At 29.9% G+C, this 230,686-nt stretch carries 207 protein-coding genes, 4 tRNA genes and 1 pseudogene (2 of these 212 only partly in view); 92 read left to right on the top strand and 120 right to left on the bottom strand.

Features of this window, described 5'->3' with window-relative positions; translation table 11 throughout:
* From B5464_RS10945 to B5464_RS10915, 7 genes are all read left to right on the top strand, one after another.
* Positions 1-884 carry the end of a TonB-dependent receptor gene (locus B5464_RS10945; protein ID WP_079738393.1) on the top strand. Its footprint begins 1,495 nt before the window's first position, so the window shows 884 of its 2,379 coding nt (coding positions 1,496-2,379); its start codon lies off the left edge, out of view; the stop codon is at positions 882-884.
* A 4-nt stretch (positions 885-888) separates the two neighbouring features.
* Entirely contained in the window at positions 889-1,719 is an 831-nt protein-coding gene (locus B5464_RS10940) for a DUF4249 family protein (RefSeq protein WP_079738392.1), read from the top strand.
* A gap of 52 nt (positions 1,720-1,771) precedes the next feature.
* Entirely contained in the window at positions 1,772-2,584 is an 813-nt protein-coding gene (gene murQ / locus B5464_RS10935; protein ID WP_079738391.1) for an N-acetylmuramic acid 6-phosphate etherase, read from the top strand.
* Positions 2,581-2,826: a DUF6095 family protein gene (locus tag B5464_RS10930; RefSeq protein ID WP_077808764.1), complete on the top strand. Its 246-nt coding sequence runs from the start codon at positions 2,581-2,583 to the stop codon at positions 2,824-2,826. Before murQ ends, B5464_RS10930 begins: the two co-directional genes overlap by 4 nt.
* A gap of 2 nt (positions 2,827-2,828) precedes the next feature.
* Complete coding sequence (locus B5464_RS10925) at positions 2,829-3,836, top strand: DUF6695 family protein (RefSeq protein ID WP_079738390.1); 1,008 nt, start codon at positions 2,829-2,831, stop codon at positions 3,834-3,836.
* A gap of 100 nt (positions 3,837-3,936) precedes the next feature.
* Positions 3,937-6,843, top strand: a complete 2,907-nt coding sequence (locus B5464_RS10920; protein ID WP_079738389.1) for a PEP/pyruvate-binding domain-containing protein — start codon at positions 3,937-3,939, stop codon at positions 6,841-6,843.
* Entirely contained in the window at positions 6,843-8,162 is a 1,320-nt protein-coding gene (locus tag B5464_RS10915; RefSeq protein WP_079738388.1) for a serine hydrolase, read from the top strand. Before B5464_RS10920 ends, B5464_RS10915 begins: the two co-directional genes overlap by 1 nt.
* On the opposite strand, the gene B5464_RS10910 is transcribed toward B5464_RS10915, so the two are convergent.
* The 3 genes from B5464_RS10910 to B5464_RS10900 all read right to left on the bottom strand — a co-directional run bounded on the left by B5464_RS10910 (position 8,159) and on the right by B5464_RS10900 (position 12,481).
* Positions 8,159-10,978: an NTP/NDP exchange transporter gene (locus tag B5464_RS10910; RefSeq protein WP_079738387.1), complete on the bottom strand. Its 2,820-nt coding sequence runs from the start codon at positions 10,976-10,978 to the stop codon at positions 8,159-8,161. The genes B5464_RS10915 and B5464_RS10910 overlap by 4 nt on opposite strands.
* 22 nt (positions 10,979-11,000) lie before the next feature.
* Positions 11,001-11,906 (bottom strand): serine hydrolase, encoded by a 906-nt coding sequence (locus B5464_RS10905; protein WP_079738386.1) that lies wholly within the window; start codon positions 11,904-11,906, stop codon positions 11,001-11,003.
* A 92-nt stretch (positions 11,907-11,998) separates the two neighbouring features.
* Positions 11,999-12,481 carry a DinB family protein gene (locus B5464_RS10900; protein WP_079738385.1) on the bottom strand — a complete coding sequence of 161 codons (483 nt, stop codon included), beginning with the start codon at positions 12,479-12,481 and terminating at the stop codon, positions 11,999-12,001.
* A gap of 230 nt (positions 12,482-12,711) precedes the next feature.
* Between B5464_RS10900 and B5464_RS10895 the strand changes: the two genes are divergently transcribed.
* Positions 12,712-13,674: a hypothetical protein gene (locus tag B5464_RS10895; RefSeq protein ID WP_079738384.1), complete on the top strand. Its 963-nt coding sequence runs from the start codon at positions 12,712-12,714 to the stop codon at positions 13,672-13,674.
* Between the two features lie 192 nt (positions 13,675-13,866).
* On the opposite strand, the gene B5464_RS14365 is transcribed toward B5464_RS10895, so the two are convergent.
* The 5 genes from B5464_RS14365 to B5464_RS10875 form a co-directional block, all read right to left on the bottom strand.
* The gene (locus B5464_RS14365; protein WP_154066963.1) at positions 13,867-14,043 is read right to left on the bottom strand and encodes a hypothetical protein; all 177 of its coding nucleotides are present in this window, start codon (positions 14,041-14,043) and stop codon (positions 13,867-13,869) included.
* A gap of 6 nt (positions 14,044-14,049) precedes the next feature.
* Positions 14,050-15,741 carry an energy-dependent translational throttle protein EttA gene (gene ettA, locus B5464_RS10890; protein ID WP_079738383.1) on the bottom strand — a complete coding sequence of 564 codons (1,692 nt, stop codon included), beginning with the start codon at positions 15,739-15,741 and terminating at the stop codon, positions 14,050-14,052.
* Positions 15,742-15,803: 62 nt separating this feature from the next.
* Positions 15,804-15,986: a CAL67264 family membrane protein gene (locus tag B5464_RS10885; protein WP_077808755.1), complete on the bottom strand. Its 183-nt coding sequence runs from the start codon at positions 15,984-15,986 to the stop codon at positions 15,804-15,806.
* A 103-nt stretch (positions 15,987-16,089) separates the two neighbouring features.
* The gene (locus B5464_RS10880; protein WP_079738382.1) at positions 16,090-16,641 is read right to left on the bottom strand and encodes a hypothetical protein; all 552 of its coding nucleotides are present in this window, start codon (positions 16,639-16,641) and stop codon (positions 16,090-16,092) included.
* A gap of 34 nt (positions 16,642-16,675) precedes the next feature.
* On the bottom strand, positions 16,676-18,703 hold the full coding sequence (locus B5464_RS10875; protein ID WP_368350985.1) for an FAD-dependent oxidoreductase: 2,028 nt from the start codon (positions 18,701-18,703) through the stop codon (positions 16,676-16,678).
* A 152-nt stretch (positions 18,704-18,855) separates the two neighbouring features.
* Between B5464_RS10875 and B5464_RS10870 the strand changes: the two genes are divergently transcribed.
* Both B5464_RS10870 and B5464_RS10865 read left to right on the top strand, forming a co-directional pair.
* On the top strand, positions 18,856-19,596 hold the full coding sequence (locus B5464_RS10870) for an SDR family oxidoreductase (protein ID WP_079738381.1): 741 nt from the start codon (positions 18,856-18,858) through the stop codon (positions 19,594-19,596).
* 28 nt (positions 19,597-19,624) lie between these two features.
* Complete coding sequence (locus B5464_RS10865) at positions 19,625-21,004, top strand: NAD-dependent succinate-semialdehyde dehydrogenase (RefSeq protein WP_079738380.1); 1,380 nt, start codon at positions 19,625-19,627, stop codon at positions 21,002-21,004.
* Positions 21,005-21,068: 64 nt separating this feature from the next.
* Here B5464_RS10865 and B5464_RS10860 read toward each other — a convergent pair whose 3' ends face one another.
* From B5464_RS10860 to B5464_RS10790, 15 genes are all read right to left on the bottom strand, one after another.
* Positions 21,069-21,779 carry a pirin family protein gene (locus tag B5464_RS10860; protein ID WP_079738379.1) on the bottom strand — a complete coding sequence of 237 codons (711 nt, stop codon included), beginning with the start codon at positions 21,777-21,779 and terminating at the stop codon, positions 21,069-21,071.
* Between the two features lie 118 nt (positions 21,780-21,897).
* Positions 21,898-22,767 carry a pirin family protein gene (locus B5464_RS10855; protein ID WP_079738378.1) on the bottom strand — a complete coding sequence of 290 codons (870 nt, stop codon included), beginning with the start codon at positions 22,765-22,767 and terminating at the stop codon, positions 21,898-21,900.
* Between the two features lie 54 nt (positions 22,768-22,821).
* Positions 22,822-23,259 (bottom strand): MarR family winged helix-turn-helix transcriptional regulator, encoded by a 438-nt coding sequence (locus B5464_RS10850; protein WP_079738377.1) that lies wholly within the window; start codon positions 23,257-23,259, stop codon positions 22,822-22,824.
* A gap of 30 nt (positions 23,260-23,289) precedes the next feature.
* Positions 23,290-23,550 carry a glutaredoxin domain-containing protein gene (locus B5464_RS10845; RefSeq protein ID WP_079738376.1) on the bottom strand — a complete coding sequence of 87 codons (261 nt, stop codon included), beginning with the start codon at positions 23,548-23,550 and terminating at the stop codon, positions 23,290-23,292.
* Entirely contained in the window at positions 23,540-24,076 is a 537-nt protein-coding gene (locus tag B5464_RS10840) for an NADPH-dependent FMN reductase (RefSeq protein WP_079738375.1), read from the bottom strand. Before B5464_RS10840 ends, B5464_RS10845 begins: the two co-directional genes overlap by 11 nt.
* 9 nt (positions 24,077-24,085) lie before the next feature.
* A complete protein-coding gene (locus tag B5464_RS10835) occupies positions 24,086-24,472 on the bottom strand; it encodes an OsmC family protein (protein ID WP_079738374.1) in 387 nt (128 codons plus the stop codon).
* The gene (locus B5464_RS10830) at positions 24,459-24,824 is read right to left on the bottom strand and encodes a DoxX family protein (protein WP_079738373.1); all 366 of its coding nucleotides are present in this window, start codon (positions 24,822-24,824) and stop codon (positions 24,459-24,461) included. The genes B5464_RS10835 and B5464_RS10830 overlap by 14 nt, the downstream gene beginning before the upstream one ends.
* 100 nt (positions 24,825-24,924) lie before the next feature.
* Positions 24,925-26,739: a sodium:solute symporter family protein gene (locus B5464_RS10825; RefSeq protein WP_079738372.1), complete on the bottom strand. Its 1,815-nt coding sequence runs from the start codon at positions 26,737-26,739 to the stop codon at positions 24,925-24,927.
* Positions 26,740-26,838: 99 nt separating this feature from the next.
* Positions 26,839-28,524: a hypothetical protein gene (locus B5464_RS10820; protein ID WP_079738371.1), complete on the bottom strand. Its 1,686-nt coding sequence runs from the start codon at positions 28,522-28,524 to the stop codon at positions 26,839-26,841.
* Positions 28,525-28,561: 37 nt separating this feature from the next.
* Positions 28,562-29,083, bottom strand: a complete 522-nt coding sequence (locus B5464_RS10815) for a hypothetical protein (protein ID WP_079738370.1) — start codon at positions 29,081-29,083, stop codon at positions 28,562-28,564.
* A 23-nt stretch (positions 29,084-29,106) separates the two neighbouring features.
* Positions 29,107-30,342 carry a DUF6638 family protein gene (locus tag B5464_RS10810; RefSeq protein ID WP_079738369.1) on the bottom strand — a complete coding sequence of 412 codons (1,236 nt, stop codon included), beginning with the start codon at positions 30,340-30,342 and terminating at the stop codon, positions 29,107-29,109.
* Between the two features lies 1 nt (position 30,343).
* Entirely contained in the window at positions 30,344-30,928 is a 585-nt protein-coding gene (locus B5464_RS10805; protein ID WP_079738368.1) for an NUDIX domain-containing protein, read from the bottom strand.
* Entirely contained in the window at positions 30,921-32,879 is a 1,959-nt protein-coding gene (locus tag B5464_RS10800; protein ID WP_079738367.1) for an AAA family ATPase, read from the bottom strand. The genes B5464_RS10805 and B5464_RS10800 overlap by 8 nt, the downstream gene beginning before the upstream one ends.
* A gap of 57 nt (positions 32,880-32,936) precedes the next feature.
* A complete protein-coding gene (locus tag B5464_RS10795) occupies positions 32,937-33,980 on the bottom strand; it encodes a hypothetical protein (protein WP_079738366.1) in 1,044 nt (347 codons plus the stop codon).
* 155 nt (positions 33,981-34,135) lie between these two features.
* On the bottom strand, positions 34,136-35,479 hold the full coding sequence (locus tag B5464_RS10790) for a microtubule-binding protein (protein ID WP_079738365.1): 1,344 nt from the start codon (positions 35,477-35,479) through the stop codon (positions 34,136-34,138).
* Between the two features lie 193 nt (positions 35,480-35,672).
* Between B5464_RS10790 and B5464_RS10785 the strand changes: the two genes are divergently transcribed.
* From B5464_RS10785 to B5464_RS10770, 4 genes are all read left to right on the top strand, one after another.
* Positions 35,673-40,253: a T9SS type B sorting domain-containing protein gene (locus tag B5464_RS10785; protein ID WP_079738364.1), complete on the top strand. Its 4,581-nt coding sequence runs from the start codon at positions 35,673-35,675 to the stop codon at positions 40,251-40,253.
* A gap of 116 nt (positions 40,254-40,369) precedes the next feature.
* A complete protein-coding gene (locus B5464_RS10780) occupies positions 40,370-41,998 on the top strand; it encodes an acyl-CoA carboxylase subunit beta (protein WP_077808735.1) in 1,629 nt (542 codons plus the stop codon).
* A gap of 95 nt (positions 41,999-42,093) precedes the next feature.
* Positions 42,094-44,187, top strand: a complete 2,094-nt coding sequence (pta, locus tag B5464_RS10775; RefSeq protein ID WP_079738363.1) for a phosphate acetyltransferase — start codon at positions 42,094-42,096, stop codon at positions 44,185-44,187.
* Between the two features lie 2 nt (positions 44,188-44,189).
* The gene (locus B5464_RS10770; RefSeq protein WP_079738362.1) at positions 44,190-45,380 is read left to right on the top strand and encodes an acetate/propionate family kinase; all 1,191 of its coding nucleotides are present in this window, start codon (positions 44,190-44,192) and stop codon (positions 45,378-45,380) included.
* Positions 45,381-45,427: 47 nt separating this feature from the next.
* Here B5464_RS10770 and B5464_RS10765 read toward each other — a convergent pair whose 3' ends face one another.
* Positions 45,428-46,585, bottom strand: a complete 1,158-nt coding sequence (locus B5464_RS10765; protein WP_079738361.1) for a T9SS type A sorting domain-containing protein — start codon at positions 46,583-46,585, stop codon at positions 45,428-45,430.
* A gap of 160 nt (positions 46,586-46,745) precedes the next feature.
* Between B5464_RS10765 and B5464_RS10760 the strand changes: the two genes are divergently transcribed.
* Entirely contained in the window at positions 46,746-47,462 is a 717-nt protein-coding gene (locus tag B5464_RS10760) for a YebC/PmpR family DNA-binding transcriptional regulator (RefSeq protein ID WP_077808730.1), read from the top strand.
* A gap of 243 nt (positions 47,463-47,705) precedes the next feature.
* Complete coding sequence (locus B5464_RS10755; protein ID WP_079738360.1) at positions 47,706-48,971, top strand: hypothetical protein; 1,266 nt, start codon at positions 47,706-47,708, stop codon at positions 48,969-48,971.
* On the opposite strand, the gene B5464_RS10750 is transcribed toward B5464_RS10755, so the two are convergent.
* From B5464_RS10750 to B5464_RS10695, 12 genes are all read right to left on the bottom strand, one after another.
* Positions 48,968-50,059, bottom strand: coding sequence for an AMP-binding protein (locus B5464_RS10750; protein WP_079738359.1), 1,092 nt, complete (start codon positions 50,057-50,059; stop codon positions 48,968-48,970). The genes B5464_RS10755 and B5464_RS10750 overlap by 4 nt on opposite strands.
* Positions 50,049-51,017, bottom strand: a complete 969-nt coding sequence (locus B5464_RS10745) for a CPBP family intramembrane glutamic endopeptidase (protein ID WP_079738358.1) — start codon at positions 51,015-51,017, stop codon at positions 50,049-50,051. Before B5464_RS10745 ends, B5464_RS10750 begins: the two co-directional genes overlap by 11 nt.
* 3 nt (positions 51,018-51,020) lie before the next feature.
* Complete coding sequence (locus B5464_RS10740; RefSeq protein WP_079738357.1) at positions 51,021-52,058, bottom strand: o-succinylbenzoate synthase; 1,038 nt, start codon at positions 52,056-52,058, stop codon at positions 51,021-51,023.
* Positions 52,059-52,066: 8 nt separating this feature from the next.
* A complete protein-coding gene (locus B5464_RS10735; RefSeq protein ID WP_079738356.1) occupies positions 52,067-52,582 on the bottom strand; it encodes an SRPBCC family protein in 516 nt (171 codons plus the stop codon).
* 9 nt (positions 52,583-52,591) lie between these two features.
* Positions 52,592-53,503 carry a 1,4-dihydroxy-2-naphthoate octaprenyltransferase gene (gene menA / locus B5464_RS10730; RefSeq protein WP_079738355.1) on the bottom strand — a complete coding sequence of 304 codons (912 nt, stop codon included), beginning with the start codon at positions 53,501-53,503 and terminating at the stop codon, positions 52,592-52,594.
* Complete coding sequence (locus tag B5464_RS10725) at positions 53,494-55,005, bottom strand: PH domain-containing protein (protein ID WP_079738354.1); 1,512 nt, start codon at positions 55,003-55,005, stop codon at positions 53,494-53,496. Before B5464_RS10725 ends, menA begins: the two co-directional genes overlap by 10 nt.
* The gene (locus B5464_RS10720; RefSeq protein WP_079738353.1) at positions 54,998-55,507 is read right to left on the bottom strand and encodes a PH domain-containing protein; all 510 of its coding nucleotides are present in this window, start codon (positions 55,505-55,507) and stop codon (positions 54,998-55,000) included. The genes B5464_RS10725 and B5464_RS10720 overlap by 8 nt, the downstream gene beginning before the upstream one ends.
* Before the next feature lie 10 nt (positions 55,508-55,517).
* A complete protein-coding gene (locus B5464_RS10715; protein ID WP_079738352.1) occupies positions 55,518-55,892 on the bottom strand; it encodes an SPOR domain-containing protein in 375 nt (124 codons plus the stop codon).
* Positions 55,893-55,894: 2 nt separating this feature from the next.
* Positions 55,895-56,674, bottom strand: coding sequence for a (Fe-S)-binding protein (locus tag B5464_RS10710; protein WP_077808720.1), 780 nt, complete (start codon positions 56,672-56,674; stop codon positions 55,895-55,897).
* 65 nt (positions 56,675-56,739) lie between these two features.
* The gene (locus tag B5464_RS10705; RefSeq protein ID WP_079738351.1) at positions 56,740-58,056 is read right to left on the bottom strand and encodes a (Fe-S)-binding protein; all 1,317 of its coding nucleotides are present in this window, start codon (positions 58,054-58,056) and stop codon (positions 56,740-56,742) included.
* 17 nt (positions 58,057-58,073) lie between these two features.
* Positions 58,074-59,030 (bottom strand): MlaD family protein, encoded by a 957-nt coding sequence (locus tag B5464_RS10700; RefSeq protein WP_079738350.1) that lies wholly within the window; start codon positions 59,028-59,030, stop codon positions 58,074-58,076.
* A 54-nt stretch (positions 59,031-59,084) separates the two neighbouring features.
* Complete coding sequence (locus tag B5464_RS10695) at positions 59,085-60,170, bottom strand: N-acetylmuramoyl-L-alanine amidase (RefSeq protein ID WP_079738349.1); 1,086 nt, start codon at positions 60,168-60,170, stop codon at positions 59,085-59,087.
* Positions 60,171-60,262: 92 nt separating this feature from the next.
* Here B5464_RS10695 and B5464_RS10690 point away from each other — a divergent pair, with 92 nt between their 5' ends.
* Both B5464_RS10690 and B5464_RS10685 read left to right on the top strand, forming a co-directional pair.
* The gene (locus B5464_RS10690) at positions 60,263-62,956 is read left to right on the top strand and encodes a putative LPS assembly protein LptD (RefSeq protein WP_231963594.1); all 2,694 of its coding nucleotides are present in this window, start codon (positions 60,263-60,265) and stop codon (positions 62,954-62,956) included.
* A gap of 143 nt (positions 62,957-63,099) precedes the next feature.
* Positions 63,100-63,480: a Rid family detoxifying hydrolase gene (locus B5464_RS10685; protein WP_077808716.1), complete on the top strand. Its 381-nt coding sequence runs from the start codon at positions 63,100-63,102 to the stop codon at positions 63,478-63,480.
* 71 nt (positions 63,481-63,551) lie between these two features.
* On the opposite strand, the gene gap is transcribed toward B5464_RS10685, so the two are convergent.
* The 3 genes from gap to B5464_RS10670 all read right to left on the bottom strand — a co-directional run bounded on the left by gap (position 63,552) and on the right by B5464_RS10670 (position 70,206).
* A complete protein-coding gene (gene gap, locus B5464_RS10680) occupies positions 63,552-64,553 on the bottom strand; it encodes a type I glyceraldehyde-3-phosphate dehydrogenase (protein ID WP_077808715.1) in 1,002 nt (333 codons plus the stop codon).
* A 27-nt stretch (positions 64,554-64,580) separates the two neighbouring features.
* Complete coding sequence (gene pfkA, locus B5464_RS10675) at positions 64,581-65,564, bottom strand: 6-phosphofructokinase (RefSeq protein WP_077808714.1); 984 nt, start codon at positions 65,562-65,564, stop codon at positions 64,581-64,583.
* 229 nt (positions 65,565-65,793) lie between these two features.
* Positions 65,794-70,206, bottom strand: coding sequence for a translocation/assembly module TamB domain-containing protein (locus tag B5464_RS10670; RefSeq protein WP_079738348.1), 4,413 nt, complete (start codon positions 70,204-70,206; stop codon positions 65,794-65,796).
* 217 nt (positions 70,207-70,423) lie between these two features.
* Between B5464_RS10670 and tsaD the strand changes: the two genes are divergently transcribed.
* From tsaD to B5464_RS10630, 8 genes are all read left to right on the top strand, one after another.
* Positions 70,424-71,449, top strand: a complete 1,026-nt coding sequence (tsaD, locus tag B5464_RS10665) for a tRNA (adenosine(37)-N6)-threonylcarbamoyltransferase complex transferase subunit TsaD (protein ID WP_079738347.1) — start codon at positions 70,424-70,426, stop codon at positions 71,447-71,449.
* 4 nt (positions 71,450-71,453) lie between these two features.
* Positions 71,454-73,310, top strand: coding sequence for an LTA synthase family protein (locus B5464_RS10660; RefSeq protein WP_079738346.1), 1,857 nt, complete (start codon positions 71,454-71,456; stop codon positions 73,308-73,310).
* 69 nt (positions 73,311-73,379) lie between these two features.
* On the top strand, positions 73,380-74,141 hold the full coding sequence (locus B5464_RS10655; RefSeq protein ID WP_079738345.1) for a DUF1206 domain-containing protein: 762 nt from the start codon (positions 73,380-73,382) through the stop codon (positions 74,139-74,141).
* Positions 74,142-74,163: 22 nt separating this feature from the next.
* Positions 74,164-74,832, top strand: a complete 669-nt coding sequence (locus B5464_RS10650; RefSeq protein WP_079738344.1) for a M15 family metallopeptidase — start codon at positions 74,164-74,166, stop codon at positions 74,830-74,832.
* Between the two features lie 79 nt (positions 74,833-74,911).
* Positions 74,912-75,583: a hypothetical protein gene (locus tag B5464_RS10645; protein ID WP_079738343.1), complete on the top strand. Its 672-nt coding sequence runs from the start codon at positions 74,912-74,914 to the stop codon at positions 75,581-75,583.
* A gap of 130 nt (positions 75,584-75,713) precedes the next feature.
* A complete protein-coding gene (pdhA, locus tag B5464_RS10640; protein WP_077808707.1) occupies positions 75,714-76,703 on the top strand; it encodes a pyruvate dehydrogenase (acetyl-transferring) E1 component subunit alpha in 990 nt (329 codons plus the stop codon).
* A 3-nt stretch (positions 76,704-76,706) separates the two neighbouring features.
* A complete protein-coding gene (locus tag B5464_RS10635) occupies positions 76,707-78,365 on the top strand; it encodes a pyruvate dehydrogenase complex dihydrolipoamide acetyltransferase (protein ID WP_079738342.1) in 1,659 nt (552 codons plus the stop codon).
* A gap of 67 nt (positions 78,366-78,432) precedes the next feature.
* Positions 78,433-79,119, top strand: coding sequence for a GNAT family N-acetyltransferase (locus B5464_RS10630; protein WP_079738341.1), 687 nt, complete (start codon positions 78,433-78,435; stop codon positions 79,117-79,119).
* Positions 79,120-79,175: 56 nt separating this feature from the next.
* Here the strand turns inward: B5464_RS10630 and B5464_RS10625 are convergent, their stop codons facing one another.
* From B5464_RS10625 to hemA, 11 genes are all read right to left on the bottom strand, one after another.
* Positions 79,176-79,910, bottom strand: coding sequence for a hypothetical protein (locus B5464_RS10625; protein ID WP_079738340.1), 735 nt, complete (start codon positions 79,908-79,910; stop codon positions 79,176-79,178).
* Between the two features lie 106 nt (positions 79,911-80,016).
* Entirely contained in the window at positions 80,017-81,336 is a 1,320-nt protein-coding gene (locus B5464_RS10620) for a dihydrolipoamide acetyltransferase family protein (protein WP_079738339.1), read from the bottom strand.
* Between the two features lie 344 nt (positions 81,337-81,680).
* Positions 81,681-82,970 carry a S41 family peptidase gene (locus tag B5464_RS10615; protein WP_079738338.1) on the bottom strand — a complete coding sequence of 430 codons (1,290 nt, stop codon included), beginning with the start codon at positions 82,968-82,970 and terminating at the stop codon, positions 81,681-81,683.
* Between the two features lie 432 nt (positions 82,971-83,402).
* Complete coding sequence (gene hemF, locus B5464_RS10610; protein WP_079738337.1) at positions 83,403-84,308, bottom strand: oxygen-dependent coproporphyrinogen oxidase; 906 nt, start codon at positions 84,306-84,308, stop codon at positions 83,403-83,405.
* Entirely contained in the window at positions 84,289-85,044 is a 756-nt protein-coding gene (locus B5464_RS10605; protein WP_079738336.1) for an EI24 domain-containing protein, read from the bottom strand. The genes hemF and B5464_RS10605 overlap by 20 nt, the downstream gene beginning before the upstream one ends.
* Before the next feature lie 116 nt (positions 85,045-85,160).
* Positions 85,161-85,505, bottom strand: coding sequence for a 5-carboxymethyl-2-hydroxymuconate Delta-isomerase (locus B5464_RS10600; protein ID WP_077808698.1), 345 nt, complete (start codon positions 85,503-85,505; stop codon positions 85,161-85,163).
* A 3-nt stretch (positions 85,506-85,508) separates the two neighbouring features.
* The gene (hemE, locus tag B5464_RS10595) at positions 85,509-86,537 is read right to left on the bottom strand and encodes a uroporphyrinogen decarboxylase (protein WP_079738335.1); all 1,029 of its coding nucleotides are present in this window, start codon (positions 86,535-86,537) and stop codon (positions 85,509-85,511) included.
* 2 nt (positions 86,538-86,539) lie between these two features.
* Complete coding sequence (hemL, locus tag B5464_RS10590) at positions 86,540-87,829, bottom strand: glutamate-1-semialdehyde 2,1-aminomutase (RefSeq protein WP_079738334.1); 1,290 nt, start codon at positions 87,827-87,829, stop codon at positions 86,540-86,542.
* A 20-nt stretch (positions 87,830-87,849) separates the two neighbouring features.
* Positions 87,850-88,818 carry a porphobilinogen synthase gene (gene hemB, locus B5464_RS10585; RefSeq protein ID WP_079738333.1) on the bottom strand — a complete coding sequence of 323 codons (969 nt, stop codon included), beginning with the start codon at positions 88,816-88,818 and terminating at the stop codon, positions 87,850-87,852.
* A 69-nt stretch (positions 88,819-88,887) separates the two neighbouring features.
* Positions 88,888-90,495, bottom strand: coding sequence for a hydroxymethylbilane synthase (hemC, locus tag B5464_RS10580; protein WP_079738332.1), 1,608 nt, complete (start codon positions 90,493-90,495; stop codon positions 88,888-88,890).
* Positions 90,496-90,505: 10 nt separating this feature from the next.
* Positions 90,506-91,741: a glutamyl-tRNA reductase gene (hemA, locus tag B5464_RS10575; RefSeq protein ID WP_079738331.1), complete on the bottom strand. Its 1,236-nt coding sequence runs from the start codon at positions 91,739-91,741 to the stop codon at positions 90,506-90,508.
* Between the two features lie 205 nt (positions 91,742-91,946).
* Here hemA and B5464_RS10570 point away from each other — a divergent pair, with 205 nt between their 5' ends.
* Genes B5464_RS10570 through B5464_RS10555 form a run of 4 tightly spaced genes read left to right on the top strand, consistent with a single transcriptional unit; the run spans position 91,947 to position 94,972 of the window.
* The gene (locus B5464_RS10570) at positions 91,947-92,831 is read left to right on the top strand and encodes an AraC family transcriptional regulator (protein WP_079738330.1); all 885 of its coding nucleotides are present in this window, start codon (positions 91,947-91,949) and stop codon (positions 92,829-92,831) included.
* A 7-nt stretch (positions 92,832-92,838) separates the two neighbouring features.
* Positions 92,839-93,345, top strand: a complete 507-nt coding sequence (locus tag B5464_RS10565) for a TrmH family RNA methyltransferase (protein WP_079738329.1) — start codon at positions 92,839-92,841, stop codon at positions 93,343-93,345.
* 29 nt (positions 93,346-93,374) lie between these two features.
* Entirely contained in the window at positions 93,375-94,391 is a 1,017-nt protein-coding gene (hemH, locus tag B5464_RS10560) for a ferrochelatase (RefSeq protein ID WP_079738328.1), read from the top strand.
* 5 nt (positions 94,392-94,396) lie between these two features.
* Positions 94,397-94,972 (top strand): CopD family protein, encoded by a 576-nt coding sequence (locus B5464_RS10555; RefSeq protein ID WP_079739013.1) that lies wholly within the window; start codon positions 94,397-94,399, stop codon positions 94,970-94,972.
* 1 nt (position 94,973) lies between these two features.
* Here B5464_RS10555 and recR read toward each other — a convergent pair whose 3' ends face one another.
* Positions 94,974-95,591: a recombination mediator RecR gene (gene recR / locus B5464_RS10550; protein ID WP_077808689.1), complete on the bottom strand. Its 618-nt coding sequence runs from the start codon at positions 95,589-95,591 to the stop codon at positions 94,974-94,976.
* Between the two features lie 93 nt (positions 95,592-95,684).
* On the opposite strand from recR, the gene B5464_RS10545 reads away from it, so the two are divergent.
* The 6 genes from B5464_RS10545 (at position 95,685) to B5464_RS10520 (ending at position 101,662) form a co-directional block, all read left to right on the top strand.
* Positions 95,685-97,118 (top strand): sodium:solute symporter, encoded by a 1,434-nt coding sequence (locus tag B5464_RS10545; RefSeq protein ID WP_079738327.1) that lies wholly within the window; start codon positions 95,685-95,687, stop codon positions 97,116-97,118.
* A gap of 1 nt (position 97,119) precedes the next feature.
* Entirely contained in the window at positions 97,120-98,310 is a 1,191-nt protein-coding gene (locus B5464_RS10540) for a TIGR03862 family flavoprotein (RefSeq protein WP_079738326.1), read from the top strand.
* A gap of 53 nt (positions 98,311-98,363) precedes the next feature.
* Positions 98,364-99,011 (top strand): pyridoxamine 5'-phosphate oxidase, encoded by a 648-nt coding sequence (gene pdxH, locus B5464_RS10535; protein ID WP_079738325.1) that lies wholly within the window; start codon positions 98,364-98,366, stop codon positions 99,009-99,011.
* A gap of 34 nt (positions 99,012-99,045) precedes the next feature.
* On the top strand, positions 99,046-99,534 hold the full coding sequence (locus B5464_RS10530) for a histidine phosphatase family protein (RefSeq protein ID WP_077808685.1): 489 nt from the start codon (positions 99,046-99,048) through the stop codon (positions 99,532-99,534).
* 6 nt (positions 99,535-99,540) lie between these two features.
* A complete protein-coding gene (locus tag B5464_RS10525; protein WP_079738324.1) occupies positions 99,541-100,443 on the top strand; it encodes a Ppx/GppA phosphatase family protein in 903 nt (300 codons plus the stop codon).
* Between the two features lie 118 nt (positions 100,444-100,561).
* Positions 100,562-101,662 (top strand): OmpA family protein, encoded by a 1,101-nt coding sequence (locus B5464_RS10520; RefSeq protein ID WP_079738323.1) that lies wholly within the window; start codon positions 100,562-100,564, stop codon positions 101,660-101,662.
* A gap of 67 nt (positions 101,663-101,729) precedes the next feature.
* Here B5464_RS10520 and B5464_RS10515 read toward each other — a convergent pair whose 3' ends face one another.
* Genes B5464_RS10515 through lpxK form a run of 3 tightly spaced genes read right to left on the bottom strand, consistent with a single transcriptional unit; the run spans position 101,730 to position 103,744 of the window.
* On the bottom strand, positions 101,730-102,131 hold the full coding sequence (locus tag B5464_RS10515) for a hypothetical protein (protein ID WP_079738322.1): 402 nt from the start codon (positions 102,129-102,131) through the stop codon (positions 101,730-101,732).
* Positions 102,132-102,177: 46 nt separating this feature from the next.
* Positions 102,178-102,681 carry a thioredoxin family protein gene (locus B5464_RS10510; protein WP_079738321.1) on the bottom strand — a complete coding sequence of 168 codons (504 nt, stop codon included), beginning with the start codon at positions 102,679-102,681 and terminating at the stop codon, positions 102,178-102,180.
* Positions 102,682-102,721: 40 nt separating this feature from the next.
* Complete coding sequence (gene lpxK, locus B5464_RS10505) at positions 102,722-103,744, bottom strand: tetraacyldisaccharide 4'-kinase (protein ID WP_079738320.1); 1,023 nt, start codon at positions 103,742-103,744, stop codon at positions 102,722-102,724.
* A gap of 53 nt (positions 103,745-103,797) precedes the next feature.
* On the opposite strand from lpxK, the gene B5464_RS10500 reads away from it, so the two are divergent.
* Positions 103,798-104,892 carry a Nif3-like dinuclear metal center hexameric protein gene (locus tag B5464_RS10500; protein ID WP_079738319.1) on the top strand — a complete coding sequence of 365 codons (1,095 nt, stop codon included), beginning with the start codon at positions 103,798-103,800 and terminating at the stop codon, positions 104,890-104,892.
* A 2-nt stretch (positions 104,893-104,894) separates the two neighbouring features.
* Positions 104,895-105,668 carry a zinc ribbon domain-containing protein gene (locus tag B5464_RS10495; protein WP_077808678.1) on the top strand — a complete coding sequence of 258 codons (774 nt, stop codon included), beginning with the start codon at positions 104,895-104,897 and terminating at the stop codon, positions 105,666-105,668.
* Between the two features lie 71 nt (positions 105,669-105,739).
* Here B5464_RS10495 and B5464_RS10490 read toward each other — a convergent pair whose 3' ends face one another.
* The 4 genes from B5464_RS10490 to B5464_RS10475 form a co-directional block, all read right to left on the bottom strand.
* Complete coding sequence (locus tag B5464_RS10490; RefSeq protein ID WP_079738318.1) at positions 105,740-107,623, bottom strand: DUF349 domain-containing protein; 1,884 nt, start codon at positions 107,621-107,623, stop codon at positions 105,740-105,742.
* A 98-nt stretch (positions 107,624-107,721) separates the two neighbouring features.
* Complete coding sequence (locus B5464_RS10485; RefSeq protein ID WP_079738317.1) at positions 107,722-108,480, bottom strand: shikimate dehydrogenase; 759 nt, start codon at positions 108,478-108,480, stop codon at positions 107,722-107,724.
* Positions 108,461-109,468: a DUF368 domain-containing protein gene (locus B5464_RS10480; RefSeq protein WP_079738316.1), complete on the bottom strand. Its 1,008-nt coding sequence runs from the start codon at positions 109,466-109,468 to the stop codon at positions 108,461-108,463. The genes B5464_RS10485 and B5464_RS10480 overlap by 20 nt, the downstream gene beginning before the upstream one ends.
* On the bottom strand, positions 109,468-110,391 hold the full coding sequence (locus B5464_RS10475) for a DUF368 domain-containing protein (protein WP_079738315.1): 924 nt from the start codon (positions 110,389-110,391) through the stop codon (positions 109,468-109,470). Before B5464_RS10475 ends, B5464_RS10480 begins: the two co-directional genes overlap by 1 nt.
* A 95-nt stretch (positions 110,392-110,486) precedes the next feature.
* Between B5464_RS10475 and B5464_RS14460 the strand changes: the two genes are divergently transcribed.
* On the top strand, positions 110,487-110,648 hold the full coding sequence (locus B5464_RS14460) for a hypothetical protein (RefSeq protein ID WP_172830879.1): 162 nt from the start codon (positions 110,487-110,489) through the stop codon (positions 110,646-110,648).
* On the top strand, positions 110,638-111,414 hold the full coding sequence (locus tag B5464_RS10470; RefSeq protein WP_079738314.1) for an SGNH/GDSL hydrolase family protein: 777 nt from the start codon (positions 110,638-110,640) through the stop codon (positions 111,412-111,414). The genes B5464_RS14460 and B5464_RS10470 overlap by 11 nt, the downstream gene beginning before the upstream one ends.
* A gap of 42 nt (positions 111,415-111,456) precedes the next feature.
* On the opposite strand, the gene B5464_RS10465 is transcribed toward B5464_RS10470, so the two are convergent.
* From B5464_RS10465 to B5464_RS10455, 3 genes are all read right to left on the bottom strand, one after another.
* Entirely contained in the window at positions 111,457-111,714 is a 258-nt protein-coding gene (locus B5464_RS10465; RefSeq protein WP_077808672.1) for a hypothetical protein, read from the bottom strand.
* A 2-nt stretch (positions 111,715-111,716) separates the two neighbouring features.
* Complete coding sequence (locus B5464_RS10460; RefSeq protein ID WP_077808671.1) at positions 111,717-112,025, bottom strand: co-chaperone YbbN; 309 nt, start codon at positions 112,023-112,025, stop codon at positions 111,717-111,719.
* A 65-nt stretch (positions 112,026-112,090) separates the two neighbouring features.
* Positions 112,091-112,732 (bottom strand): peroxiredoxin, encoded by a 642-nt coding sequence (locus B5464_RS10455; protein ID WP_077808670.1) that lies wholly within the window; start codon positions 112,730-112,732, stop codon positions 112,091-112,093.
* A 294-nt stretch (positions 112,733-113,026) separates the two neighbouring features.
* Between B5464_RS10455 and katG the strand changes: the two genes are divergently transcribed.
* Positions 113,027-115,258: a catalase/peroxidase HPI gene (gene katG / locus B5464_RS10450; RefSeq protein WP_079738313.1), complete on the top strand. Its 2,232-nt coding sequence runs from the start codon at positions 113,027-113,029 to the stop codon at positions 115,256-115,258.
* A gap of 63 nt (positions 115,259-115,321) precedes the next feature.
* The gene (locus tag B5464_RS10445; protein WP_079738312.1) at positions 115,322-115,822 is read left to right on the top strand and encodes an ankyrin repeat domain-containing protein; all 501 of its coding nucleotides are present in this window, start codon (positions 115,322-115,324) and stop codon (positions 115,820-115,822) included.
* Here the strand turns inward: B5464_RS10445 and B5464_RS10440 are convergent.
* The 4 genes and pseudogenes from B5464_RS10440 to B5464_RS10425 form a co-directional block, all read right to left on the bottom strand.
* Positions 115,800-116,962 (bottom strand): annotated as a pseudogene (locus tag B5464_RS10440) (sigma-54-dependent transcriptional regulator). The gene B5464_RS10445 and the pseudogene B5464_RS10440 sit on opposite strands and share 23 nt — an antisense overlap.
* Before the next feature lie 82 nt (positions 116,963-117,044).
* The gene (locus B5464_RS10435; RefSeq protein WP_079738311.1) at positions 117,045-117,908 is read right to left on the bottom strand and encodes a mechanosensitive ion channel family protein; all 864 of its coding nucleotides are present in this window, start codon (positions 117,906-117,908) and stop codon (positions 117,045-117,047) included.
* Positions 117,909-119,234, bottom strand: coding sequence for an ABC transporter permease (locus B5464_RS10430; protein ID WP_079738310.1), 1,326 nt, complete (start codon positions 119,232-119,234; stop codon positions 117,909-117,911). It lies immediately after the preceding gene.
* A 4-nt stretch (positions 119,235-119,238) separates the two neighbouring features.
* Complete coding sequence (locus tag B5464_RS10425; RefSeq protein WP_079738309.1) at positions 119,239-120,168, bottom strand: ABC transporter ATP-binding protein; 930 nt, start codon at positions 120,166-120,168, stop codon at positions 119,239-119,241.
* A 178-nt stretch (positions 120,169-120,346) separates the two neighbouring features.
* Between B5464_RS10425 and B5464_RS10420 the strand changes: the two genes are divergently transcribed.
* From B5464_RS10420 to B5464_RS10385, 8 genes are all read left to right on the top strand, one after another.
* Positions 120,347-120,805: a MarR family winged helix-turn-helix transcriptional regulator gene (locus B5464_RS10420; RefSeq protein ID WP_077808663.1), complete on the top strand. Its 459-nt coding sequence runs from the start codon at positions 120,347-120,349 to the stop codon at positions 120,803-120,805.
* Between the two features lie 12 nt (positions 120,806-120,817).
* Positions 120,818-123,220, top strand: a complete 2,403-nt coding sequence (locus tag B5464_RS10415; protein WP_079738308.1) for a 3-hydroxyacyl-CoA dehydrogenase/enoyl-CoA hydratase family protein — start codon at positions 120,818-120,820, stop codon at positions 123,218-123,220.
* A gap of 6 nt (positions 123,221-123,226) precedes the next feature.
* Positions 123,227-124,417: an acetyl-CoA C-acyltransferase gene (locus B5464_RS10410; RefSeq protein WP_079738307.1), complete on the top strand. Its 1,191-nt coding sequence runs from the start codon at positions 123,227-123,229 to the stop codon at positions 124,415-124,417.
* A gap of 23 nt (positions 124,418-124,440) precedes the next feature.
* Positions 124,441-126,237 (top strand): acyl-CoA dehydrogenase family protein, encoded by a 1,797-nt coding sequence (locus B5464_RS10405; protein ID WP_079738306.1) that lies wholly within the window; start codon positions 124,441-124,443, stop codon positions 126,235-126,237.
* A gap of 143 nt (positions 126,238-126,380) precedes the next feature.
* Positions 126,381-127,250, top strand: a complete 870-nt coding sequence (locus tag B5464_RS10400) for a septum formation inhibitor Maf (RefSeq protein ID WP_079738305.1) — start codon at positions 126,381-126,383, stop codon at positions 127,248-127,250.
* 25 nt (positions 127,251-127,275) lie between these two features.
* A complete protein-coding gene (locus tag B5464_RS10395; protein WP_079738304.1) occupies positions 127,276-128,244 on the top strand; it encodes a M20/M25/M40 family metallo-hydrolase in 969 nt (322 codons plus the stop codon).
* The gene (locus B5464_RS10390; protein ID WP_079738303.1) at positions 128,237-128,626 is read left to right on the top strand and encodes a hypothetical protein; all 390 of its coding nucleotides are present in this window, start codon (positions 128,237-128,239) and stop codon (positions 128,624-128,626) included. Before B5464_RS10395 ends, B5464_RS10390 begins: the two co-directional genes overlap by 8 nt.
* A 65-nt stretch (positions 128,627-128,691) precedes the next feature.
* Positions 128,692-129,138 (top strand): KTSC domain-containing protein, encoded by a 447-nt coding sequence (locus B5464_RS10385; RefSeq protein ID WP_077808657.1) that lies wholly within the window; start codon positions 128,692-128,694, stop codon positions 129,136-129,138.
* Positions 129,139-129,216: 78 nt separating this feature from the next.
* Here the strand turns inward: B5464_RS10385 and trxB are convergent, their stop codons facing one another.
* Positions 129,217-130,164, bottom strand: coding sequence for a thioredoxin-disulfide reductase (trxB, locus tag B5464_RS10380; RefSeq protein ID WP_079738302.1), 948 nt, complete (start codon positions 130,162-130,164; stop codon positions 129,217-129,219).
* A 192-nt stretch (positions 130,165-130,356) separates the two neighbouring features.
* Between trxB and B5464_RS10375 the strand changes: the two genes are divergently transcribed.
* Positions 130,357-130,431 (top strand) — tRNA-Pro (locus B5464_RS10375).
* 36 nt (positions 130,432-130,467) lie between these two features.
* Here B5464_RS10375 and B5464_RS10370 read toward each other — a convergent pair.
* Positions 130,468-131,562, bottom strand: coding sequence for a formylglycine-generating enzyme family protein (locus tag B5464_RS10370; protein ID WP_079738301.1), 1,095 nt, complete (start codon positions 131,560-131,562; stop codon positions 130,468-130,470).
* Between the two features lie 237 nt (positions 131,563-131,799).
* Between B5464_RS10370 and B5464_RS10365 the strand changes: the two genes are divergently transcribed.
* From B5464_RS10365 to scpA, 25 genes are all read left to right on the top strand, one after another.
* A complete protein-coding gene (locus B5464_RS10365) occupies positions 131,800-132,453 on the top strand; it encodes a TetR family transcriptional regulator C-terminal domain-containing protein (RefSeq protein ID WP_079738300.1) in 654 nt (217 codons plus the stop codon).
* A 5-nt stretch (positions 132,454-132,458) separates the two neighbouring features.
* A complete protein-coding gene (locus B5464_RS10360) occupies positions 132,459-133,763 on the top strand; it encodes an AarF/ABC1/UbiB kinase family protein (protein WP_079738299.1) in 1,305 nt (434 codons plus the stop codon).
* Positions 133,763-134,380 carry a flavin reductase family protein gene (locus tag B5464_RS10355; RefSeq protein ID WP_079738298.1) on the top strand — a complete coding sequence of 206 codons (618 nt, stop codon included), beginning with the start codon at positions 133,763-133,765 and terminating at the stop codon, positions 134,378-134,380. The genes B5464_RS10360 and B5464_RS10355 overlap by 1 nt, the downstream gene beginning before the upstream one ends.
* A gap of 6 nt (positions 134,381-134,386) precedes the next feature.
* On the top strand, positions 134,387-135,808 hold the full coding sequence (locus tag B5464_RS10350) for an SDR family oxidoreductase (RefSeq protein WP_079738297.1): 1,422 nt from the start codon (positions 134,387-134,389) through the stop codon (positions 135,806-135,808).
* 2 nt (positions 135,809-135,810) lie between these two features.
* Positions 135,811-135,951 carry a DUF2256 domain-containing protein gene (locus B5464_RS10345; protein WP_079738296.1) on the top strand — a complete coding sequence of 47 codons (141 nt, stop codon included), beginning with the start codon at positions 135,811-135,813 and terminating at the stop codon, positions 135,949-135,951.
* A complete protein-coding gene (locus tag B5464_RS10340; protein WP_079738295.1) occupies positions 135,921-137,231 on the top strand; it encodes a DASH family cryptochrome in 1,311 nt (436 codons plus the stop codon). The genes B5464_RS10345 and B5464_RS10340 overlap by 31 nt, the downstream gene beginning before the upstream one ends.
* Before the next feature lies 1 nt (position 137,232).
* Complete coding sequence (locus B5464_RS10335) at positions 137,233-138,765, top strand: cryptochrome/photolyase family protein (protein WP_079738294.1); 1,533 nt, start codon at positions 137,233-137,235, stop codon at positions 138,763-138,765.
* Positions 138,755-140,245, top strand: a complete 1,491-nt coding sequence (locus B5464_RS10330; protein ID WP_079738293.1) for a cryptochrome/deoxyribodipyrimidine photo-lyase family protein — start codon at positions 138,755-138,757, stop codon at positions 140,243-140,245. The genes B5464_RS10335 and B5464_RS10330 overlap by 11 nt, the downstream gene beginning before the upstream one ends.
* Positions 140,246-140,342: 97 nt before the next feature.
* A complete protein-coding gene (locus B5464_RS10325) occupies positions 140,343-140,765 on the top strand; it encodes a hypothetical protein (RefSeq protein ID WP_079738292.1) in 423 nt (140 codons plus the stop codon).
* Entirely contained in the window at positions 140,766-141,041 is a 276-nt protein-coding gene (locus tag B5464_RS10320) for a TIGR03643 family protein (protein WP_077811284.1), read from the top strand.
* A gap of 54 nt (positions 141,042-141,095) precedes the next feature.
* Positions 141,096-141,788, top strand: a complete 693-nt coding sequence (folE, locus tag B5464_RS10315; RefSeq protein ID WP_079738291.1) for a GTP cyclohydrolase I FolE — start codon at positions 141,096-141,098, stop codon at positions 141,786-141,788.
* A 2-nt stretch (positions 141,789-141,790) separates the two neighbouring features.
* A complete protein-coding gene (locus B5464_RS10310; RefSeq protein WP_077811282.1) occupies positions 141,791-142,015 on the top strand; it encodes a hypothetical protein in 225 nt (74 codons plus the stop codon).
* Between the two features lie 79 nt (positions 142,016-142,094).
* Entirely contained in the window at positions 142,095-142,310 is a 216-nt protein-coding gene (locus tag B5464_RS10305; RefSeq protein ID WP_077811281.1) for a hypothetical protein, read from the top strand.
* A gap of 7 nt (positions 142,311-142,317) precedes the next feature.
* The gene (locus B5464_RS10300) at positions 142,318-143,001 is read left to right on the top strand and encodes an SDR family NAD(P)-dependent oxidoreductase (RefSeq protein ID WP_079738290.1); all 684 of its coding nucleotides are present in this window, start codon (positions 142,318-142,320) and stop codon (positions 142,999-143,001) included.
* Between the two features lie 4 nt (positions 143,002-143,005).
* Positions 143,006-143,479, top strand: a complete 474-nt coding sequence (locus B5464_RS10295) for a glutathione peroxidase (RefSeq protein WP_079739012.1) — start codon at positions 143,006-143,008, stop codon at positions 143,477-143,479.
* A gap of 4 nt (positions 143,480-143,483) precedes the next feature.
* Positions 143,484-143,657 carry a Lacal_2735 family protein gene (locus B5464_RS14360; RefSeq protein WP_154066962.1) on the top strand — a complete coding sequence of 58 codons (174 nt, stop codon included), beginning with the start codon at positions 143,484-143,486 and terminating at the stop codon, positions 143,655-143,657.
* 3 nt (positions 143,658-143,660) lie between these two features.
* Positions 143,661-144,122, top strand: a complete 462-nt coding sequence (locus B5464_RS10290) for a TspO/MBR family protein (RefSeq protein ID WP_079738289.1) — start codon at positions 143,661-143,663, stop codon at positions 144,120-144,122.
* A gap of 1 nt (position 144,123) precedes the next feature.
* Entirely contained in the window at positions 144,124-144,591 is a 468-nt protein-coding gene (locus tag B5464_RS10285) for an SRPBCC family protein (protein WP_077811278.1), read from the top strand.
* A complete protein-coding gene (locus B5464_RS10280) occupies positions 144,591-145,895 on the top strand; it encodes a deoxyribodipyrimidine photo-lyase (RefSeq protein WP_079738288.1) in 1,305 nt (434 codons plus the stop codon). Before B5464_RS10285 ends, B5464_RS10280 begins: the two co-directional genes overlap by 1 nt.
* Before the next feature lie 63 nt (positions 145,896-145,958).
* Positions 145,959-146,321, top strand: a complete 363-nt coding sequence (locus B5464_RS10275) for a nuclear transport factor 2 family protein (protein WP_079738287.1) — start codon at positions 145,959-145,961, stop codon at positions 146,319-146,321.
* Between the two features lie 121 nt (positions 146,322-146,442).
* Positions 146,443-146,516 (top strand) — tRNA-Thr (locus tag B5464_RS10270).
* 243 nt (positions 146,517-146,759) lie between these two features.
* Positions 146,760-147,365, top strand: coding sequence for a uridine kinase (gene udk / locus B5464_RS10265; protein WP_079738286.1), 606 nt, complete (start codon positions 146,760-146,762; stop codon positions 147,363-147,365).
* A gap of 2 nt (positions 147,366-147,367) precedes the next feature.
* Positions 147,368-147,682 (top strand): septum formation initiator family protein, encoded by a 315-nt coding sequence (locus tag B5464_RS10260; protein WP_079738285.1) that lies wholly within the window; start codon positions 147,368-147,370, stop codon positions 147,680-147,682.
* Between the two features lies 1 nt (position 147,683).
* On the top strand, positions 147,684-149,048 hold the full coding sequence (locus B5464_RS10255) for a methylmalonyl-CoA mutase subunit beta (RefSeq protein ID WP_079738284.1): 1,365 nt from the start codon (positions 147,684-147,686) through the stop codon (positions 149,046-149,048).
* Positions 149,049-149,353: 305 nt separating this feature from the next.
* Positions 149,354-151,417 carry a methylmalonyl-CoA mutase gene (scpA, locus tag B5464_RS10245; protein ID WP_079738282.1) on the top strand — a complete coding sequence of 688 codons (2,064 nt, stop codon included), beginning with the start codon at positions 149,354-149,356 and terminating at the stop codon, positions 151,415-151,417.
* A 44-nt stretch (positions 151,418-151,461) separates the two neighbouring features.
* On the opposite strand, the gene B5464_RS10240 is transcribed toward scpA, so the two are convergent.
* Complete coding sequence (locus B5464_RS10240; RefSeq protein WP_079738281.1) at positions 151,462-151,800, bottom strand: hypothetical protein; 339 nt, start codon at positions 151,798-151,800, stop codon at positions 151,462-151,464.
* A gap of 177 nt (positions 151,801-151,977) precedes the next feature.
* On the opposite strand from B5464_RS10240, the gene B5464_RS10235 reads away from it, so the two are divergent.
* The 4 genes from B5464_RS10235 to B5464_RS10220 all read left to right on the top strand — a co-directional run bounded on the left by B5464_RS10235 (position 151,978) and on the right by B5464_RS10220 (position 157,099).
* Positions 151,978-153,510 carry a GH3 auxin-responsive promoter family protein gene (locus B5464_RS10235; RefSeq protein ID WP_079738280.1) on the top strand — a complete coding sequence of 511 codons (1,533 nt, stop codon included), beginning with the start codon at positions 151,978-151,980 and terminating at the stop codon, positions 153,508-153,510.
* Between the two features lie 6 nt (positions 153,511-153,516).
* Complete coding sequence (locus B5464_RS10230; RefSeq protein ID WP_079738279.1) at positions 153,517-154,884, top strand: NAD-dependent succinate-semialdehyde dehydrogenase; 1,368 nt, start codon at positions 153,517-153,519, stop codon at positions 154,882-154,884.
* Positions 154,885-155,065: 181 nt separating this feature from the next.
* The gene (locus B5464_RS10225; protein ID WP_079738278.1) at positions 155,066-156,328 is read left to right on the top strand and encodes a putative DNA modification/repair radical SAM protein; all 1,263 of its coding nucleotides are present in this window, start codon (positions 155,066-155,068) and stop codon (positions 156,326-156,328) included.
* On the top strand, positions 156,329-157,099 hold the full coding sequence (locus B5464_RS10220) for a TIGR03915 family putative DNA repair protein (RefSeq protein WP_079738277.1): 771 nt from the start codon (positions 156,329-156,331) through the stop codon (positions 157,097-157,099).
* On the opposite strand, the gene B5464_RS10215 is transcribed toward B5464_RS10220, so the two are convergent.
* Positions 157,100-157,660, bottom strand: a complete 561-nt coding sequence (locus B5464_RS10215; protein ID WP_077811265.1) for a hypothetical protein — start codon at positions 157,658-157,660, stop codon at positions 157,100-157,102.
* 110 nt (positions 157,661-157,770) lie between these two features.
* Here B5464_RS10215 and ccsA point away from each other — a divergent pair, with 110 nt between their 5' ends.
* Both ccsA and B5464_RS10205 read left to right on the top strand, forming a co-directional pair.
* The gene (gene ccsA / locus B5464_RS10210; protein WP_079738276.1) at positions 157,771-160,914 is read left to right on the top strand and encodes a cytochrome c biogenesis protein CcsA; all 3,144 of its coding nucleotides are present in this window, start codon (positions 157,771-157,773) and stop codon (positions 160,912-160,914) included.
* A 108-nt stretch (positions 160,915-161,022) separates the two neighbouring features.
* Complete coding sequence (locus tag B5464_RS10205) at positions 161,023-161,538, top strand: hypothetical protein (protein ID WP_077811263.1); 516 nt, start codon at positions 161,023-161,025, stop codon at positions 161,536-161,538.
* A 79-nt stretch (positions 161,539-161,617) separates the two neighbouring features.
* Here B5464_RS10205 and B5464_RS10200 read toward each other — a convergent pair whose 3' ends face one another.
* The 7 genes from B5464_RS10200 to porU all read right to left on the bottom strand — a co-directional run bounded on the left by B5464_RS10200 (position 161,618) and on the right by porU (position 171,616).
* Positions 161,618-163,252: a LysM domain-containing protein gene (locus B5464_RS10200; protein WP_231963592.1), complete on the bottom strand. Its 1,635-nt coding sequence runs from the start codon at positions 163,250-163,252 to the stop codon at positions 161,618-161,620.
* A 5-nt stretch (positions 163,253-163,257) separates the two neighbouring features.
* Positions 163,258-164,793 carry a glutamine-hydrolyzing GMP synthase gene (guaA, locus tag B5464_RS10195; RefSeq protein WP_077811261.1) on the bottom strand — a complete coding sequence of 512 codons (1,536 nt, stop codon included), beginning with the start codon at positions 164,791-164,793 and terminating at the stop codon, positions 163,258-163,260.
* A 101-nt stretch (positions 164,794-164,894) separates the two neighbouring features.
* A complete protein-coding gene (locus B5464_RS10190) occupies positions 164,895-165,959 on the bottom strand; it encodes a 3-oxoacyl-ACP synthase III family protein (protein ID WP_079738274.1) in 1,065 nt (354 codons plus the stop codon).
* 122 nt (positions 165,960-166,081) lie between these two features.
* On the bottom strand, positions 166,082-166,468 hold the full coding sequence (locus B5464_RS10185; RefSeq protein ID WP_079738273.1) for a group III truncated hemoglobin: 387 nt from the start codon (positions 166,466-166,468) through the stop codon (positions 166,082-166,084).
* A 9-nt stretch (positions 166,469-166,477) separates the two neighbouring features.
* Positions 166,478-166,960: a cytidine deaminase gene (gene cdd, locus B5464_RS10180; protein ID WP_079738272.1), complete on the bottom strand. Its 483-nt coding sequence runs from the start codon at positions 166,958-166,960 to the stop codon at positions 166,478-166,480.
* A gap of 77 nt (positions 166,961-167,037) precedes the next feature.
* Entirely contained in the window at positions 167,038-168,159 is a 1,122-nt protein-coding gene (gene porV, locus B5464_RS10175; protein ID WP_079738271.1) for a type IX secretion system outer membrane channel protein PorV, read from the bottom strand.
* Positions 168,160-168,205: 46 nt separating this feature from the next.
* Entirely contained in the window at positions 168,206-171,616 is a 3,411-nt protein-coding gene (porU, locus tag B5464_RS10170) for a type IX secretion system sortase PorU (RefSeq protein WP_079738270.1), read from the bottom strand.
* Positions 171,617-171,817: 201 nt separating this feature from the next.
* Between porU and gldJ the strand changes: the two genes are divergently transcribed.
* Both gldJ and murF read left to right on the top strand, forming a co-directional pair.
* Complete coding sequence (gene gldJ / locus B5464_RS10165; protein WP_077811255.1) at positions 171,818-173,497, top strand: gliding motility lipoprotein GldJ; 1,680 nt, start codon at positions 171,818-171,820, stop codon at positions 173,495-173,497.
* Positions 173,498-173,566: 69 nt separating this feature from the next.
* Positions 173,567-174,823, top strand: a complete 1,257-nt coding sequence (murF, locus tag B5464_RS10160; RefSeq protein ID WP_079738269.1) for a UDP-N-acetylmuramoyl-tripeptide--D-alanyl-D-alanine ligase — start codon at positions 173,567-173,569, stop codon at positions 174,821-174,823.
* On the opposite strand, the gene B5464_RS10155 is transcribed toward murF, so the two are convergent.
* Positions 174,813-175,667 (bottom strand): N-acetylglucosamine kinase, encoded by an 855-nt coding sequence (locus tag B5464_RS10155; protein WP_079738268.1) that lies wholly within the window; start codon positions 175,665-175,667, stop codon positions 174,813-174,815. The genes murF and B5464_RS10155 overlap by 11 nt on opposite strands.
* 122 nt (positions 175,668-175,789) lie before the next feature.
* Here B5464_RS10155 and B5464_RS10150 point away from each other — a divergent pair, with 122 nt between their 5' ends.
* Positions 175,790-176,530, top strand: coding sequence for a tyrosine-protein phosphatase (locus B5464_RS10150; RefSeq protein WP_079738267.1), 741 nt, complete (start codon positions 175,790-175,792; stop codon positions 176,528-176,530).
* Positions 176,531-176,583: 53 nt separating this feature from the next.
* On the opposite strand, the gene B5464_RS10145 is transcribed toward B5464_RS10150, so the two are convergent.
* The 42 genes from B5464_RS10145 to B5464_RS09940 all read right to left on the bottom strand — a co-directional run bounded on the left by B5464_RS10145 (position 176,584) and on the right by B5464_RS09940 (position 218,058).
* Positions 176,584-178,989: a polysaccharide biosynthesis tyrosine autokinase gene (locus B5464_RS10145; protein ID WP_079738266.1), complete on the bottom strand. Its 2,406-nt coding sequence runs from the start codon at positions 178,987-178,989 to the stop codon at positions 176,584-176,586.
* A 2-nt stretch (positions 178,990-178,991) separates the two neighbouring features.
* Positions 178,992-179,759 (bottom strand): polysaccharide biosynthesis/export family protein, encoded by a 768-nt coding sequence (locus tag B5464_RS10140; RefSeq protein WP_079738265.1) that lies wholly within the window; start codon positions 179,757-179,759, stop codon positions 178,992-178,994.
* A gap of 37 nt (positions 179,760-179,796) precedes the next feature.
* Positions 179,797-181,692 (bottom strand): nucleoside-diphosphate sugar epimerase/dehydratase, encoded by a 1,896-nt coding sequence (locus tag B5464_RS10135; RefSeq protein WP_079738264.1) that lies wholly within the window; start codon positions 181,690-181,692, stop codon positions 179,797-179,799.
* Between the two features lie 26 nt (positions 181,693-181,718).
* The gene (locus B5464_RS10130) at positions 181,719-182,825 is read right to left on the bottom strand and encodes a DegT/DnrJ/EryC1/StrS aminotransferase family protein (RefSeq protein WP_079738263.1); all 1,107 of its coding nucleotides are present in this window, start codon (positions 182,823-182,825) and stop codon (positions 181,719-181,721) included.
* Positions 182,818-183,789 (bottom strand): glycosyltransferase family 4 protein, encoded by a 972-nt coding sequence (locus B5464_RS10125; protein WP_079738262.1) that lies wholly within the window; start codon positions 183,787-183,789, stop codon positions 182,818-182,820. The genes B5464_RS10130 and B5464_RS10125 overlap by 8 nt, the downstream gene beginning before the upstream one ends.
* A gap of 5 nt (positions 183,790-183,794) precedes the next feature.
* Positions 183,795-184,706 (bottom strand): NAD-dependent epimerase/dehydratase family protein, encoded by a 912-nt coding sequence (locus B5464_RS10120; protein ID WP_172830878.1) that lies wholly within the window; start codon positions 184,704-184,706, stop codon positions 183,795-183,797.
* A 26-nt stretch (positions 184,707-184,732) separates the two neighbouring features.
* Positions 184,733-185,581, bottom strand: coding sequence for a polysaccharide deacetylase family protein (locus B5464_RS10115; protein WP_079738261.1), 849 nt, complete (start codon positions 185,579-185,581; stop codon positions 184,733-184,735).
* 9 nt (positions 185,582-185,590) lie between these two features.
* Complete coding sequence (locus tag B5464_RS10110) at positions 185,591-186,757, bottom strand: ATP-grasp domain-containing protein (protein WP_079738260.1); 1,167 nt, start codon at positions 186,755-186,757, stop codon at positions 185,591-185,593.
* A gap of 1 nt (position 186,758) precedes the next feature.
* Complete coding sequence (locus tag B5464_RS14515) at positions 186,759-187,322, bottom strand: DapH/DapD/GlmU-related protein (protein ID WP_079738259.1); 564 nt, start codon at positions 187,320-187,322, stop codon at positions 186,759-186,761.
* The gene (locus B5464_RS10100; protein ID WP_079738258.1) at positions 187,319-188,062 is read right to left on the bottom strand and encodes a WecB/TagA/CpsF family glycosyltransferase; all 744 of its coding nucleotides are present in this window, start codon (positions 188,060-188,062) and stop codon (positions 187,319-187,321) included. The genes B5464_RS14515 and B5464_RS10100 overlap by 4 nt, the downstream gene beginning before the upstream one ends.
* The gene (locus B5464_RS10095) at positions 188,062-189,159 is read right to left on the bottom strand and encodes a CapA family protein (RefSeq protein WP_079738257.1); all 1,098 of its coding nucleotides are present in this window, start codon (positions 189,157-189,159) and stop codon (positions 188,062-188,064) included. Before B5464_RS10095 ends, B5464_RS10100 begins: the two co-directional genes overlap by 1 nt.
* Positions 189,159-190,172 (bottom strand): glycosyltransferase, encoded by a 1,014-nt coding sequence (locus tag B5464_RS10090; RefSeq protein WP_079738256.1) that lies wholly within the window; start codon positions 190,170-190,172, stop codon positions 189,159-189,161. The genes B5464_RS10095 and B5464_RS10090 overlap by 1 nt, the downstream gene beginning before the upstream one ends.
* A 76-nt stretch (positions 190,173-190,248) precedes the next feature.
* The gene (locus B5464_RS10085) at positions 190,249-191,382 is read right to left on the bottom strand and encodes a hypothetical protein (RefSeq protein ID WP_079738255.1); all 1,134 of its coding nucleotides are present in this window, start codon (positions 191,380-191,382) and stop codon (positions 190,249-190,251) included.
* Between the two features lie 34 nt (positions 191,383-191,416).
* Positions 191,417-192,466 carry a glycoside hydrolase family 99-like domain-containing protein gene (locus B5464_RS10080; RefSeq protein WP_079738254.1) on the bottom strand — a complete coding sequence of 350 codons (1,050 nt, stop codon included), beginning with the start codon at positions 192,464-192,466 and terminating at the stop codon, positions 191,417-191,419.
* 9 nt (positions 192,467-192,475) lie between these two features.
* Complete coding sequence (locus B5464_RS10075) at positions 192,476-194,014, bottom strand: lipopolysaccharide biosynthesis protein (RefSeq protein ID WP_079738253.1); 1,539 nt, start codon at positions 194,012-194,014, stop codon at positions 192,476-192,478.
* Positions 194,014-194,973: a hypothetical protein gene (locus tag B5464_RS10070; protein WP_079738252.1), complete on the bottom strand. Its 960-nt coding sequence runs from the start codon at positions 194,971-194,973 to the stop codon at positions 194,014-194,016. The genes B5464_RS10075 and B5464_RS10070 overlap by 1 nt, the downstream gene beginning before the upstream one ends.
* 13 nt (positions 194,974-194,986) lie before the next feature.
* Positions 194,987-195,523, bottom strand: a complete 537-nt coding sequence (locus B5464_RS10065; RefSeq protein WP_079738251.1) for a GNAT family N-acetyltransferase — start codon at positions 195,521-195,523, stop codon at positions 194,987-194,989.
* Between the two features lie 7 nt (positions 195,524-195,530).
* Positions 195,531-196,592, bottom strand: coding sequence for an N-acetylneuraminate synthase family protein (locus B5464_RS10060; RefSeq protein ID WP_079738250.1), 1,062 nt, complete (start codon positions 196,590-196,592; stop codon positions 195,531-195,533).
* Positions 196,585-197,466, bottom strand: a complete 882-nt coding sequence (locus tag B5464_RS10055; RefSeq protein WP_079738249.1) for an SDR family oxidoreductase — start codon at positions 197,464-197,466, stop codon at positions 196,585-196,587. Before B5464_RS10055 ends, B5464_RS10060 begins: the two co-directional genes overlap by 8 nt.
* Complete coding sequence (gene pseF, locus B5464_RS10050; RefSeq protein ID WP_079738248.1) at positions 197,463-198,155, bottom strand: pseudaminic acid cytidylyltransferase; 693 nt, start codon at positions 198,153-198,155, stop codon at positions 197,463-197,465. Before pseF ends, B5464_RS10055 begins: the two co-directional genes overlap by 4 nt.
* A gap of 4 nt (positions 198,156-198,159) precedes the next feature.
* On the bottom strand, positions 198,160-199,191 hold the full coding sequence (gene pseB, locus B5464_RS10045; protein ID WP_079738247.1) for a UDP-N-acetylglucosamine 4,6-dehydratase (inverting): 1,032 nt from the start codon (positions 199,189-199,191) through the stop codon (positions 198,160-198,162).
* A gap of 270 nt (positions 199,192-199,461) precedes the next feature.
* Positions 199,462-200,316, bottom strand: coding sequence for a dTDP-4-dehydrorhamnose reductase (gene rfbD / locus B5464_RS10040; RefSeq protein WP_079739010.1), 855 nt, complete (start codon positions 200,314-200,316; stop codon positions 199,462-199,464).
* Complete coding sequence (gene rfbC, locus B5464_RS10035; protein ID WP_079738246.1) at positions 200,309-200,881, bottom strand: dTDP-4-dehydrorhamnose 3,5-epimerase; 573 nt, start codon at positions 200,879-200,881, stop codon at positions 200,309-200,311. The genes rfbD and rfbC overlap by 8 nt, the downstream gene beginning before the upstream one ends.
* The gene (gene rfbA, locus B5464_RS10030; protein WP_079738245.1) at positions 200,868-201,758 is read right to left on the bottom strand and encodes a glucose-1-phosphate thymidylyltransferase RfbA; all 891 of its coding nucleotides are present in this window, start codon (positions 201,756-201,758) and stop codon (positions 200,868-200,870) included. Before rfbA ends, rfbC begins: the two co-directional genes overlap by 14 nt.
* Position 201,759: 1 nt before the next feature.
* Positions 201,760-202,812: a dTDP-glucose 4,6-dehydratase gene (rfbB, locus tag B5464_RS10025; protein ID WP_079738244.1), complete on the bottom strand. Its 1,053-nt coding sequence runs from the start codon at positions 202,810-202,812 to the stop codon at positions 201,760-201,762.
* A gap of 67 nt (positions 202,813-202,879) precedes the next feature.
* Complete coding sequence (gene gmd, locus B5464_RS10020) at positions 202,880-204,007, bottom strand: GDP-mannose 4,6-dehydratase (RefSeq protein ID WP_079738243.1); 1,128 nt, start codon at positions 204,005-204,007, stop codon at positions 202,880-202,882.
* Positions 204,008-204,012: 5 nt separating this feature from the next.
* Entirely contained in the window at positions 204,013-204,972 is a 960-nt protein-coding gene (locus tag B5464_RS10015) for a GDP-L-fucose synthase (protein WP_079738242.1), read from the bottom strand.
* Between the two features lie 6 nt (positions 204,973-204,978).
* Positions 204,979-206,301, bottom strand: a complete 1,323-nt coding sequence (locus B5464_RS10010) for a UDP-glucose/GDP-mannose dehydrogenase family protein (RefSeq protein ID WP_079738241.1) — start codon at positions 206,299-206,301, stop codon at positions 204,979-204,981.
* A 3-nt stretch (positions 206,302-206,304) separates the two neighbouring features.
* Complete coding sequence (locus B5464_RS10005; protein WP_079738240.1) at positions 206,305-206,736, bottom strand: adenylyltransferase/cytidyltransferase family protein; 432 nt, start codon at positions 206,734-206,736, stop codon at positions 206,305-206,307.
* A gap of 4 nt (positions 206,737-206,740) precedes the next feature.
* A complete protein-coding gene (locus B5464_RS10000; RefSeq protein ID WP_079738239.1) occupies positions 206,741-207,166 on the bottom strand; it encodes an adenylyltransferase/cytidyltransferase family protein in 426 nt (141 codons plus the stop codon).
* 33 nt (positions 207,167-207,199) lie between these two features.
* On the bottom strand, positions 207,200-208,135 hold the full coding sequence (locus B5464_RS09995) for a Gfo/Idh/MocA family protein (RefSeq protein ID WP_079738238.1): 936 nt from the start codon (positions 208,133-208,135) through the stop codon (positions 207,200-207,202).
* Between the two features lie 2 nt (positions 208,136-208,137).
* Complete coding sequence (locus B5464_RS09990; RefSeq protein ID WP_079738237.1) at positions 208,138-209,421, bottom strand: nucleotide sugar dehydrogenase; 1,284 nt, start codon at positions 209,419-209,421, stop codon at positions 208,138-208,140.
* On the bottom strand, positions 209,422-210,402 hold the full coding sequence (locus tag B5464_RS09985) for an SDR family oxidoreductase (protein ID WP_079738236.1): 981 nt from the start codon (positions 210,400-210,402) through the stop codon (positions 209,422-209,424).
* A 114-nt stretch (positions 210,403-210,516) separates the two neighbouring features.
* Positions 210,517-210,594, bottom strand: a tRNA-Val gene (locus tag B5464_RS09980).
* A gap of 120 nt (positions 210,595-210,714) precedes the next feature.
* Positions 210,715-210,792, bottom strand: a tRNA-Val gene (locus B5464_RS09975).
* Positions 210,793-210,850: 58 nt separating this feature from the next.
* A complete protein-coding gene (locus tag B5464_RS09970) occupies positions 210,851-212,059 on the bottom strand; it encodes a folylpolyglutamate synthase/dihydrofolate synthase family protein (protein WP_079738235.1) in 1,209 nt (402 codons plus the stop codon).
* Between the two features lie 56 nt (positions 212,060-212,115).
* Positions 212,116-212,940 carry an energy transducer TonB gene (locus B5464_RS09965; RefSeq protein ID WP_079738234.1) on the bottom strand — a complete coding sequence of 275 codons (825 nt, stop codon included), beginning with the start codon at positions 212,938-212,940 and terminating at the stop codon, positions 212,116-212,118.
* Complete coding sequence (locus B5464_RS09960) at positions 212,941-213,333, bottom strand: biopolymer transporter ExbD (protein WP_079738233.1); 393 nt, start codon at positions 213,331-213,333, stop codon at positions 212,941-212,943.
* 1 nt (position 213,334) lies between these two features.
* Positions 213,335-214,024 carry a MotA/TolQ/ExbB proton channel family protein gene (locus B5464_RS09955; protein ID WP_079738232.1) on the bottom strand — a complete coding sequence of 230 codons (690 nt, stop codon included), beginning with the start codon at positions 214,022-214,024 and terminating at the stop codon, positions 213,335-213,337.
* A gap of 139 nt (positions 214,025-214,163) precedes the next feature.
* Positions 214,164-215,567, bottom strand: coding sequence for a sodium:proton antiporter NhaD (gene nhaD / locus B5464_RS09950; protein ID WP_079738231.1), 1,404 nt, complete (start codon positions 215,565-215,567; stop codon positions 214,164-214,166).
* Positions 215,568-215,582: 15 nt separating this feature from the next.
* Positions 215,583-216,815: a Glu/Leu/Phe/Val dehydrogenase dimerization domain-containing protein gene (locus tag B5464_RS09945; RefSeq protein ID WP_079738230.1), complete on the bottom strand. Its 1,233-nt coding sequence runs from the start codon at positions 216,813-216,815 to the stop codon at positions 215,583-215,585.
* 184 nt (positions 216,816-216,999) lie between these two features.
* A complete protein-coding gene (locus B5464_RS09940) occupies positions 217,000-218,058 on the bottom strand; it encodes an anhydro-N-acetylmuramic acid kinase (RefSeq protein WP_079738229.1) in 1,059 nt (352 codons plus the stop codon).
* A gap of 89 nt (positions 218,059-218,147) precedes the next feature.
* Between B5464_RS09940 and B5464_RS09935 the strand changes: the two genes are divergently transcribed.
* Complete coding sequence (locus B5464_RS09935; protein WP_077811218.1) at positions 218,148-219,290, top strand: acyl-CoA dehydrogenase; 1,143 nt, start codon at positions 218,148-218,150, stop codon at positions 219,288-219,290.
* 158 nt (positions 219,291-219,448) lie between these two features.
* Here the strand turns inward: B5464_RS09935 and B5464_RS09930 are convergent, their stop codons facing one another.
* Complete coding sequence (locus B5464_RS09930) at positions 219,449-220,231, bottom strand: tRNA pseudouridine(38-40) synthase TruA (RefSeq protein ID WP_079738228.1); 783 nt, start codon at positions 220,229-220,231, stop codon at positions 219,449-219,451.
* A gap of 273 nt (positions 220,232-220,504) precedes the next feature.
* Between B5464_RS09930 and B5464_RS09925 the strand changes: the two genes are divergently transcribed.
* The 6 genes from B5464_RS09925 to B5464_RS09900 form a co-directional block, all read left to right on the top strand.
* Positions 220,505-221,500: an outer membrane beta-barrel protein gene (locus B5464_RS09925; RefSeq protein WP_079738227.1), complete on the top strand. Its 996-nt coding sequence runs from the start codon at positions 220,505-220,507 to the stop codon at positions 221,498-221,500.
* Positions 221,501-221,528: 28 nt separating this feature from the next.
* Positions 221,529-222,821: an ammonium transporter gene (locus tag B5464_RS09920; RefSeq protein WP_079738226.1), complete on the top strand. Its 1,293-nt coding sequence runs from the start codon at positions 221,529-221,531 to the stop codon at positions 222,819-222,821.
* A gap of 112 nt (positions 222,822-222,933) precedes the next feature.
* Positions 222,934-223,272, top strand: a complete 339-nt coding sequence (locus tag B5464_RS09915) for a P-II family nitrogen regulator (RefSeq protein WP_079738225.1) — start codon at positions 222,934-222,936, stop codon at positions 223,270-223,272.
* A gap of 20 nt (positions 223,273-223,292) precedes the next feature.
* Positions 223,293-224,531, top strand: coding sequence for an ammonium transporter (locus tag B5464_RS09910; RefSeq protein WP_079738224.1), 1,239 nt, complete (start codon positions 223,293-223,295; stop codon positions 224,529-224,531).
* Between the two features lie 215 nt (positions 224,532-224,746).
* Positions 224,747-229,258 carry a glutamate synthase large subunit gene (gltB, locus tag B5464_RS09905; RefSeq protein ID WP_079738223.1) on the top strand — a complete coding sequence of 1,504 codons (4,512 nt, stop codon included), beginning with the start codon at positions 224,747-224,749 and terminating at the stop codon, positions 229,256-229,258.
* Positions 229,259-229,262: 4 nt separating this feature from the next.
* Positions 229,263-230,686, top strand: the 5' portion of a protein-coding gene (locus B5464_RS09900) for a glutamate synthase subunit beta (RefSeq protein WP_079738222.1). Its footprint extends 40 nt past the window's final position; only the first 1,424 of its 1,464 coding nucleotides appear in the window; it begins with the start codon at positions 229,263-229,265; its stop codon lies beyond the right edge, outside the window.

Genomic DNA, 230,686 nt, shown 5'->3' with positions numbered 1-230,686 from the left:
ACAATTTAGAACCAAGAGTTTCGATGTCTTACATTTTAGATGATAATTCTTCTATAAAAGCGAGTTATAATAGAATGGTTCAATATCTACACCTGCTTTCTAACACCTCTTCTCCTACTCCATTAGATGTTTGGACACCAAGTGGAACCTTTGTAAAACCTCAGCAATTAAATCAATATGCTGTTGGTTATTTTAAATCTTTTAATGAAGGAAAATACACATTAGAAACAGAAACTTTTTACAAAGATATTAGCAATAGAATCGATTATATAAATGGCGCAAATTTAATTGCGAATAACGAAATTGAAACCATTATTTTAAATGGTAAAGCTAGAGCTTACGGATTAGAAATGTTGTTCAAAAAAAATGAAGGAAAATTTCAAGGATGGCTATCTTACACACTTTCTAAATCAGAACAATTAACTGCAGGTAGAACAGCTGAAGAACCAGGAATTAATAACGGAGAATGGTACAGCACACCATACGACAAAACACATGATTTTTCTGTAAATGCTAGCTTCAAATTAAATGATAAGTGGAAATTCAATTCTAATTTTGTATTTCAAACAGGTCAACCAACAAATTATCCGGTTGGGCAATACGAATATCAAGGTTTAAACGTGCCAATTTATGATGATAATAGACGAAACTCAGACAGATTGCCAAACTACCATCGTTTAGATATTTCTGCAACTTTAAATCCAGAAAAAAATAAAAACAGAAAATGGCAAGGAGAATGGGTTTTTGGTATTTATAATGTTTACGGAAGACAAAATGCAGCTTCTTTAGCTTTTACACAAAACCAAGAAACTTTTAGAAACGAAGCTGTACAAACATCTATTTTTGGTTTAGTGCCATCTGTAACTTACAATTTTAAATTTTAATAAGATGAAAAAGATATTTTTTTACTTAGCGTTAATTGTCTTACTATTTTCTAATTGTGAAAAAGTTATAGACGTCGATGTACCAACCATAAGTCCTAAATTAATAATAGACGCATCTTTCGAAGTCTATTTTGATGAAAGCCCAGTTACCGCAAAAACTATTGTAAAACTTAGAGAATCTGCAGATTATTTCGAAGAAACTATTCCTACAGTTACAAATGCAACTGTTTTTCTAACAAATTTATCAGATAATTCTGTTATTAATTTTTCTGATATAAATGCTACAGGAAATTACGAACCGATAACCGATTTTTTACCAGAAGATAATATAGAATATGAGTTAACGGTTATTTACAACAATGAAACTTTTAAAGGAAAAGCCACTAAAGTAAAATCTACGCCTTTTATTAGTGTAGAGCAAGGTGATGAAACTTTATTTACTGGGAATGAAACTGAATTAAAAGTTTCTTTTGAAGACGACGGAAATACCGAAAATTTTTATGTTTTAGATTATACAAACAATATATTTTTAACGCTAGATGACAGATTTTTTAACGGAGCGGTTTATAATTTTTCTTCTTTTTATCAAGAAGATGAAATAGAATTACCTGCAACTGTTACCATCAAATTATCTGGTATTTCAAAAAGTTATTATACATATTTCGAAATTTTAACAAGTCAAGCAGGTGGTAATGATGGTGGCCCTTTTCAAACAGCACCAACAGCTTTATTAGGTAATATTATCAATACTACTAATGATGATAATTATCCTTTAGGTTATTTTCATATTTCTGAAACTGATACTTTTGAAATTAGTTTGGTAGAAAAAAACTAAAACTTCAATTAAATCATCATTCAAGAATACAAAAAATCTGTATTTTTGAATGATGACATTTATAAAAACTACAGAACAAGACTCTAATTACAATCATCTAGAAAAGATGTCTGTAAAAGAAGTATTAAAAAATATCAATAAAGAAGATAAAACAGTACCATTAGCTGTAGAAAAATCTTTACCTCAAATAGAAAGCTTAACAAATAATATTGTTACTAGTTTAAAAAATGGTGGAAGACTATTTTATTTAGGAGCTGGTACTTCTGGTAGATTGGGTGTTGTAGATGCCTCTGAATGTCCGCCAACTTTTGGTGTTTCTTATGATTTAGTGGTTGGCATTATAGCTGGCGGAGATGTTGCCATTAGAAAAGCAGTTGAATTTGCAGAAGATTCTAAATTACAAGGTTGGCAAGATTTACAAGAATACAATATCACAAATAAAGATATTGTAGTTGGTATTGCTGCATCTGGCACAACACCTTATGTTATTGCTGCCTTAGAAAAATGTAACGAGAATAATATTGCTACAGGTTGTATAACATGTAATAAAAATAGTCCGTTAGCGAAGGTTTCAAACTTTCCTGTAGAAGTTGTTGTAGGTTCTGAATTTGTAACCGGAAGTTCTAGAATGAAAGCTGGAACTGCACAAAAATTAGTTTTAAATATGCTATCTACAACTACCATGATTCAGTTAGGAAAAGTCAAGGGAAATAAAATGGTAGACATGCAACTTTCTAATAATAAATTGGTAGAAAGAGGGCAAAAAATGTTAGCATCAGAATTAAATATCGACTTACAAAAAGCAGCTGCATTATTAGAAGAATTTGGTAATGTTAGAAATGCAATAAAAAATTATACGAAATGAGCACAGATGTAAACTTATTAGGCAAGGGTTTAAAACATATCGGAATCTTAATTTTACTTTTTATTGTTTCTCCTATTGTCTTAACAATGGCTTTTAAAGCTTTAAAAAAGTTTGAAGATACTTCGCAAGAATATCTTTCGTATATCTTAATTGTTGTTGCAGTTATTTTAATAGTTTTTACATTGTACTTTGCTTTTAAAACGTTTCAAATATTATTAAAAGCAATATTTAATAATTCTTAACAATGCAGCATTCAGACGGAATAATCATTATTCTTTCGTATCCAGATACGGTTGTGAGACCTGCTTATTGGGAAACTTTAAGTAATTTTTGGCCCAAAATTGGCATTGGTAGCAAACACGCTGTACAAGCTGGTCATGCGGCTTTACTGTTATTAGAAAAAGGAAATAAAACCATAAAATATTTCGATTTTGGCCGATACATTACAACGTATGGTAATGGTCGTGTTCGATCTGAAGAAACAGATCCGGAGTTAAAAGTTACAATAAATGCTGAGTTTAAAAATGACAAATTAACAAACTTAGAAGAAATTTTACTTTGGATAGAAAATAATCCTGAAAAAACCCATGGAGATGGCAGATTGGTGGCTAGCGTTCATGATGAAATAGACTTTTATAAAGCACACAGCTTTATAAAAAGTTTACTTAATGCTAGAGAAATTCCTTACGGTGCTTTTTTAAAAAACGGTACAAATTGCGCAAGGTTTGTAACCGATACTATTATAGCTTCTACAAATAATAAAAAGATTGGTAAGCAGTTAAAAAAATCTAATTTACTTACTCCTAGCCCAATAGGCAATGTTATTAAAGCCAATACAAACAATACTATTTATTGTATCTATAAACAAGAAATTAAAACTTATTTAAATAGATCTATTTTAAAAGAATACAAAGCTTCTTTTTTTAAAAAATTTAACGGCGAACCTAATTTAAAAGGAACAGAAAAACCAAATTTAGAGGTTTTCAACCTACAAAACGGAACTTGGTTAGGCGGAATAGGAAGTGGCGCTTGGTTTAGAATTGAAGAAAAAAAAGATGATCAAACTTATAAAATAGCAAGGTATGATGCTAAGGGAAACAAAGATTTTGAAAACTTCTTTTTATTAAATGAGCCTAACTTTAATCACCTAGAAAATTATAAATTTATTCACCCAACAAATTGTAAAGAAGTTTATATTCAACAAAATAACATCAAATTCACTTTCAAAAAGACTGTTTTAAAAGCAAATTAAACGATTTTTAACTCAATCAATTTTTTTGTTACTCTATTCAACTTTTAAAATATTTTATTACATTTTAAAAGTCTAGATTTGTTATATCAAACAACAAATCATGAAAACAAAACTACTGCTCTCTTTTGCTTTTGCATTATTATTTGGAACTACAAATTATGCACAACAAAAATCTAATAATGATATAAAAAAACTAATATCTTCTTACAAAAACGATATTCGCGGACCTTATTACCGCATAAAATGGTATTGTAAAGATGGTTCTGTTAGAGATTCTAAAGATCCTTGTCCAGATTCTATTGGTGGTGGTATTCAGCATGCGTCTTTTAAAGAATCTGCATTAGATTTAAGAAAAACAAATCACTTATTCTTTGGAGAAATCTTAGCTAGCTTAAACAATCAAGATTTTTTAGATTCAGAAAATAATTATAGTAGATTAAAACAATATCAATTAGGTAAATATCTTGCAAGTATAGATGATGGTTGGGTTCTTAAAAAAGGACAATACTACAGAGGTTCTGTACAATCTGAGGATGAAGAAGCTTGGGGAAAACAGTTTTTTGAAACTGTTTTAAAAGACGATAGTTTTGTTAACAATAATTACTATTTGGTAAGACAAGCTTTAAAAGATATACCGCACAATGGCGATTCTAATATTGCACAAAAAATGCGTAGCGAATCTAAAGTTTTGGCAGAAGAAATACCAGAATTTATGGATATCAGAATTAAAATTCATGGCAATCCAGAAAAAACAGATATTTATTTGGTTGAAAGTTTTATCAAAAAAAATGCTTCTAAAATAGATTCAAAAGAGAAGAAAATTTTTGACAAACTTTTACAAACAATGCAAGAGTTTTATGCTCCTTTAAATTATAAAACTATTGCTAACGAAATTTCTAAAATAATGGATAAAAATAACGTTTTAAGTAGTTTAAATGATTTTTTAAATGAAGACAAATCTAATTTAAGTGCAAAAGATATTGTTATTAAAATCACAGAAAATTTAGACTTTTTAAGATATAATATTACGCTATTTAATAATAGTAAAGATCGTTTGGCACTTTTAGATTTAACTAATCAATTAGAAAAAATTTTATTAATCGAAACTCAAAAGTGGCAACCCGCTACTTTAGAAGAAACCATCTTAAAAACACAAACTTTAACATGCGCTTCTTACGCTACAGGTTTAGTTGAAGCCTGGGAATTCGATTTGATAAAACCAATATATGCAACAACACTACTAAATGATAAGATAACACTAAAAGACTTAAATTCTTTGGTAACTAGTGCGAGAAGAGTTGTAGAATGGAGTACATCTTTAGTAAAAGCAAATTATCAAGAAACGGTAAATAAATATGCAGATTTTGAATCTTTTGCTTACGGTTTTATTGATGATAGAATTCGAAATTCGGTTACTCTTAATCTAGGGGAAACGGTAAGCAAACTAAATACTTTTGCTTCAGATATTTCTAATGTTAACAATAACGTTATGAATATTAGCAACCAAGGTGCAATTAGAGGTTTAAATCCTGGTTATGCGTTTGGTAAGTTAATTGTTGTTGATGGTAATCCAGAAAATATAGAAGTGAACACTAACAATATTTATATTTTTCAAAAACCACCTTCAGATTTAAAACCTGTTGCTGGTATTATGACGGTTTCTGAAGGAAACTTAGTTTCTCACGTACAATTATTAGCAAGAAATTTAGGGATACCAAATGCCGCTTTGTCTAGTGATAATTTAAAATCATTAGAAAAATATGCGAATAAAAATGTTTTTTACGCTGTTTCTAATAAAGGGAATGTTATTCTAAAATTAGAAAACGACATGTCGGATGAAGAGCAAAAATTATTCAACAAAAAAGAAAGAACTAAAAATATGATTACGGTACCAACCGATAAATTAAGGTTAGAGGTATCTAAAATTATAAATATGAAAGATGTTAAAGCATCTGATTCTGGTATTCTTTGCGGTCCAAAAGCTGCAAATTTGGGTGAATTAAAAAACCTATTTCCAAATAAAGTGGTTGACGGAATTATTATTCCTTTCGGAGTTTTTAAATCGCATATGAATAAAGAAATGCCATCAAAAAATAAAACTTACTGGCAATTTTTAAATGAAACTTTTAATAAGGCTACTCAATTAAAAAAAGAAAATGTTACTGAAGATGAAATCGAAAAATTTGTAATAGCATCTTTAAAAGAATTACATACAGCTATTTTAAATATAGATTTAGACGCTTCTTTTATAAAAGATTTAAAAAGTAATTTTTCATCAGTTTTTGGAGATAATTTAGGTAATGTTCCTGTTTTTTTAAGAAGTGATACTAATATGGAAGATTTAAAAGAATTTACAGGAGCTGGTTTAAACCTTACGTTGTTCAATATTTTAAAGGAAGAGAAAATTATAAATGGAATAAAGCAAGTTTGGGCTTCTGCATATTCCGAAAGAAGTTTTAAATGGCGTCAGAAATACTTATTAAATCCAGAAAATGTGTATCCATCAATATTAATCATACCAAGCGTAGATGTAGATTATTCTGGTGTAATGATTACCAAAGGGATAAATGAAGGTGCTGAAAATGATTTAACGGTTGCTTTTAGCAGAGGTGCTGGTGGAGCTGTAGATGGGCAATCTGCAGAAACAAGATTAATTACAGATAATAGCAGTTTTTTATTAAGTCCAGCAAGACAACCAGATTATATTAGACTTCCTGCAACCGGAAACACTAAAAAGTGTTATACCACTTTTAACAAACCTATTTTAAATTACAATAATATTAACGAAATAAGAGAATTAGCATCAGAAATAAGAGAGAAAATAGGGAAACAAAATGACGATAATCATGCTTACGATGTAGAGTTTGGTTTTAAAGATGATAAACTTTGGTTGTTTCAAATAAGACCATTTGTAGAAAATAAACAGGCAAAAAGTTCTGATTACTTAAACGCAATTTCACCAAAAACTGACAGTAACAAGGAAATTAAATTAAAAGAAAAAATATAATGATTAAAGGAAAACACTTATTAATAGCCGTTTTAGTTTTTGCATCATTTGGTTTTATCAAATACCCGATTGATGGTTATGAAAGCACAGGAATTGCAAGATTATATCAACTTAGAAAATTTCAATTAGATAGCGTAAGGTATACAAGAATACCTGCAGGAGCTTATAAAAAATTAGCAGATATAAAACTAAATTTAACCAAAAGAAAAAAAGATAGTGTAAATGATTTATTAATTTCTGATAAAGATTTTGAAAGAAAATTAAAGAGAATTATTCCTTCTGGCGCTTACTCTATGACTGCGTTAGACATGAGTAATCCTGATAATTTAAAATATGCAGAACATAGAGAAAATGTAGGTTATCAACCAGGTAGTGTAGGTAAAATTGCTGTTTTATTGGCTGTTTTTGATCAACTGCAAAAACTTTGTCCAGATTCTTTTAATGACAGAGCTAATTACTTAAAAAACATAAAAGTTACTGCTAGATATTGGGGAACAGGAGATCATCATACCATACCAATTTATGATATCGAAAAAGACAAATTAACAAAAAGACGTGTAATTGCTAGTGATGAGTTTTCTCTTTATGAATGGTTAGATCATATGGTTTCTGTAAGTAATAATGGTGCAGCGAGTGTTATGTATAGAGAGGCAATGTTAATGGCTGCATTTGGTCAAGATTATTTCTTTTTAGATGCTGAAAAAGCAGAAAACTATTTTAAAGAAACTCCTAGAGATTCTTTAACAAACTTGGCGCATTCAGTAGTAAATCAACCTTTAAGAAAATTAGGAATTACCGAGAATGAATGGAAATTAGGCGGAATGTTTACAAGACCTGCCGGAAAATATGTTGGTCGAAAAGGCGGAAGTATTGGTACACCAAAAGGATTAATGAAATTTTTATTACAATTAGAACAAGGTAATGTTGTTGATGAAGCTTCTAGTTTAGAAATGAAAAGACTTTTATACTTAACGGATAGAAGAATTAGATACGCAAAATCTCCACGATTAGATAGTGCTGCTGTCTATTTTAAATCTGGTAGTTATTATAAATGCGACAGAGAAAAAAATCCTGATTGTAAAAGTTATGCCGGTAACGTTTTTAATTATATGAACTCTGTTATTATTGTTGAACATCCTAACGGAATAAAATACATTGTTTGTTTGATGTCTAATGTTCTAAACAAAAATTCTGCCGGAGCACACATGTATCTTGCTAGTAAAATTGATGATATTATAGATGAAGCAAACCCAACGGTAAAACCAATTATTAAAGAAGAAGAGTATAAAACTGATTCTGAAGAAGAAGAAAATAATTAATTATTATTTGAGATAAAAAGATGATATGTTTTAGTTGCCAAAGCTTTAACATCTACATTTTTAAATTGTTTTAAAGGAAGCAAAACAGAAATTAAATTCTTGTAGTTAGATATTTGAACATATTTAATAACAAGAATTTTTAATTTAAAATTCCCCATTCTAATAATTCTTCTAAGAGCTTTTCTTTCTTTTATTGGGTTTAAATTTATAATAGTAGCTTTGTAATTAGCATCATCAACTACATAATACTCTATAATTGGCAAGACCATCGTTTTAATTTTACTTTGTAAAATATTGTCTAAAAACTCTAACGAATTAATTTTGGCTTCTTTTATTTCACTCTGAATCCCTACATAAGTCATTTTTATATCTTCGGCATTATACAACAAACTTAAAAGATTAAATATTGCTTTTAAGTTGTTATCTAATAGTATTTCTAATTCTAAAATTAAATTATTTCTAACTACATTTAATTCTGTTATTCCTTCTTCGGATAAAGAGCTCTCTAAGTTTATTAAATTTTCTATTGAAGTAATAATTTCTAATGTATTTTTATAATAATTACTTTCTCTTAAAATTTGATTTTTAACAACACGGTTGCTTACAGATAAGTTTTTATTCTTCTTTAAAATTTTAACCAAAGAATTAGAAGCATATAACCTTGTTACAGCATTTCGACTTCTTAGTAAACGCAATAAGATTTTTACAGATTTTTCATTTTTAAAAGACTCTACAATTCTAGGTAAATGTTTTTTTATAGAGGGTTTTAAAATTCCTTTTTTATCGAGTTTAAAAAGATAATCAATAATTTTAGGTCCGTAATTTTTAAGCGCTTTTACAGCCCTTTTACGATATTTCTTTTTTAGTAAAAGATTTAATAAATCGTCAATAAAAATTTCATCCGAAGTTATACCTGCAGAAATAGTTGCAAACTTAGCAATATAAGGATTACTGTTTTTTAAATGTTTGCTAATTAAATGATAATTACTCGTCATTCTTGCATACGCAATACTCATTAATAAACCAGCTAAAACTTCTTGTCTATCAGATAAATTACCATTATTTAAAGCAACTACTTTTTCATCTAACCTACCTAAAACATTGTATTTTAAGCCTAGTTTTGCATTGTTATAGCTTTGTTTTGCTAAAGAATGTAATGCTCCGTTTGCGATATACTCATTAGAATGATTTAAATATTTATTAAAAAATGACGTATCAGAAATTGGCGAATGCGCTAAAATATAATCCAAAGCAATGTACACCAATAAATCATCTTTTTCATAAACAAGAACTTCTACTTTATCTAGAATATTAACACTATCAAAAGCATCTAAATATTCTATCGCTTTTGTTTTTATTTTATTTGAAGGATGTTCTAAAAGTCGAATTATTGCCTGATTAAAATTGGTTTGCTTATAATCTTTTAATCGATTTAAAGCATTTAAAATAGCTTCTTCATTTCCGCTAGAAAGAATTTGCTTAAAATCGGCAATTGTATTTGTACGCTTTTTACTTTTTACATTTTCTAATGTAAGCGTTTTCTGAATATTCTCTTTAAAAGACGTAAAATAAGCTTCTCTTAGTTTGTAGATAAACAAGATCCATACAAACGTGAAAAAGAGAATAATTACAGTGATGTATGTTGTATCTAAGTTTAATCTTTTAATTAGAAAAATTAATAAAAACCCAGCAAAACCAGTTGCTATACTATCGATTACAACATCGATATAAGACTTTGCCTGATTTTTAATTTGAATAGGAATTGGCATAATAGACAATTCTACTGCAGCTTTATTAACAGATTGTTTCGCGCTACCATCAATACCTTTTATGATGATTAAAACCCATAGTTCTGGAAAAGTTAAAAACAATAAACTACCAAATGCAATAGTTAATGGTAAAATTAACAAGGTTGTAGAAACCCCTAATCTTGTTAAGACTTTATTGGTTAAAAATAACTGAATTACCAATGCAATTACATTAAATGTTGAAAACCAAAAACCAAAAAATGCAGCCAAATCATCAGAATCTGGTAATGCTTTTTGAGCAAAATCACTAAATTGAAAATCTACTAATTTCGCTACTACTACTCCAATTCCTGTAATTAAAGCAATATATGTTAAGTGTTTTGAATTTTTAATTAGGTTTAAAGAAGAACTTTCTAAGTTTTCTTGATCTGCAATTACTTGTTTTCTTTTAAACGTATTTAGAAACTTAATTTTTAAATTGTAAACTTTCTTTAAAATGGGAATACACAATAAAATTAAAGCAGCCGCCACAAAAATAGCGACTTCATTACCAAAACTAGTTGCAATAATACTTGTTAAATATCCGCCGAATATACCTCCAGAAATTGCACCCGCTCCTATAAATCCAAAGTTTCTTTTTGCTTCTCTTGCATTAAAAACCATGTTTGCAAACAACCAAAACTGAGAAGTAGCAACTACAGCAAACAAAGAAATAAATGTATAATAAAAGTACAATAACCAATTGCTAATAACTGTAAACTTAATTATTAAACCTAAAGCTATAAAGGCAATACTAAATATTATTAATGAGATTACGGTTACTTTTACCAAAGAAAAATATCTAATGGCTCTGTTGTAAAAATAGGAAGTTAAAACTGCAACACTTGCCACTAAAAGATATCCTAAAGGCAAACTATCTGCACCTAATTTAGAAACAAAAAGTGCATTTACAGTTGGTTTAACTATTAATAAGGTAGTTATTATTATAAAAATATATAAAAACATAAAAAAAGAGATGCTTATTTCGTCATCTCTTAATCCAAATGTTTTTGATATAATTTTTTTCACGATTTAATTGCCTTTTAATAGACTATAAAGAACGTGTTTTTTTTAATACTTTTTCTAATGGTCTTACTAAGTTTCTAATTATTTGTTCACCATAATCGTTATCAATTAAGGCAACAATAATATATTTTCTTTCTGGCCCCCAAACTAAGGCAGAATCAGAATGGTAATTTCTCCAAGAACCCGATTTTCTATAGATAGTTGCTTGTGGTGCAATTTTATCTAGAGTGTTTACAAATTTATGATGCAACTTTGGGTCTTTCATAATTTCTAACATTTCTGTAGAACGTTCTGTACTAATTAAATTACCTAAAGCTAATTGATAATAAAAGCTACAAACTTGTCTTGTAGTTGCTGCATGACTTAAACCTTTTAAAGGATCTGGATTTCTTTTACCAGAAGCTGCATATCTTTTTCCTACCCATAAACCTCCACCAACTTTTTCATCGTATAATTTATTTTTAGGAGCTCTTAGTACCTGTTCAATCTTTTTATAACCAAGTCTATCAATCATTCTTGTAGAAGCCTGATTATTCGATTTACTAATCATTAATCGTAAATCTTTTTTAATTTCATCAGTATACTCTAATTCTTTATTTTCAATAGCATCCATAGCCGCCAAAAGAATGGCTATTTTAGGTAAACTTGCGGCATACATCATAAAATTATCATTCATACCGGCATATCTATAATTTGTTGCATCACTTAGATCTACAATACCAATAGACATTTGCTTACCTGCAATTAATCGTTTCCATTTTTTATTGGAATTAATCTCATTAACCAAAATTGTTTTTAACTGCGGATCTTCTATTTGAGCAATAGGATCGATTTCTGCAACATGGCTTATCGGTAAGCTTTGTCCGTAAACAATAGTAGATAATAATATTGTAAGTGTTAATAAATGATTCTTAATTTTCTGTAAATACATATTTTAATTATTTTATTAATAACTATCTATATTATACAACATATATACCATCTTACAAGCTATAGATGTTAATGTTATCTAAAAATACAAAATTAACGCTTTACTGTACTAGGGTTAAAACCAAAATCTGCAACAGGCAATTCGATACCTAATTGATAAATAAGATAACCTATACTTGCATAATGATGTGTGGTATGACTTTGTGCTTGCATTAACGCAGCTGCAACTGTATAATTAGCAGTTTCATTTCCTAAACCTACATTATCACAAATTTTAACGCTCTTATTAAAATCTTCTTTAGAAATCTCATTCAATCTTTTTATAACAGTATTAAAATACTCTAGCCCAACGCTAGTTTCATTCTCTGCACACTCATTTCTTTCTCTTACAGAAAGGTCTATATAACCATCTTCTAAGCCATTAAAAATACAAGAGTAAACGTCTAAAATATGTCTCATATGACAACCAATACTTGAGTGATACGGTCCTACGGACTTATTTCTGTATTGATCATCAGAAATATTTTTTAATAATTGTACTCCTCTTTGTAAATTCTGCTCGATGGCTTCAATCATAAATATTTTTTGTTAACAGTCGTAAAAAGTTTTTCTAATTTACAAGATATTTACGACTTTTTAAAATTCATAATAAACTACAAAACAACGAATTAGATAAATTATTTTATACAAAACTACCATTTTACAATCATATCTATAATTTTTTGGCACGCTCTTTGAAAATAGTTAAACCAAATGCGGATGTCGAAAAGCAATTAGAGTAGACAAAACCCTTAAAACCATATATTATGAAAAAAGGTGTACTTATTTTATTAGGATTGTTCATGATGGTTTCTACTGTTGAAGCCAAAAACGGCAACTATTTACCAAACAACATTAGGGTTAATTACTCTTACAATGAAGCTGTAAACTTTACAGAAAGAGGAATTGATTTTTTTATTTTTACAAACGGAGATTTCGATTTTGATACAAATTATAACAACACATATTACGATTATAATGGCGTTAGAACAAGAACTACAGGCGTTACAATTAAAAGAGATTTTAGAGGACGAATTAGACGTGTAGGTAATGTTTTTATCAATTATGATTATAGAGGAAACGTATCTAGAGTTGGTAATGTCTTTATGAGGTATTATAGAAACAGACTTACCAATGTTGGTAACCTTACTGTAAAGTATAATAGATTCGGAGAACCAATTTTTTACGGTGATGTAAAAGACAACTATTATTTTGATAACGGAGTTAGAATAAATCTAAATATAGGAAGCATTTATAATTATAATGATGCCTATTTCTTTAAAAGAGACTTTAGAAGAAACTTTACTAAGTTTAGAGAAGATAGTAGATATTATTACTATAGATCTAACAAAAATAGTAAAGGAAAAAGAAACAATATTATAAGACGTAGAAAACCTGTTACTAAAAAAGCGACAAATAGTAATAGACGTCATATAACTTACAGAAAGGCAAATACTACTAGAAACAATAACAATTCTAGAAATAGCAATACTAATAGAAATGAAAATACTAGAACAAATAGAAATACAAAATCTAATAGAAATAATTCTATAACAACTCGTAGAAATAATACAGTTGATACAAGAAGAAAAGTTGAAACTAAAAAAGACAATTCTAAAAGAACTGTTACCAGAACAAAAAAAGTAGTTACTAAAAAACCAGTTGTAAGAAAAAGAACAACTAAAAATAAAAAGGAAAATAAAGTAACTTCTAGAAGAAGAAATAATTAAAAACAGGTGTTTATACCTGTTTACAAAAACAGAGATTATTTTACATTTGTAAAATCAATTTATGATTTCAAAAATGCTTAATGATTGATGAATTGTGATAGGAGAAGTAGAAGTTAAAAGTCCCATTTTTTTTAATAAAAAATGGGACTTTTTAATTGGATTTATATTATTTATGATGTTGAGGTTTTGTTTCTAAAAACCAAAACCACTATCAAAACAAGTACCTGGTACAGGCTCATCTATACACGTTTGCCCTCCGTTACCATCACTATAACATCTTTCTCGAGTCTCACAATCACTTTCTTCTTCACAAGAATAAAAAGATACCAATAACAATAATACAGTTATTTTAAAGATATATTTTTTCATAACTTATTATCGTATTAACTTTTTGTATTTAATACGTTTTGGCATTAAATCTCCACCTAAACGCTTCTTCTTATTCTCTTCGTAATCAGAGAAAGAACCTTCAAAGAAATACACTTCACTGTTACCTTCAAAAGCTAAAATATGTGTACAAATTCTATCTAAAAACCATCTATCGTGACTAATTACAACCGCACAACCAGCAAAGTTTTCTAAACCTTCTTCTAAAGCTCTTAAAGTATTTACATCTAAATCGTTTGTTGGCTCATCTAAAAGTAAAACATTTCCTTCTTCTTTAAGTGTCATGGCCAAATGCAATCTGTTTCTTTCTCCACCAGAAAGTGTAGAAACTTTTTTGTTTTGCTCGCTTCCAGAGAAATTAAAACGACTTAAATAAGCACGAGAATTCACTTGCTTACCACCCATCATTACTAAATCTTGTCCATCAGAAAAGTTTTCCCAAATTGTTTTATCAGGATTTATATCTGAATGTGCTTGATCTACATATGCAATTTTAGCAGTTTCACCAACTTTAAAACTACCATTATCTGGGTTTTCTTCTCCCATAATCATTTTAAAGATAGTTGTTTTACCAGCACCGTTTGGCCCAATAATACCAACAATACCTGCTTGCGGAAGGTTAAACTCTAGGTTTTCATATAAAATTTTATCATCAAAAGCTTTAGAAACACCAGTAGCTTCAATAACATTGGTACCTAATCTTGGTCCGTTTGGTATAAAGATCTCAAGTTTTTCATCAACTTGTTTTTGATCTTGACTCATTAACTTATCGTAATTTTTTAAACGAGCTTTCTGCTTTGTTTGTCTACCTTTAGCACCTTGTTTTACCCATTCTAACTCTCGTTCTAATGTTTTTTGACGTTTAGAAGCTGTTTTGCTTTCTTGTGCCATTCTATTAGATTTTTGATCTAACCAAGAAGAGTAATTTCCTTTCCAAGGAATTCCTTCTCCTCTATCTAATTCTAAAATCCAACCGGCAACATTATCTAAGAAATATCTATCGTGTGTTACAGCAATTACGGTTCCTTTATATTGTGCTAAATGATGCTCTAACCAATGTACAGATTCTGCATCTAAATGGTTTGTTGGCTCATCTAATAATAAAATTTCTGGTTCTTGTAATAAAAGTCTACATAAAGCAACTCTTCTTTTTTCTCCACCAGAAAGTACACCTATTTTCTTATCAGAATCTGGTGTTCTTAATGCATCCATAGCAATTTCTAACTTGGTATCTAATTCCCAAGCATTGGCTGCATCAATTTTATCTTGTAACTCGGCTTGTTGCGCCATTAACTTTTCCATCTTATCGGCATCAGAATATACTTCTTCTAAGCCAAACATGTCGTTAATTTTGTTATACTCATCTAAAATGGCAACTGTTTCTGCAACACCTTCTTTTACAACTTCTAAAACAGTTTTTTCTGGATCTAATTGTGGTTCTTGCTCTAAATAGCCTACTTTATAACCTGGCGAAAAAGTAACATCACCTTGAAAGTTTTTTTCTACACCTGCAATAATTTTTAACAAAGTAGATTTACCAGAACCGTTTAAACCAAGAATACCAATTTTGGCACCATAGAAAAAACTTAAATATATATCTTTTAAAACTTGCTTTCCTGTAGATTGATAGGTTTTAGAAACCTTATTCATAGAAAAGATAACTTTCTTATCGTCGCTCATTTTTATTATTTTATAAAATTTATTTTTGAAAAATTTGCTACTAAACTTAGTAGACTTAAAAACTATACTCTTCCTTTTAGGGCATTAAAAACCCAAGCAATCGCAAAAAAACCTACACCAACAGAGGCAAAACCATAACCTGCAACATCATCATATCTAAAAGCACCTAATGCAATTAAACCCAAACCTACAAGTATCATTATAAATGTTGCCCACGCAAGCACTGTATTCTTATTCATTCCCATAATTTGTAAATCGTTATTTATGGCGCAAATATCGTTAATTTATTTCGTTTCTAAAACTTGTTAAAAATGTATAAATTAAGACAAATTGTATTAATAGAAGTAATTAATATCTTCTGCCTCCCATTCCTGGACCATTTCTTCTGCCCATCATACCTTGCGAACCATTATTATTTTGGTTTTTTGGTGCTTTTGGAAGTAATTCTCTTTTTTGTGCCTTTTGGTATTTAGTCCATTTTTTAAATTGTTTTTTATTTAAAAAACTTTTTAACGCATCATTTAACACTTTTTCATGCACATCTATACTATCTCTTATTGGTCTTATGGTTTCTCTAACTTGTTTACCAACTTTCTCTGCCAAATCTCTGTTAGAATACAATTGTTTACCAAGAGAATTTATAGTAAGTTCTAATTGTTGAAGCTTTGCTGAATTTAAGAAAGATATTTTTTTAATTTTATCATTATACTGTCTAAGAACTTTTATTGTTTTATTCTTAGTTTCATCATCTTTCACTTTGATTTTTGGAGGAACTTCAGCAAAATTATAGTAAAATATATTTGCAGAATTTTTTGCATTGTATTTAGGGAATTCCATCTCTTGTTGTGCAAAAGAAAAATAGGCTGTAAATAATGCTAAAAATAATAACGCTTTCTTCATGTTTTTTAATTTAATAGCAAAAATATAAAAAGAATTATAATTTTGCGGCTAATCTACTACCTTGATTTATGGCTCTTTTGGCATCTAATTCTGATGCAAAATCTGCACCACCAATTACATGTACATTTTTATTGGCATCTAATAAAGGTTGATATAATTCTTTAAACGGAGTCTGACCCGCACAAACTACAATATTATCTACTTCTAAAACCTTGTTTTCGTTATTTTGCGTGTAATGCAAACCTACATCATCTATTTTAGTGTAATTTACTTCACCAATAAATTGTACTTTTTTCTTTTTAAGTGTAGATCTATGAATCCAACCAGTAGTTTTACCCAAATTACCACCAAATTTACCTTTACTTCTCTTAAACATAAAGATTTCTCTTGGCGAAGGATGATATTCTGCCTTAACACCTTCTATACCAGAACGTGCTTCTAAAGTTTTATCTATTCCCCACTCTTTTAACCAAGCATCAATATTTTGTGATGTAGCTTCACCTTCGTGCGATAAGTATTCAGACACATCAAAACCTATTCCTCCTGCTCCTATAACTGCCACTCTTTTTCCTACAGGTTTCTTGTACTTTAAAACATCTAAATAACTTAATACTTTTTTATTGTCTGCTCCTTCAATCTTAAGTTCTCTAGGTTTTATTCCTGTTGCTAATACAATTTCATCATAATTAGAAGTCTTTAAATCTTCTAAAGAAACTTTCGTGTTTAATTTTAAAGTAACATTATGCAATTCTATTTGTTTACCAAAGTAACGCAAGGTTTCGTAAAACTCTTCTTTACCGGGTATTTGTTTAGCAACGTTAAATTGGCCACCAATTTCATTTGCGGAATCAAATAAAGTAACATCGTGTCCTCTTTGCGCTGCGACAGTTGCTGCAGCTAAACCTGCAGGACCTGCACCTATAACTACAATTTTTTTAGCGACTGCTACTTTTGAGTAATTTAATTCTGTTTCGTGACAAGCTCTCGGATTTACCAAACAACTTGCAACCTTTTGTTGAAAAACATGATCTAAACACGCTTGATTACAACCAATACATGTATTAATTTCATCATCTTTTTCTGCTTTCGCCTTATTTACCCATTCCGGATCTGCTAAAAATGGTCTTGCCATAGAAATCATATCTGCATCTCCTTCTGCAAGTACTTTTTCTGCAGTTTCGGGCATGTTAATTCGGTTCGAAGTAATTAACGGAATCGATAATTCTTCTTTCATTTTTTTTGTTACCCAAGTAAATGCTGCTCTTGGTACTGAAGTAGCAATTGTAGGAATTCTAGCTTCGTGCCAACCAATACCTGTATTTATAATTGTTGCACCAGCTTTTTCAATTTCTTTACCTAACTGTACAACTTCTTCCCATGTAGATCCATTTTCTACCAAATCTAACATCGAAAGTCTATAAATTATTATAAAATTTTCTCCAACAGCTTCTCTTGTTTGTTTAACCAATTCTATTGGTAAACGCATTCTATTTTCATAATCTCCTCCCCAAGAATCTGTTCTTTTATTTGTTCTTTTTGCTATAAACTGATTGATTAAATAACCTTCTGATCCCATTATTTCTACACCATCATAACCAGCTACTTTAGATAATTTTGCAGAGTTTACAAAATCTCTAATTGTTCTTTTAATACCAGATTGTGTTAGTTTAAAAGGCGTAAAAGGTGTTATTGGCGATTTAATTTTAGACGGTGCTACATTAAAAGGATGATAACCATAACGACCAGCGTGTAAAATTTGCATACAAATCTTACCTCCTTCTTTGTGTACTGCTTCTGTTATCTTTTTATGATGTTTGGCATGTTTTTTTGTTGACATTCTAGAAGAGAAAGGTCCTGTCCAACCTTGTATATTTGGCGAAATTCCACCAGTAACAATTAATCCAACTCCTCCTTTTGCTCTTTCTGCATAATAAGCAGCTATTCTTTCTAAACCATTTTTTTCTTCTTCTAAACCTGTGTGCATAGAACCCATTAAAATTCTATTTTTTAAAGTTGTAAATCCTAAATCTAAGGGTTCAAAAATGTGCTTATATTTCATAATTGTCTTTTTAAATTTACTATGCATGCATAATACTTTGCAAGATATGTTTATTTTTTCAACTTAAAAAGTAAAAGAGCTAAATACAAATTTAAATGAACTAAAATGAACCTTACCTTCTAAGTAGTTTTGTAGAAATAGTAAAACTTAAAGATATGAAACTTAATAATAAAGTAATAATAGTAACAGGTGCATCTAGTGGAATTGGTAAAGCAACTGCAATTAAACTAGCTAAAAACGGAGCATCTGTAGTGTTAACTTCTAGAAGCGAAGACAAACTAGAAGAAATAAAAGAAACAATCGAAAAAAATAATGGTAAAGCACTTGTAGTAACTTGTGATGTTACTAGTAAAGATGATTTTTCGAAATTAGTAGAAAAAACCATCCAAGAATTTGGTACCGTAAATGCAATTATTAATAATGCAGGATTAATGCCTTTGTCTTACATCGAAAAATTTAAAACTGATGAATGGGAAACAATGGTAGATGTAAATATTAAAGGTGTTTTAAACGGAATTGCAGCTGTTTTACCAACTTTAATAGAAAATAAAGGTGGTAACATTATCAATATATCTTCTACTGCTGCCTATAATTATTTTCCTGGTGGTGCTGTTTATTGTGCTACCAAATCTGCGGTAAAAATGTTTTCTGAAGGTTTAAGAAAAGAAATTACGCCTAAATACGGAATTAATGTTACCTCAATAGAACCAGGTGCTGTAAACACAGATCTTTTAAGCACTATTACAGATGAAGATATTAAAGAAGAATTGAAACAAATGAAAGAAATGACAAGTTTAGAAGCAGAAGATATTGCTGATGCCATTTTTTACACGTTAACGCAACCAGAAAGAGTTAACGTAAACGATGTTCACATTTTACCAAGTGAACAAAAATAATTATTAATCAAAAAAAAATATACTCATTATGAGCAAAGAACACATAGTAACAATAAACCCAGCAACAGAAGAGAAGTTAAACGAATATAAATATTTAACTGATAAAGAATTAAAAGATAATATAGAAGCATGTAATACTGCTTTTTTAGATTGGAAATTAAAACCTGTAGAAGAAAGAGCTAAAATTATTGAAGCAATCGGAAAAGAATTGACTAAAAATAAAACGGAATTAGCAAAACTAATGACTAATGAAATGGGAAAAATTATTAGTCAAAGTGAGCATGAAATAGATTTATGTGCAGGTATTTGTAGTTATACAGCTAAAAATGGTCCAGAAAATTTAGCGACAGAAAAAAGAATTTTAAGCAATGGTAAAGATGGTTTGGTAGCGTATTCTCCTATCGGAATTGTTTATGGTATTCAACCTTGGAACTACCCATCTTACCAAGTAATTAGATACGCAATTGTTAATTTAATGGCTGGTAACGGAGTTTTATTAAAACACGCATCTAACGTAACAGGAACAGGACAATTTTTAGAAAAAGTGTTTGTTGATGCAGGTTTACCTAAAGGATTATTTCAGGCTTTAAAAATATCTCATGACCAGTCGGATACAATCATCAAAAATAAACACGTTAGAGGTGTTACTTTAACAGGTAGTTCTGATGCTGGTAGAAATATCGGAGAAAAAGCAACTGCAGAACTAAAAAAGGTTGTTTTAGAACTTGGTAGTAACGATGCTTATTTAGTCTTAGAAGATGCCGATTTAGAAACTGCAATAGAAGAATGTGTAAAAGGTAGAATTTATAATAACGGAGAAACTTGTATTGCTGCAAAAAGGTTTATTGTTGTAGAAAAAGTGTACGAAGACTTTAAAAAGGGATTTGTAAAAGCAATGGAAAACATTAAAGTTGGTAATCCTTTAGAAGACGGTGTAGATATGGGACCAATTGCACGAGAAGATTTAAGAGAAACTTTACATAACCAAGTTGAAAAAAGTGTTAAAAATGGTGCCGAAATTTTATGTGGTGGTAAAATACCAAATGGTAAAGGTTACTTTTATCCGGTTACTGTTTTAGGAAATGTAAAACCTGGTCAACCAGCTTATAGCGACGAACTTTTTGGCCCGGTTGCTTCTTTAATTAAAGTTAAAGACGAGCAAGAAGCTATCAAAATTGCTAACGATAGTAGGTTTGGTTTAGGTGGTGGAATTTTCACAAAAGACATCGAAAAAGCCAAAGAAATAGCAACCAATCATTTTGATACTGGTATGGTATTTATAAATACTTTTGGTATCGCAGATCCTTCTATGCCATTTGGTGGTGTAAAAGATTCTGGTTTTGGTAGAGAACACGGTGGTTTTGGTATTAAAGAATTTGTAAACATAAAATCTATTGTTTTAGGATAATAGATTTCAAATTATAAAAAAACCCTATTCTTAATTGAATAGGGTTTTGTTTTTTTATTACATTTTAAAAATGCATCGGTACATCTATAATTAATAATTTACTATCTTCTTTAGCTTTAATTTTAACTAAATTAGTTTCGTAAATACCTACCGCATCTCTTTTATTTAAAACAATATCTTCTATTTCTAGCGAGCCGTCAATCAAGAAAAAATAAGCTCCGTTTTTTAAATAATATTCAGTTTTAAAATCTTTATCTAAATCTATCATAGACAAATATCCTTGCTGATTTATAGGCAAAGAACCATCAACTAATTTATCTTTTGGTGAAACTAATGTTTGAAATTTATTTTTTCTACCTTCTTTTTCAAAATACTTTTGGTCATAGTAAGGTGTTACATTTTCTAATTCTGGAAGTATCCAAAGCTGAAGAAAATTAACTTCTTCGGATGAACTATCATTAAATTCCGAATGCGTTACACCAGTTCCGGCACTCATAACTTGTACCTCTCCGACTTCTATCGCACGTTTATTTTGCATGCTATCTTTATGTGATAAAGAGCCAGAAATTGGTATCGAAATTATTTCCATATTTTTATGAGGATGCGTACCAAAGCCCATTTTAGGCTGAACTATATCATCATTTAAAACTCTTAAAGCACCAAAATTCATTCTTTCTAAATTTTGATAGTTTGCAAAACTAAAAGTATGATATGATTTTAACCAACCGTGATTGGCTAAACCTCTTGTTTCTGATTTGTGAATTATTTTTTTCATTTATAAACTTGAATAATTTCTTTTAAAAGTGCGGATGCGTTAGTGATTGCAACGGCATCCTTTTTGCTTTTTCTGCAAAAAGATATAGTGGAAAGCACGACCCTTTTCGGGGAACGTCCTAATACAAATACCCCATTTTACCTTGCTGATAATCTCTCATTGCTTCTAAAATTTCTGTTTGAGTATTCATAACATAAGGTCCGTATTGGGTTACTTTTTCTTTAATTGGTACACCAGAAAGAATTAATAAATTGCTTTCTTTTTTCGCTGAAAAATTAACTAAAGAACCGTCTTGATTAAAGGTTACCATTTGATTTTTACCTTTAGATAACACATGTGAGTTATTTACTAAAATCTCACCATCTAACAGGTAAATTAAAGATTGATGTGTTTTAGGAATTTCAATTTCTGTACAGCCATTTTCTTTGGCATTTACTGTATAAACATTTACCTCTGTTTGTGTTTGAATTAAACCAAAAGTTTCTTCTAAATTGCCGGCAACAACATTAATTGCTACTTTTTTATCTTTTGATGTAATTTGTGGTATTTGCTCTTTTTCTAAATGTTGATAATTTGGAGTTATCATTTTAGATTTTGCGGGTAAGTTTAACCATAACTGAATTCCTTCTAAATCGCCACCTTTTTTAACAAACGCTTTGGTTGGTGCTTCAGCATGAATAATACCGCGACCAGCAGTTGTCCATTGCACTCCACCAGCTTTCACAATCATTTCGTTTCCCAAAGAGTCTCTGTGCAATTGTTCGCCTTTAAAAAGTAATGTTATCGGCTCAAAACCTCTGTGAGGATGCGGACCTAAATCAAACGGATTGTTGAATTCTGAAATAGCATAAGGACCATAGTGATGTAATAATAAAAAAGGATCTACATTTTCTAAACCTTTTGATGGTAAAGGTTGACGAAGCTTTATAGGGCCCATGTTAACCAACGGACTCTCTACAACTGTTTGAATACTTTTATATTTTTTCATGCTTTATTGCTCTTTATCATGTATTTTCCAAGGAAAATATATTTGCAAATTTTTTTATCTAATTTTATCTAAAAGATTACTTAATGTTAATGCTTCTTCTTCTGAGAGTTTATCTAAAAAAGATACGTTTTTAAAATCGTCTATATTAGATAATAAATGCAAACCCTGTTGGGTAATCTGTACATAAACTACTCTTCTGTCATGCTCGCAACGCTCTCTTTCAATTAAGTTTTTGTCGCACAACTTATCCATTAAACGAGTTGCATTTGGTGCTCTTTCTATCATTCTATCTTTTACAATTTGCACCTTAATTTTAGCCTTTGCACCTCGTAATATTCTTAATATGTTGTATTGTTGCGGCGAGATTCCGTGCGGCTTAAAAAACTCGTTTTCTTTACTGCTTAACCAGTTAGAAGTATATTTTATGTTTATTAAAGCTTTTACTTTATTGCTTGTAAACTTAGAATTGATATCTTTCGAAATGTCTCCCATCTGCTACTTTTTTTTACTTTAAGTTAGAGTTTAAGCTCTTAACTTTAAATCTTGCATTATCTTATTAAATTCTTCTGTAGTTGGTGTTAAATACACTTTATCGTCTACAAATAAAGTCGGAAATTTAGCAACACCATTGTACAATTCTTTACTATGTTCTCTTGCCTCTACATCTTTAGAAATATCTTTGTATGTATAAGGCACATCTGTAGAATTTAAAAAGTTTTTAAATGCTACAGTATATGCATGCCCTTGTCTACCGTATAAAACGATGTTTAATTTATTGCTCATTAACTAATTTTTCAAAAGTGTTTACTTGTTCTTTTAATGCGATTAGAAGATCTTCTCCTGTAATTTTACCTTCTTTAAAATTTTCGTAAAAACTTGGTAAAGAAAAGGTAACAATATCACTAGCACCGTGTCTAGAAAATCTTTGTTCACCGGCACTTAATACAAATTGACCGCCCATTCCGCCTGGTGAAGTTGCCATTAATAATAATGGTTTGTCTCTAAATACTTTTACATTTATTCTAGAACTCCAATCGAAAATGTTTTTAAAAGCAGCGGCGTAAGAACCATTATGCTCTGCTAAAGAAACTATAAATCCATCATAACTATCTAAGCTAGTTGTAAAGCTTTTAATATCTTCTGGAAAACCATTTTTTTCTTCGTCTTCACTATAAACAGGCACTTTAAAAGTTGCTAAATCGATCACATTAAAAGTAGAGTTTTCTAAATTTTCTGCTGCAAAAGTAGCTAACTGTTTATTTATCGATGTAGAACTTGTACTACCTGCAAATGCTAATATTTTTTTCATGCTTATTTTTTAAATAATTTTTGAATCTATTCTTGTTTCTCCTTTAACCATTTTTGCTACCGGACATTTTCCTGCAATTACTAGTAATCTCTTTTTTTGATCATCTGTAATTTCTTTTTCAAAAGAGATTTCTTCTGTTAAAAATTTCTCATTATTTTCTATTACCTGAGTAACTTTTACATCAATCTCACCTACATCCCAACCTTTTCTTTCAGAATACATTCTTAAAGTCATGGCTACACACCCACCAATTGCAGTTAGTAAATATTCTACGGGTGTTGGTCCGTTATCATCTCCTCCATCAACAACAGGTTCATCTAGAGTTAAAAAATGATTTCTAGCTTTTGCTTCTGCTAAATAATTTTTATTTGATAAAGTAACTTTAGAGTTTGTCATGATTTATTTTTTTTGAAGTGATGTAAGAAGTAATTAAAAGAATTATAGCTACAATTGCACCCGTTTGCTCGCCATCATTAATCATTACATGGGCAAAAAAGGCTAAAATAAAAGCAAAGAAAAAACTAGCATATGCCCATTCTTTAATTACACTTTTTGTAAAAAACCATATCGCAATTAAACCTAAAATTTTTGCAATAGCATACGGATAAATAATATAAGTTGGATATCCGAAGTTGGTAAACATGTTGGCTACTTCTTCATGATTAAAAAAGTACATTCCTGCAGAAAAAAGCATTAATAATGTTAACAATCCTGTAGAAATAAAATATATAATCTTTGCTGTTTTCATACTTTAATGAATCAATTAGAGTACAAATTTACAAAATAAAATTTTATTTACCAAGGAAAATAAATACATGGAAATATTTACCTTTCAATAATTTAAGAACTTACAAGATTGTATTTTTTATTTTTTTTAAAAGTTTTATTAAAAAAATAGAAGCTATAATAACTAATGAAGTTAAAATTAATGCCTGTTTGTAATCGCCATAAATCCAAAAACCCGTTGCAAACAAACAACTATAAATTAACACGCAACTGAGTAACATTGCTAATATTGCATTAGGCAAACTCCAGTTTTTTTCTTTTTGATCAAAATTAATTCCTGCCAAATTTGCTTTTGCAACAACTTTACGCCAACCGGCGCCACTAGGTAGAATATGCTTATAAAATAATTGAAGTGTTTCATCTTTTTCTGGCGGAGTTAGAAAAGTAACTACCAACCAAATTATTGTTGTTACTAACACCACAAACGGAAATTGAAACCAACTAGGAAAAAGACCATCTTCTACACCGAATAAAATAGTTTTTAAAGACGTAAAATTTAAAAGTATCGAAATTATTCCTGATGAAAACATTGCAGAAATTTCGCTCCAAGCATTTATTCTCCACCAAAACCATCTCAAAATAAATATTAAACCAGTACCTGCACCAAACATTATAATAATATCAAATACTTGTTTCACATTTGTTAAAGTTAAAGCTAGTAAACCGCTTATAACCATCATTAATATTGTACTTATTCTACCTACATTTACCAATTGTTTTTCTGTAGCTTCTTTTTTAATAAAACGTTTATAAAAGTCATTTACTACATAAGAAGAACCCCAATTTAAATGTGTAGAAATTGTACTCATATATGCTGCAATTAAAGATGCTAAAACAATTCCTAAAATTCCTTTTGGCAAAAAGTTTAACATTGCTGGATATGCCAAATCATTCCCTAATTTATCCGCAGGAATATTAGGAAACGCACTTTGCAAACTTGCAATATCCGGATATATTACCAAAGACGCCAAGGCTACTAAAATCCAAGGCCAAGGTCTTAAAGCGTAATGTACAAAATTGAAAAAAAACGTTGCACCTATTGCGTGATTTTCATCTTTAGCAGCTAACATTCTTTGTGCAATATAACCTCCACCTCCTGGTTCTGCACCAGGATACCAAGAACTCCACCATTGTAATGCTAACGGAATAATTAAAATTGTAATTACCGTATTTGTATCATTAAAATCTGGTAACATATTAGTTTTGGTTGCCACGAGTTTATTTTGAAACAAACTTTCTAAACCACCAACTTCTGGTAAATTTACAGCATAATAAGCTGCTGCTATTGCCCCAAACATGGCAATTATAAAAAGTAAAAAATCGGTATAAACAACACCTCTAAAACCACCAAAAGCAGAAAAAATTACTGTAACAGAACCTGCATACAAAACAACTTCCCAAGGTTGAATACCCAACATTATTCCGCCAATTTTAATAGCTGCCAATGTTACTACAGACATTACCAAAATATTAAAAATAACACCTAAATAAATAGACCTAAAACCTCTTAAAAAACTTGCTGCTTTACCACTGTATCTTAATTCGTAGAACTCTAAATCTGTAGTTACACCAGATTTTCGCCAAAGTTTTGCGTAGACAAAAACGGTTAGCAAACCTGTAATTAAAAACGTCCACCAAACCCAATTACCTGCAACACCATCTCCTCTAACAATATCTGTTACTAATAATGGCGTGTCTGCAGCAAATGTAGTTGCAACCATAGAAAAACCAAGTAACCACCAAGGCATAGATCTGCCAGAAAGAAAAAATTCTGAAGAACTTTTTCCTGATTTTTTTGATACTATAAAACCTATTAATAAAATAACTGAAAAGAAAAGAACGATTATAAAATAATCTAATGCAGATAGTACTATCATTTATTTAATTTACTTTTTAATAAAATAATTTATTCAAAAATAGGTAAATAAATTTTATGCTAGTTTTAGCAAAAATGCAATCCAAGAAAGCTGTAAATATTAATTCATTTTTATTGAATCTATCTTCTTTTGTAGTGCTTTAATTCTTTTAGAATCTAATTCTTTTTTTGAAATTAGCTTTATCGAGTCTAAAATAGATTTATTTTTCTCTAAAATTGTTTGTTCTTTTTCGAAGTAAATATTTCCGTTTTCACTAGCTCTCCAAGCTTCGTTTAATTGAATATAAACCTCTTCATTCCATGTACTTGGTTTTTTTGCATCAATCCAAATAACATCTCTATATTCACTATCAATTAATGCTAAATCGGGCGTTGCAGATCCATCAAACTGTGCATTTTCTTTTTTAATCGCCGAAATGGTACTTAGAAAAAACATTCTCTTTTTACCCGCAATATTTTTAATATAAGGTCTAAATTCTACTGGTTTATTTGCAGACCAATCATATTCTTTTCTTGATTCTATTACTTTTAAAGGCATTGCAGAAACACCCGCATAACCTTGTTTTTTTGAAGCATGATCGTAATAATATAATTTATCGGTTCCATCCGCAGGAATAAAAACACTAAATGTTAAACTTGTTCTTTCGTCTCCAACAGGTTCTAGCCCAAACCAATGATATAAACCACTAAAAGCACCTGTTTTTGTATCAGAAAAATCGAAATCTGTTACAAATGGTTGCTGATTTTGATCGTCTGGTAAGTCCGGAATTTTAACTGCCGTTTTCATATTCCATGGCAAAGGATCTCTAAATCCTCCTAAAAACTTTAAACTTTCTGCTTGTAAACGAGATACTTTTTCTGACAGCGTATTTTGCTTTGTTAAGTATTCGTAATTTTTCATTTCATTTGGCGAAATAAAAATTCCTTTACCAATTGTAATTCTTTCTAGATAATCGTTAAAATCATGTTCACCATTTTCTACAACCATTACGCCACCAAATGTAGGATACGGAAAGAAAAAACCTTTCCACTTAATTAAACTTACAACTTGTACCCATGCGCCTTTGTCATTTTTCATGTAATAAGTATCGCTTGGCTCGTAATTAAATAGCATCCACGGATTCAATCTTTGCACAACAGCGTTGTAAGTATTTCTACTAAATTTTAAAGATTCGCCAATTGAAAAAGTTACAGGAATTCTATTTTCTGATGAAAAACGAGGAAAAGGAGTTGTACTCGAAACAGAAAAAACCTCTTCTGTATTGTCTTTAATTCCTTGCCAAACATACTTTTCGGTTGGCTGAATTGCCATTGTCCATTGGTTATGACCATCAACTCTAACCAAATGTGGTAAAGAAACATCTTTGGTTTCTCCTACAGATTCATTTGCCATCGAAAATATATTTCTTAAAGGCTGAATTCTTTCATTTTGTGTTAAAGGAAGCTCTACAATTTCGATTCTTTGTAAACTATTATAAACATTATAGGTTTTCATGTAATCGTAGAATTTTAAATTCCAACCTACATAATAAACAACTGCGAAAAAAACAGTTAAAAAAACTAAAACACCAATTCTTTTACCTGTACTAGCAGATTTTCTAAATGTTCTAAGACTAAAAAATAAGATTGTAAAACACAACAATATGATAAAAATAAACTTTCTAACAAATAATAATGCTGGCTGATAATCATCTCTTAAAAAAAACAACAAAGCAAGAGTTATGATACTTAAAATCACAACTATTTTTTTTTGCCTTGGACCTTTACTCCAATAATTCTTAATCATTTTTTAAATTTTTATTTTATGTGTTTTTATACAAAATCTATAACAAACCTTTGTCTTTCAATCTTTCTCTGGCACTTTTTTCTTCTACTTTACTATCTTTAACTTCTTCTTGTGCTTTCTTAATAGCAACAGGTTCTTCTGTTTTTAAATCTTTCACAAAATCTTTTCCTTTTTCTAAAACATCATTAAAAGTATCTCCTAAATTTTCTGATTGTTCTTCGATAATTGCAGAAGATTTAAAAATAAACCCAGCAATATAAGTTCCTAATAACGTACCAAAAATCATCGAAGTAAATAACGAAACAGTTGTAATATCTATCGGAATTATAAATCGTGCAATTAAAACTAAAACTAAGAAAAACGTACTTATATATACAAGTCTTAAAAGGAAGTTTTGTTGGTAGATAAAGCCTTTTTTGTTCGTAATAGACATCTGTAGTTCTTTAGAATTCATCATTTTATTAAAAAAACGATACAACTTATTTCCTTGAGATTCTCTCCAAAATAAAATAATACCAAATAAAATAGCTGCAATAAATATTAAAAGTTCTAGTGTCATATTATTTGTGTTAGATGTTTTGTTTAAAAATTATTTAAAATAGTTTCTATTACCCAATCTTGGGTTGAGCTTTCTAATGTTTTTAATGTGCTATAAAATTGTTCTTTGTCATACCAATATAAAAATAACACATCTATTGGCGCAATATTTACCAATAAATACCAAATTAAATCTTGGTGATTTGGTTTTAACGAAGAATGCGGTTTGTGTAACGAAACAAGTAAATCTTTGTCTAAAAAATCTTTTGCTTTAATCGCTTTAGAAGTTTTCTTTTTTTCTAAAAACAACTCTAAACCCATTACTTTTTTTCTCGCAGAAATATCAATTTTATTTAAATAACTCTTAAAAAGAATGTCGTTTTGTAAAATATCTTTTACCAAATGTGTTGGCGACATCAAATGTTTCGAAAGCGTATATTTCTTAATTCTTTCGTATTTCTTTTGATGTAATTCTTCTTCTAGTTCTGCCTCTATAACGTCATAACTTAAAAGCTTATCGATTAACTCATCATGAGAAATATGATACATTAAAATATCATGCACAGTATCGTTTATCGCTTGGTTGTATGTTTCTTTTTCTTGAAAAATTAAAATTGGTTTTACAAAATCTTTCAACACAAAAATTCCGCCAAATGCTTTCGTATAAAAAGAATCTGTAGTGTATTTAATTTCTTCTAAAATAAGATTTCTTTCACGTAAATCACCATATTTTTTAGCAGAAGCTAATAATTGTTTATGAATATTTTCGTCTATAAAATTATTGTCTAAATTAAAAGTATGAATTAATTTTAATTGGTTCTCTTTAGCTTTATTTAAGTTATTTATTAAATGAAATTTTATTACAATGTCTTTATATTTTAAAACATCTAAAGGTTCGTAAAAAACATCTATTTTTTGATCAAAATCTAAGCATATAGCAGAATCTCTAGTAATATCTTTAATAAAGTCGCCATGTTTTTTAAAAACAACCTTCATTAATTCTTTGTCAAAAGAATGAAAAGGATTGTAAATTGGTAAACCTTTTTGCAAAGGCGAAATAATAATTGCGTGCGTATTTGCCTCTCCATTATTTAAATAAAATTGCTCTTTCTTTTCTTCTGCAATCTCTGGACTCCAACCTAAACCATCAATAGAAAAAGAGGTTAACGCCGTTTTAGAAAAACCTAATTTTTCTAAACATTTATTGTAGCGCTCTACTAATTTTCCGTTAACAGAAATTAGTTCGTTTCTAAATAATTTTGCGTCTTTTAGTTTTTGCATTTTAATTTAACAAATTATGAATTTGAGCATATTGTAGCAATACAATTGTTCTTGTATCTTCTATTTTACCGCTGTTTAGCATATCAATAGCTTCTGTAAACGGTATTTCTAAAACTTCTATATCTTCATTTTCTGATGCTATGCCGCCACCTTCGCTTACTTTCATATCATCAGAATATTCTGCCACAAAAAAGTGCATTTTCTCTGTTAAAACACCTGGAGATGAATACCCTTCGTAAACTTTTTTAACAGATTTTAATCGAATACCAACTTCTTCTTCGGTTTCTCGTATAATACATTGTTCAGGATTATCTTGATCTAATAATCCTGCCGGAATTTCAACTAAAAAACCATCTTCATTATCATGTACAAACGTTGGAAAACGAAATTGTTTGATTAAAATTACGGTCTGTTTTTTGGTGTTATACAGTAAAATTCCTGCACCATGACCACGTTCATAAACTTCTCTCATTGGTTTTACCCAACTACCATCAGATTTTTGATAATCAAAATTAAATTTAAAAAGCGTGTAATAATTGTCTGATAAAACAGTTTTTTCTATATTTTTTACTCTTAAACTACTCATTACCAAAAGATTTTCTTGCTTGTAAATCTATGTTTAATTGATTCACACGAGCATCAACTTTTCGTTTAAAATCGGTGTCTGCAATCGTTGCCACATTGTCTAAATATCTTACAACTTCTTGTCTTCTAATTTCAGAAAAATCTAAACCTTTCATATTGCTTTTCATCAATTCTTGCAACATGCCAAATTTGGTTTCGTAATTCTTTTTGAAATAAATTTCTGGATTTTCGAACCAATCTTCTTCCAAATCAAAATCTGTTAAACGCAAAGAAATTGCAGATTGAATGTTTCTAACATCTCTAGACGAGAAAAATGGAAATATTTGCTGAATTTCTTTATACAAACTTGCAAAAAATAAATGCTGATTAGTACTATGCTTTTGCACAGCTTTGTCATAAGCTTCTAAAACTCTTTCTTCGGATGGTTTTTCTACAGAACTAAGAATTTCGCCCATATTTTTTGTAAGACCTTGATCTTTTAAATATTGATAATTTTCTGGATTTTGCATATTCACAAAATCTGGAATTGTTTTTTCAAATTTTTTCCACCAAATATAATCTTGATCTAAAAAGTCATTTTCTGTTCTTGCACCATCAATTTTAAACCTACCTTGTACTCTAGAAATTACGGCTTTGTCTAACATTTCTGGTAAATTGGTAAAAAGTCCGATAGACGAATTCCCATAATTTACGGCATAAGCACCTTCTGTATAACGTAAGAAAACACCAATTACTTCTTTAACACCAGCAGAAACGCCTTGTGCAGTTCTTTCTTGCAAGTTATTTTCGGCGTCATCAATTGGTGCAAAAATCAATTTAGTTGGGTCTTGCATAGGTTTCATCCATTCTACCATTTTTTCTGCAGAACCACCTTGAAATGTACTAATTAAAGTATCTGGCATTGGATGAAATAAAAACGGAATATCTAAATTGTCTGCATGCTCTTTTAATCGAGTTGCAATGGCAGCAATTAACATACTTTTACCTGTTCCTGGTATTCCGTAACCCATAAAAACAGGCATAAAACCACCCAATTCTTGAAACGGATTTTTCTTTGCATCAAAATCGTAACTTAACATTCTTTCTGTTAACCTACGTGCAAAATGCTTTGCATCTTTATTACCAACAATTTGTTCGAATTTAATTTTATTAAACTCAACACTTTTTGCGGTTCCAGAAAAAACATTCTCCCAACCAGAAACGGCAAAATCTGTTTTTTCTAATTTATAAGTTCTATCTACAATTGTTTCTGTGTACTCTAAAGTGCTTTTTCTTAACTGAATTTCATCTATTAAGGCTTCAAAAAACACAACTGTAAAATCGATAACATCTTTATCTGTTTTTACAATTTCTGGGTGCCCAAGATATTTATCAAAATAAAATAAAGCACATGCAATTCCTTTTAATGGTGATAAAAATGACACTTCTGGAATCCCAGCAAATTTTTGCTTCATTACAGATAAATCATCAGATGCATGTGGTTTTAAGTCGTGTAAAATTTTATACGAAGTTGCATACAACTGAAACGCAGTTGCAGTTTGCATTTTACTTTCATAGGCTCTTTTACCTGTTGAATCTAATGCCGCTTTTCTTTCGTTTAAAGATGATAATCCAGAAGAATCGTAATAACTGTCTTTTATCCAAATTCCTAATATTAAACCTTCTTGTACAGCATATAATGTTTGATTTAAATAAACCGGAATTGCAATAGAATCTGGCAAAAGCCTTTTCTTTAAACCTAAAATTGTTTTAGAAACTGATGTAATTTCTACATTACTACCAGAATTTGCTCTTGATAAATACAATAAAATAGAGCTGTCTTTTGCGTCTTTATCTTTATTTTTTGCTCTATTACTTTGTTCCCATTGTATACTTTTTAAATAACCAGAAGCTTCATCGCGAAGCATATCTAATTCGTTTTGTTTTATAGGAAATGTTGAGTTATGCTGCATTCTTTTTCTAATTTTACTATGATTCTATAACAGTTGGCAATTTGTTTTTTTAAATTTCTATTGCATTTTTAAACTAGCTAATTCTATTAGATTTCTAGCTAGTTTGTGCAATACTTCTGGCGCAGTATTGTGTAAAAGCTGAATAATTCTATGCGGTGCAAAAACATATTTTTGTTGAATTACTTCGCTCCATTTTTGCATGGTTTGTTTTGAGAAAAACCCGCCTTCTGTAAAGGTTTCTCCAGAAAAAACCTCATCGATTTTTAAAGATAAAGCATATGATTCTAACGGAATTTCTTTTCTTGCAATTGCGCTTAGAATTGCATGTGTAATTTTATTTTCATCTTTTGCAAAAACATTATGCAATGGCCCTAAATCTATTCTTTTGATATGTTTTGGCTCTAAGTCGACTAACTTTCTGTCGATATTATATGCCATTGTATCTAAAGACATTTCTCTATCTGCTGTTTCTTTTAAAGTTTGATAGATTTTATCTCGATCCTTTAAAGCATTATTTCCTTTGTAATTAAAGTACATATAACAAATAAAAGGCCTGTTTTGGCTAACATCATAAAAACTCCAACTTGTTAAGTATTGATGATTTGCATCTTTTGGTGCTTCTAAAATTTTACCTTGTACAAATCTGTTAAATATATATTTTTTATCTACGGATGAATAGTAGACTAAAGAGGATGCTTTAAATAAATCTAACCTTCTAATGGGTTCTTTTTTAACTAAAAGCGTATTTAAAAAAGATTCTTTTAAAGTGTCTACACTTGTAAATTTATCTAAATACTCATTTCTTAATTCTAAATCGTTGTATAAAAATCTAAATTCTAAATAATTAGGGAAACCAGAATCTGTTAAATCTACTTTCATATTGTCTTCTTCGTCGTACATATACTTTATACGCATAGCTTCTATAGAATATAAAAGTAAATCTGAGTATTGTTTAAAAATTAGCAACTCTTGTTGTGTGCATAGTTTTTCTTGCTGCACACTTACAATAAGTTCTTTTAAAACAAAATCTACCATTTTATGATAAAAAACATATTGTTCTTTTGAGTCTAATACTGCAGAATCTAAAGGTGTTGTAATCATGTTTTAATTTGATATTCTTAAAGCTTATAAATTGATTTGTTTTGGCAAACAAGCCTGCGTTAAGGATTGTAATGGCATCCTTTTTTGAGGTACGATAAAAAGATATAATGAAAAGCCTGACCCCGATTTTTCATCGGGGAAACGCCTTTATTATTTTAAGACAACATATCGTCGTTAGAACTTGTTGGTTTTGGAGTTTCTGCTGGTGTTGCATCGTCTCCTGTTGGTGCATTTGCATCTGCTTTGTAGTAATCTTCGAAAATTTCTTTCATATCGATACCATATCTATCTGCAAAGTTTTTTTGAATGTCTACATCTTTCTCTCTAATTTCATGCAATGCCTCTGCGTATGTGCTATAAACACCTTTCATTACTTTTTCGTGAACCGGAATATTATCCATCATATCTTGACGAGCTCTTGCACTTGCCGAATGCATTGATGCTAAAGTTTCACCAATATGTTCATCTGTTTTTACACCTAAATGCTCTAAAATTGCTGCAAATTCTTGATCTGTTCTTGCTTTTAATGCTACAATATAACCGTCGTAATATTTTAATCTTTCTTCGGTATCACTTTTTAATTTTGCTCTATGCGTTTGTAAATTAGAGCGTAAAGAAGTTAAAACTTTAATTGTTAAATTGTGTTTGTGCACAAAACTATCTTTAGATGCTGCAAGTGTTGTATAAGCATTTTTAAGACCTTCTAATTCTTCTACTTTTTGCTCTATTGCTGTTACTTTACCTATTGCTTCTGAGTATGCTGTAGATTGTTTGTCTGCAATTTCATCTAATTCTTGTCTTGCTTGTTTTAACAATGCATATTGTTCTTCTAGCTTGTCTTCTACCTCTTTCTTTTTTTCTAAAGCTTTGGTATGGTTTTTAGAAGCTTCTACAATGGCAGTTTTTAGCTTTTCTTCTACTTCTTTTATTTCTACTTCTCTGTTTTTTAAACGTGTAACCGCTGCTTGAGATTTAAAAGAAAGTTCTCCTAAAAGTGTTTGTATATCTGCACTTTCTATACGTTGCTGAAATAGTGCTTTTGCTTTATTGTCTGCACCAGCACGTACTTTTTCTGCTGCTGCAAATTCCATTTCTTCTTTTTTAATTTTAGATTTTCTTCCCCACAAATTATTCCACCAAGTATCTGGTTTATTTTGTGCATCTTCTAACTCTACTCTTGCTCTTTCTAATGCTTTTTGGGCATCGTCTATTACTTTTTGTTCTGCTTCGTTTAATGCCGAAAAGCCTTCGAACTTAATACCTACTTCGTCTTGATAATCTGTTAAATCTTTAATAGCATCTAGTAAAGAAGTTCTGTCTTCTTTTGCCATATCTACAACATCATCTAAGGTTGCATTTAAGATCTTTTGACGTTTTTCTGGATCTTCTTCTTGAGAAAGTTTCGATTTCATGGTATCAATAGCTTTCCCCCAGTTTACATCTACTTTTTCTGTTTTTTGTGTTGAATTGGTTTCTAATAAATCAAAATCATCAGACATATTGCATTGTATTTTTTAAGTTGAACAATTTTTTTAAGTGTAGCAATTTCGTTATTTTTTTTCAAAAAAAGAATATTTACTTTACATATATGTTGCCTTAAATTCTTTTTTGTTACAAAAAAAATAAAGTTTTTAAAAGTTTATAAAATATTTCTTAATTTCTTATTATTTTTAACTCAAATAATTTTTCTACATGTTTAAAAAAACAACCTTAATAATCTTTTTATTTTCAATCTGTTTTACTCTTGTAGAAAATAGCTATGCGCAATTAAGTAAAAAGCACTTTATTCCGCCATTAACTAGTGCCGAATTTGGCAACGCAAATCCAGAAAACCAATATTTATACATTTCTACACCAAGTAACGCAAATGTTACTTATAAGATTATACCCGTTGGTCAACCGAGTACTTCTATTCTACAAGGCGTAGTTTCAAATTCAGTTCCAAAAGAAATACCTATTGGCACAGGTAATACTCAGTTATTTGTAGCATCACCCTCAACTAGTCAAATTACAAACAATAAAGGTTACATTATAGAGGCCAATGATGCAATTTACGTGTCTGTAAGAGTTTTAGCTGGCGGTGGCGCGCAAGCGGGCGCATTGGTAAGTAAAGGAAATGCTGCTCTAGGAAAAACCTTTAGAGCCGGTATGTTTACGAATCAAAATCCTCAAGATAACTATCTAAGTTTTATATCTGTTATGGCTACAGAAAATAATACAGAAGTTGTTTTTTCTGATATACCAACCGGAATTTCAATAAAAAATTATAGCGGTACATTACCAATTACTATAAATTTAAATGAAGGCGAAAGCTATATTGTTGCCGCAAATAGTTCTGTAAACACCATAAATAGAGATGGATTAATCGGTGCTCTGATAGAATCTGATAAACCAATAGTTGTTAACTCTGGTTCTACGAATGGAAGTTTTCATGGCGGTGGCGGAAGAGATTATGGTTTTGATCAAATTGTTGGTATCGAAAAATTAATGATTCCCGGTAAAACTGGCAGTGAATATATATTTGTAAAAGGTGACGGAAATAATAACTGGGAAAATGTTCTAATTGTTGCTCACGAAGACAATACAGAGGTAAGAATAAATGGTGAAGGTCTATTTACGACTCTTGATAAAGGAGATTATACTCTTATAGAAGGAGATGAATACAATACGTTTGGTAATATGTTTGTAGAAACTTCTAAACCTGCTTTTGCTTACCAAGGTGTTGGCGCAAATAACAGTGAAGCAAATCAAGGTTTATTTTTTGTACCTCCTTTAAATTGCGAAAACAGAGGTAAGGTAGATAATATACCAAATATAGAAAGTATTGGTGATGTAGATTTTGCAGGCGGTGTAACAATTGTAACTAATAAAAATGCAACTTTAAAAATAAACTCTCAAGTAATATCTAATTTTAACACTACCGGCCCATTTAATGTTGATGGAAATACAGATTATGTAACTTATCAAGTCTCCGATTTAACCGGAAATATATCCATAGAAAGTAGCGAAGAACTTTATTGTGCTTATTTTAATCAAAATGGCGCCGCTTCTTCTGGTAGTTTTTATTCAGGTTTTCCGTCTAATCCAGAAATAAATTTTGATGTTAACATCTCTTCACTTGGAAATTGCTTAGGAAACGATCTTACTTTAAATGCAGCAAATACAACTGTTTTTGATGGTGGAATTGAATGGCAATATTTTAACGAACTAATAAATGATTGGGATTTTAAAAGTAACGCCGCGTCATACAAACCTTTAATTTCAGAACCTGGTAAATACAGGTTAATAGGAAAAATAACTTGTTCTAACAACGAATATATTTCTAATGAAATTTTAGTAAGTATTTGCCCTGATGATTACGATAATGACGGAATTATAGATAATATTGATTTAGACATCGACAACGACGGAATTTTAAATTGTGATGAATCTCTTGGTAACGCCAACATAAACCTTTCTAACCTAGATACGCCTAACGTAACTTTAGAAGACGGCACAGTTAAAGACATAATTACAACGTCTTTTCTTATGCAAAGCGATACTAATAATTCTTTTACAGGTACTAATAATGGCGATTTTACAAGCAAATTAATAAATGATATAAATGCGGTAAATGAATTTAAATTAAGTTTTTCTCAAAATATAAATTTCAATTTAAAACAAACAATTTCGGCAACTCATCAAGTTAAAGAAGATGAATATTTTATTATAAAAATCAAACCAGAAAATAAAAATATCACACTCTTAAATCCAGACAATCAATTATTGGTAGATACAAATAATGATAATATTTATGAATCTGGAATTACTCAATTTTCTGCTTCCGAAATAAAGTTTAAATACAACACATCAATTGCTGGTGCAGCAAGTACATTTCAATTTTTAGCAAATCAAATCAATGAAATCCATTTTTATCATTCCGCAACAAATACAGATGCTTCGACTTTTAATGGTAATTATGCGATTACATGCTTTTCCAGAGACTCCGATAATGATGGTGTAGAAGATCTATTTGATCTTGATTCTGATAACGATGGAATTCCAGATCTTTTTGATGCTTATGGTAAAGAAATAACCTTATTAAATACTGATGCAAATTCTGATGGTATAGATGATGTTTTCAACTCAATATCAACCAATTTAGATTCAGACAATGACGGAATTAAAAACTATTTGGATGTAGATGCTGATAATGACGGAATTTTTGATGCTACTGAAGCCAATCATGATAAAAACATAAATTCTAACGGAGTTCTAATTACATTTACAGACATTAATAATAACGGATTAGAGGATTCCTTAGAAGGATCTAGTACACTTATAAATTATACAATTTTAGATTCAGATGCAGATTCTATCTTTAATTTTACTGAATTAGACGCAGATAATGATGCGTGTCTTGATGTTTTTGAAGCTGGTTTTAATGACAATGACAATAACGGAATTCTAGATACATCAACTTTTGATGTAAATAATAATGGTAAAGTAATTAATAATTCTGATGGATATACATCTCCGGATTTAGACTACATAACCTCTGCTCCAATAATTATAAATACACCTTTTGAAGATTTTACTTTATGTGAAGAAACCGTCGGTATTTTAACAATCGATGCAACTGCAGATGCTTATGAATGGCAAATATCTACAGATAATGGTAGTAGTTTTACCACATTAAGTAACAATACAATTTATAGCGGTACACAAACTAAAGACCTTCAAATTAATAATGTTTTACAAAGTTATAATAATCATCAATTTAGAGTTATTTTATCGAGAACCGGTAACGCATGTAATGTAACTTCTAATGCTGTAAAAATTACGGTTAATCTTAAGCCCGAAATTTTAAATCCGGTTGCAACAATTTTACAATGTGCCGATGATCCGAGCCAAAACACTATAGTAAACCTTACCGAAGCTGAAATAAATATAAGCAACAACTCAACTCATAGTTTTAAATATTACAAAACAGAAACAGACGCTGTTAATGGTACAGCAGAAATAACAGATAAAGAACATTACCCGGTAACTGCTGGTTATGCCGAAGCTTGGGTTCGTACAATTTCTGAATTAGATTGTTATACAATTTCTAAAATAGAAATTAATGCAGCTTATGTTACTGATGTAGATTATGACAAAACATTTGAATCTTGTGATGATTTTTTAGACATAAACGGCAATGATAATGTTGATAATTCTGACATAGACGGAATTACAAATTTCAATTTTAGCGTCGCAAGACAAGAAATAATAAACAAATTTCCAACTGCAATTCAATCTGATATAACTGTATCATTTTACAAAAATGCAGACGACAGAAACGCAGCTGTAAACCCAATAACTGATATATCAAACTATAGAAACAACTCAGATCCGGCTTACGCTTACAATCAAACTATTTTTATCAAAATTAAAAATAATAACAACAATAATTGTGAAGGAATTGGCAAACTCTTTTTAAAAACGAACACTATTCCTGTGTTTGAAGTCGAAGGTGAAGCACCAAACGATCCTATAATTATATGCGCTAAAAATATTCCTTATAATTTAGAAGTGAAGAATCCTGCAGATGATTACAATTACGTTTGGAGAAATGAGAATGGAACACCAATAGGTGGAAATTCAACATCAATACAAATTTCTGAAGGAGGAAAATATACAGTAACTGCGTTTAGTAAAGACAATACAATTTGCGAAAATTCTAAGACGATTGTAGTTCAAAAATCTGGTTTCGACCAATTAGATGAAGCCTTTGTAAAAGTTATAGATGATACTACAAATTCTGGTTCTGGTTTAAGTATCGAAATTGATATTCCGAAAAACCCAACCATAAACGAAACTTTTGAATATGCTTTAGAAGATGAAAATGGCAACATAATCCGTTCTTTTCAAGAAAATAATATTTTTTCTAATCTTAAGGGAGGAATTTACAATGTTGTTGTCGAAAATAAAAATGGTTGTGGTACTGCTAAACTTTTAGTTTCTTTAATAGAGTATCCAAAATTTTTTACACCAAATGAAGATGGAGTTAATGATACGTGGCAAATAAAAGGTGTTAATGATACTTTTTATAAAGCTACTTCTTTAAGAATTTTTGATAGATACGGAAAACTTTTAGCTGAAATTCCTTTAGATAGCAACGGCTGGAATGGTAAAAGTAATGGTAAAATACTTCCTTCTGGCAGTTATTGGTATTCGGTAAATTTAATTCCTGTGGATAGTAGTAAACCCATCATTTCTAAGAAAGGAAATTTCTCTTTGCTAAGAAAATAGCAATTAAATTACATATTTAGCAAAAATCATTAAACATTTACTTAAAAACTAGAGGTTTTAAGAAGAATTTCACAAGTATATTTATTAATTTAGCAAAAACTAAGAAAAGATTTCCTATGGATATTAACTTCAATAAAAACGAAGATTATAATAAGCTTTTAGCTTCAGACTTACGCAAAAGATTAGTAAAAGTAAATTTAGGTGGCGGACAAAAAAGAATTGATAAACATCACGAAAAAGGTAAAATGACTGCTCGTGAAAGAATCGATTATTTGTTAGACAAAAATGCTAAATCTATAGAAATAGGAGCTTTTGCAGGTGATGAGATGTATGAAGAACATGGCGGTTGCCCTTCTGGTGGTGTTGTTGTAAAAATGGGATACATTAAAGGTAAACAATGTATTGTTGTTGCTAACGATGCTACAGTTAAAGCTGGTGCTTGGTTTCCTATTACAGGAAAAAAGAATTTACGTGCTCAAGAAATTTCTATCGAAAATAAATTACCAATTATTTACTTGGTAGATTCTGCTGGTGTTTATTTACCAATGCAAGATGAAATTTTTCCAGACAAAGAACATTTTGGTAGAATTTTTAGAAATAACGCCATAATGAGCAGTATGGGAATTACACAAATTTCTGCTGTTATGGGCAGTTGTGTTGCTGGTGGCGCTTACTTACCAATTATGAGTGACGAGGCTTTAATTGTTGATAAAACTGCAAGTATATTTTTAGCAGGAAGTTATCTGGTAAAAGCTGCAATTGGCGAATCTATAGACAACGAAACTTTAGGTGGTGCTACCACACATTGCGAAATTTCTGGTGTAACAGATTATAAAGCCAAAGACGATAAAGATGCTTTAGACAAAATAAAATTTATTGTTGATAAAATTGGCGATTATGACAAAGCCGGATTTAGTAAAACAGAAGCTTTTCCGCCAAAAGAAAATGAAGATGATATTTTCGGAATTTTACCAAGAGAAAGAAATGCGCAATATGACATGCTAGAAATTATTAAGCGTTTGGTAGATAAATCTGAATTTGAACAATATAAAGAAGGTTATGGGCAAACCATAATTACTGGTTATGCTAGAATTGATGGTTGGGCAGTTGGTATTGTTGCCAATCAACGTAAATTAGTAAAAACAAAAAAAGGAGAAATGCAATTTGGTGGCGTAATCTATAATGATTCTGCAGATAAAGCTACTCGTTTTATTGCCAATTGTAATCAGAAGAAAATACCATTGGTTTTCTTACAAGATGTAACAGGTTTTATGGTAGGTTCTAAATCTGAACATGGCGGAATCATAAAAGATGGAGCAAAAATGGTAAATGCTGTTAGTAATTCTGTTGTACCAAAATTTACCATTGTTATTGGTAACTCATACGGCGCTGGTAATTACGCAATGTGCGGTAAAGCCTATGATCCAAGATTAATTGCTGCATGGCCTAGTGCTGAATTAGCTGTTATGAGTGGTAATTCTGCTGCAAAAGTATTGTTACAAATAGAAACTGCCTCTTTAAAGAAACGAGGTGAAGAAATTACTCCTGAAAAAGAAGCCGAATTATTTGACAAGATAAAATCTCGTTACGACAAACAAATTTCGCCATATTATGCGGCTGCAAGAATTTGGACAGATGCGGTAATTAATCCGTTAGATACCAGAACTTGGATTTCTATGGGAATTGAAGCAGCAAACCATGCTCCTATTGAAAAACAATTTAATATGGGTGTTTTACAGGTTTAATAACTAGCAATTATATCAAAATAAATAATAAATGACTAATATCACAATTAGTCATTTTTTTATGCCTTATTTTTGCAAAACAATACAATAAAAACATGAGTAAAGCTATATACATTGCTACTGTAGAGTCTGATAGTGGTAAATCTTTAATTTCTTTAGGTTTATTAAGAATGATGTTAACCAAATCTGCTAAGGTTGGTTACTTTAGACCGATTATAAATGAAATTGATGAAAATGGTTATGACGAACACACAAATACAGCCATAAATTTTTTCAACTTAGAAATAGATTATAAAGATTGTTTTGCCTACACGCAAAGTGAAGTTGTAGAACTTTTAAGTGAAGGAAAAGAAGATGAAGTTATACATCATGTTATAAAAAAATATAAAAAGCTAGAAGCTAATTATGATTATGTATTGGTAGAAGGTACCGATTTTTCTGGCGATGGAGGTTTTACAGAACTAGACGTAAACTTAATGATAGCCAAAAACCTTAACATTCCTGCGCTTATTGTGGGCTCTGGTAATGGTAAAAAGAAAAAAGACTTTATTAACACAATGCAATTATCTTACAATTCTTTCATAAATAAAGAAGTAGATGTTATTGGTATTGTTGCTAATAAAATTGAAGTTGATGAAGTTGATTATATTAGAACAGAACTAACAAACAGTTTCCCTAAAAAACTACAAATAGATATTATTCCTAAGATAGACTTTCTTTCTTTTCCAACTGTAAAAGAAGTTTTAAAGGCTTTAAATGGTCGTGTACTTTTTGGTGAGCAATTTTTAGAAAATGCAATTGGCAGTTATAGTACTGGCGCAATGCAACTAAGAAATTATTTAACAAGAATTAAAGAAAACGCCTTGGTTATAACACCAGGTGATAGAGCAGATATTATTTTAGGCGCTTTACAAGCAAATGCTTCTAAGAATTATCCTAAAATTGCAGGAATTATTTTAACAGGAACATTAGTTCCGGAAGAATCTATTATAAAATTGATAGAAGGTGTGCAATCTACTGTGCCTATTATTTCTGTTGATGGTGGTACTTTTGGTATTTCTAATAAAATTGGAAGTGTAAAATCTAAAATATACGCAACACATAATAAAAAGATTCTTTTATCATTAGATACCTTTGATAAGTATGTAAATGCAGAGGGTTTAACAAATATTTTAACTTCACATAAGTCTGACAAGTTAACACCTAGCATGTTTCAATATAACTTATTACAAAAAGCTAGAGTAGAAAAAAAACATATCGTTTTACCCGAAGGTGATGACGAGCGTATTTTGGCCGCTGCAGCTCGATTACAGTTGTTAAATATTGTAGATTTAACTTTACTTGGAGACAGAAATACTATTCAGTTAAAATGTGATCAAATAGGATTACAAATTAATTTAGATGAAATCAATATTTTAAATCCAGAAGATTCAATTCATAATAAAAGTTTTGCGAACACTTTATATCAATCAAGAAAACATAAAGGAATGACAGAAACTACTGCACTAGATTTAACTAGAGACGTTTCTTATTATGGTACTTTAATGATTATGGAAGGTTTAGCAGATGGTATGGTTTCTGGTGCAGTACACACAACAATGCACACCATAAAACCTGCATTGCAATTAATAAAAACAAAACCCGGAGTTTCTGTTGTTTCTTCTGTATTTTTTATGTGTTTATCAGATAGAGTTTCTGTAATGGGAGATTGCGCTGTAAACCCAAATCCAAATGCAGAACAATTGTCTGAAATTGCAATTTCCTCTGCTCAATCTGCAGAAGCTTTTGGTATAAAAGCTAAAATAGCAATGCTTTCTTATTCTTCTGGTAGCTCTGGTAAAGGTGAAGAAGTCGAAAAAGTTAGAAAAGCTACAGAACTTGTTAAGACAAAAAATCCTGAATTAAAAATTGAAGGACCAATACAGTATGATGCAGCGGTAGATATGTCTGTGGCAAGAACTAAAATGCCTAATTCTGAGGTTGCAGGACAAGCATCTGTTTTAATTTTTCCTGATTTAAATACTGGAAACAATACCTACAAAGCAATACAAAGAGAAACTGGTGCATTAGCAATTGGCCCAATGTTACAAGGCTTAAATAAACCTGTAAACGATTTAAGTAGAGGTTGCACTATTGATGATATTTTTAACACGGTTTTATTAACAGCAATTCAAGCAAATCAAAATTAATTATGAATATTTTAGTTTTAAATGCAGGTTCTTCTTCTTTAAAATATCAAGTTATTGAAATGCCAAACGAAACCGTTAAATGTGTTGGTTTGGTAGAAAGAATTGGTATGGAAGATGCTATTTTTACACATGAAAACAATCATCAAAAAACTACAGAAACTTTACCAATTTTAAATCATAAAGAGGGTTTACATAAAGTTGCAAATACCTTGTTAGATTCTAAAATAGGTGTAATTAATAATGTTTCTGAAATTAATGCAGTTGGTCATCGAGTTGTTCATGGTGGTAATAAATTCAACAAAACAACAATTGTTAACCAAGAAGTTAAAAACAGTATTCGAGATTTATATGACCTGGCTCCATTGCACAATCCTGCAAATTTAACCGGAATAGAAATTGCAGAAACTATTTTTACTTCTGCAAAACAAATCGCAATTTTTGATACCGCTTTTCATCAAACAATGCCAAAAGAAGCGTATCAATATGCAATTAAAAATTCTTTTTTAGAAGAAAATCATGTTAGAGCATATGGTTTTCATGGTACTAGTCATAAATACGTTTCAGAGAAAGCAATAGAATATTTAGGAAAAGAAGATTCTAAAAATATTATAAGTATTCATCTTGGTAATGGTTGTAGTATGGCGGCAATAAAAAATGGTAAATGTATTGATACTTCAATGGGTTTTGCACCGTCTAATGGATTGATTATGGGAACTCGCTCTGGAGACATCGATCATTCTGTACTATTCTTTCTGATGAAAAAATTAAATCTGTCTTTAGAGGAAACGTCAAATTTATTAAACAAAAATTCTGGTATGAAAGGGCTTACAGGTTTTTCTGATTTAAGAGAAATTTCTGAAAAAGCTATGAACGGAAATCAAGATTGTGAAAACGCTTTAAACCTAGCTGCTTATAGAATAAAAAAATATATAGGCTCTTATAATGCTGCTTTAAACGGATTAGACGCTATTATTTTTACAGCTGGTATTGGAGAAAATTCTGCTTTAATGAGAAAATTAGTATGCGACAATTTAGAAGCACTAAGCATACAATTAGATCATGATAAAAATAGTATTCGATCTAAAGAAATTAGAGAAATACAAGCTAAAACATCTAAAGTTAAAGTATTAATTATACCTACAAACGAAGAATTAGAAATTGCAAAGCAATCGTATCAATTATTAATTCAATAAAAGCCACGATTTTTTCAATAGAAAAAATCGTGGTAATATTAATATTTTTATTTTTTTACAATTTTTGTAGTACCAATTTTTCCTTTTTCTGTTTCTATTTTTAAAACATAAACTCCTTTATTTAGGTTTTTAAAATCCAATTCATTTTGAGTAGTAGAAAGAACTCTTTTTCCTAAAATATTATACACGTTTAAATTCTTAATTCTAAAATTAGAATTATCAATAGTTAAAATATCTTTTACAGGATTTGGATATGTATTAAAATCTGCAAGTAAAACATCTTTTACGCTTGCTGTAGCGCCATTATAAAGATAAGTAGTTCTATAATTATCACTTGTTCTTGATAGTATTTTATTAACGATACCATTAGAATTAGCTAGAAAATCGAGACCAGATTTATCTTTAAAAGGATGTGCATATGCAGACATTTGTTCGTTTAAGTCAAAAGCAATTGCCTCATTAGAAGCTACTACAAAAACTCCATTTTCTAAGTATGATTCTTTTTCAACAACTATATTACCGTTAGCATCAAAAGTATTTTCTAATTTATAATCAGAAGCCCAAACAGAACCGTCCCAAGTTTGTGAATCTTCTAAAATAGCTCTTTTATTAGCATCGTAAGTATATAAAGTTCTACTATCGTCTACCCAAGCACTACCATTCCAAGCTTTGTTTATAAAAGCACTAATAGTTCCATCAGAATTATAACTAACTGTAGTTTCAGAAGAATCTTCATCAAAAACCCAAGCACTTCCATTCCATTCATAACTTAAACCACCTGTAACTTTTCCGTTAGTATAAGTAAGATCTATTTTATAAGCGTTAACCCAAGAATTGTTCTCATAATCTTCGTCTAAAATTTGTGATACATTACCGTCGTTATTATATGTGTATTTTGTTCTATATCGATAGCTAATTTGTGTTGTACCGGTCGTATAAGAATGGTATGAATTTACTAAAGCTTTATTATTTGCATTGTAAGTATAAGAATCTTCAAAACTTTTTTCCCAATCTTGTGAAGTTGAATTCCAATAAAAACCGGTTTCTAAAATAAGGTTATTGTTTGAGTCGTAACTAAATATGCTTTTATTATTATTTGTCCAAGCAGTTCCGTTATAAGATTCACTTAAACTAGAAGTTAATTTGTTTTGAGCAGACATTATTAATCCACAGAAAACAAAAAGTATAAGAGTAATTTTTTTCATAATTGATAGTGTTTTAGAATAGACATAAAGCTATCTTAAAAAGTTCACCAAAACAATACCTACTTATAGGTATATTTTAATCGTAATTGAAGTTTAAAATAATTGTAAAACAGACTTCAAATTTTTACATTTGTAGCTATAATTTTAAAGAAACAAAGAAATGGGTAGAGCATTTGAGTTTAGGAAAGCAAGGAAGATGAAACGTTGGTCTGCAATGGCAAAAACATTTACCAGAATTGGTAAAGACATTGTAATGGCTGTTAAAGAAGGTGGCCCAAACCCAGAAACAAATTCTCGTTTACGTGCAGTTATTCAAAACGCCAAAGCGGCGAATATGCCAAAAGATAATGTAGAACGTGCCATTAAAAAAGCAACAGATAAAGATACTGCAAATTATAAAGAAGTTTTATTTGAAGGCTATGCTCCACACGGTATTGCAGTTCTTTTAGAAACGGCAACAGATAACAATAATAGAACTGTTGCAAATGTTAGAGCAGCATTTAATAAATGTGATGGAAACTTAGGTACTTCTGGTTCTGTTGTTTTTATGTTTGACCATACCTGTAACTTCACTTTGAAAAAAGAAGATATTACGATGGATATGGAAGAATTAGAATTAGAATTGATAGATTTTGAAGTTGAAGAAGTTTTTGATGATGAAGAAGGTGTTATTATCTACGCTCCTTTTGAGCAGTTTGGAGCAATACAATCTTTCTTTGAAGAAAATAATGTAGAAATTTTATCTTCTGGTTTTGAAAGAATACCAACTACAACAACTAAATTAACAGAAGATCAGCAAGCTGATGTAGAAAAGCTACTTGAAAAATTAGAAGAAGATGATGATGTTCAAAATGTTTATCACTCAATGGAAATCTAAAATTTCGGCATGAGACAAAATAATAAAAGTCGTGATAATTAAATCACGACTTTTTTTTGAATATCATATGCAATAAGTTCAATCCCCCAATCTTATTATTACATAGCTTATTCACTATTAATACAAATATAATATTCTTTTATGAGAATGTTAAATTTTAAACCCAACTTATCTACTACAACTGTTAAAATTTTATAATTTAACTACTATATTTGCATTACACAAAACAATAAAAACCTAAAAATGAATCTGTTAAGATTTTTCAGAAATTTAACCTTACTTTTATTTATACTACAATTTAGCACAGCGTTTTCTCAAGAGGTACTTGTTAAAAATCAAGATTATTGGTTTTATTATGATAAAGGTTACCTAGAAAGTGATTGGACAAATCTAAAAGATCTAACTAATTGGCAGAAAGGACTGACACCAATAGGTTACGGAGATAAAAAATTAACTACTAGAATTAGCTACGGAGGTGATAAAGAAAAAAAACATATCACTAAATATTTTAAAAAAAATATAGTTATTGATGATGACTATATTGCTTACGAATTTAAATTAAGAAGAGATGATGGTGCAGTTATATATGTAAATGGCAAAGAACTCTTTAGAGATAACATGCCAAAAATCACTATTGGAAAAACTACTTTAGCTAGCAGTACCATCAAAGGTGCAGAAGAAAAGAAATATCATCAATTTTTTTTTGAAAACAATATTTTTGTAAAAGGTAAAAATACAATAAGCATCTCTATACATCAAGCCTATGAACATTCTAGTGATTGTATTTTCAGTTTAGAGTTAATTGGGCATAAAAACCCAGAAATTCTGTCTTTTGTACTTGAAAACAAAGAAAGAACCAACAATGAATTATCAAATAAAATTGAAATTCTAAATTCTAAATTAGAACATGATAAAATTGTCATTCAAAAAGAGAGTTTAGAAAGCACCAATTATAACCTTAAAATTATAGTACTCTTAATAATAGTAATTTTTATTCTAGGAATTTTTGGTTATTATTTTACCCTATTAAGTTTTAAGAAAACAAATAAAGAGAAAAATAAAAAAATAGCTTCTTTAAAGAATAAAAACAATAATAGGGATAAAAAAATTATGATGTTAACTACAAATTTACTTCATAATAAGCAATACTTTAAAGAGATAAAAGCTGACATAAAAGGTCTTAAAACCGAAGATAAAAAAACAGTAAAAACAATTATCAATCAAATAGATAGTGTTCTAGAAAGAGATGAAGATTGGAAAACATTAACAGAACATTTTAATGCATTACACAACAATTTTTATGATAAGTTAATTGAAAAGCATCCTAATATTACAGAAACAGAACTAAGGCACTGCATGTTTATAAAACTTCATATGCAAACAAAAGAAATTGCAAGAATTTTTATGATAGACCCTAGATCTGTGCAAACTGCTCGTTACAGAATAAAAAAGAAATTAAACTTAGAAGAAAGTGAGAATTTAAGAGACTATCTTTTAAATTTAGATTAGAGTTTTAATAAATTTAACGTTTTATTTCTTTGAATTTTACTAGATTCTGTATACATAAATTCTGGCAGGAAATAAATTTCTTTTGGTATTTCAAATTTAGTAAATAGATTTAAAGATTTTATTTTATTGATTATACCTTCTTTTTTTTCTGAAGTATTATCATCAGTATCTTCAATAACCAAAATTAATTTACTACCCAATAAATCATCTGAAATTCCTGCCACAAAAAAAGGTTTTTGTAGTACTTTAACTAGCTTACCTTCTATTACTTCTGGTTGTAATTTCACTCCGCCAGAATTAATTACGTTATCAAATCTACCTAACCATTCAAATTGAGTATCAGAAATTAAACGAACCACATCATTTGTAAATAATACTTTTTCGCTAACTTTTACTGCATTAATTACCAAACAGTTTCTTTCATCAACATAAATAGTAACATTTGGCAAGGTTTTGTAAAAGTTTGATTGATTGAAATTGGTTTTTAATGTCGAAAAATTATTTAACTTTTTAACAGCAATATGTGTTATCGTTTCCGTCATTCCGTAGGTAGCAAAAACATCCGTAGAAACATTTTGTAGTTTTGCTAATAAAGGGTTTGAAACTACACCACCACCAACAATAAGTTTACGTATCTTATCTAAATAATTGATAGAATTTTCTACTTGTAAAGGAACCATCGCAGAAAAATCGTAAATTTTAGAAACATTTTCTAAAGGATTTGAATTTGGTGTAACAATGTCTAAAGACCAACCTAAAGTAAGTGCTCTAATTAACATCATCTTACCAGCTACATAACTTGCGGGCAAACATAACAAAGCAGTTGTTTCTGCTTTTAAATTAAAATAATTACCTGTAGCTATAGCAGAATTAAAAATTCTCTCTTTTTGAAGCTCAATGTTTTTGGGCTTTCCTGTAGAACCAGAAGTTTGTATGATTACTGAATTACTATCGGAAAACCATTCTTCTAGAAATAGAAAAACATCTTTAGAAATTTTAGACGCATAATTTAATAACTCTGCAGAATTGCTAAACGAGTTTCCGTTTAATTGAAAGCTATTATGAATGTAATTCTTACTATAATTCATCTAAAACCCTATAATTTTCTTTTAAATTAACTGGTTTTGTTATTCGACCAGTCAACTTTTCTTTCCAATTAGACCAACCATATTTTTTTGAAAATAATAAAAGCATTAAAGGATATAAAACAAAAACAGGTAGAAACATCTCCCAAGTTACAGATGGTTCTGAGGTATCAATATACAAAGCATCTGTTTGAAAAACAGTCCAATCTGTAGTTATAAAAAAAGCAGCAGTTATGTTGTTGATTGCATGTAAACCTAAAGCAATTTCAGTGCCTTCATCCATTAAAGTTACAATACCATAAAACAAACCTGTACCAATGTAAAACACCATAGATATTTGCCCAAGTTTAGCAACTTCTGGATTTGCGCCATGTAAAAGACCAAAAACAACCGAGGTAAAAAGTAATGGTAACCATCTATTTTTTGCTAAAATACCCAAACCTTGCATTAAATAACCTCTAAACAACAACTCTTCTAAAGTAGTTTGAAAAGGCAGAAACAAAAAAGAAATTGCCAGTAATATAAAAAATGGTTTCGGATTAAAATTCCAAGTAAAATTTTCTGGAGCTAATAAAATACCGATATAAGAAAGTACAATTGCTAAAATTCCCCAGACAAAAAATCCGTAGAAAAAACGTTTCCAATCGACTTTATCTCTACTTGTAATTAATGATTTAATTGTTCTTTTATGAATAAATTTAATACTGATAAACAAAAACATCAACCCTATAAAAAAGGTTAAAATCATTAAAAACAATAGTAAATTCTTGTCTAAGCCAGAAGTCATAAAATTGCTTTCTGCAAATTCTACAAATTCATTTATATCTTTTGATTGTGCCGCAACAGCCATTGCTAAAGGAATTATACCTAATATTTGCCATCCTAAGAAAACTAAAATAATTGTAAAAACCCAATGATACCATTCATTTTTACCTTTATATGCTTGTTGTATAAAATTCATTATTTATAATTTAAAATTCCAATTTACAGAATTATTATACCTTAAAGATCCATTGACAACCTCTAACGGGCTTTCGAAATTATTGGTAAACAAACCACCAGTTCCTAAACCTTGCGGTAAATTATTTTGCAAACTAAACGTGTATTGCGCAATTGCATTTAAACCAATATTACTTTCTAAAGCCGATGTAATCCACCAATTTATATCTTTTTTTTCTGCTAATTCAATCCAAGTATCACTTCCCTTAAATCCGCCAATTAAACTTGGTTTTAAAATAATATACTGCGGATTCACTATATCTAGAACTTGTTTCTTTTCTTCTGTTGAAAAAACACCAATTAACTCTTCATCTAAAGCGATAGGTAAAGGTGTTACATCACATAATTTAGCCATTTCTTCTAGTTGGCCTTGTTTTATTGGTTGCTCTATCGAGTGTAAATCTAATTCTGATAATTGTTTTAACTTTTCTAAAGCTTCATCAGAACCAAAAGCTCCATTTGCATCAACTCTTAATTCTATTTCTTTAGAAGAGAACTCTTTTCTGATAGATTTTAAGAGATTCAATTCGGTTTTAAAATCTATCGCACCAATTTTCATTTTAATACAAGTAAAACCTGTTTTAAGTTTCTCTTCTATTTGAGTTTTCATAAAGGCTTTATCTCCCATCCAAACCAAACCATTAATCGATATCGATTTATTTCCTTTTGTAAATTCTGACGGAAACAAATTAAAACCATTACTACTTTCTAAGGATAAAAAAGCTTGTTCTAAACCAAATTGAATTGATGGATAAGTTGATAATTTGGTCAATAAAACATCTAATCCTAAATGAATATTTTTACAAACCCAGTTAAGTCTTTCTTCATAATCTGCAACATCATCTATACTCAACCCTCTAAACAAACCTGTTTCACCGAATCCTTTTTTACCATCTTTACTAAGAATAATAAACCAAGTTTCTTTAGTTCTTAAAACTCCACGCGATGTTCCGCTAGGGTTTTTAAAATTTAAAATATATTTTTTATAATCTGCTTTTATCAACTTAAAACTTATTTATTTTCAATAAAATCTTTAAAATTATTAAGATACGTTTGGTCTTGTTCTCTAAAAGTACTTTTAAAATAAGGGAACATGCATGCCATTATAAAAGAATCACTTTGGCAATTTGCATTTAACATAATGGTTGTTTTTCCGTTATTTTCTGTAAAAAGGTAATCATCCTTTTTCAACATATTTTCTGCGTCGTAAAACAACGTTAGTTTTTCATTCGGAACATATGCTACAATTTTTTCTGTTAAATTGATTTCTTGTTCTTGATTGATAACTACAACATTATAAATACTACCTGTAATTCCTGGATTGTTTTTTACAACCTCTACAGATTGTACTTCTGGTATCCAGTTTTTTATGCTATCGATTTTAGAGAAATTATTAAAAACCTCTGTTATAGGCTTATCAATTTCTACTTTAGCACTGTATTTGGTTTCTTTAACAATAAGACCTGTAGCTAAAAAGGCCAAGAATAAAACCGAAATAATGATTAAAATAATTTTTATTGTTTTCATTTTAATAATTTAAAAAAGTTGACCAACAGAAAATAATATAGCAAACAAAAAAGTACCTAAAGCAACTTTTTTTAATTCTCCATCTAATTCTGAAGGTATTTTATTTTTAGAAACTGTATTGATATTTTTAATTAAAGGTAAAAATGCCATCAAAAAAACTAGTTGATAAATAGAAGTAAAATCTATAAAAACATATATCAATGCAAAAACCAGTGCAGAAATAATTAAAAAGTAATGATATTTCTTAGCTTTTTTAGACCCCAGTTTTACCACCAATGTATTCTTATTATTTACTTTATCTTCTTCTCTATCTCTTAAATTGTTTAAGTTAAGAACAGCTGTACTTAGCAAACCAACAGAAATAGCAGGTAAAAAAATAGTTAAATTCAGTTGTTTTGTAAACAGAAAGTAACTACCAACTACACTAAGTAAACCAAAAAACAAAAACACAAACAAATCGCCAAATCCGCTGTAACCATAAGCAGAATTACCAACTGTATATTTTATTGCTGCAACAATAGAAGCAATTCCTAAACCAAAAAATAAGATTGAATACACGAAATTTTCGCTGCCAAAAGCAACATAAATTAATGCCAAAGCAATTAAAAGCGTAATTATTGCAGTAACAATCATTGCGTTTTTCATTTGTTTCGGAGTAATCGCTCCAGAAGAAACCATTCTTGCTTCGCCCGTTCTGTTTTTATCACTTCCTTTTACACCATCGCCATAATCATTTGCAAAATTAGACAATACTTGAAACCCGATTGTTGTTAAAATAGCCAACCAAAAAATAGGCGATTTTAAAACTGAACCTTCTGTATTTAATTCATTAAATCCTAAAGCACTACCAATAATAATTCCAGAAATAGATAAAGGAAGTGTTCTTAAGCGTGCTGCTTTTATATAACTTTTTACATCCATGATTTTGTACTACTTTCTACTTTAAACAAGGTATAATTATAAATATGTAATGCTTTATCAAAATCTACACATGGTAGTTTTACTTTACCAGAAGCTGTTTGAAAAACCAAATCTGCCACGTTTTTTCTTTCTTGAAAAATGGTTTGCTTCATCTTAATATTTTGTACTTTAAAAAAAGGCAAATATGTTTTATGAGTTTCTAAAATTCCTGTACCAATTAATAGAACATCCTTAGAAAATTTAAAAATTCTCTTTTTGTAAAAAAAATGAACAGCAACCAGATAAATAGGAATAATTATTAAATTTATCCAAAAAGCATTGTATTCCTCCATTCCAAAAAAGAACAATACATTTAAAGGAATAAAGAAAAATAAAGACCTGATATAATTTCTGTATTTTAAGTAAATATTAGAATTTTGAAAGCTAATATCTTGTAGTTCTTTATCAAAAGACAACAAGCTTTTAACCTCGGTTACTTGTTTTTCTTTACAGCCAACAATTCTTATAATTTTATCTTTTTGCTTTTTATTTACCTTTCCACTTATTGCTTGTTTAAAAGTAATAAAAGAGATTCCTAACTTTCTTTTAATGGGATTGGTAGAAATAGTTATGTGTTGAATTTTACTTTTCTTTAAAATTACCGATTTTTTGGTAGTTAAACCTTGATAAACTTCTAATGCATCATTTTTTATAAAAACAGTTAAGTTAAAATGTTTAAAAACAACACGTACAATAGAACTTAAAACAGCAACAATAGATAAAAAGACTAACAAACCTACAATTAAAAACACACTTGTTTTTAGTGCTGAAGCATTGTTTGAAATAAAATTACTTAATTCTTCTTTTTTCCCTAAACCTTTAAATAAATCGTCTACTTGCTGAAAAAAACCAACTAAAAGGGCAAACAACAACAATAAACTTTGCAAATGATTTTCTGTAAGACTAACTTTTAACAACGATAAGAAACCTATTTTTAAAAGTGGTTTCTCTTGTTCTTTTTCTACCTGTTCTACTTTTAAACTTTCATTATCACTAACTACCGTAACAATATTTTTTAAGTCTTTTGCATCTTTAAAAGAAAGTGCTTTTATAGAAATTTCTGCTTTACTAGACCCTGCAGTTTCTACATTAACTTCATGTACATTTATAATTTGCTGAATAATATTCTGCTTGAAATTTATATTCTGAATTCTATCAAAAGGAATAGAGGTATTTGTTTTTTTTATAATTCCTTTTTGTAAAACAAAATGTTTGTTTTCTACTTTAAACTTAAAGTTTTTAAAAATTAAATAAGCACGAACTAACAAGAAGATCAATAGAACTGCAACGCCTAAATAAATATATAAAAGCGTTTCTTGAGTAATTTTAGAAAACTTTTGAATAAATAAAAAAAGTAAAATCCAAAAAGCTTTTAAAAACTTGTAAATTAAGTTAAGATAAATTACAATAATTCCTTTTTTAGATTGTCTTCTAAATTGGCTAAAATCGTTTATTTTATCCATCTATTTTATTAGTGATGAATTCTTTAATTTGTAAAGATTGTTCTTTCAAAAGGCCTTTAATTTTTAAATCGTCGCTACTATCACCTGCTGTAAAAACACTTAAAGTTGCTAATCCGAAAAAACGAGAAATTGGCCCTTGATCTATTTCTACATGCTGAATTCTGTTGAAAGGAACCGTAGTTAAACTCTTGTACAAAAGTCCTTTTTTGTAAGAGATATCTTTTTCTCTTACTGCATATTTTCTTTTTTCAAAACCTAAAATTTCGAAAATAACTGTAACAATTAAAAGTAATATAAGCGCAGAAAATATCCATATATAATGTTGTCCTAATTCTAACCAATCTTTATAAACTATAAAAGATGCACCAATAAATAAGATTAAGAACAGTATAAGAACGTTAATTAATATAACTTTAAAATAATTCTTTTCTATCTTCTTAAAATCTATACTTTCTATTTCTGGGAAAGAAAAAACCTCAGTATTTTGAAAAGAATCTGTCATTAAATTAATTTTATAATGCTTGTGAAATAGCTATAGGCTTATCATTTAACAAAGCTTGTACAAAAGCATCTTGATACTTGTTTCTTAAAGCTCTGCAAAATTCTTTTGCTTCTTGATACGTACTAAATGATCCTAATCTATATTTTGTTAATGAATTTTCATAGTATAGCGAGACTCCTTCTAAGTTTTCTAAAGATTCATTTGTATTTTTTAAAGCTGCAATTTGTACAGTAAATACTAAAGTATCTTCTTGTACTTCTACTTCTGAAACAGGAGCTACCGTATCAATTTGCTGAATTACTTCAACAGGAGATTCTTGTTTCTTTTCTGTTTTAGTACAAAAAAGAAAAAGGAAAGTAAAACATAAAAAAAATACTTTTTTCATCTTTATAAATTATTCGCTTCAGCAATTAATTCTGCAATATCTTTTACAACAACTTCGGCTTCTTTTTCTTTAAATTTTATACCATCTGTCATCATAGTATTACAGTAAGGACATCCTGTTGCTATAATATCTGGTTTTGTTTCTAAAGCATCTTCTGTTCTTAGAATATTAATTTCTTTATCTCCTTTTTCGGCATCTTTAAACATTTGCGCACCACCAGCACCACAACATAAAGCTGTAGATTTGTTACGTTTCATTTCTGTTAAATTAACACCTAATCTTCTAATTAAATCTCTTGGAGATTCATAAACCTCGTTTGCTCTACCTAAATAGCAAGGATCATGAAAAGTTACTTTTTTTCCTTGTAAAGTAGTTTCATCAATATTTAAACGACCTTCTGATATAAGGTTTTGTATGAATTGTGTATGATGAAGTACCTCATACTTACCTCCTAAATTAGGATATTCGTTTTTTAGTGTATTGAATGAATGCGGATCGCAAGTAACAATTTTCTTAACTTCATATCCGTTTAAAACTTCAATATTCATCATTGCTTGCATTTGAAAAAGAAACTCGTTTCCTGCTCTTTTTGCTGCATCTCCTGTAGAAGATTCTTCAGTTCCTAAAACTGCAAAATCTACATTTGCTTTGTGTAAAATTTTTACAAAAGCTCTAGATATTTTTTTAGCTCTATCGTCATAACTTCCTGCTGCTCCAACCCAAAACAACACTTCTGGTTGTTTTCCTTGAGCCATCATATCTGCCATTGTTGGTACGTTCATCTTTTAAGATTTTAGTGTTTCATTTTAATTTCTATACAAGAAAATTAAAATCAAAAAAATTAATTCTATTCTTCGTTAGCCCAATTTAATCTATCTTGTTGGTTGTATGGCCAAGGCGCACCGTTGTTTTCTATGTTTGTCATCATAGAATTTAATTCTTGTGGCGCAGCACTTTCTTCCATAACTAAATATCTTCTCATATCCATAATAATAGAAAGCGGATCGATATTTACAGGACATTCTTCTACACAAGCATTACAACTTGTACATGCCCATAATTCTTCTGGAGTAATATAATCGTTTAATAATTGTTTGCCGTCTTCTTTAAAAGCACCACCGTTGGCATCTATATTTCTACCAACTTCTTCTAAACGATCTCTTGTATCCATCATAATTTTACGCGGAGACAACTTTTTACCTGTTAAATTAGCAGGACAAGAAGAAGTACATCGACCACATTCTGTACACGTATAAGCGTTTAAAAGCTGTACTTTATTAAGATCTAAAACATCTGATGCTCCAAACTTTTCTGGAACCTCTTCTTCTGCTCCTTCGGCAGGTGCAGCGTAAGGATCTGCATCTGGATCCATCATCAATTTTACTTCATTAGTTACAGATTCTAAGTTTGTAAATTGTCCTTTCGGATTTAAGTTTGCAAAGAATGTATTCGGAAAAGCTAATAAAATATGTAAGTGTTTTGAATAGTATAAATAATTTAAGAATACTAAGATTCCTAAAATATGTATCCACCAAGCTGCTCTTTCAATTAGATGTAAAGTTTCTGCTGTAAAACCATCAAATAATGGTGCAACAAATTGACTTATTGGGTTTCCAATTCCGGCTTGCTGAAAACTCGTATCTGTTGCATTCATCACAATAAAAAGTGTCATTAAAACCATTTCGAAATATAGAATCATATTTCCATCTGCTTTTGGCCAACCTTTCATTTCAGAACTTAAAAAACGTTTAATATTGGCAACGTTTCTTCTTGTCCAGAAAATAATTACTGCTAAAAATACTAAGAATGCTAAAATTTCGAATGTTCCTATTAAAAATCCGTAGAAAGCGTCTCCTAAGAAACCTAAAAAGATTCTATGGGTTCCGAAAAGACCATCAATAATAATTTCTAAAACTTCTATATTTATAATGATAAAACCGACATATACAACAATGTGTAGAAATCCAGAAATTGGTCTTTTCACCATTTTAGATTGCCCTAAAGCAATCTTTATCATATTTTTCCAACGTTCTTGCTTGTTGTCTGTTCTATCTATTTTTTTACCTAAATTAATATTTCTATATAATTTACGGATATTCATCACAAAAAAGCTGATACCAGCAATTAATGCGATAGCAAAAAGGATATTTGGTAAGTACTGCATGTAAATGGGGCTAATTATTAGTTAAAATTAGGTTTTATTTCTTCGTCGTAAGGTTCTGGACTTTTACCAAAGATAGAAAAATGTATATATCTTTTTGGATTAAGTTTAATATCTCTTAGCAATTCTTCTAATTCTTTTGTGGCTGCTTCTAAATTATCGTACATTCTTTTGTCGTTAATTAGTTTACCTATTGTACCATCTCCTGAATTTATTTTTTTAGACATTGCATTAAAATTACTAACTGCTTCTTCTGCTTTTCTAATAATTTTATTAAAGTCTACAGTGTTTAAACTATCAGAAACTTTACTAAAGTTTTCAGTAATATTTTTAGTGTTTTCAAAAGTAACTTTTAAGTTCTCTTGATTATCTATAACCATGGCATTTACTGCTTGTATTGTACTTCTAATATCTTGTATGGTTCCAGATAAATTAGAAACAGAACTATTTATACCGTTAATTGTTTTGTCATTTAAAATCTTATTAACACCACTAAATAATGTATCTGCTCTAACAATTACTCTTTCTATTTTTTGTTGTAACGGATTTAATCTTTCTCCGATAGACGTAAAAAGACTTTCTTCCATTTCACCTTCTAAAATATCTCCAGAAACAGCCATTTCACCTTCGTAATTGGGCACAATTGCTAAATTAGAACCACTTAAAGGATTTGGTGAATAAATTTTTACAATACTTTTTTTAGAAAACTGAAAATCATTGTCTACAATAAAAGTAACAATTAAGTGTCCTCTTTTTTCTACACTTGTATCAAACTCTATCTTATCTACCTTACCTACTTTTAAACCATTTATTGTTACTGCACTAGATCTAGAAAGTCCACCAATTTTTGCGTATTCTACTTTAAAAACACGTGACCCAGGATCTAATATATTTTGTCCTTTTAGGAAATTAAATCCCCAAACAAATATTACAATAATGATTAATGCAATTATTCCTGTTTTTAATTCTTTAGACATGTATAGACGTTTTACAACAAAATTAGTGATAATTTTTGTTAGAATCTGTTTAATTTACTGCATTTTTAAAGCTTCTTTAACAGAAATTTTCTCTCCGTTTTTAACCGCAACAATAAATGCACTTTTGTAACCTTTTGATTTTGCAAGAGATAAAGCCTTTTCAACTAAATTATATGAAGTTGAGTTACCGTAATAATACTTATAATAACCACCTACTTTAACGCGCTCTATATTTTTTAAACCTTTAAAATTATAAGATTTTGTAGCAATTTTATTTTTACCAGAAGCTACTTGCACTTTAAATTCTACTTCATCAAAATAATTTTTACTAGTTACATCTTCTAAAACCGTATTTAATTTTTGATTTTTGATGTAATTATAAATAGCATCTGCAATTTCATTTGCCATTTTTGTTTGACCGCTACTAGAGTTTAAAAACCTACCTTCTTTTTTATTTGTTAAAAAGCCCAACTCTACCAAAACACTTGGCATAATCGTTTCTCTTAAAACCTGAAAGTTATCTTGCTTAACCTTTCTATTATTCCTCTTTAATTTGAATGTAAAATTATTTTGAATAAGGCTTGCAATTGCTAAACTTTTATCTAAGTTTTCTTCTTGCAATAAAGACAATCCAATTACAGATTCTGCAGAATTAGAATCGAAACCTTCATATCTGTTTTGATAATTATCTTCTAATAAAATTGCAGCATTTTCTCTTTTTGCAATTTCTAAGTTTTTTTTATTTCCTCTTAAACCTAAAACAAAAGTTCCTGCTCCGTATGCATTTGATGTGTGCGAATCGCAATGTATTGATACAAATAAATCTGCCTTCGCATGATTTGCGATATCACCTCTTTTCCATAAGTCTATAAAAACATCAGACTTTCTAGTAAAAATAACTTTAACATCTTTGTATTTCTTTAAGTTAGCACCTACTTTTAATGCTACTTTTAAAGCAATATTTTTCTCTTTGTATCCGTTACCTAAATTACCAGGATCTTTTCCTCCGTGGCCAGCATCTAAAACCACCACATACTCTTTTTGAGCATGTATTGCAATGCTGTTTCCTACAAATATAAAGAGTAGTAGAAAAAGAATTTTACTTTTGATGATATTTTTGTGTTTTTGTTGGGATTGCATCAATAAAATTTAACTAATTTTGAATTCTTAAATTTGGTGTTTCAAATATTACGCCATATTTTTATTCATTTACAAAAATAGTATTAAAAGCATTGCAAACAAACCTATCATATATACTTTTATTTTGCTGCTTCTTTTTTACAAAGTTAGGTTTTTCTCAAGATATTAAACCTACTAAAAAAATAGTAGTTCCAATAAAAAAGAAAGATACTATTCCGAATACAAAAAGAGATAGTATTTTTTCAGTAAAAAAAGACTCTTTAGCTATCAGACAAAAAGATTCTGTTTCTGCAGATTCTATAAAACCTAAAGAAACTATAGAAGATCTTATTACCCACGTTGCCAAAGATTATACTATTCAAAATGCCAAAGACAAATCTGTAATCTTATATAACGAAGCTAATATTACGTATACAGATATCGATTTAAAAGCAGGTATTATAAAAATTGATTATACTAAAAACACTCTTTTTGCAAAAGGGATTATAGACAGCACTGGTTATACTCAAAGACCAATTTTTAAACAAGGTAGTGAAGAATCAGAACAAGATTCTATCATCTATAATTTTAAATCTAAAAAGGCAATAATTTACGGTTTAAAAACCAAACAAGGCGAAATGTTTACGTTTGGTAATAAAACAAAACGTGTAAACGATTCAACAATTTATGTTAGAGATATAAAGTTTACAACTTCAGAAAAATTAGATTATTTTATTGGCACCAATAAAGCTAAAATTATTCCTGGTAAAAAGATTATTGTTGGTGGTAGTCAATTATACATTGCAGATATTCCAACACCAATTTATTTACCTTTTGCTTATTTTCCTATCACACAAAATAGTATTTCTGGTTTTTTAATTCCGGCTTTTGATACTGGAAGTAGCGATCGAGGAATCGGATTTCAAAATGGAGGTTATTACTTTGCAATTAATGATTATGTAGATCTTGGTATTACGGGTGATGCTTATTCTAACGGTAGTTGGGGATTTAGAGCAAACTCTAACTATAAAGTTCGTTATCGTTTTAACGGATCTTTTAATTTTAGTTTCGAAAACAATATAAATGGTATTAGAGGTTTTGATGATTTTAGCAAGAGTAACAATTTTAATTTAAGATGGTCGCATAATCAAGACACAAAAGCAAGCCCTAATTCTCGATTTACAGCTTCTGTTAACCTAGGAAGTAGTAAATTTTTTAGAGAATCTCAAAATCAATTTAATATTGCACAAACACAAACGAACACGTTTAATTCTTCTATAAATTATAGCAAAACATTTGTTGGCACACCTTTTAATTTAAATGTTACTGCCCAACATCAACAAAATACAAATACAGAAAAAATTACCATGACGTTGCCTGCTTTAACATTAAACATGAGCAGAATTTATCCTTTTGCAGGTAAAAACGGAGTAAAAAAGAACGCAATTCAAAAAATGGGTTTTAACTATATTTTAGATAGTAAATACCTTATCAATACTACAGATGATGATTTTTTAACGGCTAAAATGTTTGAAACCGCAAGAGCTGGTATGCAACACAGAACCGGAACAAATACCAATTTTAAAGCATTTAAATATTTTACGGTTTCACCAAGTGTAAATTATACAGAAACTTGGCAATTCGATTATATTGATAAAAAATACGATGCTGTTAATGAAACTGTTGTTACAGATACAATTAGCGGATTTAAAACATTTAGAGAATATAATGCCGGTTTAAGTTTATCTACTAATATTTATGGTACTTTTAATATAAACAGAGGACGATTAAAAGCTATAAGACATACAATTAGACCGTCGATTTCTTATTCTTACAGACCCGATTTCGAAGAACAATACATCCGTAAGGTACAAGCAAGCACAGATCCTAATGACTTAGAAGAATTTACAATTTTTGATCAGGGAATTTATGGCTCTCCTTCTTCCGGAATTAGTAATTCAATCGGAATTACCTTAAACAACGTTTTAGAAGCTAAAGTTGCACCCAAAGATCCAGACAGTGATGCCGAAGATGAAAAAATATCAATTTTAAATAATTTAAATTTTAGTAGTTCTTATAATATTGCTGCAGATAGTTTGCGTTGGTCTAATGTTAATTTTTCTGCAGGTACCAGGCTTTTAAAAGACAAATTATCAATAAACTTTAGTGGTTCTATAGATCCTTATAAAGTAGTGGCTTCAGAATCTGGATCGCCAATTAGAATTAATGAATTTAACTCTAACTTTTTAGGAAGATTGTCTAATGCCAGTTTAACAGCTAATTACTCTATTTCTAGTTCTGACTTTAAAAAAGATAAAGAAGGCAAAAAAGACAACAACAGAGACCCAAATAATACGCCAGATGTTATAGGTGCAAATATTGATCCGACAAATAGATTCGGACAAGTTAACAATGCAGTAAATAATACAGAAGAAGATAAAAACAAATCAGCAAAACTATACCACGCAGACATACCATGGACTTTAAGTTTGGCGTATTCTACAAGTTATGTAAATAACGGAATCGACGGAGGAAATATTGGTATTCATAGCGTTATTTTTAACGGAAATGTAGAATTATCACCTAAATGGAAATTAGGATATTCTTCTGGATATGACTTTAAGAATGGTGCATTTACATTTTCTAGATTTAATTTTACAAGAGATTTAGATAGCTGGAATTTTAACTTTAATTGGGTTCCTTTTGGAACCAACTCTTCTTACACATTTTTTATAGGTGTAAAATCTTCTGTATTATCAGATTTAAAATGGGATAAAAATAAACCGCCGGATAGAAGACTTTTTTAAAATGAATATAATATCCTTTTTAAGTTTAACAACTTTTGGATTTTATTTTTCATTAATTATTAGCTTGGTATTCTTTTTTGTGCGGTATATAATTATAATGGTGAAATTGATACTATATTTAACTTTCTAAACAACTTACTACGATGAAAAAAATAATTACAACTAAAAATGCGCCTGCACCTATTGGGCCTTACAATCAAGCTGTTTTAACAGGTAACACATTATACACTTCTGGGCAAATTGCTATTAATCCAGAAACCGGAGAATTGGTTTTAGATTCTATTACAAATGAAACAAAACAAGTAATGGAGAATATGAAGCAAGTTTTATTAGCTGCAGAAATGACTTTTGAAAACGTAATTAAATCATCAATTTTTATTTCTGATATGCATAACTTCTCTGAAATAAACGCGGTTTATGGTACTTATTTTAATGAAGAAACGGCACCTGCTAGAGAAACTGTAGAAGTTGCAAACTTGCCTAAATTTGTGAATGTAGAAATTAGCATGATTGCAGTTAAATAAAGAGTAGAAAAATCAAAAAAAAATCCTGATAGAATTTTCTATCAGGATTTTTTTTAATCTTAATTTACAAACTACAAAGTTGCAGCATATTCAATTAAATCTACAATTTTAGTAGAATACCCTATTTCATTATCATACCAAGAAACAACTTTTACAAAGTTATCGTTTAAAGCAATACCTGCTTTGGCGTCAAAAATAGAAGTTCTAGTATCTCCAACGAAATCTTGAGAAACAACCATATCTTCAGTATAACCTAAAATACCTTTCATTGGTCCGCTTTCTGATGCAGCTTTCATTGCAGCACAAATTTCATCATAAGAAGCAGATTTCTCTAATTTAACAGTTAAATCAACTACAGAAACATCCATTGTAGGAATTCTAAATGCCATACCAGTTAATTTTCCGTTCATTGCTGGAATTACTTTTCCTACTGCTTTTGCAGCTCCTGTAGAAGAAGGAATTACGTTACCAATTGCAGAACGTCCACCTCTCCAGTCTTTCATAGAAGGACCATCAACAGTTTTTTGTGTTGCTGTTGCAGCGTGTACAGTTGTCATTAAACCTTCTACAATACCAAAGTTATCGTTTAAAACTTTTGTAATTGGCGCTAAACAGTTAGTTGTACAAGATGCGTTAGAAAATATTTTTTGGTCTGCTTTTAATTCTGTGTTATTAACACCCATTACAAACATAGGCGTATGATCTTTAGAAGGTGCAGATAATACTACTTTTTTAGCACCAGCTTCTAAGTGTTTACCAGCAGTTTCTTCTGTTAAGAAAAATCCTGTAGATTCTATTACGTAATCTACATCAACTTCGTTCCACTTTAAATTTGCAGGATCTCTTTCGGCAGTAATTCTAATTTCGTTACCGTTAACAACTAACTTACCATCTTTAACATCAACAGTACCATCAAAAGCACCATGAACAGAATCGTATTTTAACATGTAAGCTAAATAATCTACATCTAATAAATCATTAATTGCTACTACTTGTACATTATCTCTTTTTACTGTAGATCTGAATGCTAATCTTCCAATTCTTCCAAATCCGTTAATTCCTACTTTTATCATTTTTTTTACTTTAATTACTAGTTAATATTATGTTGTCATTATATCAGAAACTCTTAAAAGTTCTTGATTTATAGAATGACCACCTTTTATTGCTTCTGCAATACTTGTACTTATTACTTCGTTGTCTTTTAAACCTACCATAAGGTTTGTTTGTCCGTCTAATAACAATTCTACAGACTTAACACCTAGTCTACTTGCTAAAACTCTATCAAAACAAGAAGGAGAACCACCTCTTTGCATATGCCCAAGAACAGATACTCTTACATCATATTCTGGCAAGTTTTCTTCTACATATTGCGCTAATTCGTACACGTTTTTACCCGATTTATCACCTTCTGCAACTACAACAATACTAGAAGATTTACCTGTTCTTCTACTCTTTTTAAGAGATTCTAACATTCTATCTAATCCTAGATCTTCTTCTGGAATTAAAATTTCTTCTGCTCCTGCACCAACACCTGCGTTTAAAGCTATAAAACCAGCATCTCTACCCATTACCTCTACAAAGAATAATCTGTTATGAGAAGATGCGGTATCTCTAATTTTATCAATCGCTTCTACTGCTGTATTTAAAGCGGTATCATATCCTAATGTATGTGATGTCCCAAAAATATCGTTATCTATAGTACCAGGAATTCCTATAATTGGAAAGTTGTATTCTTCATTAAAAATTACAGCTCCGGTAAAAGAACCATCTCCACCAATTACAACCATGGCTTCAATTTCATTTTCTTGTAAGTGTTCAAAAGCTTTTGCTCTTCCTTCTTTAGTTCTAAATTCTTGCGATCTTGCAGATTTTAAAACGGTACCACCTTTATTAATGATGTTATTTACGCTTCTAGCTGTAAGCTCTATAAAGTCACCTTCAATAAGTCCTTCATAACCTCTATATATACCCACACAACTAACTCTGTAATATGCACATGCTCTAACTACAGATCTTATTGCTGCATTCATTCCTGGAGAATCTCCTCCAGAAGTCATGACTGCTATTTTTTTAATTTTCTTCATATTCTATATTGTAAAATTACTGCTTTTTAAGCACTTAAATAAATAAATCTACGAAATCGTTTTAGCCTATTTCCCCTTTATTATAAAGGAATCTTAATTTAAAAAATGATTAAAACTTAATGTTTTTAGTAAAAATAATAAATAATTTTGAAGTCTATTTAAACTATAAGTTATCAAACTAAAATCGTTAAAATTTTAATTTAAAAATTATATAAATTAATACTGATGATTAATTTCCTTCAAAATTGTCAGGTAAAACTACCTTTGTTTTTGTGGTGTCTTTTTTTTGTAGTTTGCTCTTTTCTAATTTGGTTTTTTTCTTAAAACCTAACTTTTTTAAAAGCCCAGAAAGTGTATTAAAATTAACTTGATAAGACAAACCTACACCTTGCGTATAACCTTGATCTTCTATTGTATATTGAATTTCGTTTTGCCTATTAAAAATAACACCTCTAAAGTTACCTTCTTTATTTAACAGAACCTCTACTTTAACTTCACCAACAACACTAGATTGTGTTTGAGTACCAATAGGAACCCCAACTTTACCGTTTATAATAACTCTTTCACTTACTTGCGTACTAACAGACAAATCTACTTGATTATCTGTATTTAATCGATCTAAATCGTTATTACTTTGTCCTTGCTGATAATCTACACCCAATTGAAATTTACTATCCGGACTATTAAATAAACTAGAAAAAGCTGCTGCTATTGCACTAGAAGCTGTACTTGTAATGGTTGCATTGGCATCAAAATTTACTTTATCAGGATTAACAAAATTACCAAACGCTAATAATGATATAAACTGTGTAGTTTTTTCGTTTACATTATTATCATTTAATATAAATTCTAATTCGTTTGCAATTGTTGGGTCTACGTTGGTAAGCTGAATATCTAATTCTTGCTTCGAATTAAACAAACCGCCAGTAATTCTTGTTACTAAATCTACTTCTATATTTCTGTTCGAATTAAAGTTTTCTAATAAAACTCCGGGATTTGCTTTTGCCTTATAAACAGCTGTTACATCTAAATTTGCGTTTGCCGGATTCCCGTTCCAAGAAACAGTTCCTCCTTTTTGAATTACAAATGGCTTATTTACAAAACCACCATACTTAAAATCGTACACTCCGCTATCTACTACATAATCGCCAAACATATTAAACTTACCACGTGTGTTAATTTCTATTTGAAGATTACCAGAACCTTTACCAGATAACTGACTTCCGTAAACCTCATCAATAACAACTTGTGCAATTGCATCTTTTGTTACTTCTAAATCGATGTTTAAAGTCAAACCTTTTAATGCTTCTAAGGCAATTTCGTTTTGTCTTTCTTTTACAACTGTTTCATCGGACTTAAAATGAATTAAGCTAAAACTATCTACGGTTTCTACATCTTTTAACGGAACTACAAAAATTGTTCCGGGCATTGTTTTAGCATTTACATCTATCGTTAGTCTATCTGTTAACCCAAAAATATCTGCAGAACCATCAATATATGCTGTACCATAATACAAAGCTTCTTCTTCATTTTCGGTATCTAAAACCATTAAATTATCACTTTCAATTTTTAATCTTAAAAACCATTGCTTAAAATTAAAATGAGAGATATCTCCTTTTAAAATACCTCTAGTTTTATTTTTTGTGTCTAATAATTTAAAGTCTTCTAGAATAAATGATTGCTGCAATAAAGTAATTTCAGATTCGCCTTCAAAATCATAATCTACATTTAAATAAGGAAATTTTAATCCTGCATTTTTAAGACGTAAAGTTCCTTCCATATCCGGATTGCTTAAAAATCCTCTTAACGTAAAATCTCCAGAAGCTGTTCCTCTTAAAGAGGATAATACATCTTGCCCTAACGGACTAAATGCATCTAATTTAAATTCTTCTAAAAAAACATTTAAATCTATTATTGGTCTTTGTGCAGAAAAATCTAAAGCACCAGTTGCTGCAATACTTTTAACGTCTTTATTTTCTATGGATAAATCTACACGGTATTTTTTGTAAGAATTTTCTCCTTTAACATTTACAAATAAATTACCTTGTTTAAAATCGTTTACTTGAAAATCTTTTACCGTTAAAGAACCTTCTGGCGTATAATTACCTTCGCTTTGAACAAAATCTAAATGCCCAGACAACACACCTTTTAAATCTAAACTATCTATTTTGGGTAAAAAACTTTGCAATTTAACTTTGGTAAAATCTGCCAAAAGTATTTTTTGTTCGGTACCTTTTAAATTACCTGTAAATTCTATTTTTTGTTCTCCGGAAACAAATTTAAATTGACTAAAATTAAATTCGTTTGTATTTAAATCGAATGTTATTTTATCTGTATTTTTTTTATCAGGATTAATATTCCAGGTATTTTCTTTAAAAACAAAAGACGATTTCTCGAAACCTAAAACAGATTTTCCTTCTGGATTAAAAGTGTAAAAGAAATCTAAATTAAAATCTTCATTTTTCTTTTTTCCTCCTTTAAAAACAGATTTAAAATACAACGTATCATTCTCTGTTCTGTTTAATAAGTTTAACTTAGAAATATTATAATAATCTGTATTAATTTCCTCTGCAGTTAAAGAAGTATTATAAAGCGGATTCTTATTATCGGTTCTTAAAGAAATTGTTTTAACCTCTGTGCCATAAGCATCTATTTTGGGCGAATTAAATGTAAGCCTAAAGAAGTTTTCATCAGAAATTATTCTTCCTTTTATTTTAGTTTTATCGTCAATTGAAATTTCAGGAAAAAAAACATTTACAATTTGATTGTAAACAGTAAAATTAAAATCTAAAAACTGATTTGGAGCAACATCATATGGGTTGTAATTGGTATAAATACTTCCTAACGCATTTTGCGCAACTTTTGGCAACTCAGAAAACGAAAACTTACCTGTAATATAACCTTGCGCAATATCTTTAGATGCAACATCTATAGTTTTAACACTATCTTTTATTGATGATGTAACCGCAAATTCTTTAAATGTGTATTCTTTTTTCTGATTAGTATACAACACATTTTTAAAAACTGCTTTCCCAAGAATATCATCAAAAGTATTTCCTTCTATATCTAATTCTATATTTCCTTTTACAACTGCCGTAGAATCTCTAACAAATAAATTAGTTTCTTTAAGATTTAAATATTCGATATCAGACTTAAAATCGAACTTATGAATTTTTGCTGATAAATCTGCCAATCCATTAAACTTCATTTTAAAATTCGCATCATCAATAACTAAATCTCCATCGAATTTATTATTTTGATATTGGCCATTTGCCACAATATTTTTGTACGAATATTGGTTAAAGTTTAATTCAGAAATATTACCAATAAACTTTGTATTGATATTTTCTAATTTAAATCCGCTACCATTAACATCACCAATTAAAGAAACGGTACCAAACAAAGGATCATTAAAAAAAGTACCAATATTAAAATTGATTAACTCGATATCACCAACATAAGAAGCCGTATCAATTTCATCTATATTATCAATTTCTAAATCTGAAACCACACTACCAATTTGAGAATTCATCTTTAAAGAAGCTCTCATTCTAGTTGGTGTTACATTTACATTTCCGGCTATTCTAAATAAACCTAACTTGTTAAATTCTGTAGGTAAATTTTTACCTAACAAATTAGGTAGAATACTTTTTAGATCGTTATAAGTTGCAGTTAAATTATTTAAATCTCCATTAAAAACAAAGCCTCTTTCTGTATTAACCACATTTTTAAAAGCTAAATTTCCTTTTAACTTAATTCCTTTTTCTGATGATAAATTTAAGTTGGTTAATTTAAAATCGTTTAATTTCCCATTCATATCTCCAGAAAAACTAACTACGTCATTTCCGTTTAATTCTTTATAAAACTTTTTTAAATCCTGAATTTTAATACTGCTTTTATCAAATTTTGCACTTATATCTACTTTATCATTAAATTCTTTTAGATCTTCTCGCTTATAAATAAAATCGATATCACCAAAAACATTCGAATTTTCCGTTTGCAATTGTGTGTCGTAAAACTTCATATCCGTTTTAGTAAACTTATAATCTGTTGTAAAATTGGTAATTTCTAAACCCTGATTCGTTTCAAAATGCAATCCTCTAGCATTTATAGACACATTGGCTCCTTCAATAGATAAATCTTGTACATTTCCGCCAATCTTATAAGCTGCAAAGCTTAACGGGTTTTTATTGTTTTCATTTATTAATTTAAAATCTAAGTTTTGCACGTAAACGTTGGCAGCTTTTAAAATAAATTTTGGTGCTAAGGAATCTTTTTTCTTATTGCTATTAAATGAGTTTAGAAAAACAGCCATATTATCTTCTGTTTCTCCTTTATAAGTTTTCATGTAATATTGCGCATCTTGTAATGTAATATCGCCGAATAACAATTGATTATTTAAAACTTTTTTAGCACTTAATAACGAGGTGTTTAATGCTGAAACAAAAATTAAAGTATCTTTATGATGATCTCTAATTTGCACATCTTTAAAAGCCACACTTCCTAAAAAAGAAAGATTTACCTTGCCAATGCTTAAATTTGTATTGTAACTTTCATTAATTTTTTTAGTTGCATATACTCCTAACTTTGTTTGTACAAAAGATGTAGAAAGTAAGATGCTTATTAATAGCAGAAAGAGCACAAAGTACCCTAACCATTTTAATATTTTTTTACTAAAGTTTTTAATGATAGTGTATTTTAGTTTTTATAGAATATTTAAAGAAAAGTAATCAAAAATATTGCCACGTATTACAAAGAACGTGCAAATTTAACAAAGAATTAAATTTCTATTATTAAAAAAGGAAAATCAACATAAAATTATACTTAATTTTGCAATTAATACAGCTTTTTAATTTTTTATGAAAACACCCATTTATATTTTAGGTATAGAATCTTCTTGTGATGATACAAGTGCATCTGTAATTTGTAACGGTAAAGTATTAAGCAATGTCGTTGCAAACCAAGAAGTACATTCTAAATATGGTGGTGTTGTACCAGAATTAGCTTCTAGAGCACATCAACAAAACATTGTACCCGTTGTGCAACAAGCCCTAGAACAAGCTAATATTGATAAAGAAAAATTATCTGCAATTGCATTTACACGCGGCCCTGGTTTAATGGGCTCACTTTTGGTTGGCACTTCTTTTGCTAAATCTTTGGCTCTTGGTTTACAAATTCCTTTAATTGATGTAAATCATATGCAAGCTCATATTTTAGCTCATTTTATAGAAGATGAAGATAGTAAAATCCCGCCATTTCCTTTTATTTGCCTAACAATTAGTGGTGGTCACACCCAAATTGTAAAAGTTTCTGATCATTTTAAAATGGAAGTTTTAGGCGAAACAATTGATGATGCTGTTGGAGAAGCTTTTGATAAATCTGCAAAAATTTTAGGATTGCCTTATCCTGGCGGACCTTTAATAGATAAATATGCGAAACTAGGAAACCCGAAAGCATATCCTTTTACAAAACCAAAAGTAGGCGATTTAGATTTTAGCTTTAGTGGTTTAAAAACCGGAATTTTATATTTTATTCAGAAGCAACAAAGAATAAATCCTAATTTTATTGAAGAAAATCTTAACGATATCTGTGCTTCTATACAATATACAATTGTAGAAATTCTAATGACCAAATTAAAAAATGCGGTTAAACAAACAAACATAAAACACATAGCAATTGCTGGTGGTGTATCTGCAAATTCAGAAATTAGAACCCGATTAGAATTAGCAGAAAAACATTTTGGTTGGACAACTTACATTCCAAAATTTGAGTTTACTACAGACAACGCTGCAATGATTGCGATAACAGGTTATTTAAAATACTTAAACAATACATATTCTGATGTTTCTGTTACCGCAAAGGCTCGCTTAAAAGTAACAGATTAACATTATGAAAAACCTTGCATATAGACTTTCATTTCTAATATCCTATTTTTTAATTTGGATTGCATATTTTGTCTTTGCTCGTTTATTCTTTTTACTTTTTTATTTTTCTGAAACTTCAAAACTAGATTTCATTACCATCTTAAAAACCTTTGGTTATGGTTTACGACTAGACGCTTCTTTTACTTCATATTTAAGTATTATTCCGTTTTTTCTTGTCGTAATTTCTATTTTAACAAGTCCTTTACAAATCAGAAATATTATTAAATGGTATTCCTATTTGGCTATTACAATTATAACTTTATTTTTAATTATTGATGCAAGCCTTTATGCTGCTTGGGGCGTTCGTTTAGACACAACTTTTTTAAGTTACCTTAACACCCCAGAAGTAATGATTGCTTCTGCGTCTAATTTTCAAATTATTTCTGGATTAATTTTATGGTTCTTAATTTCTTTTGCTTTTATTAAACTTTTTCAGAAAACAATAAACAAAACTTTTAATACTTTTAATACCGAAAACCGAATACAAATACCTTTATTTCTTTTACTTACAGCTTCTTTAATTATACCTTTAAGAGGCGGTTTACAAGAGATTCCTGTAAATCAAAGTAATGTTTACTTTTCTAAAAAAATGTTTGCAAATCATGCTGCCATCAATTTTATTTGGAACTTTTCTAACACAGTAACTCATAAAACCAGTAACATCAATATTTATAAACAGTTTGATGAAGAAGTAGCTGTAAACACCATCAATAAAACTAAAAACCAACTTTTAAAAAGCGATAGAGATTCAATTTTAAACATAAAAAAACCTAATGTTATTTTAATTATTTGGGAGAGTTTAACCGCTAAAGTTGTTGGCGCATTAAATGGCGAACCTACTGTTACCGAAAACTTAAACAGATTATCTAAAGAAGGTATTTGGTTTACAAATTTCTACGGAAATGGAGATAGAACAGACAAAGGAATTCCTGCAATTTTAAGTGGCTATTATCCGCAACCAATTAAAAAAATAATGAGAATGCCCAACAAATCTAGAAGTTTACCAATGTTGCCTAAAGAAATGAGTGCTTTGGGTTACAATACGTCTTTTTATTATGGTGGCGATTTAAACTTCGGGAACTTAAACACTTATTTAAGAATTGCAGAAATAGATAAAATTGTTGATGGTAGCGAGTTTGATAAGAAAGATTGGAACTCTAAATGGGGAGCTTTCGATAACGTATTTTTAGAACGTTTTGGTAACGATTTAGCTAAAAAACAAGAAAAACCTTTCTTTGCTATTGCCTTAACATCTACTAGTCACGAACCTTTTGAATTAAACGACACTTACAAATTTGGCAAAAAAAATCAAGATGATTTGTTTAGAAGTTCTCATGCTTACACAGATAAATATATTGGTAAATTTATAGATTTTGCAAAAAAACAAGATTGGTATAAAGAAACACTAATTGTTATTATGGCAGACCACGGGCATAGTTCTCCTAAACATGAAGGTGAATACTTTTCACCGAAAAAATTTCAAATCCCGATGCTTTGGTTAGGTGGCGCACTGCATCAAAAAGGAATAAATATTGACAATATAACAAGTCAAGTAGATTTTTCTTACACGCTTTTAGATTTATTAAAAGGAAATAATTCTGAATTTAAGTTTGGTAAAAACCTATTTAACAATTCAGACAAGCAATATGCGCATTATGTATTTAACAAAGGTTTTGGCACAATAAATAAAGATGGTTTTTATCTTTTTGATTATGTAAGCAAAAAACCTATTACCAAATATGGTAAAACAAGTGCTAATTTAGATTCTTTAGGTAAAGCATTAACGCAAGACTCTTATCAAGATTTTTTAGAAAGAAAATAACTTAACTTCAACTATTCAAATAATTATAAGTTAAAAGAATAAGAGTAACTTAGCTAAAAATATTTATTTGTGATTTTAAAACTTAGAAAGTTTGGTTTTCTTACCAAAGGATTCGTTTATATTATTATTGGCATTTTAACCTTTTTAACCGCCTTAAATATTGGAGGTAAAATTTCTGATAAAAATGGTGTGATTTCATTTTTAGAAAATCAGATTTTTGGTAAAGTACTATTATTAATTGTTAGTTTAGGCTTAATGTCTTTTGCTTTGTGGAGAGCATATAAGTTTTACGATGTTCTTAAAAACGAAGATTCAAATAAAAAATATTTTACTGCTATAAGTTACCTTTTTAGAACCTTTTTTTATGGGTCTTTTGCTATTTCAATATTTTTAAAAATTTTTAATCAAACATCAAACGATGTTACTAAAGAAACTTTAGTTTCAAGAATTTTACAAATAGAAAACGGTAATATAATTTTAATTCTTATTGGTATTATTTTCTCAGGATCTGCAATCTATCAATTTTACAAAGTAATAACTAATAGTTATTTAGAGGATATTAAAAAAAATGAAAACATTGCTTCGTTTAATTTTTTAAAAAAAACTGGAGCATTTGGAATCTTTGCTAGAGGAATTTCTTTTCTCATTTTTTCTTGGTTTATTTTTTCTGCAGGTTTTAATAATAATCCAGAAAAAATTAAAGGCACTCAAGAAATGTTTCGCTTTCTAAATTCTTTAACTTTTGGTAATATTTTAATGGCTGTAATGGCACTAGGTTTTGTGTGCTATGGAGTTTTTCAATATTTTTATGGAAGATATAGCAGTTCTTAAAATCTAAAAAAACACATTATTTATGAAAAGTATTTCTTTTTTGTTAGTTTTTCTTTTTTCGATAAGTTTAAAAGCACAAGAATTGCCTAAAGGCTTTGTTTATCTTGATAATATAATTCCGACAGTAAAAGTTGAGTTAAGATATTTTTCGAATAATAACTTTATAGGTAAACCAATTGATGGTTACCGAAGTAATTGTATCATCACAACTACAACAACCGCAAAAGCATTAAAAAAGGTTCAAGAAGAACTAGCAGATAAAAACTTAGGTCTTAAAATCTTTGATGCTTACAGACCACAAAAAGCAGTAAATCATTTTGTAAAATGGGCTAAAGTTTTAGATGATACTTTAATGAAACAAACGTATTATCCAAAAGTTAGAAAATCTAAGCTTTTTAAGCAAGGTTATATCGCCTCTCGTTCTGGTCATTCTAGAGGAAGTTCTGTTGATCTAACAATTGTGAATTTAGAGACAGAAAAAGAATTAGACATGGGTAGTATTTATGATTTTTTCGGTTCAGAATCACATCCATCTTATACTGGTATCACAAAAGACCAACAAGAAAATAGAATGTTACTGCGTAATATTATGATAAAAAACGGCTTTAATCCGTACAAAAATGAGTGGTGGCATTTTACAATAAGAAACGAACCTTTTCCTAAAACTTATTTTAATTTTGAAGTAAACTAATTAAGTTTAACAAAAACTAAACAAGTTCAATTTATTTAGGCATTATATTTGTACATATACGGTTAGAAAATTATTCTACATGAAAAAAAAACTTATTTTATTTACTTTATTGACCTGTATTTTATCGACATCAAACGCTGTTGCTCAATTAGATAAAAGCAATGGAGCTAGCAATAAAGGCAAAATTAAAGCTGTAGTTTTAAATAACGCAAAAACATTAGAAAAACCTAAATCAATTGAGTTAAAAGGCAATAATGGTTTTAAACAAGCGTATGATAATGAGCAAAAAAAATTAAAGAAAAAACAAGAAGAAGATAAAATCAATAATAAAGGCGTCATTTCTCAAAAAAGGATTAATGAAGCTCGATTTTTAAAAGCTTTCAAAAAAATTAACGGGCAATACATTTATCCTGTTATAGATCAAGATCTCGGAAGCTTTAGAACCAACTCTAATAGTGTAAATATAATTTGTAGAGATTTTCAATATCCAGACGGTGACCGGGTTACCATAATGGTTAACAACATTCCTGTAGTTACAAACATTACTTTAAAACAAAGATATCAAAGCTTTACAATACCGCTAGAAGTTGGTATTAATAAGATTTCTTTTGTTGCGCTAAATCAAGGTACTTCTGGCCCAAACACAGCAGCTTTTAAAGTTTATAATGATGCAGGTGATTTACTTTCTTCTAATGAATGGAATTTAGCAACAGATGCCAAAGCAACGTTAGTGATCGCAAAAGACAAATAAATACCCAACGAAATCGTTGTAGTTAAATGTATAAAATCAAGTTTTTTTATTCTATTTAAAACAGTTATTTTTGTATTTCGATTATTAATATTTAATAAAATAATCTCACAACAAACAATTTATCACTAGAATGAAAAAAATCACTAAACAAACGTATTTAGACTGGTACAAAGACATGCTTTTTTGGCGTAAGTTCGAAGACAAACTAGCTTCAGTTTACATTCAACAAAAAGTTAGAGGTTTCTTGCATTTATATAATGGACAAGAAGCAATTTTAGCAGGAGCATTACACGCAATGGACTTGTCTAAAGATAAAATGATTACTGCATACAGAAATCACGTACAGCCAATTGGTATGGGAGAAGATCCTAAAAAAGTGATGGCAGAATTATATGGTAAAGCAACTGGTACTTCTAAAGGTATGGGAGGTTCTATGCATATTTTTTCTAAAGAATTTGGTTTTTACGGTGGTCATGGTATTGTTGGTGGTCAAATTCCTTTAGGTGCTGGTATCGCATTTGGTGATAAATATAAAGGTAGCGACGCTGTAACTTTAACATGTTTTGGTGACGGTGCTGCAAGACAAGGTTCTCTACACGAAGCTTTTAACATGGCAATGTTATGGAAATTACCAGTAATATTTATTGTTGAAAACAATGGATACGCAATGGGTACTTCTGTAGAAAGAACAGCAAATCATACTGATATTTGGAAATTAGGTTTAGGTTATGAAATGCCTTGTGGACCTGTAGATGCAATGAATCCTATTAAAGTTGCTGAAGCTGTAGATGAAGCTATTCAAAGAGCAAGACGAGGAGACGGACCAACATTTTTAGAAATGAAAACTTACAGATACAGAGGTCACTCTATGTCTGATGCACAACATTATAGAACTAAAGACGAAGTTGAGGAATACAAAAAAATTGATCCTATTACTCAAATTTTAGATGTAATTAAAGAAAAAGAATATGCTACTGCAGAAGAAATTGCTGCAATAGACAAAGAAGTGAAGGCTAAAGTAAAAGAATGTGAACAATTTGCAGAAGATTCTCCTTATCCAGAAACTCAGCAAATGTTCGACATGGTTTATGAACAAGAAGATTATCCTTTTATAAAATAAAATATGGCTACAGTAATAAACATGCCCCGATTAAGTGACACCATGGAAGAAGGTGTTGTGGCAAAATGGTTAAAAAATGTTGGAGATAAAATTGAGGAAGGAGACATTTTAGCCGAAATTGAAACAGACAAAGCTACAATGGAGTTTGAGTCGTTTTATGAAGGAACATTATTACATATTGGTATTCAGGAAGGTGAAACTTCTCCGGTAGATGTATTGTTAGCTGTTATCGGTGAAGAAGGTGAAGATATTTCTGATATTTTAAATGGAAATTCTTCTAACGATAGTGCTTCTGAATCTAATAAGGAAGAAAAATCCGAAGAACCAAAAACAGAAAAATCTGAAGAAAATACTTCTAGTAGTTCTGTTACTATTCCTGAAGGAGTGCAGGTAATTACTATGCCTCGTTTAAGTGATACAATGACAGATGGTACTGTAGCAACTTGGTTAAAAAACGTTGGTGACGCAGTTGAAGAGGGTGATATGCTTGCAGAAATTGAAACCGACAAAGCAACAATGGAATTTGAATGTTTCTACGAAGGAACTATTCTTTACATTGGTGTGCAAGAAGGTGAAACTGCACCAGTTGATAGTTTGTTAACTATTATTGGACCAGAAGGTACAGATGTTTCTGCAATTGTAGAAAACGGAGGTGCTGTTTCTAGTTCAAATGACGCAGAAACTAAAAAGCCAGAAGCTAAAAAAGAGACTAGCAAAGAAGAAAGTAAACCTGAAGATTCTAAATCTACAGAAACAACTAATAACAATTCTTCAAATTCTAATGGTGGTAGAATTTTTGCTTCACCATTGGCTAAAAAAATAGCTTCTGATAAAGGCATCAATTTAGCAGACGTAAAAGGTTCTGGTGAAAATGGTAGAATTATAAAAAAGGATATTGAAAATTACACGCCTGCTGCTAAAACTGAAGAAAAAGCATCTGCAACTAATACACAAGCAGCAACTACAGTTGCAGAAGGTGTAGAAAACTCTAGAGAAGTTAAAAACTCTCAAATGAGAAAAGCAATTGCTAAGTCTTTAGGTAATTCTAAATTTACTTCTCCAGACTTTAGTCTAAATATTGAAGTAAGCATGGATAATGCAATGGCTTCAAGAAAAACAATTAATGCAATACCAGATACAAAAGTATCTTTTAATGACATGGTTGTTAAAGCTTGCGCGATGGCATTAAAGAAACATCCACAAGTAAATACATCTTGGTCTGATGCAAATACAATTTATCATGATCATATTCATGTTGGTGTTGCAGTTGCTGTTGCAGACGGATTACTTGTACCTGTAATCAAGCACACAGATCAATTAAGTTTAACTCAAATTGGTGCTGGTGTTAGAGATTTAGCAGGTAAAGCAAGAAATAAAAAGATTACTCCTGCAGAAATGCAAGGAAGTACTTTTACTGTTTCTAACTTAGGTATGTTTGGTATTGATAATTTTACATCAATAATTAACCAACCAAACTCTGCAATTTTATCTGTTGGTGCAATTGTTGAAAAACCAGTTGTAAAAGACGGACAAATAGTAGTTGGTAATACAATGAAGTTAACGTTAACTTGTGACCACAGAACTGTTGATGGTGCTGTTGGTGCTCAGTTTTTACAAACTTTAAAAACATATATAGAAAACCCTGTTACAATGTTAGCTTAGGTTTTTAAAAAATTTTTAATTTGAAAAGCTCGCTTTTAAGCGGGCTTTTTTATTTTTTGATGCATTTATGACTACACTAGAAGATAGATTAAAAAACCCTGTTTGGTACGCATTACAAGAAACACACAATAAATTTCTTATAGAATACGATGGCGTTCAATTTTACAATCCTGAAATAAATAATTTTGGTTCTTTTTTTCAAGCAAATAAAACATTAGATGCAGCAGACAAATACTCTAAAATAACAGATACTTTTTTCTTCGTTTCCGAAAAAGATACTCCCGCCGTTCATACTGATAAAATTAAACTAGAGAAAAAAATTAATGGTTGTCAAATGATTTTAGATCAATTAATAGAAGTTGATCTTATTGATGAGATTACACCTTTAACCGAAAAACACATAGAAGAAGTATACAAACTTATATGGTTAGTGATGCCTGGTTTTTACCAAAAGAGAGGTTTTGAAATGGGTAAATTTTTCGGAATTTTTAAGGAAGGTAAATTAGTAGCAATTACTGGCCAAAGAATGCAAACTAATGATTTTATAGAAATTAGTTCTGTTGTAACACATCCAGATTTTACAAGACGTGGTTTAGCAAAACAATTAATTTATCACACAACCAAAGATATTTTAAAAGATAAAAAACTGCCTATTTTGCATACAAACAAAGGCAATGCGGCAATACCTTTATATGAAAAGCTAGGTTTTAAATATACTAGAGATATGAATTGGTGGCTTTACAAAAAGCTATAGCACAAAAAGAGCCCTAAGATATATCTTAGGGCTCTTTTAATTTAATATTTATAAGCTTATTGTTTTGTTGTAGTACTTTTTGTTGTAATTTCCATTTCCATTCCGCCTGCATTCATGTTCATAATTAAGTTTAAAGTTTCTTGAACACCAGAATCAGCATTTACAATTAAATTTCCTTTTACATCTCCAGTACCCATACCAGAAACGGTTCCAGAAACATCAATATAAACCTTGCCTGCAGCGATTTTAGATACTTTATAAACAGTTTTTACAGACATTCCTTGTTCGTTTACTTCATCTTCCCAAGAAGAACCTACAGATACTTTTTCTACAGGATAAGTAACCCCTTTAGCTTGTTTTGTAAACTGATCCATCATAGGATTAGAAGGATCAACTTTTGTTTCTAAAATTTCACCTCTTGATGTTAAAGTAGAGATAATTTTTGCCTGCATCATTGGCTTAAACTGTTGACTCATCATCTTACCCATTTCATCTAAATCTTCTTCTTTTGTAGAAGAATCATAAGTCATCACATTACCACCTTGTAACATATTCATGTTAATAGACTTAATGTTAGATGAAGTTGTAATTTTTTCATTAGAAGCCTCTGTAACTTCCATAGACATAGTCATTTTCATATCAACACCACCTTGAGCGCCCATACTTTGAGACTGGTCTAAATTTACTAAATAAGTATCTCCTTTTTTATAATTAGCTCTTAACAACACAGATTCTTGAGCAACTGAATTAAAAGCAATAGACAATACAAATAATAATAACAATTTTTTCATTTTTATCTTTTTAAATTTTAGTTTTATATTGTCACGAAAATACTATTTTAAAATAAAAAAACGCTCGAAAATTTCGAACGTTTTTTAAATTAAATATTTAAGTAGCTTAAAAATCTTGATTTACATCCCAAGCTTCTAATGTTTCTTTTAAAGTTTTAATAAACATTCCTCCTAAAGCACCATTTACAACTCTGTGATCATAAGAATGAGAAACAAACATTTTTTGTCTTATTCCAATAAAATCACCTTCTGGAGTTTCTATTACTGCTGGTACTTTTCTAATAGCACCTAAAGCTAAAATTGCAACTTGTGGCTGATTGATAATTGGAGTACCCATAACAGAACCAAAACTACCAACATTAGTAACAGTATAAGTTCCGCTCTGAATTTCGTCTGGTTTTAATTGATTATTTCTTGCTCTAACAGCTAAATCGTTTACCGACTTTGTCATACCAACTAAATTTAGTTGATCTGCATTTTTAATAACAGGCACAATTAAATTACCATCTGGTAAAGCAGCAGCCATACCTAAATTAATATTTTTCTTTTTGATGATAGTATCGCCGTTTAAAGCAATATTTATTAAAGGATATTTTTTTATTGTAGAAGCTACAGCATGCATTAAAATCGGCGTAAAAGTTAACTTTTCTCCTTCACGTTTAAAGAAGGCATCTTTAACTTTAGATCTCCATTTTACAATATTTGTAACATCGATTTCGATAAAAGATTGCACGTGTGCAGATGTCTGTACAGAATCTACCATATGTTTAGCAATCAATTTACCCATTCTGCTCATCTCTATCACCTCATCTTCTCCGTTTACAGAAACTGGTGCTGCTTTTGCAACAGTTTTTTCAACATTCTTAGCAGGCTGAACAGCTTTACTTGTTGTTTTAGGTGAATTGTTTCTGTTTTCTAAAAACGATAAAATATCCTCTTTGGTAACTCGCCCATCTTTTCCAGAACCAGAAATACTTTCTAATTCTTCCATAGAAACATTTTCTTTCTGAGCAATATTTCTAACTAACGGAGAATAAAATTTACCAGATTCTGAATTTTTAGAAATTGGTGTAGTCTTAATTTCTGCAGCCTTCTCTATTGTTTGCTCAACAGCAGCTACTTCGGTCGTTTTTTCTTCAGAAACTTCTTTAGTTGCTTCTGTTTTTACTTCTCCTGCATCTTCACCTTCTGTTTCTATAACAGCAATTACATCACCTACAGCAACTACGTCATCTTTTTGAAATAAAATTTCGATTAAAGTTCCTTCAACTTCACTAGGTACTTCAGAATCTACTTTATCCGTAGCAATTTCTACAACTGCTTCGTCTAATTCTACTGTATCTCCTACTTCTTTTAACCAAGAAGTTATTGTTGCTTCTGCAACACTTTCCCCCATTTTAGGTAATTTCAATTCAAATCTTGCCATTTCTATCTGATTTTAGAGATTGCAAAAGTACTAAATTTCATTCATTTTACATCAAAAAAAATAGTCCAAAATTAATTTTACAATGAAGTCTCATTTACATTATTCATAATTTTAAAATAATAAAGCCAATAATTTTATATAATTTTTATTTTTTAGCCTAAATTTTAAATATATCACAATAAATAAATCTACTTAATTCAATCATCATTTTAATTGTACACGTTTATTGACAAAGTAAAAAAACTCACTCTTTATCACGCATATTAATTATTAGTAGATTGAAAAATTATGTATGCAGTTATTTTATTCTTTTAAAAAAATTGAAGAACTAATCGATAAAATAATTACTTATCATTTTTAGCAACTATATTACTTTTATTTTTAATTTTTGATGCAAAACTATCATTAGCCTCAGCTTCTAGCAAACTATAGGATTTATTAAGAACATCATCTTTTAACGTACTTTGTTGTAAAATGTGATATTTGGGTATAAAGTTTTCTCTTATAACACCATTGGCAGTATAAACTTTATCTGTAGAAATTCTATAACCGTATTTATCTTTAGTAAAAGAATAATCTTTGGTTTCTCCGGCCAGTTTCATCATTTTAGTACCCAAAATTTTTCCTCTATTTATACCATCTAAACCAATGGCTACATCTTGCCCAACACTACCTGTCCATTTTCCTACCAAAACAATAACCGGTTGTTTAAATTGAATTCCTCTAGGATTAACAAATTCTAACCTACTTTTTATAATAGCAGGATTGTTACCATATTTATCTTTTGTAACATTCTTTCTAAAAGGCACTTCAGAATCTATAAACCTGCTTAAAATTGCATTTGCAACGTATGAATTTTTACCGTCTGTGGTATTTCTTAAATCTAAAATTAAACCTTTAGCATTTATATTTGCATTTAACTGATTATCGAAATATCTGATAAAGTTTGCGTGATTTAGCGAATTATTAATTTTAATAACAGTAAAATCATCTTTTTTAAGAACATAAAGCAATTTTCTTTCTTCTCTAATTTTAATATTATCTACGTTTAAACTTATTTTTCTATCATCAACTAATTTTAAAGTTAAAACCCTAGACTCATTTAATCTACCTGAAATAATTTTATTTGCAATCCACTCTCTTACTTCTGGTATCTTTTTATTAACGCATTGTACAGGAAAATCATCTATAACTTTATTAAATTCTTTGCTATTAAAATTTAAAACTTCTGCCCCAATAATATTTTTTCCAAAATCTTTAATTTGTGAAAACCAAATGTTTTGAACGTAAAACTTATCTTCTTTAAGAACAATGTGTAGGGGCGAATGTAAACGAAAAGAAGATTTAGTTTTAGCGTTTAATTGTAAGTTACTGTCATAAAACTCATTTAATAAATATTCAAAAAAAAGTATTTTTTCTTGATTTGTCTTTACTTTTGATACAATTTCAGCGTATTTTTCTTTAACACAACTAAAATCGGTTTTTTTATCTTTTAAATAAATGTAATCGTTAGACAAATCTTGAATAATCTTTCCAAAATCTTGACTCATTTCATAATTATCAACATAATTATTTTTTTGAGAAAAAGTTAATTGAAAAGTTATTAATAATAAAAGGGATAGCAAATTTTTCATTTTTTCTTTTTTGTGCGAATTATCATAACTCGTAAAATTCACTATAAACGCGAATCTACTTTTTTAAAGTTAAAATTTTCATCTCTACAAAAAGCAAAGCAGTATCAAACTTATTAACAAAATGTTAATAAGTTTGACAAATAAATGTTAATAACTAAAAAATAAAATACAATCTCAAGAAGAAGAGAAAAGTCTGCAAAACTAATTAACACATTAACAACTGAATATCAATATATTAAAAACCATCATTATTAAGAAAAAGAGAAACTATTTTAAAAATAAATAACGAATAAAAAACCAGTATTCAACTCACTAAAACATCCTAAAAGCCAAGGTTATTAACAATTTATAAATTAGTTATAAAAAAAAGGTTTTGTTTTTTTAGCAAAAAAACAAAACCCTTTAAAAGATATATTACAATAAAGCTTAATCTTATTCGACCCAATTTCTGGGTTTAGCTAAAACGTCTAGCAATTTTGCTTCGCTAGAATTTTCTTCTGGTTGATGATTATATTTCCATTGAACAATTGGCGGTAAACTCATTAGAATACTTTCAATTCTTCCGTTTGTTTTTAGTCCAAATAAAGTTCCTCTGTCGTGTACTAAATTAAACTCTACGTAACGTCCACGCCTTACTTCTTGCCAATCTTTATGACTTTTATCAAATTCAACCCCTTTTCTTCTATTTACAATAGGCACATAACTTTCTAGAAAACTATCTCCTACTTGAGTAACAAAATCAAATCGATCTTTTATAGAGAATGCTTCTGTTTCTTTTAAGTAATCAAAAAACAAACCACCAATTCCGCGGGCTTCGTTTCTGTGAGCATTCCAAAAATACTCATCACATACTTTTTTAAACTTCGGATAAAACTCTGAATTATGAGCATCGCAAGCAGTTTTGCAAACAGAATGAAAGTGTATTGCATCTTCTTCAAACAAATAATAAGGCGTTAAATCTTGTCCGCCACCAAACCATTGCGTTACTATATTACCAGCATCATCGTACATTTCAAAATAGCGCCAATTAGCATGAACCGTTGGTACAAAAGGATTTATAGGATGCAAAACCAAACTTAATCCACAAGCAAAAAAATTACCTTCTTTTACTTTAAATTGATTTCTTAAAACCTCTGGCAAATCACCGTGAACAGCAGATATATTTACGCCTCCTTTTTCAAAAACATTTCCATTTTCTATAACACGTGTTCTTCCTCCTCCGCCTTCTGGTCTTTCCCAAATGTCTTCTTTAAACTTAGTTCCTCCATCAATTTCTTCTAATTTAGAAGTAATTGTGTCTTGTAAATTTTCTATGTATTTATAAAACTGATCTTTCATGTGTTTTATTTAAAATAGTAATTGTTTTTGTAGTTGCAGCAGTTACAGACAATGGCAAAACAATAATGATTCCTATAACAGGAACTAACAGACAAAGCATAAACACAATTCCGTTTCCTATAGCTATACCTTTGTTTTTACGAACAAAATAAATGCTTTCTTTATAATTAAAATGACGCTCTAATGTGTAATCTATATTACCAAAGCCTGCATAATAAGACTGTACTAAAAACAGTAAAATTGTCGAAAAAATATTAACTACAGGAATAAATTTTAATAATAAAATAGGAATTGTAATTAACAATTCTTTTGATAAATTTCTGATATTAATTCGAATTCCTCTGATTAATTGTTCGTTAAAACTTGTTTTTCTATGTTGATGTTTTAAACTTCCGTTGATATGGATTTCTATTTTTTCTGAAACCGGACTCATAAACGGAGCCGAAAAAGCTAAAACAATATGTTTGTATAAAATTAAACCTATTACCAGCACAAAAATTCCACCAACAAAAGAAGCAAAAGACGTAAAGGCTTGTTTTCCCCAATCCCAAATCCAAATTTTTGATAAAAATTGACCTACATTATCTGACAATCCGTAAGCTGTAAAACCAATAATGGTCGCGGTAACAATGCTAATAATTATAGGAATTATAAAATATTTCCAAAGTTTTAATTTTGAAATTAAATTGACAGCTCCTAAATATGCTTTTATTGCAGAAAGTATATTTTTTATCATTAGCCTTGGTTTGCGTTAGCGATTGAAATGACATCCTTTTTGCTTTTTCTGCAAAAAGATATAATGGAAAGCGCGACTTTGTTTTTTTTTAACAAAGTAACGCCCAAATTACTTATTTAAATCATAGATTTATTACAATAAGTAGCTTGTTCAAAATTTCTAATATTCATAGAAATGATAGGCACATTAGGAAAAAGCGTTGTTAGTGTAGCTACAATAGCATAAGAAAGATCAGATTTTTGTTCTTCTGTTCTTCCTTCCATAATGTTACCAAAAACATGTATAAAATCTGCTTCAGCACTTTGTACTAAAGAATGTTTAAACGGATTTAAACGTACTTTTATATCATCTCTATCAAATAGTCCGGTAGAAAATGCTGTTTCAAAAACAGCTTCAAGCACCTTTCTAGGTTCTTGAAGCTTTAAAATATTTTCTGAACAGTCTAAAATAAAATGAGGCATTTTTTAATTTGCTTTATATTCTTTAACCGCATCTACAAATGCTTTTGCATGATCTAACGGAATATTTGGTAAAATACCGTGTCCTAAATTTACAATATACTTGTCTTTACCAAACTCATTAATCATTTGAGTAACCATTTTCTTAATTTCTGATGGTGGAGAGAACAATCTTGTTGGATCGAAATTACCTTGTAAAGTAATGTTTCCGCCAGATAAATATCGTGCATTTCTTGCAGAACAAGTCCAATCTACACCTAATGCAGAAGCACCAGATTTAGACATTTCATTTAAAGCAAACCAACAACCTTTACCAAATGCAATTACCGGAGTAATATCTTTTAAAGCATCGATTATTTGCTGCATATATTGCCATGAAAACTCTTGATAATCTACCGGTGATAACATTCCACCCCAAGAATCAAATACTTGAACAGCGTCTACACCTGCCTCTACTTTTGCCTTTAAATACGCAATAGTTGTATCTGTAATTTTTTGTAATAAAGAATGTGCTACAACTGGGTTTGTAAAACATAATTCTTTTGCTTTATCAAAGTTTTTAGAACCTTGACCTTGTACACAATAGCAAAGAATTGTCCAAGGTGAACCTGCGAAACCTATTAACGGAATTTCATCATTCAACTTTTCTTTAGTTGCTTTAATTGCATCCATTACATAACCTAAAGAATCTTGAATATCTGGAATAATAACAGCGTCTAAATCTTTTTGAGTACGAATAGGATTTGGCAAATAAGGCCCAAAATTTGGTTTCATCTCCACATGAATGTTCATTGCTTGTGGAATTACCAAAATATCAGAAAATAAAATTGCAGCATCCATACCGTATCTACGGATTGGTTGTACAGTAATTTCTGATGCTAATTCTGGAGTTTGACAACGTGTAAAGAAATCGTATTTGTGTTTAATTTCCATAAACTCTGGCAAATATCTTCCTGCTTGTCGCATCATCCAAACTGGTGGTCTATCTACAGTTTCTCCTTTTAATGCTCTTAAAAATAAATCGTTTTTTATCATATCTACATTTTTGAAACTGCCAACATAGCCTTGTCAGTTGCATTTGCTATTATTTTTATATCCTTGTCTTTTAATGCTGATGATAAAAACCAAGCTTCAAATTGACTTGGAGGTAAAAACACTCCATTTTTTATCATTTCCCAAAAGAATACACCAAACTTTTCTGTATCAGAAGTTTGAGCTTCTTCAAAATTTGTAACTTTCGTTTTTGTAAAGAACGGATTTAACATAGAACCAAATCTATTTACAGTTAAATCTACATTGTATTTCTTAGCTGTTTCCAATAAAATCACTTCTATTATCGCACCAACTTCTTCGAACTTTTCATACGGATTTTGTTTTTTCAACTCTGTTAAAGTTGCTATTCCACCAGCCATAGCTATCGGATTTCCAGACAAAGTACCTGCTTGATACATTCCTCCTAACGGCGCAACATTTTCCATGATTTCGTTTCTTGCACCATAAGCACCAACAGGAAAACCTCCGCCAATTACTTTACCTAAACATGTAATATCTGCTGTAACACCTAATAATTCTTGTGCGCCACCAAATTTAGAACGAAAACCTGTCATTACTTCATCAGCAATTAGCAACGCTCCTTTTGTTTCTAAAAATTCTTTTAATTCTTTTAAGAAATTATTTTGCGGAATTACAACTCCCATATTACCACCGATTGGCTCTATGATAACACCGGCAATATCATCGTGCTCTTCAAAGTGTTTTTTTACACTTTCTAAATTATTATATTCTGCTATTAATGTGTTTTTTACTGCACCTTCTGGTACACCTTTAGAACCTGGTAAACTTAACGTTGCCAAACCAGAACCTGCTGCAACTAATAATGCATCTTGATGCCCATGATAACAACCAGAAAACTTAATAATTTTATCTTTTCCTGTAAATGCTCTTGCTAAACGAATTCCGCTTAAAACAGCTTCTGTACCAGAATTTACAAAACGAACTTTGTCCATTTCTGGAAAAGCATCACAAACAATTTTTGCTAATTTTATTTCTGCCTCTGTTGATGCACCAAAAGAATAACCGTTCTTTAAAGCTTTATCAACACCTTTTTGCACTTTTTTATGTCTGTGACCTAATATCATTGGTCCGTAAGAAAGTACTAAATCTACATATTCATTACCATCAACATCTGTAATTCTAGTTCCTTTTGCTTTTTTAATAAACAACGGATTTCCGCCAACAGAAGAAAATGCTCTTACAGGAGAATTTACTGCACCTACAAGGTTTTTTAAACCCTTTTTATATAATTTTTGTGATTTTTTAAAGCTCATACTTTACCAGTTATTAGTCTTTAGTTGTTAGTCTTTAATATTCTTGCCGCTTCTTTAGCAAAATAAGTAATAATTATATCTGCACCTGCCCTTTTCATAGACAGTAGACTTTCCATCATTACTTTTTCTCCGTCAATCCAACCTTTTTCTGCAGCAGCTTTAACCATTGCATATTCTCCGCTTACATTATAACATGCAATTGGTCTATCGAAATTGTTTTTTAAATCTCTAATAATATCTAAATAAGAAAGTGCGGGTTTTACCATTAAAATATCTGCTCCTTCTTGATCATCAAAAGTAGCTTCTCGCATTCCTTCATCTCTGTTAGAAGGATCCATTTGATACGTTCTTCTATCACCAAATGTAGGTGCAGAATCTGCCGCATCTCTAAAAGGACCATAAAAAGCTGACGCATATTTTACAGAATATCCCATAATTGGTAAATTAGTAAAACCGGTATTATCTAAAGACTGACGAATCATATCTATTGTTCCATCCATCATACCAGAAGGCGCAACCATATCTACACCTGCTTTTGCATGAGAAATTACTTGTTTAGCAAGGTTTACTAAAGTTGCATCATTATCCACATCATTGTCATGTATAATTCCGCAGTGACCATGAGAAGTATATTCACAAAAACAAACATCTGTAATTACATATAAACTTGGGTAATTTTTCTTGATAAAACGAATTGCTTTTTGCATAATTCCGTCATCATTCCAAGTTTCTGTACCTTCATCATCTTTTTCTGATGGAATTCCAAACAAAAGAACCGCAGGTATATTTAAAGAAACTACCTCATCTAATTCTTTTGAAATTCTATCTAAAGAAAAACGCTTGATTCCGGGCATAGAAACAATTTCTGTCTCTATGTTTTCTCCTTCTTCTATAAAAAGTGGATAAATAAAATCGTCTACAGAGAGTTTAGTTTCTCTAACTAATCTTCTAATACCTTCTGTTTTTCTTAATCTTCTAGTTCTAAACATGTATACTGACTTTAGTTATTTCGAAGAAAACTGACGAAATAATTATTATTGAATGCTCTTTGTCATTAATTAATTTGAAGAAGTTTCTTCTCCGGCATAATGGCTATTTACCAATTCTAAAACGCTATCTACACTTGGCAAATTAGCAACTTGTACATTTTCGAAATGCTTTCTAGCTTCTACTGCAGTAGTTTCTCCAATACAAAATGCTGTTTTGTCTTTAGAATTTACTTCTAAATAACTGTTTATTCCTGAAGGACTATAAAACAAAACCCCAGAAAATTCATCAGAAATTTTAACTGGACTTAACATTGTCTTGTAAGCTTCTACTTCGTTCACAACAATTTCATGTGCTTGCAAATAGGTAGGAAAAACATCTAATCTTACATCACTACAGAAATAAGTAATTTCTTTTACCTCTGTTTCTTTAGAGATGTATTCTGCAAGTTTTAAAGCATTTTTAGCAACGTGCGTTACTTTTCCTATCCTTTTTTCTATTAACTTCTTTGTTCTTCTACCAACACAATAGATATTTTTAAAATCTAATTCTTCTTTGGTAAAAGAGTTTAATATAGCTTCTACACCATTTTGACTAGTAATTGCAACGTTTTCATGCGAATGTTTAACTACTTTTGGTGAAATTCTATTAAATCTTATTTTTATAAAATCACTATCTTCTATACCTATCGCAGAAGAAAGATTTTCTTTTTGTAATTCTGATAATTTTTTAGTTGAATAAACTTTCGCAATCGAATCGTCTTTACCTTCATCTTCTTGCATTAATTCTTTACCACCCCTATTTATTACATAATCGGCGCAATCTTTTGCTAAAAATTTATGACTTCCAATTTTTGCAGTTTTGGTTACTGTAATTTTTTTAGAACCGTCTCTTTTTAATAAAATTCCTTTAAAATTAATTTCGCCCGTTTTATCATCAACATACGCTAAAGCACCTATTGGCGCTGTACAACCACCTTCTAGCAATCTTAAAAACTCGCGCTCTATACCAACACAAACCTTAGTTTCATGATGATTTAGTTGCTCGCAAGCATCTATTACATACGTATCGTTTTCTAAAGCAGCAATCATAATTGCACCTTGAGCTGGTGCAGGAATCATCCAAGTTAATGGTATTGCACCTTTATCTCTTAATCCTAATCGCTCTAAACCAGCAGCTGCAAAAACAGCTCCGTTCCAAGTCTCACTAGTTCTAAGTTTTTCTAAACGCGTATTTACATTTCCTCTTAAATCTTCTACAGAATGTGTAGGGTAACGATTTAACCATTGTGCTTTTCTGCGTAAACTTCCTGTTGCAATTACTCCGTTTGGTTGACCAAAAAACTCTTCAGTATCTTTTAAAACCAAAATATCTGTATAGTTTGCACGCTTTAAAACTGCGGCTTGCACAATACCTTCTGGCAATGCTGTAGGTACATCTTTTAAAGAATGTACTGCAATATCAATATCGCCATTTAACATAGCAATATCTAAATTTTTAGTAAAAATTCCTGTAATTCCTAATTCGTACAAAGGTTTATCTAAAACAATATCTCCGGTAGATTTTATTGGAACCAAAACAGCTTCATAACCTAATCCCTCTAATTCTTTGCGTACTTTGTTTGCTTGCCAAAGCGCTAATTGGCTATCGCGAGTACCTATTCTTATTATTTTTTGCATGGAGTTTTAATTATGATTGAAACACTTTTTGAATAACTTCTATACTTTCTGAAACAGAAGTTTCTTCATCTTTTAAATGCTTAACAAACTGTGTAGTAATTTTTTGTATAAATCTCGAAGTTAAGATTTCTGCCTGATTTTCATCAAAATTTATAATTTTCTTTTTCTGAAAATTAATTTCATCTTTCTTAATAACTTCTAAAGATTCTTTTAACGCGGCAATCGCGGGCGTAAACCTTCTATGGTTTAACCAACTATTAAATTCTGCCTTGTGAGTTTCTATAATTTCTTTTGCAAACGGAATTTCTTGTTGACGAACAGCTAAAGTTTCATCAGTAATCTTAGAAAGCTCATCTACATTCACTAAAGAAACGCCTTTAACCTCTAAAACATCTTTTGCCACATTTTCTGGCATCGATAAATCTAAGATTAAAGTTTCTTTTTTGTTTACAATATGTTCTTTTGTAATTGTTGGCTTATCTGCACCTGTAGACACAATAATTACATCTGCATTTGCAACCTCTTCTGTTAAGTTTTCGATAACAGATTTACGAATAGAAGCATGCTCTTTTACAAAAGCATCTGTTTTTTCTTCGGTTCTATTGATTAAACTAACCTGTTTATTCTGCGTATATTCCGCTAAATTTTTACAAGTATGTTTTCCCATTTTACCTAAACCAAAAACTAAAATATTTTTAGAATTGTAATCTGGTAAATTCTTAATAATGTATTGCACTGCAGCATAAGAAACTGATGTTGTACCAGAACTTAACTTTGTATCGTTTTTAACACGTTTACTTGCTTGCAAAACAGAATTTACAAGTCTCTCTATATAAGCATCTGTAGTTTTTAATTGTTTTGCCAATTTAAAAGATTGTCTTAATTGACCAACAATTTCATAATCTCCTAAAATCTGACTTTCTAAACCTGTACCAATTCTAAATAAGTGGCTAATTGCCTCTTGATCTTTATTGATATTACAAATAGCATTAAATTCTTTAACAGTACCTTCAGAAAAATCACAAAGCAATTCTATAAGAAGACAAGGTCTATTGGCAAAACCAAAAATTTCTGTTCTATTGCATGTAGAAATTATAAAGATAGATTTTATACCTCTTTCTTTAGCTGCATTTAAAAGTGCGGCTTGATTTTCTTTGGATACAGAAAATTTACCACGCATTTCTGCATCTGCCTTTTTATAACTTACACCAATATTGTAAAAATGTACTTGTCCTAATTCCTTCATAAATTGTAAAAGATGATGCAAAAATAAAAAGAGCAATCAAAAAAAAGTATCGCTTAAAGAACTTTTAATAACGTTCTGTGTTTTTTAATGCTTTTATTATTAAAAAACATTCAAAAATCCTTATTTTTGTAGTGTTAACAAGTAATTAAACATTTTTTATATAGAATGATTCTAAATAAAAGGAGTTTCAATATTTAAGAAAATTATGTTTAAAAATGTCGGAGAAAGTTCTTTTGATGAAATAAACCTAGAAAAAGGGTTTTATGTTCTTCATTTTCAGAACGAAAGCAAAAATGCAATCAATTTTGAAAGAGATATTGATAGTACATTTATACAAATGCACTTCTGTTTACGCGGTAATTCTAAATTTTTATTTAATTCTGGCGATTATACTTTTGATGTTTTAGACAATCGATCTATACTTTTATACAATCCGCAAAGAACACTACCTATTAACTTAGAAATTCAACCAAAAACAACATTGGTTTCTTTATTAATTTCTATTGAAAAATTTCACTCTTTATTCTCTAAAGAATCAGGTTATATTCCTTTTTTAAGTGACGAAAACAGCAATCGAAAATTTTACGACGATACAGAAATCAAACCAACGGTTTCTATTGTTTTGCAACAAATCATCAACTCTAACATAAACAGCTCTATTAGGCAGTTATACGTAAAAGGAAAAATTTATGAGTTACTAAGTCTTCATTTTCAAAAAGAAGAAAGTACAGATGCAGAATATTGCCCGTTTTTAGTTGACGAACAAAATGTTATTAAAATTAGAAAAGCAAAAGATATTATAATTTCTAGAATGTCTGAACCACCAAGCTTGCAAGAACTAGCAACTGAAATTGGTTTGAATTTAAAAAAATTAAAAGAAGGCTTTAAACAAATTTATGGTGATACAGTGTATAGTTTTTTATTCGACTATAAAATGGAACACGCAAGAAAATTATTAGAATCTAATAAATATAATGTAAATGAAGTTGGCTCGCAAGTTGGTTACAGTACCGCAAGTCATTTTATTGCCGCTTTTAAAAAGAAATTTGGTACAACACCAAAAAAATATGTAATGAGTTTAAATAAATAATTATAATTTGGAACAACTTACACATTACGACATCGAGAACAAGCAACAACAATTTCCTATAACAATTGTATGTGATGCTATTAGAACTCCAGAAAATATTGGAATGTGTTTTCGTATTTCTGAAAGTTTTGGTGTAGAGAAAATATATTTTCATGAAAACTCTCCAACCACAGAAAATAGAATCGTAAAAAAAACAGCTAGAAATACTCTTAACCAAATACAACACGAAGCTTACACAAATTTCGAAACATTAATTTCTGAATTAAAAGCAGCTGGTAACACAATTATTGGTATAGAAATTACTGATAAAAGTATCGATATTCAAGATTTTAATTTTAAAAATCACGAAAAAATCGTATTACTTTTGGGTAGCGAAAGAAACGGTATCGAAAATATAAACTTAGTAGATAAAACTGTTGCAATACCAATGTTTGGCAGAAACTCTAGCATGAATGTAATACATAGTTTAGCGATAACTTTATATGAAGTTACCAATCAAATATCAAAAAAATAAATAAACAACCACTTTTGAAGCATATATAAATGAAAGGTATTTTATTAAACAATTTAGGGTCACCAGATTCTACGGATACAAAAGATGTAAAAAAATATTTAGGAGAATTTTTAATGGACGAGCGTGTAATTGATATTCCTTTTTGGAAACGCTGGATTCTTATTAAAGGAATTATCTTAAAAATTAGACCAAAAAAATCGGGTGCAGCTTACAAAAAAATCTGGTGGAAAGAAGGTTCTCCGTTAGTTGTAATTTCTGAAAGGTTTACTAAGAAAGTTGCCAAAAAAGTAGATATTCCTGTAGAGTTAGCAATGCGCTATGGTTCTATGTCTATGGAAAAAGGAATTAAAAACTTGGTTGATAAAGGTGTAACAGAAATTATGTTGGTTCCTTTATATCCGCATTACGCAATGTCTTCTTACGAAACTGTTGTTGTTTTAGCAGAAGAAATTATTGCAGAGAAATATCCACAGGTAAAATTAGATACTTTACCACCGTTTTACAACAAACCAGATTATATAAAAGCAATGAGCAATAATATTGCAAATCATTTAAAAGGTTTCGATTATGATCATGTTTTATTTTCTTATCACGGAATTCCTGAACGTCACATCAAAAAATCTGACCCAACAAACAGTCATTGTAAAATAGATGGTTCTTGTTGCGAACGAAATTCTGTAGCGCATCATACTTGTTACAGACATCAATGTTTTGAAACTACAAAAGCAATTGCTAAAGAATTAGGTTTGGACGAAACAAATCATAGCAATTCATTTCAATCTCGATTATTAAAAGATCCTTGGTTAAAACCTTACACAGATTTCGAATTAGAAAAATTTCCAACAATTGGTAAAAAGAAACTTGCTGTAATTACACCTGCTTTTGTTGCTGATTGTTTAGAAACTTTAGAAGAAATTGCCATGGAAGGTAAAGAAGAATTTTTAGAAGCTGGCGGTACAGATTACAAACACATACCTTGTATGAACGACAATGATGATTGGGTAGACGTTATGGTTTCTTGGATAAATGATTGGAAAAACAAATAATTTATATGGATTTTCTTTACGTTAAAGCATTACATATCATTTTTGTAGTAACTTGGTTTGCAGGTTTATTTTATATTCCGAGATTGTTTATTTATCAAACAGAAGCAGAAAATAAATTAGAACCTGCAAAATCTATTTTGCAAACTCAGTACAAATTAATGACCAAAAGGTTGTGGTATATAATCACATGGCCTTCTGCAATTTTAGCAAGTACTTTTGCTTTTTGGATGCTTATAGAAAATCCTACTTATTTATCCGAACCTTGGATGTTGGTTAAACTAGCATTTGTTCTTGCCTTGTACTTCTACCATGGTTTTTGTCATTCAATATTTAAAAAACTACAAAAAGATATTGTAAAATATTCTGCTTTCAGATTACGAATATTTAACGAAATATCAACTATAATTTTATTTGCAGTCGTATTTTTAGTAACCGTTAAAAGTGCAATAAATTGGATTTGGGGAGTTATAGGAATTATACTTTTTGGTATTTTAATGATGTTAGGAATTAAACTTTATAAAAAAATTAGAGAGAGAAAATCTTGGGAAAAGGCAGAAAAAGAGGTTTTAGACAAAGATTAAATTAACCTCTTATACTTTGCTCGAACGGAATTCTATTTAAAATAGATCTTCCTAAAGTAACCTCATCTGCATATTCTAATTCATCACCTACAGAAATTCCACGTGCAATAGTACTTGTTGTAATTTCAAACTTTTCTATCTGTTTAAAAATATAAAAGTTGGTAGTATCACCTTCCATTGTAGAACTTAGTGCAAAAATTAATTCTTTAATTTCTCCGCTACTCACTTTATTTATTAAAGATTCTATTTGTAAATTCTGAGGCCCAATACCCTCGATAGGAGATATTTTTCCGCCTAAAACATGGTACAATCCTTTAAACTGAGCTGTACTTTCAATAGCCATTACATCTCTAATATCTTCTACTACACAAACAATCTCTGGGTTTCTCTTCGGATTTTGGCAAATATCACACAAAACAGTATCAGAAATATTATGGCATTTTTCACAAGTTTTTACATCATTTCTAAGATGCAAAAGAGCTTCAGATAAATATTTTGTGTTTTCTGATGGTTGCTTTAATAAATGTAACACTAAACGCAATGCAGTTCTTTTACCTATTCCTGGTAATCTAGAAACTTCATTCACCGCATTTTCTAGTAATTTCGAAGAAAAATCCATAACTGCAAATTTAACTCTTTCAATAGAAAAGAATCAATAAAAAAGAAAAAAGACTGCTAAAAAACATATATTCGTAATCAAATAAAAACTAAAATGAAACCCGAATATATCATCTTATTAATTGTTGCATATTTTACTGTTTTAATTCTTATTTCTTACATCACAGGTAAATCTGCAGACAATAAAACCTTTTTTAAAGCAAATAATTCATCACCTTGGTATTTGGTCGCTTTTGGTATGATAGGCGCATCACTTTCTGGTGTTACATTTATTTCTGTTCCGGGTTGGGTAGAAGGTCAAAACATGAGTTATTTTCAAATGGTTTTGGGCTATATTGTTGGTTATGCTGTTATTGGTTTGGTTTTATTACCATTGTATTACAAGTTAAACCTAACCTCTATTTACACTTATTTAGAAGATCGGTTTGGTAAAAACTCATACAAAACTGGTGCTAGTTTTTTCTTGTTATCTAGAACTATTGGTGCCGCTTTTAGACTTTTTTTAGTTGCTAATGTTTTACAATTGTTGTTGTTTGATAGTTATGGCGTTCCGTTTTGGGTTACAGTTTCAATCACTATACTTTTAATATGGTTGTACACTTTTAAAGGTGGTATAAAAACAATTGTATGGACAGATACTTTACAAACTTTATTTATGTTAATTGCTGTTGGTGTTTGTATTTATACGATTTCTGATGAAATGGAAATTGGTAATCTTTTTGCATATGTAGCAGACAACGAACTTTCTAAAACGTTCTTTTTTGAAGATGTAAATGCAGGTAATTATTTCTGGAAACGATTTTTAGCCGGTGCTTTTATCTCTATAGTTATGACAGGTTTAGACCAAGATATGATGCAAAAAAACTTAACCTGCAGAAACCTAAAAGATGCTCAAAAAAACATGTTTTGGTTTACAATTGTACTTGTTATCGTTAACTTTTTCTTTTTAGCATTGGGTGTTTTACTTACAGATTATGCAAAATCTAACGGAATTGACGCACACAAAGACGAGCTTTTTCCTATAATTGCAACCAAAGGTTCTTTAGGTTTAGCAACTGCGATCTTTTTCCTTTTAGGTTTAATTGCCGCGGCATACTCTAGCGCAGATTCTGCACTAACATCTTTAACAACTTCTTTTAGCATTGATATTTTAGAAATTGACAAAGAAAAAGACAAAGCAAAACAAGAAAAAACGAGAAAAAAAATACACATACTTTTTTCTTTAATTTTAATAGCAACCATTTTAGTTTTTAAATATTTTATTGCTGATGCAAGTGTTATTGCTAAAATATTTACGTTTGCAAACTATACTTATGGCCCATTATTAGGTTTATATGCCTTTGGTCTTTTTACAAGCATTAAAGTAAAAGATAAAATGGTGCCACTTATTTGTTTAGCCTCTCCTTTTCTAACCTATTTGGTTAATTATTTATCCTTAGAATATTTTAATTTTGATTTTGATTTTTCTCTATTAATCTTAAACGGATTTATAACTTTTTTAGGATTGTACTTTTTTAAGAAAAAATAACATGAAAAAGTCGATTTCGATAATTGGTAGCGGACCATCAGCTTTATTTTTAGCTGCTTTTTTAGATCTAGAAAAATACGATGTTACTATTTTCGAAAAAAACAAAACAGCTGGCAGAAAGTTTTTAGTTGCTGGTAAAGGCGGTTTTAATTTAACACATTCAGAATCCTTAGAAAATTTTACAGAAAAATATACACCAACCAATTTTCTAAAAGAATCAATTACAAATTTTACAAATCAAAACTTTAGAGATTGGTTATTAAAAATAGGAATTCCAACTTATATTGGAAGTAGCAAAAGAGTGTATCCAAAAGAAGGTATTAAACCGATAAAAGTTCTAAATACTATTTTAAAACACCTAGAAAACAAAGGAGTTCATTTGAAGTTCAGTCATTGTTTTTCGACTTGGAATAATGAAAACAACATCATAATTAATGATAAACAAATAAAATCTGATTTTACCGTTTTTGCTTTAGGAGGCGCGAGTTGGAAGGTTACAGGGTCGGATGGAAATTGGTTTGATGTATTTCAATCCATAGGAATTAAAACAGTACCGTTTGAAGCTTCAAATTGTGCTTTTAAAATTATCTGGGAATCAGATTTTTTGAAAAAAAATGAAGGAAAACCACTTAAAAATATTGAAATTTATTGTGATTCAAAAAAACAAAAGGGTGAAGTAGTAATTACAAAATTTGGTTTAGAAGGAAACGGAATTTATGGCTTAAGTCCGCAAATTAGAGACCAATTAAACGCTAACAATAAAGCAATAATTTATATTGATTTTAAACCGATTTTTGATCTGGAAAAAGTAAACTTTAAAATTAAAAACGCTCTTTCTAAAAACACTACTCAAATCTTAAAAAAAGAATTAAAATTAAACAGTGCGGTAATCGATTTATTAAAAAACAACTTAAGTAAAGAAGACTATTTAAACTCTGATATTCTTTCAAAAAAAATTAAAAAATTCCCTTTAGAAATAGTGGCTACAAACTCTTTAGACAAAGCCATTTCTTCTGTTGGTGGCATATGTTTAACCGCTATTAATAAACACGGAGAATTAAACGTCTTAAAAAATCAATTTTGTATAGGCGAAATGCTAAATTGGGATGCACCAACAGACGGTTATTTAATTCAAGGTTGTGTAAGCCATGGAGTTTCTTTAGCTAATTACTTAAATAAATTGAGCTCTTAATTTAACATTGTACTTAAATTATTCAGTATTTTTACATAATTAAACTTTTTTAAATGTCTAAAGACTTATCAAATTACAGAAAATCCTACGAAAAGGAAGAGTTATTAGAAAATAATTGCCCAGAAAATCCAATGGAATTATTTCAAACTTGGTTTAAAAATGCAGATGAATCAAATACTGTAGAAGAAACCAATGCAATGAATGTTTCTACGATTGGTAAAGATGGTTTTCCTAAAAACAGAATTGTATTATTAAAGAAATTTACTTGGGAAGGTTTTGTTTTTTATACAAATTACACATCAGAAAAAGGGAAAGCAATAGAAGCTAATAATAACATTTGTTTATCGTTTTTTTGGCCAGCATTAGAACAACAAATTATAATTAAAGGAGTTGCAGAAAAACAAATCGAAAACTTATCTGATGGTTATTTCGAATCGAGACCAGACGGCAGTAAGCTTGGTGCATGGGCATCAAACCAAAGTAGTGTTGTTAACTCTAGAAAAACATTAGAAGATAATTTAAAATCTTTTGAGAAGAAATTTGAAGGTAAAGAAATAAATAGACCAAAACATTGGGGCGGATATTTGGTAAAACCAATCTCTATAGAATTTTGGCAAGGTAGACCAAATAGGCTTCACGATAGAATAAGATATAGTCTAGAAAAAGATTTTTCTTGGAAAATTGAACGATTAGCTCCATAAATTTTTATATTTACCATAACCAACTAAAATTTAAATGAAAACACTTTATATAGTAAGACACGCAAAATCTTCTTGGGAATACTCTGGTATTGAAGATATTGATAGGCCCTTAAAAAAGCGTGGTATTAAAGACGCTCATTTAATGTCTAAATTTTTAACGAAAAAAATTGAAAAACCTGATGCTTTTATTACAAGTAGTGCTAACAGAGCATTACACACTGCTGTAATTTTTTGCGAAAACTTTGGTTTTCCGCATGCAAATCTTCAAATAAAAAGACAACTTTACAGTTTTAGCGATGGTTATTTAGTAAAAACTGTTAATGCACTAGACGACGGTTTTAATTCTGCAATTATATTTAGCCACGATCATGGTATAAATACTTTTGTTAATGAATTTGGAAATAGACCTATTGCACATGTAACAACATGCGGTGTTATAGGTATTCAATTTGAAGAAAAACACTGGAAAAATATTAGAAGAGGTAAAACAATTTTAGTAGAATTTCCTAAAAATCTTAAATAAAGTACTTTGTTAGAAATAAAAAAATTCGCAGCTATAGATATTGGTTCCAACGCAATTAGATTATTAATTTCGAACGTAATAATTTCTGATGACAAAGAACCTCAGTTTAAAAAATCATCTTTGGTACGTGTTCCAATTCGATTGGGTGCAGATGTATTTGTTAATGAAGGCATTATTAGTGATGCAAATATTAGCAGAATGATTAATGCTATGGAGGCTTTTAAATTACTGATGAATATTCATGGTGTAGAAAAGTACAAAGCTTGTGCTACCTCTGCCATGAGAGAAGCTTCTAACGGTGAAGTTGTAGTGAAAGAAATTTTCAACAAAACCGGAGTAAAAATTGACATTATTGGCGGTAAAGAAGAAGCCGCAATTATTTCTTCTACAGATTTAAATGAGTTAATAGAAGGAGATAATTCTTATTTATATGTAGATGTTGGTGGTGGAAGTACAGAATTTACAGTTTTTTCTAAAGGAAAAATTATAAATTCTAAATCATTTAAAATGGGGACAGTTCGTTTATTAAATAATAAAAAATCTGTAAACAAAGAAATGTTTGCCAACGTAGAAAAATGGATTAAGAAAAACACAAAAGATTTAAAAAGAATTTCTTTAATAGGTTCTGGTGGAAACATCAACAAACTATTTAAAATGTCTGGCAGAACAGAAGGTAAACCAATTTCTTTTATTTACTTAAACGCTCAGTATCAGTTCTTAAAAAACATGAGTTATGATGAAAGAATTTCTGAGCTTAGTTTAAATCCAGATAGAGCAGATGTTATTATTCCTGCAACCAAAATTTACTTATCGGCCATGAAATGGAGTGGTGCAAGAAAAATTTATGTACCAAAAATTGGTCTATCAGACGGAATAATTAAGAGTCTACATAACAATACCTTAACATAAATTTCATTAACTTTTCTTTAACTTTTCTTTAACGTTTATTAATATTTTGTACCTTTATTGTGACTTTTATAGAAATTACGAGTCTTAACTAAAGAACATTAATATTAAAACAATTACAATGAAAAAAGTATTACTTAGTGGTTTTTTCTTAATGATTGGAGCTGTAGCTTTCGGTCAAGATTTACCAACAAACCCAGAACCAGGAAAATGTTATGTACGTTGTAAAACTCCAGAAGTTTGGAAAAACGAAGATGTAACAATTGAGGTAGCACCTGCTTACAAGAAGATAGTTACTTATCCTGCAACATACAAAACTGTTACAGAAAGAGTTTTAATTAAAGAAGCAGATCAACGTTTAGTTGTTGTACCAAGTGTTTGGGAAACTAAAACAGTAACTTATACAGGTAAAGAAGATGCAAACAGCTTAAGAGTTGTTAAAGCTACTTTTAGTCCAGATTCTCAAGTAATTGAAACTAAAGCTGCTTCTGCTGTTTGGGAAATGAGCGAAAAAGCACCAGATTGTGAATCTAGTGACCCTAACGATTGTAGATACTGGTGTTATAAGCCAATTCCAGCAAAATTTGTTACTGTATCTCAAACTGTATTAAAATCAGATGCTTCTACAACTAAAACTGTTGTACCTGGTTACGAAAAAACATATACTAAAAAAGTAATGGTTTCTGGTCCTACAACTAAAACTATCGATGTACCTGCTGTTTATGGTTCTATCAAGAAAATTGTTTTAGTAAAAGATGCTTACCAAGAAGAAGTAACTGTTGCTGCTAAATACAAGACTGTAACTAAAGAAGTTTTAGTTAACAAAGGTGGTTTAACTACTTGGAAAGAAGTTGAATGTGAATTAGTAAACAACACTCCATTACCAATTAACTGGAATTTAGGAAGTGCTACTTTAACTAGTGCAGCTAAAAGAATTATCGACGCAAGATTATTACCTATTTTAAAAGACGGTGTAGCTGTTGCAATTGAGTCTCATACAGATTCTAGAGGAACTAAAGCTAACAACCAAAACTTATCTGAAAGAAGAGCACAAGCAGTTACAAACTACTTAATCTCTAAAGGTGTTAATCCTAGCCAATTAACTGGTAACGGTCTTGGTGAATCTAAATTAACTAACAGATGTGCTGATGGAGTTTCTTGTACAGAAGCAGAACACAGAGCAAACAGAAGAACAACTTTTAGAGTTGTAAATCAAAAATAATTAATAGTATTAGTACTATATTAAAACCGAAGCAATATGCTTCGGTTTTTTTGTTATTATACGTTTTTTAATTACTTATTTTATGGACAACAGAAAACTCTAAACGGATTAACAATAATAACACCATTATTTCTAGTCCAAAATAGAACAAACCTAACTTTGTAATTGAATTGTAATTATAAAGAATTATTGCAATTGATAAGAAGCAATAAAATAAATTTAAAAACGCTATTATCTTCAAAAAAACTAGAATTTTAATAGGGTTTTTAAAATAACAGTAAACGTTATAAACGATTAAAATTGTTGGAAAAACAGCTAAAAAATATAAAGTAGATTTAGATAAACCTATAAAAGGTTGAAACTTTACCAATACAAAACCTATAAAGAATGCAGAAACTAAAGCGCCAAAACCATCAATGATAAAAAGACCTCTTGGTTTACTATTTAAATTCTTTAAAAAGGAAATCATTATAAATTCAAAATCGCAAAATTCATAAGAATTTAGTTAAGATACGTTAGTAGTTCTCTATCACAGAATTGATAAAAGGATAATAATATTCGGTAAGAATTAAACCTTTTTTATAACCGATCATTCTACCTCTGTGATTTACAAAAACCAACGTAGGATATGATTTAACGTGATATTTACGAATTAAATCATATGTTTCTTTTAATCTTTTTGCTTCCACCAAATCTTTATTCCTAGGATTATCAGCTTCATATAATATCAGCTCTTTGTCAGCTATATTTTTAAATTTTTCTGAATGAAATAATTTTTTATCTAAAACTTTACATGGTCCACACCAATCTGAACCTGTGAAATAAATTAAAACAGGTTTTTTTTCTTTTTTAGATTTATTTAAAGCCTCTTTATAAGAAGACTCCCAATTTGCAGTTGGCAATGGTTGTTCTATTTTACTTTCCACAACATCTTCTAGAGGTAAATCGTCTATATCTTCTTGAGCAAAGAAAATCGTTGTAAATAATATTACAAACGGTAATAAAAATATTTTTTTCATTCTAAGGTTTTAATTTAAAATATCAATTATAATACCAAATTTATACTTTTTCTTTTAAATGACTGTTTATTAAGGTATCAAACTTATTTTTAGAATCATTTAAAAACAATGTTTCAATAGGTAAATAACATAAATCACTTAATTTATCATGCAATCGCACGTAATCTTTTTCGGTAGTTAAAAGAAGTTTATTACTTGGTAAGCTATCAAAATTATTTTTAATATCATTAATTTCTTTTTCACTAAAATGATGATGATCTGCAAACTCTAAATGCTTAAAATTGACATTTAAGTTTGATAAAAATTCTAAAAAAGGTTTCGGGTTTGCAATTCCGGTTATCAGTAAAACTTCATAATTAGCAATATCAGTAGTAGAAAATTCTTTGGAACCCAAAATTTTATTTCCGTAAGAAATTGTAGTAAAAAAAACTTCTTTATCAAACTTTTTAAGTTTTTTTAAAACTTTCGCTTTTGATGCTTGATCTAAATCGTTTGGGCATTTTGTAACCAATATTACATCTGCTCTCTTTGCACCTGTTTTGCTTTCACGCAAATTTCCTGTAGGCAGCAAAAAATCATCTACAAACAAATCGTTAAACTTTGTAAGCAAAATATTAAAACTTCCTTTTACTTTTCTATGCTGAAAAGCATCGTCTAAAAGAACAACTTCTGCATTTTGTTCGTTTATCAATTTTGTAACTCCCGCTACTCTATTTGCATCAACAGCAACCGAAATAGCTTTAAACTTTTTAAAGTATTGCAACGGTTCATCACCAACATCAATCGCATTATGATTGTCTCTTACCAACACAAAACCTTTTGTTAATCTTTTGTAACCTCGACTTAAAACCGCTGTTTTGTATCGATTTTGCAGTAATCTAATAAGATATTCTATCTGCGGAGTTTTACCTGTACCGCCAACACTTAAATTACCAACAACAATTATTGGCGTTTTAAAACTTGTTTCTTTAAACACGCCAACATCAAAAAATAAATTTCGAATTTTTGTTACAAAATCGTATAAAATAGCAAACGGAAATAGAAAAAATCTAAGTACTTTCATTGTGGTAAAAATACATTAAAAATGTTAACTTTGATTTTAGAAAAAAGCACCAAATGAAGATAAAAGAAGTAACAAATTATTTAGAAGAATTGGCTCCTTTAAATTATGCTGAAGATTTTGATAATGTTGGCTTACTTGTTGGCAATTACAATACAGAAGTAAGCGGTGTTTTAGTTACCTTAGACACTTTAGAAGAAACTGTAGACGAAGCAATTGCTAAGAACTGTAATTTAATTATTAGTTTTCATCCTATAATTTTTGGTGGCTTAAAAAAACTTAACGGGAATTCTTACGTAGAAAAAGTTGTTTTAAAAGCGATAAAGAATGATATCGCAATTTATGCAACTCATACAGCTTTAGACAATTCTAATAACGGAGTGTCTGCAAAAATGTGTGAAGTTTTAGGATTAGAAAATCAGAAAATATTAATTCCGAAAAAAGGAATTATAAAAAAACTAACAACTTTTGTACCTGTTAAAGATGCAAAAGAATTGCAAAAACACCTTTTTGATGCCGGCGCAGGAAATATTGGTAATTATAGCGAATGTTCTTTTAGCGTAAACGGTATCGGAACTTTTATGGGCAATGAAAACTCAAATCCTGTTCTTGGAGAAAAAGGCAAAAGACATTCTGAAAATGAAACTCAAATAAGTATTCTTTTTGAAAGTAAAAATGAATATGCTCTTTTAAATACTTTAAAAAATAAGCATCCGTATGAAGAAGTTGCTTATGAAATAATTACTTTAGAGAATACACATCAAAACATAGGAATGGGAATGATTGGCGAATTACCAAGCGCTATGGATGAAAAAGAATTTTTAGTATATTTAAAGGATAAAATGAAAACAGCATGTGTTAGACATTCTGAATTGATTCATAAAAAAATAAAAACAGTTGCAGTACTAGGCGGATCGGGTAGTTTTGCTATTTCTAATGCCAAAAGAGCTGGTGCAGATGCTTATGTAAGCGCAGATTTTAAATATCATGAGTTTTTTAAAGCTGAAAAAAGCATTTTATTGGCAGATATTGGTCATTATGAGAGCGAACAGTTTACAAAAAACCTTTTGGTTGACTATCTTACGAAAAAATTTAGTAATTTTGCAATCGTTTTATCAGAAAAAAGTACAAATCCAATTTATTACATATAAACATGGCAAAGAAGAAAGAAATTTCAGTAGAGCAAAAATTAAGAGCATTGTATGACTTACAATTAATAGACTCTAGAATTGACGAAATTAGAAACGTAAGAGGTGAATTGCCTTTAGAAGTTGAAGATTTAGAAGATGAAGTTGCCGGATTGAATAAGCGTATTTCTAACTTAGCAGAAGATGCTTCTAATTTAGAAACAGAAATCAACAACAAGAAACAAGCTATAGAAGATTCTAAAGCATTGATGTCTAAATATGAAGAGCAGCAAAAAAATGTTAGAAATAACAGAGAGTTTGATTCTTTATCTAAAGAAATTGAGTTTCAAGATTTAGAAATTCAATTAGCAGAAAAAAGAATTAATGAATACAAGGCTAAAATTGCTCAGAAAAATGAAGTAATCGACGCTACTAAAGAAAAGTTAGCAAAACAAGAAAAGCACTTAAGCCATAAAAAGGCAGAATTAGATGCTATCTTAAAAGAAACTGAGAAAGAAGAAAAACTTTTAGGTGAAAAATCTGAAGAGTTTTCTAAATCTTTAGATGCGCACTTATTTTCTGCATACACAAGAATTAGAAATAAAGTAAAAAATGGTTTAGCAGTTGTAGCTATAGAAAGAGGTGCTTCTGGAGGTTCTTACTTTACAATACCACCACAAGTGCAATTAGAAATTGCAAACAGAAAGAAAATTACAATTGATGAGCATAGTGGACGTATCTTAGTTGATGCTGCATTAGCAAACGAAGAGAAAGAGAAAATGGATAAATTATTTTCTTAATCATCAAATTAATATCATAAAAAAACTCGAAGCTTAGCTTCGAGTTTTTTTATTTTACAGAATACATTATACTAGTAATCTAGCTTTTTAATGTAATTTAATTTTTCTTTCCAGATAGCCAAGTCTTCTTTAAACTCTTCGATTCTATTTTTTACATTTATTACTAAAGGATTATCATCTTTCGCATTCGAAAAGAATCCTAAATTATTTTCTAGTTGCTGCATTTCTCTTACTACTTCATCAATCTTTTTTCTAACAAACAATTGTTCAGAATCTAATTTTCTAAAGTCATTATTAGCCATAAAACCATCTACAACATTTGTAAATTTTAACATAGCAACTTCTTTTTTATCTAAAGATAAACTCTCTAATAATTTATCTATTTGCTTGTTAAACTTACCTTCTAAATGTCTTACATTTCTTGGCAAAGCACCTAAATCTTTCCAAGCTTGTATGGCATCTAAAACACTTTCTTTAGTATGTTCTTTGTCTTCTTTTAAAGACTCTAAAAATTCTTTTTTAGCGTTTACAACTTCTTGTTGCTCTTCACTAACAGAATTTTTATGCTTATGAAATCTATCAAAATATGTGTTACAAGCTGTTTTAAACTTATTCCAAATATCATCAGAAAACTTTCTAGGTACATGACCTATTTTTTTCCAATCAGACTGAATTTTCTTTAAAGTATCTGTTGCCACTGCCCAATCTTCACTATCTTTTAAAGATTCTGCAACTTCGATTAAAGCTAATTTTTTCTTTAAATTATCTTGTTGTTCTTTCTTTTCCTCTTTATAGAATTGATTTTTAGAGCTATTAAACTTTTTTGTAGCAGCTTTAAATTTCTGCCAAACTTCTTCACTCTTAGCATACGGTAATTTACCAGCATTAAAATACTCTTGTCTTAACTTCTCTATATCGTTAATACTGTTTTGCCAATCTTTATGGGTTTTATTACCAGAAGCATCATAAGCATCTAACCTTTCTATTACTAATAATTTCTGATTAATAATTTCTTGGTATTTCGATTTCATATCACGAAAGTATTCATGACGCTTATCGTGAATTTTTTTAGTAGCAGCACTAAACTTTTGCCAAACCTCTTCTCTTACTTCTTTTGCAACTGGCCCAATGTCTTCTTTCCATATTTTATGAAGCTCTTGCAACTCTTTAAAAGCTGTATTAACATCATTAGAATTTGCTAATTCTTCTGCCTTAGCTACTATTTTTAATTTTTCTTCTAAATTATTTTTAAAATCTAAATCTCTAAAATCATTACTTAAATGTAATAAATCATAAAAACGCTCTACATGATGATGGTATGTTTTCCAAGTATCGTTGTATCTATTTTTAGAAACTGGCCCAATAGAACGCCAAGTATCTTGTAAAGCTCTAAACTCATTATACATAGTTTTAGAGTCGGCATTTTCGATAAGATTTTTTAAACCTTCAATAACCTCTTCTCTTTTAGCTAAGTTAGCATTCATTTGCTTTTCTAAAGCATTATAATGTGCATCTCTTTGCTTTTTATATTCAGACAATAAGCTATTATACTCTCCTTTTACAGGACTCGAAAATTGAAAATCGATAGAGTTACCGCCTTCATCTAAAAAAGTTTTCTTCTTATCTGCTAATAATGCTCCAAATTTTGCATTAAAAGCCGTTTTAATACTTTCAACTTCGTTTTTAATTTTATTTACAGGATTGTTAGATAATGTATCTTGTAACTCTTTAACAAGTTCTTCTAAAGAAAGAATCGTATAATCTTTTTCTTCTTTAACTACAGATTCTTCTGAATCTTCTGCCTTTTCTGCTACAGAATTCTCTACTTCTTCTACAGCTTTTAAAATTGCATCATCTTCTGCTGATGAAGCCTCTGTATTTTTTTGTTCTAGATTAGAAGTCTCATTAACTACTTCTACTTTCTTATCCTCGTTATCATTATTGTTATCTAACATATCTACAATGTTTAAGTTCGTTTAATAATACACTATTATTATAGTTTATAAATATAAGTACAACTTACTAGTTATACAAAATGTTCGGTTAAAATATACTATTTGTTTTCGTTCCAGATGCGCCAAGATTCTTCTGCTTGCAATTCTAGCATTTCATAACCATTTTTAATTGCCGCACCTTTCTCTTTTCCTTTTGATAAAAAACTAGATATTTCTGGATTATAAATTAAATCGAATAACAAGTGCTTTTCAGTTAAATATTGATACGGAATATTTGGACATAAATGAGTATTTGGCGAAGTACCAAGTGGTGTACAATTAATTATTACCGTAAAATCTTTTATTATTTCTTCGGATAAATCACTGTAAGAAACTTCTTTTTTTCCTGAAGGATTTCTAGAAACGAATTTAAATTTGATATCATTTTTCTTTAAAGCATAGGCAATTGCTTTTGATGCACCGCCAGTTCCTAAAATTAAAGCTTTAGTATGATGCTTTTTAAGAAAAGGCTTAATTGATTTTTCAAAACCAACAACATCTGTGTTATAACCTTTTAAATTTCCTCTTTTAGTAAATTTAATTGTATTAACTGCCCCTATTTCTTCTGCTGTTTTATCTAACTTGTCTAAATATTTAATTACTTCTTCTTTATACGGAATTGTAACATTTATACCACTTACAAATTCTTCATTTTTAATAACTGCTGGCAGTTCTTTTATATCTTGAAGATCAAAATTTTTATAATGATAAGTAGACAAACCTAATTTTTTAAATTTATCAGCAAAATAACCTCTAGAAAAAGAGTACGAAATATCTTTACCTAAAAGACCAAAAACTTTATTTTTTTGTTTTTCCATAAAAATCGATTATTAAAATTAATGCAATACCTAAAATAATATAAAATATAGCGAACCATGTTTCTGATGAAGAAAAATCTGGCACAAATCTAGTGTAGTTTTCTACGATTCTATTTCCTTTATTATCTAGTAAATACTTATTATCAACAGCTAAATAAACTGCTTTTTTAAACGGCCAAACAATACCTAAAGAGCCTGTTATAAAACCTATTATAACAGCTGTAACTATTGCATTATATCTTTTTAAAACATATCCTAAAACATGACTTATAGAAACCAGTCCAAAAGCAGAACCTGCAGTAAAAACTGATATTATTTTTAAGTATCTTATTTTTTCTGGATCAGATAAAACATCAAAATTACCTATTAGTAAATTGGTTACTACAAAAAATAATTCGTTAACAGCATCTACTAAAAGTAAAACGTAATTACCCATTAAAATTAAGATGAAAGAGCCCGAAAGTCCGGGTAAAGTCATACCAGAAACACCAATAATTCCGCAGAAAAAAACAAACCATAAATTGTCATTTTCTCCTGCTGGTTTTAAAAAACTTATCCCTAAACCTATACTTGCACCAATTATTAACGAAATAATATTTTTACGATTCCATTCTCCAAAGTCTTTACCTATATAATAAATAGAACCGATTATCATTCCGAAAAACCAGCTCCAAACATAAAGCTCGTAATGCTCTAAAAAATAATCTAAGACCAATGAAATACTAAAGTAGCTAAAAATACTTCCACCCATTATCAGTAATAAAAACTGACCGTTGACGTATGTATAAAAACTCGAAAACCTACCGCTAATTAATAATTTAAGCGCTGTAATGTTTACTTTTCTAAAAGACTGAATTAACTCTTCATAAAACCCAAACACAAAAGAAACTGTTCCTCCAGAAACACCAGGCACTTTATTTGCAGCACCCATTGCCAAACCTTTTAAAAAAAGATACAACTTTTGTAAGAAAGTTCTTTCGACCTGCATTATGCTTTTTTAACCGCTAATTTTTCCATTAATAAAATAAGCACAAAACCAACTATTGCTAAAACTACTGCCATTAATAATTTCGGATCGCCATCAAAAGAATTCGGAGAAATACTAACTTGTTTTAATGGCACTTCTATTCCGTGAGAATTTATACGTGTAGTTATTGTTTCTTTCCAAGGCCAAATCTTGTTTAAAGAACCAATTATAAAACCTGTTAATACCGCTAATGTGTAATTTTTATAATTTGCAAACATCCATTTTAAAATCTTAGAAAAAGATAGCAAACCTACAATTGCACCCAAACCAACTGCCGCTATTGTTTTAATATCTCTATCATTTACGGCAGATAAAATTGGTTTATAAGCACCTAATAAAACTAAAATAAACGCACCAGAAACACCTGGTAAAATCATTGCACAAATTGCAATTGCGCCTGCCAAAAACATAAATAACAAAGAAGAACTTTCTGTAACTAACGGATTAAGCGTTGTAATAAAATATGCTACAAAAGCACCTACAATTAAAATTGTATAGGTTATAAAATTCCATTTTGTGATTTGTTTACCAATGTAAATAATACTTGCTAAAACTAATCCGAAGAAAAAAGACCATAATAAAACTGGCTCATTTTCTAACAACCACTTTATTGTTTTGGCTAAAGAAATTATACTTATAAAAATTCCGATAAAAAGAGCTAATAGAAAAGAGCCGTTTACTTGTTTCCAGGCAGCTTTAATTCCGTCTGATTTTAAAGTTTTTAACAAGCCTAAATTCACATTAGCAATAGAGCCTAAAAGCTCTTCATAAATTCCAGAAATAAATGCAATTGTTCCTCCAGAAACACCAGGTACAACATCTGCAGCACCCATTGCCATTCCTTTTAAACCTATGACTAAATAGTCTTTTATACCTCTTCCCATTTTATTTTGTTATTTTTGTAAAAAACGAAGATAATAGAATTTAAAGAGAAAATAGAACCTTTATTTTATTTGTAACTTTTTATTGACATAGAAAAATGCCCAAGAAAGGAAAAGAAAAAAACACTGCTAATAAAGCTAAACATACTAAGTTAATGAATAGAAAAATTAACAAAGTAAAGTTAGAAAAACAGTTACATAAAGAACGTTTAAAAGCAATTATTAAAAAAGCAAACGAAGCCAAAAATAATGAAGCATAGTTTAAAATATAATTTAGGCGTAGTTACTTCTTTACCCCTCTTACCTTTGCTATATTTTCAAGGAAAAAATATTAGAAAAAATGTACCAACATTACCAGAAGCAAAAGAAACTATAGGTTTTGTAAATAATAATTTCTCTTCGGATTTACACATTCTTACTATCGGAGAAAGCACAATTGCAGGTGTTGGTGTAGATTATCATAAAAACGGATTTACCGGCGCTTTGGCAACAACGCTTTCTACTAAATTACAAAAAAATATACATTGGCGTGTGTATGCAAGAAGCGGATATACTGTAGCGAAAGTTACTACCAAAATAATACCTAAAATTGAGGAGACTAAAGTCGATATAATTGTTATCGGAATGGGCGGAAATGATGCTTTTACCTTAAATTCTCCAAAGAAATGGTTAAAAGATATCGAAAATTTAATTAATTCTATTCAAAAAAAGTTTCCTGAGACACCTATTTACTTTACAAACATGCCACCTATTAAAGAGTTTCCGGCATTTACAAAAACAATAAAATTTGTAATTGGAAATTTAGTTGAGATTTTGGGATCTGAACTGAAGAATTACCTTAAATCTAAAAAAAATATTTTTTATTATGATGAAGTTATCACGCTAAAAAACTGGAGTAAAAGAAACAATTTGTCTCATAAAAATTCAAGTCTTTATTTTAGCGATGGCGTTCATCCATCAGAATTAACTTATAAAATATGGGCTAAAGAAATGGCAACATTTATAAGTTCTAAATTTAAGGCATAAAAAAACCTCAAGCTTTTACTTAAGGTCTGTTTTGTAAATAGATTATTTATCTATTGAGCCTAATACTCGCTTCATAAAAGTGTTTAAGGCCTCTTTTTTAGGAGCGCCATCTTTAACCATTTTATCAACTTCGATAGCTCCGTACATATTAGAAATCAACTCGCCGATAACATCTAATTCTTCATCTTTTAAAGAAGGAACTTCTGTTAAAGCCTCTAAAGTTTCTATGGTTTCTAAAACATAATCTTGATCGTTTTCTTCGATAAAATTTGTTAGGTGTTTAATTACAGGTAACTTCATAATTAAATAATTTCGCTTGCTAAGTCTTTTAAAACATCAAACTTATTTGTTTGCGCTTGATTTTTAAAACTTCCACTTTCAAAAGTTGCAAAAGTTGGCAAATTACTAACATCTGCTAATTTTCTACTTTCTGGAAATTTTTCTGCATCTGCAATTACAAAAGCAACGTTTTCATTTTCTGAAGCTAATTTTTTAAACTTTGGCTTCATTATTCTGCAATTACCGCACCAAGTAGCAGAATATTGCACAATTACCTTATCATTATTATTAACAATTTCTTGTAAATTGTCTTCTGTTAATTCTTGTAACATAGTTGTAGTTTTTTAAAATATTCGTGTTTAGAAAACTTCTAAACACGAATATTATCAATTATTTATTAGTGAGAAGCTAAATATTCTGCAGTTCCTTTTGCGTTAGGAGACATTGCTTCTTTACCTTCTTCCCAGTTTGCTGGACAAACTTCTCCGTTTTTCTGAACGTGAGCGTAAGCATCAATTAAACGTAAAAATTCGTTTACATTTCTACCAACTGGCATGTGGTTTATTCCTTCATGAAAAACTGTACCTTCCTCATCAATTAAATAAGTAGCTCTATAAGTTACATTATCTCCTTCTACTTGTATTGTTTGAGTAGCTTCGTCAAAAGTTTCATTAGAAATATCTAAAATACCTAAAATAGAAGATAAGTTTCTGTTGCTATCTGCTAAAATTGGGTAAGTTACACCTTCGATACCACCATTGTCTTTAGAAGTATTTAACCATGCAAAATGTACTTCTGGTGTATCACAAGATGCACCAATTACAATAGTATTTCTTTTTTCAAATTCAGCTAAAGCTTCTTGAAAAGCATGTAATTCTGTAGGACACACAAATGTAAAATCTTTAGGATACCAAAATAATAATACTTTCTTGTTCTTATTTTTTGCTTCTTCTAAAACATTAATTTTGAACGTATCTCCCATTTCGTTCATTGCGTCTACATTTAAATCTGGAAATTTTTTACCAACTGCTGTTGCCATTTTTTATAAGTTTTAAGTAATTATTAATTCGTTATTTGAGACCACAAAGATATTAATGAGTATAGATTATTTGTAAGAATTTAATGTTAAGTTTTTATTATACTATAAATTAAATTTATCAAAATCAATAAAAAAAATAGACTAAAATTATTCGAATTATTTTAATTAAAAATTTGTAAATTTAAAGAGAAAACATTTGTAATAGTTTTTAGTTATTTTAAAATAAAAACTATAGATAATAATTATCCATAAAAAACCTGTAGGTTTGCATTGTCAAATTAAATATTATAAAAGATGAAAAACAATCCTCACGCTAATAGTCAACCACACGGAGATAATTTCGATTTAAATGAAAGTGCAGCTAATTGCCCTTTTTTAAACGGAACTACAAAACAAACATCTGGTCAAGGTGTTAAAAACCGAGATTGGTGGCCAAACGAATTAAAATTAAATATTTTACGTCAAAACGCAGGAAAATCGAACCCAATGGGAGATGATTTTGATTATGCAGAAGCTTTTAAAAGTTTAGATTATGATGCCATCAAAAAAGATTTAAAAGAATTTATGACAGATTCTCAAGATTGGTGGCCTGCAGATTATGGACATTACGGAGGATTGATGATACGTATGGCGTGGCATAGTGCTGGTACATATAGAGTTGGTGACGGACGAGGAGGCGCAGGAGCAGGAAACCAACGTTTTGCACCAATTAACAGTTGGCCAGATAATGGTAACTTAGATAAAGCAAGGTTGTTATTATGGCCAATTAAACAAAAATATGGTAACAAAATATCTTGGGCAGATTTAATGATTTTAGCAGGAAACTGCGCTTTAGAGTCAATGGGATTTCCAACTTTTGGTTTTGCAGGAGGTCGTGAAGATGTTTGGGAACCTGAGCAAGATATTTATTGGGGAAGTGAAACTGAATGGGGAGCGAATGAGGAAAGATATGACGATGGCGAATTAGAAGATCCTTTAGCGGCAGTTATGATGGGTTGGATTTATGTAAATCCAGAAGGACCAAACGGAAATCCAGATCCGATGGGTTCTGCTCAAAATGTTAGAGAAACTTTTGGTAGAATGGCAATGAACGATGAAGAAACTGTTGCTTTAGTTGCTGGTGGACATACTTTTGGAAAAGCACACGGTGCTGCAGATCCTAATAAATATGTTGGTAAAGAACCTCATGGTGCTTCAATAGAAGAAATGAGTACAGGTTGGAAAAACAGTTTTGGTACCGGTGTTTTAGATGATACAATTACAAGTGGTATTGAAGGTGCTTGGACTCCAAATCCTACTCGTTGGGATGCAGATTATTTTGATGTATTATTAAATTACGATTGGGAATTAACAAAAAGTCCTGCTGGCGCACATCAATGGAAACCAACCGCGGCTTCAAATGCTAAAATGGCACCAAAAGCTGGTGACGCAAATGGCAGACAAGATTTAATGATGACTACTGCTGATATTGCATTAAAAGTAGATCCTAAATATTTAGAAATTTCTAAAAAATTTCATGCAGATCATAAAGCATTCGAAGATGCATTTGCACGTGCTTGGTACAAATTAACTCATCGTGATTTAGGACCTACTTCTCGTTACTTAGGTCCAGAAGTTCCGCAAGAAGAATTGTTATGGCAAGATCCAGTTCCTGCAGTAAACTATACATTAAGTGATGCTGATATTGCGAATTTAAAGGTTATGATTATTGATAGCGGTTTAACAATATCGCAATTAGTAACTACAGCTTGGGCTTCTGCATCAAGTTTTAGAGGCTCTGACAATAGAGGTGGTGCAAACGGAGCTAGAATTGCTTTAGAACCTCAACGTAGCTGGGAAGTTAACAATCCAAAAGAATTGGCGAAAGTTCTAGAAGCTTTAGAAGATGTAAAAAACAAGTTTGAAGGTGAAGTTTCTTTAGCTGATCTAATTGTTTTAGGAGGAAATGTTGGTCTAGAAAAAGCATTAAAAAATGCTGGTTATAATGAAACTGTTGCTTTTATTCAAGGTCGTGGCGATGCTAACCAAGAACAAACTGATGTAGAGCAATTTGGATATTTAGAGCCATTAGCTGATGGTTTTAGAAATTACATTAAAAAAGATTTAGCAATTGCTGCAGAAGATTTATTAATCGACAAAGCTAATTTATTAACACTTTCTGTACCAGAATTAACTGTTTTAGTTGGTGGATTAAGAGTTTTAGGAGCTAATTATGATGGTTCTGATTACGGAGTTTTCACAGACAATGTTGGGACTTTAACGAACGATTTCTTTAAAAATATTTTAGATTTTACTTATACTTGGAAAGCAACTTCTGAAGACGATAGATATTTTGAAGGAAGTAATAGAAATACCGGAGAAGTGAAATATAAAGGTACGAGAGCTGATTTAATTTTTGGATCTAATACTGAACTTAGAGCAATTGCTGAAGTTTATGGTGCAAACGACGGTCAAGATCGTTTTGTAAAAGACTTTATTGCCGCTTGGACTAAAGTGATGAACTTAGACAGATTTGATGTAAAATAATCTATATAAATCTAAAAAGGATAGGTTTTGCAAAACCTATCCTTTTTTTTAAACTTTTAAATTATGAATATTTTAAATACCTTTTTTAACGCAATTCAATCTATGAATATCAATATGATTGAAACTTTGTTAAGAAAATTTCCTAACCTAGCGAATTCAAAAGACAAAAGAGGTTTTAGTCCTTTAGTTTTTGCAACTTATTTTGATAAAAAAGAAATTGCAGAAACCTTACTTAAGCATAACGCAAATGTAAACCATCAAGATGCGAAAGGAAATACTGCTTTGTTAGGTGTAGCATTTAAAGGCAATGTAGAAATTGCAGAATTGCTACTTAAAAACAATGCAAATATTAACATGCAGAACAACCAAGGTTATTCAGCTTTAATTTTTGCAACAATTTACAATCAAGAAAAAATGGTTGAATTTTTACTTAACAAAAATGCAGATTTCAACTTAAAAGATGTTGAAGGTAAAACTGCTTTAGAACATGCAAAAATTAAAAGCTTTGATGCGATTATTACGTTGCTAGAAAATAAAAAATCTACTTGTTTGCAAACAATTTAATATCGTTTGCAGACACTTCTTTCTCTCCTAAAATCAACAATCTTTCTACAACATTTCTAAGTCCCTTATATTTCCTGTCCAATCATATTCTTGTAAAAGTGCAATAGCATCTTTAGAAAATTCTTTTTTAGTTGAACCTTGTTCTTTAGAAATTTTATTAGCAAAAAACTCTACTAATAAAGGTATATCTTCTCTTCTATCATTTAAAGCAGGTACTTTAATTAAAATTACAGCCAATCTATGGTACAAATCTTCCCTAAATCTTCCTTGTGCAATTTCTTCTTTTAAATTTTTATTAGTAGCTGCAACAATTCTTACATTTACTTTGATGTCTTTATCAGAACCAACTCTCTGAATTTTATTTTCCTGTAAAGCTCTTAACACTTTTGCTTGCGCAGACAAGCTCATATCTCCTATCTCATCTAAAAATATGGTTCCGCCATTTGCTGCTTCAAACTTACCAGCTCTATCTTTATTTGCACCGGTGAAAGATCCTTTTACATGCCCAAATAATTCACTTTCTATTAACTCAGAAGGTATTGCTGCACAATTTACTTCAATCATTGGCGCTTTAACTCTATCTGATTTTTCGTGTAACCAATGTGCTACCAATTCTTTTCCTGTTCCGTTTGGCCCAGTTATTAAAACTCTTGCATCTGTTGCCGCAACTTTTTCTATAATTTCTTTAATATGAGAAATCGCATCACTTTCTCCTATCATTTCATAGTTTTTGCTGACTTTTTTCTTCAGTCTTTTGTTTTCAACAATTAAAACCTTTTTATCCAAAGCATTTCTAACTGTATTTAACAACCTGTTTAAATCTGGCGGCTTAGAAATATAATCGAAAGCACCTAAACGCATTGTATTTACTGCGGTATCAAGGTCTCCGTGACCAGAAATCATCACAATTGGTATTTCTGGTTTTATTTTTTTTGCTTTTTCTAACACCTCAACACCATCCATTTTAGGCATTTTAATATCGCATAAAACCAAATCGTAATCGTTATTTTTTATCATCTCTATACCCAACAAACCATCTTCTGCTTCTTCAACATTATATGCATCATTTTCTTCAGAAATAATTTTTTTCAAAACTCTTCTAATTGCTGCTTCGTCTTCGATAATTAATATCTTGCTCATAAATTTTTATTTGAAACGTAATTTAAATAAATTTAACTCAAAATTATATCTAAACCTTTAATTCTTTTTCTTGTTTAATTTTCTATTGATTTTGATATAAGTGAACATCTCTTTGTGGAAAAGGAATAGAAATATTATGTTCTCTAAATGCTTTTTCTATCGCAAACCTTAAATCGCTTTGTACAAATCTTGTTTCGAAACTGTTATTTAAAGAAAAAACCAATTTAAAATTTAAAGAACTATCTCCAAAATCAGCAAAAAGCACTTTGGGTTCTGGTATTTTTAAAATTTTATCGTGGTCTTTTGTAACATCTATCAATATTTTTTTAACTAGCTCTACATCACTACCGTAGGCAACACCAACAGAAACGGATTCTCTAGTCTCTGTTCCGTTTTCTGTCCAATTAAATAATATTTTTGTTAAATATAAATGATTAGGTATTACCAATACTTTATTATCAATAGTTACAGCTCTTGTGGTTCTTAATCTAATATCTAGAACCCTACCAACTTTACCATCTAACTCTATAATATCGCCTACATGAACAGATTTATCAACCAAAATAAAAATACCAGAAATAATGTCTTGAAACAAAGTTTGCAAAGCCAAACCAACACCAATTAACAATACTGCAGAAGCAGCAAAAACAGCCGTAACATTAACCCCAGAAGTATCCATAGCCACTAAGAAAATAACCAAAAAAACTAGCCATCTTATATAACTAAAAACGCTAATAAATTTAACTTTATCATTTTCTGGCATTTTTCTAGTTACAAATCTGCGTACTAGTTTTAAGGCGAAAGCGGTTAACAAAAGCGCTACTGCAACAAATATTAGTCCTTTCACAGTAATACTAATTTCATCACTAAATTTAAAAGTATAATCTAAAATAGATGTTGTTTCTTCTTTTATAGCTTCTTTTACTTTTTCTAAACTGTCTTGCATTTATCCTTTATATTTTAACCACTTATACAAATCTTTATAAGTTGCTTTTTTACCATACATTAAAATACCAACTCTATAAATTTTTGCTGCTAACCAAACCATAAATACAAATGTAACTAATAATAAAGCCATTGAAATTAATAATTCGTACCACGAAACCCCAAAAGGAACTCTCATTAACATTACGATTGGTGCTGTAAATGGAATATGAGAAAACAAGACTGCAATAGAACCATGCGGATCATTCATTACTGTGGCAAACCCAACATAAACTCCTAAAATTAATGGTAACATTATCGGCAACATAAATTGTTGCGTGTCTGTTTCGTTATCTACTGCTGCACCAACAGCCGCAAACAAAGAACTATACAACATAAATCCTCCTAAAAAATAAAATATAAACAACACAAATAGCTTTAAAATTGGCAATTTTAGTATTTCTTGAACAACCATTTGCCCTTTATCACCTTCAGTTGCTTGCTTAACTGCATCCATTTGTTCTGCTGGTACTCTTGCTGATTGCATTTCTACAACATCTACACCAAATATTGAAGAAACAACCGTAAGAATTACAAATAATAAAACTCCCCAGATAAAGAATTGTAATAAACCTGCGGATGCATTACCTAAAATTTTACCCAACATTAATTGAAATGGCTTTACTGATGACACAATTATTTCTATAATTCTACTTGTTTTTTCTTCGATAACACTTCTCATTACAGAAGTACCATAAATCATTACAAACATCATTAATAAATAACCTGCAATTGCACCAACACCAATTTTTAAACCATTAATTAATTTTGATGATTGCTCTCCAGAAAAATTAAACATTTTAATATCAGTATTGATTTTAGATGCTTCTATTTTATCTAAATCGATACCAAAATCGGTTAGTTTTATATTTCTAATTTTTTGTTCAATTTTATTTTCTAAAGAATTCATAACAGACATTCCTGGTGATTCTTTAGAGTAGAATTCTATTGATTTTGCTAAAACCTCTAAACTATCTTGTTTAGGAATTAACAATGCGCCATAAAAATCACCTTCTTCTACCTTCTTTTTTGTTTCCTCAACGCCTAAATCTGTGTAATCTAAATAATGAATCGTTTTTGTATTTTTAAAATCTGCTTTCGAAAAAAACTCAGAATTATCTACATAAACTATTTTTTTAATTTTTTCATCATTTTTTTGCATCAGAAAAAAGACTAATGCACCCATACCTACCATAATTAGCGGACTCAAAAAAGTCATAATTATAAATGATTTATTACGAACTTTAGCAATAAACTCTCTTTGTATAATTAACTTTAACTTACACATCTTCTTAATTATTTTTGTTTATTGCTTGTATAAAAATATCATTTGCGCTCGGAATAAGCTCTACAAAATGTTGTACTTCTCCTCTACTTGTTAAAAATGATAACAATTCATTTGCCGTTTTACCTGTTGGTATTTTTACGTTTAAAGTTAAACTATCGTTTAATAATTTAAAATCTGATGGATACACTTTAAAGTGTTCTTTTAAAATTCTTTCTACTTCTGAAGGATTTTGAGTATTTAAACCAACTTGAAACGTATTTGTTCTAAACTTACGTTTAATATCATCTAACTTACCGTCTAAAATTTTGTTTGATTTATCTATCAAAGCAATTTCATCGCACATTTCTTCTACCGACTCCATTCTATGAGTCGAAAAAATTATTGTAGCACCTTCATCTCTTAATTGTAAAATCTCTTTAGCAATTAATTGCGCATTAATAGGATCGAAACCAGAAAAAGGTTCATCAAAAATTAACAATTTAGGATTGTGCATTACAGTAACAATAAACTGCACTTTTTGCGCCATTCCTTTAGAAAGTTCTTCTATTTTTTTATTCCACCAAGCAGAAATATCAAACTTTTCGAACCAATACTTTAATCTTTTTTTCGCTTCAGACTTACTTAAACCTTTTAATTGTGCCAAATACAAAGCTTGCTCTCCAACCTTCATAGACTTATACAAACCACGTTCTTCTGGCAAATAACCAATATGAGCTGTATGATGCGGTGCTAGTTTTTCTCCATCTAAGATAACAGAACCACTATCTGCCATTGTTATTTGGTTTATAATTCTAATTAAAGACGTTTTACCTGCACCGTTTGGTCCTAACAAACCGTAAACACTTCCTTTAGGAATTGCGAGTGAAACATTATTTAACGCAGTATAATCTCCGTATCTTTTAACTACATTATTTATTTCTAATAAATTCTTCATTGATTAAAGCAGATTTTCATTTTAGGTAAAAAGCCTAACAAAATTACATATTTTATAACTATTAGTGTAACATCAACTAAAAACGTTACAGTTTAATTTTATGTTAAATTTACTATGCATGCATAACTTTTTTGAAATTTACTATGCACGCATAATAAATTTTATTATATTTGAACCAATGAATAAAAATAAATCAATAGATCATCAATTAAGAGCAACATGGCAAGCCGTTGCAAAATTGTATAACGAACAAGCGTTAACACATAATAGCACAATGGCTACAGCTTTTGTTTTATTAAATATTGATAAGCAAAACGGAACGCCGTCTACAGCTTTAGGACCGTTAATGGGAATGGAACCAACAAGCCTTTCTAGAATTTTAAAAAACATGGAAGACAAAGGTGCTATTTGCAGAGAAAAAAACCCAGACGATGGTAGAAGCGTAATTATTAAATTAACAGAATACGGTAAAGAAATGCGTAAAATTTCTAAAGGACATGTTATTCAGTTTAATGAAACAGTAATAAATAATGTTACAGAAAAAGACTTAGAAGGTTTTTTTAATGTGACCTCTACCATAAATAAATTAATAGCAGATAAAGAAATTTATAAAGAAATCAACAATAAAGCAGTATAAAAAATCAAACAAATGACTAGAAGAATTAAAAAAGTAGCAATTATTGGTTCCGGAATTATGGGAAGTGGTATTGCTTGTCATTTTGCTAATATTGGTGTAGAAGTTCTTTTATTGGACATTGTTCCAAGAGAATTAACCGATAAAGAAAAAGCAAAAGGACTAACATTAGAAGACAAAGTTGTTAGAAACCGATTGGTTAATGATGCATTAACAGCATCTTTAAAATCAAAACCGTCTCCGATATACAATCAGAAATTTGCAAACAGAATTACTACTGGTAATTTAGAAGATGATATTGCAAAGGTTGCAGATGTAGATTGGATTATGGAAGTTGTTGTAGAAAGACTAGATATAAAAAAGATAGTTTTCGAAAAATTAGAAAAATACAGAACTCCGGGTACAATAATTTCTTCTAATACTTCTGGTATTCCTATCAAGTTTATGAACGAAGGAAGAAGTGAAGATTTTCAAAAGCATTTTGCAGTAACACACTTTTTTAATCCGCCAAGATATTTAAAACTTTTTGAAGTTGTTCCTGGACCAGATTGTAAACAAGAAGTTACAGATTTCTTAATGATGTATGGTGAGAAATTTTTAGGTAAAACATCGGTTTTAGCTAAAGATACACCGGCTTTTATTGGTAACAGAATCGGTATTTTCGGAATTCAGTCTTTATTTCATCAAGTTAAAGAATTAGGCTTAACAGTAGAAGAAGTAGACAAGTTAACAGGACCAGTAATTGGTAGGCCTAAATCGGCTACTTTTAGAACTGTAGATGTTGTTGGTTTAGATACTTTAGTTCATGTTGCTAATGGAATTTACGAAAACTGCCCTAATGACGAAGCTCATGAGCTTTTCAAACTTCCTGATTTCATCAATACAATGATGGAAAACAAGTGGTTGGGTAGTAAAACCGGACAAGGTTTCTATAAAAAAGCTGTTGTTGATGGTAAAAAAGAAATCTTAACGCTAGATTTAGATACGATGGAGTATCGTTCTAAAAAAAGAGCAAAATTTGCAACGTTAGAATTAACAAAAACAATAGATAAACCAATCGACAGATTTAAAATCTTAGTTGGTGGTAAAGATAAAGCGGGTGAGTTTTACAGAAAAAACTTTGCAGCAATGTTTGCATACGTTCAAAATAGAATTCCAGAAATTTCTGATGAATTGTATAAAATTGACGATGCAATGAAAGCTGGTTTTGGTTGGGAAAACGGACCTTTCGAAATTTGGGATGCAGTTGGGGTAGAAAAAGGTATCGAATTAATGAAAGCTGAAGGACATGAACCTGCTGCATGGGTAACAGAAATGTTAGCTGCTGGTTCTAAATCTTTTTACTCTGTTAAAGAAGGTGCAACTTATTTTTATGATGTTGCTTCTAAAGCTCAAACTAAAAAACCTGGTCAAGAATCATTTATTATTCTAGATAACATTAGAAAATCAAATCAAGTATTTAAAAATTCTGGAGTAGTTATCGAAGATATAGGTGACGGTATTTTAAATATAGAATTCCAGTCTAAAATGAACACAATTGGTGGAGATGTTTTAGCAGGAATTAATAAAGGTATCGACTTAGCTGAAAAAGATTTTCAAGGTTTAGTAGTTGGTAACCAAGCGTCGAATTTCTCTGTTGGAGCAAATATTGGTATGATTTTTATGATGGCTGTAGAGCAAGAATATGATGAATTAAATTATGCCATTAAATATTTTCAAGACACAATGATGCGTATGCGTTATTCATCAATTCCAACAATTTCTGCTCCTCATGGAATGGCATTAGGTGGTGGTTGTGAAATCTCTTTACATGCAGATAAAGTTGTTGCAGCAGCAGAAACTTATATGGGATTAGTAGAGTTTGGTGTTGGTGTTATTCCTGGTGGTGGTGGTTCTAAAGAAATGGCTTTAAGAGCTTCAGATTCATTTAGCAAAGGAGATGTAGAATTAAATGTTTTACAAGAAAACTTTTTAACAATTGGTATGGCTAAAGTATCTACTTCTGCACACGAGGCTTTCGATTTAGGCTTACTTCAAAAAGGTAAAGATGTAGTTGTTGTAAACAAAGACAGACAAATTGCTACTGCCAAAGCACATGCTAAATTAATGGCAGAAAGTGGTTACACGCAACCTGCAACAAGAAAAGATGTTAAAGTGTTAGGTAAACAAGCATTAGGTATGTTTTTAGTAGGAACAGATTCTATGGAACATTCTAATTACATTTCACAACACGATATGAAAATAGCCAATAAGTTAGCTTATGTTATGGCGGGTGGAGATTTATCTGAACCAACATTGGTTACAGAACAGTATTTATTAGACTTAGAGCGTGAAGCATTTTTATCGTTATGTACAGAACGTAAAACGTTAGAAAGAATTCAGGCAATGTTAAAAACTGGTAAACCTTTAAGAAACTAAAATTTTATGAAAACAGCATATATAGTAAAAGCATATAGAACTGCAGTTGCAAAGGCTCCAAAAGGTGTTTTTCGCTTTAAACGTGCAGACGAGTTGGGTGCAGAAACAATCCAACACATGATGAAAGAATTACCAAATTTAGACGTAAAACGTATAGATGATGTAATTGTTGGTAACGCAATGCCAGAAGGTTCGCAAGGATTAAATATGGCTCGTTTTATCTCTTTAATAGGATTGAATTCTGTTGATGTACCAGGAGTTACAGTAAACCGTTTTTGTTCTTCTGGATTAGAAACAATTGCAATGGCTGCTGCAAAAATACAAGCTGGTATGGCAGATTGTATTATAGCTGGTGGAGCAGAAAGTATGAGTTCTGTACCAATGACTGGTTTTAAACCAGAATTAAATTACGACACCATTAAAGATGGTCATGCAGATTATTATTGGGGAATGGGAAACACTGCAGAAGCAGTTGCAAATCAATTTAAAGTTTCGAGAGAAGATCAAGATGAATTTGCATACAATTCTCACATGAAAGCATTAAGAGCACAAGCAGAAAATCGTTTTCAAGACCAAATTGTTCCAATAGAAGTTGAAGAAACTTATTTAGATGCAAATGGTAAAAAAGCAACTAGAAAATATACTGTAAATAAAGATGAAGGACCAAGAAAAGGAACCTCTACCGCAGTATTAAATAAATTAAGACCTGTTTTTGCCGCTGGCGGAAGTGTTACTGCTGGTAATTCATCTCAAATGAGTGACGGTGCTGCATTTGCTATGGTAATGAGCGAAGAAATGGTTAAAGAATTAAACTTAGAGCCAATTGCAAGAGTGGTAAATTATGCTGCTGCTGGTGTAGAACCTAGAATAATGGGAATTGGTCCTGTAGCGGCAATACCAAAGGTATTAAAACAAGCAGGTTTACAGCAAAATGATATCGAGTTAATCGAGTTAAATGAAGCTTTTGCTTCACAATCTTTAGCAGTAATGCGAGAGCTAAACTTAAACCCAGATATTGTTAATGTAAATGGTGGTGCAATCGCTTTAGGGCATCCTTTAGGTTGTACAGGCGCAAAATTATCGGTACAATTATTCGATGAAATGCGTAAAAGAGATATGAAAAACAAATACGGAATGGTTACCATGTGTGTTGGAACAGGGCAAGGTGCTGCTGGTGTATTCGAATTCCTTAGTTAATAACAAATTAAACAAACAAGAAAATGTCAGAATTATTAAGAGGCGGACAGTTTTTAGTAAAAGAAACTAACTGCGAAAACGTATTTACTCCAGAAGACTTTACAGAGGAGCAACAAATGATGAAAGAAGCTGTGATGGAATTTAATGATAGAGAAATCATTCCTCATAAAGCTCGTTTCGAAGCTAAAGATTATGCATTAACAGAAGAAGTTATGCGTAAAGCTGGTGAATTAGGATTTTTAGGTGTTGCAGTGCCAGAAGAATTTGGTGGTTTAGGTATGGGATTTGTATCTACAATGTTAACTTGTGATTATATTTCATCTGGAACAGGATCTTTTAGTACAGCTTTTGGTGCACACACAGGTATTGGTACAATGCCAATTACTTTATATGGTACACAAGAACAGAAAGAAAAATATGTACCTAAATTAGCTACCGGAGAATGGTTTGGTGCTTATTGTTTAACAGAACCGGGTGCTGGTTCTGATGCAAACTCAGGAAAAACTACAGCAGAACTTTCGGAAGATGGAAAATCTTACAAAATTAACGGACAAAAAATGTGGATTTCGAACGCAGGTTTTTGTAGTTTAATGATTGTTTTTGCTCGTATAGAAAATGATAAAAATATTACTGGTTTTATAGTAGAATATGATCCAGAAAATGCAAACGGAATTACTTTAGGTGAAGAAGAACACAAATTAGGTATTCGTGCAAGTTCAACTCGTCAAGTATTTTTTAACGATACAATAGTACCAGTAGAAAATATGTTAGCAGGTCGTGGTGAAGGTTTTAAAATTGCCATGAATGCTTTAAATGTTGGTCGTATTAAATTGGCTGCAGCATGTTTAGATTCTCAAAGAAGAGTTATTACGTATGCAACACAATACGCAACAGAACGTAAGCAGTTTAAAACTCCTATTGCAGATTTTGGTGCAATTAAGGTAAAATTGGCAGAAATGTCTACAAATGCTTACGTTGGTGAATCTGCTTCTTATAGAGCAGCTAAAGACATCGAAGATAGAATCGCATTAAGAGTTGCTGCTGGTAATACTCACCAAGAAGCAGAACTTAAAGGTGTAGAAGAATATGCAATAGAATGTTCAATCTTAAAAGTTGCTGTATCAGAAGATGTACAAAGTTGTGCAGATGAAGGTATTCAAATTTTTGGTGGAATGGGATTCTCTGAAGAAACTCCTATGGAATCTGCTTGGAGAGATGCTAGAATTGCTAGAATTTACGAAGGTACAAACGAAATTAACAGAATGCTTTCTGTTGGAATGCTTATCAAAAAAGCAATGAAAGGTCATGTAGATTTATTAGGACCTGCAACAGAAGTAGCTAATAGTTTAATGGGAATTCCTTCTTTTGAAACTCCAGATTATTCTGAGTTATTTTCAGAAGAAAAACACATGATTGCCAAATTAAAGAAAACATTTTTAATGGTTGCTGGTGCAGCACTTCAAAAATATGGGCAAGAAATTGAGTCTCATCAACAGTTATTAATTGCTGCTTCAGACATATTAATTGAAATTTATATGGCAGAATCTGCAATTTTAAGAACAGAGAAAAACGCGAAACGTTTTGGCGAAGATTCTCAATCTGTTCAAATTGCGATGTCTAAATTATATTTATATCACGCAGTAGACATTATCGAAGAAAAAGGTAAAGAAAGTATTATTTCTTTTGCTGAAGGTGATGAGCAGCGTATGATGTTAATGGGATTAAAGCGTTTTACTAAATATACAAACTATCCAGATATTGTAGATTTACGTAACGAAATCGCAGAAAAAGTGAAAGCAGAAAATAAATACTGCTTCTAAAATATTTATAAAATTTTCTTAAACTTATCCAAGGTTTTTGAATTTAGTTGTTTGTTTGAGAGACCATCTGTTAAAGGATGGTCTTTTTTTATACAAGTAATAATTGTAACTTAGTTGATAAATTATTACCGATGAAACTTGTCATGAAAATCTCTGTCTCTTTAATAACTAGCATACTTTTTATTTTTTGTACTTCAGATAAGAATAAAGTTCAAGCCCAAAATCAAAAATTAAATTTTAACGATTATTGGTATCAAGGCAAAGCAGAAATAACATCATATACATTAAAGCAATCTCGTTACGGCGAAATATACGAAGGTACTGCGGTAAATATTTATGTAACAGAAGACTTTTTACCAGAAAAACAAGTAAAAGCAGATGCTAAGAGTAAATCTACAATACCTGTATTAAAATTAAATAGCATAAAAAAATTTGTTACTGGCATATACCCTTATTCTTTAATGACAAGTACCTTCTCTCCTATCAATAGCAATAAAGAGACAATAAAAATTTCTTTTTCATCACAAGAATGGTGCGGAAACACATTTATGCAATTAAATAATCGAGAAAAATTTGAAATTGATTTTCATTCATATTTTGAAAATAATTCTGATAGACAATTAGGATTAAAAAAAGATATTTTAGAAAATGAATTATGGAATCGATTAAGGTTAAACCCTAAAAACATTGCAATTGGTCGCATGAAAATTATTCCGTCTTTCGAATATCTGGCTTTAAATCATAAACGAATTATGGCCTATGATGCAGAAACTGCTTTAAAAGAAATTAAAGGATTTCTATATTTTTCTATTTTTTATCCAACATTAAAAAGAAAACTAGCCATTAAATTGACAAAAGATTTTCCTTATACTATAGAATCTTGGGAAGAAGTTTCAACAATAAATAACACAAAATACACAACAACAGCAACAAAGATTAAAACAATTCTTTCACCTTATTGGCGTAAAAACAAAAAAGGAAACATAGAAGAAAGAAAAGCTTTAGGTTTGTAATTCTATCAATTAAACTTATAAAATAATGAAAATAAACAACCTTCTTCTAATTGCCTTATCAGTAATAACTCTAAGTTGTGATCAATCTGAAAAAGAAAAATCAATAAACAAAAAACTATTGATTGATGGAATAAAGTATTTATCTAGTGATGATTTAGAAGGTAGAGGTTTTTCTAAACCCGGAAATTATAAAGCGCAAGAGTACATCGCAACTAAATTTAAAGAAATTGGTTTAGAAACTGAAGAATCGTCTAATTACATTCATAAATTTCCTTACACTTTTTCTGGCAAAAGAAGACAAAGAATGTTTCCAGTTGAAAATGCAGATTCAGATGCATCTAAAATAAAAGATACAACTGTATTTGGCGGGAATGTAATAGGTAAAATTACTGGAAGCATCGATAAAACCATTGTTATAACCGGTCATTTAGATCATTTAGGCATTAAAAATGGTAAAATTTATAATGGTGCAGATGATGATGCTTCTGGTACTGCAGCTTTATTTGCAATTGCAGATTATTTTAAAAAAAACAAACCAAAACATACATTAGTTTTTGCAGCAGTAGATGCTGAAGAAATTGGTTCTTTAGGTGCAGATTATTGGCTTAAAAATTACAAACAGAAGAATAAAATTGTACTAAATATTAATATGGATATGATTGCCCATAATGATTCTTTACAACTTTATGCTGCCGGTTTACACCATTATCCTAAACTTAGAACCAGTTTAGAAAATATAAAATCACCAATTAATTTACTTTTTGGTCATGACAATCCTGATGATAAAGAATTAGATAATTGGACCTATTCTTCGGATCACAGAGTTTTTCATAAAGAAAAAATTCCGTTTATTTATTTTGGTGTAGAAGACCATAAAGATTACCATAAAGCTACAGATACATTCGAAAACATTAATACAGAATTTTACGTGGAAGCAGTTAAACTAATTGTAAAATCTATCGAAAATTTTGACACCAATTTAACCTATGAATAATTTCATAAAAAAGGGATTTATACTTGCTGGATGTACAAATATTGTCGCAGTTTTAATTTTATCTAGACTTTTTACAAATGAAACAATAAACAAATACGACACTACAGTAATGTCTAATTTTGGTTTATTAATGATTATAGTTTGGGGGTTTGCTTATCTATCAGTTTCTAAAAACTATTACAAAGTAAAATGGTTAATTGCCGTTTTTGCAATTGAAAAACTAATTTACAGCATCATCTGGATTCAATGGAGATTATCTAATAATGTAACTCCTATCTTTGAAGAAGATAAAATGGCAGGCATTTTTTATGCTATTTATGGCATAAACGATATCTTATTTTTCGTCTTTTTTTCTTACGTATTTGCAAAATTATTAAAATAAAGTAATTTTAAAATAGCTAATCTCTTTTTTATCAATACTTTTGCACGCAATTTGAAAACAAAGTAATGAAACGTATTAAAGAATATAAAAAACTTTTTAAAGTTGAAGGTCCTATAGATTTAAAAGAATTAAAAAAATCTTATAGAGGATTGGTTAAAGAGTGGCATCCAGATAAATTTCAAGATGAAGCAGATAAAGAAGAGGCAGAAATTAAGAGTACCCAAATTATCGATGGATATCACTTCTTGGTAAGTATTGCTCCAGAAACTAAAGCTGCTAACTTAGATGCTTATAAAAAAACAATTACAGAATTTCAAGTAGCAGATTGGCATCATAAAAGTATGTTATTAGAAGTTACTTTTACAGATGGTAATAAGTACGAATATTTTGGTGTTAGTAAAGTTCTATTTGGAAAATTTATAAATGCAAAATCTATGAATAATTTTGGTAGAAGAAATATCTTTAACAAATTTACTTACAGAAAATCTATGAAAGCTTCTGCGACAGTTTAAATAAGATTTTATTTCACATATAAAAAAAGAGATTACTTTAACAGTAATCTCTTTTTTATTGCATTAAAAATAAATTTATCATTCTAAAGCACTTAAATAACGCTCTGCATCTAAGGCTGCCATACAACCAGAACCTGCTGCAGTAACAGCTTGTCTATATTCTTTATCTTGAATATCTCCGGCTGCAAAAACTCCTGGTAAATTTGTTTTTGAAGATTTTCCTTTGGTAATTAAATAACCTGTTTCATCCATATCTAAAACACCTTTAAATAAATCTGAATTTGGCTTGTGTCCAATTGCAATAAAAACACCAGTTACAGAAATATCATGAGTTTCTTTAGTTTGATTGTTTATTGCCCTAACACCTTCAACAACATTATCTCCTAAAACCTCATCGATTTCAGTATTAAATAAAACCTCGATATTTGCAGTTTTATTTACTCTATGTTGCATTGCTTTTGATGCTCTCATGTAATCTTTACGCACTAACAAAGTTACTTTGTTACATATATTGGCTAAATAAGTAGCTTCTTCTGCTGCTGTATCTCCTGCCCCAACAACAACAACATCTTGTCCTTTATAAAAGAATCCGTCGCAAGTAGCACATGCAGAAACACCTCCACCAATCAAACGTTGTTCACTTTCTAAACCTAAATATTTTGCTGTTGCTCCTGTAGAGATAATTATTGTCTCTGCTTCAATTTCTTTGGTTTCATCAACAATAACTTTGTGAATACCACCAACTTTGTCACTCAAATCTACTTTAGTTACAAGACCGAAACGAACCTCTGTACCAAATCGTTCAGATTGTTTTTTCAAATCCTCCATCATTGCAGTACCATCTGTACCATCTGCATAGCCCGGAAAATTATCAACCTCTGTTGTTGTTGTTAACTGTCCGCCCATTTGCATTCCTGTATACATTACAGGTTTCATATCTGCTCTTGCTGCATAAATTGCTGCAGTATAACCCGCAGGACCAGAACCTATAATTAAACATTTTATTTTTTCTACTGTATCTGACATAATAAATTTGTATCGAATTTTGTTATGTAAAAATATACCTTTTTACAAGTTATAAGAACGAATGTTTATAAATTTTAATAATGAAAATATAATTAATTTTAATTCTTTAAAAATCATCAATATTTTAATAAAAAAGGTTTTAGTTTCTAAATATTATTCTATATTTGCAATCCTTAAATGAGAAATCATTTTCGGGGTGTAGCGTAGCCCGGTCATCGCGCCTCGTTTGGGACGAGGAGGTCGCAGGTTCGAATCCTGCCACCCCGACAAAAAGCTTAAAAATCAGAAGATTTTTAAGCTTTTTTATTTTTCTAACATTTCTTTGGTAACTACTGTTCTAAAACCAATGTGATCTGAGCTAGAACTTGGTTCCATTCCCATTCTTGCTGATATTCTAAAACTTGCGCAGTATGATTCGTGACATAAAAATGATCCACCTTTCATAACATATTCTAATTGATAAGGATTTGACGGTGAATATGATTTTTCAGCTCCTTTTGGATTGTTTAAAACTTCACCTTTGTTTAAAGATTTATAGTAACTTACATTAAACAAGTCTGAAGTCATTTCCCAAACATTACCTGCCATATCATACAAACCAATATCATTAGCAGGATAAGAACTTACAGGAGAAATGTATTCAAAACCGTCTACCGAGTTATTTTCTGTAGGAAAAGTTCCTTGCCAAGTATTAGCGTTGTTGTTTAAAGCCTCCTTATTATTACCCCAAACAAAAATATTGTCATTATTTAAACCTTGCGCAGCAGCTTCCCATTCTGCTTCTGTTGGCAATCTTCTGTTTGCCCATTTACAATATGCTAATGCATCACTATAACTCACATGCACAACAGGATAATTGTCTTTACCTTCTATAGAGCTTCCTGGTCCTTCTGGATGTTTCCAATTTGCACCAATTTTCCAACTCCACCATTGCTGATAATTATTCATAGAAACAATTTTACCTGCGTTTTTATTAAAAATTAAACTTCCTGGTTGTAAAATAGAATCGGCAGGCTTTGGAGTGTTTGGTGGTAAATCCTTTTTAATTTCATCCCAATCAATAGGCTTTTCTGCAGTGGTAATATAGTTCGTAGCTTCTACAAATTTTCTAAACTGAAGGTTTGTGACTTCATTTTTATCAATATAAAATCCGTCTACATATACTTCGTGGGCCGGTTTTTCTCTCATCATTGCAAATTGGTCACCTTCTTTAGCGCCCATCAAAAATGTTTTTGAGTCGACCCAAACCATTCCCTTTGGCATAACAGACTTCCTTTTTTTTACGGATAATGAATTATCGATAGAGGTTTTATTTTGCTCTTTCTTTTGGTTACAACCAGTAAAAAAAAGAAAACTAAACACTGCTAAAGAAACAGTTAAGTATTTATTGATAATCATTTAATAATATAATTTTATAGTTTATGGTTAAATAATTTCGTATCTTTTAGTTTAGAAATATCTATTGTAAATATATGTTTTTAAAGGAAAAACACTACAAACTAATTCTTAAAAATTATAAACCTAGGTATTACTCTATTTTCAAAACTATAAAAAATAGTATTAACAAAATATTATTGTTTAACTAAATTGAAATATCGTTAAACATTCGTATCTTTACATAAAATTTAATCAATTATGGCTCGTAAGAAAAACATCACAAAAGACAATTTAATTTCTTGGTACATGGAGTTTGTACTAGAAAATAACCATGACCCTAAAACTGTTTTTAGTTTTGCTAAAGAAAACAACTTCGAAGAAGCAGATTTTTATAAATTCTACGGTTCTTTTGAAGCTATTAAAGAATCTATTTTTAGCGAATTTTTTAACCACACCATAAAAATTTTAGCAAAAAGTGAAGACTACCCTACTTACGACGCTAGAAATAAATTGTTAAGTTTTTATTTTACCTTTTTTGAAATCTTAACCGCAAATAGAAGCTACGTTGTTTATGCATTAAAAGAAAACAACGACTTAAAAAGTTTAAAATACCTAAAGCAGTTACGTGAAGATTATAAAATTTTTGTTAGCAATATTGGTATCGAAAAAATTGATCTAAAGCAAGAAAAGCTAGAAAAAATACAAAGTAAAACTATACAAGAATCTTCTTGGTTGCAGTTAATTGTAACCATGAAATTTTGGTTAGACGACACCTCTCCTTCTTTTGAAAAGACGGATATATTTATTGAAAAATCTATTAATGCCAGATTTGATTTAATTGATGTAAAACCACTAAAAAGCATTATCGATTTTGGGAAATTTATACTTAAAGAAAAAATTAACTTTAATTAATACCTATGAAAACAATAGACTCTATACCTACTTCAAAAATTCAAAGAGCTTCTAAATTAGTTACTACAGGTGCTAAAATCGGAGTTAATTATTTAAAGTATTATGGTGATAAAATCACAAAATCAGAAGGAGAAGCAAAAGCAAAGTTAAACGAAAACAATGCAGAAGATATTTATGATGGCTTAAAACAATTAAAAGGAAGTGCACTAAAAGTAGCGCAAATGTTAAGCATGGAAAAAAGTATTTTGCCACAAGCTTATGTAGAAAAATTTTCTTTATCACAATTTTCTGTTCCACCACTTTCACCAGCACTAGTTACAAAGACTTTTAAACGTTATTTTGGTAAAAATCCGAATGAAATTTATGACAAATTTGATGCTGTGTCTATAAACGCAGCTAGTATTGGGCAAGTGCACAAAGCAGAAAAAAATGGTAAAAAATTAGCTGTAAAAATTCAATATCCGGGTGTTGCAGATAGTATTGCTTCAGATTTATCTCTGGTAAAACCAATCGCCATCAAAATGTTTAATATTAGAGGTAAAGATTCTGATAAATATTTTAAAGAAGTAGAAAACAAATTGGTAGAAGAAACCAATTACGTTTTAGAAGTAGCACAAAGTAAAGAAATTGTTGCCGCTTGTAAACACATACCAAATCTTAACTTTCCAGAATATTATGCAGATTTATCTTCGGATAGAATTATTACAATGGATTGGATGAATGGTGTGCATTTATCAGAATTTTCTACAAACGATGCAGAAACAGCAACAAAAATTGGACAAGCACTTTGGGACTTTTATATGTTTCAAATTCATAAATTAAAAAAAGTACATGCAGATCCACATCCAGGAAACTTTTTAATCTCTCCGGAAAATGAACTAATTGTAATTGATTTTGGTTGTATGAAAACAATACCAAATGATTTTTATGTTCCTTATTTTGAATTGGCAAAAAAAGAAAATATTTCGAATCCTCTTTATTTTGAAGAAAAATTATTTGAATTAGAAATATTAAGAAAAGACGATTCTATAGAAGAACTAGATTTCTTTAGAGCGATGTTTCATGAAATGTTAAGTTTATTTACACAACCTTTTCATGAAGAAAACTTTGACTTCTCTGATGAAAATTTCTTTGGAAAGATATCTGATCTAGGACAAAAATACGCAAAAAGCACTGAGTTAAAGAACATGAATGGTAACAGAGGCTCTAAACACTTTATATACATCAACAGAACATTTTTTGGTTTGTACAATTTAATGCATGATTTAAAAGCGACCAATATCAAAATAAATAATTTTAAAAATTTATAATGGCATTTTTCAATTTTGAAGACATACAATCCCTAGAAAAAATTTATAAAATTAATTTAATAAATAGTTGTTCTGGTTTTAAGTCTGCCAACTTATTAGGTTCAATTTCTAAGGAAGGTGTTAGTAATGTAGCTGTTTTTAGTTCTGTAACACATTTAGGTTCTAATCCGCCAACATTAGGTTTTATTTTAAGACCTACAACAGTGCCTAGAAATACGTACAAAAACATAAAAGATAACGGATATTTCACAATAAATCATATTTATGAAGACATTATAGAGGATGCGCATCATACCTCTGCCAAGTATCCAGAAAATGTATCAGAATTTGATAAAACAGATTTGGAAGAAGAATTCAAAGGAAATCATAGCGCTCCTTTTGTAAAAAACTCTCCTGTACAAATGTGTATGAAATTTGTTGAAGAAGTATATGTTTCTTCTAACGACGTTATGCTTATTGTAGCACAAATTGAAGAGCTTTATGTAAAAGACACTCTTTTACAAGAAGACGGTTTGGTAAATTTATCTCTAGGTAACGTTGCTACTATTAATGGTTTAGACAGTTATGCCATACCAAAATTTAAAAAACAATTAAGTTACCAAAGACCAAAAAAATAAAGGCGTATGAAAATTCTTGTTACAGGTGCAACGGGTTATATTGGTAAAAGATTAATACCGTTATTAATTAACGACGGTCACACCATAGTTTGCCCTGTACGAGATAAAAAAAGAGCTCAAAATTATTACAAAAATCAAAAAAATATTGAATTAATTGAAGCCGATTTTTTAAACGGACATACGTTAGAGGCAATTCCTAAAGATATAGATATTGCCTACTATTTAATTCATTCTATGTCTAATTCAGCTAAAGAATTTCATACTTTAGAAGAAAAATGCGCATTCAACTTTAAACGCTTTGCAGAAAAATCTAAATTACAACAAGTAATTTATTTAAGCGGAATTACAAACGACACAAACCTTTCGAAGCACTTATTATCTAGAAAAAATGTAGAAAACGCATTGGCTTCAGATACGTATGCGTTAACAACTTTTAAAGCAGGTATTATTGTAGGTTCTGGTAGTTCTTCTTTTGAAATTATTAGAGATATTGTAGAAAAATTACCTGCTATGATTGCGCCTAAATGGCTAAATACAAAGACACAACCTTTAGCTATTAGAGATGTTTTATCTTTTTTACACAAAGCTTTAAATAAGAAAGAATTATTTAACACATCGCACGATATTTTTGGCCCAGAAGTTTTAACGTACAAAGAAATGTTATTGCAATTTGCAGAAGTAAGAAAGTTAAAAAGGTACATTTTAACTGTACCTGTTATGACGCCAAAACTGTCTTCTTATTGGTTGTATTTTGTCACCTCAACGTCTTATAAATTGGCTAGTTCTCTTGTAAACTCGATGGGTGTAGAAGTTATTGGTAAAAAAAGTAACATCAACAATCTGTTAAATGTTAAACCAATGTCTTATAAAGAAGCTGTAAAGTTGGCTTTTAAAAAGATAGAACAAAATAGTATTATTTCTAGTTGGAAAGATTCTTACGTAAGTAGCGGTAAATTAAAAAATTTTGTACATGAATTTATAAATGTTCCAGAATATGGATGTTTTAAAGATTTTAAAAAGAGAAAAGTTAAAAATAAGAAAAGAGCGCTTGACAGAATCTGGGCTATAGGTGGAGAAACTGGTTGGTATTATGGCACATTTCTATGGAAAATTAGAGGTTTTATAGATCAACTTTTTGGAGGCGCGGGCTTAAGACGAGGCAGAAGGCATCCTACAGAATTAAATGCTGGTGATGCATTAGACTTTTGGCGTGTTATTTACGCGGATAAAGAAAAAGGAAAACTTCTGTTGTATGCAGAAATGATTTTACCCGGTGAAGCTTGGTTAGAATTTAAAATTGAAGATGGGCACATTTACCAAACCGCAACATTTAGACCGCATGGTTTAGCTGGTAGATTGTATTGGTATTCTGTAATGCCTTTTCACTGGTTTGTTTTTAATGGAATGATACAAAATATTAATAAATAATTTTGAAAAAACAACACCTTCCAGAGAAGATTTGCATCGTTTGCAACAGACCATTCAGCTGGCGTAAAAAATGGGAAAAAAACTGGGAAAATGTAAAATATTGTAGTAAAAAATGCAGCAAAAAAAAGAAAATACTGGTTTAGTTTGGTTTCGTAATAATTTACGAGTTAACGACAATGTCTCTTTAAAAAAAGCAATAGAAAACCATAAAAGAGTTATTGCAGTATTTTACTTTAATCCGAAGCATTTTAAAAAAGACATTTTTGGTTTTAAAAAAACAGAAAAATTTAGAGCCCAATTTTTGATAGAAACTGTAGAAAATCTTCAAAAAAACCTTCAAAAATTAAATATTACTCTAATTACTTTTTACGATGCCCCAGAAAACCATTTAAACAAAATTTGTAAAGAGTTTAATATTGATACCATATATTCTCAAAAAGAATGGACAAAAGAAGAAGTTGAAACTAACAAATTGATACAACAAAGTTTCTCTAACAAGATCCACTTTATAGAAGATTACGATCAATTTCTTTACAATCCAGAAACCGTTTCTAATGATTTTAATAATATTCCGAATGTTTTTACCGCTTTTAGAAAAAAGTTAGAAAAATCGGTTAAAGTTCAATCAGAAACTACTCCTACCCCATTACCAAAAGAAAATTTAGTAGAAAATCAAACTAGTATTCCTCACTTAAAAGATTTAGGTTTTCATAATTTTGAAATCCACCCGAAATCAGCATTTAAGTTTTCTGGCGGTGAAGATACTGCCTTAAATAGATTGAATAATTACTTTTTTGAAACCAAAAAAGTGAATTTTTATAAAAAAACTAGAAATGGATTAGTTGGCACAGATTATAGCACTAAATTTTCTCCATGGCTCGCAAACGGTAGCTTATCAGCAAAAACAATTTATTGGAAAATTAAAGAATTCGAAGCTGAATTTGGGGCAAATCAATCTACATATTGGGTTGTTTTCGAATTAATTTGGCGCGATTATTTTAAATATATCTCTTTAAAATACGATAATAGAATTTTTAAAATAGGTGGAATTTTAGAAAAAAACTACACTTGGAATTCAAATGAAAATCTAATTGAAAATTGGATAAACGGTACTTCAAAAGACGATTTTGTAAATGCTAATATGATCGAACTCAAAGAAACTGGTTGGATGAGTAACAGAGGTAGACAAAATGTTGCTTCTTATTTAGCTAAAGAACTTCTAATAGATTGGCGAATTGGCGCTGCTTATTTTGAATCTTTATTAATTGATTATGACGTTCATAGCAATTATGGAAATTGGATGTATGTTGCTGGCGTTGGTAACGACCCTCGAGACAGAAAGTTTAATACGCAACTTCAAGCAGAACGCTATGATGCAAATTACAAGTTTAGAAAAATTTGGTTAGAAAAAACATTATTTTAAAATGAAGAAATTAAGACTAATTCTTGGAGATCAACTAAACAGTAAACATTCTTGGTTTGATAAATCTTGTAAAGATACCATCTATTGCATGTTCGAAATGAGACAAGAAACAGATTATGTTACTCATCACATTCAGAAAGTTGTAGGCTTTTTCGCTGCAATGAGAAATTTTGCAGAAGAATTAGAAACTGCAGATCACCGAGTAATTTATTACAAAATAAATGATGAAAAAAACGCTCAAAATTTAACTGAGAATTTAAAAACGTTAATCGAAGAATATACTATTGAAAAATTCGAATATTTAGCGCCAGATGAATTCAGATTAGACAGACAATTATCTGAGTTCTCATCATCTTTAAATATACCGAATCAAGTTTTTTCTACAGAACACTTTTATACTGAAAGAGATGATTTAAAAACATTTTTTAAAGGTAAAAAACAGTTTTTAATGGAAAGTTTTTATCGTTACATGCGAAAAAAACATCAAATATTAATTGTTAATGAACAACCAGAGGGCGGAAAATGGAATTTCGACGCAAGCAATCGTAAAAAATGGAAAGGTGATGTTTTAATTCCTACAGAAATAAATTTCGATAACAACTTAGAAAATATTTTATCAGAAATTAAAAAAGCAGGAATTGAAACTATTGGTAAAATAAATGCAAAATATTTTGAGTATCCAATTTCTAGAAAACAAGCATTAGAACAATTAGAGTATTTCTGTGAAAATTTATTGGTGCACTTTGGCGATTATCAAGATGCAATGCACACAGATAAAATTTATTTATTTCATAGCCGAATTTCTTTTGCCATGAATACAAAAATGATATCGCCAAAAGAAATAATTAATTCGGTTTTAGAAACCTATAGAAAGAATGTCGACCAAATAGATATTTCTCAAGTAGAAGGTTTTGTTAGACAAATTTTAGGTTGGCGAGAATATATGAGAGGCATGTATTGGATGTTAATGCCAAACTATAAAAATGAAAACTTTTTAAACAATAATAATAAGCTACCAAAGTTTTTTTGGACAGGAAAAACAAAAATGAATTGCTTAAAAAACGCAATTCAAAATTCGTTAAATAACGGCTACGCGCACCACATACAACGTTTAATGATTACAGGAAATTTTGCTTTATTAACGCAAATTAATCCAGATGAAATTGATGCTTGGTATTTAGGCATTTATGTAGATGCTGTCGAGTGGGTTCAGCTACCAAACACTCGAGGCATGAGTCAGTTTGCAGATGGCGGTAAAATTGCAACCAAACCTTATGTTTCTAGCGGGAGTTACATTAGTAAAATGAGTAATTATTGCGAGTCTTGTACATACAAAAAAACAAAAAAGCTAGAAGACGATGCTTGCCCTTTTAACTCTTTATACTGGAATTTCTTAGACGAAAAACAAACCGAACTTTCTTCTAATTTTAGAATGAAAATGATGTATAGTTTACTAAACAAAATGTCTACAGAAGAAAGATTAAAAATTAAAGAAAAAGCAAATCATATAATAGAAAACATAGATGCATATTAATAGAGAAGAAATTAATGTTGTTTGGTTTAAAAGAGATTTACGCTTAGAAGATAACGAAGCTATTTACAACGCTTTCAATTCTAATAAACGTACGCTGTTTTTATATGTTTTAGAACCATCTTTAATAAGCGACGAGCATTACGATAATCGTCACTGGAATTTTATAAAACAATCTATCGAAGATTTAAACGAACGTTTAAAAAAATATAATTCTAAAATTTTAACTGTAGAAACCGAAGTTGTAACCGCTTTTAATCAACTTGCTACAACCTATAAAATTAATACGGTTTTTTCACATCAAGAAACAGGTTTACTACTAACCTTTAATAGAGACAAAGAATTTAAAAGATACTGCAGAAACAATACAATTGAATGGATAGAAAACAATAACAACGGCGTTTTAAGAGGCTTACTAAACAGAGAAGATTGGTTTGAAAAATGGGACAACTACATGTACGCTTCTCAAATAAAAAATAATATTTCTGCTGATAAATTAATCAATATTGATGAAATTGAAGCAATCGAAAAATTATTTAGAACGGTAAATCTAGAAACAAATAAAAAAACTCCGTTTCAAAAAGGAGGTTCCAAACTTGCTTGGAGATATGCCGATTCATTTTTTAAAACTAGACATGAGAAATACATGTCTAATATTTCTAAACCCTTATTGGCCAGAGAAAGCTGCAGCAGGCTATCTCCTTATATTGCATGGGGAAACGTATCTATAAGACAAATATTTCAGGAAGCCGTAAACAATACCACAGATAGTAACAAAAAACACATTAGCGCATTTATTTCTAGATTAAGATGGCAAGCACATTTTATTCAAAAGTTTGAAATGGAACACAGCATGGAAAACGAAAGTATAAATAAAGGATATCTAAAACTAAAAAAAAGTATTTCAAAAAAATACCAAGAAGCCTGGAAAAATGGAACTACAGGTTTCCCGATTATAGATGCCTGTATGCGATGTTTAAAAGAAACTGGTTACATAAATTTTAGAATGAGAGCGATGTTAGTTTCGTTTTTTACACATATTTTATGGCAACCTTGGCAACATGCATCGCAACATTTATCTCAACTTTTTTTAGATTTTGAACCAGGTATTCACTTTCCGCAATTACAAATGAGTGCAGGCGAAACTGGTATTAATTTATTAAGAATCTACAATCCTATAAAAAATAGTTTAAAGCATGATGAAGATGCTACTTTTATAAAAAAATGGGTTCCAGAATTAAAAGAACTTCCTACACCTTTTATTCACGAACCGTATTTAATGACACCTTTAGATCAACAGTTTAATAATTTTGAGCTAGGTAATCATTACCCTAAACCAATTGTCGACATAAAAACAGCTAGAAAAAATGCAAGTGATATTTTATGGAAACTTAAAAAAGACAAAACTGTTCAAGAAGAAAGTTATAGAATATTAAAAAAACACACCGTTTCTAATAAAAAAAGCCTGTTTACTAAAGGTTAAACCTATTGATAAAAACAAATTTTAATATTTTGTTAAATTTTGTTTAATCATTTTCATACATTGTTAAACATAAATATATTTTTCGTATATTTGAGTAATGATATTTAATACCACACATAAAAACAATGACGCTAAAGCAACCATAGATGACTTATTAGGTGCGCCTTATAGTTTTTTTCAATCATTAAAAATGGGTGGAACAGGCTCTAAAAGAATGATAATTGAAAAAGTAGGTCATGGTTTTGCTAAATACATGAACAAAGTTTCTGATATAAATTACGGTAATATAGAACTTAGACAAAAAGGAATTATAGTTCATATTAATAAAGGGTTAGAAACTTTTAGTTGGGCAATACCTTATTACCAACTTCACACATATAGAACTAGTGGATTTAGCATACATGCACAAGGCAACTTTGTTAGGTTTAAATACAACAAACTGTTTAATGAAAACAAAAAGTTTATCGAAAAATTAGTAAACTTTAAAATAGAAAACGACAAACAATATCAACTATACTAGATGAAAAAATTAAATGGCACATCTATTGATAGAATAATAGAAATGGCTTGGGAAGACAGAACAACTTTCGAAGCGATAGAATTTCAATTTGGTTTAAAAGAACAAGAAGTAATCAATTTAATGCGTTCAGAAATGAAACTATCTAGTTTTAAAATGTGGCGTAAAAGAGTTCAAGGAAGAAAAACCAAACACGAAAAACTTAGAAACTTCGAAAAAGGACGTTTTAAATGTTCAAGACAAAAATCTATCTCGAACAATAATATAGCCAAAAGATAAACCCGTGCTTTGCTTTAACAAAAACGTTTAAGACAGCACATAAAAAAGAAAATTATGATAACAGAATTATTACAAGAAGAAAAAAAAGGACTTTTAAATGGTTTTACCATCGATGATATTGGTGACGATCATTTATTTACCGGCTTAGAAACTCCAATGAAAAAGGATGCATTTAAGCTTTCTGACACCGAGAAAAAAGATAAAATTGCATCTTTATTTTCAGAAATAATGGATGTAATGGGTTTAGATTTAACTGATGATTCTTTAAAAGGAACACCAAAAAGGGTGGCAAAGATGTACATTGATGAAATCTTTTCTGGTTTAAATCCTGCAAACAAACCCAAAATAGCTTTATTCGATAACAAATATCAGTACAATCAAATGTTAGTCGAAAAAAATATTACATTTTACTCTAATTGCGAGCATCATTTTGTTCCAATTATTGGTAAAGCACATGTGGCATATATTTCTTCTGGTAAAGTTATAGGTTTATCTAAATTAAATAGAATTGTACAATATTATGCAAAAAGGCCACAAGTTCAAGAAAGACTTACAAATCAAATAGCAGAAGAATTAAAAGCAATTTTAAATACCGAAGATGTAGCAGTAATCATAGATGCAAAACATTTATGCGTTTCCTCTAGAGGAGTCAAAGACGATACTTCTGCAACAGTTACCTCTTATTTTGGAGGAAAATTTAACCACCAAGAAAAAATAGTAGAATTACAGAATACCTTAAATTATTAATTATGAAGTTAATCGAACAAGCACTAGAGTTTGAAACTCGCAAAAAAAGATTTCCAACAACCAGCGATAGAATATTGGCTGCAAGAGAAGCAAAACAATTAATTTTAAGTCTAAATGAAGTTTATAAGAAAAATAAAGACGCAAATATTATGGATATTATGAAGCGTTTAACTCTTATAAAACAACGAATTGAAAGACGTTTGAAAGGAAAACCGCTTACTGCTTAATAATAAATGCACATTTTTATTGCTTATCTAAGTTTTATAATTATATTGGAAAAATTATAAAAACGACAAGATAAGTAGAATGGATTTATTAGAAAGAGCTGTAGAGTTTGAGAACAGAAAGTTCTCTTTTAAAACAACAAGTGATAGAATTTTGGCGTCTAGAGAAGTTAAAGCACTTATTTTAGAGCTAAACCAAGTATATAAAGTAGATAAAGATCCAGAAATTATGGATCAAATGAAGCGTTTAACTGCTGTGAAGCAAAAAATTGAAAAGCGCTTGAAAGGAAGACCTTAAAAAGCACATGAAAAAAATAATAGTAGTAGGAGGAAGCAAAGGAATTGGAGAAGCAATTGTTAATGCACTAGTAGATAATAATAATATTATAAACATTAGTAGAACAGCGCCTTCGCTTTCTCACGCTAACTTAAAACATTACGACTGTGATGTTCTTAATGATGAACTACCAGAAATTGAAAACGCAGATACACTAATATACTGCCCTGGTAGCATCAATCTAAAACCTATATCTAGGTTAAAATTAGAAGATTTTAGAGAAGATTTCGAAATAAACGTTGTAGGAGCTGTGAAAGCTATTCAGCAATATCTTCCTAAATTAAAAAATGGTAAAAACCCTTCTATTTTATTATTTAGTACAGTAGCTACAAAATTAGGAATGCCTTTTCATGCTAGTGTTGCTGCAGCAAAATCTGCAGTTGAAGGAATTACAAAATCTTTAGGAGCAGAACTTGCACCAACAATAAGAGTTAATGCAATCGCACCAACAGTTACAGATACAGATTTAGCATCAAAGCTACTTAGAAACGAAAGAATGATAGAAAATATTACAGAACGTCATCCTTTAAAAAAGTTTCTAAAACCAGAAGAAGTATCAGATTTAGCAACTTTTCTTATCTCAGATAAAGCTCAATCAATATCCGGTCAAATTTTCGAATTAGATTGCGGTATTGTTAACTTCAAAATATAATAACATGACTGATATTTACAAAATTAATATCAATAGCTTACAAAATAAAGCTATTGACTTATCTGAGTACAAAAATAAATTTATATTATTTGTTAACGTAGCTTCTAAGTGTGGTTTTACATCACAATACAAAGAATTAGAAGAATTATACAACACTTATAAAGAGAATCTTATAATTATTGGTTCTCCATGCAATCAATTTGGAGCACAAGAACCCGGAACATCAGAAGATATAGAAGCTTTTTGTAAAGTTAATTTTGGTGTTACTTTTCTAATGACAGAAAAAATAGATGTAAAAGGCACTAAACAACACCCGCTTTACACTTGGCTTACAGACAAATCTTTAAACGGAACTAAAAGCTCTTCTGTAAAATGGAATTTTCAAAAATATTTGGTATCTCCAGAAGGCAAACTAATAGATTACTATTTTTCTATTACAAAACCTCTAAGCACTAAAATTACAAAACATTTAAAATAAAATTATGTTTGGTTTATTCAAAAAGAAATCGCCTGTAGAAAAACTACAAGAAAAGTATAAAAAACTGATGGAAGAAGCTTATAAGCTTCAATCTATAAACAGAACAGACAGTGATACTAAATATAAAGAAGCAGACGATTTATTAAAAAAAATTACTGAATTACAGGCTAATTCTTAATTAATGAAGCAACTTAAAATAACACTGCTTTTTCTAATTATTAATTTCGGTGGATTGGCATTTGGAAGTTGGTTAATGGACAGTGGGCCGCTTTCTGATTGGTACACAAATTTAAATCAAGCTCCTTGGACACCGCCAGGAATTGTATTTGGTATTGCTTGGACACTTATTATGGTTTGTTTCTCGATTTATCTTGGTAAGTTGTTTACTGTTGAAAATACAATCGAGAATAAAATTGCTTTTTTAATTCAATTTATATTAAACGTAAGTTGGAATTATATTTTTTTTAATAAACATTTAGTGTTAACCGCTTTAATTACAATATTATTGCTTACCACTTTACTTTTTGTTTATTTTTTAAAACTTAGTTCTAAAACTTTATATTACAAATACTTGCTACTACCATATATTATTTGGTTGTGCATAGCAACATCCTTAAACTTATACATTCTAATACATAATTAAGATGAAAATTTACACACTTCATAAAAAACAAAACTTACCAATTTCTAAGGAAGAGGCTTGGAAATTTTTATCAGACCCAAAAAATCTAAAAACAATTACACCAGATTATATGGGATTTAATATTCTTTCTGGTGCAGACAGAGATATGTTTTCTGGCCAAATTATACAATACATTGTTACACCAGTGTTAGGAATAAAAACGAAGTGGGTTACAGAAATTACACATGTTGTAGATAAAGAGTATTTTGTAGACGAACAAAGGTTTGGACCTTATGCATTATGGCATCATAAACATTTTATTCATGAAATTGAAGGTGGTGTAGAAATGGAAGACATAATCGATTACAAGCTACCAATGGGAGTTTTAGGGCAATTAGCACATCCTATTTTAGTAAAACCAAAATTAGAAGAAATTTTTAATTACAGACAAAAGAAATTAATTGAACTTTTTGGAGAATATCAAAAATAATGAAAGAGAATATAAATATTTTTTGGTTTAGAAGAGACTTAAGGCTAGACGATAATATTGGTTTCTACAATGCACTTAAAAGTGACTGTAAAGTGTTACCTATATTTATTTTTGATGAAAATATTTTGTCTAAATTACCCAAAGATGATGCTAGAGTAAGTTTTATATTTGAGACGCTACAAAAAATGCGAAAAGAATTGCAAGAAAACAATAACAGCAGTCTTGCAATATTTCATGGTAAACCTTTAGATATTTATAAAGAATTAATAGACACTTATACCATAAATTCTGTTTTTACTAATAGAGATTATGAACCTTATGCCAACAAAAGAGATCAAGAAATTGAACAATTATTAAATGAAAATAATATAGGGTTTAAATCTTTTAAAGATCAAGTAATTTTCGAAAAAGATGAAGTTGTAAAGAAAGACGGAAATCCTTATGTAGTTTACACACCTTTTATGAAAGTCTGGAAAGAAAAATTTAAGGAGTACAATCTAGACATTTATTATACAAATTCTTATCTAAATAATTTAGTTGAAAACACAAGGTTACCAAACTTAAGCTTATCAGAATTAGGTTTTACAAAGTCTAAACAAAAAATTCAAGACTATACGGTAACACCAACTTTAATTCAAGAATACGAAGACACAAGAAACTTTCCTGCATTAGACAATACCTCGAAGCTGGGTCCACATTTACGTTTCGGTACCGTTTCTGTTCGTAAAATGATAAAAAAAGCAACTTCAGAAAAAAATGAAATTTTTTGGCAAGAACTAATTTGGAGAGAATTTTTCATGCAAATACTATGGCATTTTCCAAAAACAGCAACTGCTTCATTTAAACCAAAATACGACAGAATTGAATGGAGAAACAATGAAGCAGAATTTCAAAAATGGTGTAAAGGAGAGACTGGTTATCCGCTTGTTGATGCTGGTATGAGACAGTTAAACGAAACTGGTTTTATGCACAACAGAATTAGAATGCTTATTGGTAGCTTTTTATGCAAACACCTTTTAATAGATTGGCGATGGGGAGAAGCATACTTTGCAGAAAAATTACACGATTATGAAATGGCGAGTAATATTGGTAATTGGCAATGGGTTGCAGGTTCTGGAGTAGATGCCGCACCATATTTTAGAATTTTTAATCCTACTACTCAAATTAAAAAATTTGACAAAGATTTAGAATATATTAAAAAGTGGGTGCCAGAATTTCAAGAATTAACTTACAGCAAAGAAATTGTAGATCATAAAGAAGCAAGAGAACGTTGTTTAAAAACCTACAAACAAGCATTAAATTAAAATACTTTTATTTTTAATCGCTTAATTTTCATACTTTTAAAGACAATCAAAAAAAATTAAAATATGAATACAAGTGAAGTTGCACAAAAATGGAAACAAATGTGCGAGCAAGGTAAAAACTTAGAATGCATAACAGAATTATATGCAGACAATGTTGTTAGTAAAGAAATGCCAGGTGTGCCACACGGAGAAATCGTTTCTGGAAAACAAAACGTAATGGAAAAAAGTAAACAATGGCTAGAAGACGTAATAGAATTTCATTCTAATGAAATCTCTGAACCTGTAGTTGCTGACAAGCATTTTACAAGCAAAATGAACTTTGATGTAACATTTAAAAGCAGAGGAAGACAACAAATGGAAGAAGTTTGCGTTTTTGAAGTACAAGAGGGAAAAATTGTAAATGAACAATTTTTTTACTCTATGTAATATTATTATTTCTTGACTTAGAAAGCTTCAATTTTTATTGAAGCTTTTTTTTATAAAAAAAAGTGAAATTTATTTTGGCAGTTATTGTTTTTTGTATTTAATTTGCCATCTCAAAATAAAAGCCGATGTAGCTCAGCTGGCTAGAGCAGCTGATTTGTAATCAGCAGGTCGTGGGTTCGAGTCCCTCCATTGGCTCAATATTTTATAAAGTCTCAAAATTCATTTTTTGAGACTTTTTTTTATGCTTAAAACCATGTTAAACAACTAATTGTTTAACAATTAATCATTTTAGTTTTTAATTGAATTACTTATCTATAGTAAAATCTAGCGTTAAACTATTTTTTGATTCTGAAAAACAAGCCACATAACTTATAAATTTATATATTTATAATATCTTTACAGCTTTAAGTAAATATTTTATCAAAATCATAATTTTTTATGCTAATTATAGGAATTGCAGGTGGAACTGGAAGTGGAAAAACTACAGTTGTAAATCAAATTATTAAACAATTACCAACAGATGAAGTTTGTGTAATCTCTCAAGATTCATATTACAATGCAACAGACAATTTACCTTACGAAGAAAGAACTAAGATAAATTTCGATCACCCAAGAGCTATTGATTTTGAATTGATAAAAAAACATTTAAAAGCTTTAAAATCTGGTAAAACAATAAACCAGCCAGTTTACTCTTTTGTTACGCATAATAGAACTAAAGATACAATTAAAACACATCCTAGAAAAGTAGTTATTGTAGAAGGAATTCTAATTTTTAATAACAAAGAATTAAGAGATTTATTTGATATTAAAATTTTTGTGCATGCAGAAACAGATGAACGCCTAATTAGACGTTTAAAAAGAGATATTACAGAAAGAGGAAGAGATATGGATGAAGTGTTAACCAGATATCAAACAACACTTAAGCCAATGCATCAACAATTTATAGAACCTACAAAAAACTTTGCAGATTTAATTATACCTAATGATAGGTTTAATAATGTAGCTATCGATATTGTTAGAACTGTAATAAACGAACGTTTGTAAAAATGTCTCTAAAAAAGATTAAAGAAAATAAAGCTTTTAAATTTTTGACAAATAGTTTTGTCTTAATTTTTATTCCGTTTTTAATATGGATGCTATTTTTTGATGAAAACTCGTATTTGGTTCACAGAAAATTTAATCAAGAAATTAAAGATTTAGAAAGCACAATTTCTTTTTACAAAATAAAAATTGCTGAAGACAAGGCAACCATTAAAAAACTCGGAGATTCGTTACAATTAGAACGTTTTGCAAGAGAAAAATATCTTATGAAAAAAGAAAATGAAGATATTTATATAATTGAATTTGATACCATAAAATAGCATGAGTAAATTTTTGTTTAGTGAATTCGAAGAAACATCTCCTTCTGCTTGGAAACAAAAAATTCAAGTAGATTTAAAAGGTGCAGATTATAATGACACCTTACTTTACACTACAAAAGAAGGCATAACTGTAAAACCTTTTTACACAAAAGAAGATAGAACAAACCTTAAAGTTGCTGCAACACAAAAAGCTTCTTACAACATATGCCAAACAATACTAATTGTAGAGGATAAAGAAGCAAACAATTTAGCTATTGATGCTTTAAAAAGAGGTGCTAATTCAATTCAATTTATAGCTCACAAAAAATTTGATTACAAAACAGTATTAAATCAAATTAATTTTAATGAGAGCATTGTTTACTTTAAAATTAATTTTTTAGATGCAGATTTTATTATAGAAATTGATAAATTCATCAACCATAAAAATTGTTTTTTTCAAATTGATATTTTAGGAAATCTAGCTGAAGCTGGTAATTGGTATATCAGTTTAAAAGAAGATGTTCAAAAAATAGAAGACATTATAGCATCTGTAGATAATTCTATTTCAATTTCTGGTGATTTATACGAAAACGCAGGCGCAAACATTGTACAACAACTTGCATACATGTTAGCACATGCCACAGAATACATTCATATTTTTGGCGATAAAATTGCTGGCAAATTACATTTCGAAATTTCAGTTGGCACAAACTATTTTCATGAGATTGCTAAACTTAGAGCATTTAAACTTTTATGGAAATCGTTATTAACTCAATTTAAATTAGAAGAAAAAGAAGCTCATATCTTTGCAAAACCAACTTTACGAAACAAAACAATTTACGATTACAATGTAAATATGCTTAGAACAACTTCTGAGTGTATGAGTGCTATTTTAGGTGGCGCAACTACAATTTCTAATGTTTCTTATGATGAAATTTTTGCTGTTAAAAATGAATTCGGAGAACGAATTTCTAGAAATCAATTGTTAATTCTTAAAGAAGAAAGTGGTTTTGAAAACGCTAATGATTTTGCTAACGGAAGTTACTATATCGATTCTTTAACAGAACAAATGGCAGAAAAAGCCTTGGCTATTTTTAAACAAATAGAAAAAGGTGGTGGATTTTTAAAACAATTAAAAGAAGTTGTTATCCAAAGAAAGTTAAAAGAAAGTGCTTCTAAAGAAGAAACTCAATTTTTAAATAATGAATTGATTTTATTAGGAACTAATTTGCAACCAAATAAAGACAATTTAATGCATGATAAACTAGTTTTAGATCCTTTTTTAAAACAACGAAATATCAAAACTTTATTTCCGCCAATTAATAGAAAAAGGCTTTCAGAAAAACTAGAACAACAAAGACTTAAAGAAGAAAAAGCAGGTGAATAAGAATAGCGAAATTTTAGAATATCAAAAAGAGCAAAAACTTCTAAAAAAAGAGGTTGAACAAATAAAAAAGACAGTTCCTTTTTATTTGGTATCAGTAATATTTGTAATGTTTTTAATATTTTTTTTATTAGAATCTAAAGTGTACAGCTTTTTTGGTGGTATTAAAAATTTTATAATTTTCTGTATTATTTTAACTATAAGCATTTGTGTTTCTTACGTTTATTTAAGTATTAAAAAAGTAAAGCGAAAAGAAAAATTATCAAAAAATATAGGTTCGAAAATATATAATTTAATGAAATTAGAAGATGAGTAGAAAATCTGTAGAAAACATATCGTTATTAAAAGATAATAATCTTAAAGAGAAAAGTTTTAAACATGAAAACTTTGTAGCTGGTATTGCACCAAATTTAAGAGGTCCTTATTCTACAATGTACGTTAGAAGACCCTGGACAATAAGACAATACGCAGGTTTTTCTACTGCAGAAGAAAGCAATGCTTTTTATAGAAGAAATTTAAAGGCAGGTCAAAAAGGATTGTCTGTTGCATTTGATTTGGCAACTCATAGAGGCTACGATTCAGATCACGAAAGAGTTCAAGGAGACGTAGGTAAAGCTGGTGTTGCAATTGACTCTGTAGAAGACATGAAAGTTTTATTTGATCAGATTCCATTAGATAAGATGTCTGTTTCTATGACTATGAATGGTGCTGTATTACCAATTTTAGCATTTTATATTGTCGCTGCAGAAGAACAAGGTGTTTCATTAGACAAACTCTCTGGAACAATCCAGAATGATATTTTAAAGGAGTTTATGGTAAGAAACACTTACATCTACCCTCCTTCTCCATCAATGAAAATTATTGCTGATATTTTTAAATATACCAGTAATAATATGCCAAAATTTAATTCTATTTCTATTTCTGGTTATCATATGCAAGAGGCTGGTGCCACTGCAGAAATTGAATTGGCTTATACATTAGCAGATGGTTTAGAATATATTAGAAAAGGAATTGATGCTGGTATGGATATTGATTTATTTGCACCAAGATTATCTTTCTTTTGGGCTATTGGCATGGATCATTTTACAGAAATAGCTAAATTAAGAGCAGCTAGAATGTTATGGGCAAAAATTGTAAAACAATTCAATCCTAAAAATCCAAAATCTTTAGCATTAAGAACTCATTGCCAAACAAGTGGTTGGTCTTTAACAGAACAAGATCCTTTTAATAATGTTGCTAGAACTACCATAGAGGCTATGGCTGCAGCATTTGGTGGCACACAAAGTTTACATACAAATGCTTTGGATGAAGCCATTGCTTTACCAACAGATTTTTCTGCTAGAATTGCGAGAAATACTCAAATATACCTTCAACAAGAAACTCACATAACAAAAACAGTAGATCCTTGGGCAGGTAGTTATTACGTAGAAGAATTAACCGAAGAAATAGCAAACAAAGCTTGGGTACTTATACAAGAAGTAGAAGAATTAGGCGGAATGACAAAGGCTATTGAAAAAGGAATTCCGAAAATGAGGATTGAAGAAGCTGCTGCAAAAAAGCAAGCTAAGATAGATAGCGGACAAGATTTAATTGTTGGGGTAAACAAGTACAAGTTAGCGCAAGAAGATCCTCTGCATATTTTAGAGGTAGATAATGAAGCTGTTCGTAACTCTCAAATAGAAAGATTAAATAAACTAAAAGCAGATAGAAATAATGATGCCGTTAAATCTTCGCTTTCAGATTTAACAAGCGCTGCAAAATCCGGTAACGAAAACTTATTAGATTTAGCGGTAAAGGCAGCTAAAAACAGAGCTACTTTAGGTGAAATATCTGATGCTTTAGAAGTAGAATTCGGAAGACATAAAGCAGTTCATAAAACAATTTCTGGTGTGTATAGTAAAGAAATTAAAGAAGATAAAGTATTTAAAGAAGCCAAAGAGTTAGCAGATAAATTTGCAGAACTAGAAGGCAGAAGACCAAGAATAATGATTGCTAAATTGGGGCAAGATGGCCACGATAGAGGTGCAAAAGTTGTTGCTACTGGTTATGCAGATTTAGGTTTTGATGTAGATATTGGTCCTTTATTTCAAACACCAAAAGAGGCAACTAAACAAGCTGTAGAAAATGATGTACATATTTTAGGAATATCTTCTTTGGCAGCAGGACATAAAACTTTGGTGCCGCAAGTAATTGCAGAATTAAAAGCATATGAAAGAGAAGATATTATGGTAATTGTTGGTGGTGTTATTCCTGCACAAGATTATCAATATTTATTTGATGCAGGCGCTGTTGGGGTTTTTGGCCCAGGAACTAAGATTGCACAAGCAGCAATAGATATGTTAACCATTTTAATAGATAGTATTTCTGAATAATTTAAAAAAAGCAACTTTAAAAAGTTGCTTTTTTTATTCTTCATCTATTTCTTAAACATAATGTTTTCTGATTCAGAAAAATTCTCATCAGGAATTTTATTAAAAAACTCTAATGTTTCTGTTTCGTTTGTATTACCATACGGAACCAAAATTGTTCCTTTAGTATCATCTTTCGTTTCAATTACATATAATATAGACATATCAGACGGATTACTATAACCTTCGTATCTGTGTTTAGCTACAACCTTAATTCCGTTTGGTGTAAACCTAATGTCAGATCCGTTTTCAATCAACATATTTCCGTCTACTCTGTAACTATTTGTATATCCTTCGTTTTCATATTTTTTAATGAAATCTAATTCGTTTGTTCCTTCGTTATTCATAATGTAGATTTTTAATTTTCACTAAATTAGAAACATTCTTAAATTTTGAATATCGCAATCCATATAAAAATTAACGCAAACAAAACTTCTATATTTTTTTGATAGAGTTAATTTTAAATCGATTAACGACAACATTACAGCCTGTATTCGATTAAATTTGTGTAAAACAATTCAACCATGGCTATTTTAGGAAATATAATTAAAGGAATTATCAGTTTAACTGATACACTTTCTACCGAAACAAATCATATAGAAAATCAGAAAGAAATATTAAATAAATTATTAGAAACTGCTAAAGAAACACAATTTGGAAAGCATTATAATTTTGAAGAAATTTTAAATTCTGAAAATACTCAAACAGCATTTCGTAAAGAAGTACCTTATTTTGATTACAATTCTTTACATAAAAATTGGTGGTATAAAATTCATGAAGGTGAAGAAGATGTAACTTGGACAGGTTCACCTTCTTATTTTGCATTAAGCTCTGGTACAACAGGTAAAACAAGTAAAAGAATTCCTGTAACCGATGATATGATTTCTGCCATTAGAAGCTCTGGAATTAAACAAGTTACTTCTCTTAACAACTTCGAATTACCAGCAGATTTTTTCGAAAAAGACATTATGATGTTAGGTAGTTCTACAGATTTAGCTGAAAAGGACGATCATTTAGAAGGAGAAATTAGCGGAATTAGTGCAAGTAACATTCCGTTTTGGTTTAAAGGATATTATAAACCCGGAGAAGAAATTGCTAAAATAGAAGACTGGGACGAGCGTGTAAATCATATAGCAGAAAATGCAAAATCTTGGGATATTGGCGCTTTAAGTGGTATTCCGGCATGGATAGAATTAATGCTACAAAAAGTGATCGAACATCATAATTTAGAAAATATTCATGAAATATGGCCAAACTTAAAGGTTTACACATCAGGAGGTGTTGCTTTTGGTCCTTATGAGAAAAGTTTTAAAGCATTATTAGGAAAACCGGTAACTGTAATTGACACTTATTTAGCATCCGAAGGTTATATTGCAACACAAACAAGACCAGAAACAGATGCAATGCAATTAAATACAGAAAATGGTATTTATTTTGAATTTGTGCCTATGAATCCTGATTATATAAACGAAGATGGTTCTTTAAAGCAAAATGCACCTTCTGTTAGTTTAGATAATGTAGTTTTAAATCAAGATTATATCTTAATAATTAGTACCGTTAGTGGCGCTTGGCGATATTTAATTGGTGATACAATCGAATTTACAGATGTAGAAAAAGCAGAAATTAAAATTACGGGTAGAACAAAATTCTTTTTAAATACAGTAGGTTCTCAATTATCTGTTAATAAAATGGATGATGCTATTCAATATTTAGAAGAAAAATTTGCTACTCAAATAACCGAATATACTATTTGTGCAAAAAGATTTGAAGATGGCGAGTTTTATCATTCTTGGTATTTAGGAACAGAATTGAAAGAAGATAATTCTAAAATTGTTGATGAATTAGATAACTATTTAAAAAAAGCTAATAAAAATTACAAAGTTGCTAGAAGCAAAGCTTTAAAAGGAGTTAAAGTAAACATTATTCCGGTAGAAAAATTTTATGATTGGAATGATAGTAACAAGAAAAAAGGCGGACAAGTAAAAATGGAACGCGTTATGAAAGAATCTAAATTTGCAGAATGGGAACGTTTTGTAAATAACAACGATCTTAAATAATTAATTATGGAAACAATTACAACTATTAATCCGGCAACGGAAAAAGAAATAAAAACATACAAAAGAGACTCTAAAGAAGAAGCATTAAATAAAGTTGAAATAGCAAATAAAGCCTATTTAAATTGGAAAAACACTTCGTTCGAAGAACGCTCTAAATTAATGCACAAACTTGCAGATATTTTTGATAAAAAAAAGAACGAATATGCAAATTTAGCAACAGAAGAAATGGGGAAAATAATTTCTCAATCTAAAAAAGAAATTGAAAAATGTGCTTTAGTTTGTAGATATTATGCAGATAACATTGAAGAATTATTAGCAGATAAAATTATAGAAACAGAAGCTAAAAAAAGCTATGTTACATATCAACCCTTAGGTGTAACTTTGGCTGTAATGCCATGGAATTTTCCGTTTTACCAAGTAATTAGATTTGCAGCACCTGCTTTAATGACTGGTAATACAGCTGTTTTAAAACACGCATCTAATGTACAAGGTTGCGCATATGCATTAGAAAATGCTTTTAAAGAAGCTGGTTTTCCTAGCGGAACTTTTACCAATTTAAATGTAACCTCAAAATTAATTAAACCAATTATAGAAGATGAAAATATCGTTGCAGTAACACTAACTGGTAGTGAACCTGCTGGAAGATCTGTTGCAAAAATTGCGGGAGAAAATTTAAAGAAAACCGTATTAGAATTGGGCGGTAGCGATGCTTACATTGTTTTAGATGATGCCGATTTAGAAAAAGCTACAGATTTAGCTACTTTTGGTAGGTTACAAAACAACGGGCAAACTTGTATTGCTGCTAAACGTTTTATAGTTTTAGAAGGTATTTATGATGATTTTCTAAAATTATTTACTAAGAAAATGCAAGATGCAAAATTAGGCAATCCTACAGACGAAGATGCGTATTTCGGACCAATGGCAAGAATTGATTTAAGAAATGAAATTCATGAACAAGTAGAAAAAACGATAAAACAAGGTGGAAAATTAGTTTTAGGAGGAAAAATTCCTGATCGTGTTGGTGCTTTTTATCCAGCTACAATTTTATCAGAATTAAAACCAGGAATGACTGCCTTTGATGAAGAACTTTTTGGACCCGTTGCTTCTGTTATTAAAGCTAAAGATGAAGACGAAGCTATAGAATTGGCAAACAACTCTACTTTTGGTTTAGGCTCTGGTGTCTTAACAGGAAATTCTGAAAGAGGTGAAAAAATTGCTCTACAATTAGAAGCCGGAAATAGTTTTGTTAATAAACTGGTAGCTTCTGACCCTAGAATGCCATTTGGCGGAATTAAAAATAGTGGTTACGGAAGAGAACTTTCTAGTTACGGAATTAAAGAGTTTGTAAACACAAAATCTATTTGGATTGACTAAGAAAGATTAAAAACATAACTCACTTACTAAAATACTCAATAAAAAATCCAATTTTAAAAATTGGATTTTTTTTATGTTAAATCTAATAATTACCACTACAAAAACTTAAATTATTTTGTAAATTGCAAAGCTATTTTCATTAAAAAAATCGAACACGCAAAAAACTACTTATCAGTTATTTATGTCATTTACTAGAACCTTAGAAAAACTTAAAATTCTTGCTGACGCCGCTAAATACGACGTTTCATGTTCTTCTAGTGGAAGTAAAAGAACAAATACAAATAAAGGTTTGGGCGATGCAACTGGTATGGGAATTTGCCATTCGTACACAGAAGACGGTAGATGCGTTTCTTTATTAAAAATACTACTTACAAATCATTGTATTTTTGATTGTGCCTATTGCGTTACTCGTAAAAGTAACGATGTTAAACGTGCTGCTTTTAAGGTGCAAGAAGTAGTCGATTTAACTATCAATTTTTATCGCAGAAACTATATTGAAGGGCTATTTTTAAGTTCAGGAATTTTTAAAAGTGCAGATTACACAATGGAACGTTTGGTTGCCGTTGCAAAAAAATTACGCTTAGAAGAAAATTTTAATGGCTATATACATTTAAAATCGATTCCGGGTGCTTCTGATGAATTGATGAGAGAAGCTGGATTATACGCAGACCGATTAAGTGTTAATATAGAAATACCAACAAAATCTGGATTAAAATTATTAGCACCTGATAAAAATTTTGATGATTTTATAAAACCAATGAATAAGGTTAAGAATGAAATCATTCAATACAAAACCGAAAAGAAAATTATAAAAAGCACGCCAAAATATGCGCCTGCAGGCCAAAGCACTCAAATGATTGTTGGTGCAAGTGGAGAAAACGATTTTCAAATTTTAAAAACTGCAGAGCATTATTATAAAAACTACAATTTAAAAAGAGTTTATTATTCTGGTTATGTGCCAATAAGTTTAGATAACCGATTGCCAAAAATAGGAACTGAAGTACCCATGTTAAGAGAAAATCGATTGTATCAATCAGATTGGTTAACTCGTTTTTATGGCTTTCAAACCAATGAAATAGTAAATCTAAATCATCAAAACTTAGATTTAGATATCGATCCTAAATTAAGTTGGGCTTTAAGAAATTTGCATGAATTTCCGGTTGATGTAAATACAGCAGACAAAAGAATGCTGGCTAGAATTCCGGGAGTTGGTATGAAATCTGTTTCTAAAATTTTAATGGCAAGAAAATACAGAAGATTAAATTGGGATCATCTTAAAAAAATAGGAATCGCTTTTAACAGAGCACAATACTTTTTAGTTTGCGATAGCAATATTTTTGAAAGACGAGATTTAACAGCAGAAAAATTAAAGGCAAAGATCTTGAAGAATTCTAAGAGCAAATATGATAAAATGCTAAGTCCGCAATTAAATTTATTCTCTTAAATGCAAGAGAAAACACTAATTTACGATGGCTCTTTTGACGGATTTCTATGTTGTGTTTTTTACGTTTTTGAATATAAACTTAAAAATGCTAAAATTCAGAATGAGTTTGTTTTACAAAATGCCTTATTTTCTGAAAATGAAAAAATAAGTACAAATAAAGACAAAGCAGACAGAGTTTGGAAAGGTTTAAAAACCAAAGCATCTACAATTAGCACCACAAAAATTTATTACGCATTTTTAAGCGAGCAGCCTGGGGTAGAAAATATTTTATTAGACTATATATCTTATATCTTTAAGAGTAATAATAAAGTAGACACAGATTTTACTTACGATAGTGTTTTAAAAACATCAAAAATTGCTAAAAACGTTAGTAGAGAAAAACATAGAATGGAAGCTTTTGTTAGATTTAAACTTACAAAAGACGCAATTTATTTTGCAAACATAGCTCCAGATTTTAATGTTTTACCATTAATTTCTAAGCACTTTAAAAGCAGATATGCAGACCAAAAGTGGGTTATTTATGATATTAAAAGAAATTACGGATTATATTACGATTTAGAAGTAGTTACAATAATGCAAATGGAGTTTCCTAAAAATTTCGATTTTTCTAAAACTGATAAAAACTTTTTTTCTGAAGAAGAGTTTGAGTTTCAAACGCTTTGGCAAAACTACTTTAAAAGCACAAATATAACAGAGAGAAAAAACATGAAACTTCATATTCAGCATGTTCCAAAAAGATATTGGAAATATTTAAGCGAAAAACAACCTTAATTAAACTGCAGTTAAGTTATTTCTTTCTTCAACTAACACCATTATTTCTTCCGGAGATAAATAATATCTCTTTATTCTTTTTTTATAAACTTCAGAAACATCAGCATTATTTAAAATAAAATCCTTTGTTTTTAAAATATACGATTCCATTTTGTGTTTTACAGCAAAACTATCAGCAGCTCTTTCTGCTTCAACAATATGATTATCAGAAAAAAGATATTTAACTCCAAACCAAATTAGGTTTAACTTGCTTCTATCTTGGTAATCCATAATATGCCCTAATTCATGACCAATCCAACCAATAAATACATCCGTAGGTATATCTCTGGTAGAAAATTCTTTATCAGAAATTTTAAATTTCTCACTAATTAAAATTAAAAATTTACGCTCTTTTTTAGATTTAAAAAAACTATCAAAAGTTGGTCTCGCTTGCATTGTAGATTTTTTAATATTCTTTTTAAACTTAAATTCTATATGAATATTTTTTAACTGCGGATAATATTTTAAAGCGGTTTCTACTTCTGCTTTTATAGAATTTGGTATGATATGATATGAAGACATAAATATTGTGATTTTTTTAAAACTTTAATACATAAATATACCGCTATCTAGAAGTTCTTTTGTGCTTTTATGCTTAAATTTGTAACTCTTTTAAAAAGCATTTCAAAAGGATGAAAAAATTATTAAATTTCCTATATTCTACTCGCTTAATGGCGATATTATTTTTCTTATTTGCAACTGCAATGGCAATAGCCACTTTTATAGAAAATGATTACGGTACACAAACTTCTAAAGCTTTAATTTACAATGCTTGGTGGTTTGAAGCTATCATGGTTTTCTTTGTAATTAATTTCTTTGGTAATATTTTTAGATACAAACTTTACAAAAAAGAAAAATGGCCCGTTTTAATGTTTCATGCAGCTTTTTTATTAATACTAGTAGGTGCTGGTATTACACGTTACCACGGTTACGAAGGCATAATGCTAATTAAAGAAGGCGAAACAACAGATAAATTTTTATCGGAAACAACATATTTAAATGCAATTGTAGACGATGGTAATTCGCAAAAACCAGAAATAAATGCACCTATTATGCTTTCTGCTTGGGGTTCTAATTCTTGGTCTTACGCAGATAATTTTAAAACTGATAAAAATGACATCGATTTTAAATTTGAATTGGTAGACTACATTCCGTGGGCAGAAAAAAAATTAATTGAAGATGAAAATGGTGTAGAACATTTATTCTTTGTAGAATCTTCTGAAGGTACACGCCACGAACATTGGATAAAAAAAGGAACATTACAAAACATTCACGGTGTTTTAGTTGGTTTTGAAGCCGATAACAATAACGCATCTATTAACTTTACAAATAAAGATGGTGCATTAAAAATGATTTCTAAAGACGATGGAGATTGGTTTAGAATGGCAGATCAAAAGAAAGGAAAAGTAGTTAAAGATTCTCTTCAAAATTTTCAATACCTAACTTTACACAACATTGGTAAATTACAATTTGTAATACCAAAACCTGCAGAAAAAGGTATAATGAAAACAGTTAGCGGACCAAAAAGTGATAGTGTTTTAGATGTTATTACTTTAGATGTAACGGCAAATAATGAGACCAAAAGAGTAGAACTAAAAGGCGGTAAATTTAATTCTGATGGTTCTAAAGAAGTTTCTGTTGGTGGCTTAAATTTTAGAGTTTTGTATGGTGCCAAAATTCTTACAACACCATTTAGTATTAAGCTAAACGATTTTCAATTAGATAAATATCCAGGTTCAGAAAGTGCTGCTGCATACGCTAGTGAAGTTACTGTAATAGATCCTAAAGAAACTTTTGATTATAGAATTTTTATGAATCATATATTAGACCATAGAGGTTATAAATTTTTTCAAGCTAGTTACGATTTATCAGGAGAAAAAGAAGAAACACATTTATCTGTAAATCATGATTTCTTGGGCACTTTTGTAACTTATTTAGGTTACTCGCTCTTATATATTGGTATGATATGTATTCTTTTTGCAAAAAATACTCGTTTTGATGATCTTAAAAAAAGATTAACAAAAATTAAAAAGAAGAAGCTAACAATGTCTGTTGTATTTGCAATATTCTTATCTAGTTTTACTTTTGCTCAACATCAAAATCAGCATCAACCTAATAAAATTACCAATCAGCAAATAGATTCTATTTTAAAAGCTAACATGGTAGATGTAGCGCATGCAGAAAGCTTTAATAAATTGGTTATTCAGGATAACGGTAGAATGAAACCAGCGCATACTTTTGCTTCTGAATTGGTAAGAAAAGTGAGCAAATCTGAGAAATTTAAAGGTATGGAACCTAGTCAGGTTTTATTATCTATTATAGAAAATCCTAGATTTTGGTTTGAAGTTCCGGTAATTTATTTAGAAAAAGGGAATACTCAAATTAGAGAACTTATAGGTGTTGCAGAAACTACAGAATACGCCGCATTAACAGATTTTATAACTCCTGTTGGTATTTATAAAATAGAAAAGAAAGTTGCAGAAGCACAAAAGAAGAAAATTAAAAATAAATTTGAAAAAGATTTAATTAAAATCGATAGAAGAATTGGTTTACTATATTCTGCTATTGGCGGTGGAATTCTTAAAATTTATCCAATACCTGGTGATGAAAACAACAAATGGGTTTCACAACCAGAAACTTCTGAAGCTAATTTTAAGGGAACAGATTCTGTTTTTGTAAGACAATCTTTACCTGTTTATATTAACTTTTTACAAAAAGGTAAGAAAACCGGTGATTATTCAGATGCTGATAAAATTTTAGACGGAATTAAAAAATTTCAACAAAAATTTGGATCAGAAGTAATACCTACAGACAAAAAAATAGAATTAGAAATCTCATATAATAAAATTCAACCATTTCAATTGCTATCAAAGTACTATGGTTACTTAAGTTTTTTATTATTAATTTTTGTTTTATGGCAAATCTTTATTTCTAAAAAATTGATAAACAACACAGTTAAAATATTATCTTTTGGTGCTGTTGGTTTATTTGTATTTCATACGTTAAGTTTAATTGCTAGATGGTATATAAGTGGTTATGCACCTTGGAGTAATGCATACGAATCTATTATTTTTGTTGCTTGGGCAACAATGTTGTTTGGGCTTTTCTTTGGACGAAAATCTGCACTTACAATTACTGCAACTACATTTTTAGTAGCAATTACCTTAGGTTTTGCTCATCAAAATTGGTTAGATCCAGAAATTGCTAACTTACAACCAGTTTTAAATTCTTGGTGGTTATTGGTACACACTTCTATTATTGTAGCTAGTTACGGTCCGTTATCTTTAGGTATGATTTTAGGAATCTTTGCACTCTTATTAATGATTTTTACGAATGATAAGAATAAAAAGAGAATGGACTTAAATATTAAAGAAATTACCATAATTAACGAGATGTCTATAACTGTTGGTTTGGTAATGTTAACTATTGGTAACTTTTTAGGCGGAATGTGGGCTAACGAAAGTTGGGGGCGTTATTGGGGTTGGGATCCTAAAGAAACTTGGGCTTTAATTTCTATAATGATTTATGCGTTTGTATTACACATGCGATTGATACCTGGTTTACGAAGCAAGTACACGTTTAACTTGTGGTCTATTATTGCATACGCTTCTATAATGATGACTTATTTCGGAGTTAATTTTTACTTAGCTGGTTTACATTCTTATGCTAGCGGAGACAGGGTAATTACACCAACATCTGTTTATTATTCTGTTGGTTTTGTATTAATAATAGGTGTTTTCGCATTTATAAAACACAAAAAATATTATAAAAAATAATTTTAAAAGGAAGTAACTTTATATTTTAAGAAGAAAATGTATTTTTGCTCACGAAAAAATCAATCATAAATATTCTAGTTTACTAGAAATCACAAAAGAAATACTTATATGTTTCATAAAAATATTAAATTAATTTTAGCCGGTTTAATTTCTGTTTGGGCTGTTTACCATTTTGCACAAGGAAATATCATGAACGGAATTTCAATCTTACTATTAGCAGGAATTTTTGTTTTATTTTATTTTAAAAACGAGTTTATTTTACTTGCTTTTTTACAATTACGTAAGCAGAATTTCGAAGGAACAAAAAAATGGTTAGATTATATCAAAAATCCAGAGGCTGCTTTAATTGTAAAACAACAAGGTTATTATAATTATTTACATGGTATTATGTTAAGCCAAAAGAATATTACACAATCAGAAAAATATTTACGCAAAGCTGTAAAACTTGGCTTGTCTATGGATCATGATTTGGCGATGGCTAAGTTGCAATTAGCAGGAATTGCAATGACTAAAAGACGTAAAAGAGAAGCTACTAATTTAATGGCAGAGGCTAAAAAATTAGATAAACATGGTATGTTAAAAGAACAAATGCAAATGATGAAACAACAGATGAAAAAAATCTAACGTTTAATTTCTTTATATTGCATAAAAAAATCCGATGAAATAATTTTCATCGGATTTTTTTATATCTAAAACTCTAAGATTACTTTATTCTTGTTAGAGTTAAATCTTCATTATACTTTACAATAAACAAACCTTTATTTTCTACTATTTTAAAAAGCTTATCTGTATAATCAAACTTACTTTCTACTCTGTAAGAATAACCATCATCAAAAGTAGATTTTAAACTTTTTCCTGATGCCAAACGCACAAGAATATCATAAGTTACATCAAAACCTTTTGTAGCATATGCAGAAGGCAAAACTCCGTTTTTAGCTAAATAACTTTTATTAAAAGCCATGGCGCTGTAAGAATCTTCTCTAACATACTCATCGCTAACATATGTAAAACCTAATTTAGCTAATTTAGAATTGTCTATTTTATCAAATGCGCTAACCTTATCAAAAGTAAATAATGATGCAGTTGTTTCTTCTGGCAAACTAATTAAACTATTGATAACACTTGCAATAATAATTTTATCGCTTGTTGTTAATACAACAATATTTTTCATATTTGGTTTTAAAACATCTGTAAATTTTTGCTTTTTTATATAACCATCTTTTGGTGTGATTAAGCTAACACTGTTTATAGAATCGTGTGATTTTAAAACTTCTCTAATTTTATTAGAATCAAAGTTAGAAGTTGATTTTCCATCTCCAACAATAATTATGTTTCCGTCATGAAAGCTTTCTTCTATATAACTTAACAACTTATCTCTAAATAATTTTTTATTTGGAGACGTTTTTATAATTCTACTAGAAGAGAATTTTGATTGCTTTTTAGAATATACCGGAAAAACAATAGGTGCATTTACATTATCTGCTACATATTCTACCTCTTCAGAATACAAAGGACCAATAATTACATCTTTTTTCTTAAGATTATTTTCTGCAACAATTGTTTTAATTTTTGTACTATTTCTACCTGTATCAAAAACTTCTACGTTTAATTCTACACCTTGTTTTCTTAACGAATCTATTGCTATTTCTGCACCCAAATATAAATCAGTAACAATATTTGCCAATCTACTGTTTCCAAAAATTTCATCGCTAGTTTTTGCTTCTAACTCTTGCGCTCTAAAAGGTAATAGAATTGCAGCATTTATAGAAACACCATCTTTAATTTCGTCTACATAAACCAGTTCTTCTTCAAAAACATCTTCTACGGGCATAATTTTTATAAGTTGCCCAAGTTTTAAACCATCTTTTAATTCTGGGTTTAATTTGATTAACTCTTCTCTAGAAACACTGTAAAACCTCGTTAAGCTAAAAAAAGTATCTCCTTTTTTAACTTCGTGAATTTTGAATTCTTTTTCTAACTCAGAAATTAACAAACTTCTTTGTTTTTCTTTTTCTGATATTAAATCAACGTCTAAGTTTTCTGCTTCCTTTACTTTAGAATTGTCTTCTGTTGCATTTTCATCCTTTTCTTTTGAAATAGAATTACTTACCGAATTCATATTCTTGTTAGGAATAATGATTACAGTATTAGCATCCGGATTTTTATCTACATCAGGATTAAGACGCAATAAATCTTTGGTTTTCATATCTAATTTCTTAGCAATCTCACCAATAGATTCTCCTTCTTTTACTTTATATTGAATGTATTTTTTTTGCTGACCGCATGATACGGTAAACGTTAGAATACACAGAAAAACAAAAAATTTAAGATGTTTCATATATTTTATTCCCATTCTATAGTTGCAGGTGGTTTAGAACTAATGTCATACACTACTCTATTAACGCCTTTTACTTGATTTATTATTTTATTTGAAGTTTTTTGTAAAAATTCATACGGTAAATTTACCCAATCTGCCGTCATTCCGTCTGTACTTTCTACAGCTCTTAAAGCAACAACTTTTTCGTATGTTCTTTCATCGCCCATTACACCAACAGAGTTTACAGGCAACAACATTGCACCTGCTTGCCAAACTTTATCGTACAAACCGTCTTCTTTTAATCCGTTTATAAAAACAGCATCAACTTCTTGTAAAATTCTTACTTTTTCTGCTGTAATGTCTCCTAATATTCTAATTCCTAAACCTGGTCCTGGAAAAGGATGACGACCTAATAATTCTGAATCAATTCCCATAGAAGCTCCAACTCTTCTTACTTCATCTTTAAAAATCATACGCAAAGGCTCTACAATTTTTAATTTCATATAATCTGGCAATCCACCAACATTATGATGACTTTTAATAGTTGCTGATGGTCCTCCGTTTACAGAAACCGACTCAATAACATCAGGATAAATTGTGCCTTGTGCTAACCAAGTTACGTCTTTTATTTGGTTGGCCTCGTCATCAAAAACTTCTATAAATGCGTTTCCAATGGCTTTTCTTTTTTTCTCTGGATCAGAAATACCTTCAAGAGCTTTCAAAAAACGTGCCGATGCATCTACACCTTTTACGTTTAAACCCATTCCTTCGTATTGTGCCAATACACTTTCGAATTCATTTTTACGTAAAAGACCGTTGTTTACAAAAATACAATATAGATTTTCTCCGATAGCTTTGTTTAAAAGAACTGCTGCTACTGTAGAATCTACACCACCAGAAAGTCCTAAAACAACTTTATCTTTACCTACTTTTTCTTTGATAGCGTTTACTGTGCTTTCAACAAAAGAATCTGGTGTCCAGGTTTGTGCTACACCTGCAATTTTTACAAGAAAATTTTCTAATAATTGTTTACCATCTGTAGAGTGATATACTTCTGGATGAAATTGAATCGCATAAGTATCTTCACCTTTTATTTTATAAGCGGCATTTTCTACATCTTTAGTACTAGCTAATAACTCGCCATTTGTAGGTAATTCTTTAATTGTGTCTGAGTGACTCATCCAAACTTGGCTACCTTCAGAAATATTTTCAAAGAAAGTTTCATTACCTTTTATGTAAGATAAATTTGCTCTACCATATTCTCTTGTGTTTGAAGGTGCTACTTTTCCGCCAGAAAAATGAGCCAAATATTGAGCGCCATAACATACGGCTAACATTGGTTTTTTTCCTCTAAGATCTGTTAAATCTGGATGTAAAACATTTTCTCCTCTAACAGAATTTGGACTACCCGATAAGATAATTGCTTTAAATTCTGATTGATTTTTTGGTGGATGATTGTAAGGATGAATTTCACAATAAATGTTTAATTCTCTAACTCTTCTTGCAATAAGTTGTGTGTATTGCGATCCGAAATCTAAAATAAGTACGTTGTGTTGTTGCATGCGCAAAAATACTATTTCAGTTTAAATTTCAAATACTGAAATCGATATTTTTTACGAGAAATTAGAATTCGTTCATTTTAAGTAGAATTCGATTTAAAAGTTTAAATTTTATACACAATTGCATTGATATTCATACCAGCCCCAACAGAAGCTAAAATAACAACATCTCCTTTTGTAACAGACTGATTTTCTATATTTCCTTTTAAAACTAAATCTAATAATGTTGGTACTGTAGCCACAGAACTATTACCTAACTTATGTATACTCATTGGCATAATTCCTTTTGGTACTTTTTCTTTAAACAATCTATAAAAACGTTTTACAATTGCCTCGTCCATTTTTTCGTTAGCTTGATGAATAAAAATCTTTTTAACATCATTAATTCCGTAACCACTTTTATCTAAAGCAGTTTTCATGGCTGAAGGCACATTTGTTATTGCAAACTCATAAATTTTTCTTCCATACATTTTTATGTATTGTGTATTGTCGGTTTCATTTAAATTATAAGAATTACCAAAATGTAAAAAATATGCTTCGTCATTTGCAAAAGTTTGTGTTGCATGACTAATAATACCAGAATCACCTTCTAAAGTTTGCTCTACAATACAAGCACCTGCGCCATCACTGTAGATCATAGAATCTCTATCATGTTTATCTACAATTCTAGACAAAGTTTCTGCACCAATTACCAAACACTTTTTTGCGATTCTTGCTTTTATAAATGCTTGCGCCTGTATTACGCCTTCTACCCAACCTGGGCAACCGAAAAGAATATCATACGCAACACAATTAGGGTTTTTAATATCTAATTTATGTTTAACCTTACTCGCTAAACTTGGTAATGCATCTCCCTGAATTTGACCTTCTTTTAAGTCACCAAAATTATGTGCTAAAATTATATAGTCTAATTCTTCTGAATTAATATTGGCATCTGCAATTGCTTTTTCTGCAGCAAAAAAAGCCATATCAGAAGTATTTATTTCTGGTTTTGCATAACGTCTTTCTACGATACCGGTTATATCTTTAAACTTTTCTATAATTACATTGTTGTCTGCTGAAAAACTTGAACCGTCATTATTTAAAAATTCTGAGTTTAAAAATGTATTGTTTTCTACTTTTAAAGAAGGAATAAAGCTTCCGGTACCAGTAATTTTAGATGAAATCATATCTTAAGAGGTTTATCTCTCAAAAGTAAGAAAGCTATTTTGTTTAAATTTACTATGCACGCATAGTAATGGAAAGTTCAAACTGTTAATTTATTTCTAAAGTAAAAATTTAGAACAGTTGTTTAAGGCTTGTATAAATTCATTTTTAGTTGCATAACCGTAGCAATAGAGGTAGCTCTATTTTTCATTTGCTGTGCTATTTCACCAAAAAAATTTGCATCAATAGTTGTAAATAAATACGATGTCCAAATGGCAAAATGCTTCTTTTTAAACTCAATAAATGCATTTTTATCTATATGTTTTTGCATTGTATTGTTTTTATAAGTTGTAGTTTGAAACAAAATATCGTTCCAGAAATCTGTAATTATTTCTAAATGCTCATTTAAATGATTATTAATTAAGATATCTTCAAAAAAAGGAAGCATTTGATCATCCTTTAGAAGTAAATCATAAAAATTGGTAATAATTAATTTTATGTCTTTTCTAGATGAAATATCTTTTTTAATCATTAGAAATGATTATAAATAAGAACTATCAAAAGAAAACGGCAATAAAGATAAAAGTGATTCCGTTTTTACAATTTCTCCAACTTCTCCCATAAATAAAAGAGGAAAAGCTTGTTTTTGCTTTATTTCATATTCCGATAAAGATTGTCTACAAGCACCACAAGGCCCTACAGGTTTATCTACTTTTGTAATTGTAGAACTTGCTGAAATTGCAAGTTTTATGATTTTAACTCCAGGATACGTTGCTCCTGCAGCCCAAATTGCGACTCTTTCTGCACACATACCAGAAGGGTATGCTGCATTTTCTTGATTATTTCCTAAAACAATTTCTCCGTTTTCTAATAATAAAGCAGCGCCAACATTAAACTTAGAATAAGGTGCGTATGCTTTCTTACGAGCATCAATTGCCTTATTCATTAAAAATTTATCATCTTTAGATAACTCTTCTATATCGTTATAAACAATAGCCGAAGAAGATATTTTAATTTCTTTCATATTATAAAGTCAAAAAAAGCAGCCCAAAAATGACTGCTTTAAATATTGTGCTAAAATTACTAAAAAATTATGATTTTTTAATACTCATCGTAAATTTCACCTAAATCAAAAGATAATGAAAAACGTAATGAATTTTCTAATGGATTATTTACATCTGATGAATTAATTAAATATGACAAATCGATGTTTAAAGCATTCGTTTTAAAGCCACCACCTAATGTAAAATATTGTCTATTTCCTTTATCTTCACTTTCATGAAAATATCCTGCTCTTAATGCAAAAGCATTGTTATATAAATATTCTGCACCAAAAGCGTAAGTTACTTCCTTTAATTCTTCACTAAAACCACCTGGAGCGTCACCAAAAGAACTAAAAATTCCGTCGATCCAACCTTTTTCATCATTAGGATCATTTACTGTTGGCACCAGTAATTTAGTAAACTCTACAGTTGTTGTAATTGTATTATAATCATCTAAAATAAAATCGAAACCACCACCTAATTTAAAGTTTGTTGGTATAAAATCTTCTTCACCTGGTGTGTAAGAAACCTTCGGACCTATGTTTGCGATATTAAAACCGATTCTATATTTACCATTAAAATTACCATAATTTTCTTCTAAAGATTGGTAATAACCAGAAACATCTACTGCAAAAGAATTAATTGGCTGTAAAGAATTACCCGAAGTTCCGTTAAATGCTAAATTAGATCTTATGTATTTTAAAGAAACTCCCATTGCAAAAGTTTCACTTAACTTTAATGAGTAAGAACCAGTTGCAACAAATTCGTTTGGATTTATAGATCCATTTTCTGCACCGTTGCTATCGGTTAAATCTATTTGACCCAAAGAGAAATATTTAAAATCTGCACCCCAAGCTGCATTTTCACTAAATCTATTAATATAAGAACCACTTCCTATAAAAATATCATCTGTTAAATTACGTAACCAAGGCGAATAGGTAATACCCGTATAAATTTGTCTATTGCTAAACGCTATTTTAGCAGGATTGTGAAACAGCGAAAAAGCATCTGCACTTGTAGCAACACCAATATCTCCCATACCACCTGCCCTAGCATCTGGTACAATTAATAAAAAAGGTGTAGCTGTTGTAATACCTCCTGTTTGTTGAGTATCTGTCTGTGCCGCAATTTTAAATGTTGCAAAAGCACTTAATAATAAACATAATCCTAATTTCTTCATTTTATATTCTCTGTTGAATTTTATTCTAATTACAAATATCTATATTTTATTGAAGTATTACTAATTTTTCATACTTCTCTGACACTAAATTACTTGTTGTAGATTTAACTCTTAGTTTATAAACATAAACCCCTTTACCAATTTTATTACCAAAATCATCTAAACCATTCCAAGTTATACTTCTAGACAAATTACCAACCGTAATAATATTTCTATTAATAGTTTTTACCAATTTACCAGAAATTGTAAAAATTTGCACTTGTACTTCTAAATTTTCGTTTGGTTTATTATGGTTAAACCAAAACTCTGTATAATTTACAAAAGGATTGGGATAGTTTAATACGTTTTCTAAATTTAAAATTGCATCGCTAACAACTACGAAGTTCAACGTTAATTCTGATGAGTTATTGTATGTATCCCAAACTTTTATTTTTAATGTGTGTGGGCCAACTTCTAAATCTCTTAATCTATATGTAACTTTCCCTTTTGTAAAATCGTTTAATTCTGTTTGATAAAAGTCATTTAATACAATAGGATTTGTGGTGTCGCCATCTAAAATCCCAATAATATCGTGATCTACGGCAGTAATAGAAGTATTAATACCACTAACATCCGATAATACCGCTATTAAATTAGGAGAAGCATTTGTATTGCCACCGTCTATAAAAGACTCATCATTCATAAACAATTTAACTTCTGGGCCAACGGTATCTTCTGGTGCATTTTCATTAATACCACCAATTACCAAATCTATATTATAACCTGCTTTTTCTGATGTACCATTTTCTGCATAAAAACTTACTTTACCGTTTCCGAGTGCAATTTTAATATCTTTTGGTACAATAAAATCAAACTTAAACGCTCCGTTTTCTATACTAGATTTACCTCTAAACAACTTACTGTCTTGTGTGTCAAAATCTAGAGTTTCTCCAAAACTATTGTTTCCTAAAGTTCTTTTATCAATAATTTTATCGAAAACTGTTGTAGATAAAACACCGTTAAAATTATTTAAAACAGCATCTGAATTATTAACAATTACACCCTCGAAACTTACTTTAGACAAAGCTTTTAAAGTATCTAATGGTTGCGAAATATCTTTACCGTTTAATTTTGTGATTTTTATATTTGGTTCTGGCACTGCAAGTTTCATTGCCGGATCTCCGAATGAATAGATAAAAAACTTCTGTATACTCGAAAAATTATTTTTTGCTTGTGTTAAAGATTCTGCAATTGTAAATTTTTCATCATTAAATTCTAGTAAAATTCTAATTAAACTTTCATTAAATTGTTGTCCAACATTTATAAAAACCTCTCTTGTAGTAGTAATCATACTAGATGCGCCTCCGTTTTTATTCCATAATGTTAACTCACCAGCAGTAATTCTACTCGGATTATCGAATCTAGAAAAATCGCAAGTAACTGTAATTAAAAGAGGTAACGTATTAATATTATTAAACTCTTGAATTTGAGGTTTCTCTAATATCCTTTCTGCTGCAAAACCATCTTCACCACCGTGCCCAAAATAATCAAAAACTAAAGTACCTTTTTCTATTGCATTCGTAATTGCTGTTTTTACTTCCGGATAACGTTCTCCACCAGAAGAATTTTGTTGTACAAAAGCATCAGCATAAATTTTACTAACATTAAAAATTGGTTTTCTATTTTTAATTTCATCAGCAATCGACTCTACACCTTTCTGAATTGGTATATCAAAATCATCATCAATATCATCTGCTAAAAGGGTTACTGTATTTCGCCAATCTCCTTTAGAACTTTCATCATAATAACTTAAAATTTTAGTTACAACATCTTCTGCTTGCGATATTCCTGTAACCGGTATTCTGCTTGAAACAACATCTATGGTATGAGAAGAACTCATGCTACCCTCATTTGCATCTAACATCACAAAAAAATCATCTGTTACATAAGAAAAAGCCAAGTTAAAATGATAAATATCATCCGTTTGAGAAGGTAATTTAACCGGAACCACATTATTGTTATTTGCAATTCTATCTTTGTAATCGTAAGAAGAATCGCCAAAGAAACATACAAATTTTAACTTTTTATCTTCGGATGAATTGGTTGTATATAAATGTCTTATAAAATCTCGAATACCTGTAATATCTTTAGAGCCTGATGCAAACTCATTATAAATTTCATCTAAAATAACAACCTTTGTAGATAATCCGGAATTTGTTTGATGATAATCTGCCAATCTTTGTGCTTGTGAAACCAAATCTTTGCTAGTAATTACAAGATAATTTATATCTTTTAAAGCATGTAAATTTTGATTTTCTACTCTCGAATTTTCAATAGTTTCTGGTATATAAAAATCCGAAGAATTTAATACAACATATTCATTTAAAACTCCTCCGTTGGCTTTAAATCTAAAATCTGATGTAGAACTTTCGTTAGTTATTAATTCAGGATTAATAGCATTTGTTACATCCCAAACTTGGTAAATTTCTGATGCATTTTTTATTTGAAACTCAACTGTACCACTCGCATCAAATTGATTAAAACTTCTAAAACCAAACTGTTTACCGTTTGCTAAAAGATTTTTTTTACCATAAATCTCAATAAAATCTAAAAAAGCATTTGCAGACGGATTTCCGTTATTGTTGTAATTTAATTCTAAAGTAATCGCGTTTGTTGGGTTGGTAAATGCTGCAGTTCTTTCTGATGTTACTGCTTTTGTTAACGAACTCGGATTTAAACCACTAAAACTAAGCGTATATAAATCTGTATTATTTGCTTTTACCGATAATGTAGATGATGAAATGGAATTACTTACAGCTCTTGTTCTAATAAATATATCTTCATTTACCAATACTTTATCAAAAGGTATTGTAAAACTCTGTGTATTTTCGATATTAAAATTGTCATCAAAAAACCATTGTGTACCTGCACCTAATAAGTTTATCTCTTCTTTTTCATAAAAAATAAAATCATCAAAACTAGAAATTTGTGTAGCTGCACTATTTGCGTTTAAAGCTTTATTTTGAATTCTTTTTCCGGCAGTATTACCTACTGTTATAAAATAATAAGCCTTATCAGAATATATATTTTGTCTATGTTTTGCACTTTTGTTTGCAGTATCTAAAACCCAATCGTGAGGGCCTTTCGCATAGAATAAAATAAAATCGTTGGCATCGAAACTACCGTCAGATTCACCTTCTACGTAAATAGCATTTTCCTGTAAATCTTGGTACCTAAAATCATTATTTACAAACGGCAATAAAGTACCACCGTTACCATAAATCCTTATATTTTGAGGGTTTATATTATTTGTAGAAACTCCAATTCTTTGTAATAAATTTCTATCGATCTTAAAAACACCCGTTGTGTCTACAGAAAATTTAAACCAGTCTCCAGAAGCCAAAACAGATGAATTTACTTGTGCGTTTAGTTGCAACGCACAAAATACTGTTAGTATTAGTAGAAGATTTTTTTTCATAAAATAGTAATCAAATAACGTAAAATAAGTGTTTATATTTTAACAACTACAAATATAAGTTATACTAAATATATAAAGCTTACGTTTAATAGAATGTGTATAAAAAATTGATGCGTTAAAATTTATATTTTTCTTGCACTAAATTTTATTTATTGTAAATTGCATCCTTAATAAAAACCCTAAATAATTTTCGATTAGGAAATGGAAAAAATTTTTAAAATATCTTTAGTTGTTTTCACAACATTGCTTTTAGCAAATTGTAATAGATCTACAACTGGTAAATCTAGATTAACTGGTTTATCTTTTAACGATCCTAAAAACGGAAATTATATAAGAAACAGCTCTTTCGAAGGCCAAGAAACTCCGTTAGGAATGGTAGATATTGAAGGTGGTTCTTTTACAATGGGGCAAGTTCAAGACGACGTAATGTTCGATTGGAATACAACTCCGAAGAAAATTCATGTTCGTTCATTTTTTATGGACGAGGCAGAAGTAACAAATTCTGAATACTTTTTATATGTGCAATATATGAAAGATGTTTTCTCTCCTTCTGAAGAGAAATACAAGCACATTTACAATTCTACCTTACCAGATACTTTAGTATGGAGAAAAAGTTTAGGTAATACCGATATTTTAACAGAAAACTATTTTAGACACCCAGCATATGCAGATTACCCAGTTGTTGGTGTTACTTGGTTACAAGCTAATGAATACTGTAAATGGAGAACAAACGCAGTAAACTTAAAAAAGTTAATTGATAAAGGGCACATTAAAAATATTTTTGAATCTGACTCTACAAGAAACTTTTTTGATACAGAAAGATTTTTAAATGATTCTGATAGGCTTTTTGATGGAGATACAACAATTTATAAAAGAGGTGTAAGAACCAGAGTTGTAAGACAAAAAGGAGATCCAAAACCAGGAAAAGATGATTTTCAAGGTAGAAAAATAACACAAGCAGACGGCGTTCTTCAACAAAAATTTAGATTACCTACAGAAGCAGAATGGGAATTTGCAGCAAAAGCGATTGTTGAAAACAGAGAATATAATACTGTTAGAGGTAGAAAAAAATATGCTTGGAATGGTAAATATACAAGAGCTCAAAAGAAAAGATTTAGAGGAGACCAGTTAGCTAACTTTAAACAAGGTAAAGGACAGTATAGTGGTTTACCAGGTTGGAGTTCTGATGGTTCTGATATTCCTATTAGAATTAAATCTTACCCTCCTAATGCCTTCGGATTATATGACATGTCTGGCAATGTAGCAGAATGGGTTGCTGATGTTTATAGACCAATTATCGATAACGAAGCAAATGATTTTAATTATTTTAGAGGTAATTTATTTACTAAAAAGATGATAAATCAAGAAGGAAAAGTTGTTATTGTTGGTAATGATGTAGCTGTAGAATATGATACTTTACCAAATGGTAGCGTTATACCAAAGCAACTACCTGGAACAATTAAATATGTCCCAATTACAAAAGATGATGCATCTTTTAGAACTAATTTTTCTAGAGCAGAAAATGCAAATATTAATGATGGTGATTTAAATTCTAGTAGATTTTATGAAGATGATGAAGATCGTTTTGCTTCTAGACCAAGTATGTATAATTCACCAAAAAAACCTGCAAGATTTAGAGACTCTTTATCTGGTAGAGATGTATTAATAAATGATGACAAGAAAAGAAGAACTCTAATTAGCGATCAAACAAGAGTTTATAAAGGTGGTTCTTGGGCAGATAGAGAGTATTGGTTAGATCCAGCTCAAAGAAGATATTTACCAGAATATATGGCAACAAACTTTATTGGTTTTAGATGTGTTACAGACAAATTTGGTCCAATGACATATAAAAAACGTACTGCCAGAAATCCTAGTAGATAATACACGTAGATTTAAAAAAAACAAACCTCATTGTAACTTCACAATGAGGTTTTTTTATATCTTTATTTTATGAATATAACAGAAATCTATAAGCTTTACTCTAAACACTACTTAGTAGATACAGACACTAGAAAAATTAGAGAAAACACACTTTTTTTTGCTTTAAAAGGAGATAATTTCAATGGAAATAAATTTGCATCAGAGTCCATAAAAAAAGGTGCTAGTTTCGCTATTATAGATGAAGAAGAATATCATAATAATAAAACTACAATTCTTGTGAAAAATGTTTTAGAAACGTTACAAGATTTAGCTCGCTATCACAGAAAGCAATTAAATGCAACAATTATAGCTCTTACAGGTAGTAATGGTAAAACAACTACCAAAGAATTGATAAATGTTGTTTTATCTAAAAAATACAATACAAAAGCAACTTATGGCAATTTAAATAACAATATTGGCGTTCCCTTAACACTTCTTTCTTTTACTCCGGATGTGGAAATGGGAATTGTAGAAATGGGTGCAAATCATCAAAAAGAAATTGAATTCTTATGTTCGATAGCGAATCCAGACTATGGATATATCACAAATTTTGGAAAAGCACATTTAGAGGGTTTTGGAGGTGTAGAAGGTGTAATTAAAGGCAAAAGTGAATTGTATGATTATTTAATAAAGAATAATAAAACTGCTTTTATTAATACTGATGATAAACTTCAAGTGCAAAAAACTAGTAATTGTAATACAATTCATTTTAATAATTCTATAAAATTAATTGACGCCTCTCCTTTTGTTAAATTATCTTTTAACAGCAACACAATTACAACCAATCTAATTGGATCTTATAATTATAATAATATTGCAGTTGCAATTACCATTGGTAATTATTTTAAAGTTTTAGATGCAGATATACAGTCAGCAATCGAAAAATACACACCAACAAACAATCGCTCTCAAATAATAAATAAAGAAAGTAATTATATCATTTTAGATGCCTACAATGCAAATCCTTCGAGCATGAAAGTTGCTTTAGAAAACTTTGCTAGATTAGAGTCTAAATTTAAAACTGTTATTTTAGGTGATATGTTTGAGTTAGGAAGTTCTGCTGAAATAGAACATCAATACATAGTCGATTTAGCTGATAGTTTTAACTTCGAAAACACATTTTATGTAGGCGAGAATTTTTATAAAACTACAACAAAAAATAAAAAATTAATTTCATTTTCAGAATTAGAAGATTTTATAAAAAAGAATCCTCTAGAAAATCAAAAAATATTAATTAAAGGATCTAGAGGAATGGGTTTAGAAAGAATATTAAATTTTATAGATTAATATTTTCTTTATGATATTCTAACAGGTTATCTATTGGTCTTTGTATTACACCAGTAATTTTAAGATTGTATTTACTTGCAACTTTTTCTAAAATATCACTAAAATAATGCGCAATAGAACCTATAAAATAAATTTTTGTTGATTCGTCTTTGTTGTAAGGTAGTATTCGATATTTAAAAAATTCTTGAAATCCTTTTTTGATCAACCTCTTAATATATTTTTCATCTTTAAAATCGAACATAAATTTAGCAAATGTTGCCAAGTACATATTAGGATTCGCTTCTTTATAAATATTATTTTTTATGAAATCTGCTTCTAAATTAAACTCATTTTCAAATTTTGAAGCTATTTTTTTTGGCATATTTTTGTAGTAATAATCTATAATTAGTTTTTTTCCAAAATAATTACCACTTGCTTCATCCATCAAAATATATCCAAGGGAAGGCACAACCATTTCCATGTGTTTACCATCAAAATAACAACTATTAGAACCGGTTCCTAAAATACATACTATTGCTGGTTCTTTGCCCGTAGCAGCATAAACAGCTGCCAACATATCTTCAGCAATAAAAACCTTGGCATTTACAAAAATAGTTTCTAATACTTTTTTTAATACCGCAGTAGGTTTTGGTGTACCACAACCTGCACCATAAAAATGAATTTCTGTTACATCATCTTTAATATTAATAAGCTGAAACATATTAATAATTCTATTATGCAACTCTTCCTCTTCTACAACTACAGGATTCAATCCCAAAGTTCGAACTCTAAATTCTTCTTTTTTATTCGTATTTAAAGCAATCCAATCTGCTTTTGTAGAACCTCCGTCTGCAATTAAAATCATAATATTATTGTTTTAATCAAATATATAATAACTTCAATCAATTGGCAATAGCTATTAAAACTTCAATCGTTTTCGTTTCAAAGAAATTATAAATTAGTATTTTTGCACAAAATAAAACCTTTATGTTTTTCTTTAAAAAGAAAGAAATTCCGTTAACAGATTTCTTTACAAATAATTTTGTTGATATCCATTCTCATTTACTTCCGGGTATAGATGATGGTGCTAAAAATATTGATAACTCTGTAGAATTAATTTTAAAGATGTATTCTTATGGAATAAAAAACTTTATAACAACACCTCATGTTTTAGGAGACGTATATCCCAATTCATCTGAAACGATAAAAAGCAAATTAAAAGAAGTAAGAACAGCTTTAAAAAATAAAGGCTACAGTGACATTAAAATTAATGCTGCTGCAGAATATATGATGGATGAGCAATTTATTGATAGGCTTAAAGCAAATGATATTTTGACTTTAAAAGGAAATTATATTCTTGTTGAGATGTCTTATTTTAATGCTCCAATGAATTTATATGATGTACTTTTCGACATTCAATTAAAAGGATACAAACCAGTTTTGGCACATCCTGAAAGATATAACTTTTTTCATAATGATTTACAAAATTACCATAAGCTGAAAAAAGCGGGATGTTTATTTCAGTTAAATCTATTATCACTAACTGAGCAATATGGTAAAAATGTTCAAAAGATAAGTAATGAATTATTAAAACAAAACCTTTATGACTTTGTTGGTTCTGACACACATCATAAAAAGCATTTGCAGTTGCTAAAAAAGATTGGAACTCAAAAAAATCTAAAAAAGATAAAACATTTACTAGATAACAATAGTAAAGTATTTAACTAAAAAAAGGAGCAATTAAAATTGCTCCTTTTTTTATATGTGTATAGATAATAATATTAACTTCTGTTAAAAATCTTTCCAAACCAAGATTTACCTTGTTCTTCCTCTGCTAAATAACCATAACCATAGCCACCGTATCCGTAACCGTAACCGTAACTTCTCTTAGGGTCTGTGTCATTTAAAACGATAGACATATTAGGTAAACGCTTATTTTTATATAGTTCTTGAGGTACTGCTAGTAAACGTTTATCTAAATAATTTGCTCTAACAATATATAAGAACATATCTGCATACTTAGAGATTAGCAAAGTATCTGTTACTAAATTAACAGGTGCAGTATCTACTACAACATAATCATAATCTTGTTCTGTATCAATTTCTTCAAATAAATTCTTTACGTTATCACCACTTAATAATTCTGCAGGATTTGGAGGTATTGCTCCAGAAGAAATAATATCTAATGTTGGCGCCTGTGGAATTTGAAACTTTAATTCGTCTAGCGTCAAATCGCTACTTGTAATATAATTTGTCACACCTTTTTTACTTTCTAAACCTAAATATTCGGTAACCTTTGGCGCTCTTAAATCCATCCCAATTAATAGAACTTTTTTACCAGATAAAGATAAAGTTGCTGCCAAGTTTATTGAAATAAATGATTTACCCTCACCACTTGTAGTAGAAGTGATAAATATAAATTTCTTAGAACCTTTTTTACTTGCTAACATAAAGTCTAGATTGGTTCTAACCAGGCGGAAAGCTTCGGAACCACTAGAACGAGCATCACTACCAACAATAACTTTTTCTTTAGATTCAGATCTAGGTATGTCGCCTAAAAAAGGAACTGTTAATGCACTTTCGATATCTTTTTTACTGTGAACTTTTGTATCTAAAAGATTTCTTAAATAGATTATTACAAAAGGTATAATTAAACCTAATAATATTGCCGCTAAATAAATTATTTTTCTTTTCGGAGAAACAGGAACTCCCGAACTATAGGCTTCATCTATAATTTTAGCATTAGGTACAGTAACTGCAAGTGAGATGGCCGTTTCCTCCTTTTTCTTTAATAAATATGAATATAAACCAGAGATAATTTCTTGTTCTCTTTCAATATCAATATAACCTCTTTCTAACAATGGGATTGTAGAAACTTTATATTTCACTTTATTTGCTTCCTTATTTGTTTGATTATACTGTGTTTCTAGAGATGCTATTAAATTTGATATACTTTTTTTTAAATTTAGTTTAAGTATTTCAATTTCTTTATTATACTGCAAAATTTGCGGATTTTTACTTCCTGCATTTACACTTAATCTATTTTTTAATAAAACTAAATCATTAAATTGCTTAATTGACTCAGCTATCGAGGCATCAGAAAAACCTAAATTTTGTGGAAGTGTTTCATTATTACTCGAATTTTTATTAATGTTTTGATAGACACCTTTAGCTATTTCAAGTTCAGTTTTTATTGCAATTAATTTCTCATTATTTGCATTAGCCGTGGCTAAAGCCAACTCTCCTTCACCAGAAAGTCCTGTAATATTATTATCAGTCTTAAAATCTTTTACCTTATCTTGTATAGCGCTCAAATCTCTACCAATTGCTTCCAATCTGTCATCTATAAATTCCTTAGTTTTCTGAGAAACCTCACTTTTATCAGCTATTGCGTCAAGATTATATTGCTTTACTAATTCATCCAAAAAATTTTCGGCTTTTTCTTGAATAGGATGAGTAATTGATAAATTCAAGACACTAGTATTTTTATTAACAGGAAAGATATTTACAGCTTTCTTAAAATAATCTATAACCTTATCCCTCGTTAATATTGATATATATATATCATTAGATGTCTCATCAAATTTTGTAGATCTTACAATTTTAAATAGACCTAAATCAGATTTAATTACTTTATCAAAAGCATTTTTAGTAACAATATCTCCATGCTCATTTTTTAATTGAAATTCATTTTTGGAAAGGAAGTTAATCGAAAAAGATGTGTCTTTTTTTCGATTTAGAAACTCTTTATTTAAACTTATTAGTTTTAAAATGATTGGATTTTTATCACCAAATATCTCTGATTTCTTTATTCTCCCTTCTCTTGAATAAATAAAACCTAAATTCAGTGAATCAACAACATTTCCAATGATTTTTCTTGATTTTAAAATTTCAATTTCATTATCTGTATTATTAGATGAGCCGCCTCCAACAATCCCCATGTCTTTGAAAGCCTCTAATTCTTTAGAAATACCAGATTTTTGATTATCTTTTATTAAAATTGATGCAGATGCGCTATATTCTGGCGTACTATACCTTAAATATAAAAAAGCTAATATAAGAGTTAAAAATACTCCTAATACAAACCATTTCCAGTGATAGATATATTTTTCTATCTCTTCTCTGATATTTACAGTATCGTTTTCTTCATTAATGGGTAATGAATTCTGTTCTTTGTTTACTTGCATTTTTACCTTGTTAAAATAGATACAATAGTTATTATTAAACCTGTAACTGATATAAATAAACTCGTATTTGTATTAGAGGAAGCAGATTGAATCCTTGAATAATTATGCTCAATATAAACTGCATCGTTTTGTTGAAGATAATACACCGGAGAGGTTAAGGTCTTATTTGAAGTCAAATCAACGTAGTACTTGTTTTTTTGATTATTTTCTTCTCTAATCACCATCACATTTTTTCTCTTACCAGAAATATTTAAGTCACCAGCTAAACCTATAGCATCTAAGATGCTAACACGCTCGTTTGGTATTGTATAAGTACCTGGCTTTTTAACATCTCCATATACAGAAATTTTAAAATTAGAAATACGGATATTAACTGTTGGATTTTTGATATAATCTGGATCTAATTTATTTTTAAATAACTCTAGAGCCTCCTCTCTTGTAAGACCTCCTAATTTTAACTTCCCCAATACAGGAAAATCTATTTCGCCTTTACTATCAATCAAATAAGCTTGTTGCCTTGGTTGTCCAACAGCAGAGTTTGAAGTACCAAATGATGCTACTGGCAAATTGAAAGGCTTAGTTGCTTCCAAATCATCAGAAGAAATTGTAATTTGTAACAAGTCATCTGGTTTAAAAATTGTTTGAAACTTATTACTCACCTTACTTTGGTCAATTTCATCAAACTGAAAATAGGCAATATCTTTATTGGAAACACATGCTGATGCTGTGATTATTAAATAAAGTAAAAAAATAAATTTAATCTTATTCATGTAAAATTTTTTTCAAAAATAGTATAAAAATCAAATACTAACTAACATTATCTAATTTTTCAAATTCAGAATTATTTGAAACGTATTCTGGCACTAAATCTTTCATAACAGCTACTAAATCGCTATTATTTAAATCACTAAAAGTAGTTGTTAATTCTTCAATTTTAGGTTTAATCTCTTTTGTATCTATTTTTTGGGTCTTAGCAATCATAATTTTTTCATGGTAAGTCTTAATCGTGTTTTCACCATTCGCCAATAACTCCTCGTATAATTTTTCACCTGGTCTTAAACCTGTAATTTTAATGTCAATATCTTCTGGATATTTTAATCCGGATAGGTAGATCATTCTTTTTGCTATCTCAAAAATCTTTACAGATTTCCCCATATCAAAGATATAAATCTCTCCTCCTTTCCCCATAGTACCAGCTTCCAAAACCAAACTACATGCTTCAGGAATCGTCATAAAATACCTTGTAATCTCTTTGTGAGTAACCGTTAAAGGACCTCCTGCTTCAATTTGCCTTTTAAATAACGGAATTACAGAACCATTAGAGCCTAATACATTTCCGAATCTAGTAATTGTAAATTTGGTTTTTTTAGACTTTTTACTAACACAGCTTACATATAATTCTGCAATTCTTTTAGATGCTCCCATTACGTTTGTCGGATTTACAGCTTTATCAGTAGAAACCATTACAAATCGCTCTATTTTATTTTCAATAGATAAATCTGCTAAATTTTTTGTTCCTAAAACATTCACCTTTATTGCTTCGTAAGGAGATTTTTCCATTAAAGGTACATGTTTATATGCTGCGGCATGAAAAATTCTTTGAGGTTTGTATTTTTTAAAAATTCTTGAAATTTTAAATTTATCTCTTACATCAGAAACAATAGCAACAAAGTTTGTAACACCTTTCTGAATCAATTCTTGCTGTAAATCATACAATGGTGATTCAGCTTGATCAATTAAAACAATCAATTTACAATTGTAAAGACTTAATTGTCTAGAAATTTCACTTCCTATAGAGCCTGCAGCACCTGAAACTAAAATTACCTTACCTTCGACTTCTCTCTGTACGATAGGATTGTCAATTAAAATTTGTTCTCTGTCTAATAAATCTTCAATATTTACTTGCTTAATTTGATTTGCTTGTAAATCTCCATCAATCCATTTAGTTAAAGGCGGTACAATTTTAACTTCTACATTTAGCTTTATTAAACTATCTGTTATCTCAAGCAACCTACTAGGTTTAATTTTCTGTATAGAAATAATAACTTCTGTAATATCATGCTTGTCGATAAAATTTTGATCGATCATTGATATATCATAAACACGAATCCTATCAATTTTTTTATTTACTTTATTTTTATCATCATCGATAAAACCTAAAATTTGATAACTTCCTTTTCTTTCTCTGTTTAGAGCGCCGTAGGTTATAATTCCAGAATCACCAGCACCATAAATTAAAGCGTTTGTAATGGTATCTAATTCTGTAGATATAATTTCGTAAAATGCTTTAAACACATATCTACTAATAATAAGCACAAAAACAGAAACTAAATAATGTATTAAAATAATAGAATTCGGAATGATAAAAGATGGATAAACTTTAAATAGTTGGTTAAATACAACAATAAAACTTAGACTAATACTTAAAATTGTAACGCCTATAAAAACATTAAAAACATCTTTTGTACCTGTATGCCTAATAACACCTTTGTAAGAACCAATTATTAAAAAGCTAATTGCAGCAACTAAAAAGACAACAATCAATTGCGGTATAATTGTACTAAAATCAAAATTAAAACTTATATCTAATCTTATAGAATATGCTAAAATAAAAGACAAACAAATAAGAAGAATATCAATTGTAAAAACAATCCATTTAGAAGCATATTTATTTAAGACTTTTAAAAAAAAATTTCTTATCATTATTTTTTTTGGATATAATAACGAATTTACAAAAAATTCTGAATTGAATTTGATATTCTGTTAAAATCGTTTTTTGTTAAATTGGTACTAGAAGGCAAACATAAACCTTTTTTAAATAAATTATATGCAACATTGTCACCGTAAAAAGCATAATTTTTAAAAATTGGCTGTAAATGTAAAGGTTTCCAAAGCAGTCTTGATTCGATATTATCATTTTTTAACTGATTTCGTAACTTTTTATTCGTAAATTTTGAAGCTTTAAAATCAATCAAAATACAACTCAACCAATGATTTGATTTCATAAAACCATCATCTTCTTTAAATAATGAAACACCTTTAACACCGTCTAAAAGACTTGCATATTTTTGATGATTAGCAATTTTTGCACTAACATAATCATTTAAATAACTTAATTCTTCAGCACCAATAAAGGCAGATACAATACTCATTCTATAGTTAAAACCTAACCTCGAGTGTGAATAGTATTCTGATTTATCTTTAGCTTGAGTTGCCAAAAAAATAGCTTCTTCTTTTTCTTCTATGGAATTACATACTAGTGCGCCTCCTCCAAATGATGATACTATTTTATTATTATTAAAAGAAAAGATACTAAAATCCCCAAAAGTCCCACACTTTTGTTCTTTATAAGTTGAACCTAACGCTTCCGCAGCATCTTCAATTAAAATTATTTGATACTTTTTTGCAATAGCCACAATTTCTTCAATCTTACATGGCATACCATACAGATGAACGATAATAATTGCTTTAGGCTTTTTCCCCTTGGCTATTCTATCTAGAATGGCTTGCTCTAAGTACATCGGGCAAATGTTCCAAGTATCTAACTCACTATCAATAAAAATTGGCTTTGCTTTTTGATATAAAATAGGATTGGCCGTAGCAACATAGGTAAAAGACTGACATAAAACCTCATCTCCTTCTGTAACTCCGCTTAATATTAAGGCCAAATGAATAGCAGAAGTCCCAGAATTTAGAGCTACAACATGTTTTTTTTCTCCAAGATATTTTTCAAGTTTACCTTCGAAATTAGTAATAACATCATAATTGGTTGTATTTATTTCTCGTGGTAAATTCACAGAAATATTACTATCCGAAAGCGCTATTCTTTTACTCATTTTTAAAAACTAAGTCTCTTTTTATTTTTCTAAATAACAATATATAACTTAATGTAAAAATAAATATCAATGTAAAAAAAACAATAAACTGAGAAGACAATTCTAACCTGTATGTTTTAAAAATTATAAAATTTACAACCAATTGCAATATAGCATAAATACTAGCTACTTTTAAGTGAGAAATTTTATATACATCAACTAACTTCTGATAAACATGATGTCTGTGCGGATCAAAAACACTTTCTTTTGTAAAAATTTTACGGTAGAGTAAAGTATTTCCTGCATCGGCTCCATAAACAATTATAAGTAATAACATCAATGGTGATGATAATTTTATTGCCAGTAAGAATCCTACAAAATACATAAATAAACCTATTGCAATACTACCTATATCCCCTGCAAAAAAAAGTGCTTTTCTTCTAAAATTATAAAACCCAAAAATTATCAATGATATTGCTGGGTATATTAATAGGTCATTATCAACAATATTTTCAGTATTGTTTATCAAAAACAAACCAGAAATAACTGCTAAAGAATATAAGCCCGTTATTCCATTAATCCCATCCATAAAATTAAACATATTTACAGCTCCTATTCCTAAAATTAAGAATACAGCATACAAATAAAATGGAGAGAAAGGATAATCAACTTGATATAAAATTAAAAAAACGCCTAAAAACTGAAAAGGGAATCTAATTTTAGAACTCAAAGTATAAATATCATCCAAAAAACTAATGACAGAAATCAAAAAAACACCTAAAATAAAATAAGGGTATTGATAATCATTTAAAATAAAAAACAATAAAATCGCTAAAGGAAAGATGATTCCGCCTCCTCTAACTGTTATTTTTGTATGTGAACTCCTTTGATTTGGTTTATCAATAATCTTAAATTTAATTGCCAATTTTAAGTATACATAAGATAATACTGCTAAAAGTAAAGTAACAAGTACGTAGATTTTCATAAATATTAGAATGATGCTATCGTTTTTTCTATTCCTTTTTGTGCGGATAAAGGTAGTTCTTTTTCTATTTGATTTTTAATTTTTTGATTAGAAACAACATAGTTTTCTGTTAACTTTTGTAACCTTTCAGAATTTATTGGTAAAGGTAAGATGTCACCTAATTTGGCTAAAGTATTCACTAAAAATTTAGGCGTCTTCAAAATCTTAGCAGGTTTATTTGTAACCTCTCCCATTATTTTTACCAAATCTTTTGTGGATAGTGATTCATTATCGGCAACATTATAAACCCCTGATTCTATATTAGTGTTATCTATTAATTCATTAATCACAAAACACAAATTTTCTACTGAAACAAAAGATCTCTTATTTTCATATTTACCAAAAGGGTAAGGAATTCCTTTTGATACAAAACTGTATAGAAGGTTTAAGTTACCTTTATTATTTGGCCCATGAATCATGCATGGTCTTAATATGTATACCCTTTTTCCTTCAGGAATCTCTTTAGATAAGATATAATTTTCTGCAGCTAGTTTAGATTTTCCGTAAACAGTTACAGGTTTTGGTGTAACATCTTCTGTTAAAACACCATCAACAACATCTGCAGCGGCTTTTACAGAACTCACATAAATAAAAACTTCACATTCACTTTCTAAAAATTGGTCAAATAGTTTTTTCGTTAATTCTGTATTAACTTCGAAATACTCACTATCTTCTGATGTTTTCTTTAGATCGTGTGCTTTTCCTGCCAGATGAATAAAGCTTTTAGCTTTATTTAGGTCTTCTGAACTTAAGGTTTGATAACTCAACTCATCTTTGGTTGGATTTCTAGAGACACCAATAGTCTTTTTTTTATTATGGGTTAAATAATCGATTAAATTAAGTCCCACAAAACCTTTGTTTCCTGTAACAATATTCATTTTTATTATTTTTATTAGATTCAAAATCAATCTAAAGAAACACTTTTTTTTGACGACCAATCAATATTTTTTTCAGCTTCTGAAATATCGATAAAATTGAAATTTCTTAATAAATAATCAAGTTTATTAATCGCTCCAAAAGTACCGATTCTACTTTTTAAATGTCTGCTAAAAGACAAATTTTTAAATGGTTGCTTGTGATCGAAATCTCTTGGATGCAGATATGTCATCACATAATCTGATTTATTTACAAAATTATTAATCAAAAATTTGGGTAAAATCCTGAAAAAACCACCGCCAGAAAATACTATTTTTTTGCTTAACACTCTGTGAGCATTCATTGGAAATTCTTTTAAAACACCTGATTTTGTGTTAATTAAAAAAGGGCTGTTTTCAGGAAAATTATCGAATCCTCCAAATTTTCGTTCAACAGGAAAAACGGAGGCATCGTATTCAATTCCATTTTTTTTTAACTCCTCAAAAGCCCATTGATTAGTTGTATTTATTGAAAAACCTGGTGCCCTATAAGACAAAACTTTTTTTCCTATTAAATCTTCAATAGATATTATAGATGTTCTTAAATCTTCTGTAAATTCTTTTCTATTTTGTGTATGAGCTAACTTATGTAAATCTGAATGTGTACCTATTTCATAACCACTTTCATTAATTTTTTTTATTATTTCAGGATACCTTCTTACAATCCATCCCATACAAAAAAAAGTTGCTTTTGTATTATGTTTTAATAATAAATCTAATAATTCATCAATCATATATGGTAACCTTTTTTCAAAAGTCAACCAATTCGAAACATCTGCATTATTATGGTCTTCAAAAACATGAAACCATTCTTCTATATCAAAAGTTAAAATATTCATAGTATTATTTTATCTCATTCCTGATTTATTCTTTCTAAAAGTTGGATTTAATTGTTTTAAAAACCCTCCAACAGTTCCGTAAATAAATGGCATGATATCATCTAAACTTCCTTCTTGGTAATACGTATTTTTTGACAATAATTTAAACCAATTTGGGTCTGTTTTAAATCTATTTTGGCTAAACAAAAACCACAAGATATCTAACCCAAAATACCTTAAATACTTATTTGGTGAATAGATGTAATTTTTCAATTCTAAACCCAGTGTTTGATTTGCAATGATTGTAGCAAAATCTATACCTGAAACAATTGAAGACTTTATACAAGCAGGTACTCTTGGATTAATTTCCATGATTTTTGATTCTCCTGTTTTAGGGTCTTGAATTAAATCAAAATCTGCAAACCCAACCCAACCAATTGTTTTTAAAACATCATAACACAAATTCACTAAACTCTTATCCTCTATAGTTTTATTACAACAACTACTACCTCCTTTTTCTGGATAAAACCTAATCTTATCAATTACGCTACTTGCTAATAATTCTCCTTTATCATCAACAAATAATTGTACCTTAAATTGTTTACCGCCCTCTTTAATAAATTGTTGCAAATGACAAGAACCATGTTCTTCTTTTATAGAATTGTAAATTCTAAATAATTCTTCTTTAGAATTTACTAAGGTAATACCTCTACCACCAGTTGTTATATTGGGCTTTATCAGACTAGGAAAACCGACTTTTTCTGAGGCGACATCTAAAGCTACCTTATCTAAATCTGCCGATTTTGGATGTGGAAAATTATGCTGTTCGCAAATTTGCATTAATTGATTTTTATCGTATCCACTGTTAAAGATTGTAATATCTGGAATGATAAATTTAGTAAATTTTAATAATTCTAATTTATTACTACTTAAAAATGAAGCTGAAAAATCATTCATAGGAATTACAACATCGATTATATTTTCTTTTAAATATTCAATTAAAAAAGATTTAAATTCAACTGGATTTGTAATAACTGACGGACAAATAACTTTAGCGTCTGCATATCTTGTTCTATAGCCATAAGACGTTTTTGTATCACAAAATAGAACTACGTTATAATTATTTTTCTTTAACGCTTTTGCAATTGCTAAGCTTTGTATGGTTTGACCATCTAATAACAATACTCTTTTCTTCATTTTAAGCTCTGTCTTTTATATGTTTTGCTGGTATACCACCAACAATGGTATAAGGTGCAACATCTTTATTTACGACCGAATTTGAGGCTATTACAACTCCTTTTCCTATTTTTATTCCTGGTAAAATAACAGATCCTGCTCCAATCCAAACATCGTCCTCAATAATAATGTCACCATCGTAATAATCTTGATTTATTGTAGGTATATCTATTTTGTCAATTCCGTGATTAAAAGCAAACATCATTACATTTGCGCCACAATGTACATGGTTTCCAATTACAATTTTCCCAGTTTTTTTTCCTCCTTGCAAAACATTGTTATGATTTAGCAAACAATTGGCACCAATAAAAATTCTTTCCGCTTGTCGTAAAATTACTGTTGGATGTACTTTTGTGTTCTTACCAACATTTGCTATCTTTCTACCTCTAACATAATTAATAATGTAATATGCAAATAACGACAACGAGTGTTTTATAAAACTAAAAGAAAAAACCGTTGTAACTATTTGAACCAAATATTTTCTTTTAGACGGACGATCAAATACAACATATTCTTTCTTTATCATTTTAATTTTTTAAATTTTATTTTTATCGCATTTTTTATAATGAAGATAAAATATTTAGGATATTGCTTTATAAAAAGCGTAGGCTTTTGCAAGAATCTCCAGTAAACTCCGGTAAGTCCTAATTTTTGAATAGCTTTTGGAGGCATATTATACTCTCCTAAAACAAACCTAAATGCAGCTCCAACATTCAATATAATTTTATTATCTGTATGCTGCATTAATTTCGAAGCAAATATATCTTGTTTAGGAGAACCTAAAGCTAACCAGACTATATCGGCTTTACTATTATTAATACCATTTGCTATTTGTTTATAATTGTATTCTTCTAAAGAAGAAAACGGAGGCGAAAAGCTACCAACAATATTAGCACCATATTCAACTTTAGCTTTTGTTATTAATTTATTTAACACCTCTTGTGTATCCCCTAACAAATAATGTTTTATTTTCTTATCTTCATTTCTTAAAAAATGTTCAAACAATTCGGGTCCTGCTGTTCTTTGAATGTTTTTATACCCTGATAGTTTTCCTAACCACACCAAAGGCATACCATCTGGTATGGTAATTAAAGAATTATTTTGAATTGTACAATAACTATTATCTTTAGAAGATAAATATGCTGTTCTTGTATTGGTAACACATACATAACCATTTACTTTTGCAATATTATCTTTAATAAAACGAATTACATCTATTTTTGTAACTGCAACAAGATTTAAATTACCTATTTTAAAAACATTCATTATAACATTGTTTTATCTTCCAAATTATTTCGCATTTTGCTCGTATCTTTCATCATCCATCTTCCCATATTTTTAAAATCTTTAGCTCTTGTGTATATTATTTTTATAAAATCTAAAATACTTTTCTCTTTAATTTGATATTTAAGCGTAGATATTACATGTAATAAAATTTCAATTTTAAAGCGTTTTTTATAATAGTTATCATAGTTTTCAGTATTCTTAGCTAACTTCTCACTAACTACTTTCCAACTCTTTAATAATTTTTCTTTCTTTTTTCCTTTAGCTAAACCCGTTCGTAAATCATTATTAATAATTGTGGGTATTAATTCGTATGTAAATGAAAAATCTTTCTTTAAATCAAAATTTAGAATCATTGAACTTCTTCTTCTTTCCGAATGTCCATCCATTATAAAATCACCCAAACTGTAAAATATTTTTTTGCCTTTGTAAGTTTCTTCACAACCAATTACATGAGGATGAACAGTTATTATCGAGTCAACTCCTATGTCAATTTTAGAATGTAAAGCGTTTCTAAAAGCTGGGTTAGGATATCTGGAAAACATTATTCCGCCGTGTACATAAAGAATAACAAAATATCCTTTTTCTTTATATTTAACAATTGTTTTATCAATAATTTCATCATCTAACCATAATAGCTTCCTATTAAATTTTTCATCATCAATTTCAATATTGATAACATCCGTACAACATATAACAGCACAATTGATTTCGTTGTCTTTTAGAATAACAGGTTCGTATTCATGTTTATAAAAACCGTTAGACACAAAATTTTGATTTTCTAAAAATTTAATGGACTCAACGATTCCATTAGTTCCGGCGTCATTAATATGATTGTTTGCAAGTGAGAAAACGTCAACAAAATCAACTTCAGTCAAAGTTTCTGGCTTTGCTATAAAAGTCATAATATCATCTTCTTCAATATTTTGAGAAATAGGTGCTTCCAGATTTGCTACAACAAATTTTGACTTTGAAATTATTTGCTCAACTTCTTTAGATACTATTTTATTTTTAGAAATGAGGGATTTTTCACCTACCTCTCTTCCCAACATTATATCTCCTATAAATGATAATTTCATTAAATCTTAATTTTATTTCTAGTTCCAGTTATTATTTGAGCTATTTTCCGTGAATTTATTTTTAATTTATTATTGAAATCTATCATTAATGACTTACGCCCAGTACTAGTTTTCAGCAGTAAAGCACGATAAATTAACTTATAAATTATACTAAAATAATATAAGAATTGCCTTTGATAGTAATTATTTTTTTTGAATGACAGAAAATTAAAATTGGTTTTTACTAAAATATCCATTTTAGTTTTATAAACATTAATACTAGTACAGTGTGTTGCATCATCCCCAAAACCAATATTATTAATTTTTGATAAAAATGGGTAAACTGTATATCTATTATTTAAAAATTGGTTAAAAGCCCAACGTACATACCAAGAGTTATTTCTAGAATATATTGTATCTAGGAGCATTCGATCTATATCTGCACCACAAGTCTGTTTGAAATCCTTTAACTTATTTTCGTTGTTAAGAACATAACTTCTTAAATAGTCTAAATCAAAATTACACTGTCCCCAATAAGACTTCCAAGTTGCCCAACCCCAAGAATGAGTTCTTTGTTGAAAATACACATCAGATTCATCACTATTATCTTTTTTTATATCTAAAGAATATCCACTTACAGATTGAATATTTTCGTCTCTTTTGTAAAAATTTAAAGAATCATTCATGAAATTCAAAAAATTTGGAGTCGTTTCTAAATCATCTTCTAGAACAATTACTTTACCATATTTATTAATTATTTCTGTAACACCATTAATAATAGAATCAGCCAACCCTTTATTTGTTTCACTTTCAAAAACAGTAACCTCTTTAAAACCCTTAATTGTTTTAAGAAAAACCCTTATTTCTAAAATTTTGGTTTTCTGATTTTCATTCTTCCAACCATCAGAAAAAACAAACAACTCACTTTCTTTTGCTAAATAATTGTTTTGCAGTGCTTTAATAGTTTTTTTTGTTTCTTCTAACCTGTTAAAGGTGAATAAGCAAACAGGAGCCAATTCATTTTTGTTATCCATACAATTCTATAATTAAATTTAATGTGGTAAAAATCACAAAATTTTAAGCCATACATAAAAATAATAAATATTAATTTTATTTTATTTTTTTTATTTTTTTTATTTTTTTTATTTCAAATGGGTAAAATAAAAACATCCAAAACACATAATCAAAAAAAGCAAATAACATACCTACATCTGTAGATGCTCTAATTGTTAATGCCAATAACAAGAACAATAAAGGTAGGTTCTCTTTTATAAATACTTTAGACTTCTTATATAAATGATAAAAAAACAATAAACTAGCAATACCTACTGTTGAGTGAAAAGCAAGCAGAGATGAATGAACATGCGAGTATGTAGCTAGAACTTGACTTAATTGGTTTACTGTATCCATTCCAAACAAAAACGAATAAAAATCCATCTTTTGAAAATACAAAGAAACTATAGATGATCTACCGTCATCATTTAAAAAGTTATCTACATTTTCAAATTTATTCAGCTCACTCATTTCTTCTAAAAAAAAATCACTTAAGCTAACAAAAAGAATTAAGAGTAAAATAATACTTACAAAAAGCTTTATTCTATCTTTTTTATTAAACCTAGGCAATAGAATAGCTAATAAAATTAAGATAGATGCAACAATACCAGACCTACCCAGAGCGTACAAACATAAAAAAACAGTTACAAAAGCGGGTATTGAATTATACTTTTTTTTATTTTTAAGAGAAACATAATAATACGGTAAAACAGTTATTATTAAATAAAAAGAAACATAATTTCTTGAATTTAAAAAAATCTCACTTGGGCTAGGGTTTATTTGCAACCTCATAAATATATAAAATACCAAAAACCAAAATGGAAATAAAAGTAGCCAGGGTTCAGATTTAAATTCATTTATTTTTTTACCTATAACACCTGTAATTATAATACTAAAAATAGCTCCAACTAAAATTTCATGCCTAATTAAAAATGAATTTATAAGAACAAAAATTATTAATACAATTGCTAATATTGTAGTTTTATTTATTCTAAAATTTTTCAAATTAAAATTAGCAGAGGTTATGTAATTAAAAACAATTAAAAAGCCTAAAAACATAGTAATTAAATTGGTCTTTAAAACCTCGTTAAACATATACTGCTGGTAAACTAAGGTAAAAATAATGTATAAAATTATTAATCCTGTAGACAGTATTTCTCCTTTATGAAAAACTTTTAGCACTTTATTCATTGATTTAAACTATTCTGTTCAAATGAAACTTATATTATTTAAATTTCTTTATTTCATTTATTGGGAAATCTGTTTTACCATCAAATACATAAGGTTCTACTACATTGCCTTCGGCCCATTCATTCCAAGCTTTAATAAAAACAATTTCTGGTAACTCTTGTTTTATTCCTTTTAAAGTATCTAGTTGTTTTTTAACAAAAGTAGAAATTTCACCATCAATAACAAACCCTCTTTCTTTATAACGAGGCGTGTTGTCCCAACCCGTTAAAACACAAGGAAAATACAAGGAATTACTGTTTAAAACCTTAGTTAAATTTGTTTTAAATTTTTTTATGTAAGAATCTTGAGAAACCCTTACCGGTCCCTTAAAAAAACCAAAACGTTGTAAATGTCTTTTTATTTTAAATTTATTTATAGTACCTGTAACATCTCCTGGAGGAAAACCAGCAAGAGAAAAATCTAAATGCTCTAAACCAGCAATATCTTTATCTACAGGAAACACCCAAAAAAAGCCTTTGCCAAAAGTTTCAAAAGCCATTTTTTCTAATAAAAGAATATAACTTTTAGCCTCTTTTATGTGTGGATTAAGAACTTGAAACATTGGCTTATCCTTAAACTTAATGTACCTATCATCTGTTATAAAATCTTTCAAATACTCAAAATGATCTATTGCAGATTGTTTAGAATATTCTTGCTTGAAGATAGTTACTTTATCATCACCAACCCAAGATTTTGTCCAATTAGTATTTGCCCATGCAAAAAAAAAGTTTTGTTTGATATGCTTGTTATTTAAATGCATTTCTTGAACTTTCTCAAGGGTTTTATTACCACTATCAAACCAGTAATGCCAATAACCAAAACCATCAATACCATTGTCTATTGATTGTTGACAGTGCTTCTCTAAAACTTTTAAATCACTTAGGTCATAAAAATCATTATCTAAAGGCAAAAGTGGTTGTTTATGCCCCTTAAAAAGCGGTTTTGCTTTTTTTACATTTACCCAATCTGTAAAGTCTTTTCCCCAGTATTTATCATTTTCTGGAGTTGGATAGAACTGTGGTAAAAAATAACTTATTAATTTCATAATACTAATTTATTTCGAAATGTCTTTGTAAATTGATAAGACAATTTTTCTTATGTCTTTTGATGTAAAATATTGAATTAACAAACTTAGTAAAATTACAAAGCCTGTAGTACTAATAACTATAATAAAATTTAATTTAGATTTATCTAAAGGCATAAATTTGCCAAAAAAGCTTAACAGCAATATTAACGTTGCTAATGGTAAAGATAATTTTAAAAAAATACGCTTTATAAAAAAACTTATCGGTAGACTTAAGTTCTTCATTAAGAAAATAATATAATAACCCACAGAGATTAATATTGTAAAAAATTTAAATGTAGGAAATGCAATCATATCAAAATATGGATATCCCAAATAAACACCTACCCAGTAAATTATAGGCATAGATATAGACATATAATACATTTCTTTCACTTTCTCCTTAGAAACTATATAGGCAGATGCTGAATATGTAACAAATGAGAAACAAAATAGTAGCGCGAAAATTCTTGCCATTGCAATACTTTCTATATAATCTTCACCAACCCAAGAAATAATAAGAGACTCTGAAACAACCGCTATCCCCACTGCTGGTAATACTGTTAACGGAGCTGTTAATATTAATATGTTTTTTATGAAGTTTTTCAATCCAACCTCATCATTATTACCAACATAATAGTTTGCTCTCACATTAAAAGGATTAAACACAATAGAAAATATAGAACGGAATAATGTTGCAAATATAATTGAAATAGAAAAAATTGCTACTTTATCAACACCAATAAACCTTCCTATTGCAACTTTATCTAGTTCATAAAATAAAACCCAAGATATCATTGCTATAAAACTAGAATAAGCTAACTTTTTTGATTTATTAAATATTTCCTTATTAAATCTAATTTCAGAAAATAATTTTATTAAATCATAATTATATTTTCTATTTGCAAGGTAAAACATAACTATTGTGCTTAAGAAATTCATTGTTTGAAAAAACAGAAAATATTCGATAATATAATATTTGCCTTCTGAAAAGAAAAAAAAAGTTGACGTAATAGTAATAATACTACTAACAATTGATATAATTTTGTTAATATATCCTTGCATCCTTATATTAAAAATAATAGTAACAGTTCTTTGTAATACAATTAAAGGAGTGAATATTGCCAAAATTAACATTAGAGAAGAAGAAATTCTTTTTAATTCTACAGTATCCAGTCCTTCAACAATTCTTTGAGGATAAAAACTATAATATAAGAATATCCCTGAGATAATTAAACTAAATGTTAAAAGTACAAATGTACCAAATCCAATATATTTCATTTCCTCTTTTCTATTTCCGTTAGCATAACTTTCAGTTGCATATTTAATGCTAGAAACAAGAAAACCTAAATCTGCATAATTCAAAAATATAAGTACAGATATACAAACGGAATAAATTCCATAAATTTTTGGTTCGGAAGATAAAAAAGGAACTACTATAAATAAGGACAAGAAACGTAAAACTAATGCAATTCCTTGCCATAGATAGGTTTTTATGTATTTTTTTGAATTTGAACTAGTTCTACTCATTATTTTTTCATCTTTTCTTTAAACCAAAAAACGAATTCAAAAGTAATGATCCATAATAAAAGAGACTTATACAAAACAGTTGCCATCTTTAACCTAGATATTCCATCATACAAACCCAAAGCACTTTCAACGCTCTTAATTAATTTCTCATCATAAATATATGTTTCTAAATTTTGATCCAAGACAAGTTTCTCTTTCAAATACAAATATTGTTTGTGTAACGGTTTTTCTATCACACCCTTTTTAAAATTTTTATCAGAAATATTAATCGTTTTTTCTTCTTCCCCATATAAAAAAAAAGGAATTCTCATTTCTACTGCCAAAAATGTAATTGTACTAATATCATTTGAAGTAACATAATTCGTTTCTTTCAATAGGGCGTATAAGCGTTCTATAAATCTTTGATCACTAGTATTTCCAGCTGTAACAACTTCTATACCATTTTTTTGATATTCCTTAAAAGTATCATTATTTATATCATGCATATGAAGTGAAACTCTTACCGGATGATATTTTTCTGGTAAAGCTTTTAATTCATTACAATATTTAGTTACATCAAATTCGAACCCTGCATTAGGTAAAGAGTGTATAGGTAAAGCTAGCGTACCTTTTGCTTCTTTACTTTTTTTTATATTATTCAATTTCCTATAAAATACTTGAGGAGAAAATAATGTATAAGCTTTTTTATTTGTTATTTTTTTATAATTCTGAACCTTTATTTTTCTATGAGCTAAAAAAACAGGAGCTCTAGATTCTTCTTCGTGTTTATAAGGGATATCCGAAAAAGAAGGACCGCTGTGATCACTATAGACTGCTAAGGGGAAAAAACTAGGATAGTATCCGTACTTTCTTATATATTTTCCAAAACTATACAATTCTGAAGACCAGTATAACCATATAGAATTCCCCTTCTTAATATTTTTTTTACTACAAATATGTTTTAACTCAAATTCTTCCATTAAGAAATTATAATTAGTTTGTATATTCTTTAGATAATAAAGAAATAATTAAACTATCCCAATACTTTCCTTGCTCAAAACAATTCTCTCTTAATAATCCGTCTTGTATGAAATTAAATTCATTTTTAAAGAAATCTATTTTTTTCTTATCAAATTCATATAATTCCATCCAGATTTTATTTAAATTCAAATTTTTAAATCCGTAATCAATTAAAAGAGTTGCAGCTTCTTTGGCTAAACCATCTTCATCAATATAGGATTCATTACCTCCAATGTAAAAAGAAAAATCTCCAGACCTATTTATCCAATTTACGTATAATAAGCCAGCAGCTCCAATAGGTTTATCTGTCGTTAAATCAACAATTGTAAACATAAAGTTAATATGTTTCGTCTTTTGTAAACTTTCATACCAAGTTTCTTGGTCAGCTAAGGATAATTCTCTTACTTCTCTAAAATTCTTTCTAAAATCAACAATATTTCGCCAATCTCTAAATAATGATAAATCCTCTTTTTCAACAGCTCTTAATCCAACCTTATAACCTTTAATCATAACTAATTTATATCATTTTTTTTGTTAAATGCTCACCAGCATCAATACTTTCCAACAAGACTTTTCCTACAAAGATATTTTTCTCATAAGGGTGAACTCCATCTTCTGATATTGGTCTTAAAACAATAAAATCTTCATCTTTTAAAATATGACCTTTCTCCAAACGATGTTTAACACGAAGACACCTTCTTTGAACAAGTTGAGATTGTATTTCATTATCTTCAACTATTTTAATTCCATCACCTAAAGCACTTAATAATTCATAAGATCTATCAACCATATCTCTCCAAGAATTGGGGTTCATAGCAAAGCCATGGTCAGGCCCTACTTGATCATTATCATCTGTAAAATGTTTTTCAATTACTCGTGCCCCAAGAGCTATTGCTCCTAAGGTAGTCGCATGACCTGATGTATGGTCTGATAACCCAAGGACAACATTTGGATAATCAATTGCAAATTGTTTTAAAACGTTAAGGTTACAATATTTAAAATTCTCTGAAGCCCCTGTATAATTTGTATTGCATTGCATTAAAACTAACTTATCAGTTTTATTCAAAGCCATATCCATCACTCTTTTAACATCTTCTTTTGAACTTGCACCTGTGGCTAATAAAACAGGTTTATTCTTAAGTAAAGTATATTCAATAATTTCTAACCAAGAAATGTCTCCTGATCCAATTTTATACATATCTACAAAGGGATCAACCAAATCAACAGATTCAAAATCATAAGCACTAGTAAAATAATCAATTCCTACTTTATCACATTCTTCTTTTAGAATTTTTGTCCAATCTTTAGAAATACTTGCATCTTCATAAACCTCAAAAACAGATTTTTTCCAATTAGACTGATGAGAAATTTTTCCTTTTAATTTGTCGAAACCAGATTTACTGACAATCTTATCCGCTTGAAAATTTTGAAATTTTGCTGCATCAGCACCCGAATCCTTGGCTAACTTAATTAAACTTATTGCTTTTTCTAAAGACCCATTATGATTTGCTCCTATATCTGCAATAAAGTATAAAGTATTATCATCAATAATCTTATTGCCTAATTTTATGCTATTCATTGTAATTTTCTTTTATTGATTGAATTGTCTTATTTAAAGGTGGTAATATTCTATTAAATTTCTGTTGATAGTAGCTTACATCTAAACTTTGATCGTTACTTCTTTTAGCTCTATCTTTAAATGATGCAATAGATCCTTTATTCAAATTATGGAAAGGTATATCTAAAGCTCCTAATAATTTCACACCAAACTCATATTTAGTACAGGAATCCTTTCCTGCAATATGTAATATTTTAGAATCTATAAAATTATTTTCGATTAAAAACTCTAATTCCTTTGCTAAATCCCAAATTGAGATTGGTGAAAATATCACGTCATTAAACAAACTTATAGTTTCATTTTTTAATGATGAGTTTAAAATCCATTCTACAAAACCAGATTTTAATTTATTTTCATTTAATCCTACAATCGTTGTTCTAATAATACTATACTTTCTATCTGAATTCAGCAAAAAAAACTCTCCTAACTCTTTAGATTTACCATAAATGCTCTCAGGAAAAACATTATCCTTTTCGGTTGCTAAATTCAATTTGGAGGGAAAAACTGCATCCGAAGATATGTATATTATTTCTACTTCATTTTCAGTTGCATCAATAAACTTTTTAACTGAGAGACCGTTTATATTAAGAGCCTCTAAAGGATTATCATGACAATAATTCCCATTGGTTAAAGCACCTGCATGAATAATTACATTTGGTTTACTCCAAGAAATTAACTCTTCAAAAGTCTTTGAAGATAAATCAAATTGTTTATATGAAACCGGACAGTCTTTATATTCTGAATTCCCTGTTGCATAAACATCAAATTTCTTAGATAATATTTTAACTAATGTTGCTCCTAACATTCCCGAAGCACCTGTAACTAATACTCTCATTTACCTTTTATTATTTTATACTTCATTTCTGCCAATTCCCAATCAGAAATGTGGTCAATATCTTGGGATTCAAGTTCTGATAATTCAATGAAACCAGTATTATCTGTCCATAATTTTCTAGCTTCAATAATTTTATCTATTTTAAAAAAATAAAACTGCCCAACATCATGATAAGACGGCTCTAAATCCTGAGAGCGAGTTTGCATATACTTAGGCTGAAACATTTCAATTACTCCCTTAGCATTAATCTTTACCGCTCTTTGTATAGGAAAGCTAAAGCGTACTATAGGAAAAACACAATCGTAATCATATTTTTCTAATTTACCAAAGCTCTCTAGTAATCTTTCATAAGTCACGAACGGAGCACATGGGTAAATGCATGAAGCGTACGTAAATTCTCTTCCTTGTTTTTTATATTCGCCAATAACTTCTTCTATAACATCAATTGTTGTTGCAAAATCATTTGAATTTTTCGTACTTCTAAAAAATGGAACAACAGCACCATATTGTTTAGCAATTTTGGCTATTTCATCATCATCTGTCGACACCATAACCTCATCAAACAAACCGCTGTTAATAGCACTTTCTATCGAATATGCAATAATTGGTTTTCCTAAAAAACACTTAATGTTCTTTTTAACTATACGTTTACTTCCTCCTCGTGCTGGTATAATTGCAATTTTAGCCATAACATTATACTTTAAAATCTACATCTACGTGCTTCACAACCAACTGCCTAAGAGATTCTACAGTTTCCCAATCCGTATTGTTATTAGAATCATAGGAAAAACCTTCAGGCACGTCAACACCATTGAAAGCCTTTTTATATTCTTCTTTTGAATAATTAGAATAAGGTGATTTCTGGGGTAAAATAGCATAATAATCTCCTAAATCTACAGTGTTAAAAGAATCTGAAGAGGTAATCATTTCTTCATGAAGTTTTTCACCCGGACGAATACCTACTAACCTTTGTTCTAATTCTGGTGCAATTGCTGTCGCAACATCAGGTATTTTATATGAAGGTATTTTTGGAACAAATACTTCACCTCCCCAAGCTTTTTCAATTGCATAAAAAACCATTTCACATCCATCCTCTAACGATATATTAAACCGTGTCATTTTATCATCTGTAATTGGAAGGAATTTTGCACCACTTTTCTTTTTATTCAAAAAGAACGGCATTACAGAACCATTAGACCCCATGACATTTCCATAACGAACAACTGAAAATTTAATATTTCTATTTCCTTTTATATTATTAGCTGCAATAAATAATTTATCAGATGCTAATTTCGTCGCTCCATATAAATTAATAGGAGCTGCTGCTTTATCTGTAGATAAAGCAACAACATCTTTAACACCACATTCTAAAGCTGCTTTAATTACATTTTCAGCTCCATTAATATTAGTTTTCACACATTCCATCGGGTTATATTCTGCTAAATGGACATGTTTCATTGCAGCAGCATGTATTACTACATCAATTCCTTCAAATGCACTTACCAATCTGGACTTATCTCTTACGTCTCCGATAAAATATCTAATAGCTGGATATTTATCTTCAGGGAACTCTTGAGCCATTTGGAAATGTTTCTGCTCATCACGTGAAAGTATAACCAAACGTTTAACATCTGGATTTCTTTCCAAAATTAATTTAGTAAACATTTTCCCAAAAGATCCAGTTCCTCCTGTTATTAATATCGATTTTCCATTTAAATTTAACATCTATTTATTTTTTATCAATTATTCAAAACTCATCAAAATACGCATCTATCATATTTTGATTCTTACTCTTTGTTTATCAATATAACCCCCTATTGTATTACGTCTTTTATCAATTATGATATAATCATAAACTCTAAACTCCTTAAACATAAAGTATAAAACATTTATAACAAATCAAATGCATTATATACAAATCCAACTTTCATAATTATTTTTTTTTTCAAAATTAACTTATTGTTTTAATAAATATAGCTTTCTGAAATTACACAATTAAAATCCTAAAACTTCTTTTAAAGAATCTTTCCAATAAGGAACTTTTAAACCAAATTTTTGTTTTATTTTATCCTTATTAAGTAAGCTATAATAAGGTCTTTTAGCTGCTGTAGGGTAATCTGAAGTAAGTATTGCATTCACTAGACAAGGTATTGCTTTTAATTCAAAAATAGTTTTTGCAAAATCATACCAACTGCATACCCCTTCATTAGAATAATGAAATAACTCTACTGTATTATTATTTATTTTCGGAATAATTTCCAAAATTGCCTTTGCCAAATCTCCTGCATATGTAGGAGTTCCTATTTGATCATAGATAACTCCAATACTTTCTCTTTCTCTCCCCAAACGTAACATGGTTTTTACAAAATTATTTCCATAATTTGAATACACCCAAGAAGTTCTTATAATAATAGAATTCTCTGGGTTAATTTTTTTCATTGCGTTTTCTCCGTCCAATTTAGTTTTTCCGTAAACAGATTGTGGAGAAGTTATGTCGGATTCTAAATAAGGCCTGTGATTTGTACCATCAAATACGTAATCTGTAGACACATGAATCAACTTAATTTTGAGTTCTTTTGATAATTCTGCAAAGTTTTTTACAGATAAGTGATTTAATTTATCTGATAATTCAATTTCATTCTCTGCTTTATCTACTGCGGTATGTGCTGCACAGTTAATGATAATTGTAATATTGTTGTTTAAAACAAAACGTCTAACAGCATCATGATCCGTTATATCTAATTCGTTGAAGTCGGTAAAATAAAATTTATATTTAGAATAATCAACCTCAATATTCTTTAATTCACTACCTAATTGACCGTTAGCTCCAGTTACTAAAATATTAGACATATAATTTTTCATTGATATTAAAATAGACTGCTTGTTTAAAACTTGGTTGATTGTTGTCTTTATCAGACAATTTCATTTCTTCTAGAGGAAGCTTCCAATCAATATTTAAATTTTTATCATCAAAGGCAATACCTCTATCACATTCTGGGCTGTAAAAATTATCTACTTTATATGCAAAAACAGCTGTTTCACTAAGGACAACAAATCCATGAGCAAAACCTCTAGGTACTAACAATTGCTTTTTATTTTCTTCTGTTAGTTCAACAGCAACGTGCTTTCCAAATGTTGGAGAGCCTTCTCGAATATCAACAGCAACATCTAACACTCTACCATTTATAACTCGTACTAATTTTGTTTGTGCATGTGGTGCCATCTGATAATGCAGCCCTCTTAAAACTCCATAAGTAGATTTGGATTCATTATCTTGACAAAAGTCTATTTTATAACCAATAAAATCTTCTAATTTATCTTGACGAAAGGTTTCTATAAAATAACCTCTATCGTCACCAAACATATTAGGGTCACAAATTATTACATCTGGAATTTCTGTTCTAGTAAACTTCATTTTCTCTGCTAACTCTATTAATTAAGTATTGACCATAACCATTTTTCTTTAATGGCTCTGCCAACAACAATACTTGTTCTTTATTAATATATCCCATTTCATAGGCAATTTCTTCTATACAAGCGACTTTTAACCCTTGACGATTTTCTATCGCTTGAACATAATTAGAAGCTTCTAACAAAGATTCATGTGTTCCTGTATCTAACCAAGCAAATCCCCTTCCCATTACTTCAACCTTTAAGTTTTCTTGTTCCAAATAAGTTTGATTTACACTTGTAATTTCAAGTTCTCCTCTATCACTTGGTTTTACCTCCTTGGCAATATCAATCACAGAATTAGGATAAAAATACAAGCCTACTACAGCGAAGTTGCTCTTAGGTTCTAATGGTTTTTCTACAATACTTAATGCATTCCCATGCTTATCAAAATCTACAACTCCATATCTTTCTGGGTCCTGCACATAATAACCAAACACAGTCGCATTCCCCTCTTCTTGTACATTTTTTAATGAAGATGCTAATAATTTTGAGAAACCATGACCATAAAAAATATTGTCTCCTAATACTAAACAAACATCATCATTCCCTATAAATTCTTCTCCCAATAAAAAAGCCTGTGCTAAACCATCTGGTGAAGGTTGAATTTTGTACGAAAATTTCATACCAATATCCTCGCCTGTTCCCAATAGTTTTTTAAAATTTGGTAAATCATCTGGAGTTGAAATTATCAAAACCTCTCTAATACCTGCTAACATCAACACAGATAAAGGATAATAAATCATCGGTTTATCATTTATTGGTAATAATTGTTTTGATGTCGCTTTTGTTAAAGGATACAAACGTGTCCCTGATCCCCCTGCTAAAATGATTCCTTTCATATTATTTTGTGTATTGATTTTGATAATAATCTTCGTAAGCACCACTTACAATTCTTTCCATCCACTCAATATTTGACAAATACCAATCAATTGTTTTAGACAAACCTTGTTCAAAAGTTACTGATGGCCTCCAACCTAATTCTTTATTTATTTTCGATGCATCAATTGCATATCGTAAATCATGACCTGGTCTATCTTTTACGTAAGTAATTAACTTTTCACTTTCTCCTTCTTTTCTCCCTAACTTTTTGTCCATCTGAACACAAAGCAATTTTATCAAATCGATATTTTGCCATTCATTAAATCCTCCTATATTATAAGTCTCTTCATTTTTACCTTTATGAAAAACCAAATCAATAGCTATTGCATGGTCTAACACATACAACCAATCACGTGTGTATTTACCGTCACCATAAACTGGCAATGACTTGTTATTTATAATATTATTAATAAACAAAGGAATCAGTTTTTCTGGAAACTGATTTGCTCCATAATTATTTGAACAATTTGAAATCACATATGGCAAACCATACGTTTCTCCATAAGCTCGAACAAAATGATCGGAACTTGCTTTTGATGCAGAGTAAGGTGAATTAGGATCGTATGATGTTGACTCAGTAAACAAGCCTGTTTCTCCTAAAGTTCCATAAACTTCATCAGTACTCACGTGGTAAAACAATTTATCTTGCCAATTATCTTGCCAAAGGTTTTTAAACGCATTTAGCAATATCATTGTTCCTAAAATATTCGTTTTAGCAAAAGCTAAAGGATCAGTAATAGATCTATCTACATGCGATTCCGCAGCTAAATGAATAACATTATCAAACTGATGTGTTTCAAAAATAGATTTGATATAATCCTCATCTGTAATATCTCCTTTCAAAAATGTATAATTGGCAGATGACTCTACATCAGTCAAATTCTCTAAATTCCCTGCATAGGTTAATGCATCTAAATTAAATATTTGATAATTTGGATAGTTATTTACAAACAACCTTACAACATGGGAACCTATAAAACCAGCACCTCCTGTAATTAATATTTTTTTTGACATAGCCTTTTAATATTTAAAAATCTCTTTTCAAGTAATTCAAAACTTATAATAATGATTTACCTATATCTTACTCGGCCTGTTTCAAAATTTCATGACCTGCCTTTAATAAATCTACATCTTTTTTCATTAATGTAATATCACCTATCATCATATCTTTAACCAAAGAAACTAAATCAAATTCTGGAACCCAACCTAACTTTTCTTTTGCTTTTGTTGGATCACCTAATAATAAATCAACTTCAGTAGGTCTAAAATAAGTAGGGTCTATTGATAAAACTTCTTTACCTATTTCTATTTGATAATCTTTATGATTACAAGCTGTAACAAAAGCTTTTTCTTCTACACCTTCTCCTTTAAATTCTAATTCAATCCCTACTTCACTAAAGGCCATTTTCACAAAATCACGAACAGTTGTAGTAACACCAGTTGCAATTACCCAATCTTCTGGTTGATCTGCCTGTAAAATCATCCACATCATGCGTACATAATCTTTTGCATGTCCCCAATCACGTTTTGCTTCTAAATTACCTAAATACACTTTTTCTTGCAAGCCTAAAGCTATTTTAGCAACAGCACGTGTTATTTTTCTTGTCACAAATGTTTCACCTCTTCTAGGAGATTCATGATTGAATAATAGACCGTTACAAGCAAACATATTGTATGCTTCTCTGTAATTTTTAGTAATCCAAAAACCATAAATCTTAGCTACTCCATAGGGAGATCTAGGATATAAAGGAGAGTTTTCATCATAAAAACCTCTTTCGTTTTTATTTTCTGGTAATCCTCCAAATAATTCTGATGTAGACGCTTGGTATATTCTAGTTTTCTCTTCTAAACCAAGAATTCTTACAGCTTCCAAAATTCTTAAAGTCCCTAAACCGTCAACATTACCAACATATTCTGGCATATCAAAAGAAACTTTAACATGTGACATTGCCCCTAAGTTGTATATCTCATCAGGTTGACATTCTTGTATAATTCTAGTTAAATTCATAGAATCAGTTAAATCACCGTAATGTAATTTTAATCTTTGGTTAGGATCGTGAGGATCTTGATATAAGTGATCTATTCTATCAGTATTAAAAAGAGAAGCTCTTCTTTTAATACCATGTACCATGTATCCTTTCTCTAATAATAGTTCTGCTAGATAAGATCCGTCTTGACCTGTTATACCTGTAATTAACGCTACTTTCATAAAATTTAATTGGCTTCTAATTTAACCTCTTTTATATTTTCTATATTGTTTAAAAACCATTGATAGGTTTTCTCTATTCCTTCTAGTAATTCTGTTGAATATTCCCAACCGATATTTTGCATCTTAGAAACATCCATTAATTTTCTTGGAGTACCATCTGGTTTTTCCGAGTCCCAAACAATATCTCCTTGATGTCCTGTAACTTTTTGAATGGTTTCTGCCAGTTCTTTTATTGTAATATCTTTACCAGAACCAACATTATACAAATATTCTGGCAACTTGTTCTCTAAAGCGTATACCACTGCTTCAGCCATATCATCTACAAATAAAAACTCCCGCATTGGTGTTCCACTACCCCATAAAGTTACATCTGAATTTCCATTAATTTTAGCTTCATGAAACTTTCGTAACATTGCAGGTAAAACATGTGATGTTTTCAAATCAAAATTATCAAAATATCCATACAGATTTGTTGGCATTAAACTTACAAAATCTTTATTGAATTGTTTTCTTATCGCTTGACAAGATTTTACTCCTGTTATTTTTGCTATTGCATACCATTCGTTAGTTGGCTCTAATGAATCTGTTAGCAAATACTCTTCCTTAAGTGGCTGTGGAGCCAACTTTGGATAAATACAAGAACTTCCTAAAAAAATAAATTTATTGATACCACATTTTAGTGCACTATCAATTAAATTATTTTGAATTTGCATATTTTCCATTAGAAATTGGTATGGAAAATCATTGTTTGCTAAAATTCCACCAACTCTTGCTGCTGCATCAATAATAGCCTCTGGTTTTTCTGCCTCGAGAAACTTAAGAACCTCTACTTGATTTTTTAAATCTAATTCTTTACTAGTTTTACCTATTAAATTTGTGTAACCTTTTTTCTCTAAAGCTCTCCAAACAGCAGACCCTACCATTCCGCGATGACCAGCAATATAAATTTTTGTATGTTTATTCATTACAAACTATTTTCCAATTTGAAAATATTCAAATCCGTTATCTTCTAAATTGAATGCATTATATTGATTTCTACCATCAAAAATAATTGGTAATTTCAATTGTGTTTTAATCTCTTCAAAATCAGGAGATCTAAACTCTTTCCATTCTGTTAACAAAATTAAAGCATCAGCACCTTTTAAAACTTCATATTTAGAATTATAATATTTTATATTTTTTGCATCTTTTAAGTAAAACTCTTTAGACTCTTCGATTGCTTTCGGATCGTAAGCGTTTACTTTTGCTCCTCTTTTTTCTAATTCTTTAACGATATAAATAGCTGGAGCTTCTCTCATATCATCAGTTCCTGGCTTAAAAGCTAATCCCCATAAACCAAAAGTAAAACCAGTTAAGTCCTCTCCAAAACGTTTTACTATTTTATTAGCAATCACTAATTTTTGAGCATCATTAACGTTTTCAACAGACTCAATTAAATTTGCTTTATAACCATTTTCTTCGGCAATCTTCTTAAGAGCTTTAACATCTTTAGGAAAACATGAGCCTCCGTAACCTGCGCCAGGGTATATAAAACTGTAACCAATTCTTTTATCTGAACCAATACCAATTCTTACTTTATTAGCATCTGCACCAACCCTTTCACAAATATTCGCAATCTCATTCATAAATGAAATTTTTGTTGCCAACATTGTATTTGCAGCATATTTTGTCATTTCCGCAGAACGAATATCCATAGTGATAAAGCGATCGTGAGTCCTAAAAAAAGGTGAATACAATTGCTTCATTTTATCAAAAGCATAATCGGAATCTGCACCAATCACCACTCTATCGGGTTTCATAAAATCATCAATAGCCGCTCCTTCTTTTAAAAACTCTGGATTTGATACAACATGAAACTCAATATTTTCTCCTCGTTTATCTAATTCAGATTGAATTGTTGCTTTCACTTTATCTGCTGTACCAATAGGAACTGTAGATTTATCAACAACAATTAATCTCTTACCCATAGTTTCTCCAATAGATTTAGCAACCGCTAAAACGTATTGCAAATCTGCAGAACCATCATCACCCATTGGCGTACCAACAGCAATAAAAACAATTTCGGCATCACTAATTGCTTCACCTAATTGTGTTGTAAAAAACAAATTATTATTTTTTACATTTTTTAAAACCATTTGCTCCAAACCTGGTTCAAAAATAGGAATAATTCCTTGTTCTAATTTCTGTATTTTATTTTGATTAATATCAACACAGGTTACCTTATTTCCCATTTCCGCAAAACAAGTCCCAGAGACCAAACCCACATAACCAGAGCCTATAACAGCTATATTCATAAACTACTTGTCCTTAACTTTTAAATTTTCTTTTTCTTGCACCTCTTTACGCAATCCGCTACTAGAAAAACGGTGCTCTCTTTTATTGAAATATAGTTCTATACCTTTTTCTTCGCAATATTGCCTACCTGTAAACATCTTACTTGCATATTCATCACCAATAATACGAACATCAATTTTAAATGATCTTAAAATATCTTCTAAATCTTGTTCTGTTGCATAAGGAACAATCTCATCTACATATTTACATCCTTTCAACTGAATATACCTTTCTACTACAGATTGTACTGGTCTATTTTTTTCTGGACGATCTAAAGTTGGATCAGTTTGCAAACCACAAATTAGATAATCACACTCGCGTTTAGCGTCTTCTAACATCTTAACATGACCTGCATGAAACAAATCAAACGCACTAAAAGTTATCCCTATTTTCATTTGCTTATTTTTTATTTAACAACCAAGAAGATGATTGTATTTTATCTCCTAAACCATCAATTAAATCAATACCTAATTCTTTGCAAGTCGGTACCTCTGGAATAGAATTATTATTTTGATCTCCACCATTTGCAAAACCTAATTGATATTCGTCTCCGTAAGTATCATGAAGATATTTAATTGAAGCACACACCGTTCTATCTTTATCTATAGATATAAATGCTTTATCAACAGCTTTTATATTCTGAACTATGAATAAACGTTCTTCTTCCTTTTGAAATTCTTTAGAACCTTTTAACGCTCTTTGTAAATCGCTGTTAACAATTACAAATAATTGGTCTGCTAAATTTTTAGCGTTATTAAAATACTCTAAATGTCCTTTATGAATCGGGTTAAAGTAACCAGATACGATGATTGCTTTTTTCTTCATGTTTAAATTTTAATGCAAATATAGATTAATTATTTACTTTACAAAGGGGTGTTTTTCACCTGTTTGTAATATAGCTTTATTTCTAATATCATGAACGATTTCTATAGAGTTTTTTACCTCATCCAACCCAAAACCTTCATTTAATAAAATCTTTTGATAACTTTTGGTATGCAATTCTGTAAAACCCTTACTAAACTCCAGCTCTTCATTATCAATAGTTATAGATCTATATGTTCGTTGTGATTTCTCTTTTACCTCTTTTGGCAAATCATTTTCGTCGATAGATAAAAACCAACGCACTCTTGCATTTTCAAACTCTAAAAAACCGGCAGCTTTGTTTTTTTCTCTTAAATGAACTACATTATTTTGAACATTTCCAAAAATCCAAGACAACATATCATAAAAATGAACACCTATATTAGTTGCTATTCCGCCCGATTTAGCCTCATCACCCTTCCATGAAATATCATACCACTTACCTCTCGAAGTAATATATGTTAAATCAATATCGTACTTCCCTTTTTTATTTGCTAAATCTACTTTATTTTTCAATTGAATAATAGATTCATGCAATCTTAACTGAAGAATGGTATTAATTTTACCTTGAGACTCCTTTTCAATTGCCGCTAAAGCATCAATATTCCAAGGATTTAATACAATTGGCTTTTCGCAAATAGCGTCTGCACCTCTTCTTAACGCCATTCTTATGTGAGAATCATGTAAATAATTAGGAGTACAAATACTTACGTAATCTAAATTTGTATTTTGATTTCTCTTTAACTTCTCTATATGCCTATCAAATCTCTCGAATTCAACAAAAAAATCTGCATTCGGAAAAAAGCTATCCATTACACCAACAGAATCAAATTTATCTAAAGCAGCAACTAAATTATTATCAGTATCCTTTATCGCTTTTAAATGTCTTGGTGCAATGTAACCTGCGGCACCTATTAATGCAAAGTTTTTCATCTTTATAATGATTTATCTACTACTTTTGAATCGAAAAAATTCTTAACATCGTATACTACAGCTTTCTCATTTTTTAAAGAATTCAAATTTATCGTTTTATATTCTTCATGAGAAACTGTCAACACAATGGCATCAAACTTTTTATTTGGTAACGTAGTTTGAGACTCTAAATTGTATTCTTTTTTAACTTGAGCAGGATCTGCACAAGGATCGAAAATTGTAACATTTGTTCCAAAATCAACCAACTCATTTACAACATCAACTGCTTTTGTATTTCTAACATCAGGACAATTTTCTTTAAAAGTAATACCCAACACCAATACAGCTGCATCTTTAACCTCAACACCTTCTTTTATCATTAGTTTCGCCACTTCAGAGGCAACATACTTCCCCATGCTATCATTCACTCTTCTACCAGAAAGAATAATTTCTGGATGATACCCAAACTCTTGGGCTTTTTGCGCTAAGTAATAAGGATCAACACCAATACAATGTCCGCCAACCAAACCTGGTTTAAATGGTAAAAAATTCCATTTTGTACCAGCAGCAGCTAAAACATCTTGTGTATTAATATCCATTAAATTAAAAATTTTCGCCAACTCATTTACAAAAGCAATATTAATATCTCTTTGAGAGTTTTCGATAACTTTTGCAGCTTCTGCAACCTTAATTGATGATGCCAAATGGGTTCCTGCCGTAATTACAGAATTGTATAATTTATCAACTTTAATACCAGTTTCTTTATTAGAACCCGATGTTACTTTCAATATTTTATCTACAGTATGTTTTTTGTCTCCTGGATTTATTCTTTCTGGCGAATAACCTGCAAAAAAATCTTTATTAAATTCTAAACTAGAAATATTTTCTAAAACAGGAATACAATCTTCTTCAGTTGCTCCAGGATACACAGTTGATTCATATATAACGATATCATCCTTCTTAAGAACACCTCCAATTAGTTCGCTTGCTTTTATTAAAGGAGTTAAAACAGGTCTGTTGTTTTTATCAACCGGAGTTGGAACTGTAACTATGTAGTAATTACTATCTTTAATATCTTCTTTAGATGTTGTAAAAAACAACCCTTTTTCGTGATTATTATTATCAACTAAAACCTCTTTTAAAACATCTTCTTCTACTTCTAAAGTCGCATCGACACCTGTCTTTAAATCAGCAACTCTATTTTCGTTGATATCAAAACCAACTACAGCATACTTTGTAGCAAAAAGTCTAGCCAATGGCAACCCTACATACCCTAAACCGATTATTGTAATTTTAATTTTACTCATTTATAAATTTTCTGCGTACCATTTTATAGACTCTTTTAACCCTTCTTTCAAAGAATATTTAGGATTGTAATTTAAAAGTTCTTTGGCTTTATTGATTTCTGCATGAGAATGCGGAATATCTCCTAACCTATTAGGACCATGAATTACATCAATATTTTTTATTTCTGAATTATATTCTGATAAGTACTCTTTTAAATAACTAACTAAATCATTTAATGAATTCCGATCTCCGAAAGCTGCATTGTAAACAGTATTTATAGCGTTTTTATCAGCAACTAAACTCAATAAATTAATCTGAATTATATTATCAATATACGTAAAGTCTCTAGAATGCAAACCATCTCCGTTAATAGTTGGCGATTCTAATTTAAGCAACTGACTGATAAATTTAGGAATAACAGCCGCATAAGCACCATTAGCATCTTGTCTTTTTCCGAAGACATTAAAATACCTTAAACCAATAGTTTCTATCCCGTATGTTTTGCTAAAAACATCAGCATAAAGCTCATTAACATATTTAGTAATTGCATAAGGCGATAAAGGTTTTCCTATTACAGATTCTACTTTTGGTAATGAATTTGAGTCACCATAAGTTGATGAGCTAGCAGCATAAACAAACCTTTTTACTTTATTTTCTTTAGCTGCAACTAACATATTTAAAAATCCACCAACATTAACACCATTAGATGTAATCGGATCTTTTATAGACCTAGGCACAGAACCTAATGCTGCTTGATGCAATACATAATCTACATTTAAACTTGCTTTTAAACAGGTTTCAATATTTCTTATATCACCTTCAATTAAAGTAAAGTTAGGATTCTCTAAAAAAGATAGAATATTTTCTCTTTTTCCTGTTGAAAAATTATCTAAGCAAACTACAGCATTTTCTTTAGCCAGTAATACTTCACACAAATTAGAACCTATAAATCCGGCTCCTCCTGTAACAAGTATTTTTTTTCCTGATAAATCTATATCCATTGTGCTCTTTTTACCTTTTCTCAAGAAAACAAATGTAATAAAAAAGAACCACTTGTGAGATTTTAGATTTATATAAAACTAAAAAATCCCTCACAAATTGTGAAGGATTTTACTTGGTGGGCAATGAGGGATTCGAACCCCCGACCCCCTCGGTGTAAACGAGGTGCTCTGAACCAACTGAGCTAATTGCCCTAAGCGGATGCAAATATATAATGTTTTTTTAATCTAGAGAAATTTTTTCTTAAAAATAAATAATTATTTTAATCAAACTATTTCAATAAAAAAATCCTACTATTTCTAGTAGGATTTACTTGGTGGGCAATGAGGGATTCGAACCCCCGACCCCCTCGGTGTAAACGAGGTGCTCTGAACCAACTGAGCTAATTGCCCTAAGCGGATGCAAATATAAGATAGATTTTAAACCTACCAAATAAAAAACAAACTTTCTTTAAATTATTTCCGCAACTACAAAAGTACTTCCTCCTACATAAACTATATCATCTTGACTAGCAACACTTACTGCTTTATCAAACGCCTTTTTAACTGAGAGAAAAGTTTTTCCGAATAACTTAAATTCTTTTGCTTTTTCTTCTAGAATAGCCGCAGGTAATCCTCTTGGAATATCTGGTTTACAGAAATAATAATTAGCATCTTTAGGAAACAAAGGTAAAACCTCATCTAACTTCTTATCAGAAACAACGCCTAAAACAATATGTAAATTTACAAATCTCTCGTTTTTTAACTGATTTAAAACTATACTTAATCCTTCTTTATTATGAGCTGTATCACAAATAACTTTAGGAGAATTTTGCAAAATCTGCCACCTCCCTTTTAAACTTGTATTTTTTACTACGTTTAATAATCCTTTTTGGATATTCTCTTCCGTTACCTTGAAACCTTCTAGCTTTTTAATTGCTCTAACTGCAGTTTTAACATTTTTTTTCTGATAATCCCCCAACAAATCGGTTTTAAATATCTCTTCGAAACCTGATGCAAAAACAATTAAAGCATTTTCACTTAAGGCTTTATTTACAAAAACCTGCTTAACCTCTTCTTGCTCTTCACCAATTACAACCGGAACTCCTTTTTTTATAATTCCGGCTTTTTCGAAAGCAATTTCTGGTAAAGTTTCTCCTAAAAACTGTGTATGGTCTAATCCAATATTTGTAATTACAGAAACTTCTGGTGTAATTATATTTGTAGAATCTAATCTACCACCCAAACCAACTTCAATAATTGCTATATCTACTTTTTCTGTTGAAAAATATTCAAAAGCCAAACCTACAGTCATTTCAAAAAAAGAAAGTTGTTGTTTTTCTAGAAAGACTTTATTCTTATTAATAAAAGAGGTAACGTTTTCTTTTGGAATTTCTTCTCCGTTAATTTTAATTCGTTCTGTAAAATTTTTTAAGTGGGGCGACGTATACAGGCCAACCTTATACCCAGCTTCTTGTAAAATTGACGCCAACATATGACTTGTGGAACCTTTTCCGTTAGTACCTCCAACATGAATTGTTTTAATTTTTTTCTCCGGAAAATTTAGCTTTTCTGATAATGCTAAAATATTGGTTAAGTCTTTTTTAAACGCTGTTTTACCTTGCTTTTGATACATCGGTAATTGCGAAAACATCCAATCTAAAGTTTCTTTGTAGGTCATTTTAATGAAATAATACTTTTATAAAAAAGTAACTTTTTTAAGGCAAATGTAAGTGATTATTTAGATAAAGAGAATTTATAAATAATTGTACCTGTTTGAACTGCTGGCGCATCACTATCAGGATTCCATGTTGTTTTAAGAGCGGCTGCTTCTGCAGGTTTCGCTAAACAAGGTTTGCTATTTGTTGTTCCTTTTTCACCAGCTTTAGCATAAATTACTTTACCATCTTTATTTACTCTAATCTTAACAACCACGATACCCTCTTCGTTACAATCTGGTTGATTGATTGGTTTAGACAATGCTTTTCTACCTGCTAGATTGTAATTTCCGCCAGAACCAGCACCTTTATTACCATAGTATTTAGAAGATTTATCATCACCACCTTCATTTCCTTTAACACCTTCAACCTTATCATCACCTTCTCCTTTAGGTTCGCCAGACAGATCATTACCATTTAACAATTTGTTTAATGCATATTGATTTTCTTTTGATGGTTTTGGCTTAGGCTTTTTCTTTTCAACAACTTTTTTCACTTCTTCTTTAGCAGGTTCTTTTTTTAGTTCTTTCACTTTTTCAACAACTGACACTTCCTTGGTTGTTTCCTGTGTAATCACCTCTTCTTTTACAGTTTCTTTAATTGTTTCTTCTACCTCTTCAACAACCTCTTCTTTCTCAATTATTTTAGGTACTATTTTTTTTGATTTAACAACTGGCTCTCCATTTCCTAAATTAGAATCTCCAAAATTAATAGCAAGACCATATTCTTCTGGCGGATCTAAATACTGCATTCCATAATTATAAATTCCGAAGATTAATAAAATCAGAATTACTGCTGTAATTAGTGCAGATTTACGTTTATGTGCTGTATCTAAAATTGCCATTTATTTACCTTTAACAGCTAAAATCATTTTTAATTTATTCTTATTCGCAATATCAATTACTTTCATCACATTTTTATAAGGAACATCTTGATCACCTCTTATAACAATCGTTTTCTTTTTATCTGTACCAACTTCTTTTAAAATTTCGCTTTCTAAATCCGAAGAAGTGACTTTAGATTTATTAATATAAAATAATGAATTATTGGTAATTGTAATAGCAACTGATTTACTGTTTTCAGTTTTACCTCCTGCTTTTGGCAAAATAACATCTATAGCACTAACTGTTACTAGCGTAGAAGTTAGCATAAAAAATATCAGTAATAAAAAAACAATATCTGTCATTGAAGACATATTGAAAGACGGATCTACCTTATTTCTACCTCTTAAATTCATACTAAACAGGTTCGTTTAATAAATCTAAAAACTCTACAGATTTAGCTTCCATTTGATATACTACTTTATCTGTTCTTACTACTAAATGATTGTAAGTTATGTACGCAATAATACCCACAATTAAACCTGCAACGGTTGTAGTCATTGCGGTATAAAGCCCATCAGAAAGCATTTTTATATCTATTTGTCCGCCTGCATTTGCAATTTCATGAATAGCTACAATCATACCTATTACGGTTCCTAAAAAACCTATCATTGGTGCAGCACCCGCAATAGTTGCAAGTACACTCACATTTTTTTCTAGTTGATACACTTCTAACTTACCCGCGGTTTCTATTGCTGTATTTATATCTTCTAAAGGCTTTCCTATTCTAGTAATTCCTTTTTTAATTAATCTTGCTGTTGGTGTATTTTTACTATCACATAAAGACTTAGCAGCGTCTAACTTACCGTTTGACACATAATCTTTAATCTGATCCATAAAATTCTTATCTACTTTAGAAGCTGCCTTTATAGCAAAAAATCTTTCAAAATAAATATACAATCCTACAGCTAATAAAATAAATAGGATTGCTATTATTATTTGACCTCCAATACCTCCATCCATAATTAAATTATAGATAGAAAGTGTTTTTTCTTCGGAAACTGTTTCTTCTAACAATTCTTTATTTTCTTGAAAAAATGTTACCATTTTGTTTTCTTTTAAAGTTCTTAAGTACTAACGAGTTTTCTATTGTAAAATTGCTTTTAAACAAAAAGCTTTTTATGAGATATAAAAAATGCCATTTTGTAAATAACAAAATGGCATTTGATAAATATTTTGCTATTGATTATACAAACATTCTTAATACTACAAATGATATAGATCCTACTAAAAAACCTATAAAAGCTAACCAAGATATTTTTTTGATATACCAGAAAAAATCAATTTTTTCCATTCCCATTGCAACAACACCTGCAGCAGAACCAATGATTAACATACTTCCTCCTGTACCAGCGGAAAATGCAATAAAGTGCCATAATGGATCATCTAAACCTTCAGAAAACATTCCTAAACTTGCTGCTACTAATGGTACATTATCAATAATTGCAGAACCAATTCCTAATAAAATTACAACTAAATCAGAAACTCCTGTTCCGCTTAACTCTGTTCCTATTAACGGAATTCCTTGTTTTAAACTGTCTGCGAAATTAAATAAAATACCTAAAGATTCTAACGCTGCAACAGCCATTAAAATACCTAAGAAAAATAAAATACTTGGCATTTCAATTTTTGACAACGAATGATGAACCGGACTGTGATGCGCTCCACTTTCATGCTCTTCTGCTTGTTCTCCTTCTACTGTAGAAATAGAGAATTTAGAGTTACTATAAATCTCTGCAAAAGTTGCTACAATTGCTAAAGAAAGCATCATACCTACATAAGGTGGTAAATGTGTAACTGTTTTAAATACTGGTACAAATAAAATTGCTCCTAAACCTAAATATAGCATTCTTGCGCTATGTCTACTTTTTGGCTTCTCAACTTCGTTTTCATCAAAATCAATTTCACCTTTAAAAGCCGGTAAAAATGTAGCTATAAATGTTGGTACAACCATACATAATAAAGACGGTATAAATAAGTATGTAAACAACATACCTGTACTTACTTTATCACCAATCCAAAGCATTGTCGTTGTAACGTCTCCAATCGGAGAAAAAGCTCCACCAGCATTTGCAGCAATAATAATTAAACCTGCAAACCAAATTCTATCTTCTCTTGTTTTAACAATTTTTTGAAGTATCGATATTAATACAATCGTTGCAGTTAAGTTATCTATAATTGCTGATAAAATAAATGCTAACACAGCAAACATCCAAAGTAATTTTTTCTTACTCTTAAAGTTAACGTATCCCTTAATTGTAGAAAAACCATCAAAATAATCGATAATCTCTACAATTGTCATAGCACCTAATAAGAAAACTAAGATTTCTGCAGTTTTACCTAAGTGATGCAATAACGTTTCTTCTACTAAATGTAACTTATCATCATGTGCCATAGATGCAAAACCATCTACCAAACCATGATTTGCAGAATCAAACCAATTAGAAAAATTATCTACACCTAAGGCAACCAAAGCCCAACATACCGCCATCATAATTAAGGCTGGTATTAATTTATCTAATTTTAAATTATGTTCTAAAGTAATGGCTAGATACCCCATTACAAACACTATAATAATTACTGATTCCATATTCTCTTATTTAATTTATATCAATTGTTTTAACGCTATTTCAAATGCTGTTGAACATATTTTTGTTTTAGACGCACTCTTTTTAAATGTTTTTTGCAATGCTTTTTTAATAACTTCTGATGTATCATCAAAAATAGCTTTGTCTTGCATTGGTAATGGCACTTTAGACTCCATTAAATAAGCAAAAACTCTTGCAATACCACAATTAGAGATAAAGTCTGGCAACAAACTTAAATGATTATCTGTGTATTCCATTATTGGTCCGAAGAAAATTTCTTTATCTGCAAACGGAACATTTGCACCCGGAGAAATTACTTCTAAACCAGTATCTATCATTTGCTGAACTTGATCTTTAGAAACCAATCTTGAAGCAGCTGCAGGAATAAAAATTTCTGCTGGTAAACTCCAAATTTTACTGTTAATTTCATCAAATGGTATCATATTTTCCGAAACCAGTTTATTTCCATCCTTAGATAAAAACAAATCTGTCATTTCATCCATAGTAAAACCATTCTCGTTAATTAAACCACCATCTCTATCTATAATTCCTACTACTTTGGCTCCTAATTGAGTTAAATAATAAGCTGCAGCAGAACCTACGTTTCCGAAACCTTGCACGATAGCTCTTTTACCCTCGATGTTACCACCGTAAATATTATAGTAATGCTTTACTGCTTCTGCAACACCATAACCAGTTAACATATCTGCAACTGTATATTTTCTTGATAAATCTGGAGAAAAATATTTGTTTTCTATAACTTTAATTACCCCTAAACGTAACTGACCAATTCTATTAATTTTATCTGCTTCGGTAGGTTTAAAATGACCATTAAAAATACCTTCTTGCGGATGCCAAACTCCACAATCTTCTGTAATCGGAATTACATCTTTATCTGCATCTACATTTAAATCTCCTCCAGTACCATAATAATGTTTAAGTAAAGGTGTTACTGCTTTGTACCATCTTTCTAAAACCTCTCTTTTTCTAGGGTCGTTTGGATCAAAATTAATTCCAGATTTTGCACCACCAATTGCTGGTCCAGATACGGTAAACTTAACCTCCATAGTTTTAGCTAAAGACAATACTTCGTTTTTATCTAAACCTTTTCGCATTCTTGTACCTCCGCCGGCTGCACCTCCTCTTAAAGAGTTAATTACAGTCCATCCTTCTGCATCTGTTTCTTGATCTTTCCAGTGAAAAACTATTTCTGGCTGCTTGTTTTCGTATTTTTTTAATAATTCTTTCATTTTATTTTGTATTGAGTTTCAACTTATTTTCTAAATTTTCATGCATTTTTACCGACATATTTTACCTAGAGAAGCTAAAGTTGATTCATTTTTAAAATTTTTTTATTGAATTATTATATCATTTTACAGACTTCTACAAACTTAATCTAAAAAAAACAATTGTTAAAACTTTTTAAATCAAAAACTAAGGTAAAAAAACAACCCCAGATGAATGATTTTTACTAGCACCAGTAACACTTTTTAAGCAATTTACCTGATTATCAATTTTTAACACACCTAAGAAAGCAAAAATTAAAGCCTCTTTATAGTTAATTAAGCTATTAGAAGCTTTAACAATTTTAACATTAGTGTAACATTTAATTCTATCTATTAAGAAAACATTAAACACACCGCCACCTGTTATTAGAACCGATTTAGAACCTTCTAAAACACTAGATATTTGCATTGCTACATGCTCTACAAAAGTTCTTAAAACATTTGACACATCTTTTTCTAAACTATCAATTAATGGCAATATTTGTTGTTGCACCCATTCTAAACCCAAAGATTTAGGCGGATTTTTCTGATAAAACTCTAATTGATTTAACTTTTCTAATAATACTTTATTAATCGTTCCTTTAGATGCAATTTCTCCGGATGCATCATATTCTAACCCTAACTTATTGGCATATAAATTTAAAACGATATTTACCGGGCAAATATCAAAAGCGATTCTACTAACTTTATTATGATAAGAAACATTAGAAAATCCACCAAGGTTAAGACAATAATCAATATTAGAAAACAACAACTCATCTCCTATTGGCACTAACGGCGCACCTTGACCACCTAATTTAACATCTTGTGTTCTAAAATCGCAAACAACTTTTTGCTTGGTTAGTTTAGCAATTTCATTTCCAGAACCAACTTGTAATGTAATTCCTTTATCTGGTTCGTGTAAAATTGTGTGACCATGCGAAGCTACAAATGCTAGTTCTTCAATTTTATAATTAAAAACGAAATTATTTATCAACGACGCCAAATACTTACCATAAGATATGTCTAACTTTTTTAATTCATCCGAAGAAAAATGAATAGCGTTTTGTAATTGTTGTTTCCATTCTATAGAATACGGAATGGTTTCGGCTTGTAAAATTTCAAAAAACGAATAGTCATTTCTCTTAAATTTCACATAAACAATATCTATGCCATCTAAAGATGTACCAGACATTAAACCCAAGGCAAAAAAGTAATTATTATTCATATTTGTAAAATTAACAAATGTCTATTGAAAATATGTTACGAAATCGATATCTTTGAAGTCGAATTTTACGAAAATAATAAAAATATAAAATGGATTTTAGTTTAACAGAAGAACACATCATGATTCGTGATGCTGCAAGAGATTTTGCACAAACAGAATTATTACCTGGAGTTATCGAAAGAGACAATAAGCAAGAGTTTCCTAACGAATTAGTTAAGAAAATGGGAGATTTAGGTTTTATGGGAATTATGGTAGATCCTAAATACGGAGGAAGCGGTATGGACGCAACTTCTTATGTATTAATTATGGAAGAACTTTCTAAAATAGACGCATCTGCATCTGTTATCGTATCTGTAAACAACTCTTTAGTATGCTACGGATTAGAAGCTTACGCATCTGAAGAACAAAAACAAAAATATTTAACAAAATTAGCTACCGGAGAATTTGTTGGTGCATTTTGTTTAAGCGAACCAGAAGCAGGATCAGACGCAACATCACAAGCAACAACTGCAGAAGATAAAGGAGATCATTATGTAATTAATGGTACAAAAAACTGGATTACTAGTGGTGGTCGTGCAGATGTATACTTAGTTATAGCGCAAACAGATCGTTCTAAAGGTCACAGAGGAATCAACGCTTTTATTGTTGAAAAAGGAACAGAAGGTTTTCACGTAGGACCAAAAGAAGACAAATTAGGTATCCGCGGTAGCGACACACATACACTACAATTTAACGACGTAAAAGTACCTAAAGAAAATAGAATTGGTGAAGATGGCTTCGGATTTAAGTTTGCCATGAAAACACTTTCTGGAGGTAGAATTGGTATTGCTGCACAAGCTTTAGGTATTGCTTCTGGTGCATACGAATTGGCTTTAAAATACTCTAAAGAACGCAAAGCTTTTGGTACAGAAATTTGCAATCACCAAGCAATTGCTTTTAAATTAGCAGACATGTACACAGAAATCGAAGCAGCAAGAATGTTAGTTATGAAAGCTGCTTGGGACAAAGACCAAGGCAACAATTACGACATGTCTAGCGCCATGGCCAAGTTATACGCATCTAAAGTTGCTATGGAACAAACTGTAGAAGCAGTTCAAATTCACGGAGGAAATGGTTTTGTTAAAGAATACCACGTAGAACGTTTAATGAGAGATGCTAAAATTACTCAGATTTACGAAGGAACTTCAGAAATTCAGAAAATTGTAATTTCTAGAGGCGTTATCAAAGGATAATCACCTTATTATATAAGTATTTAAAAATCCATCTTTTTAAAGGTGGATTTTTTTTACGGCAATTTTTTAAAACAAAAAAACGCGCTATCCACTATATCTTTTTTTTCATTCTTCAAAAAAAGGATGCCGTTTCTATCGCTATTGCACCTTTTTGCCAATTAAAGTTCTAAATCTAAAGCATGTAATTGCAAACCAGAAGAAGGCGCAATATTTCTCATAAACATTCTATCGTTATCTTCTTTTAAAGAGTTTTCAATAAAATTTAAATCTAAATTTCCTTTACCTACCTCAAACAAAGTAGCCATCATCAACCTAATTTGATATCTTAAAAAACCTTTACCCCTAACTTTTAACACATAAGAAACTTCCGGAAAAAAACTTGCAGTCAAAATATCATTTTCAACTATTTCACAACCATCTATAACTCGTTTAAACACTGTATGCTCACTTGGTTTTGTACAGTATTTATGAAAATAATGCTCACCTTCAAACAATTTAGCTGCTTTTTTCATCGAATCAATATCCAGATTAAAATCAATATTAATCATAAAAGGAGCCGCAAAAGGATGGTTTTTATCACCAAAAGAAAAATAATAATGATACTCTTTAACCTTAGGAGCATTGATAACATTAAAACTTGTTGGCACTTTTTTTACAGAAACAGCTCTAAAATCAGGCGAAAAATTAGAATTTAAAGATTTTAAAAAGGTTAATTCATCAATTTCAGAATTTCTAAAAAGCTGTAAATAATAGGTATTAGCAGAAACTTTAGCATCTGTTCTTCCTACCCCAATTGTCTTAAAATCAAAGTCTTCAAAAACAAAAGACAAAGATTTATCGACCATATCATGCAAAGTTTTTGCATTTTTTTGCTTTTGCCAACCAGAAAACCTAAACCCTAAGAATTCTAAACAAATTAGGTAAGAAAATGAATATTTCATAGGTGCAAAAGTACATAAATTACATTTTTTTTTACAAAACATGCATTTTTATGAATATCTCAAAATTATAGTTTACTTTTTTACGAACCTAACATTTTACACCTTTCAAAAACAAAAAAATATAGTTATCTCAATATAACCCCCTTTTTTTTGAGGGTACACACTCAAAATAAATCGTTTTGAAAATTAACACCCCTTGTTAATTTAAATTTAATATATACATTTGACCCGAGTTCATTAACAAAAAATTAACACAACTAAAGAACACTCATTATGAAAAAAATTATTCTATCATTACTATTCATTTCTAGTTTAGTAGTAACAGCACAAGAAAACGAAGACAAAGGAACATTTACATTAAGTGGAACTGTAGACGTATATCATACAAGTAATCTTAAAAGCAATTCTCCTGGCTCTTTAGGTATTTTATATTCAAGTGACGATCCTGCAGCTTCTGCAAATGGTTTTGGATTAGGTATGGTAAATACAATTTTTTCATATGAAAAAGGAAAAGCTGGGGTTGTTGCAGATTTAGCTTACGGGCCAAGAGCAAAAGCAGCAAATGCTTATGAAGGTGCAATCAACCAACTATACGCATATTACAACGCTTCAGATAAAGTAACTTTAACTTTAGGTCAGTTTAATACTTTCTATGGTTATGAAGTTATCTCTCCAGCAGGAAACTTCAACTACTCTGTATCTTATTTATTTAACGCAGGTCCTTTTTCTCATACTGGTTTTAAATTAGACTATGCAGCATCAGAAGACTTATCTTTTATGTTTGCTGTAACAAATCCTCATGGTATTACTTCTGGTGCAAACATTGGTAACGATTATCAATTAGGTTTTCAAACAGGGTATAAAGGACAGTATTTTAACTTAGCTTATGGTGCTGATGGTTTTGGAACTACAGATGTTTTATACTTAGACTATACAGGTGGGTTTGATGTTTCAGAATCTTTCTTCTTAGGAATAAATGCAGCATACTCAAATTCTGATGATGCAGATTATAGCTATAAAGGTGTTGCTTTTTACTTACAAAACACTTTTTCAGATAAATTCTCTTTAGGGTTTAGACCAGAATTTTTTACAACTACTACAGCAGATGTAGACAGTAGCGTATCTGCTTTTACTTTATCTGGTAACTATTCTTTAACGGGTAGTTTAACAATAATTCCAGAAGTAAGATATGACACTTCTGATGATGGTGTTGTTCCTTTTGGAAAAAGTGTAACAGGAGCTACACTAGCAGCAGTTTACTCTTTCTAAGAATTAATTAACCAAAAATTATATAAAAATGAGTTTATTTTTAACATTATTACAAGATACTCCAGCGTCAGAAGTGGCGCAAGCTGTTGAACAGATTAATGGAGATATGGGAATGCTTTGGATGCTAATTGCTGGTATTTTAGTATTCTTAATGCAGGCTGGTTTTACATTAGTAGAATCTGGAATGACAAGATCTAAAAATGCGGTAAACATCGCAATGAAAAATCTATTAGACATTTGTGTGGGTTCTTTAACTTTCTGGTTAGTAGGTTACTCTTTAATGTACGGAGATACATCTAACGGATGGTTTTTCTGGAGTGGTTTATTTCAAGGTGAAGGAGCAGATTTATTCTTTCAAACAATGTTTGCTGCAACTACAGCTACAATCGTTTCTGGTGCAATAGCAGGTAGAACAAAATATTCTACATATATCATTTTCTCTCTTGTAATGACAGCAGTTATCTATCCTATATCTGGTGGATGGCAATGGCAAGGTAGCGGTTGGTTAACAGAAATGGGCTTTATAGACTTTGCTGGTTCGTCAATTGTACACTCTGTAGGTGGTTGGGCTGCATTAGTAGCTGCATTTATGGTAGGTCCTAGAATAGGAAAATATGTTAACGGAAAGGTTTTACCTATCCCTGGTCACAATCAAGTTTTAGCAACTTTAGGTGTATTTATCCTTTGGTTTGGTTGGTTTGGTTTTAACGGTGGATCTCAATTAGCTTGGGGTGGCGCAGATGCAGTTGGTGCTTCTAACGTTGTATTAATCACAAATTTGTCTGCAGCAGCAGGTGGTCTTGGTGCTTTAGTTACAACTTGGATCTGGTACGGAAAGCCAAATTTAGCACAAACTCTTAATGGTTCTTTAGCTGGTTTAGTTAGTATTACTGCCGGATGTGGAAACATGACTGCAGGTGGTGCTGTATTAGCAGGACTTATTGGAGGTATCATTGTAGTATTTTCAATTGAATTTATAGAAAAGAAATTAAAAATTGATGATGCAATTGGTGCAGCTTCTGTACACGGTGTTGCTGGTGCTTGGGGAACTTTAGTTATAGGTCTTTGGGGTGTAGACGGCGATACTGCAATTGGATTATTTAATGGTGGTGGTGCTTCGCAATTAGGAGTACAAGCTGTCGGAGTTTTAGCTTATGCAGCTTGGGCAACTGTCTTATCTTTTATTGTTTTAGCAATATTAAAAGCTACAATGGGATTAAGAGTATCTAAAGAAGTAGAAATTGAAGGTTTAGATATTTCAGAACATGGTTCTATTGCTTACCCAGGTAAAAGAGTTAGAGATTTTGACGAAGATAAATAGCAGTTATCTACATAAAATTTTAAATCAATTATATATAAAATCACACAACTTTAGGGTTGTGTGATTTTTCTACGAAAAAACATTTTTAAGAACAATTAACTAAATATTTAAAATGAAAAAAATAGAGGCAATCATTAGAAAATCAAAATTTAGCGCAGTAAAAGAAGCATTGCATGATGTTGGTGTTAATTTTTTCTCTTATTGGGATGTTACCGGTTTAGGTAACGAAAAAGAAGGGCATGTTTACAGAGGTGTAAGTTATAGTACAAGCGATATTCAAAGAAGATATTTATCTATAGTAGTAAATAATGAATTTGAAGAAATAACAATTAAAACTATAATTAAAGCTGCATCTACAGGTGATGTTGGTGATGGAAAAGTTTTTGTAAGCGACATAAATGAAGCCTACAGAATAAGAACAGGAGAAAAAGGAGGAAAAACACTAAACTAAAACAGAATATTTTTTATATCATGGAATTATTAACAATAAATAATGTATGGATGATGATCTGTACAGCACTAGTTTTCTTTATGCACTTAGGTTTTGCATTTCTAGAAATTGGATTAACAAGACAAAAGAATACTATAAACATCTTATTTAAAAATATATTTATCATTACAGTAGGTTTACTACTGTATGCTTTAGTAGGCTTCAATTTAATGTACCCAACTTGGGCTGCAAATTCATCTGGATATTTAGGCGATTTTATATTTGGTATTTCTGCACCACTAAAAGATGGTGTTTTAGATTTAACATATAACGAAGGTTATACATATTGGACAGACTTTTTGTTTCAAGGAATGTTCGCAGCAACTGCAGCTACAATAGTTTCTGGTGCTGTAGCAGAAAGAATGAAAATTTTACCTTTTATGATATTTACAATATTGTATGTTGGCTTTGTTTACCCAATTGCAGGTTCTTGGAAATGGGGAGGCGGTTTTTTAGACCAACTAGACACTCCTTTTTATGATTTTGCAGGTTCTACTTTAGTTCACTCTGTTGGTGGTTGGGCTGCTTTAGTAGCAGTTTGTCTTTTAGGAGCCAGAATAGGAAAATTCAAAAATGGTAAAATTCAAGCAATACCAGGTCATAACATTCCTATTGCTACAGCTGGTGTTTTAATACTTTGGTTAGGTTGGTTTGGTTTTAATGGTGGCTCGGTTTTATCTGCAGATCCAGGTTTAACTTCTTTAACACTTGTAACTACATGTTTAGCTGCAGCGGCTGGTGGTGTTATGTCTGCAATTACTTCTACAATTCTTTTTAAAAATTTAGATTTAACGATGTTTCTAAACGGAATTTTAGGAGGTTTAGTTGCAATTACTGCTGGTGCAGATGTAATGTCTCCTATGGATGCAATTTATATTGGTGCAATAGCAGGTGTATTTATTGTATTTGCTGTTAGTTTAATTGACAAATTAAAATTAGATGATCCGGTTGGTGCAATAGCTGTTCATTTAATTTGCGGAATTTGGGGAACTCTTGCTGTTGGAATCTTTGGAGATTTAGCTAGCGGATCTCAATTTGTTAGTCAGTTAATAGGAATAGGATCTTATGCTGTTTTTTGTTTATTAACTTCTTTTATAATTATTTTTACTTTAAAGAAAACAATGGGAATAAGAGTTGATGAAAAAGAAGAATTAGAAGGTTTAGATGCTCATGAGCACGGTATGGATGCATATCCAGATTTTAGATTAAACGAACATTAACCTTTAAAAAATACACAATTTTTTACCTGCAATTTTAAAAAAATTGCGGGTTTTTTCGTTTTTTAACGATTTCACAATATAAAAAGCTTTAATTATTATTATTAAATTATTTGTATCGTTTTTTTGTTTTCATCACAAAAATTATATTAAAACCGCTAAAAAGTTAATTTTTTCTTAATAAAAAATATAAATTAGCCAATATAATTGAATACGATATGGAGAAACAAGGGTTATACTTACCAGAGTTTGAACATGAAAATTGCGGTGCTGGTTTTATCTGTAATTTAAATGGTCAAAGAACAAATCAAATCATACACGACGCACTAGAAATCTTAGTAAAACTAGAGCATAGAGGTGGTGTTAGTTCCGATGGAAAAACAGGTGATGGAGCAGGTTTATTGATAGATATTCCGCACGATTACTTTAACAGAGTTTGTAATTTTCCGTTACCTAACCAAAGAGAATATGCTGTTGGTATGGTGTTTCTTCCAAAAGTATCAAATCAATATAATTATTGTAAAAAAACTTTTGAAACCGAAATTTTTAATCAAGGTCTTTCTGTTTTAGGTTGGCGAGAAGTTCCTGTAGATTCATCTCAATTAGGTGAAATTGCATTGGCATCAGAACCAAACATAGAACAACTTTTTATTGGTAAAACAGAAGATGTTGACGAAGCTACATTTAAGGCGAAATTATACGCTGCAAGAAAAATTGCAGAACATACAATTCGAAAATCTAAAATTTCTGAAAGTAATTATTTTTATGTACCTAGTTTATCTATAACGACTATAATATATAAAGGTATAATTATGCCCGAAGATATTGGGCCTTATTATAAAGACTTACAAGAAATAGATTTAGTTACTAGATTAGCCTTAGTACACCAACGTTTTTCTACAAACACAATGCCAACTTGGGAACTTGCTCAGCCATTTAGACACATGTGTCAAAACGGAGAGATAAATACTTTAAGAGGAAATGTAAGTAGAATGCGTGTACGTGAAGAAATCATGAAAAGTGATGTTTTCGGCCCACAAATAGATAAACTTTTTCCAATAATTTTACCAGGAAAATCAGATTCTGCATCTATGGATATGGTGGTAGAATTATTAACGCATACAGGTAGATCATTACCAGAAATTATGATGATGATGATACCAGAAGCTTGGGAAAAACATGCTACCATGTCTAAAGAACGTAAAGCTTTTTACGAATATAATGGTTGTATAATGGAACCTTGGGATGGACCAGCTTCTGTACCATTTACAGACGGTGATTATATTGGTGCTTTATTAGATAGAAATGGTTTAAGACCATCTAGATATACAGTTACTAAAAGCGGAAAACTGATCATGTCATCAGAAATTGGTGTTGTAGATGTTGCACCAGAAGATATAAAAGAACACGGTAGATTAGAACCTGGTAAGATGTTTTTAGTAGACATGAACGAGGGAAGAATCATTCAAGATAAAGAAATAAAAAGTAAAATTGTTTCTGAAAGACCGTACCAAGAATGGTTAGATAAAACTCGTTTACATTTAAAGGATGTTCCTTACACAAACGAAACTTGCCCAATTGAAACAATTGATATAAAAACACGTCAACGTTTATTTAATTACACTTTCGAAGATATTCAAGAAGTAATTACACCAATGGCAATTGTTGGTAAAGAAGCTTTAGGTTCTATGGGAATAGATACTCCTTTAGCTGTTTTATCAGACAGACCTCAATTAATATCAAATTATTTTAAGCAATTATTTGCACAAGTTACAAATCCGCCTTTAGACGGAATTAGAGAAAACATTGTAACAGATATTAGTCTAAATTTAGGAAAAGATAGAAATATTTTTAGCATCACAGAAAGACAATGTAGAAAATTAAGAATACAAAATCCTGTGATTTCTAATGCCGATTTAGAAAAAATTAGATCCATAGAAATTGAAAGTTTTAAAGCTGAAACAATTCAAATTTTATATTCAAAAGCCCAAGGTTTAAATGGTTTAGAAGACGCTTTAGATAATATTGTTAAGCAAGTAGAAAAAGCTTTAGATAATAAAAGTAATATTATAATTTTATCAGATAGAGGTGTAAATCAAGAATTTGCCCCAATACCAGCTTTATTAGCTTGTTCTTATGTAAATCATCAATTAAATCGTTTAAGAAAAAGATCTTATTTCGATATAATTATAGAATCTGCAGAACCTAGAGAACCACATCATTTTGCTACATTATTTGGTTATGGAGCAAGTGCAGTGAACCCGTATATGGTTAACGAAATTATTAGAATGCAAGTTAAAGAAGGTTTTATAACCGGTATGGATGAGCAAAAAGCTGTAGACAACTTTAACAAGGCTATTGGTAAGGGTATTTTAAAAGTGATGAACAAAATAGGAATCTCTACATTACATTCTTATAGAGGTTCTCAAATTTTTGAAATTGTAGGTTTTAATTCACAATTTGTAGAAAAATATTTTCCATATACAGCTTCTAGAATTGAGGGAATTGGGTTATATGAAATCGAAAAAGAAATAGATCAACGCTACAAACAAGCATATCCAGATAATCAAATTGATAAAAATTTAGGTTTAAATGTTGGTGGAGATTATCGATGGAGAAGAAACGGAGAAAGACATTTATTTAACCCAACAACAGTTTCTAAACTTCAGCAAGCAGTTAGGTTAAGTGATCAAGCTAGTTATAATGTTTATTCAAATGCGATAAATGAGCAGTCTGAAAGTTTAATGACAATTAGAGGTTTGTTTGAATTTGACAACTTAGATCCTATTCCTTTAGAAGAAGTCGAACCTTGGACAGAAATTGTAAAACGTTTTAAAACAGGTGCAATGTCCTACGGATCAATTTCTAGAGAAGCTCATGAAAATTTAGCTATTGCCATGAATAGAATTGGTGGTAAGTCTAATTCTGGTGAAGGTGGTGAAGACAGAAAGCGTTTTCAAAAAGATATTAATGGTGATAGTAGAAATTCTGCTATCAAACAAGTTGCATCTGGTAGATTTGGGGTAACATCTCATTATTTAACCAATGCTAAAGAGATACAAATTAAAATGGCACAAGGTGCTAAACCAGGTGAAGGTGGTCAATTACCAGGTGAAAAAGTTTTACCATGGATTGCATCAGCAAGAAATTCAACTCCTTTTGTAGGATTGATTTCTCCACCACCACATCACGATATTTATTCAATTGAAGATTTAGCACAGTTAATCTTCGATTTAAAAAATGCAAATCGTGAAGCAAGAATTAATGTAAAATTAGTTTCAGAAGTTGGTGTAGGTACTATTGCTGCGGGTGTTGCAAAAGCAAAAGCAGATGTAGTTTTGATTTCTGGTTACGATGGTGGTACCGGTGCTTCACCTCTTACATCACTTAAACATGCAGGTTTACCTTGGGAACTAGGTTTAGCAGAAGCACAACAAACACTTGTTTTAAATGATTTAAGAAGTAGAATTGTTGTTGAATGCGACGGACAATTAAAAACTGGTAGAGATGTTGCCATTGCTGCATTATTAGGTGCAGAAGAATTTGGGTTTGCTACAGCACCTTTAGTTGCATCTGGTTGTATAATGATGCGTAAATGTCATCTTAACACATGCCCTGTTGGTATTGCTACGCAAGACAAAGAACTTAGAAAAAACTTCAAAGGAACACCAGAGCATGTTATTAACTTCTTTTATTATATCGCAGAAGAGTTAAGAGGAATCATGGCTCAGTTAGGTTTTAGAACGCTAGCTGAAATGGTTGGACAAACACACAAAATTAATGCAAATAGAGCTATTAAACATTACAAAGCTAAAGGGTTAGATTTATCAAGCATTTTACATAGACCTTCTGCTTATAAAAGTATGGTTGTAAAAAATACTGAAAAACAAGATCATAATTTAGACAATGTTTTAGATTTTACAATTCTTAAAGATTCTCATAGAGCACTTTATAGAAAAGAAAAAATGAATCTATTTTATCCTATAAAAAATACAAATAGAACAGTAGGGGCAATTGTTAGTAACGAAATATCTAAAATTTACGGTCATTTAGGTTTGCCAGAAGATACACTTAATATAAACTTTACAGGTTCAGCAGGACAAAGTTTTGGGGCATTTGGTGCTCATGGTTTAACGTTTACCTTAGATGGTAATACAAATGATTATCTAGGTAAAGGATTATCAGGAGCAAAATTAATAATTAAAAAACCAGAAAAAGCAGACTTTTTAGCAGAAAACAATATCATAGTAGGTAACGTTTGTATGTTTGGTGCTGTTGCAGGACAAGCATACATAAATGGTATTGCAGGTGAAAGGTTTGCCGTACGAAATTCTGGTGCTACAGCAGTTGTAGAAGGTGTAGGAGATCATTGTTGTGAATACATGACCGGTGGTAAAGTTGTTGTACTTGGTAAAACAGGTAGAAATTTTGCAGCAGGAATGAGCGGTGGTATTGCATACGTATATGATCCACAGAAAAAATTTATAAACGGACTTTGTAACACAGAAACAATAGAATTTGAAACACTTTCTAATGATGATGTCTCAGGATTAAAATCACTTATAGAAAAACATGTTCTGTATACGAACAGTAAAAAGGGTTCAGATTTATTAGCAGATTGGAATAATAGCTTACAAAACTTTGTAAAAGTAATGCCTACTGAATATAAGCGTGCCTTAGAGCGTTTAGAAACAGAAGAACCAATGTTTGAAGAATTAACAATAGCATAATGTCATGGGAAAAGTAACAGGATTTAAAGAATTTGAAAGACAAGATGAAAAATATACATCTGTTAAAGATCGTATAAAAAATTATAAAGAATTTACAGTTCCTTTATCTGAAGAAGAAATTACTAAACAAGGTTCTCGATGTATGGATTGTGGTATACCTTTCTGTCATAGTGGTTGCCCGTTAGGTAATTTAATTCCAGACTTTAACCATATGGTACACCAAGGCGAATGGAAAAAAGCCTCTTGGATTTTGCATTCAACAAACAACTTCCCTGAATTTACTGGTCGATTATGTCCAGCACCATGTGAAAAAGCTTGTGTATTAGGAATTATAGAAGATCCAATTTCAATTGAAAATATAGAAAAAAATATTGTTGAAAGAGCTTTTAAAGAAGGATGGATAAAGCCACAACCACCAAAAAAGCGTACTGGGAAAAGTGTAGCTGTTATAGGTTCTGGTCCAGCAGGTTTAGCCGCTGCACAACAATTAAATAGGGCTGGTCATTCTGTAACTGTTTTTGAGAGAGATGACGAAGTTGGAGGTTTATTAAGATATGGTATTCCTAATTTCAAGATGGAAAAAGGAATTATTGATAGAAGAATTAAAATTTTAGAAGCGGAAGGAATCATATTTAAAACAAATGTAAATGTTGGTGTTAATTATGAAATATCAGAATTAAAAAGTTTTGATAGCATTGTTTTATGTGGTGGTGCAACAGAAAGAAGAAGTTTACCAACTCCAGGTATAGATGCTGATGGTGTAGTACAAGCAATGGATTTTTTAACTCAACAAACAAAAGTTGTATTTGGTAAAGAAGTAAAAAATCAAGTTTTAGCAACAGATAAAAATGTTATAGTTATTGGTGGTGGAGATACAGGTTCAGATTGTATTGGGACATCAAATCGTCAAGGAGCAAAATCTGTTGTTAATTTTGAAATAATGCCTAAACCTCCAGGTCATAGATCTCCAAAAACACCTTGGCCATTTTGGCCTTTACAATTAAAAACTTCTTCGTCTCATCAAGAAGGTGTAGAACGTAATTGGTTGATAAATACAAAAGAATTTGTAAAAGATGAAAATGGCAAATTAATAGCTTTAAAAACCGTAAATGTTGAATGGAAAATGATTCCAGGACAAAGACCGCAACTAATAGAAATTTCGGGAACAGAAAAAACTTGGCCATGTGAATTGGCTTTATTAGCACTTGGTTTTACGGGTCCAGAAAGTACATTGGCTGATAAGCTAGGTATTTTAAAAGATTCCCGTTCAAATTACCAGGCAGATTATGGTAAATACCAAACTAATGTTCCACATATTTTTGTAGCTGGAGATATGCGTCGTGGCCAGTCATTAATAGTTTGGGCTATTTCAGAAGGAAGAGAAGCTGCAAGACAAGTTGATTTGTTCTTAATGGGTAGTTCAGAATT

The organism is Polaribacter sp. KT 15 (genome assembly GCF_900143115.1).
In the GTDB taxonomy this organism is placed as follows: domain Bacteria; phylum Bacteroidota; class Bacteroidia; order Flavobacteriales; family Flavobacteriaceae; genus Polaribacter; species Polaribacter marinaquae.
Note: the sequence above shows the minus strand (reverse complement) of the source record. Positions and strands in the feature narration are given on the sequence as shown.

Bases quoted from the DNA above. Each gene is read 5' to 3' on its own strand.
- B5464_RS10940 (WP_079738392.1), top strand. From the start codon at position 889: ATGAAAAAGATATTTTTTTACTTAGCGTTAATTGTCTTACTATTTTCT.
- murQ (WP_079738391.1), top strand. From the start codon at position 1,772: ATGACATTTATAAAAACTACAGAACAAGACTCTAATTACAATCATCTA.
- B5464_RS10930 (WP_077808764.1), top strand. From the start codon at position 2,581: ATGAGCACAGATGTAAACTTATTAGGCAAGGGTTTAAAACATATCGGA.
- B5464_RS10925 (WP_079738390.1), top strand. From the start codon at position 2,829: ATGCAGCATTCAGACGGAATAATCATTATTCTTTCGTATCCAGATACG.
- B5464_RS10920 (WP_079738389.1), top strand. From the start codon at position 3,937: ATGAAAACAAAACTACTGCTCTCTTTTGCTTTTGCATTATTATTTGGA.
- B5464_RS10915 (WP_079738388.1), top strand. From the start codon at position 6,843: ATGATTAAAGGAAAACACTTATTAATAGCCGTTTTAGTTTTTGCATCA.
- B5464_RS10905 (WP_079738386.1), bottom strand. From the start codon at position 11,906: ATGTATTTACAGAAAATTAAGAATCATTTATTAACACTTACAATATTA.
- B5464_RS10900 (WP_079738385.1), bottom strand. From the start codon at position 12,481: ATGATTGAAGCCATCGAGCAGAATTTACAAAGAGGAGTACAATTATTA.
- B5464_RS10895 (WP_079738384.1), top strand. From the start codon at position 12,712: ATGAAAAAAGGTGTACTTATTTTATTAGGATTGTTCATGATGGTTTCT.
- B5464_RS14365 (WP_154066963.1), bottom strand. From the start codon at position 14,043: ATGAAAAAATATATCTTTAAAATAACTGTATTATTGTTATTGGTATCT.
- ettA (WP_079738383.1), bottom strand. From the start codon at position 15,741: ATGAGCGACGATAAGAAAGTTATCTTTTCTATGAATAAGGTTTCTAAA.
- B5464_RS10885 (WP_077808755.1), bottom strand. From the start codon at position 15,986: ATGGGAATGAATAAGAATACAGTGCTTGCGTGGGCAACATTTATAATG.
- B5464_RS10880 (WP_079738382.1), bottom strand. From the start codon at position 16,641: ATGAAGAAAGCGTTATTATTTTTAGCATTATTTACAGCCTATTTTTCT.
- B5464_RS10870 (WP_079738381.1), top strand. From the start codon at position 18,856: ATGAAACTTAATAATAAAGTAATAATAGTAACAGGTGCATCTAGTGGA.
- B5464_RS10865 (WP_079738380.1), top strand. From the start codon at position 19,625: ATGAGCAAAGAACACATAGTAACAATAAACCCAGCAACAGAAGAGAAG.
- B5464_RS10860 (WP_079738379.1), bottom strand. From the start codon at position 21,779: ATGAAAAAAATAATTCACAAATCAGAAACAAGAGGTTTAGCCAATCAC.
- B5464_RS10855 (WP_079738378.1), bottom strand. From the start codon at position 22,767: ATGAAAAAATATAAAAGTATTCAAACAGTTGTAGAGAGTCCGTTGGTT.
- B5464_RS10850 (WP_079738377.1), bottom strand. From the start codon at position 23,259: ATGGGAGACATTTCGAAAGATATCAATTCTAAGTTTACAAGCAATAAA.
- B5464_RS10845 (WP_079738376.1), bottom strand. From the start codon at position 23,550: ATGAGCAATAAATTAAACATCGTTTTATACGGTAGACAAGGGCATGCA.
- B5464_RS10840 (WP_079738375.1), bottom strand. From the start codon at position 24,076: ATGAAAAAAATATTAGCATTTGCAGGTAGTACAAGTTCTACATCGATA.
- B5464_RS10835 (WP_079738374.1), bottom strand. From the start codon at position 24,472: ATGACAAACTCTAAAGTTACTTTATCAAATAAAAATTATTTAGCAGAA.
- B5464_RS10830 (WP_079738373.1), bottom strand. From the start codon at position 24,824: ATGAAAACAGCAAAGATTATATATTTTATTTCTACAGGATTGTTAACA.
- B5464_RS10825 (WP_079738372.1), bottom strand. From the start codon at position 26,739: ATGATAGTACTATCTGCATTAGATTATTTTATAATCGTTCTTTTCTTT.
- B5464_RS10820 (WP_079738371.1), bottom strand. From the start codon at position 28,524: ATGATTAAGAATTATTGGAGTAAAGGTCCAAGGCAAAAAAAAATAGTT.
- B5464_RS10815 (WP_079738370.1), bottom strand. From the start codon at position 29,083: ATGACACTAGAACTTTTAATATTTATTGCAGCTATTTTATTTGGTATT.
- B5464_RS10810 (WP_079738369.1), bottom strand. From the start codon at position 30,342: ATGCAAAAACTAAAAGACGCAAAATTATTTAGAAACGAACTAATTTCT.
- B5464_RS10805 (WP_079738368.1), bottom strand. From the start codon at position 30,928: ATGAGTAGTTTAAGAGTAAAAAATATAGAAAAAACTGTTTTATCAGAC.
- B5464_RS10800 (WP_079738367.1), bottom strand. From the start codon at position 32,879: ATGCAGCATAACTCAACATTTCCTATAAAACAAAACGAATTAGATATG.
- B5464_RS10795 (WP_079738366.1), bottom strand. From the start codon at position 33,980: ATGATTACAACACCTTTAGATTCTGCAGTATTAGACTCAAAAGAACAA.
- B5464_RS10790 (WP_079738365.1), bottom strand. From the start codon at position 35,479: ATGTCTGATGATTTTGATTTATTAGAAACCAATTCAACACAAAAAACA.
- B5464_RS10785 (WP_079738364.1), top strand. From the start codon at position 35,673: ATGTTTAAAAAAACAACCTTAATAATCTTTTTATTTTCAATCTGTTTT.
- B5464_RS10780 (WP_077808735.1), top strand. From the start codon at position 40,370: ATGGATATTAACTTCAATAAAAACGAAGATTATAATAAGCTTTTAGCT.
- pta (WP_079738363.1), top strand. From the start codon at position 42,094: ATGAGTAAAGCTATATACATTGCTACTGTAGAGTCTGATAGTGGTAAA.
- B5464_RS10770 (WP_079738362.1), top strand. From the start codon at position 44,190: ATGAATATTTTAGTTTTAAATGCAGGTTCTTCTTCTTTAAAATATCAA.
- B5464_RS10765 (WP_079738361.1), bottom strand. From the start codon at position 46,585: ATGAAAAAAATTACTCTTATACTTTTTGTTTTCTGTGGATTAATAATG.
- B5464_RS10760 (WP_077808730.1), top strand. From the start codon at position 46,746: ATGGGTAGAGCATTTGAGTTTAGGAAAGCAAGGAAGATGAAACGTTGG.
- B5464_RS10755 (WP_079738360.1), top strand. From the start codon at position 47,706: ATGAATCTGTTAAGATTTTTCAGAAATTTAACCTTACTTTTATTTATA.
- B5464_RS10750 (WP_079738359.1), bottom strand. From the start codon at position 50,059: ATGAATTATAGTAAGAATTACATTCATAATAGCTTTCAATTAAACGGA.
- B5464_RS10745 (WP_079738358.1), bottom strand. From the start codon at position 51,017: ATGAATTTTATACAACAAGCATATAAAGGTAAAAATGAATGGTATCAT.
- B5464_RS10735 (WP_079738356.1), bottom strand. From the start codon at position 52,582: ATGAAAACAATAAAAATTATTTTAATCATTATTTCGGTTTTATTCTTG.
- menA (WP_079738355.1), bottom strand. From the start codon at position 53,503: ATGGATGTAAAAAGTTATATAAAAGCAGCACGCTTAAGAACACTTCCT.
- B5464_RS10725 (WP_079738354.1), bottom strand. From the start codon at position 55,005: ATGGATAAAATAAACGATTTTAGCCAATTTAGAAGACAATCTAAAAAA.
- B5464_RS10720 (WP_079738353.1), bottom strand. From the start codon at position 55,507: ATGACAGATTCTTTTCAAAATACTGAGGTTTTTTCTTTCCCAGAAATA.
- B5464_RS10715 (WP_079738352.1), bottom strand. From the start codon at position 55,892: ATGAAAAAAGTATTTTTTTTATGTTTTACTTTCCTTTTTCTTTTTTGT.
- B5464_RS10710 (WP_077808720.1), bottom strand. From the start codon at position 56,674: ATGAACGTACCAACAATGGCAGATATGATGGCTCAAGGAAAACAACCA.
- B5464_RS10705 (WP_079738351.1), bottom strand. From the start codon at position 58,056: ATGCAGTACTTACCAAATATCCTTTTTGCTATCGCATTAATTGCTGGT.
- B5464_RS10700 (WP_079738350.1), bottom strand. From the start codon at position 59,030: ATGTCTAAAGAATTAAAAACAGGAATAATTGCATTAATCATTATTGTA.
- B5464_RS10695 (WP_079738349.1), bottom strand. From the start codon at position 60,170: ATGCAATCCCAACAAAAACACAAAAATATCATCAAAAGTAAAATTCTT.
- B5464_RS10685 (WP_077808716.1), top strand. From the start codon at position 63,100: ATGAAAAAAATAATTACAACTAAAAATGCGCCTGCACCTATTGGGCCT.
- gap (WP_077808715.1), bottom strand. From the start codon at position 64,553: ATGATAAAAGTAGGAATTAACGGATTTGGAAGAATTGGAAGATTAGCA.
- pfkA (WP_077808714.1), bottom strand. From the start codon at position 65,564: ATGAAGAAAATTAAAAAAATAGCAGTCATGACTTCTGGAGGAGATTCT.
- tsaD (WP_079738347.1), top strand. From the start codon at position 70,424: ATGAAAACACCCATTTATATTTTAGGTATAGAATCTTCTTGTGATGAT.
- B5464_RS10660 (WP_079738346.1), top strand. From the start codon at position 71,454: ATGAAAAACCTTGCATATAGACTTTCATTTCTAATATCCTATTTTTTA.
- B5464_RS10650 (WP_079738344.1), top strand. From the start codon at position 74,164: ATGAAAAGTATTTCTTTTTTGTTAGTTTTTCTTTTTTCGATAAGTTTA.
- B5464_RS10645 (WP_079738343.1), top strand. From the start codon at position 74,912: ATGAAAAAAAAACTTATTTTATTTACTTTATTGACCTGTATTTTATCG.
- pdhA (WP_077808707.1), top strand. From the start codon at position 75,714: ATGAAAAAAATCACTAAACAAACGTATTTAGACTGGTACAAAGACATG.
- B5464_RS10635 (WP_079738342.1), top strand. From the start codon at position 76,707: ATGGCTACAGTAATAAACATGCCCCGATTAAGTGACACCATGGAAGAA.
- B5464_RS10630 (WP_079738341.1), top strand. From the start codon at position 78,433: ATGACTACACTAGAAGATAGATTAAAAAACCCTGTTTGGTACGCATTA.
- B5464_RS10625 (WP_079738340.1), bottom strand. From the start codon at position 79,910: ATGAAAAAATTGTTATTATTATTTGTATTGTCTATTGCTTTTAATTCA.
- B5464_RS10620 (WP_079738339.1), bottom strand. From the start codon at position 81,336: ATGGCAAGATTTGAATTGAAATTACCTAAAATGGGGGAAAGTGTTGCA.
- B5464_RS10615 (WP_079738338.1), bottom strand. From the start codon at position 82,970: ATGAAAAATTTGCTATCCCTTTTATTATTAATAACTTTTCAATTAACT.
- hemF (WP_079738337.1), bottom strand. From the start codon at position 84,308: ATGAAAGATCAGTTTTATAAATACATAGAAAATTTACAAGACACAATT.
- B5464_RS10605 (WP_079738336.1), bottom strand. From the start codon at position 85,044: ATGATAAAAAATATACTTTCTGCAATAAAAGCATATTTAGGAGCTGTC.
- B5464_RS10600 (WP_077808698.1), bottom strand. From the start codon at position 85,505: ATGCCTCATTTTATTTTAGACTGTTCAGAAAATATTTTAAAGCTTCAA.
- hemE (WP_079738335.1), bottom strand. From the start codon at position 86,537: ATGATAAAAAACGATTTATTTTTAAGAGCATTAAAAGGAGAAACTGTA.
- hemL (WP_079738334.1), bottom strand. From the start codon at position 87,829: ATGAGCTTTAAAAAATCACAAAAATTATATAAAAAGGGTTTAAAAAAC.
- hemB (WP_079738333.1), bottom strand. From the start codon at position 88,818: ATGTTTAGAACTAGAAGATTAAGAAAAACAGAAGGTATTAGAAGATTA.
- hemC (WP_079738332.1), bottom strand. From the start codon at position 90,495: ATGCAAAAAATAATAAGAATAGGTACTCGCGATAGCCAATTAGCGCTT.
- hemA (WP_079738331.1), bottom strand. From the start codon at position 91,741: ATGAAGGAATTAGGACAAGTACATTTTTACAATATTGGTGTAAGTTAT.
- B5464_RS10570 (WP_079738330.1), top strand. From the start codon at position 91,947: ATGTTTAAAAATGTCGGAGAAAGTTCTTTTGATGAAATAAACCTAGAA.
- hemH (WP_079738328.1), top strand. From the start codon at position 93,375: ATGAAAGGTATTTTATTAAACAATTTAGGGTCACCAGATTCTACGGAT.
- B5464_RS10555 (WP_079739013.1), top strand. From the start codon at position 94,397: ATGGATTTTCTTTACGTTAAAGCATTACATATCATTTTTGTAGTAACT.
- recR (WP_077808689.1), bottom strand. From the start codon at position 95,591: ATGGATTTTTCTTCGAAATTACTAGAAAATGCGGTGAATGAAGTTTCT.
- B5464_RS10545 (WP_079738327.1), top strand. From the start codon at position 95,685: ATGAAACCCGAATATATCATCTTATTAATTGTTGCATATTTTACTGTT.
- B5464_RS10540 (WP_079738326.1), top strand. From the start codon at position 97,120: ATGAAAAAGTCGATTTCGATAATTGGTAGCGGACCATCAGCTTTATTT.
- pdxH (WP_079738325.1), top strand. From the start codon at position 98,364: ATGTCTAAAGACTTATCAAATTACAGAAAATCCTACGAAAAGGAAGAG.
- B5464_RS10530 (WP_077808685.1), top strand. From the start codon at position 99,046: ATGAAAACACTTTATATAGTAAGACACGCAAAATCTTCTTGGGAATAC.
- B5464_RS10520 (WP_079738323.1), top strand. From the start codon at position 100,562: ATGAAAAAAGTATTACTTAGTGGTTTTTTCTTAATGATTGGAGCTGTA.
- B5464_RS10515 (WP_079738322.1), bottom strand. From the start codon at position 102,131: ATGATTTCCTTTTTAAAGAATTTAAATAGTAAACCAAGAGGTCTTTTT.
- B5464_RS10510 (WP_079738321.1), bottom strand. From the start codon at position 102,681: ATGAAAAAAATATTTTTATTACCGTTTGTAATATTATTTACAACGATT.
- lpxK (WP_079738320.1), bottom strand. From the start codon at position 103,744: ATGAAAGTACTTAGATTTTTTCTATTTCCGTTTGCTATTTTATACGAT.
- B5464_RS10500 (WP_079738319.1), top strand. From the start codon at position 103,798: ATGAAGATAAAAGAAGTAACAAATTATTTAGAAGAATTGGCTCCTTTA.
- B5464_RS10495 (WP_077808678.1), top strand. From the start codon at position 104,895: ATGGCAAAGAAGAAAGAAATTTCAGTAGAGCAAAAATTAAGAGCATTG.
- B5464_RS10490 (WP_079738318.1), bottom strand. From the start codon at position 107,623: ATGTTAGATAACAATAATGATAACGAGGATAAGAAAGTAGAAGTAGTT.
- B5464_RS10485 (WP_079738317.1), bottom strand. From the start codon at position 108,480: ATGGAAAAACAAAAAAATAAAGTTTTTGGTCTTTTAGGTAAAGATATT.
- B5464_RS10480 (WP_079738316.1), bottom strand. From the start codon at position 109,468: ATGCAGGTCGAAAGAACTTTCTTACAAAAGTTGTATCTTTTTTTAAAA.
- B5464_RS10475 (WP_079738315.1), bottom strand. From the start codon at position 110,391: ATGGGAAGAGGTATAAAAGACTATTTAGTCATAGGTTTAAAAGGAATG.
- B5464_RS14460 (WP_172830879.1), top strand. From the start codon at position 110,487: ATGCCCAAGAAAGGAAAAGAAAAAAACACTGCTAATAAAGCTAAACAT.
- B5464_RS10470 (WP_079738314.1), top strand. From the start codon at position 110,638: ATGAAGCATAGTTTAAAATATAATTTAGGCGTAGTTACTTCTTTACCC.
- B5464_RS10465 (WP_077808672.1), bottom strand. From the start codon at position 111,714: ATGAAGTTACCTGTAATTAAACACCTAACAAATTTTATCGAAGAAAAC.
- B5464_RS10460 (WP_077808671.1), bottom strand. From the start codon at position 112,025: ATGTTACAAGAATTAACAGAAGACAATTTACAAGAAATTGTTAATAAT.
- B5464_RS10455 (WP_077808670.1), bottom strand. From the start codon at position 112,732: ATGGCAACAGCAGTTGGTAAAAAATTTCCAGATTTAAATGTAGACGCA.
- katG (WP_079738313.1), top strand. From the start codon at position 113,027: ATGAAAAACAATCCTCACGCTAATAGTCAACCACACGGAGATAATTTC.
- B5464_RS10445 (WP_079738312.1), top strand. From the start codon at position 115,322: ATGAATATTTTAAATACCTTTTTTAACGCAATTCAATCTATGAATATC.
- B5464_RS10435 (WP_079738311.1), bottom strand. From the start codon at position 117,908: ATGCAAGACAGTTTAGAAAAAGTAAAAGAAGCTATAAAAGAAGAAACA.
- B5464_RS10430 (WP_079738310.1), bottom strand. From the start codon at position 119,234: ATGTGTAAGTTAAAGTTAATTATACAAAGAGAGTTTATTGCTAAAGTT.
- B5464_RS10425 (WP_079738309.1), bottom strand. From the start codon at position 120,168: ATGAAGAATTTATTAGAAATAAATAATGTAGTTAAAAGATACGGAGAT.
- B5464_RS10420 (WP_077808663.1), top strand. From the start codon at position 120,347: ATGAATAAAAATAAATCAATAGATCATCAATTAAGAGCAACATGGCAA.
- B5464_RS10415 (WP_079738308.1), top strand. From the start codon at position 120,818: ATGACTAGAAGAATTAAAAAAGTAGCAATTATTGGTTCCGGAATTATG.
- B5464_RS10410 (WP_079738307.1), top strand. From the start codon at position 123,227: ATGAAAACAGCATATATAGTAAAAGCATATAGAACTGCAGTTGCAAAG.
- B5464_RS10405 (WP_079738306.1), top strand. From the start codon at position 124,441: ATGTCAGAATTATTAAGAGGCGGACAGTTTTTAGTAAAAGAAACTAAC.
- B5464_RS10400 (WP_079738305.1), top strand. From the start codon at position 126,381: ATGAAAATCTCTGTCTCTTTAATAACTAGCATACTTTTTATTTTTTGT.
- B5464_RS10395 (WP_079738304.1), top strand. From the start codon at position 127,276: ATGAAAATAAACAACCTTCTTCTAATTGCCTTATCAGTAATAACTCTA.
- B5464_RS10390 (WP_079738303.1), top strand. From the start codon at position 128,237: ATGAATAATTTCATAAAAAAGGGATTTATACTTGCTGGATGTACAAAT.
- B5464_RS10385 (WP_077808657.1), top strand. From the start codon at position 128,692: ATGAAACGTATTAAAGAATATAAAAAACTTTTTAAAGTTGAAGGTCCT.
- trxB (WP_079738302.1), bottom strand. From the start codon at position 130,164: ATGTCAGATACAGTAGAAAAAATAAAATGTTTAATTATAGGTTCTGGT.
- B5464_RS10370 (WP_079738301.1), bottom strand. From the start codon at position 131,562: ATGATTATCAATAAATACTTAACTGTTTCTTTAGCAGTGTTTAGTTTT.
- B5464_RS10365 (WP_079738300.1), top strand. From the start codon at position 131,800: ATGGCTCGTAAGAAAAACATCACAAAAGACAATTTAATTTCTTGGTAC.
- B5464_RS10360 (WP_079738299.1), top strand. From the start codon at position 132,459: ATGAAAACAATAGACTCTATACCTACTTCAAAAATTCAAAGAGCTTCT.
- B5464_RS10355 (WP_079738298.1), top strand. From the start codon at position 133,763: ATGGCATTTTTCAATTTTGAAGACATACAATCCCTAGAAAAAATTTAT.
- B5464_RS10350 (WP_079738297.1), top strand. From the start codon at position 134,387: ATGAAAATTCTTGTTACAGGTGCAACGGGTTATATTGGTAAAAGATTA.
- B5464_RS10340 (WP_079738295.1), top strand. From the start codon at position 135,921: ATGCAGCAAAAAAAAGAAAATACTGGTTTAGTTTGGTTTCGTAATAAT.
- B5464_RS10335 (WP_079738294.1), top strand. From the start codon at position 137,233: ATGAAGAAATTAAGACTAATTCTTGGAGATCAACTAAACAGTAAACAT.
- B5464_RS10330 (WP_079738293.1), top strand. From the start codon at position 138,755: ATGCATATTAATAGAGAAGAAATTAATGTTGTTTGGTTTAAAAGAGAT.
- B5464_RS10325 (WP_079738292.1), top strand. From the start codon at position 140,343: ATGATATTTAATACCACACATAAAAACAATGACGCTAAAGCAACCATA.
- B5464_RS10320 (WP_077811284.1), top strand. From the start codon at position 140,766: ATGAAAAAATTAAATGGCACATCTATTGATAGAATAATAGAAATGGCT.
- folE (WP_079738291.1), top strand. From the start codon at position 141,096: ATGATAACAGAATTATTACAAGAAGAAAAAAAAGGACTTTTAAATGGT.
- B5464_RS10310 (WP_077811282.1), top strand. From the start codon at position 141,791: ATGAAGTTAATCGAACAAGCACTAGAGTTTGAAACTCGCAAAAAAAGA.
- B5464_RS10305 (WP_077811281.1), top strand. From the start codon at position 142,095: ATGGATTTATTAGAAAGAGCTGTAGAGTTTGAGAACAGAAAGTTCTCT.
- B5464_RS10300 (WP_079738290.1), top strand. From the start codon at position 142,318: ATGAAAAAAATAATAGTAGTAGGAGGAAGCAAAGGAATTGGAGAAGCA.
- B5464_RS10295 (WP_079739012.1), top strand. From the start codon at position 143,006: ATGACTGATATTTACAAAATTAATATCAATAGCTTACAAAATAAAGCT.
- B5464_RS14360 (WP_154066962.1), top strand. From the start codon at position 143,484: ATGTTTGGTTTATTCAAAAAGAAATCGCCTGTAGAAAAACTACAAGAA.
- B5464_RS10290 (WP_079738289.1), top strand. From the start codon at position 143,661: ATGAAGCAACTTAAAATAACACTGCTTTTTCTAATTATTAATTTCGGT.
- B5464_RS10285 (WP_077811278.1), top strand. From the start codon at position 144,124: ATGAAAATTTACACACTTCATAAAAAACAAAACTTACCAATTTCTAAG.
- B5464_RS10280 (WP_079738288.1), top strand. From the start codon at position 144,591: ATGAAAGAGAATATAAATATTTTTTGGTTTAGAAGAGACTTAAGGCTA.
- B5464_RS10275 (WP_079738287.1), top strand. From the start codon at position 145,959: ATGAATACAAGTGAAGTTGCACAAAAATGGAAACAAATGTGCGAGCAA.
- udk (WP_079738286.1), top strand. From the start codon at position 146,760: ATGCTAATTATAGGAATTGCAGGTGGAACTGGAAGTGGAAAAACTACA.
- B5464_RS10260 (WP_079738285.1), top strand. From the start codon at position 147,368: ATGTCTCTAAAAAAGATTAAAGAAAATAAAGCTTTTAAATTTTTGACA.
- B5464_RS10255 (WP_079738284.1), top strand. From the start codon at position 147,684: ATGAGTAAATTTTTGTTTAGTGAATTCGAAGAAACATCTCCTTCTGCT.
- scpA (WP_079738282.1), top strand. From the start codon at position 149,354: ATGAGTAGAAAATCTGTAGAAAACATATCGTTATTAAAAGATAATAAT.
- B5464_RS10240 (WP_079738281.1), bottom strand. From the start codon at position 151,800: ATGAATAACGAAGGAACAAACGAATTAGATTTCATTAAAAAATATGAA.
- B5464_RS10235 (WP_079738280.1), top strand. From the start codon at position 151,978: ATGGCTATTTTAGGAAATATAATTAAAGGAATTATCAGTTTAACTGAT.
- B5464_RS10230 (WP_079738279.1), top strand. From the start codon at position 153,517: ATGGAAACAATTACAACTATTAATCCGGCAACGGAAAAAGAAATAAAA.
- B5464_RS10225 (WP_079738278.1), top strand. From the start codon at position 155,066: ATGTCATTTACTAGAACCTTAGAAAAACTTAAAATTCTTGCTGACGCC.
- B5464_RS10220 (WP_079738277.1), top strand. From the start codon at position 156,329: ATGCAAGAGAAAACACTAATTTACGATGGCTCTTTTGACGGATTTCTA.
- B5464_RS10215 (WP_077811265.1), bottom strand. From the start codon at position 157,660: ATGTCTTCATATCATATCATACCAAATTCTATAAAAGCAGAAGTAGAA.
- ccsA (WP_079738276.1), top strand. From the start codon at position 157,771: ATGAAAAAATTATTAAATTTCCTATATTCTACTCGCTTAATGGCGATA.
- B5464_RS10205 (WP_077811263.1), top strand. From the start codon at position 161,023: ATGTTTCATAAAAATATTAAATTAATTTTAGCCGGTTTAATTTCTGTT.
- B5464_RS10200 (WP_231963592.1), bottom strand. From the start codon at position 163,252: ATGAAACATCTTAAATTTTTTGTTTTTCTGTGTATTCTAACGTTTACC.
- guaA (WP_077811261.1), bottom strand. From the start codon at position 164,793: ATGCAACAACACAACGTACTTATTTTAGATTTCGGATCGCAATACACA.
- B5464_RS10190 (WP_079738274.1), bottom strand. From the start codon at position 165,959: ATGATTTCATCTAAAATTACTGGTACCGGAAGCTTTATTCCTTCTTTA.
- B5464_RS10185 (WP_079738273.1), bottom strand. From the start codon at position 166,468: ATGATTAAAAAAGATATTTCATCTAGAAAAGACATAAAATTAATTATT.
- cdd (WP_079738272.1), bottom strand. From the start codon at position 166,960: ATGAAAGAAATTAAAATATCTTCTTCGGCTATTGTTTATAACGATATA.
- porV (WP_079738271.1), bottom strand. From the start codon at position 168,159: ATGAAGAAATTAGGATTATGTTTATTATTAAGTGCTTTTGCAACATTT.
- porU (WP_079738270.1), bottom strand. From the start codon at position 171,616: ATGAAAAAAAATCTTCTACTAATACTAACAGTATTTTGTGCGTTGCAA.
- gldJ (WP_077811255.1), top strand. From the start codon at position 171,818: ATGGAAAAAATTTTTAAAATATCTTTAGTTGTTTTCACAACATTGCTT.
- murF (WP_079738269.1), top strand. From the start codon at position 173,567: ATGAATATAACAGAAATCTATAAGCTTTACTCTAAACACTACTTAGTA.
- B5464_RS10155 (WP_079738268.1), bottom strand. From the start codon at position 175,667: ATGATTTTAATTGCAGACGGAGGTTCTACAAAAGCAGATTGGATTGCT.
- B5464_RS10150 (WP_079738267.1), top strand. From the start codon at position 175,790: ATGTTTTTCTTTAAAAAGAAAGAAATTCCGTTAACAGATTTCTTTACA.
- B5464_RS10145 (WP_079738266.1), bottom strand. From the start codon at position 178,989: ATGCAAGTAAACAAAGAACAGAATTCATTACCCATTAATGAAGAAAAC.
- B5464_RS10140 (WP_079738265.1), bottom strand. From the start codon at position 179,759: ATGAATAAGATTAAATTTATTTTTTTACTTTATTTAATAATCACAGCA.
- B5464_RS10135 (WP_079738264.1), bottom strand. From the start codon at position 181,692: ATGATAAGAAATTTTTTTTTAAAAGTCTTAAATAAATATGCTTCTAAA.
- B5464_RS10130 (WP_079738263.1), bottom strand. From the start codon at position 182,825: ATGAGTAAAAGAATAGCGCTTTCGGATAGTAATATTTCTGTGAATTTA.
- B5464_RS10125 (WP_079738262.1), bottom strand. From the start codon at position 183,789: ATGAAAATCTACGTACTTGTTACTTTACTTTTAGCAGTATTATCTTAT.
- B5464_RS10120 (WP_172830878.1), bottom strand. From the start codon at position 184,706: ATGAATATTGTTACAGGAAACAAAGGTTTTGTGGGACTTAATTTAATC.
- B5464_RS10115 (WP_079738261.1), bottom strand. From the start codon at position 185,581: ATGAATATTTTAACTTTTGATATAGAAGAATGGTTTCATGTTTTTGAA.
- B5464_RS10110 (WP_079738260.1), bottom strand. From the start codon at position 186,757: ATGAAGAAAAGAGTATTGTTATTAGATGGTCAAACCATACAAAGCTTA.
- B5464_RS14515 (WP_079738259.1), bottom strand. From the start codon at position 187,322: ATGATAAAGAAAGAATATGTTGTATTTGATCGTCCGTCTAAAAGAAAA.
- B5464_RS10100 (WP_079738258.1), bottom strand. From the start codon at position 188,062: ATGAATGTTTTTAAAATAGGTAATTTAAATCTTGTTGCAGTTACAAAA.
- B5464_RS10095 (WP_079738257.1), bottom strand. From the start codon at position 189,159: ATGAAATTATCATTTATAGGAGATATAATGTTGGGAAGAGAGGTAGGT.
- B5464_RS10090 (WP_079738256.1), bottom strand. From the start codon at position 190,172: ATGGATAACAAAAATGAATTGGCTCCTGTTTGCTTATTCACCTTTAAC.
- B5464_RS10085 (WP_079738255.1), bottom strand. From the start codon at position 191,382: ATGAATAAAGTGCTAAAAGTTTTTCATAAAGGAGAAATACTGTCTACA.
- B5464_RS10080 (WP_079738254.1), bottom strand. From the start codon at position 192,466: ATGAAATTAATAAGTTATTTTTTACCACAGTTCTATCCAACTCCAGAA.
- B5464_RS10075 (WP_079738253.1), bottom strand. From the start codon at position 194,014: ATGAGTAGAACTAGTTCAAATTCAAAAAAATACATAAAAACCTATCTA.
- B5464_RS10070 (WP_079738252.1), bottom strand. From the start codon at position 194,973: ATGGAAGAATTTGAGTTAAAACATATTTGTAGTAAAAAAAATATTAAG.
- B5464_RS10065 (WP_079738251.1), bottom strand. From the start codon at position 195,523: ATGATTAAAGGTTATAAGGTTGGATTAAGAGCTGTTGAAAAAGAGGAT.
- B5464_RS10060 (WP_079738250.1), bottom strand. From the start codon at position 196,592: ATGAATAGCATAAAATTAGGCAATAAGATTATTGATGATAATACTTTA.
- B5464_RS10055 (WP_079738249.1), bottom strand. From the start codon at position 197,466: ATGAGAGTATTAGTTACAGGTGCTTCGGGAATGTTAGGAGCAACATTA.
- pseF (WP_079738248.1), bottom strand. From the start codon at position 198,155: ATGGCTAAAATTGCAATTATACCAGCACGAGGAGGAAGTAAACGTATA.
- pseB (WP_079738247.1), bottom strand. From the start codon at position 199,191: ATGTTAAATTTAAATGGAAAATCGATATTAATAACAGGAGGAACTGGA.
- rfbD (WP_079739010.1), bottom strand. From the start codon at position 200,316: ATGTCTAATATTTTAGTAACTGGAGCTAACGGTCAATTAGGTAGTGAA.
- rfbC (WP_079738246.1), bottom strand. From the start codon at position 200,881: ATGAAGTTTACTAGAACAGAAATTCCAGATGTAATAATTTGTGACCCT.
- rfbA (WP_079738245.1), bottom strand. From the start codon at position 201,758: ATGAAAGGAATCATTTTAGCAGGGGGATCAGGGACACGTTTGTATCCT.
- rfbB (WP_079738244.1), bottom strand. From the start codon at position 202,812: ATGTCAAAAAAAATATTAATTACAGGAGGTGCTGGTTTTATAGGTTCC.
- gmd (WP_079738243.1), bottom strand. From the start codon at position 204,007: ATGAAAGTAGCGTTAATTACAGGTATAACAGGTCAAGACGGATCTTAT.
- B5464_RS10015 (WP_079738242.1), bottom strand. From the start codon at position 204,972: ATGAATAAACATACAAAAATTTATATTGCTGGTCATCGCGGAATGGTA.
- B5464_RS10010 (WP_079738241.1), bottom strand. From the start codon at position 206,301: ATGAATATAGCTGTTATAGGCTCTGGTTATGTGGGTTTGGTCTCTGGG.
- B5464_RS10005 (WP_079738240.1), bottom strand. From the start codon at position 206,736: ATGAAAATAGGGATAACTTTTAGTGCGTTTGATTTGTTTCATGCAGGT.
- B5464_RS10000 (WP_079738239.1), bottom strand. From the start codon at position 207,166: ATGAAGAAAAAAGCAATCATCGTATCTGGTTACTTTAACCCGATTCAT.
- B5464_RS09995 (WP_079738238.1), bottom strand. From the start codon at position 208,135: ATGAAAAACTTTGCATTAATAGGTGCCGCAGGTTACATTGCACCAAGA.
- B5464_RS09990 (WP_079738237.1), bottom strand. From the start codon at position 209,421: ATGAGTAAAATTAAAATTACAATAATCGGTTTAGGGTATGTAGGGTTG.
- B5464_RS09985 (WP_079738236.1), bottom strand. From the start codon at position 210,402: ATGGATATAGATTTATCAGGAAAAAAAATACTTGTTACAGGAGGAGCC.
- B5464_RS09970 (WP_079738235.1), bottom strand. From the start codon at position 212,059: ATGACCTACAAAGAAACTTTAGATTGGATGTTTTCGCAATTACCGATG.
- B5464_RS09965 (WP_079738234.1), bottom strand. From the start codon at position 212,940: ATGGCAATTTTAGATACAGCACATAAACGTAAATCTGCACTAATTACA.
- B5464_RS09960 (WP_079738233.1), bottom strand. From the start codon at position 213,333: ATGAATTTAAGAGGTAGAAATAAGGTAGATCCGTCTTTCAATATGTCT.
- B5464_RS09955 (WP_079738232.1), bottom strand. From the start codon at position 214,024: ATGGTAACATTTTTTCAAGAAAATAAAGAATTGTTAGAAGAAACAGTT.
- nhaD (WP_079738231.1), bottom strand. From the start codon at position 215,567: ATGGAATCAGTAATTATTATAGTGTTTGTAATGGGGTATCTAGCCATT.
- B5464_RS09945 (WP_079738230.1), bottom strand. From the start codon at position 216,815: ATGAAAGAATTATTAAAAAAATACGAAAACAAGCAGCCAGAAATAGTT.
- B5464_RS09940 (WP_079738229.1), bottom strand. From the start codon at position 218,058: ATGAATAATAATTACTTTTTTGCCTTGGGTTTAATGTCTGGTACATCT.
- B5464_RS09935 (WP_077811218.1), top strand. From the start codon at position 218,148: ATGGATTTTAGTTTAACAGAAGAACACATCATGATTCGTGATGCTGCA.
- B5464_RS09930 (WP_079738228.1), bottom strand. From the start codon at position 220,231: ATGAAATATTCATTTTCTTACCTAATTTGTTTAGAATTCTTAGGGTTT.
- B5464_RS09925 (WP_079738227.1), top strand. From the start codon at position 220,505: ATGAAAAAAATTATTCTATCATTACTATTCATTTCTAGTTTAGTAGTA.
- B5464_RS09920 (WP_079738226.1), top strand. From the start codon at position 221,529: ATGAGTTTATTTTTAACATTATTACAAGATACTCCAGCGTCAGAAGTG.
- B5464_RS09915 (WP_079738225.1), top strand. From the start codon at position 222,934: ATGAAAAAAATAGAGGCAATCATTAGAAAATCAAAATTTAGCGCAGTA.
- B5464_RS09910 (WP_079738224.1), top strand. From the start codon at position 223,293: ATGGAATTATTAACAATAAATAATGTATGGATGATGATCTGTACAGCA.
- gltB (WP_079738223.1), top strand. From the start codon at position 224,747: ATGGAGAAACAAGGGTTATACTTACCAGAGTTTGAACATGAAAATTGC.